178 protein-coding genes, 1 tRNA gene, 1 pseudogene and 1 riboswitch are annotated in these 192,195 nt (G+C 67.7%); of the genes and pseudogenes, 108 read left to right on the plus strand and 72 right to left on the minus strand.

Annotated features, from left to right (window positions below; translation table 11 throughout):
* Positions 1-119 precede the first annotated feature (119 nt).
* On the minus strand, positions 120-293 hold the full coding sequence (locus EPN51_RS24375) for a DUF2613 domain-containing protein (protein WP_007769006.1): 174 nt from the start codon (positions 291-293) through the stop codon (positions 120-122).
* A gap of 91 nt (positions 294-384) precedes the next feature.
* Positions 385-579: a DUF2613 domain-containing protein gene (locus tag EPN51_RS24380; RefSeq protein ID WP_293047886.1), complete on the minus strand. Its 195-nt coding sequence runs from the start codon at positions 577-579 to the stop codon at positions 385-387.
* 125 nt (positions 580-704) lie between these two features.
* Here EPN51_RS24380 and EPN51_RS24385 point away from each other — a divergent pair, with 125 nt between their 5' ends.
* A complete protein-coding gene (locus tag EPN51_RS24385; RefSeq protein WP_293047889.1) occupies positions 705-1,859 on the plus strand; it encodes a glycoside hydrolase family 3 N-terminal domain-containing protein in 1,155 nt (384 codons plus the stop codon).
* Positions 1,860-1,945: 86 nt separating this feature from the next.
* Positions 1,946-2,590 (plus strand): TetR/AcrR family transcriptional regulator, encoded by a 645-nt coding sequence (locus tag EPN51_RS24390; RefSeq protein WP_293047892.1) that lies wholly within the window; start codon positions 1,946-1,948, stop codon positions 2,588-2,590.
* 66 nt (positions 2,591-2,656) lie between these two features.
* Here EPN51_RS24390 and EPN51_RS24395 read toward each other — a convergent pair whose 3' ends face one another.
* Complete coding sequence (locus EPN51_RS24395; RefSeq protein ID WP_293047895.1) at positions 2,657-3,499, minus strand: MaoC/PaaZ C-terminal domain-containing protein; 843 nt, start codon at positions 3,497-3,499, stop codon at positions 2,657-2,659.
* Positions 3,500-3,515: 16 nt separating this feature from the next.
* Positions 3,516-4,880 carry a 3-oxoacyl-ACP reductase gene (locus EPN51_RS24400; protein WP_293047898.1) on the minus strand — a complete coding sequence of 455 codons (1,365 nt, stop codon included), beginning with the start codon at positions 4,878-4,880 and terminating at the stop codon, positions 3,516-3,518.
* A 151-nt stretch (positions 4,881-5,031) separates the two neighbouring features.
* Here EPN51_RS24400 and EPN51_RS24405 point away from each other — a divergent pair, with 151 nt between their 5' ends.
* Positions 5,032-6,378, plus strand: coding sequence for an acetyl-CoA C-acetyltransferase (locus EPN51_RS24405; RefSeq protein ID WP_293047901.1), 1,347 nt, complete (start codon positions 5,032-5,034; stop codon positions 6,376-6,378).
* A gap of 365 nt (positions 6,379-6,743) precedes the next feature.
* On the opposite strand, the gene EPN51_RS24410 is transcribed toward EPN51_RS24405, so the two are convergent.
* The gene (locus tag EPN51_RS24410) at positions 6,744-8,579 is read right to left on the minus strand and encodes an acyl-CoA dehydrogenase (protein ID WP_293047904.1); all 1,836 of its coding nucleotides are present in this window, start codon (positions 8,577-8,579) and stop codon (positions 6,744-6,746) included.
* Positions 8,580-8,781: 202 nt separating this feature from the next.
* On the opposite strand from EPN51_RS24410, the gene EPN51_RS24415 reads away from it, so the two are divergent.
* The gene (locus EPN51_RS24415) at positions 8,782-9,810 is read left to right on the plus strand and encodes a 2-oxoglutarate and iron-dependent oxygenase domain-containing protein (protein ID WP_293047907.1); all 1,029 of its coding nucleotides are present in this window, start codon (positions 8,782-8,784) and stop codon (positions 9,808-9,810) included.
* A 95-nt stretch (positions 9,811-9,905) separates the two neighbouring features.
* Positions 9,906-10,394, plus strand: a complete 489-nt coding sequence (locus EPN51_RS24420; RefSeq protein WP_293047910.1) for a flavin reductase family protein — start codon at positions 9,906-9,908, stop codon at positions 10,392-10,394.
* A 323-nt stretch (positions 10,395-10,717) separates the two neighbouring features.
* Here the strand turns inward: EPN51_RS24420 and EPN51_RS24425 are convergent, their stop codons facing one another.
* From EPN51_RS24425 to EPN51_RS24440, 4 genes are all read right to left on the minus strand, one after another.
* Positions 10,718-11,464: a succinate dehydrogenase/fumarate reductase iron-sulfur subunit gene (locus EPN51_RS24425; protein ID WP_293047913.1), complete on the minus strand. Its 747-nt coding sequence runs from the start codon at positions 11,462-11,464 to the stop codon at positions 10,718-10,720.
* Positions 11,465-13,393 (minus strand): fumarate reductase/succinate dehydrogenase flavoprotein subunit, encoded by a 1,929-nt coding sequence (locus tag EPN51_RS24430; protein ID WP_293047914.1) that lies wholly within the window; start codon positions 13,391-13,393, stop codon positions 11,465-11,467.
* 47 nt (positions 13,394-13,440) lie between these two features.
* Positions 13,441-14,268 carry a hypothetical protein gene (locus tag EPN51_RS24435; RefSeq protein WP_293047916.1) on the minus strand — a complete coding sequence of 276 codons (828 nt, stop codon included), beginning with the start codon at positions 14,266-14,268 and terminating at the stop codon, positions 13,441-13,443.
* A gap of 90 nt (positions 14,269-14,358) precedes the next feature.
* Positions 14,359-14,673, minus strand: a complete 315-nt coding sequence (locus EPN51_RS24440) for a hypothetical protein (protein ID WP_293047918.1) — start codon at positions 14,671-14,673, stop codon at positions 14,359-14,361.
* Between the two features lie 105 nt (positions 14,674-14,778).
* On the opposite strand from EPN51_RS24440, the gene EPN51_RS24445 reads away from it, so the two are divergent.
* A complete protein-coding gene (locus EPN51_RS24445) occupies positions 14,779-15,540 on the plus strand; it encodes an isocitrate lyase/phosphoenolpyruvate mutase family protein (protein ID WP_293047921.1) in 762 nt (253 codons plus the stop codon).
* 66 nt (positions 15,541-15,606) lie between these two features.
* On the opposite strand, the gene EPN51_RS24450 is transcribed toward EPN51_RS24445, so the two are convergent.
* A complete protein-coding gene (locus EPN51_RS24450) occupies positions 15,607-16,059 on the minus strand; it encodes an Hsp20/alpha crystallin family protein (protein WP_293047924.1) in 453 nt (150 codons plus the stop codon).
* Between the two features lie 227 nt (positions 16,060-16,286).
* On the opposite strand from EPN51_RS24450, the gene nirB reads away from it, so the two are divergent.
* Positions 16,287-18,881, plus strand: coding sequence for a nitrite reductase large subunit NirB (nirB, locus tag EPN51_RS24455; RefSeq protein ID WP_293047927.1), 2,595 nt, complete (start codon positions 16,287-16,289; stop codon positions 18,879-18,881).
* Positions 18,878-19,246 (plus strand): nitrite reductase small subunit NirD, encoded by a 369-nt coding sequence (gene nirD, locus EPN51_RS24460; RefSeq protein ID WP_293047930.1) that lies wholly within the window; start codon positions 18,878-18,880, stop codon positions 19,244-19,246. Before nirB ends, nirD begins: the two co-directional genes overlap by 4 nt.
* 6 nt (positions 19,247-19,252) lie before the next feature.
* Here nirD and EPN51_RS24465 read toward each other — a convergent pair whose 3' ends face one another.
* The 7 genes from EPN51_RS24465 to EPN51_RS24495 form a co-directional block, all read right to left on the minus strand.
* Positions 19,253-19,705 carry a hypothetical protein gene (locus EPN51_RS24465; RefSeq protein ID WP_293047933.1) on the minus strand — a complete coding sequence of 151 codons (453 nt, stop codon included), beginning with the start codon at positions 19,703-19,705 and terminating at the stop codon, positions 19,253-19,255.
* Between the two features lie 18 nt (positions 19,706-19,723).
* On the minus strand, positions 19,724-20,509 hold the full coding sequence (locus EPN51_RS24470; RefSeq protein WP_293047936.1) for a sirohydrochlorin chelatase: 786 nt from the start codon (positions 20,507-20,509) through the stop codon (positions 19,724-19,726).
* The gene (locus EPN51_RS24475) at positions 20,500-21,651 is read right to left on the minus strand and encodes a uroporphyrinogen-III synthase (protein ID WP_293048305.1); all 1,152 of its coding nucleotides are present in this window, start codon (positions 21,649-21,651) and stop codon (positions 20,500-20,502) included. The genes EPN51_RS24470 and EPN51_RS24475 overlap by 10 nt, the downstream gene beginning before the upstream one ends.
* A gap of 89 nt (positions 21,652-21,740) precedes the next feature.
* Entirely contained in the window at positions 21,741-23,147 is a 1,407-nt protein-coding gene (locus EPN51_RS24480; protein WP_293047939.1) for a nitrate/nitrite transporter, read from the minus strand.
* 370 nt (positions 23,148-23,517) lie between these two features.
* The gene (locus EPN51_RS24485) at positions 23,518-24,435 is read right to left on the minus strand and encodes a 5-oxoprolinase/urea amidolyase family protein (RefSeq protein WP_293047942.1); all 918 of its coding nucleotides are present in this window, start codon (positions 24,433-24,435) and stop codon (positions 23,518-23,520) included.
* 44 nt (positions 24,436-24,479) lie between these two features.
* Entirely contained in the window at positions 24,480-25,154 is a 675-nt protein-coding gene (locus EPN51_RS24490; RefSeq protein ID WP_293047945.1) for an allophanate hydrolase subunit 1, read from the minus strand.
* Positions 25,155-25,267: 113 nt separating this feature from the next.
* On the minus strand, positions 25,268-26,272 hold the full coding sequence (locus tag EPN51_RS24495; protein WP_293047948.1) for an ABC transporter substrate-binding protein: 1,005 nt from the start codon (positions 26,270-26,272) through the stop codon (positions 25,268-25,270).
* Positions 26,273-26,528: 256 nt separating this feature from the next.
* On the opposite strand from EPN51_RS24495, the gene EPN51_RS24500 reads away from it, so the two are divergent.
* On the plus strand, positions 26,529-27,932 hold the full coding sequence (locus EPN51_RS24500; RefSeq protein ID WP_293047950.1) for a nitrate/nitrite transporter: 1,404 nt from the start codon (positions 26,529-26,531) through the stop codon (positions 27,930-27,932).
* Here the strand turns inward: EPN51_RS24500 and EPN51_RS24505 are convergent.
* A complete protein-coding gene (locus EPN51_RS24505) occupies positions 27,929-29,242 on the minus strand; it encodes a DNA polymerase domain-containing protein (protein WP_293047953.1) in 1,314 nt (437 codons plus the stop codon). The genes EPN51_RS24500 and EPN51_RS24505 overlap by 4 nt on opposite strands.
* Before the next feature lie 57 nt (positions 29,243-29,299).
* Here EPN51_RS24505 and fadD2 point away from each other — a divergent pair, with 57 nt between their 5' ends.
* The gene (fadD2, locus tag EPN51_RS24510; RefSeq protein WP_293047955.1) at positions 29,300-30,994 is read left to right on the plus strand and encodes a long-chain-fatty-acid--CoA ligase FadD2; all 1,695 of its coding nucleotides are present in this window, start codon (positions 29,300-29,302) and stop codon (positions 30,992-30,994) included.
* A gap of 26 nt (positions 30,995-31,020) precedes the next feature.
* Here the strand turns inward: fadD2 and EPN51_RS24515 are convergent, their stop codons facing one another.
* Complete coding sequence (locus EPN51_RS24515; protein ID WP_293047957.1) at positions 31,021-31,383, minus strand: ATPase; 363 nt, start codon at positions 31,381-31,383, stop codon at positions 31,021-31,023.
* Positions 31,384-31,954: 571 nt separating this feature from the next.
* Here EPN51_RS24515 and EPN51_RS24520 point away from each other — a divergent pair.
* On the plus strand, positions 31,955-32,284 hold the full coding sequence (locus EPN51_RS24520; RefSeq protein WP_293047960.1) for a hypothetical protein: 330 nt from the start codon (positions 31,955-31,957) through the stop codon (positions 32,282-32,284).
* Positions 32,285-32,410: 126 nt separating this feature from the next.
* Here EPN51_RS24520 and EPN51_RS24525 read toward each other — a convergent pair whose 3' ends face one another.
* From EPN51_RS24525 to EPN51_RS24535, 3 genes are all read right to left on the minus strand, one after another.
* On the minus strand, positions 32,411-34,621 hold the full coding sequence (locus EPN51_RS24525) for an acyl-CoA dehydrogenase (RefSeq protein ID WP_293047962.1): 2,211 nt from the start codon (positions 34,619-34,621) through the stop codon (positions 32,411-32,413).
* A gap of 137 nt (positions 34,622-34,758) precedes the next feature.
* On the minus strand, positions 34,759-35,889 hold the full coding sequence (locus tag EPN51_RS24530; RefSeq protein WP_293047965.1) for an alpha/beta hydrolase: 1,131 nt from the start codon (positions 35,887-35,889) through the stop codon (positions 34,759-34,761).
* Between the two features lies 1 nt (position 35,890).
* On the minus strand, positions 35,891-36,541 hold the full coding sequence (locus EPN51_RS24535; RefSeq protein ID WP_293047967.1) for a TetR/AcrR family transcriptional regulator: 651 nt from the start codon (positions 36,539-36,541) through the stop codon (positions 35,891-35,893).
* Between the two features lie 96 nt (positions 36,542-36,637).
* Here EPN51_RS24535 and EPN51_RS24540 point away from each other — a divergent pair, with 96 nt between their 5' ends.
* The 6 genes from EPN51_RS24540 (at position 36,638) to EPN51_RS24565 (ending at position 44,190) form a co-directional block, all read left to right on the plus strand.
* Positions 36,638-37,219, plus strand: coding sequence for a VOC family protein (locus tag EPN51_RS24540; RefSeq protein WP_293048308.1), 582 nt, complete (start codon positions 36,638-36,640; stop codon positions 37,217-37,219).
* A 35-nt stretch (positions 37,220-37,254) separates the two neighbouring features.
* On the plus strand, positions 37,255-37,803 hold the full coding sequence (locus tag EPN51_RS24545; RefSeq protein ID WP_293047969.1) for a hypothetical protein: 549 nt from the start codon (positions 37,255-37,257) through the stop codon (positions 37,801-37,803).
* Positions 37,804-38,216: 413 nt separating this feature from the next.
* On the plus strand, positions 38,217-39,692 hold the full coding sequence (locus EPN51_RS24550) for a condensation domain-containing protein (protein ID WP_293047972.1): 1,476 nt from the start codon (positions 38,217-38,219) through the stop codon (positions 39,690-39,692).
* Between the two features lie 2 nt (positions 39,693-39,694).
* Positions 39,695-41,059: a hypothetical protein gene (locus EPN51_RS24555; RefSeq protein WP_293047974.1), complete on the plus strand. Its 1,365-nt coding sequence runs from the start codon at positions 39,695-39,697 to the stop codon at positions 41,057-41,059.
* A 294-nt stretch (positions 41,060-41,353) separates the two neighbouring features.
* Positions 41,354-42,826, plus strand: coding sequence for a condensation domain-containing protein (locus EPN51_RS24560; RefSeq protein WP_293047976.1), 1,473 nt, complete (start codon positions 41,354-41,356; stop codon positions 42,824-42,826).
* 2 nt (positions 42,827-42,828) lie between these two features.
* On the plus strand, positions 42,829-44,190 hold the full coding sequence (locus EPN51_RS24565; RefSeq protein WP_293047978.1) for a hypothetical protein: 1,362 nt from the start codon (positions 42,829-42,831) through the stop codon (positions 44,188-44,190).
* 7 nt (positions 44,191-44,197) lie between these two features.
* Here the strand turns inward: EPN51_RS24565 and EPN51_RS24570 are convergent, their stop codons facing one another.
* Positions 44,198-44,860 (minus strand): TetR/AcrR family transcriptional regulator, encoded by a 663-nt coding sequence (locus EPN51_RS24570; protein ID WP_293047980.1) that lies wholly within the window; start codon positions 44,858-44,860, stop codon positions 44,198-44,200.
* A gap of 83 nt (positions 44,861-44,943) precedes the next feature.
* Here EPN51_RS24570 and EPN51_RS24575 point away from each other — a divergent pair, with 83 nt between their 5' ends.
* The 15 genes from EPN51_RS24575 to eccE all read left to right on the plus strand — a co-directional run bounded on the left by EPN51_RS24575 (position 44,944) and on the right by eccE (position 65,469).
* Positions 44,944-45,852 (plus strand): oxygenase MpaB family protein, encoded by a 909-nt coding sequence (locus tag EPN51_RS24575; RefSeq protein WP_293047983.1) that lies wholly within the window; start codon positions 44,944-44,946, stop codon positions 45,850-45,852.
* Positions 45,853-45,948: 96 nt separating this feature from the next.
* Positions 45,949-47,550 (plus strand): PPE domain-containing protein, encoded by a 1,602-nt coding sequence (locus EPN51_RS24580; RefSeq protein ID WP_293047986.1) that lies wholly within the window; start codon positions 45,949-45,951, stop codon positions 47,548-47,550.
* An 82-nt stretch (positions 47,551-47,632) separates the two neighbouring features.
* Positions 47,633-48,538, plus strand: coding sequence for a class I SAM-dependent methyltransferase (locus EPN51_RS24585; protein WP_293047989.1), 906 nt, complete (start codon positions 47,633-47,635; stop codon positions 48,536-48,538).
* A gap of 241 nt (positions 48,539-48,779) precedes the next feature.
* The gene (locus tag EPN51_RS24590) at positions 48,780-50,249 is read left to right on the plus strand and encodes a PPE family protein (protein WP_293047992.1); all 1,470 of its coding nucleotides are present in this window, start codon (positions 48,780-48,782) and stop codon (positions 50,247-50,249) included.
* A 427-nt stretch (positions 50,250-50,676) separates the two neighbouring features.
* Positions 50,677-52,530 carry a type VII secretion system ESX-3 AAA family ATPase EccA3 gene (gene eccA3, locus EPN51_RS24595; RefSeq protein WP_293047994.1) on the plus strand — a complete coding sequence of 618 codons (1,854 nt, stop codon included), beginning with the start codon at positions 50,677-50,679 and terminating at the stop codon, positions 52,528-52,530.
* A complete protein-coding gene (gene eccB / locus EPN51_RS24600; RefSeq protein WP_293047997.1) occupies positions 52,527-54,152 on the plus strand; it encodes a type VII secretion protein EccB in 1,626 nt (541 codons plus the stop codon). The genes eccA3 and eccB overlap by 4 nt, the downstream gene beginning before the upstream one ends.
* Positions 54,149-58,144, plus strand: coding sequence for a type VII secretion protein EccCa (gene eccCa, locus EPN51_RS24605; protein ID WP_293048000.1), 3,996 nt, complete (start codon positions 54,149-54,151; stop codon positions 58,142-58,144). Before eccB ends, eccCa begins: the two co-directional genes overlap by 4 nt.
* Positions 58,141-58,449 (plus strand): PE family protein, encoded by a 309-nt coding sequence (locus tag EPN51_RS24610; RefSeq protein WP_293048003.1) that lies wholly within the window; start codon positions 58,141-58,143, stop codon positions 58,447-58,449. Before eccCa ends, EPN51_RS24610 begins: the two co-directional genes overlap by 4 nt.
* A gap of 2 nt (positions 58,450-58,451) precedes the next feature.
* A complete protein-coding gene (locus tag EPN51_RS24615; RefSeq protein WP_293048005.1) occupies positions 58,452-59,915 on the plus strand; it encodes a PPE family protein in 1,464 nt (487 codons plus the stop codon).
* A 63-nt stretch (positions 59,916-59,978) separates the two neighbouring features.
* The gene (locus tag EPN51_RS24620) at positions 59,979-60,272 is read left to right on the plus strand and encodes a WXG100 family type VII secretion target (RefSeq protein ID WP_293048008.1); all 294 of its coding nucleotides are present in this window, start codon (positions 59,979-59,981) and stop codon (positions 60,270-60,272) included.
* A gap of 43 nt (positions 60,273-60,315) precedes the next feature.
* The gene (locus EPN51_RS24625; RefSeq protein ID WP_293048010.1) at positions 60,316-60,606 is read left to right on the plus strand and encodes a WXG100 family type VII secretion target; all 291 of its coding nucleotides are present in this window, start codon (positions 60,316-60,318) and stop codon (positions 60,604-60,606) included.
* Positions 60,607-60,626: 20 nt separating this feature from the next.
* Complete coding sequence (locus EPN51_RS24630) at positions 60,627-61,529, plus strand: ESX secretion-associated protein EspG (RefSeq protein ID WP_293048012.1); 903 nt, start codon at positions 60,627-60,629, stop codon at positions 61,527-61,529.
* A 78-nt stretch (positions 61,530-61,607) separates the two neighbouring features.
* Complete coding sequence (gene eccD, locus EPN51_RS24635; protein WP_293048014.1) at positions 61,608-63,032, plus strand: type VII secretion integral membrane protein EccD; 1,425 nt, start codon at positions 61,608-61,610, stop codon at positions 63,030-63,032.
* Positions 63,029-64,456, plus strand: a complete 1,428-nt coding sequence (gene mycP, locus EPN51_RS24640; protein ID WP_293048016.1) for a type VII secretion-associated serine protease mycosin — start codon at positions 63,029-63,031, stop codon at positions 64,454-64,456. Before eccD ends, mycP begins: the two co-directional genes overlap by 4 nt.
* Entirely contained in the window at positions 64,453-65,469 is a 1,017-nt protein-coding gene (eccE, locus tag EPN51_RS24645; RefSeq protein WP_293048018.1) for a type VII secretion protein EccE, read from the plus strand. The genes mycP and eccE overlap by 4 nt, the downstream gene beginning before the upstream one ends.
* On the opposite strand, the gene EPN51_RS24650 is transcribed toward eccE, so the two are convergent.
* The gene (locus EPN51_RS24650; RefSeq protein ID WP_293048311.1) at positions 65,459-66,646 is read right to left on the minus strand and encodes an alpha/beta fold hydrolase; all 1,188 of its coding nucleotides are present in this window, start codon (positions 66,644-66,646) and stop codon (positions 65,459-65,461) included. The genes eccE and EPN51_RS24650 overlap by 11 nt on opposite strands.
* Before the next feature lie 177 nt (positions 66,647-66,823).
* Between EPN51_RS24650 and EPN51_RS24655 the strand changes: the two genes are divergently transcribed.
* Positions 66,824-67,603 (plus strand): trans-aconitate 2-methyltransferase, encoded by a 780-nt coding sequence (locus EPN51_RS24655; protein WP_293048020.1) that lies wholly within the window; start codon positions 66,824-66,826, stop codon positions 67,601-67,603.
* A 171-nt stretch (positions 67,604-67,774) separates the two neighbouring features.
* On the opposite strand, the gene EPN51_RS24660 is transcribed toward EPN51_RS24655, so the two are convergent.
* Together EPN51_RS24660 and bluB are read right to left on the minus strand one after the other, a co-directional pair.
* Entirely contained in the window at positions 67,775-69,205 is a 1,431-nt protein-coding gene (locus EPN51_RS24660; protein ID WP_293048022.1) for a sulfatase, read from the minus strand.
* A 68-nt stretch (positions 69,206-69,273) separates the two neighbouring features.
* Positions 69,274-69,942, minus strand: a complete 669-nt coding sequence (gene bluB / locus EPN51_RS24665) for a 5,6-dimethylbenzimidazole synthase (RefSeq protein WP_293048025.1) — start codon at positions 69,940-69,942, stop codon at positions 69,274-69,276.
* A gap of 49 nt (positions 69,943-69,991) precedes the next feature.
* Here bluB and EPN51_RS24670 point away from each other — a divergent pair, with 49 nt between their 5' ends.
* Positions 69,992-70,276 carry a hypothetical protein gene (locus EPN51_RS24670; protein ID WP_293048026.1) on the plus strand — a complete coding sequence of 95 codons (285 nt, stop codon included), beginning with the start codon at positions 69,992-69,994 and terminating at the stop codon, positions 70,274-70,276.
* On the opposite strand, the gene EPN51_RS24675 is transcribed toward EPN51_RS24670, so the two are convergent.
* Entirely contained in the window at positions 70,260-70,742 is a 483-nt protein-coding gene (locus tag EPN51_RS24675; protein ID WP_293048027.1) for a hypothetical protein, read from the minus strand. The two genes, EPN51_RS24670 and EPN51_RS24675, sit on opposite strands and share 17 nt — an antisense overlap.
* 81 nt (positions 70,743-70,823) lie before the next feature.
* Between EPN51_RS24675 and EPN51_RS24680 the strand changes: the two genes are divergently transcribed.
* Positions 70,824-71,501 carry a phosphatase PAP2 family protein gene (locus EPN51_RS24680; protein WP_293048028.1) on the plus strand — a complete coding sequence of 226 codons (678 nt, stop codon included), beginning with the start codon at positions 70,824-70,826 and terminating at the stop codon, positions 71,499-71,501.
* Between the two features lie 98 nt (positions 71,502-71,599).
* Entirely contained in the window at positions 71,600-72,259 is a 660-nt protein-coding gene (locus EPN51_RS24685) for a L,D-transpeptidase (protein WP_293048031.1), read from the plus strand.
* Between the two features lie 11 nt (positions 72,260-72,270).
* Here the strand turns inward: EPN51_RS24685 and EPN51_RS24690 are convergent, their stop codons facing one another.
* Both EPN51_RS24690 and EPN51_RS24695 read right to left on the minus strand, forming a co-directional pair.
* Positions 72,271-72,759: a nuclear transport factor 2 family protein gene (locus EPN51_RS24690; RefSeq protein ID WP_293048033.1), complete on the minus strand. Its 489-nt coding sequence runs from the start codon at positions 72,757-72,759 to the stop codon at positions 72,271-72,273.
* The gene (locus EPN51_RS24695; RefSeq protein WP_293048034.1) at positions 72,746-73,366 is read right to left on the minus strand and encodes a TetR/AcrR family transcriptional regulator; all 621 of its coding nucleotides are present in this window, start codon (positions 73,364-73,366) and stop codon (positions 72,746-72,748) included. Before EPN51_RS24695 ends, EPN51_RS24690 begins: the two co-directional genes overlap by 14 nt.
* Before the next feature lie 39 nt (positions 73,367-73,405).
* Between EPN51_RS24695 and EPN51_RS24700 the strand changes: the two genes are divergently transcribed.
* The 4 genes from EPN51_RS24700 (at position 73,406) to EPN51_RS24715 (ending at position 78,737) form a co-directional block, all read left to right on the plus strand.
* Positions 73,406-74,632, plus strand: a complete 1,227-nt coding sequence (locus EPN51_RS24700) for a hypothetical protein (protein ID WP_293048036.1) — start codon at positions 73,406-73,408, stop codon at positions 74,630-74,632.
* Positions 74,633-74,787: 155 nt separating this feature from the next.
* Positions 74,788-76,746: an Hsp70 family protein gene (locus EPN51_RS24705; protein WP_293048037.1), complete on the plus strand. Its 1,959-nt coding sequence runs from the start codon at positions 74,788-74,790 to the stop codon at positions 76,744-76,746.
* 144 nt (positions 76,747-76,890) lie between these two features.
* Positions 76,891-78,273 carry a hypothetical protein gene (locus EPN51_RS24710; protein WP_293048039.1) on the plus strand — a complete coding sequence of 461 codons (1,383 nt, stop codon included), beginning with the start codon at positions 76,891-76,893 and terminating at the stop codon, positions 78,271-78,273.
* Between the two features lie 77 nt (positions 78,274-78,350).
* Entirely contained in the window at positions 78,351-78,737 is a 387-nt protein-coding gene (locus EPN51_RS24715; protein WP_293048042.1) for a hypothetical protein, read from the plus strand.
* Positions 78,738-78,751: 14 nt separating this feature from the next.
* Here EPN51_RS24715 and EPN51_RS24720 read toward each other — a convergent pair whose 3' ends face one another.
* The gene (locus EPN51_RS24720) at positions 78,752-79,414 is read right to left on the minus strand and encodes a DUF3060 domain-containing protein (protein WP_293048043.1); all 663 of its coding nucleotides are present in this window, start codon (positions 79,412-79,414) and stop codon (positions 78,752-78,754) included.
* A 57-nt stretch (positions 79,415-79,471) separates the two neighbouring features.
* On the opposite strand from EPN51_RS24720, the gene EPN51_RS24725 reads away from it, so the two are divergent.
* Positions 79,472-80,491: an NADP-dependent oxidoreductase gene (locus EPN51_RS24725; protein WP_293048045.1), complete on the plus strand. Its 1,020-nt coding sequence runs from the start codon at positions 79,472-79,474 to the stop codon at positions 80,489-80,491.
* A gap of 114 nt (positions 80,492-80,605) precedes the next feature.
* Positions 80,606-81,427, plus strand: a complete 822-nt coding sequence (locus EPN51_RS24730; protein WP_293048049.1) for a glycoside hydrolase family 16 protein — start codon at positions 80,606-80,608, stop codon at positions 81,425-81,427.
* 3 nt (positions 81,428-81,430) lie between these two features.
* On the opposite strand, the gene EPN51_RS24735 is transcribed toward EPN51_RS24730, so the two are convergent.
* Positions 81,431-82,975 carry a glycosyltransferase family 39 protein gene (locus tag EPN51_RS24735; RefSeq protein WP_293048051.1) on the minus strand — a complete coding sequence of 515 codons (1,545 nt, stop codon included), beginning with the start codon at positions 82,973-82,975 and terminating at the stop codon, positions 81,431-81,433.
* 73 nt (positions 82,976-83,048) lie between these two features.
* Here EPN51_RS24735 and EPN51_RS24740 point away from each other — a divergent pair, with 73 nt between their 5' ends.
* The 3 genes from EPN51_RS24740 (at position 83,049) to EPN51_RS24750 (ending at position 84,794) form a co-directional block, all read left to right on the plus strand.
* Positions 83,049-83,354 carry a hypothetical protein gene (locus tag EPN51_RS24740; RefSeq protein WP_293048054.1) on the plus strand — a complete coding sequence of 102 codons (306 nt, stop codon included), beginning with the start codon at positions 83,049-83,051 and terminating at the stop codon, positions 83,352-83,354.
* 26 nt (positions 83,355-83,380) lie between these two features.
* Positions 83,381-84,055: a GAP family protein gene (locus EPN51_RS24745; protein ID WP_293048057.1), complete on the plus strand. Its 675-nt coding sequence runs from the start codon at positions 83,381-83,383 to the stop codon at positions 84,053-84,055.
* 67 nt (positions 84,056-84,122) lie between these two features.
* On the plus strand, positions 84,123-84,794 hold the full coding sequence (locus EPN51_RS24750; protein WP_293048059.1) for a GAP family protein: 672 nt from the start codon (positions 84,123-84,125) through the stop codon (positions 84,792-84,794).
* On the opposite strand, the gene EPN51_RS24755 is transcribed toward EPN51_RS24750, so the two are convergent.
* Positions 84,782-85,555, minus strand: a complete 774-nt coding sequence (locus tag EPN51_RS24755) for a hypothetical protein (RefSeq protein WP_293048062.1) — start codon at positions 85,553-85,555, stop codon at positions 84,782-84,784. The genes EPN51_RS24750 and EPN51_RS24755 overlap by 13 nt on opposite strands.
* A 41-nt stretch (positions 85,556-85,596) precedes the next feature.
* On the opposite strand from EPN51_RS24755, the gene EPN51_RS24760 reads away from it, so the two are divergent.
* A complete protein-coding gene (locus tag EPN51_RS24760) occupies positions 85,597-87,096 on the plus strand; it encodes a diacylglycerol kinase family protein (RefSeq protein ID WP_293048064.1) in 1,500 nt (499 codons plus the stop codon).
* Here the strand turns inward: EPN51_RS24760 and EPN51_RS24765 are convergent.
* The 4 genes from EPN51_RS24765 to EPN51_RS24780 all read right to left on the minus strand — a co-directional run bounded on the left by EPN51_RS24765 (position 87,041) and on the right by EPN51_RS24780 (position 90,773).
* Positions 87,041-88,483: an FGGY-family carbohydrate kinase gene (locus EPN51_RS24765; protein ID WP_293048066.1), complete on the minus strand. Its 1,443-nt coding sequence runs from the start codon at positions 88,481-88,483 to the stop codon at positions 87,041-87,043. The genes EPN51_RS24760 and EPN51_RS24765 overlap by 56 nt on opposite strands.
* Positions 88,480-89,883, minus strand: a complete 1,404-nt coding sequence (locus EPN51_RS24770; protein WP_293048068.1) for a mannitol dehydrogenase family protein — start codon at positions 89,881-89,883, stop codon at positions 88,480-88,482. Before EPN51_RS24770 ends, EPN51_RS24765 begins: the two co-directional genes overlap by 4 nt.
* Before the next feature lie 44 nt (positions 89,884-89,927).
* A complete protein-coding gene (locus EPN51_RS24775) occupies positions 89,928-90,224 on the minus strand; it encodes a DUF732 domain-containing protein (protein ID WP_293048314.1) in 297 nt (98 codons plus the stop codon).
* 210 nt (positions 90,225-90,434) lie between these two features.
* A complete protein-coding gene (locus EPN51_RS24780) occupies positions 90,435-90,773 on the minus strand; it encodes a DUF732 domain-containing protein (protein ID WP_293048069.1) in 339 nt (112 codons plus the stop codon).
* A 424-nt stretch (positions 90,774-91,197) separates the two neighbouring features.
* Between EPN51_RS24780 and EPN51_RS24785 the strand changes: the two genes are divergently transcribed.
* The gene (locus tag EPN51_RS24785) at positions 91,198-91,728 is read left to right on the plus strand and encodes a hypothetical protein (RefSeq protein WP_293048317.1); all 531 of its coding nucleotides are present in this window, start codon (positions 91,198-91,200) and stop codon (positions 91,726-91,728) included.
* A 188-nt stretch (positions 91,729-91,916) separates the two neighbouring features.
* Here EPN51_RS24785 and EPN51_RS24790 read toward each other — a convergent pair whose 3' ends face one another.
* On the minus strand, positions 91,917-92,732 hold the full coding sequence (locus tag EPN51_RS24790; protein ID WP_293048071.1) for a L,D-transpeptidase: 816 nt from the start codon (positions 92,730-92,732) through the stop codon (positions 91,917-91,919).
* 413 nt (positions 92,733-93,145) lie between these two features.
* Between EPN51_RS24790 and EPN51_RS24795 the strand changes: the two genes are divergently transcribed.
* Positions 93,146-94,348 (plus strand): hypothetical protein, encoded by a 1,203-nt coding sequence (locus EPN51_RS24795; RefSeq protein ID WP_293048073.1) that lies wholly within the window; start codon positions 93,146-93,148, stop codon positions 94,346-94,348.
* 315 nt (positions 94,349-94,663) lie between these two features.
* Here EPN51_RS24795 and EPN51_RS24800 read toward each other — a convergent pair whose 3' ends face one another.
* The gene (locus tag EPN51_RS24800) at positions 94,664-95,776 is read right to left on the minus strand and encodes a hypothetical protein (RefSeq protein ID WP_293048074.1); all 1,113 of its coding nucleotides are present in this window, start codon (positions 95,774-95,776) and stop codon (positions 94,664-94,666) included.
* A 160-nt stretch (positions 95,777-95,936) separates the two neighbouring features.
* Between EPN51_RS24800 and EPN51_RS24805 the strand changes: the two genes are divergently transcribed.
* The 7 genes from EPN51_RS24805 to EPN51_RS24835 all read left to right on the plus strand — a co-directional run bounded on the left by EPN51_RS24805 (position 95,937) and on the right by EPN51_RS24835 (position 102,207).
* Positions 95,937-96,245, plus strand: coding sequence for a hypothetical protein (locus EPN51_RS24805; RefSeq protein WP_293048077.1), 309 nt, complete (start codon positions 95,937-95,939; stop codon positions 96,243-96,245).
* Positions 96,242-96,739 (plus strand): hypothetical protein, encoded by a 498-nt coding sequence (locus EPN51_RS24810; RefSeq protein ID WP_293048079.1) that lies wholly within the window; start codon positions 96,242-96,244, stop codon positions 96,737-96,739. The genes EPN51_RS24805 and EPN51_RS24810 overlap by 4 nt, the downstream gene beginning before the upstream one ends.
* Positions 96,740-97,147: 408 nt before the next feature.
* Positions 97,148-97,384 carry a hypothetical protein gene (locus EPN51_RS24815; protein WP_293048081.1) on the plus strand — a complete coding sequence of 79 codons (237 nt, stop codon included), beginning with the start codon at positions 97,148-97,150 and terminating at the stop codon, positions 97,382-97,384.
* A 107-nt stretch (positions 97,385-97,491) separates the two neighbouring features.
* Entirely contained in the window at positions 97,492-98,820 is a 1,329-nt protein-coding gene (locus EPN51_RS24820) for an AAA family ATPase (protein WP_293048083.1), read from the plus strand.
* 439 nt (positions 98,821-99,259) lie between these two features.
* Entirely contained in the window at positions 99,260-99,748 is a 489-nt protein-coding gene (locus EPN51_RS24825; protein ID WP_293048085.1) for a hypothetical protein, read from the plus strand.
* A 252-nt stretch (positions 99,749-100,000) separates the two neighbouring features.
* A complete protein-coding gene (locus EPN51_RS24830) occupies positions 100,001-100,672 on the plus strand; it encodes a recombinase family protein (RefSeq protein ID WP_293048087.1) in 672 nt (223 codons plus the stop codon).
* Positions 100,673-101,103: 431 nt separating this feature from the next.
* Positions 101,104-102,207: a tyrosine-type recombinase/integrase gene (locus tag EPN51_RS24835; protein ID WP_293048090.1), complete on the plus strand. Its 1,104-nt coding sequence runs from the start codon at positions 101,104-101,106 to the stop codon at positions 102,205-102,207.
* Positions 102,208-102,279: 72 nt separating this feature from the next.
* On the opposite strand, the gene EPN51_RS24840 is transcribed toward EPN51_RS24835, so the two are convergent.
* From EPN51_RS24840 to EPN51_RS24850, 3 genes are all read right to left on the minus strand, one after another.
* A complete protein-coding gene (locus EPN51_RS24840; protein ID WP_293048093.1) occupies positions 102,280-103,881 on the minus strand; it encodes an ATP-binding protein in 1,602 nt (533 codons plus the stop codon).
* A gap of 165 nt (positions 103,882-104,046) precedes the next feature.
* On the minus strand, positions 104,047-105,402 hold the full coding sequence (locus EPN51_RS24845) for a site-specific DNA-methyltransferase (RefSeq protein WP_293048095.1): 1,356 nt from the start codon (positions 105,400-105,402) through the stop codon (positions 104,047-104,049).
* 303 nt (positions 105,403-105,705) lie between these two features.
* Positions 105,706-105,779 (minus strand) — tRNA-Gly (locus EPN51_RS24850).
* Between the two features lie 173 nt (positions 105,780-105,952).
* Between EPN51_RS24850 and EPN51_RS24855 the strand changes: the two genes are divergently transcribed.
* The 7 genes from EPN51_RS24855 (at position 105,953) to EPN51_RS24885 (ending at position 115,025) form a co-directional block, all read left to right on the plus strand.
* Complete coding sequence (locus tag EPN51_RS24855; protein WP_293048097.1) at positions 105,953-106,588, plus strand: hypothetical protein; 636 nt, start codon at positions 105,953-105,955, stop codon at positions 106,586-106,588.
* A gap of 29 nt (positions 106,589-106,617) precedes the next feature.
* Entirely contained in the window at positions 106,618-107,190 is a 573-nt protein-coding gene (gene dcd, locus EPN51_RS24860) for a dCTP deaminase (protein WP_293048099.1), read from the plus strand.
* Positions 107,191-107,297: 107 nt separating this feature from the next.
* A complete protein-coding gene (locus EPN51_RS24865) occupies positions 107,298-109,136 on the plus strand; it encodes a hypothetical protein (protein WP_293048101.1) in 1,839 nt (612 codons plus the stop codon).
* A 243-nt stretch (positions 109,137-109,379) separates the two neighbouring features.
* A complete protein-coding gene (locus tag EPN51_RS24870; protein ID WP_293048104.1) occupies positions 109,380-110,765 on the plus strand; it encodes a hypothetical protein in 1,386 nt (461 codons plus the stop codon).
* 130 nt (positions 110,766-110,895) lie between these two features.
* On the plus strand, positions 110,896-112,011 hold the full coding sequence (locus tag EPN51_RS24875) for a hypothetical protein (RefSeq protein WP_366509473.1): 1,116 nt from the start codon (positions 110,896-110,898) through the stop codon (positions 112,009-112,011).
* A 186-nt stretch (positions 112,012-112,197) separates the two neighbouring features.
* Positions 112,198-113,604 (plus strand): hypothetical protein, encoded by a 1,407-nt coding sequence (locus tag EPN51_RS24880; protein ID WP_293048110.1) that lies wholly within the window; start codon positions 112,198-112,200, stop codon positions 113,602-113,604.
* Positions 113,605-113,696: 92 nt separating this feature from the next.
* A complete protein-coding gene (locus tag EPN51_RS24885; RefSeq protein ID WP_293048113.1) occupies positions 113,697-115,025 on the plus strand; it encodes a UDP-glucose/GDP-mannose dehydrogenase family protein in 1,329 nt (442 codons plus the stop codon).
* Between the two features lie 14 nt (positions 115,026-115,039).
* Here the strand turns inward: EPN51_RS24885 and EPN51_RS24890 are convergent, their stop codons facing one another.
* On the minus strand, positions 115,040-115,804 hold the full coding sequence (locus tag EPN51_RS24890; RefSeq protein WP_293048115.1) for a class I SAM-dependent methyltransferase: 765 nt from the start codon (positions 115,802-115,804) through the stop codon (positions 115,040-115,042).
* 209 nt (positions 115,805-116,013) lie between these two features.
* Here EPN51_RS24890 and EPN51_RS24895 point away from each other — a divergent pair, with 209 nt between their 5' ends.
* From EPN51_RS24895 to rfbA, 9 genes are all read left to right on the plus strand, one after another.
* Positions 116,014-117,063: an LLM class flavin-dependent oxidoreductase gene (locus EPN51_RS24895; RefSeq protein ID WP_293048117.1), complete on the plus strand. Its 1,050-nt coding sequence runs from the start codon at positions 116,014-116,016 to the stop codon at positions 117,061-117,063.
* Positions 117,064-117,303: 240 nt separating this feature from the next.
* Positions 117,304-117,603 carry a PE family protein gene (locus EPN51_RS24900; RefSeq protein ID WP_293048120.1) on the plus strand — a complete coding sequence of 100 codons (300 nt, stop codon included), beginning with the start codon at positions 117,304-117,306 and terminating at the stop codon, positions 117,601-117,603.
* An 18-nt stretch (positions 117,604-117,621) separates the two neighbouring features.
* Positions 117,622-118,842 (plus strand): PPE family protein, encoded by a 1,221-nt coding sequence (locus EPN51_RS24905; protein ID WP_293048123.1) that lies wholly within the window; start codon positions 117,622-117,624, stop codon positions 118,840-118,842.
* A gap of 168 nt (positions 118,843-119,010) precedes the next feature.
* Positions 119,011-120,180, plus strand: coding sequence for a PPE family protein (locus EPN51_RS24910; RefSeq protein WP_293048126.1), 1,170 nt, complete (start codon positions 119,011-119,013; stop codon positions 120,178-120,180).
* A gap of 82 nt (positions 120,181-120,262) precedes the next feature.
* The gene (locus EPN51_RS24915; protein ID WP_293048129.1) at positions 120,263-120,649 is read left to right on the plus strand and encodes a helix-turn-helix domain-containing protein; all 387 of its coding nucleotides are present in this window, start codon (positions 120,263-120,265) and stop codon (positions 120,647-120,649) included.
* A gap of 160 nt (positions 120,650-120,809) precedes the next feature.
* Positions 120,810-120,959, plus strand: a complete 150-nt coding sequence (locus tag EPN51_RS24920) for a hypothetical protein (RefSeq protein ID WP_293048132.1) — start codon at positions 120,810-120,812, stop codon at positions 120,957-120,959.
* Between the two features lie 5 nt (positions 120,960-120,964).
* On the plus strand, positions 120,965-121,720 hold the full coding sequence (locus EPN51_RS24925; RefSeq protein ID WP_293048135.1) for a maleylpyruvate isomerase family mycothiol-dependent enzyme: 756 nt from the start codon (positions 120,965-120,967) through the stop codon (positions 121,718-121,720).
* 29 nt (positions 121,721-121,749) lie between these two features.
* Complete coding sequence (locus EPN51_RS24930) at positions 121,750-122,124, plus strand: nuclear transport factor 2 family protein (protein ID WP_293048138.1); 375 nt, start codon at positions 121,750-121,752, stop codon at positions 122,122-122,124.
* A gap of 25 nt (positions 122,125-122,149) precedes the next feature.
* Positions 122,150-123,025, plus strand: a complete 876-nt coding sequence (gene rfbA / locus EPN51_RS24935; protein ID WP_293048141.1) for a glucose-1-phosphate thymidylyltransferase RfbA — start codon at positions 122,150-122,152, stop codon at positions 123,023-123,025.
* On the opposite strand, the gene EPN51_RS24940 is transcribed toward rfbA, so the two are convergent.
* The 8 genes from EPN51_RS24940 to EPN51_RS24975 form a co-directional block, all read right to left on the minus strand.
* Entirely contained in the window at positions 122,967-124,217 is a 1,251-nt protein-coding gene (locus EPN51_RS24940) for a YibE/F family protein (protein WP_293048320.1), read from the minus strand. The genes rfbA and EPN51_RS24940 overlap by 59 nt on opposite strands.
* A 62-nt stretch (positions 124,218-124,279) precedes the next feature.
* The gene (locus tag EPN51_RS24945; RefSeq protein ID WP_293048144.1) at positions 124,280-125,584 is read right to left on the minus strand and encodes a pyridoxal phosphate-dependent aminotransferase; all 1,305 of its coding nucleotides are present in this window, start codon (positions 125,582-125,584) and stop codon (positions 124,280-124,282) included.
* A gap of 29 nt (positions 125,585-125,613) precedes the next feature.
* Entirely contained in the window at positions 125,614-128,448 is a 2,835-nt protein-coding gene (locus EPN51_RS24950) for a (Fe-S)-binding protein (protein ID WP_293048147.1), read from the minus strand.
* Positions 128,449-128,712: 264 nt separating this feature from the next.
* Entirely contained in the window at positions 128,713-130,389 is a 1,677-nt protein-coding gene (locus tag EPN51_RS24955) for an Hsp70 family protein (RefSeq protein ID WP_293048150.1), read from the minus strand.
* Positions 130,390-130,479: 90 nt separating this feature from the next.
* Complete coding sequence (locus EPN51_RS24960) at positions 130,480-131,055, minus strand: hypothetical protein (RefSeq protein WP_293048153.1); 576 nt, start codon at positions 131,053-131,055, stop codon at positions 130,480-130,482.
* Positions 131,056-131,086: 31 nt separating this feature from the next.
* Complete coding sequence (locus tag EPN51_RS24965) at positions 131,087-131,680, minus strand: hypothetical protein (RefSeq protein WP_293048156.1); 594 nt, start codon at positions 131,678-131,680, stop codon at positions 131,087-131,089.
* A gap of 202 nt (positions 131,681-131,882) precedes the next feature.
* Complete coding sequence (locus EPN51_RS24970) at positions 131,883-132,767, minus strand: hypothetical protein (protein ID WP_293048159.1); 885 nt, start codon at positions 132,765-132,767, stop codon at positions 131,883-131,885.
* Between the two features lie 16 nt (positions 132,768-132,783).
* Entirely contained in the window at positions 132,784-133,560 is a 777-nt protein-coding gene (locus EPN51_RS24975) for an SDR family oxidoreductase (RefSeq protein ID WP_293048162.1), read from the minus strand.
* 89 nt (positions 133,561-133,649) lie between these two features.
* Between EPN51_RS24975 and EPN51_RS24980 the strand changes: the two genes are divergently transcribed.
* From EPN51_RS24980 to EPN51_RS25005, 6 genes are all read left to right on the plus strand, one after another.
* Positions 133,650-134,249 (plus strand): TetR/AcrR family transcriptional regulator, encoded by a 600-nt coding sequence (locus EPN51_RS24980; RefSeq protein ID WP_293048165.1) that lies wholly within the window; start codon positions 133,650-133,652, stop codon positions 134,247-134,249.
* A gap of 2 nt (positions 134,250-134,251) precedes the next feature.
* Positions 134,252-135,340, plus strand: coding sequence for a phosphotransferase (locus EPN51_RS24985; protein ID WP_293048168.1), 1,089 nt, complete (start codon positions 134,252-134,254; stop codon positions 135,338-135,340).
* A gap of 315 nt (positions 135,341-135,655) precedes the next feature.
* Complete coding sequence (dnaK, locus tag EPN51_RS24990) at positions 135,656-137,512, plus strand: molecular chaperone DnaK (protein ID WP_293048171.1); 1,857 nt, start codon at positions 135,656-135,658, stop codon at positions 137,510-137,512.
* On the plus strand, positions 137,509-138,156 hold the full coding sequence (grpE, locus tag EPN51_RS24995; RefSeq protein WP_293048174.1) for a nucleotide exchange factor GrpE: 648 nt from the start codon (positions 137,509-137,511) through the stop codon (positions 138,154-138,156). Before dnaK ends, grpE begins: the two co-directional genes overlap by 4 nt.
* Positions 138,157-138,205: 49 nt before the next feature.
* Positions 138,206-139,384 carry a molecular chaperone DnaJ gene (gene dnaJ, locus EPN51_RS25000; RefSeq protein WP_293048176.1) on the plus strand — a complete coding sequence of 393 codons (1,179 nt, stop codon included), beginning with the start codon at positions 138,206-138,208 and terminating at the stop codon, positions 139,382-139,384.
* On the plus strand, positions 139,384-139,770 hold the full coding sequence (locus tag EPN51_RS25005; RefSeq protein WP_293048178.1) for a helix-turn-helix domain-containing protein: 387 nt from the start codon (positions 139,384-139,386) through the stop codon (positions 139,768-139,770). The genes dnaJ and EPN51_RS25005 overlap by 1 nt, the downstream gene beginning before the upstream one ends.
* Here the strand turns inward: EPN51_RS25005 and EPN51_RS25010 are convergent.
* The 3 genes from EPN51_RS25010 to EPN51_RS25020 are packed head-to-tail and all read right to left on the minus strand — an operon-like array spanning position 139,767 to position 142,338.
* Positions 139,767-140,672 (minus strand): aldose 1-epimerase, encoded by a 906-nt coding sequence (locus EPN51_RS25010; RefSeq protein WP_293048180.1) that lies wholly within the window; start codon positions 140,670-140,672, stop codon positions 139,767-139,769. The genes EPN51_RS25005 and EPN51_RS25010 overlap by 4 nt on opposite strands.
* A 2-nt stretch (positions 140,673-140,674) precedes the next feature.
* Positions 140,675-141,865 carry an FAD-binding oxidoreductase gene (locus EPN51_RS25015; protein ID WP_293048183.1) on the minus strand — a complete coding sequence of 397 codons (1,191 nt, stop codon included), beginning with the start codon at positions 141,863-141,865 and terminating at the stop codon, positions 140,675-140,677.
* A gap of 32 nt (positions 141,866-141,897) precedes the next feature.
* Complete coding sequence (locus EPN51_RS25020; protein WP_293048185.1) at positions 141,898-142,338, minus strand: DUF3060 domain-containing protein; 441 nt, start codon at positions 142,336-142,338, stop codon at positions 141,898-141,900.
* Positions 142,339-142,471: 133 nt separating this feature from the next.
* Here EPN51_RS25020 and clpB point away from each other — a divergent pair, with 133 nt between their 5' ends.
* The 8 genes from clpB (at position 142,472) to EPN51_RS25060 (ending at position 151,538) form a co-directional block, all read left to right on the plus strand.
* Positions 142,472-145,018, plus strand: a complete 2,547-nt coding sequence (gene clpB / locus EPN51_RS25025) for an ATP-dependent chaperone ClpB (protein ID WP_293048187.1) — start codon at positions 142,472-142,474, stop codon at positions 145,016-145,018.
* A gap of 181 nt (positions 145,019-145,199) precedes the next feature.
* The gene (ttfA, locus tag EPN51_RS25030; RefSeq protein ID WP_293048189.1) at positions 145,200-146,078 is read left to right on the plus strand and encodes a trehalose monomycolate transport factor TtfA; all 879 of its coding nucleotides are present in this window, start codon (positions 145,200-145,202) and stop codon (positions 146,076-146,078) included.
* A 57-nt stretch (positions 146,079-146,135) separates the two neighbouring features.
* Positions 146,136-146,909: an SDR family oxidoreductase gene (locus EPN51_RS25035; RefSeq protein WP_293048191.1), complete on the plus strand. Its 774-nt coding sequence runs from the start codon at positions 146,136-146,138 to the stop codon at positions 146,907-146,909.
* A complete protein-coding gene (pyrE, locus tag EPN51_RS25040) occupies positions 146,896-147,435 on the plus strand; it encodes an orotate phosphoribosyltransferase (protein WP_293048193.1) in 540 nt (179 codons plus the stop codon). The genes EPN51_RS25035 and pyrE overlap by 14 nt, the downstream gene beginning before the upstream one ends.
* Before the next feature lie 12 nt (positions 147,436-147,447).
* Positions 147,448-148,362: a hypothetical protein gene (locus EPN51_RS25045; RefSeq protein WP_293048196.1), complete on the plus strand. Its 915-nt coding sequence runs from the start codon at positions 147,448-147,450 to the stop codon at positions 148,360-148,362.
* On the plus strand, positions 148,359-149,006 hold the full coding sequence (locus EPN51_RS25050; protein ID WP_293048198.1) for an RNA methyltransferase: 648 nt from the start codon (positions 148,359-148,361) through the stop codon (positions 149,004-149,006). The genes EPN51_RS25045 and EPN51_RS25050 overlap by 4 nt, the downstream gene beginning before the upstream one ends.
* Positions 149,007-149,052: 46 nt before the next feature.
* A complete protein-coding gene (locus EPN51_RS25055) occupies positions 149,053-150,192 on the plus strand; it encodes a glycoside hydrolase family 76 protein (RefSeq protein WP_293048200.1) in 1,140 nt (379 codons plus the stop codon).
* Positions 150,189-151,538, plus strand: coding sequence for a 3-oxoacid CoA-transferase (locus EPN51_RS25060; RefSeq protein WP_293048203.1), 1,350 nt, complete (start codon positions 150,189-150,191; stop codon positions 151,536-151,538). The genes EPN51_RS25055 and EPN51_RS25060 overlap by 4 nt, the downstream gene beginning before the upstream one ends.
* 30 nt (positions 151,539-151,568) lie before the next feature.
* Here the strand turns inward: EPN51_RS25060 and EPN51_RS25065 are convergent, their stop codons facing one another.
* Together EPN51_RS25065 and EPN51_RS25070 are read right to left on the minus strand one after the other, a co-directional pair.
* Positions 151,569-152,261, minus strand: a complete 693-nt coding sequence (locus EPN51_RS25065; RefSeq protein ID WP_293048206.1) for a VTT domain-containing protein — start codon at positions 152,259-152,261, stop codon at positions 151,569-151,571.
* A gap of 107 nt (positions 152,262-152,368) precedes the next feature.
* The gene (locus EPN51_RS25070) at positions 152,369-153,241 is read right to left on the minus strand and encodes a hypothetical protein (protein WP_293048209.1); all 873 of its coding nucleotides are present in this window, start codon (positions 153,239-153,241) and stop codon (positions 152,369-152,371) included.
* Positions 153,242-153,364: 123 nt separating this feature from the next.
* On the opposite strand from EPN51_RS25070, the gene EPN51_RS25075 reads away from it, so the two are divergent.
* On the plus strand, positions 153,365-153,778 hold the full coding sequence (locus EPN51_RS25075; RefSeq protein ID WP_293048212.1) for a DUF3151 domain-containing protein: 414 nt from the start codon (positions 153,365-153,367) through the stop codon (positions 153,776-153,778).
* A 4-nt stretch (positions 153,779-153,782) separates the two neighbouring features.
* Here EPN51_RS25075 and EPN51_RS25080 read toward each other — a convergent pair whose 3' ends face one another.
* From EPN51_RS25080 to EPN51_RS25090, 3 genes are read right to left on the minus strand one after another with little or no spacing between them, the layout of a single operon-like run.
* Positions 153,783-154,679, minus strand: coding sequence for a cation diffusion facilitator family transporter (locus EPN51_RS25080; protein ID WP_293048214.1), 897 nt, complete (start codon positions 154,677-154,679; stop codon positions 153,783-153,785).
* Between the two features lie 41 nt (positions 154,680-154,720).
* The gene (locus EPN51_RS25085) at positions 154,721-155,503 is read right to left on the minus strand and encodes a site-2 protease family protein (RefSeq protein WP_293048216.1); all 783 of its coding nucleotides are present in this window, start codon (positions 155,501-155,503) and stop codon (positions 154,721-154,723) included.
* 9 nt (positions 155,504-155,512) lie between these two features.
* Positions 155,513-156,100: a peptidase M50 gene (locus EPN51_RS25090; protein ID WP_293048323.1), complete on the minus strand. Its 588-nt coding sequence runs from the start codon at positions 156,098-156,100 to the stop codon at positions 155,513-155,515.
* A gap of 346 nt (positions 156,101-156,446) precedes the next feature.
* On the opposite strand from EPN51_RS25090, the gene EPN51_RS25095 reads away from it, so the two are divergent.
* The 6 genes from EPN51_RS25095 (at position 156,447) to EPN51_RS25120 (ending at position 162,752) form a co-directional block, all read left to right on the plus strand.
* On the plus strand, positions 156,447-157,361 hold the full coding sequence (locus EPN51_RS25095; RefSeq protein WP_293048218.1) for a histidine phosphatase family protein: 915 nt from the start codon (positions 156,447-156,449) through the stop codon (positions 157,359-157,361).
* Positions 157,362-157,655: 294 nt separating this feature from the next.
* On the plus strand, positions 157,656-158,954 hold the full coding sequence (locus EPN51_RS25100) for an adenylosuccinate synthase (protein ID WP_293048220.1): 1,299 nt from the start codon (positions 157,656-157,658) through the stop codon (positions 158,952-158,954).
* A complete protein-coding gene (locus tag EPN51_RS25105; RefSeq protein ID WP_293048223.1) occupies positions 158,951-159,610 on the plus strand; it encodes a PaaI family thioesterase in 660 nt (219 codons plus the stop codon). Before EPN51_RS25100 ends, EPN51_RS25105 begins: the two co-directional genes overlap by 4 nt.
* A 143-nt stretch (positions 159,611-159,753) precedes the next feature.
* Complete coding sequence (gene purT, locus EPN51_RS25110) at positions 159,754-160,959, plus strand: formate-dependent phosphoribosylglycinamide formyltransferase (RefSeq protein ID WP_293048226.1); 1,206 nt, start codon at positions 159,754-159,756, stop codon at positions 160,957-160,959.
* Positions 160,960-161,077: 118 nt separating this feature from the next.
* Positions 161,078-161,518 (plus strand): rhodanese-like domain-containing protein, encoded by a 441-nt coding sequence (locus EPN51_RS25115; RefSeq protein WP_293048229.1) that lies wholly within the window; start codon positions 161,078-161,080, stop codon positions 161,516-161,518.
* A gap of 7 nt (positions 161,519-161,525) precedes the next feature.
* Positions 161,526-162,752: an O-succinylhomoserine sulfhydrylase gene (locus tag EPN51_RS25120; RefSeq protein ID WP_293048231.1), complete on the plus strand. Its 1,227-nt coding sequence runs from the start codon at positions 161,526-161,528 to the stop codon at positions 162,750-162,752.
* Between the two features lie 16 nt (positions 162,753-162,768).
* Here the strand turns inward: EPN51_RS25120 and EPN51_RS25125 are convergent, their stop codons facing one another.
* The 6 genes from EPN51_RS25125 to EPN51_RS25150 all read right to left on the minus strand — a co-directional run bounded on the left by EPN51_RS25125 (position 162,769) and on the right by EPN51_RS25150 (position 169,439).
* The gene (locus EPN51_RS25125) at positions 162,769-164,163 is read right to left on the minus strand and encodes an NAD(P)/FAD-dependent oxidoreductase (protein ID WP_293048234.1); all 1,395 of its coding nucleotides are present in this window, start codon (positions 164,161-164,163) and stop codon (positions 162,769-162,771) included.
* A gap of 847 nt (positions 164,164-165,010) precedes the next feature.
* Entirely contained in the window at positions 165,011-165,619 is a 609-nt protein-coding gene (locus EPN51_RS25130) for a hypothetical protein (protein ID WP_293048325.1), read from the minus strand.
* Positions 165,620-165,654: 35 nt separating this feature from the next.
* Positions 165,655-166,326 carry a TetR/AcrR family transcriptional regulator gene (locus EPN51_RS25135; protein WP_293048236.1) on the minus strand — a complete coding sequence of 224 codons (672 nt, stop codon included), beginning with the start codon at positions 166,324-166,326 and terminating at the stop codon, positions 165,655-165,657.
* A gap of 9 nt (positions 166,327-166,335) precedes the next feature.
* On the minus strand, positions 166,336-167,481 hold the full coding sequence (locus EPN51_RS25140) for an acyl-CoA dehydrogenase family protein (RefSeq protein ID WP_293048238.1): 1,146 nt from the start codon (positions 167,479-167,481) through the stop codon (positions 166,336-166,338).
* On the minus strand, positions 167,481-168,665 hold the full coding sequence (locus EPN51_RS25145) for an acyl-CoA dehydrogenase (RefSeq protein WP_293048240.1): 1,185 nt from the start codon (positions 168,663-168,665) through the stop codon (positions 167,481-167,483). The genes EPN51_RS25140 and EPN51_RS25145 overlap by 1 nt, the downstream gene beginning before the upstream one ends.
* 27 nt (positions 168,666-168,692) lie before the next feature.
* Positions 168,693-169,439, minus strand: coding sequence for an SDR family oxidoreductase (locus EPN51_RS25150; RefSeq protein ID WP_293048242.1), 747 nt, complete (start codon positions 169,437-169,439; stop codon positions 168,693-168,695).
* Positions 169,440-169,509: 70 nt separating this feature from the next.
* On the opposite strand from EPN51_RS25150, the gene EPN51_RS25155 reads away from it, so the two are divergent.
* Genes EPN51_RS25155 through EPN51_RS25165 form a run of 3 tightly spaced genes read left to right on the plus strand, consistent with a single transcriptional unit; the run spans position 169,510 to position 171,290 of the window.
* The gene (locus tag EPN51_RS25155) at positions 169,510-169,881 is read left to right on the plus strand and encodes a DUF3054 domain-containing protein (protein ID WP_293048245.1); all 372 of its coding nucleotides are present in this window, start codon (positions 169,510-169,512) and stop codon (positions 169,879-169,881) included.
* Positions 169,882-169,888: 7 nt separating this feature from the next.
* Complete coding sequence (locus tag EPN51_RS25160) at positions 169,889-170,767, plus strand: class I SAM-dependent methyltransferase (protein WP_293048248.1); 879 nt, start codon at positions 169,889-169,891, stop codon at positions 170,765-170,767.
* Between the two features lie 7 nt (positions 170,768-170,774).
* Complete coding sequence (locus tag EPN51_RS25165; protein WP_293048251.1) at positions 170,775-171,290, plus strand: GNAT family N-acetyltransferase; 516 nt, start codon at positions 170,775-170,777, stop codon at positions 171,288-171,290.
* Here EPN51_RS25165 and EPN51_RS25170 read toward each other — a convergent pair.
* Positions 171,284-171,619 carry a YnfA family protein gene (locus EPN51_RS25170; protein WP_293048255.1) on the minus strand — a complete coding sequence of 112 codons (336 nt, stop codon included), beginning with the start codon at positions 171,617-171,619 and terminating at the stop codon, positions 171,284-171,286. The genes EPN51_RS25165 and EPN51_RS25170 overlap by 7 nt on opposite strands.
* Before the next feature lie 13 nt (positions 171,620-171,632).
* Complete coding sequence (locus tag EPN51_RS25175; protein ID WP_293048258.1) at positions 171,633-172,379, minus strand: MBL fold metallo-hydrolase; 747 nt, start codon at positions 172,377-172,379, stop codon at positions 171,633-171,635.
* Positions 172,380-172,587: 208 nt separating this feature from the next.
* On the opposite strand from EPN51_RS25175, the gene fgd reads away from it, so the two are divergent.
* From fgd to EPN51_RS25195, 4 genes and pseudogenes are all read left to right on the plus strand, one after another.
* Positions 172,588-173,598: a glucose-6-phosphate dehydrogenase (coenzyme-F420) gene (gene fgd, locus EPN51_RS25180; protein WP_293048260.1), complete on the plus strand. Its 1,011-nt coding sequence runs from the start codon at positions 172,588-172,590 to the stop codon at positions 173,596-173,598.
* An 11-nt stretch (positions 173,599-173,609) separates the two neighbouring features.
* Positions 173,610-175,742: a phosphate acetyltransferase gene (gene pta, locus EPN51_RS25185; RefSeq protein WP_293048262.1), complete on the plus strand. Its 2,133-nt coding sequence runs from the start codon at positions 173,610-173,612 to the stop codon at positions 175,740-175,742.
* Positions 175,732-176,892, plus strand: a complete 1,161-nt coding sequence (locus EPN51_RS25190) for an acetate kinase (RefSeq protein WP_293048264.1) — start codon at positions 175,732-175,734, stop codon at positions 176,890-176,892. Before pta ends, EPN51_RS25190 begins: the two co-directional genes overlap by 11 nt.
* Positions 176,893-177,495: 603 nt before the next feature.
* Positions 177,496-177,597 (plus strand): annotated as a pseudogene (locus EPN51_RS25195) (hypothetical protein); the annotation flags it as partial.
* Positions 177,598-177,722: 125 nt separating this feature from the next.
* Here the strand turns inward: EPN51_RS25195 and EPN51_RS25200 are convergent.
* The 3 genes from EPN51_RS25200 to glnX are packed head-to-tail and all read right to left on the minus strand — an operon-like array spanning position 177,723 to position 182,298.
* Positions 177,723-180,002, minus strand: coding sequence for a serine/threonine-protein kinase PknG (locus tag EPN51_RS25200; RefSeq protein ID WP_293048267.1), 2,280 nt, complete (start codon positions 180,000-180,002; stop codon positions 177,723-177,725).
* On the minus strand, positions 180,002-180,979 hold the full coding sequence (locus tag EPN51_RS25205) for a glutamate ABC transporter substrate-binding protein (protein ID WP_293048270.1): 978 nt from the start codon (positions 180,977-180,979) through the stop codon (positions 180,002-180,004). Before EPN51_RS25205 ends, EPN51_RS25200 begins: the two co-directional genes overlap by 1 nt.
* Positions 180,979-182,298: a protein kinase G-activating protein GlnX gene (gene glnX, locus EPN51_RS25210; protein WP_293048272.1), complete on the minus strand. Its 1,320-nt coding sequence runs from the start codon at positions 182,296-182,298 to the stop codon at positions 180,979-180,981. The genes EPN51_RS25205 and glnX overlap by 1 nt, the downstream gene beginning before the upstream one ends.
* A 154-nt stretch (positions 182,299-182,452) precedes the next feature.
* On the opposite strand from glnX, the gene EPN51_RS25215 reads away from it, so the two are divergent.
* Positions 182,453-183,085, plus strand: a complete 633-nt coding sequence (locus EPN51_RS25215) for an NUDIX hydrolase (RefSeq protein ID WP_293048275.1) — start codon at positions 182,453-182,455, stop codon at positions 183,083-183,085.
* Here EPN51_RS25215 and thiE read toward each other — a convergent pair.
* Positions 183,057-183,707, minus strand: coding sequence for a thiamine phosphate synthase (gene thiE / locus EPN51_RS25220; protein ID WP_293048328.1), 651 nt, complete (start codon positions 183,705-183,707; stop codon positions 183,057-183,059). The genes EPN51_RS25215 and thiE overlap by 29 nt on opposite strands.
* A gap of 69 nt (positions 183,708-183,776) precedes the next feature.
* A riboswitch (TPP riboswitch) is annotated at positions 183,777-183,901 on the plus strand.
* Between the two features lies 1 nt (position 183,902).
* Here thiE and thiO point away from each other — a divergent pair.
* The 4 genes from thiO to EPN51_RS25240 all read left to right on the plus strand — a co-directional run bounded on the left by thiO (position 183,903) and on the right by EPN51_RS25240 (position 186,785).
* On the plus strand, positions 183,903-184,925 hold the full coding sequence (thiO, locus tag EPN51_RS25225) for a glycine oxidase ThiO (RefSeq protein WP_293048331.1): 1,023 nt from the start codon (positions 183,903-183,905) through the stop codon (positions 184,923-184,925).
* Positions 184,926-185,025: 100 nt separating this feature from the next.
* Complete coding sequence (gene thiS / locus EPN51_RS25230; protein WP_293048278.1) at positions 185,026-185,223, plus strand: sulfur carrier protein ThiS; 198 nt, start codon at positions 185,026-185,028, stop codon at positions 185,221-185,223.
* Positions 185,216-186,007 carry a thiazole synthase gene (locus EPN51_RS25235; protein ID WP_293048281.1) on the plus strand — a complete coding sequence of 264 codons (792 nt, stop codon included), beginning with the start codon at positions 185,216-185,218 and terminating at the stop codon, positions 186,005-186,007. The genes thiS and EPN51_RS25235 overlap by 8 nt, the downstream gene beginning before the upstream one ends.
* Positions 186,008-186,017: 10 nt before the next feature.
* Positions 186,018-186,785 carry an SGNH/GDSL hydrolase family protein gene (locus tag EPN51_RS25240; RefSeq protein ID WP_293048284.1) on the plus strand — a complete coding sequence of 256 codons (768 nt, stop codon included), beginning with the start codon at positions 186,018-186,020 and terminating at the stop codon, positions 186,783-186,785.
* Positions 186,786-186,788: 3 nt separating this feature from the next.
* Here EPN51_RS25240 and EPN51_RS25245 read toward each other — a convergent pair whose 3' ends face one another.
* Positions 186,789-187,310: a serine/threonine protein kinase gene (locus EPN51_RS25245; protein WP_293048287.1), complete on the minus strand. Its 522-nt coding sequence runs from the start codon at positions 187,308-187,310 to the stop codon at positions 186,789-186,791.
* Between the two features lie 89 nt (positions 187,311-187,399).
* Entirely contained in the window at positions 187,400-187,930 is a 531-nt protein-coding gene (locus EPN51_RS25250; protein WP_293048290.1) for a serine/threonine protein kinase, read from the minus strand.
* A 338-nt stretch (positions 187,931-188,268) separates the two neighbouring features.
* Between EPN51_RS25250 and EPN51_RS25255 the strand changes: the two genes are divergently transcribed.
* Genes EPN51_RS25255 through EPN51_RS25270 form a run of 4 tightly spaced genes read left to right on the plus strand, consistent with a single transcriptional unit; the run spans position 188,269 to position 192,064 of the window.
* The gene (locus EPN51_RS25255) at positions 188,269-188,616 is read left to right on the plus strand and encodes a CD225/dispanin family protein (protein WP_293048293.1); all 348 of its coding nucleotides are present in this window, start codon (positions 188,269-188,271) and stop codon (positions 188,614-188,616) included.
* A 15-nt stretch (positions 188,617-188,631) separates the two neighbouring features.
* Positions 188,632-189,057, plus strand: a complete 426-nt coding sequence (locus tag EPN51_RS25260; RefSeq protein WP_293048296.1) for a DUF2752 domain-containing protein — start codon at positions 188,632-188,634, stop codon at positions 189,055-189,057.
* Positions 189,058-189,110: 53 nt separating this feature from the next.
* A complete protein-coding gene (locus EPN51_RS25265; RefSeq protein ID WP_293048299.1) occupies positions 189,111-190,595 on the plus strand; it encodes a M28 family metallopeptidase in 1,485 nt (494 codons plus the stop codon).
* Positions 190,592-192,064 (plus strand): M28 family peptidase, encoded by a 1,473-nt coding sequence (locus tag EPN51_RS25270; RefSeq protein WP_293048302.1) that lies wholly within the window; start codon positions 190,592-190,594, stop codon positions 192,062-192,064. The genes EPN51_RS25265 and EPN51_RS25270 overlap by 4 nt, the downstream gene beginning before the upstream one ends.
* Positions 192,065-192,195: the final 131 nt, after the last annotated feature.

Consider the following 192,195-nt stretch of genomic DNA (forward strand, 5'->3'; position numbering starts at 1 on the left):
TGCGATCGCCGCGATCAGACGGCGGCGACCCGCTGCGCCCGGCTTCGCCGCGCTTGCGATCGCCGCGATCAGACGGCGGCGACCCGCTGCGCCCGGCTTCGCCGCGCTTGCGATCGCCGCTAGCTACGGTTGCCGTACTCGACCCGGTTGAGCACTGACGACTGCGGATCGCCCCCGGGAAGTGGCGGTTTCGTGTCTTGCTGGACCATCAACGTGATCCCGAAGATCGCGGCCGCGCCGAGCAAGAGGCCAACCACAACGCTCGCTGCGGCGGGCGCAACGATCCGGTTCATCGACGGCTCCTGAGTTTTTGCGGGGCTTGCGGTCGTCACTTCAACCTAGCGTCAACCTAGCAGAAGGGCGGTCGGCCAACCGGAGTGCTCGTCACCAGTGCAGACAGTGTCCGTGGAAACAGCGGTCGCCGTATTCCACCTGATAGGGCAGTGTCGGCCGCGGCGGCGCCTGTACCGGTACCACGGTGTCGTCAGCCACGGCCAGCGTGATGCCGACGGTCGTCGCGACCCCGATGGACACGCCCACCGCGATGCTGACCGCTGCCGCCGTCGTGAAACCGGCCATCGCTGGCTCCTCCCTGCCAGACACAGGTGGCCGTTGACCAGTCCCGGCCCTCCCCTGATCAGCAACGTACCGCTGACAGCCCCCTGGGGCCGGGCACGAAACGCCCCCCGTGAAAACATGACCCGATGGCATTTTCGCGCATGCTCGCTGTGCTCGCGGCCGCGTCGGCGCTGGTGGCCGGCTGCGGCCCTCACCCCACGCACCCACCCGGTCACTCGTCGACCTCGAGCAAGCCGGTGGCCGCGCCGGCACCGCCGGTGTGCGCCGACCCGTCGGCCGTGCCGGCCACGCTGGGCATTCGCGACAAGCTGGCCCAACTGCTGATGGTGGGCGTGAAGAACGCCGACGACGCCCGGGCCGTCGTCAACGGCTACCGCGTCGGCGGGATCTTTATCGGCAGCTGGACGGACTTGGCGATCTTCAAGGGACCGTTGGCGGACATCAGCGCCAAGGCCGGACCGCTGCCGCTGGCGGTCAGCGTCGACGAAGAGGGTGGCCGGGTGTCGCGGTTGAAGACCCTGATCGGGACGTCCCCGTCGGCCCGGGAACTGGCCCAGACGCAAACCGTCCAGCAGGTCCACGACATGGCGGCCGACCGCGGCAGGAAAATGCACGACCTGGGCATCACCGTCGATTTCGCTCCCGTGGTCGACGTCAGCGACGAGGCCGAGGACGCCGTGATCGGGAACCGTTCGTTCGGCGCGGACCCCCAGACGGTGACCGAGTATGCCGGGGCCTACGCGCAGGGGCTTCGCGATGCCGGGCTGCTGCCGGTGCTCAAGCATTTCCCCGGCCACGGGCACGGGTCGGGCGATTCCCACACCGGCGGTGTGGTCACGCCGCCGCTGAGCGACCTGCAAACCAGTGACCTGGTGCCCTACCGGTCCTTGGTGGCCGCTTCGCCGGTCGCGGTGATGGTGGGCCACCTTCAGGTTCCGGAGCTCACCGGCGATGTCCCCGCCAGCCTGAGCCCCGAGGCGGTGCAATTGCTGCGCAACGGGGTCGGCTACAAGGGCCCGCCGTTCACCGGCCCGGTGTTCAGCGACGACCTGTCCAGCATGGCCGCCATCTCCGACCGGTACGGGGTGTCGGAGGCGGTGCTGCGCACCTTGCTCGCGGGTGTCGACGTCGCGTTGTGGGTCACCACCGACGAGGTGCCGGCGGTCCTGGACCGGCTCCAAAAAGCCGTGGCCTCAGGCGAATTGCCGACACAGCGGGTGGACGAGGCGTTGGTTCGGGTGGCGACGATGAAGGGCCGGAGCCCTACCTGCGGCCACTAGCGGGTCGCTGCCCGGGGGACTAGCGGTGTGCGGCCCGGGCGGATTGCTTACTCTTGAGTCAGATAGACGGCCTAGAGAGGCGAGTGATGGCGGGTGGTACCAAGCGCTTACCGCGCGCCGTCCGCGAGCAGCAGATGCTCGACGCCGCCGTGCAGATGTTCTCGGTCAACGGCTACCACGAGACCTCGATGGACGCCATCGCCGCCCAGGCGCAGATCTCCAAGCCCATGCTCTACCTGTATTACGGCTCCAAGGAGGACCTGTTCGGCGCCTGCCTGAACCGGGAGATGAGCCGGTTCATCGACGTGGTGCGCGCCGACATGGATTTCGGGCAGAGCCCGAATGACATGCTGCGCAACACCATCGTGGCCTTCATGCGCTATATCGACGCCAACCGGGCGTCCTGGATCGTGATGTACACCCAGGCCACCAGCTCGCAGGCGTTCGCCCATATGGTGCGTGAGGGGCGCGAGCAGATCATCGACCTGGTGGCCGGGCTCGTGCAGGCCGGCAGCCGCACCCCGCGGCCGGACCGCGAGCACGAGATGATGGCCGTGGCCCTGGTGGGCGCGGGCGAGGCGGTGGCAAATCGGCTCAGCACCGGCGATATCGATGTCGACGAGGCGGCCCAGCTGATGATCGACCTGTTCTGGTACGGCCTCAAGGGCACGCCCGAGGAACGGGAAGCGGCCCGGTCGCAGCCGGGCGGCTCGGACGCCACCGGCGACTAGGCCCACGTTCGTTCAGGTGGTCCGAATGCCCGCCCCTCACTCGGACCGCGATACAACGCACGCGGGCTAAAGCGGCCGGACGGTGCCGGTCAGGTGCGGATACCCCTTGGCGATGTTGCGCAGCGAAATGTCCCAGCCGTCGTCGTGTTCGTCGATGTAGAGGCCGGCGGTCGCCGGCAGTACCACCGGCTTGCCGAACCGCACCGAGTACCGCACCGCGTCGGGAATCGCGACTTCGATATTGGCCAATACGGCTGCGGCGCTGAACATTCCGTGCGCGATCACGGTGGGGAATCCGAACAGCTTGGCCGCGATCGGGTTGGTGTGGATCGGGTTGTGATCGCCCCCGACGGCGGCGTAGCGCCGGATCAGACCCGAGCTGATGCGCAGCACCGTGGGCGGCGGTGCCAGCCGGGGCTGTTTCTGCGGGGGCGGTTTGGGTTCGTCGGACAGGCTGGTGCGTTGCTGGTGCAGGAACGTCGTGACCTGGTGCCACGCGGTGTCGTTGCCGACGCTGACGTCGGTCACCAGGTCGACAAGCAGACCTTTGCGGTGTTCGCGCAGGTTCTCGGCGTGCACGCGCACGCCGACGGTGTCGGTGACCGCGATCGGGCGGTACTGGGTGATGTGGTTTTCGGTGTGCACCGATCCCATTGCGGCAAAAGGAAAGTCGAACCCGGTCACCAGCGACATCAGTGCCGGAAAGGTCAGCGTGAACGGGTAGGTCAGTGGCACGTAGTTGCCGTAGCGCAGACCGGTGACCGCCGCGTACTCGGCTACGTTCGTGCGATCGATGGGCAGGTCCTCGATGGCGACCGTGCGGGTGGGCAGCGCGCTCTCGCGGGACACCACCGGCAGGGCCCCGACGGCCGCGCGCAGCATGTTCTTCAGGCCGCTTGGCTGGTTCATCACGTTCTCCTGACGCTCATGCGCCCAGTATGGCCTGGCCGCAGACGCGAATGACGTTGCCCGTCACCGCGTTTGAGGCCGGGCTGGCGAAGTAGGCGATGGTTTCCGCGACATCCACCGGCTGTCCGCCCTGCAGCAGCGAGTTCATCCGGCGCCCGACCTCGCGGGTGGCCAGCGGGATGGCGGCCGTCATCTGGGTTTCGATGAATCCCGGTGCGACGGCGTTGATGGTGATGCCCTTGCCGTAGAGCTCCGGCGCCAGCGCCTGGGTCAGGCCGATCATCCCGGCCTTGGTGGTGGCGTAGTTGGTCTGGCCGCGGTTGCCCGCGATGCCCGCCATCGACGACAGGCCGACCACCCGGCCGCCCTCACCGATGCTGCCGTTACCCACCAGCCCCTCGGTAAGGCGCAGCGGGGCAAGCAGATTGACGGCCAAGACGGCGTCCCAGCGCGCATCGTCCATGTTGGCCAGCAGCTTGTCGCGGGTGATGCCGGCGTTGTTGACCAGGACGTCGGCGCGGCCGCCGTGGTGCTCGCGCAGGTGTTCGGTGATCTTGTCGACGGCATCGGAGGCGGTGACGTCGAGCCACAGCGCGGTGCCCCCGACCCGGCTGGCCGTTTCGGCCAGCGCGTCGGCGGCCGATTCGACGTCGATCGCGACGACGCGGGCGCCGTCGCGGGCGAACACCTCGGCGATGGTCGCGCCGATGCCGCGGGCCGCACCGGTCACGACGGCGACTTTGGAGTCCAGCGGCCGCTCCCAGTCACCCGGGGGTGTGGAGTCCGCCTCCCCGACGTAGAAGACCTGGCCGTCGACGTAGGCGGACTTGGCCGACAGGATGAACCGCATGGTCGATTCCAGGCCCGTCGCAGCGGGTTTGGCGTCCGGCGACAGATACACCAGCGCCACCGTGGCGCCGTTGCGCAGCTCCTTGCCCAGCGAGCGGGTGAAGCCCTCCAGCGCGCGCTGGGCGATCCGCTCGTGCGGGCCGGCGGCGGCGTCGGGCGTGGTGCCGACCACCGCGACGCGCGCGCAGTGGCCCAGATTGCGCAGCAGCGGTGTGAAGAACTCGTACAACCCCTTGAGCCCTTGGGGCGTGGTGATGCCGGTGGCGTCGAAGACCAGCCCGCCGAACTGGTCGGCCCAGCGCCCGCCCAGGTTGTTGGCGACCAGGTCGTAATCCTTGGCCAGCGCCGCGCGCAGCGGCTCGACGACTCTGCCCTCCCCGCCGATCAGCAGCGACCCGGCCAGCGGCGGATCACCGGCCCGGTAGCGGCGCAGTGTCGCGGGTTGCGGGACACCGAGCTGCTTGGCGAGAAACGAGCCAGGACCGGAATTGACGATCTGAGAGAACAGATCGGACGAGACCTTGGGAGCCACCGGAGCTACCTTCCATGTTCTTGCGAAGTCGGGGTATGCCTACAGCACAACCGTATCGAGGACGAACTTACTGCAGAGTAAGAACAGTGGGTAGTATGGCCCCAGACGGGCGAATCCCAAACCGACAGACCGCGAAAGCACGGAGAAGACTGTGGCCCCTGCAAGCTCTGAGGCAAGTACACCGGCTGCTCGGCGCAGCTCCGAGCGGCGTCGCGTCGCCATCCTGGGTGGGAACCGCATCCCGTTCGCCCGGTCCGACGGCGCCTACGCCGAGGCCTCCAACCAGGACATGTTCACCGCCGCGCTGGGCGGGCTGGTGGATCGCTTCGGGCTGGCCGGCGAGCGACTCGGAATGGTGGTCGGTGGCGCCGTGCTCAAGCACAGCCGGGACTTCAACCTGACGCGCGAATGCGTGCTGGGTTCGCAGCTGTCGTCACACACGCCGGCCTTCGACCTGCAGCAGGCCTGCGGCACCGGGCTGCAGGCGGCGATCGCCGCCGCCGACGGGATCGCGGCCGGCCGCTACGAGGTTGCCGCCGCCGGCGGGGTGGACACCACCTCCGACGCGCCGATCGGCCTGGGCGACAACCTGCGCCGCACCCTGCTCAAGTTGCGCCGGGCCAAGTCAGGAGTCCAACGGCTGAAGCTGCTGGGCACGCTGCCCGCGACACTGGGCGTCGAGATCCCGGTCAACAGCGAACCGCGCACCGGGCTGTCGATGGGGGAGCACCAGGCGATCACCGCCAAGCAGATGGGCATCCCGCGCGTCGCCCAGGACGAGCTGGCCGCCGCGAGCCACCGCAACATGGCCGCCGCCTACGACCGCGGCTTCTTCGATGACCTGGTCACGCCGTTCCTGGGGCTGTACCGCGACGACAACCTGCGGCCGGACTCGTCGACGGAGAAGCTGGCCAAGCTGCGGCCGGTGTTCGGGGTGAAGGCCGGCGACGCGACGATGACGGCCGGCAACTCGACCCCGCTGACCGACGGCGCGTCCGTGGTCCTGCTGGGCACCGACGAGTGGGCGGCCGCTCACTCGCTGACCCCGCTGGCCTACCTGGTGGATTCGGAGACGGCCGCGGTCGACTACGTCAACGGCCGCGAAGGCCTGCTCATGGCCCCGACCTACGCGGTGCCGCGGCTGCTCGCCCGCAACGGCCTGAACCTGCAGGACTTCGACTTCTACGAGATCCACGAGGCGTTCGCGTCGGTGGTGCTGGCCCACCTGCAGGCCTTCGAGTCCGAGGAGTACTGCAAGGGGCGGCTGGGCCTGGACGCCGCGCTGGGTTCGATCGACAAGTCCAAGCTCAACGTCAACGGCTCCTCGCTGGCGGCCGGCCACCCGTTTGCGGCCACCGGCGGGCGGATCCTGGCTCAGGCCGCCAAGCAGCTCGCGCAACGCAAGGCCGAGCAGAAGGGCGCGGACAAACCCGTGCGTGCCCTCGTCTCGATCTGCGCGGCCGGCGGCCAGGGAGTGGCCGCGATCCTGGAAGCCTGACCGGTCGGGCCCATGAAATGGGTCACATCGGGTTAGTGATCAGAGGCGACGGGTATCCGTGACCCCGGATAGCCCCGTGTTGTGGTCTGACCCCCGACCCCGACGGCAATACGGGGCATCCCCGGGAACGACCGCCTGTCAGTCTCCGCCGACGGGCGTACGAAAAGGGCCGCCGCTGGAGTGAGGGGATCCAGCGGCGGCCTTTTTGACTGTTCCGATGCCCTGATATTGCTTCAGAAATAAACGGCGAGAAATAAACGGCGCACACTCCCGGTGTGTCGTGTGCTCTGGTTGTCTGGCGCGACCTACCACCTGACGCAAAAATCCCCCCGTCCTCGGGCGGGGGGATCGTTGCGTTCAGCGGCCTAGAAGGCGGCCTCGTCGAGTTCCATGATGTCGTTGTCCAGCGTGTCGATGACCTCGCGGGTGCTGGTCAGCATCGGCAAGAAGTTCTTCGCGAAGAACGATGCCACCGCGATCTTGCCCTCGTAGAAGGCCCGCTCCTCGCCGCTGGCGCCGGCATCGAGCGCCGCCACGGCCACCGCGGCCTGACGCTGCAACAACCAGCCGATGACCAGGTCGCCGACGCTCATCAGGAAGCGCACCGAACCCAGACCCACCTTGTACAGGCTGGTCACGTCCTCCTGGGCGGCCATCAGGTAGCCGGTCAACGTGGCCGCCATCGCCTGAACGTCGGTCAGGGCCTTGGCCAGCAGCTCCCGCTCGGCCTTGAGCCGGCCGTTGCCGGACTCGTTGTCGACGAAATTCTGGATCTGCTCGGACACGTGCGCCAGCGCCACACCCTTGTCGCGGACGATCTTGCGGAAGAAGAAGTCCTGCGCCTGGATGGCGGTGGTGCCCTCGTAGAGCGAGTCGATCTTGGCGTCCCGGATGTACTGCTCGATCGGGTAGTCCTGCAGGAAGCCGGACCCACCGAACGTCTGCAGGCTCTCGGTCAGCTTGGCGTAGGCCTGCTCCGAGCCCACACCCTTGACCAACGGCAGCATCAGGTCGTTGACCTTGACGGCCAGCTCGGCGTCCACACCGTGCAGTGCCTCGGCCACCGCCGCGTCCTGATAGGTCGACGTGAACAGGTACAGCGCGCGCAGCCCCTCGGCGTAGGCCTTCTGGGTCATCAGCGACCGCCGCACGTCGGGGTGGTGCGTGATGGTCACGCGGGGTGCGCCCTTGTCGGTCATCTGGGTCATGTCCGCGCCCTGGACGCGAGACTTGGCGTACTCCAACGCGTTCAGGTACCCCGTCGACAGGGTCGCGATGGCCTTGGTGCCGACCATCATGCGGGCCTGCTCGATGACGTCGAACATCTGCGCGATGCCGTTGTGCACCTCGCCGACCAGCCAGCCCTTGGCGGGAACGTCGTGCTGGCCGAACGACAGCTCACAGGTGGCCGAGACCTTCAGGCCCATCTTGTGCTCGACGTTGGTGACGAACACGCCGTTGCGCTCGCCGATCTCACCGGTCTCGAAGTCGAACAGGAACTTGGGTACGAAGAAGAGCGACAGACCCTTGGTGCCCGGGCCGGCACCCTCGGGGCGGGCCAGCACCAGGTGGAAGATGTTCTCGAACAGGTCGCCCGAGTCACCCGAGGTGATGAAGCGCTTCACTCCGTCGATGTGCCACGAGCCGTCGTCCTGCTTGACGGCCTTGGTGCGGCCCGCACCGACGTCCGAACCGGCGTCGGGTTCGGTCAGCACCATGGTGGCGCCCCAGCCGCGCTCGGCGGCGATGACCGCCCACTTCTTCTGCTCTTCGGTGGCCAGTTTGTAGAAGATGCTGGCGAAGCCCGCACCGCCGCCGTACATCCACACGGCCGGGTTGGCGCCGAGCAGGTGCTCGTGCAGCGCCCACAGGAGCGCCTTGGGCATTGGTGTGCCGCCGAGTTCCTCTTCGATGCCGACCTTGTCCCAGCCGGCCTCGATGACGGCGCGGACCGACTTCTTGAAAGCCTCCGGCAGCGTCACCGAGTGTGTCTTCGGGTCGAAGACCGGCGGGTTGCGGTCGCCCTCGACGAACGAGTCGGCGATCGGCCCCTCGGCCAGCCGGCTGATTTCGGTCAACATTTCGCGGGCGGTGTCGGCGTCCAGGTCGCTGTACGCGCCCTGGCCTAAAGCCTTGTCAACGCCCAGAACCTCGAACAGGTTGAACGCCTGGTCGCGGACGTTGCTCTTGTAGTGGCTCACTACGGTCCTCCTCGTTGAGAATGCCACTTGTGGTTGGGTACTAGGTCTAAGTTACCCACCAGTAACAACACCCAAAATATCGTTCGCGTCAGTGGGATGCAAGTCGATGTGAGCTAAATTTCATTACCTAATTAACCAACCGGTTGGAAAGGGCGTGGTGATGCCGTCGCGGACCCGTTCTACCTGCGGCGATGGTGGAGACATGAGCGGTGTGCGGGGCGTCACCCCCGTGCCCGTCGTGGACCTGCGGGACGATCCTGGTCGGCTACAAGACGGTCTGCGCGAGGCCGGTCACCGGGTCGGATTCTTCCACCTGACCGGTCATGGGGTGCCGTCGGAACTTGTGACGCGGGTGCTCGGGGCCGCGCGCCGGCTCTTCGAGCTGCCGCAGGCGGACAAGGACTCAGTCGCCATGGTGCGCAGCCCACATTTCCGCGGCTACACCCGGCTCGGTGGCGAGTTGACCCGCGGCGAGGTGGATTGGCGCGAGCAGATCGACATCGGGCCGCAACGGCCGCCGATCGGCGGGCTGGGAAGATCCGACTACCGGTGGCTACAGGGCCCCAACCAGTGGCCGGCCGCGCTGCCGGAGCTGCCCGGAATCGTCGAGGAGTGGGATGCCGCGCTGTCCTCGGTGGCCCGTACCCTGCTGCGACATTGGGCGGCCGCGTTGGGTAGTCCGGCCGACGTGTTCGACCCGGCCTTTGCCGAAACCCCGGCCACGCTGATCAAGATCATTCGCTACCCGGGACAGGCAGGCAGCGCCCAGGGTGTGGGTGCGCATCGGGACGCCGGGGTGCTCACGCTGCTGCTGGCGGAGCCGGGGAGCCGGGGCCTGCAGGTGCGGCGAGGCTCCGACGACGGCTGGATCGACGTGCCGCCGCGCGACGGGGCTTTCATCGTCAACATCGGTGAGCTGCTGGAGGCGGCGACGCGCGGCTACCTGCGAGCCACCGAACACCGGGTCGACCTGCGGGGGTCGGCGGGTGACCGGATCTCGGTGCCCTACTTCTTCAATCCGCGCCTCGACGCGCGGATACCGGTGCTGTCGCTGCCCCGGGAACTTTCGGCGCCCGCGGCACCCAGCGATCAACGATGGACGCAGTCCCACGATCCCGACGACCCCATCTTTTCGGTCTACGGCCGCAACGCCTGGAAGAGCCGGTTGCGCTCACACCCCGATGTCGCCTCCGCGCACGGATTTTCGGCGGGCCGCGGCGACCGGGAATGACGCAGAATGACTCAGGGTGGGTGCGATGGCGCGACGCGCGCCGGGTAGGGTCACGTCAGTAAATACGTCTGGGGCTCTAGGGGCGAAAAAGTCCGGTGAACTCGAACAACAAGCTGACAGCGTCGTCACTTCGTGAGGCCTTCGGTCATTTCCCGTCTGGCGTGGTGGCCATCGCCGCCGAGGTGAACGGAACCCGGGAGGGTCTGGCCGCCAGCACCTTTGTGCCCGTCTCGCTGGAACCGCCGTTGGTGTCGTTCTGCGTGCAGAACACCTCGACGACGTGGCCCAAGCTCAAGGACCTGCCGATGCTGGGCATCAGCGTGCTCGGCGAGGAGCACGACGCGGCCGCCCGCACGCTGGCCGCCAAGACCGGCGACAGGTTCGCCGGTCTGGAGACGGTCTCCAGGACCACCGGCGCGGTGTTCATCAAGGGCACCGGCCTCTGGCTGGAAAGCGCGATCGAGCAACTCATTCCGGCCGGGGATCACACCATCGTGGTGTTGCGGGTCAGCGAGGTGACGGTGGACGCCGAGGTGGCGCCCATCGTGTTTCACCGGAGCAATTTTCGCCGGCTCGGCGCCTGACGCGGGCTTTTCGGCCCCGAGGGTCCTGCCCCACGCTAGGGGCGGTGGCTCAATTCTTCCCGAAAGCCTTGGATGCGGGTTTCGAGTTCGGCAGCGTCGTTGTGTCGGCCCTCTTTGCGCGCGAGCTGGGCGCGCACCGACAATTGCCGGATTGCGGTCCGAATGTTGTTGATGCTGGCGGTTTCTCGCCTCGGTTCCATGAGCTGCCTTTCCGGTCGCGGGTACACGGCCGCCCGAGGCGGCCCGACAGGATGCAGCTTGATTACCCGGCTACCGTGGCGGCCTAACCCCGCCAGCCGGGTTGGTGTGCGCGGCGCGTGCGATCAGCGACGGAACAGCTTGTTACCGAGCCACGCCACCGGGTCATAGCGGTGACCGGCGACGCGCTCCTTCATCGGGATGATGGCGTTGTCGGTGATCTTGATGCCTTCGGGGCAGACGTCGGTGCAGCACTTGGTGATGTTGCACATTCCGATACCCGCCTCATCCTGGGCGAAGTCGCGCCGGTCTGCCGTGTCGAGCGGATGCATCTCCAATTCCGCGATGCGGATGAAGAAGCGGGGACCGGCGAACGACTTCTTGTTCTCCTCGTGGTCGCGGATCACGTGGCAAACGTTCTGGCACAAGAAGCACTCGATGCACTTGCGGAACTCCTGCGAGCGTTCGACATCGGCCTGCGCCATCCTGTATTCGCCGGGCTTGAGGTCCTTGGGCGGCTTGAAAGAAGGTATCTCGCGGGCCTTCTCGTAGTTGAACGAGACGTCGGTGACCAGGTCTCGGATCACCGGGAACGTTCGCATCGGTGTGACGGTGACGACCTCGTCCTCGGCGAACGTGGACATCCGGGTCATGCAGAGCAACCGCGGATAGCCGTTGACCTCCGCCGAACACGAGCCGCACTTGCCCGCCTTGCAGTTCCACCGGACCGCCAGGTCGGGCGTTTGGGTCTGCTGCAGGCGATGGATGATGTCGAGGACGACCTCACCCTCGTTCACCTCGACGGTGAAGTCCTGCAGACCGCCGTCGGCGTCGTCGCCGCGCCACACCCGCATCGTCGCGTTGTAGGTCATTTACTTCTCCGTCCTGGGTGCCCGCCCTGGGTGCCCGGCGAGTTCCTCGTCGGTGTAGTACTTCTCCAGCTCGGCGATGTCGAACAGTTCCAGTAGATCGGGCCGCATCGGCGTCTGATCTTTCTTCGTGATGGTGATGTCGGGTATCACCTCGTCGCCGCCGGCCGCCTCACAGACCAGCAACAGCTTGCGCCACGACGAGTCCATTGACGGGTGGTCGTCGCGGGTGTGCCCGCCGCGGCTCTCGGTGCGCTGCAGCGCGGCCTTGGCGACGCACTCGCTGACCAGCAGCATGTTGCGCAGGTCGATGGCCAGATTCCAGCCCGGGTTGTAGCGGCGCTGCCCCTCCACATGGAGGTTCTTGAACCGCTCCCGCAGTTTGTCGAGCCGGGCCAGGGCCTCCGAGACCTCGTCGGCGTTGCGGATGATGCCGACCAGGTCGTTCATCGACTGCTGCAGCTCCTGATGCAGGCTGTAGGGGTTCTCCCCGGGAGCGCCGCTGGCCGGTGCCTCGAAGGGGGCCAGCGCCCGCTTCGCCGCCGTGTCCACGGCGCCCTCGCCGATCGTCGGACGGCTGCTCAGCGCCCGCACGTAGTCGGCGGCGCCCAGGCCGGCGCGGCGGCCGAATACCAGCAGGTCCGAGAGCGAGTTGCCGCCCAACCGGTTCGAGCCGTGCATACCGCCGGAGCATTCGCCGGCGGCGAAGAGCCCGGCGACGGTGGCCGCTCCGGTGTCGGCGTCGACCTCGATACCGCCCATCACGTAGTGGCAGGTCGGTCCGACTTCCATCGGCTCCTTGGTGATATCGACCCCGGCCAGTTCCTTGAACTGGTGGTACATCGAGGGCAGGCGCTTGTTGATCTCCGCCGGGGTCAGCCGCGACGCGATGTCGAGGAAGACGCCGCCGTGCGGGCTGCCCCGGCCGGCCTTGACCTCGGAGTTGATCGCGCGCGCGACCTCGTCGCGCGGCAGCAGGTCAGGGGTGCGGCGGGCCGAGTCGTTGTCTTTGAGCCACTGGTCGGCCTCTTGCTCGGTTTCGGCGTACTGCCCCTTGAACACCGATGGGATGTAATCGAACATGAACCGCGTGCCGTCGGAGTTCTTCAACACCCCGCCGTCACCGCGGACACCCTCGGTGACCAGGATCCCCTTCACACTCGGCGGCCACACCATGCCCGTCGGGTGGAACTGGACGAACTCCATGTTGATCAGCGACGCGCCCGCCCGCAGCGCCAGTGCGTGCCCGTCGCCGGTGTACTCCCAGGAGTTCGAGGTGACCTTGAACGACTTGCCGATCCCGCCGGTGGCCAGCACGATCGCGGGCGCCTCGAACAGGACGAACTGGCCGCTCTCGCGCCAGTAGCCGAACGCCCCGGCGATCGCGTCACCGTCCTTGATCAACTCGGTGATCGCGCACTCGGCGAACACCCTGATGCGCGCCTCGTAGTCGCCGAATTCGGCGTAATCCTCCTGCTGCAGCGAGACGACCTTCTGCTGCATGGTGCGGATCAGTTCCAGGCCGGTGCGGTCACCGACGTGGGCCAGCCGCGGGTAGGTGTGCCCACCGAAGTTGCGCTGGCTGATCTTGCCGTCTTTGAGGCGATCGAACAGCGCACCATAGGTTTCCAGCTCCCAGACGCGCTCCGGCGCCTCCCTGGCGTGCAGTTCGGCCATGCGCCAGTTGTTGAGGAACTTCCCGCCGCGCATGGTGTCGCCGAAGTGGGTCTGCCAGTTGTCTTTCGGGTTGGCGTTGCCCATCGAGGCGGCGCAACCGCCCTCGGCCATCACCGTGTGCGCCTTGCCGAACAGGGATTTGGTCACCACCGCGACGCGCAGACCGCGTTCACGCGCTTCGATGACCGCGCGCAATCCCGCACCGCCGGCGCCGATGACGACTACGTCGTAGGCATGCCGTTCGACATCAACCATGAAACCCTCGCTAGCTAAGTTCTGATTCTTTTAAGTCAAATGGCTTTTCAGCCAACAAATCTCAGGTCACTGATAGTGCCGCTGGCCACCAGCGCGATGTAGAAATCGGTGAGCATCAGGGTGCCCAGCGTGATCCAGGCGAACTGCTTGTGCCAGACGTTGATGACGCTGACTTGGGACCAGATCCAGTACCGCACAGGGTTTTTGGAGAAGTGCTTGAGCCGGCCGCCGGTCACGTGCCGGCACGAATGGCAGGACAGCGTGTAGAACCACAGCATGGTGACGTTGCCGAGCAGGACCAGGTTGCCCAGACCGAAGCCGAATCCACCCGGTCCGCTCTCGGAGTGGAACGCGACGATCGCGTCGTAGCTGTTGATGATCGAGATGACGCACGCGATATAGAAGAAGTACCGGTGGGTGTTCTGGACGATCAGCGGGAACTTGGTCTCGCCGGTGTAGTGCACGCGGGGCTCGGCGACCGCGCACGCGACGGGCGACTGCCACACCGTGCGGTAGTAGGCGCCGCGGTAGTAGTAACAGCTCAGCCGGAACAGCAGCAGGAACGGCAGCGACAGCGCAGCGTACGGTAGCCACCACACGTCCGGCAGGAACTGCGGCCAGATGTCGCCGGCCTCACCGCAAGCCTTACTGACGCACGGCGAGTAGAACGGCGTCAGGTAGTGGTACTTGGGGACGAAGAAGTAATCCTGCTGGAACGCCCGGGCCGTCGCGTAGATGATGAATGCGGCGAAGCCGAGGTCGATCCTCAGTGGCGACATCCACCACCGGTCGGTGCGTAGGGTCCGTTGCCGGATACGGGCGCGTGTGGGTGAAAAGACACCGGACGCAGGACGGTTCGCCGTGGGTGCGCTCATCTAGTGTTCCTCTTCGAACGGGGCTGTCTCGTCGAAGGGTACACAGAGAGAACCCTCCCTTTTTCGGGGGGCTTGGGTTGTCAGGACCTGTCAGGACCTGCTGTGACCGCCGACACCCTCGTCGTCGACATCACGCCAGAATTCGCTGTCGTACTGGGTGTCGGGAATCACGATCTTCTCGGCGGACTGCTGCACGGTGGCGCCTGCCAGGTCCAATTCGGACGCGTCGGTATCGAGCAGGTCGACGTCGGACAGGATGCGGTCGGCGTCGATGACGATGCGACGCATCGCGGGGCTGTCGCCGTATCGCGCCCGCAGCGAGCTCACGCACCGCCGCAGGCCGCCGATGAGGTCGTACAGTTCGGCGAATTCGGTCGTGCCCGTCGTGCTCGGCGTGCGAGTCAAAGGATCTCCTCGGCAGTGTTTCGGATCACAGTACGCCCTCAATACTATCCACGGCACAGCCGAACGTCGGACCATTGAGCCCGGACCCCAAGGGAGCAAATATTGATGACGGGCCCCACCACGCCGGCCGAGCGCGCGGCCACCCTCTTGAAGCTGCATCAGCCGGGCAATCCGGTCATCCTGCCGACCGTGTGGGATGCCTGGTCGGCGCGGCTGGCCGCCGACGCCGGGTTCGCCGCACTCACCGTGGGCAGCCATCCGATGGCGGACTCGATCGGCAAACCCGACAACGAGGGCATGTCGTTCGCCGACGTCCTTGATCGCGTCGCGCAGATCACCGCGGCGGTCGACGTCCCGGTGTCGGTCGACATCGAATCCGGCTACGGACTTCCGGCGGCCCGCCTGATCGAGGGCTTGCTGAGCGTCGGGGCCGTCGGCCTGAACATCGAGGACACCGTGCACTCCGAGGGCAAGCGGCTGCGCTCCCCCGGCGAACACGCCGAACTGGTCGGCGCGCTGCGCTCGGCCGCCGACGCGGCCGCGGTACATGTGGTCATCAATGCCCGGACCGATCTGTTCCTGCGCCAAGACGGCGAGGAGTCCGATCGCGTCGACCGCGCCGTGGCGCGACTGAATCAGGCCGCCGCCGCCGGCGCCGACGTTCTGTACCCGGTCGGCCGCCACCACCCTGACACGTTGCGGCGCTTGACCGCCGAGTTGGTGTTGCCGGTCAATGCGATCGCGCTGCCCGACCAGGACGACCCGGCGACCTTCGGCCCGTTGGGGGTCGCGCGAATCAGCTTCGGGCCCTTCCTGCAGGCCGCGCTGACGGGCCGCGCCAAGGAGCTGCTCGCCCGCTGGGGCTGACGCCGCGGACGCCGTGAATCCGGCGGAGCCGTTGCGGCCCCGCCGGATTCACGTCGTTATCGGCGGTTACTTGGTGATCGAGATGCGCTGCGCCTGGTTCCCGGCGTACACACCGGTGACCCGCACGGACAGCACGCCGGCGTCGTAGGACGCCGTGACGGCGTCGCCGGTGACGTGGGCGGGCAGCTGGAACGACCGGCGGAACGAGCCGTACCGGATCTCCCGCAGCGTGCGGCCGTTGTCCTCCTCCGAATGTTCGTCGCGGTGTTCGCCGTGGATGACCAGACGGTTTATCCCGTTTTTAAGCTCCACCTCGACATTGACGTCCTGGTCGACGTCAACGCCCGGGAGTTCGACACGTACGACCGCGTCGTCACCGTCCTTGACGATCTCGGCGGCGGGCTTGAAACCGCTGGTCGCCGGGTTGTTCCAGTCCGCAGCCGCGGCGGGGCCGAAAAAGTCGCGCAACCACCGGTCGGTGTCCCAGGCCGGTCGCGACCACAGTGCGAGGTTGCTCATGGTGCTTCCCTTCCAATTCCTTGATCTTCGTTGTGAGATTCCTGTGACCGGCGCTCCGATGACCGGCTACTTGTAGAAACATGAGTCGACCACGCTAAAGTTCCAGCTGGCCGTTCGCCCGCAGCGAACAATCAATCACAGGGATCCCTGTGAGTTGTGAGATCCTCGTCATAGGACTGTCACATTGTGCGAAAGAAACGTAATTTCTGGCCGTTACTCTCAAAGCCATGTCTGCAGACGGGATTTCGCGCGCCAGCTGTGCGCCTCGTCACATCATCGTCGTCGGACATGGCATGGTGGGGCACCGGTTCGTCGAGGCGCTGCGCGCTCGTGACATCGAGAGATGTTGGCGCATCACTGTTTTCGCCGAGGAGACTGACGCGGCCTATGACCGCGTGGGGCTGACCTCCTACACCGAAAGCTGGGACCGCAAGCTGCTGGCGCTGCCCGGTAACGAGTACGAGGGTGACGAGCAGGTCCGGCTGGTGCTGAACCAGCGGGTCACCGAAATCGACCGCGCGGCAAAGTCGGTGCTCACCGCCGACGGCCAGCGCCACAACTACGACACCTTGGTCCTGGCGACCGGATCCTACGCGTTCGTGCCGCCGGTGCCCGGCCACGATCTGCCCGCGTGCCACGTGTACCGCACGCTCGACGACCTCGACGCCATCCGCGCCGATGCCCAGCGCACGGCGGAAACCCCGCACGCCGCCGCGGGCGTGGTGATCGGCGGCGGCCTGCTCGGGCTGGAAGCCGCTAATGCGCTGCGCCAGTTCGGGTTGCAGACCCACGTCATCGAGATGATGCCGCGGCTGATGGCCCAGCAGATCGACGAGGCCGGCGGTGCGCTGCTGGCCCGGATGATCGGCGATCTGGGCATCTCCATCCATGTCGGCACGGGCACCGAGTCGATCGAATCGGCTGAGCACCCGGACGGGTCCGCGTCGGTGCGGGTGCGACTGACCGACGGCGAGGTCGTCGACGCCGGCCTGGTGATTTTCGCGGCCGGCATCCGGCCGCGTGACGAGCTGGCGGTCGCCGCCGGGCTGACGTGCGCCGAACGTGGCGGGGTGCTCACCGACGTGTCCTGCCAGACAAGCGATCCCGACATCTACGCGATCGGCGAGGTCGCCGCGATCGGCGGCCGGTGCTACGGCTTGGTGGGACCCGGCTACACCTCCGCCGAGGTGGTGGCCGACCGGTTGCTGGACGGCATCGCGGAGTTCGGCGAAGCGGACCTGTCCACGAAGCTCAAACTGCTGGGCGTCGACGTGGCCAGCTTCGGTGACGCGATGGGGGTCACCGAGAACTGTCTCGAGGTCGCCGTCAACGACGCGGTCAACCGGACATACGCCAAGCTGGTGCTCTCCGACGACGCCAAGACCCTGCTCGGGGGCGTACTGGTCGGCGACGCCTCGTCCTACGGGGTGCTGCGGCCCATGGTCGGCAGCGAGCTGCCCGGCGATCCGCTCGCGCTGATCGCCCCGGCGCAATCCGACGGCGGCGAGCTTTTGGGCATTGGGGCGTTGCCGGATTCGGCGCAGATCTGCTCGTGCAACAACGTCACCAAGGGCGATCTGAAATGCGCGATCGCCGACGGCTGCGCCGACGTTCCATCGCTCAAGTCGCGCACGTCGGCCGGGACCTCATGCGGGTCGTGCGTGCCGCTGCTCAAGCAGCTACTGGAAGCCGAGGGCGTCGAGCAGTCCAAGGCGCTGTGCGAACACTTCGGCCAGTCGCGCGCCGAGCTATTCGAGATCATCTCGGCCACCGAGATCCGGACGTTCTCCGGCCTGTTGGAGCGCTTCGGCCGCGGAAAGGGTTGCGACATCTGCAAACCCGTGGTCGCCTCGATCCTGGCGTCCACCGGTTCCGACCACATCCTCGAGGGTGAGCAGGCCTCGCTGCAGGATTCCAACGACCACTTCCTGGCCAACATCCAGAAGAACGGCAGCTACTCGGTGGTGCCCCGGGTCCCCGGTGGCGACATCAAGCCCGAGCATCTGATCCTGATCGGTCAGATCGCCCAGGACTTCGGCCTTTACACCAAGATCACCGGAGGCCAGCGGATCGACCTGTTCGGCGCGCGGGTGGACCAACTGCCGGAGATCTGGAAACGGCTGGTCGACGGCGGCATGGAATCCGGCCACGCGTATGGCAAGGCGCTGCGCACGGTGAAGAGCTGCGTGGGCACCGACTGGTGCCGTTACGGGCAGCAGGATTCGGTGCAGCTGGCCATCGACCTCGAGCTGCGGTACCGCGGTCTGCGGGCGCCGCACAAGATCAAAATGGGGGTCTCGGGCTGCGCGCGGGAGTGCGCCGAAGCGCGCTCCAAGGACGTGGGCGTCATCGCCACCGAAAAGGGCTGGAACCTCTATGTCGGCGGCAACGGCGGGATGACCCCCAAGCACGCGCAGCTGCTGGCCAGCGACCTCGATACCGAGACGCTGGTCCGTTATGTCGATCGGTTCGTCATGTACTACATCCGGACGGCCGACCGGTTGCAACGCACCGCGCCGTGGGTCGAGTCGCTCGCCGGCGGCCTGGACCACGTGCGTGAGGTCGTCTGCGAGGACTCGCTGGGCCTGGCAGAGGAATTCGAGGCCGCAATGGAGCGGCATGTGCAGAACTACAAGTGCGAATGGAAGGGCGTGCTCGACGATCCGGACAAGCTGTCGCGGTTCGTTTCGTTCGTCAACGCCCCCGACGCCGTCGATTCGACCGTGACATTCACCGAGCATGCCGGCCGCAAAATCCCTGTGTCCATTGGCATGCCGACAGTCCGTGACGGCAACTCCGGAGGAACGAGGAAGGTATCATGACGCTTCTCAACGACATTGCAGTGTGGACGAGCGCTTGCTCCTACGACCATCTCATTCCGGGCCGTGGTGTCGGCGTACTGCTCGACGACGGTTCCCAGGCCGCGTTGTTCCGGCTCGACGACGGTTCGGTGCATGCGGTGGGTAACGTCGACCCGTTCTCCGGGGCGGCCGTGCTGTCCCGCGGCATCGTGGGCGACCGCGGGGGCTGCGTCACGGTTCAGTCGCCCATTCTCAAGCAGGCGTTTTCGCTCGAAGACGGTTCCTGCCTGGATGATCCGAATGTTTCGGTGCCGGTGTACCCGGTGCGGATCACCGCCGACGGCTTCGTCCAGATTGCGCACGACGACGAGCCCCGGGCCGCCTGACGCCGCTTACCGGGTGATGTCGCCGACCAGGTAGCGCTGCATCGTCGGCCCGATCGCGTCGACAAGCGCGTCCACCGACATCGAGTGCAGCGGCTCGGAGCGGATGCCGTAACGCATGATGCCCAGGCCCACGAGCTGAGAGGCGCACAACGAGGCCCGCGTGGCGGCCTTGTCGGCACCCAGGATTTTCAGCAATGGGCCGAATACCGGGCCGACGAAATTGCTTTGGACGATCTCGGCGGTCTTGGCCATCCCCGTGGACGCGACGGCACTGGCCGCGAACGGCCCACCGCCGGCGGCGTCCCACGTGGTGATCAGCATCCCCAGCGTCCGGCGGCCTACCTGGTTGACGCCTCCGGTGACGATCCGGTCGATGAATTCCGGTGTGCCGAACGGCAACCGCAGTATCTTGGCGACCGGGTCAAGGAGCCCACGCGACGGCTCTTCGCGACAGGGCATGGTGCCAGGATCGCCGGTTTATGACCAAAGATCAAGGAATGGGCCGCAACGCGCGCGCGTGTGTGGGCTGATGCGGGCCCGATCGGCGTGGCGCATACGGGCGGTCGCGGCGAGGACCGGCGGCAGCGCCCGGCGGAATCGGTTCGCGATCAAGCGTGCCAGGCCGGGGTGGGTGCCCAGCGGCTGACTGACCAGATCGGCGCCGCAGTCGTGCAGCCGTCGTTGGAACAGGCCGTCGGCCAACAGGTAGGAGGCGACCACGACGCGTCCACCGTGGCGGCGCCCGTGCCGCCGCGCCCGGTCGACGGCCTCGTGCAGTTGCGGATCTCCGGTGGCCGCGAACGCCAGGCTCACCCGTGATCCGGTGAGCGCCGACAACAACGTCGCCGTGGTGTGCAGGTCGGTGCGCGCCTTGTCGTCCGAGGTTCCCGCCGCCGCCAAAATCACCGAATCACCCAGGCGCCAACCACATTTCAGCAGCTGATCCCCGACGATCCGCGCGATCTGACCGCCCGGGCCCAACGCGGGGGTGACGGTCACGTTCGGGTGCCCGCTGATCGCGACATGGGCGGGCAGGTCGGACCGGACGTGATATCCGCGCGACAGGAACGCCGGCACGACGATGGCGGACCGGCCGGCGGCCCCCGCGCCCGCCAGGACTTCACTGGGGGTGGGCCCCACCACGTCCACGAACGCGACGTCGACCGTGTGGCCGATGAGCGTACTCACCTGTGCCGCCAGGCCTTCGATCATCGTCACGCCATCGGGTCTGCGGGTGCCGTGCGCTACCAGGATCAGCGCCATGGGGATTCATCCGGATGGTCGATCGCGAGCCGGTAGCCACGCTTGACCACCGTGGCGACGATGTTCTTGTCGCCCAGCGCCGTTCGCAGCCGTAGCACGGCTGTGTCGACGGCGTGTGGGTCGTTGCTGTTGCCGGGGAGCACCCGCAACAAGTCGTTGCGGGCGACGACATCGCCGGGTCGCTCAGCCAGCGCCCGCAGCGTCGCCATTCCCGATCCCGACAGGGACCTCGCCGAACCGTCGACCAGGACACAGGTCCCGCGGATCTCCATCTCGTGACCGGCCGCGCGGATGGTGCACGACCGCAGCGACGGAAGCTCCTGGGCGATGTGACGGGCCAACGCCCCCAATCGCATTCGCTCGGGCGATGACGTGGGGACCCCGGCACGGATCAAGGGTTGCGCGGTAACCGGGCCCACGCACATCGCGTGCACGTCGCTGCGAAGTGCTTGCAGCAGTTGGTCTTCAACGCCTAATTCGCGGGCGCGCTCCAGCAGCGCCGCACCAGCGGGTGCCGAGGTGAAGGTCACCGCGTCGAACAGTCGCCGGGCGACCGAGGTGACGAGTTGGTCGAAGTCACCGCCGGCCGGCGTTGGCTTCCAGCGGTATACGTGGAGGGGCAGTACCTGCGCGCCCGCGGTCCGCAATGCGTTGAGGAACTCCGGGAATGGGTCCCAACCGTCGGCCGCACCGTGGAGCTGGACGGCGATCCGTTTGCCGGCGACATTCGATTCGAGCAGGTATCGCAGGACTTCGCGCGACGATTCGGATTTGGGGGACCACTCCTCGTGCAGTCCGGCGGCGCGCAACGCGCCGGTCGCCTTCGGGCCGCGGGCCACGATCCGCGCTTTGGCGAGCGACGCCAGCAGTTGGGTGGCCAGGCCCCACCCGTCGGCCGCGGCGACCCAGCCGCGAAAGCCGATACCGGTGTGCGCCACCAGGATATCGGGAGGCCGGGCGATCACCGCTTCGGTATGGTCGTGCAGTTGTTCGTCTTCGGGCAGCGCGATGAGGTCGATGGCCGCGGCACTGGAGACCGCCGCGCCGTTGCGGCGCAGCAACGCGCACAGCTCTTCGGCCCGGTTCGCCGACGTCACGGCGATCCGGTAGCCGGTCAGCGGCGCGGAGTCTGGTGAGGCCAGTTGGGGGGCCATAAGAACTGTGTATGCCTGCGACGTTTCGGTTGCGTTACCGAGCAATTGCTGCGGCATTGCCCGTGTTGCGAGTCCGCTCACACATGCGCGGCCTCGGCTTCCGGCCGTGCATCGGACAGGCCCGGGGCTGTGACTGGACGCCGGACGTAGACCAGCCAGGTCGTGATCGCCGCACCGACGTAGGAAGCCAGAAACACCCAGTACGCCGACGTCTCGGTGCCGGTACTCAGGTAGGACTGCCGCAGCGCCAGGTTGATGCCCACGCCGCCGAATGCGCCGATCGCGGAGCAGATGCCGATCAGCGATCCCGACTTCGCGCGCGCCCAATGACGACGTTCGTCCTCGCTCGCGTCCAGCCCGCGGCTGCGCGCCTCGTAGACCGACGGGATCAACTTGAATACCGACCCGTTTCCCATGCCGGACAGGACGAACAGCACCATGAAGCCGGTGACGCAGCCGATCATGCTGACGGGGCGGGCCGCGGCGTGATGGTCATCAAGGGTGCTGATCGTGACCAGCAGTGCGGCCCCCAGGGTCATCCCGGCGAGGACGCCCAGCGTGACGCGGCTGCCGCCGACGCGGTCGGCCAGCCGGCCACCATAGATGCGCGCCACCGAGCCCAGCAGGGGGCCGACGAAGGCCACCTGCGCGGCGTGCAACGCCGCGTGCTTGGCGCCTTCCCCGCTGTCCAGGAAATGGACCTGCATCACCTGCCCGAAGGCGAAGGAGAAGCCGATCCAGGAGCCGAAGGTGGCGATGTAGAGCAGCGAGATCACGTGGGTGTCGCGCTCGAACAGGATCGAGCGCAGGGTGCTCAGTTGGGTGCCGTGGTTGATGTTGTCCATGAACAACGCGGCCGTGATGCCCACGACGACCAGGAACACGAGGTAGATCGCGCACACCCAGTACGGCGCCTCATGCCCGGCGGTGGCCAGCACCAGCAGGCCGACCAGCTGGATCACCGCGACCCCGAGGTTGGCGATGCCGGCGTTCATGGCCAGCGCGGCGCCCTTGAGCCGCTGCGGGTAGAAGGCGTTGACGTTGGCCAGGGACGCTGCGTAGTTGCCGCCGCCCAGCCCACTCAGGGCGGCGCAGAGCACGAAGAGCCACAGTGGCAGACCGGGATTGGCCAGCAGCACGATCGTGCCTGCCGTCGGGATCAGTAACACGAAGGCCGAGAACGTCGTCCAGTTGCGACCGCCGAAGGCGGCGATGCCCAACGTGTAGGGGATCCGGGCGCAACCACCGACCAGGGTGGCCACCGCGCCCAGCAACAGCTTGTCGCCGGCGGAGAAACCGTAGACGGCCCCCGGCATGAACAGCGCCATGACGGGCCACAGCGTCCAGATCGAGAAGGCCACGTGGTCACCGGCGATGGTGCCGAGCAGATTGCGCCGGGCGATCCTTTTGTTGCCGCCCTCCCAGGCCGCCGTGTCTTCCGGATTCCAGTCCGCGATGTGGTGGTTGCGACGCGGCGAAACCACTTGGGCACGTTGATATATGGACGTGGCGCGCGCGTGCATACCGATCCCTCTCCTCAGAAGCAGTTCGGGGTCTGGCCGGCGACGCCCGGGCGCCCCGCGTGAAGGGGCATGCCCCGCCGTATGTTCCGATGCTCACATCTAGGACGCGGGTGGGTCAACCGGAACCGGCCGATATCGGCTGTTAGTTGATTACCAGTTATCTGGTAAGTCCCTGATGGACGATCCGGCCGCGCGAGCACCGATCATCGGTACCCGAATATCGACCGCCGCCAAGTGATCTCACGCGGGTGCGCGGGTCGAGGTGAGGTGTCCTACAGTTGATCGCCGATGACGCCGGAAACCATCCTCGGCGAGACCCGGCGGAATTGCGTTAGGCGAACGGCCAACTCGCGGCGGCGCCGCCGGACTGGGCGCCGACGGGAGTCCGTGGTCGAGCCCAGTGCAGCCGCACCGACTGACCGGGCCGTATCTGGGCGACCCTGTCGACGTCCTCGTCGACCACCACGCCCACCACCGGATAGCCGCCGGTGACGGGGTGGTCTGGACCGAGGATCACCGGTAAACCGTTGGGCGGCACCTGGATTGCACCGCGAGTGGCACCCTCGCTGGGGAGCTGCCGGTCCGGGTGGCGGCACTGCAGGGGGCGGCCGATCAATCGCATCCCCACCCGGTCGCTGCGATCGGATGCCACCCAATCGGTGCGCACCAATGCGTCGGGGTCCACGAACCAATCGTCGCGCGGCCCGGGCACCACGGACAGCTCGACGACGGTGTCGGTGATGGCCGCCACCGGCGCCTGGTCCAGTTCGGGGTAGTCCTCGGTGTGTTCGCCGATCGGGAGCCGATCTCCGGTCTGCAGTGGCGACGGCCCGATGGCCGACATCACGTCGTAGCTGCGCGAGCCCAGCACCGGCTCCACACAGATGCCGCCGCGGACCGCGAGGTAGCTCCGCAGCCCCGCGCACGGGGCGCCCAAGGAGATCACCTGGCCGTCGCGCACGTGCTGAATGCTGTTGGTGCCGAACTTGATTCCGTCGACGGTCGGATCGGTGTCGGCGCCCGTCACCGCGATGTCGACGTCGCCGCCCCGGACCCTGGCGGAGAAACCGCCGAACGTCACCTCCACGGTGGCGCGGTCGTCGGGGTTGGCCACGAGCCGGTTGGCCAGCGTGTGCGCGCGCCGGTCGGCAGCTCCGGACCGGCTCACGCCGAGGTGGGCCAGTCCCGGCCGCCCGAGATCTTGGACGACGGCGAGCGGCCCGGTGCGGAGGATCTCCAGGATTGCCACGGTTATCTCCTTTGCGGGGGCGCCGCGGTCGCGATCGCCACGGGCTAGACGGCCCTGAACTGAACCCACATGCCCTGCGTCAGCAGCGCCGGGTCGGGTCGCTGCAGATCCCACAGGACCGCGTCGGTGTGGCCGATGAGTTGCCAACCACCGGGGGAGCGGCGCGGATAGACCGCGCTGAATTCACCGGCGAGGGCAACGGAACCGGCCGGCACGGAGGTCCGCGGCTCGGGGCGGCGCGGCACCCGCAGGCGCGGGTCGCCGTCGACCAGATACGCGAAGCCGGGCGCGAATCCGCTGAATCCGATCTGCCACAGGGTGGCGGTGTGGGCTTCGATCACCTGCGGGACGGTCAACCCGGTGTGGCCGGCGACCTCGTCGAGGTCGGGGCCGTCGTAGACGATGTCGATCACCACGTCCGCGCGGCGCTCCGACGGGGCCGGCTGCGTGGCGGTGACGCGCATCTTGCGCAGCCGCCGACGGATGACCCCTTGACGGCGGGGGTCGTCCAGCTTGACCAGCACCGTGCGGGCCGCCGGCACCAGGTCGACCACTCCCGGCATCGGCTCGGAGCACAACGCGTCCACCCACGCCAATACCTCTGCGGTACTGCCACATTGCACCATCAGCGCTCGATCGCCGTAGTCCATGACGGTATTACCGGCCAGCTCTGTCGGCAGGTCGTGGGCCAGGTCGCCGCTAAGGTCCGTCACGCTCATTACTCGACGGTAACCCCGGGATCGGGGCTCGTGCGAGGGGCGGCGGTGGGAATTTCGAACACTGCCAGAGCTGCCTTAGCAAACGCTCAAACAGGCGGTACGCGCCAGGGTGGCTAGCCCAGGATTTTGGTGATCAGCGGGGGCAATTGGTCCGCGATCAGCGGGTAGCTCAGCGGTGACGCGAAGGCGATCGCGCCGGCCTGTTCCTTGGTGGTGAAGATGTGGCGGTTCTGCGCGGTGGTCAGCGACCCCGCCACCTCGGGGTCGGCCAGCAGCGCCTTCTGATCGTCGGGGTTCCGGGTCGTCCAGATCACCACGTCGGCCGAGTCGAGCACCGACTTGATGTGATCGCGGGGAATGACGGCCCGCTGATCGGTGCCGAACGGCTTGATGCCGTCGGAGATGACCAGCCCCATCTGATTAAGGAAGTCCGTGCGCCAGCCCGCCATGGTGGCGACGACGGTGCCATGCCACAGCGCGCCGTGCATCAGCAGCGCCTTCTTGCCGGTCCACTGTGGATACTTCTTGCCGACGTCGGTGAACTTCTGGTCGACACCGTCGATCAACGACGTCATCTGATCTGCCTGGAACACCGCCTGGCCGACGGCGGTGGCCTGCTCTTTCCACGGCTCGAAGAAGGCGTCCCCGCCGGATTGCGCGACGGTCGGGGCGATCGCGGACAGTTTCTGATAGGTGTCGGCGTCCAGGCCGGCATTGACGGCCACGATCAGGTCGGGCTTCAGACCCGCGATCTGGTCGACCGGGATGCCGCCGTCCAGGCTCAACACCACCGGCTGCGCCCCGCCGAGCTTGGGCGCGGCCCACGGCCAGACCCCGAACGGCTGGTCACCGAACCAGTTGGTCACCGCGACCGGCACCACACCGACGGCGAGCAGGTCGTCCTGCTCGGTATAGCCGGCGCTGACGACGCGCTTGGGGGGTTCCTTGATGACGGTCTGACCGAACAGGTGGGTGATGGTCACCGATCCGGGCCCGCCGCCTCCCGGGGGTCGGCGTGAAGAGCAGCCCGCCGAAAGAGCCGTGAACCCGGCGATCGCGGCGACGCCGGAAGCCCCTGCGAGCTGCAAGAATCCGCGTCGATTCCATCCCTGTCGCATCGCGTGAGAGTATCGCGTTCCGCCCGCGCAGATGTATCGCCGCGCTGCTGAGGTCCCGCATCGGCGCCCGCGCCGCGACCTCGCGATGGACTCGCGTTGCAGAGTTCTGACAAACCGGGGCGGGCCGTTGCGATTTCTGCGTATCGCCCACGTAACTGTGCACACCAGGACCGGTAACAGTGCGTCTTTAGCGTCAAGTGGTCATGCCCGCGTCTCGTTCACTTTCCGCACTCAATTCACAAGGGAGTCCCATCAGATGACCACGACCATCAGCCCGGCAGTGCAGCCCGCGCCGACGCGCCAGCATCATGCGGGACGGCACTGGATCGACGACTGGCGGCCCGAAGACCCCGAGTTCTGGGAGACGACCGGCAAGGCGATCGCGCGCCGGAATTTGATCTTCTCGATCTTTGCCGAGCACGTCGGGTTCAGCGTGTGGATGTTGTGGAGCATCGTGGTGGTGCAGATGACGGCGGCCGGCGGTCATGGACATCCCAGCCCGCCCGGCACCTCCGGGTGGGCGCTGACCGCCAGCCAGGCCCTGTTCCTGGTCGCCGTCCCCAGCGGTGTCGGCGCCTTCCTGAGGTTGCCGTACACGTTTGCGGTCCCGATTCTCGGCGGCCGCAACTGGACGACCGTCTCCGCGGCGCTGCTGCTGATCCCGTGCCTGCTGTTGGCGTGGGCGGTGAGCCATCCCGGCACCCCATTCGCGATCCTGGTCGTGATCGCCGCAACCGCCGGCTTCGGCGGCGGCAACTTCGCCTCGTCGATGGCCAACATTTCCTTCTTCTACCCGGAGCAGGACAAGGGCTGGGCGCTGGGCCTGAACGCCGCCGGCGGCAACGTCGGCGTCGCCGTCGTGCAGAAGATCATTCCGCCCATCGTCGTCGCCGGCGGCGGGGTGGCCCTGTCGCGCGCCGGACTGTTCTACGTGCCGCTGGCCGTCGTGGCCGCGGTCTGCGCGTTCCTGTTCATGAACAACCTGACCGAAGCGAAGGCCGACGTGAAGCCGGTGTGGCAGTCGCTGCGCCATCCCGACACCTGGGTCATGTCACTGCTGTATATCGGCACGTTCGGATCCTTCATCGGCTACTCGGCCGCCTTCCCGACCCTGCTCAAGACGGTGTTCGGCCGCGGTGATATCGCGCTGACCTGGGCCTTCCTCGGCGCCGGCATCGGATCGGTGATCCGGCCCCTCGGCGGCAAGCTGGCCGACCGGATCGGCGGGGCGCGCGTCACCGCCTTCAGCTTCGCGCTGCTCGCCGTCGGCGCGGCGGCGGCGCTGTGGTCCGTGCGGGCGGTCAACCTGCCGATGTTCTTCGCCAGTTTCATGTTCTTGTTCGTCGCCACCGGCGTCGGCAATGGTTCGACCTACCGGATGATTTCGCGGATCTTCAAGATCAAAGGCGAGCTGGCCGGCGGCGATCCCGACACCATGGTGCAGATGCGCCGCCAGGCCGCCGGCGCGCTGGGCGTCATCTCGGCGGTGGGCGCGTTCGGCGGCTTCATCGTGCCGCTGGCCTACGCCTGGTCGAAGTCGGAGTTCGGCAGCATCGAACCGGCGCTGCGGTTCTACATCGCGTTCTTCCTCGCGCTGCTGGGCGTCACCTGGTGCTGCTACCTGCGCAAGCACAACGCGATAACGCGGGTGGGGATCTAATTAGGCGGCCGCTGCCGTCCGCCATCGCCTTGCCCGTCCTGTTGCCCCTCCTTTTCCCCCTCTTTGCTCCAAGGGCTGTAGTCGGCGATCAGCTCTTCCTGCGGTGGCCGCTGGTCTTCCGGAACATGCTGCAGGTTGATCCGGATCCGGTACCAGATCGAGCTGGGCCCGCGCATGCCGTCGACGAGAACGTCGGCCGGCTGCAGCCGGCCGGCCACCGCCGGGTAACGGTCGCGCCAGGTGTCCAGCGCCGTCATCGCCTCGTCCTTGGTCTTGGTGCGGGCGATCTCGATCAGCGGCATCGTGGATTGGCGCCGGCCGTCGGGCCGTTTGCCCGATCCCTTCGGTGCGCGTTCGGGAGGCCCCATTTCTTCGGCCAGCACCAGCAGCCGATCGAGTGAGCCAACCACCGCTGCGTTGGAGGAGTCCATTCCCGCCCAGGGGTCACCCGCTTCGGCGAACCGGCCGGGCACGGTTTCGATGGTGAACGCCTCGGGCCGGCACTCGGCGACCTCGTCCCAGTGCAGCGGTGTCGAGACCCGGGCGTCGGGGGTCGCCCGCACCGAGTAGGCCGACGCGACCGTGCGGTCCTTCGCGTTCTGGTTGAAGTCGACGAACACCCCCTCGCGTTCTTCCTTCCACCAGCGGCTGGTCGCCGCGTCGGGCACGCGCCGCTCAACCTCCCGGGCGACGGTCTGCGCGGCCAGCCGCACCTGGCGAAACTCCCAGCGCCGGGCGATGCGGGCGTAGATGTGAAAGCCGCGCGAACCGGACGTCTTCGGCCATGCGGTCAGGCCGTAGTCCTCGAGCACCTCGCGGGCCACCAGCGCGACGTCCACGATGCGCTGCCAGCTGACCCCGGGCATCGGATCCAAGTCGACCCGCAGTTCGTCGGGGTGATCGAGGTCGTCGGCCAGCACCGGGTGCGGATTCAGGTCGACGCACCCCAGGTTGATCGCCCACGCCAGCCCCGCGGCGTCGTGGATGACGGCCTCCGCCGCGGAAGTGCCTCGTGCGTAACGGAGTTCGGCGACATCGACCCACTCCGGCCGTTTCGCCGGCGCGCGTTTCTGGAACACCGCCTCTTCCGAGATGCCCTTGACGAAACGCTTCAGGATCATCGGGCGCCCGGCCACACCGCGCAGGGCGCCGTCGGCCACGGACAGGTAATAGCGGACCAGGTCGAGTTTGGTGTAGGGGCCCGAGGTTTTGTGGCCGCTCGTGCGGGGGAACACGACTTTGTCCGGATGGGTGATGACGACCCGGCGCTCGGCCACCTCCAGCGAAACCGGACGGGTCATGTGGTTCATGTTAATTCGCCAGAATTTCTGGCCGAGCTGAGACGGGCGTCACATATGGTGGATTCCATGCCTAACCTCCTTGGCCTGCCCGGCCAGGCCTCCAAAGCCGTGGCGAAAGTTCAGCAATACGTCGAACGCGGCTCGGCTGAACTGCACTACCTGCGCCGGATCATCGAGTCGGGTGCTTTCCGGCTGGAGCCACCGCAGAACTACGCCGCGATGGCCGCCGACATCTACAAGTGGGGTGAGTTCGGCATGCTGCCGTCGCTGAATGCGAGGCGCCATCCTGACCGCGCGGCGTGCATCGACGAGGACGGCGAATTCAGCTACGCGGAGCTCGACAAGGCCGCGCACGCGGTGGCCAACGGCCTGATCGACAAGGGCGTCAGGGCCGGGGACGGCGTCGCCATCCTGGCGCGCAACCACCGCTGGTTCCTGGTCGCCAACTACGGTGTGGCCCGGGTGGGCGCCCGCATCATCCTGCTCAACAGCGAGTTCTCCGGGCCGCAGATCAAAGAGGTCTCCGAGCGCGAGGGCGCCAAGGTGATCATCTACGACGACGAGTACACCACGGCGGTCAGCAAAGCCGATCCGCCGCTGGGCAAACTGCGCGCGCTGGGCACCAACCCCGACAAAGGCCCGGACGACGAGCCGTCCGGCAGCACCGACGAGACGCTGGCCGACCTGATCGGGCGCAGCAGCAAGGAGCCGGCCCCCAAGGCGGGCAAGCACGCCTCGGTCATCATTCTGACCAGCGGAACCACGGGCACCCCGAAGGGCGCGAACCGCAGCACGCCGCCGACATTGGCGCCCGTCGGCGGCATCCTGTCCCACGTCCCGTTCAAGGCCGGTGAGGTGACGTCGCTGCCGTCGCCGATGTTCCACGCCCTGGGGTATCTGCACGCGACGATCGCGATGTTCCTGGGCTCAACGCTGGTGTTGCGGCGCAAGTTCAAGCCGCCGCTGGTGTTGGAAGACGTCGAGAAGTACAAGCCGACCGCCATGGTGGTGGTGCCGGTCATGCTGTCGCGCCTCATCGACACCATCGAGAAGATGGACAAAAAGCCCGACCTGTCCAGCCTGCGGATCGTGTTCGTGTCGGGCTCGCAACTGGGTGCGGAGCTGGCCGCCCGCGCGCTCAAGGACATCGGGCCGGTCATCTACAACATGTACGGCTCGACCGAGATCGCCTTCGCCACCATCGCCGGCCCCAAGGACCTGGAGCGCAACGCGGCGACGGTTGGCCCGGTCGTCAAGGGCGTGAAGGTCAAGATCTTCGACGACAACGGCACCGAATTGCCCCAGGGGGAGGTCGGCCGGATCTTCGTCGGCAACACCTTCCCGTTCGCGGGCTACACCGGGGGCGGGAACAAGCAGGTCATCGATGGCCTGTTGTCCTCGGGAGACGTCGGGTATTTCGACGAGCACGGGCTGCTGTACGTGAGCGGCCGCGACGACGAAATGATCGTCTCCGGCGGCGAGAACGTCTTCCCCGCCGAAGTCGAGGATCTGATCAGCGGGCACCCCGAGGTCGTCGAGGCCACCGCGATTGGTGTCGAAGACAAGGAGTGGGGGCACCGCCTGCGTGCCTTCGTGGTCAAGAAGGGCGGCGCCGACCTCGACGAGGACACCGTCAAGCACTACGTGCGCGATCACCTGGCCCGCTACAAGGTGCCGCGTGAGGTCGTCTTCCTCGACGAGCTGCCGCGCAACCCGACCGGCAAGATCCTCAAGCGCGAGCTGCGCGAAATGGAGATTTAGCGGCGCGAGCGTCTGCTCGCGCACCCTCAGCGGCGGTCTTCGATGGCCCGGGTGATCTGGGCCGTGAGCTTCGGGTCGACCAGGAGCTGGTCGATCAGCGCGGTGAGCACCTCTTGCCCGGTCACCCGGGCGACGCCCAGCCGGTCGGCGGCTTCGCGCTGCCAGATGTCGAGGGCCCGGTGGGTGGCCGCCGCGAGGTCGACGGTCCGGCGGGTCCGCTGGGTGCGCCCCGCCTGGCTGGCCGACGGCTGGCTGGCGATCCGCTGGCCGCGCGGCTGCCCGAGGCTGAGGCGCTCGGTCGGCGCGGCGTCTCCGGAGGGGCCGGTGGCCGAGGCGGGGGCGCGAAAGGATCCGGCGCTGGGTCCGTTGTGGTTGGGCTTGAAGTTCACTTCGGTGTCTTCCTCCGTGAGTGCGAATCAGTAAATCAGCGCTCGTCGCCTGTGTGTGTCAATACTGATTCTCTCACCGACGCCACGCTAAGTCGCGCCGCCGGGCCGCGGGTGGCCCGGGTGGGGAGCGCTGACGGATTCACGCGTGGTTGCGCCGTGGAAAGGCGCCTCCGGGCGCAGGTGGAAGAGCAAATTATCGAGGGTAGCTGCTTAACAATCGAACGCCGGGTAGCATGATGTCCGACGGTAATCCGCCGTCCGTCATTCGGCAAGAAGTCAGTCGATCCGCTAATGCGGAGATCTGGATATCAGTAAATACGTCAACCCGTGCCAGTACATCAGCAAACTAGCTTTGAGCTGTGTTGATATGGCCTTTTAGCCCGCCGTTGTCAGTATTTGCGGATAAATGAATTGCGGAAATACGCATTAGTGACGCGTCAAATATAACGCACTTTTTCGCATCATTGTTGTGCAATTCACATCGTAGATACACCAGATTCGCTTGTTTGCTGAGAAATGTCCGGCTAGCGTTTTAAGCATCGATATCAGGTCTTTGGAAGGAGTGCCCACGATGATCTCGTCCCTATCGCTACGCGGCGCGGCCGCAGCTGTTGTGGGTGCCGGAGCCGTGGCGGGCGCGCTGCTGTTCGGCGGCGCCCCCGTGGCTCAGGCCGCCCCCGTTCCGGGTCCCTCCACAAGTTTCGCCAGCACCGGACCGCACAGCGGACCGGGCTTCATTCCGGACCGCCCCGGCGGCCACGGATGGGGTGGCAATGATGGTCGGGGACATGGCGGCTGGGGAAACGGTAACTGGGGGAACGGCAACTGGGGCCACGGTGGCTGGGATCAGGGTAGTGGCTATTGGGGCCACCCCCAGCACTGGGTGAACTGGTGGTGGTGATCACCATCTCCGCGCGGTAGCCGGCCATCGCCGACACGCCAACCCTCGGGATGGGCGGCCCGCGTATGGGGGGAACCATGCCGGCCTGACGTCAGTCAGGTCGGCATGGCCTTTTTTGCGTCCGGCCTAGGGATCGCGAGGCAGCCCCAACAACCGTTCGGCGATGATGTTCAGCTGCACTTCGGACGTGCCGCCGTAGATGGTGGTCGCGCGGCTGGCCAGCAGGTACTCACCCCACTTGCCGGGCAGTTGGTCGGTGTCGCCGATCGCGGCGTCGGTACCGAACGAGGAGACCGCGAATTCGGCGTAACCCTGGCCGGTCCGCATCGACAGCAGCTTGGAGACCGCCGCCGACGGCATCGCGTCCCCGCCGGCCAGCGTCAGCAGCGTGGAGCGCAGATTCAGCACCTTGGCCGCATGACCCTCGGCGATCAACTGGCCGGCGCGATGCTGCGCGACCTGGTCGAACTGGCCGTCACGAACGAAGTCGACAAACTGCGACAGCGTGGCCAGGAAGTTCGCCTCACTGCTGCCGATCGACACCCGCTCCGCGGTGAGGGTGTTGCGGCTGACCTCCCAGCCCCGGTTCACCTCACCGAGCACGCACTCGTCGGGCACGAACACGTCGTCGATGTAGACGGTGTTGAACAGCGCGTTGCCCGTGAGCTCGCGCAGCGGCTTCACATCGACGCCTTCACTGCGCATGTCCAACAGGAAGTAGGTGATGCCATTGTGTTTCGGTGCGTTGGGGTCCGTCCGCGCGAGCAGCGCACCCCACCGCGCGAACTGCGCGGCGGTGGTCCAGATCTTCTGCCCGGTGATGCGCCAGCCGCCGTCGGTCCGGGTGGCCTTCGTGGTCAGGCCGGCCAAATCCGATCCGGCGCCCGGTTCGGAAAACAGCTGACACCACAGCATCTCGCCGCGGAAGGTCGGCGGCAGGAACCGTTGCTTTTGGTCTTCGGTGCCAAACGCCACGATCGACGGGACGATCCAGGTGGCGATGCCGGTCTGTGGCCGCTTGACCCGCCCGGAGGCGAATTCCTGGGCGATGATGATCTGCTCCACCGGCCCGGCGGCCCGGCCCCACGGCTTGGGTAGATACGGCAGCACCCAGCCGCCCTCGGCGATCGCGACCTTGCGCTGCTCGCGCTCGATCTCCTTGAGCGCCGACACCTCGGCCCGGATCTCCGCCCGCAACTTCTCGGTGTCGGGGTCGAGGTCGATGTCGACCGCGCGTATCCCGGTGCTCGTCGCGGTGTCGACCACCTTCTGCGGATAGTCCGAGCTACGGCCGAAGGAGGCGGCCAGCATCAGCGCCCGGCGGTAGTACACGTTCGTGTCGTGCTCCCAGGTGAAGCCGATCCCGCCGTGCACCTGGATGCAATCCTGCGCGCACCGTTGGGCGGCCGCCGGCGCCAGTGTCGCGGCCACGGCGGCGGCAAACTCGACGTGGGAACCGACGGTGTCCCAATGGTTTTCGCTGGCCTCATCGATCGCGCGGGCGGCATCCCACACCGCCGCGGTGGCCCGCTCGGTGTCGGCGATCATCTCGGCACACTTGTGTTTGATGGCCTGGAATTGGCCGATCGGCCTGCCGAACTGCTCGCGGATCTTGGCGTAGTGCGACGCGGTGTCGGTCGCCCAGCGCGCCACGCCGATGGCTTCGGCGGACAGCAGCGTCGTCATCAACGCGTGCGCGGTGCCCATGCTCAGGTTCGTCAACACGACGTCGTCGCCGACCTCGACGGCGTTGGCGCGCACGTCGGCGATGGGACGCAACGGGTCCAGGCTTTTCACCGGCTCAATCTCGAGCTGGTCGGCGCGCAGCACCACCCACGCCTCGCCGCTGTCGATCGCGACGGGGAGCACCAGCAGCGAGGCTTGCGCCGCGGCGGGGACCGCGCGGAGTTCGCCGCGGATCACCAGCGAATTGCCCTGCCGGGTGGCGGTCAGCGCGCAGCAATTCAGGCCGTAGGCGGCGATCTCGGCGCCGGACGCCAGCTCGGCGAGCACCTTCGCGTCCGGGTCGTGCGCGGAGATCAGGGCGCTGGCGATCGCGGACGGCACGAAGGGGCCCGGCACCGCCCCGTAACCGAATTCCGCCAGCACGATGGCCAACTCGAGGATGCCGAAGCCCTGCCCTCCGACGGATTCGGCCAGATGAACGCCCTGCAGGCCCTGCTCGGCCGCGGCCTGCCAATACGGCGGAGGGTTTTCCGTGTTTTCCGGGGATGTCTCCATCCACGCGTGCAGCGTCTCGGACGGCGCGATGCGCGCCACCAGCGACCGCACCGAGTCGGCCAGTTCTTGATGCTCGGGATTTATCGCGATCGGCATTGGTCGCCTTCCGTTGCTGCAGGACGCCGTGTCGGCCAGGTACCTTCCAAGCTAACAACCAGTCGGTTGGTCGCCGCCATGGGTTCGTGGCGATCGCAAGCGCGGCGAAGCCGGGTGCGGCGGGTCGCCACCATCGGCTAGCCCCACCGCTTGCTGATCCATCCGGTGATGATGTCGGCCTGCTCGCCGCGGGCCCCCGGGGTGGTGAAGTAGTGATCGGTGTCCACCGAGGCCGCGGTTTTGTCCGTGCCGGCGAGGGCGTCGAAGATGCGTTGCGCGTCAGAGGGAAACACGCCGGTGTCGGCGTCGGCGTTGATCACCAGCGCGGGACATCTGACCCGGGCCAGGTGCGGTTCGGCCCGGGTTTGCGCTGTCCGCAGACTCCACATGCTCAGCCAGTTGCGCAGCGTGCAGGCCGCCGCGATGCCGTGGGCCGAGCGATTCGCCTTGGCCGGGACGCCCGCGTAGCACATGTTGGGCTGCCGTTTGGTCGGCTCGATGCCGGCATCGACCATGCGGGGATCGGCCCAGGTTCGCATCACACTGAACGGGCGATCGGAAAACCCCGCCGCGCGAACACGTTTGAGCTCCTTTTCGGCCCAGTCGGTGATGGCGTGGTTGCGCGCGGTCTGCGCGCCGCGGTACCGGGCGAGGAACTCGGGCGCATACGGCGGGCCGTTGCGCTCGTTGAACAGGTCGAGGTCGGCGTCGCTGGCAACGGGATCGTTCTCGTCGACGACGGCGGCGTCCATCCAGGCGGTGAGCACCTCCGGCCGCCCGGGATGGGCGGCGGTGGCCACATAGCCGTCGGCGGGCGGCAACTCGGTCACCCCGGCCGCCGGGCGCATGCCGTCCAGCGGAGTCACGTTCGGCTCGACGGCCTGAGACTGGTAGGCGGCCATCAACGAGCCACCGCCCGAGTTACCCAGCAGCACAACGGTATCCACTCCCTGGGCCTCGCGCAGCCAGCGCACCCCGACGCCGATGTCCACCAGCGCGTGGTCGAGCAGAAAGCTGCTTTCGAAGCCGCGAAACCGAGTGTTCCAGCCGAGAAATCCGATGCCGCGGGTAGCCATGTAGTTGGCGAGATAGTGTTCGGAGAAGTCGATCTGGTAGTGCGTGGCGATCATCGCCACCTTGGGTCTGCGTCCCACCCCCCGGTGATACAGCCCCTGGCAGGGGTGCCCGCCGGCGCCCGCGCGCCCAGCGGTGGGCGACGGCAGTCCGACGAACTCACGGATAACTCCGGCACCGGTGCGACGAGTCACTTCAGCGGTCCTCCGCACCCGCATAGATGGCCCGGTGATAAATGTTGGCCAAGGTTTGGATGCAGGCCTGGTCGTCGGGTTCCCCGGAGCGCGCCGAACCGAGCTGGATGTAGCAGAACTGGTTGAACATCGCCACGATCGCCTCGGCGACCAACTGCGGGTCGTCGTGGGGGCAATGGCCCTCGGCTTGTGCGCGGCGGACCGATTCGGCGATGAAAGATATTGGTATCGAGCAAATTTCGGCCCAGTACTGAGCGAAGTCGTCATTGACCATCGCCAGCTGTGACACGCTGATCACCTCGGCGAGCCTGCTGCGATAGGTATGCCAGTGTGCGGCGGCCGCCCAGTACGCGCGCTCACGATCGGTCAAACCGTGTTGGGTCACCGAGAGGGCGCGCTGGTTGGCCTCGTCGCGGAAGCGCAGCGCCCATTGGCGCACCATTGCCTCTTTCGAGTCGTAGTAGTTGTAAAAGGATCCCGCCGAGCGGCCCGCCTCCGCGGCGATGTCGGCGATGGTGGTGGCCAGGACGCCCTTGCGTGCGATGACCGCCCGGGCGGCCGTATCGATCGCGGCCTGCGTCCGCCTGCCGCGATGCGTGGGCAGCTCCGCGGGCGGACCGCGCCGCTCAGTAGGGGATGCCGCGGTCGACACCTATGCACCTCCCTGGGCCAAAACTAAATCTGATGTTAGATTCAGATTCGGATCTTGGCCAGGCTCGTCGAGCCGGGAACCGAGGGGAGCCACGCGATGATCAAGCCGCACAACACCAACGCGGAATTCGAGCTCGGTGGGATCAACCATGTCGCACTGGTGTGCTCGGACATGGCCAAAACCGTGGATTTCTACAGCAATATCCTCGGCATGCCGCTGATCAAATCGCTCGATCTGCCCGGCGGGGCGGGCCAGCACTTCTTCTTCGATGCCGGCAACGGCGACTGCGTCGCCTTCTTCTGGTTCGCCGATGCCCCCGACCGGGTGCCGGGCATCTCGTCGCCGGGTGCCATCCCGGGCATCGGCGACATCACCAGCGCGGTGAGCACGATGAACCACCTGGCCTTCCACGTGCCGGCCGAGAAGTTCGACACCTACCGCCGGCGACTCAAGGACAAAGGGGTCCGGGTCGGCCCGGTGCTCAACCATGACGAAAGCCCCATGCAGGTCTCCGCGACGGTGCATCCCGGCGTCTACGTGCGCTCGTTCTACTTCCAGGACCCCGATGGCATTACCCTTGAGTTCGCCTGTTGGGTGAAGGAATTCGACAGCGGTGACGCCCAGGCCGTGCCCAAGACCGCGGCGGACCGCCGGCCCCCGGTGGGCGCCGGTCGCTGATTGCGCCGCTCCGAGCGAGCCGGAGGATGCTACTGATGACCGACGGCATTTTGACCGACGCACAGATCGCGGCACTGACCCCCGGGCAGCGGCGGGACCTCATCTCCCGGCTGGAGCGGCCCCTGGGCGAGGTCATCGACCCGGAGTTCCTGGCCCGGGTGCGGCGCGTCCGGCTGAGTTTGATGATCGGCGGCACCCTGGCAATGGTGCCGTGGCTGGGGTATCTGTCCGTGACGCTGCCCGAGAACTACGTCGCCCACAACTGGCCGGTCACCTGGGTCGGTTTCGATGTGCTGCTGGTCGGATTCATGCTGGCGACGGCCGTCCTCGGGCATCTGCGCCGTCAGTTGCTGGTGCTTGCCGCGTTCACCACCGGAGTGCTGCTGATCTGCGACGCGTGGTTCGACCTCATGACCGCCGGGCCCAAGGACCTTTGGCTGTCGGTGATCACCGCGCTGCTGATCGAGGTGCCGTTGGCGATTTTCATGATCTTCAGCGCCATGCGCATCATGCGGCTGACCATGATGCGCTTGTGGCTGATGCGTCCCGGCATGCGGCTCTGGGATCTGCCGCTGTTCCCGTGAGGCGGTGAAGGTTTGGCCCGAGGCGGATGAGGCTCGAGGGCCGATCGATTCTATCCCGAGTTGCGGGCGTACAGAGCCGAATCGGCGATGAATCGTCGCGTGCGGAGGCTGCCGAGCGCCGTCACCACCGGTTGGGGAAGTAAGAGTACTGCACCACCGGCGATCTCGCGGGAGAATGCGAGTCTTCGTAAAACCGCGAAATCTTCGCCTGCGTCAGCTAGCGTCCACAGTAGCGACATAGGGGGTGCTAGCGGCGGGGTAGTTCAGCCAACGTGGGCGAAAATCCGTCGGGTAATTTCCAGTACGAATCGAATCGATGAACGCGAAAAGCCAAGCGCTGACGGCACTTCCATTACCCCCCAGACCGCACTACAAATGTCGGCAGCACAAGCACAAGCACAAGGACTCGAGAAATGGTCGCACTCGGAAACATCAACGAATGGCAGCCGCCGCACGGCCCGGTTACGATGTGGATGGCCGCCCCCGCCGCGCGCGAAGCGGCACGCGCTGCGCAGCGAAGCGATCTAGCTCCGAGTTATCAACAGAATCAACACCTCTGGGCCTCCTACCAAGGTAAGGTCATGAACCGGCAGCTACCCCGTCTGATGATCGTCGCGTGGGACGTCCCCGGCACCTGCGACATTCCGGCGATGACGGCGACGGTGAACGCACACGTGCGTCGTCAGGACACCTATCACAACTGGTTCGAATACGACAACGGCAGCTTCGTGCGCCGCGTGATCGACGATCCCGAAGCGATCGAGCTCATTCCCGTGGCGCTCGGGCAGATGACCGAAGATCAAGTCCGCACCCACGTCTTGACCACGACCCCGGACACCCTTGAGTGGGGCTGCTTCACTTACGGAATCGTCCAGCACACGGACTATTTCACGTTCTACGCGAGTGTCGACCACCTGCACATCGACGGCTTGTCCGCCGCGCTCATCTTCCTCGACATCCACCTGGTGTATCAGGAACTCGCGCAGACCGGGCACCGGCCCGCCGTGTTGCCGGAGATCCGGAGCCATCGCGACTACGTTGTGCGCCAACACGAGAAGGCTGCGACATTGACCCTGTCGTCGCCCGAGATCAAGGACTGGATCGCGTTCGCGCGTGACACCGACGGCGACTGGCCGAGTTTCCCGCTGCCCCTTGGCGACACGTGGGCCAGCACCAAGGGCGACCTGTTGACGGTCGAGCTGATGGATGCGGCCGACACGGAGTCTTTCGACGCCGCCTGCGTGGCGGCCGGCGCCCGGTTCATCGGGGGAGTTCTGGCCTGCACGGGTCTGGCCGAGCACGAATTGACCGGCAAAAAGACCTACCACGGATTCACGGCCAAGGACACCCGGACACCGGGCGTCGACTCGATGACCGTGGGCTGGTTCGCCAGCCTGATTCCGATCACCGTGCCGACCGCCGGCGAAACGTTCGCCGAGGCGGCCAGGACGGCGCAGAAGTCGTTCGACGACGCTCAGCGCCTCGCCGATGTGCCGGTCGAGCGGGTGTTGGAGTTGGCGACACCGGATGAACTGGGCATCAAACTGCCGACTCAGCTGCCGATGATGTTGTCTTTCCTCGATTTCCGCAAGATCCCCCTCAACGGGCTATGGGCGGAGACGAAGTTCGGCACCTATGGCGACAGCCTTTCCCACGGTGGGGTGAACTTGTGGATCAACCGCCAAGCCACGAACACCACGGTGACGATGTCCTTCCCGGACAACGCGATCGCGCGGGAGTCGGTGCTCCACTACATCGCGACCCTGATCCAGGTGTTCACGCGTGTTGCCAGGGCGACCTCGGGCGAGCCTGTTGTGGTTGCACCGCAAGCGAACCCGGAGGAGCCGTTCACGCCGGCGCCGGACACAGACGACAACGAAGCGGCGTAACGATGAGCAACGTGCTGGACCTGGCCGACCAAACCCTCTTTCTCGGTGAGCGGGCAACGGGGGCCACCAGCCTGCTGCAATGTGTCTGGGTATATGACCGCCGCATCGACACCGGCGGGCTGCGTGAGTTCCACCGGCACCTGGGCAGGGGACGGCTGTCTCGGCGGGTTGAGCGGTCCCCCTTGCCGTTCGGCCGTCACCGCTGGGTGTCGTCCCGCGCGGTGCCGACCCTCGAGATCGCCGCGACCCCGCGGCCGCGTGCCGACATCGAGGCGTGGCTGAATGAGCAGGCCGACAAACGGCCGGACGCCGAGCACGGGCCCGGATGGCATTTGGCGATGCTCCCGCTGGGCGACGGCGGCGCGGTGGTGAGCCTGGTCACCACGCATTGCCTCACCGACGGTGTCGGGCTGTGCGAGGCGCTGGGCGACGCGGCTTCCGGACGTGACGACGAGATCCGCTGGCCCGCCGCGGGATCACGGCGGCGGTGGCGGGCCCTGCGCGAGGATGCACGCCAAACCGCGCATGACGCACGCGATGTCGGCCGCGCCCTCGGGGCGGCGGCCCGAATGCTCCGGCAGGGCCGCGACGGCACCGCCGCTGCCGCCGCCCCGGCCCCGCCGCGCGGGAAGCGACCCCCGCCGCCCACCGCGCCGGACGACCGCATCACCCTGCCGATGGAGACGATCTTCGTCAGCGCCGACGAATGGGACGCCCGCGCAAACGCCTTGGGCGGCACCAGCAACGCACTGCTGGCCGGATTGGCGACCCATCTCGCAAAGAGGGTGGGGCGGGTCGCCGTCGACGGCTCAGTCAACGTGGGGATGCCCGTCAACGAACGCGCCCCGGGCGATACGCGCGCCAACGCGGTCACGAACGTCGACGTCACGCTGGGCCCCTCGGCGATCACCACGGACCTGCGCGAGATCCGCGCCGCGATCAAGCAGGCGCTGGTTCGCCATCACGATGTGCCCGACGAGCGGTGGGCATTGCTGCCCCTTGTTCCCCTGATCCCGAAGCCGGTCTTCCGGCGATTGCTCAGCGTGGTCACCGGCGGGGCCACCACCGTGGTGTCGTCCAATCTCGGCGCGCTCGACCCGGCCGTCAATCGGCCGGACGGCACGGACGCCGACTATTTCGCGATGAAGTCGGTGTACCCGGGCGTGACCACCGCGACGATGCACCGCACCAACGGGGCGCTGGCGTTGCTGTCGGGAAGGGTCCACAACCGGGTCTTCATCTCGGTCCTCGCCTACGAATTGGGCCGCCACAACTCGAATGAGGAACTGCGACAAGCCCTTTCCAAGGCGCTGAGCGCCTTCTCGCTCACGGTGACGACGGGCTGGCACACGGTCTGCCCGGTGTGAGCGTGCGAAGGGCCGCTAGCCGTTTGCACGTGCCTGGTGCGGGCACCCCGAGGCCACTGCGCAATGTGACGATGATCACAAATCTCTCCCTTATGTGACCTATGTCCACTAGCGTCACTTCGGCGACACAGGGGGCGCAGAGGTGCGCGGCAACATCAGTCCAACTTGCCAAGACGTCGTAAAGGTTCCAGCGAATGGGATTCATGCTGCGCGGGGGCCGTAGACCGACGCCTTTTCGCTGCTCCCTTGCTGCCCAATAAGTATCCGCATCACGGGGAGGAACGACTGAAGAAAATGGTCGCACTCGGCAATATCAAAGAATGGCAACCACCGTACGGTCCGCTTACCACGTGGACGCCCACGCAGGCGGCGCATGACGCGGCCCGCACGGCACGCAGATGTGAGATGAGCCCGAGTTATCAACAGAATCAACATCTTTGGGCTGCCAACGTCAGCAGAGCCATGAACAGGAAGCTGCCGCGCCTGATGGTCGTGGCGTGGGACATCCCCGGCGCGTGCGACTTCCCGGCGATGTCCGCGACGATCAACGCGCACGTCCGCCGTCACGACACCTACCACAATTGGTTTGAATTCGAGGACGGCTCCATCGTGCGTCGCGCGATCGACGACCCCGCCGATATCGAACTCATCCCGGTGTCGTTCGGGCGCATGAGCGCCGAGGAAGTGCGGACCCACGTCTTGACGACGACCCCGGAAACACTCGAATGGGGTTGCTTCACATTCGGTATCGTCGAGCACGCCGACTATTTCACGTTCTACGCGAGTGTCGACCATCTGCACATCGACGGTTTGTCCGCCGGCCTGATCTTCGTCGACATCCACCTGACGTATCAGGAATTGTCCCAGGGCACGCATCGGCATCAGCCCGAGCTCGCCGAGGTCAGGAGCTATCGCGACTACGTCGCGCGCCAGCGCGAGGCGGCGGCGGACCTGACCCTGTCATCCCCTGAAATCAAGGACTGGATCGCGTTCGCGCGCGACACCGATGGTGCATGGCCGAGTTTCCCACTGTCGCTGGGTGATACGTGGGCGAGCAGCGCGGGCGATTTCCTGATGGTCCAGTTGTTGGATGCGGGCGAGACGGAGTCTTTCGATGCCGCATGCCGCGCGGCGGGCGCCCGGTTCATCGGGGGGGTGCTGGCGTGCACAGCTTTGGCCGAACACCAATTGACCGGCAACGAGACCTACCGCGGCTTCACTGCCAAGGACACCCGGATGCCGGGCATCGAAACGATGACGCTGGGTTGGTTTGCCAGCCTGATTCCGGTTACCGTGCCGACCGCGGGAGTCTCATTCTGCGAGGCGGCCCAAGCCGCCCAGGAGTCTTTCGAAGCCGCGCGAGGTCTTGCTGAGGTGCCGTTTGAGAGGGTGTTGGAATTGGCGACACCGGAACAGCTGGGCATCAAGTTGCCGACGAGTCTGCCGATGATGTTGTCCTTCCTCGATTTCCGGAAGATACCCCTCGCGGGATTGTGGGGGGAGACCAATTTCGGTACCTACGGCGACAATCTGTCCGCCGGCGGCATCAACATGTGGATCAACCGTCACGCTGAAAAGACCACGGTAACCATCTCCTTCCCTGACACCGAGGTCGCGCATGAGTCGGTGCGACGCTACATCGAGACATTGATTGAGGCGTTCACGCAGGTCGCCAGAAGCGTCGCGGCCAACGCGGGTGTGGTTGCACCCCAGGGAAATCCGGATGCAGAGGACCTTGCGGACGAAGACGACACCGAGGCGGCCTAGAAATGAGCAACGTACTGGATCTGGCCGACCAGGCCCTCTTTCTGGGGGAGCGCGCGACGGGCACCACCAGCTTGGTGCAATGTGTCTGGGTGTACAACCGGCGCGTCGACATCGACGGCCTGAAACGGTTTCATGACCATCTGGGCAGGGGGCGGCTGGCCCGCCGAATCGAGCGGTCCCCCTTGCCGTTCGGCCGCCACCGCTGGGTATCGCCCGGCAAGGGGCCGGACCTCGAAATCGCCGCGACGCCCCGGCCGCGTGCGGAGTTCGACACCTGGTGCGACGAGCAAGCAAACCAGCGCCCGGATGCCGAGCGCGGACCCGGATGGCACATTGCGGTGCTGCCGTTCACCGACGGCGGAGCGGGGGTGAGCCTGGTCATCACCCATTGCCTCAGCGACGGCGTCGGGCTGTGCGAGGCGGTGGCGGACGCGGCTTGCGGGCGCGACGACGCGATCCGTTGGCCCGCCGCGCAATCGCGACGGCGCTGGCGGGCGCTGGGCGAGGACGCACGCCAAACTACGCGTGACACACCGGATGTCGGCCGCGCCGTCATCGCGGCGGCTCGACTGGCCCGGGCCGATCGCCGCGGTGCTGGATCCGTCGCTCCGCCCTCCGAAAGGCGACGCGTGCCGTCAGCCGGACCGGACGAAAGCCTCACGCTCCCCGCGGCGACGGTCTTCATCAACGCCGACGAATGGGACGCCCGCGCTCGCGCCCTTGGGGGGACCGGCAATGCGCTGCTGGCGGGATTGGCGGCCCGGCTGGCCCAGCGAATGGGACGCGTCGTCGCCGACGGCTCGGTAAATGTGGGGATGCCGGTCAATGAGCGTATCCCGGGCGACACGCGCGCCAACGCGGTCACGAATGTCGACATCGTGGTCGACCCCGCGCTAGCGCCGGACCTGCGCGAGATCCGCGCCGCGATCAAGGAAGCGCTGCTGCGCCACCAGGATTCGCCCGACGAGCGGTGGGCACTGCTGCCGCTGGTCCCCTTGATCCCCAGGCGGGTCTTCCGGCGACTGATCAGCGTGGCCACCGGTAGTTCAAACGCTGTCGTGTCGTCCAACCTCGGTGCGATCGACTCGGCGGCCAACCGGCCAGACGGCACGGATGCCGACTATTTCGCGATGAAGTCCTTGTACCCGGGCGTTACCATCGCGACAATGCAGCGCACCAACGGGGTGCTGGCGTTGTTGGCTGGACGGGCGCGCGGACAGGTCTTCGTCTCGTTCCTCTCTTACGAACCGGGGCGTCTCAACTCGAATGATGGCCTGATGCAGCACATTTCGAGCACTCTGAGCGACTTCTCGCTCACGGCGACGACGGGCTGGCGCACGGTCTGCCCCGGTGTGAGCGTGTGACGGGCCGCTACGCCTCGGCACGTGTTTCGGTGAGGCGGTACAGGTTTGGCTCGGCAAGCTCGTCGAGCAGCGCGGCGAGATGATCGGCTAGCTCACCGGGTTCGAGTCGGACGTCACCGGCCAGCCAGGCGCTGATGGTTTGCCCGACCCCGCCGACCACGAAGTGCGCGGCGGCCTTGATGCGATCGTTTGCCGGCACCTGTAGTGCGTTGCCGACATGCTGGCCGGACAACATCGCGAACAGCGCGCTGGACTCGGCGCGTTTGCGCACCACCACCGGATCGGCCAGCTGCATGCTGAACAGCAGGCGGCCCACGCGGGCGTCGTCGGTGATGGTCCGCACGATGTTGGCCATGCCCGCGCGGGTCTGCTCGCCGGCCGGCACCGCCGCGACCGCGGCCTGGGTGGTGGCGGCCAGCTCGGCGACGACCCAGTCGAAAACGCAGGAGACGAATTCGTCCTTGTCGGTGAAGCTCTCGTAGAAGTACCGGGCTGCCAGACCGGCGCGGCGGCACACGCCGCGGACGGTGACCGCCGCGATGTTCGGCCGCTGATCGCCGAGCAGGTCCAGCCCCGCGGCCAGTAGCCGATTACGGCGGGTGGCCAGCCGCTCGGCGGCCTCGACCCCGCGGTACGGCCGCGTGCTGGACGTCTCGCTCATGCAAACCATCTTGACACTAACGCCGCGGCACGACAATATCAGGAAACAAGCGTTCGCACATTAGCGGGCATACGCCGCGGGAGGATCTGACGATGGCAATTCACGAGCCGGTGCACTCACCGATTGGGCACGTCGAGCGCAGGGCCACCGATCCGCCGCGCCCGCAGCGGCGCAAGCGCGGGCGGGCGCTGGGTATCGACGAGGGTTTGATGGGCGTCGCCCTGCTGGCCGGCCCGGCGAACGTGGTCATGCAACTGGCGCAGCCCGGCGTCGGATACGGCGTCCTGGAGAGCCGCGTCGAAAGCGGCCGCGTAGACCGGCACCCCTTCAAGCGGGCCCGCACCACGTTCACCTACCTGGCGGTGGCGACCAACGGCAGCGATGCCCAGAAGGACGCCTTCCGGCGGGCGGTGAACAAGGCGCACGCGCAGGTTTACTCGACGCCGGAAAGCCCGGTGTCCTACAACGCCTTCGATCCCGCACTGCAGCTGTGGGTGGGGGCCTGCCTGTACAAGGGCGGGCTCGACGTCTACCGGATGTTCATCGGTGAGCTCGACGGCGAGGACGCCGAGCGCCACTACCGCGAAGGCATGGCGTTGGCCACGACGTTGCAGGTGCCGACGAAGATGTGGCCGGCGGACCGGGCGGCGTTCGACCGTTACTGGGAAGAGTCGCTGGCCAAGGTGCACATCGACGACACCGTGCGGGAGTACCTGTACCCGATCGCCGCCAACCGCATCCGGGGCGTGAGGTTGCCGGGTCCCCTACAGCGCCTCTCCGAGAGCCTCGCGCTGATGATCACGACGGGCTTCTTGCCGCAGCGGTTCCGCGACGAGATGCGGCTGCCCTGGGACGCGACCAAGCAGCGGCGCTTCGACAGGCTGATCGCCGTATTGGCCACGGTGAACCGGTACCTACCGCGATTCATCCGGCAATTCCCCTTCAACGTCTTGCTGCGCGACGTGGATCGCAGGATCAAGAAGGGGCGCCCGCTGGTGTAGCGGCGCTCGGCGGACACCTCCGCCAAATTTGATAACGACAATCATATTCATTAAGCTCTCCTCAGTCTGGTAAGCCTTCCAGCCCGAGGAGTACCTATGACGGCGCCGATCTTCATGGCCTCGCCGCCCGAACTGCATTCCACGCTGCTCAGCAGCGGCCCCGGGCCCGCGTCGCTGCTGGCGGCCGCGGGCGCGTGGTCCGAGCTGAGCACCGAATACGCCTCCGCGGCAGAACAATTGACCACGTTGCTGGCGGGGGTCCAGGCGAGCGCATGGGAGGGGCCCAGCGGAGAATCCTATGTGGCCTCGCATGCCCCGTACCTGGCGTGGCTGACGAAGTCCAGCGCCGACAGCGCGGCGGTTGCTACGCAACACGAGGTGGCCGCGACCGCCTATACCGCGGCCCTGGCGGCCATGCCGACGCTGCCGGAACTCGCCACCAACCACGTCGTCCACGGAGCGTTGTTGGCGACGAATTTCTTTGGCGTCAACACGGTTCCGATCGCGGTCAACGAGGCCGACTATGCGCGGATGTGGACCCAGGCGGCGACGACGATGTCCACCTACCAAGCGGTGTCCACCGCGGCCGTCGCCGCGACGCCGCAATCCGATCCTGCACCGCCGATCGTGAAATCCCAATCCTCAAGCGATAATTCGGGTGACGTCGCGCATGATCCCAAGATCGACAACCCGTTCAATGACTTCATCGCGAACATGCTGAAGAACTTGGGCATCGACTGGGACCCGGCCAAGGGAACGGTGAACGGGCTGCCCTACGACGCTTACACGAACGCCGGAGAACCCATCTGGTGGGTTGTCCGGGCCCTGGAACTTCTGGAGGATTTCGAGCAGTTCGGCTACTACCTGGTGCACAATCCGGCGTTGGCGTTCCAGTACCTGGCGCAACTCATCCTGTTCGACTGGCCGACCCACATCCTCGAGATTTTCCTGAGTCAGCCGGAATTGCTGGCCCCCGCGCTCCTGCTCGCGGCCGCTCCGTTCGCCGCCGTCGGCGGCTTCGCCGGGTTGGCCGGCCTGGCCGCCATCCCCCACCCCGCGGTTGTCCCGGCGCTGGTCGCGGCACCGCCGCCGGCGCCGACGCCGAGCGTCCCGCCGGCCATCGCCATGGCCCCGGCTCCCGTCGCGCCGGCCGCGGCTCCGGCGTCGGCCCCGGCGCCGGCGCCCGCCCCCACGGCGACCACGGTGGCCGCGGCACCGGCGGCGCCCGCACCGGCGGCGCCGGCGGCGGGGTTCTTCCCGCCCTATGTCATCGGTCCTCCGGGCCTGGGAACGGGTTCGGGGATGAGCTCCAGGGCCAGCTCGAGCGCCAAACGTAAAGCGCCGGAACCGGATAGCGCCGCCGCAGCTGCGGCCGCGGCAACACGGAAAGCGGCCCGGGCGCGCCGGCGCAGGGGCGCGACGCAGCGCGGGCACGGTGATGAGTTCATGGATATGAACGTCGACGTCGACCCGGAGTGGGGCGGGTCGCCCGCCGGCCGCGAGTCGTTGGCGTCGGACCGGGGCGCCGGCGCGTTGGGCTTCGCCGGCACCGCGCGCAGGGAGGCGGCTGCCGCGGCGGCCGGCTTGGCCACACTGGCCGGTGACGAATTCAACGGCGGCCCAACGACGCCCATGATGCCGGGCACGTGGGGCGCCGACGGTGCCGACGAGGGGGCGGGCCAGGCCGACGGCCGGTAACGGCAAAGCACCCCGGCCTACGCCACTACCGTTGCGCGCCAGCGGAAAAGGCGCCGCGTGACGGCGGCGTACTGTGGGTTGGGTGCGAAGCGAAGGCGATACCTGGGACATCACCACGAGTGTGGGCTCGACCGCGTTGTTCGTGGCAACGGCGCGGGCATTGGAGGCCCAAAAGCCCGACCCGCTCGCCCTGGATCCATACGCGGAGGTTTTCTGCCGCGCCGTTGGCGGTTCGGCGGCGGACGTCCTCGACGGTAAGGACCCCGACCATCAGCTGAAGACCGCCGACTTCGGCGAGAACTTCGTCAACTTCCAGGGCGCCCGCACCAAGTACTTCGACGAATATTTTCGCGGCGCGGCGGACGCGGGTGTGCGGCAGGTGGTCGTCTTGGCGGCGGGTCTGGACTCGCGCGCCTACCGCCTGGACTGGCCGGCCGCGACGACGATCTTCGAGCTGGACCAGCCGCAAGTGCTCGACTTCAAGCGCGAGGTGCTCGCCGGCGCCGGCGTCCAGCCACGCGCCGAGCGCCGCGAGATCGCCATCGATTTGCGCGAGGACTGGCCGCAAGCCCTGCGCGACAGCGGCTTCGATCCGGCCAGACCGTCGGCGTGGATCGCCGAGGGCCTGCTGATCTATCTCCCGGCCGACGCCCAGGAGCAGCTGTTCACCGGGATCGACGGACTGGCCGGCCACGGCAGCCACGTCGCCGTCGAGGATGGCGCCCCGATGAAGCCCGAGGAGTTCGAGGCCGCCGTGGCAGAAGAACGTGCGGCCACCGCAGCGGGTGACCAGCGCGTGTTCTTCCAGCTCGTCTACAACGAGCAGTGCGCGCCCGCCGCTGAATGGTTCGGCAAGCGCGGTTGGAACGCGGTCGGCACCCCGCTGGCCGACTACCTTCGCGAGGTCGGCCGTCCGGTGCCCGGCCCGGAGACCGAGGCCGGCCCGATGATCGCGCGTAACACGTTGGTGAGTGCCGTCCGAGCCTGAGACGTCGGAAGCGACCGGCCGCGATGGTTGATCGCGGCCGGTTTTTGATGAGTTGCGAATGAATCCGGCGCTCGGCGGAACCGATGGGGCCTCCCGCCCGACTACTACCGGGCTTACCTTCACGCCGCCCTACAGCCCAGGCGGCCGCTGACGCACGCCGACGAGGAGTCCCTGGTATGACACCACGCGGCTTTTCTCCTCGACGGGTTGCGCCGTCCCCCCTGGCGGCGGGCGAGTGGGCGTGACCGCGCCGGTGTGGATGGCATTGGCGCCGGAGGTTCATTCCACGCTGTTGAGCGACGGCCCGGGCCCCGCCGGCCTGGTGACCTCGGCCGCATCGTGGAGTTCGTTGAGCGAAGCCTATGCATCGGCCGCCGACGAGCTCAGTGCAACGTTGGCGGCGGTGCAGAGCGGGCCCTGGCAGGGTCCCACCGCGGCGCGATACGTGGCCGCCCACCTGCCGTATCTGGCCTGGCTGGAGCGCTCCAGCGCCAAGGCCGCGGCCATGGCTGCCCAGCAGGAGACCGCGGCCACCGCCTACACCACGGCGCTGGCCGCAATGCCGACCTTGCCCGAACTGGCCGGCAACCATGCCACGCACGCGGCGCTGTTGGCGACGAACTTCTTCGGCGTCAACACCGTCCCCATCGCGGTCAACGAGGCCGACTATTCGCGGATGTGGGTTCAGGCGGCCACCACCATGTCCACCTATCAGGCGGTCACCGGCGCGGCGGTCGCCGCGGCACCGCAGACCGATCCGGCGCCGCCGATTGTGAACGCCAATAGTTCCGGCGAAGACAGCGACGACACCGGCATCGTCGACAATGACGGCGGCAACCCGTACCAGCCGAGCTGGTGGGTAAACCGCTTCCTCGAGATTTTCCAGACCCTGGCAAAAGATTTGGCGGAATTTCCCGAGAACCCGGCCGACGCAATAGAGGATCTACTCGAAGACATTTTCGGGCCCGCCGGACTCATTGCAGACGAGTTCACCCACCTCGGGGAGGCCCTTCAGGCATTCCCCCAGCTTGCTGCCGTTCCGTTCATCGTGCCGGGTGGATTTGCGGGAGGCATAGCGGGCTTGAGTCTGCTGGCAGGGATCCAGCCGGCCCCAATTCCGGCGCCCGCCGCTGTGCCCGCACCGATGCCGGAGGCGCCCACTGCGCCGGCTGTCAGCAGCGCTCCGGTCGTGAGCGCTGCCCCGGTCACCGCGCCGGCGCCGTCCCCCGTCTCCACTCCCGCTCCGGCGCCCGCCCCGGCCTCGGCCCCTGCGCCCGCAACGCCGCCGCCCGTGACCGGCGGCGAGGCCGTCGCCTACCCATACGTGGTCGGTGACCCCGGCATCGGGACCGGCGCCGGCCTGGGCAGCGGCGCCCAGCGCAAAGCGCCCGAGCCTGATCGGTCCGCGGCCGCGGCCGCGGCGTCGGCTGCGGCATCCGTCGCGGACAGGCAGCGCGCCCGACGCCGCCGTCGGGCGACGATGAAGGACCATTACCGCGGCTACGAGTACATGGATCTGGAACCCGACGCCGGGCCGATTACCGACCCCGCCGCTTCGGTGGCATCGGATCGGGGCGCGGGTTCGCTGGGTTTTGCCGGAACGGCGCCGACGGACAGCGCCGAGGCGGCGGGCCTGAGCACGCTGGGCGGTGACGCATTCGGCAACGGGCCTTCCGTCCCGATGTTGCCGGGCAGCTGGGAGCGCGATTAGTGACGGAACTTTTTCGGTCCGCCACCCGACTAGTGGCTGCATCATCGTTCCACCGGTCGCCCCGTCGTGGCGGTCGTCGAGTTCACCCCGGATCGTCAAGGAGTCATCGCTATGAGCGCGCCGGCGCGGCCGGTGTCGTCGCCGATGGACCCGGGCCCGGCGGAGGGTCCGAAGCGAGCGCGAGCCGAGATTGATAATGAAAACGATTTTCAGTAAGGTGAGGCCTTGCTGCGAGAGCGCACGGCGTACGGCTGTGAGTTTACCGGAAATGCGGCGAAACCCTAGTCAAAATGTCCTTATCGGCGGTAGAAGAAGGGCAGTGGAGTGGCGAGGCGAACAGGCCCAAATGTCTCGACAGTTAGCTTATGCAATGCTAACTTCAGGCGGGTTAGGTTAGGGGAGACTACATACATGAAAAGACGCGGCCGTGGAGCACGGTGACACCGGCATGCTCACAGTTCAGCCAGTCAGTTCGCGCGTGGACGCGCGCGTTGACGGCGACGTCGTCAGCCGGTTCGCCACGTGCTGCCGCGCGCTGGGCATCGTCGTCTACCAACGCCAGCGACCGGCCGACCTGGCCGCCGCTCGTTCGGGCTTCACCGCGCTGACGCGCATCGCCCACGACCAGTGCGACGCGTGGACGGGACTGGCGGCCGCCGGTGACGTGTCCCTGCGAGTGCTCGAGGCGGTGTCGCGCACCGCGGCCACCGCGGGCGTGCTGCGGCGCCAGGTGGATCTCGCACCCGACTCGCTGGGCTTTCGCTACGACACCGGACTGTATCTACAGTTTCGCGCCACCACTCCCGATGACTTCCACCTCGCTTACGCGGCCGCACTGGCGACGGCCGGACGATTTGCCGACGCCGACGACATCGTCGCCGGCCTGACCGCCGACCGCCCGAACTGGCGCGAAGCCCGCTGGGTGTCCATCGTCATCAACTACCGCGCCGAGCGCTGGTCGGACGTCGTCAAGCTGCTGACCCCGATCGTCAACGACACGGATCTCGACGACGCTTTCTCGCACGCGGCCAAAATCGCCCTGGGCACCTCGCTGGCCCGGCTGGGAATGTTCGCCCCGGCGCTGTCCTACCTCGAGGAGCCCGACGGTCCCGTCGTGGTGGCGGCCGTCGATGGCGCCCTGGCCAAAGCGCTGGTGCTGCGCGCGCACGTCGATGAGGACTCGGCGAGCGAAGTGCTGCAGGACCTCTACGCCGCCCACCCCGAGAACGAACAGGTCGAACAGGCCCTGACTGACACCAGTTTCGGTATCGTGACCACCACGGCGGCCCGCATCGAAGCCCGCACCGATCCGTGGTCCCCCGAAACAGAGCCCAGCGCAGAGGATTTCGTCGATCCCGCCGCACACGAACGCAAGGCAGTGCTGCTGCACGAGGCCGAACGCCAGCTCGCCGAATTCATCGGCCTCGACGAGGTCAAAAACCAGGTGTCCCGGCTGAAGAGCTCGGTCGCCATGGAACTGGTCCGTAAGCAGCGTGGGCTCGCGGTCGCACAGCGCGCCCACCACCTGGTCTTCGCCGGACCGCCCGGAACCGGTAAGACCACCATCGCCCGCGTGGTCGCCAAAATCTATTGTGGGCTCGGGCTTTTGAAGCGGGAAAATATCCGAGAGGTCCACCGTGCCGACCTCATCGGTCAGCACATCGGCGAGACCGAGGCCAAGACCAACGCGATCATCGACAGCGCGCTCGACGGCGTGCTGTTCCTCGACGAGGCCTACGCGCTGGTCGCCACGGGCGCCAAGAACGACTTCGGCCTGGTGGCCATCGACACGCTGCTGGCGCGGATGGAGAACGACCGCGACCGCCTGGTGGTCATCATCGCCGGGTACCGGGCCGACCTGGACAAGTTCCTGGATACCAACGAGGGCTTGCGTTCTCGGTTCACCCGCAACATCGACTTCCCTTCCTACGCACCGTCGGAACTGGTCGAGATCGCGAACAAGATGGCCGAGCAGCGAGACAGCATCTTCGAAAAGGCCGCGCTCGACCACATGGAGGCGTTGTTCACGAAGTTGGCGACCGAGTCGACACCCGACGCCAACGGGATTTCGCGACGCAACTTGGACATCGCCGGTAACGGTCGATTCGTCCGAAACATCGTCGAACGCTCCGAAGAAGAACGAGAGTTCCGGCTCGACCATTCGGAACACGCCGGGACCGGCGAATTCAGTGACGAGGAGCTGATGACGATCACCGACGAGGACGTCGCAAGGTCCGTTGAGCCGCTGCTGCGCGGCCTTGGGCTGTCGGTGCCGGCATGACCTCCAATAATCAACCCGACGAACGACGTTCGTTCTCCTCCCGCACACCGGTCAACGACAACCCCGACCAGGTCGAGTACCGGCGCGGCTTCGTCACCCGGCACCAGGTCAGCGGCTGGCGCTTCGTGATGCGCCGGATCGCCTCCGGTATTGCGTTGCACGACACCAGGATGCTCGTCGACCCCCTGCGCACGCAGACCCGCGCGGTGGCGATGGGAGCGGTCCTTCTGGTCACCGGCCTGGCCGGCTGCTTCGTGTTCTCATTGATCCGGCCCAGCGGGACGGCGGGCACCAACCCCGTGCTCGCCGACCGGTCAACCGCCGCACTGTATGTCCGTGTCGGCGAGGACCTGCATCCGGTGCTCAACCTGACCTCGGCCCGGCTGATCACGGGCCGGGCGGTAGACCCCGCCATGGTGAAAAGCAGTGAGCTGGACCGGTTTCCGCGCGGAAACCTGATCGGTATCCCGGGCGCACCGGAACGTATGGTGCAAAACACCTCGGCCGACGCGAACTGGACGGTGTGCGACGAGGTCAGTGAGCCCGCCCAGGGTGGGCATACCGCCCGCAGCACCGGCGTCACGGTGATCGCGGGTCGGCCGGACAGCAGCGGCGCCCGCGCCGCCACGCTCCCGCCGCGACAGGGGATCCTCGCCGAGAGGGACGGCGCGACCTGGCTGCTGTGGGACGGCAAACGCAGTCAGATCAACCTGACCGACCACGCGATCACGGACGCGCTTGGCTTGGGACAGGGCAACTCTGAGATCCCCGCGCCCCGGCCCATCGCCCTGGGCCTGTTCAACGCGATACCCGAAGCGCCCCCGTTGACGGCGCCGGGCATCCCGAACGCCGGTGCGCCGGCGCCCTTCAGCGTGCCGGCGCCGATCGGGGCGGTGGTGGTGTCCTACGCCCTGGATCAGAGCTCCTCGGGAGCGCCGCGCTACTACGCGGTGTTGCCCGACGGCCTGCAGCAGATCTCGCCGGTGCTCGCAGCGATCCTGCGTAACACGAATTCCTATGGGCTGGACCAACCTCCGCGGCTCGGCGCCGATGCGGTGGCCAAGCTGCCGGTGTCGCGGATGCTGGACACCGCGCGGTACCCGGACCAGCAGGTCGGCCTGGTGGATACGGCCAAGTCCCCCGTCACGTGCGCCTATTGGACCAAGCCGGCCCGGGCCGCCAGCAGCTCGCTGAACCTGCTGTCCGGCTCGGCCCTGCCGATGGCCGAATCGATCCGCACCGTCGACCTGGTCGGCGGCGGCTCGCCGACAACCGCCACCCGCGTCGCCATGGCGCCCGGTACCGGCTACTTCATCCAGACCGTCGGCGGCGGGCCGAACTCGCCGGGCGCCGGGTCGCTGTTCTGGGTGTCGGACACCGGTGTCCGCTACGGCATCGACAACGAGGCGGAGCACTCGGCCGCCGGACACGGTAAAACGGTTGAGGCCCTTGGCCTTACCGGATCTCCGGTACCCATTCCATGGTCGGTGCTGTCGCAGTTCGCGAATGGCCCGACGTTATCGCGCGCCGACGCGCTGCTGGCACATGACGGGCTGACGCCCGACCAGAAGCCCGGCCGTGTCACCGCTGCTGCAAGGGAAGCCGAGGGAGCCCCCCGATGAGCCGACTGATCTTCGAAGCGCGCCGCCGGCTGGCGCCGCCGGTGACCCGCAAGGGCACCATCGCCATCGAGGCGCCGCCCGAGCTGCCCCGGGTGATTCCGCCGTCGTTCCTGCGCAGGGCGATGCCCTACGTGCTGGTGATCCTGATCGTCGGCATGGTCGTCGCCCTGTTCGCCACCGGGATGAGGTTGATCTCTCCGCAGACCCTGTTCTTCCCGTTCGTGCTGTTGCTGGCCGCGACCGCGATGTACCGCGGGAACGACAACAAGATGCGCACCGAGGAGGTCGACGCCGAGCGCGCCGACTACCTGCGCTACCTGTCGGTGGTCCGGGACAACATCCGCACCCAGGCCGCCGCGCAGCGCGCCGCCGCGCAGTGGTCCCATCCCGAGCCGGCGGCGCTGGCCGCCGTGCCCGGGTCCCGCCGTCAGTGGGAGCGCGATCCGCACGATCCCGACTTCCTGGTGCTGCGGGCCGGGCGCCACCACGTGCCGCTGGCGACCGCCCTGCGGGTCAACGACACCGCGGACGAAATCGACCTGGAGCCGGTGTCGCACAGCGCATTACGCAGCCTGCTCGACACCCACCGGATCGTGCGCGACGTGCCGACCGGAATCGACCTGGCCAAAGTCTCGCGGATCACCGTGCTGGGACCGGAAGACGAGGCGCGCTCAGCGATGCGCGCGTGGATCGCTCAGGCGGTGACGTGGCACGACCCGACGGTGCTCGGGGTCGCGGTGGTCACTCCCGATCTCGAGAGCGCGGACTGGTCGTGGCTGAAGTGGTTGCCGCACGTCGACATCCCCGGTGAGCTCGACGGGGTCGGCCCGGCCCGCTTCATGGCGACCAACGCCGACGAACTGGTCGCCGGCCTCGGGTCGGCGCTGGTCGACCGTCCGGCGTTCACCGGCGAGCCCGCCGATGCGCTGCGGCACCTGCTGATCGTCGTCGACGACCCCGATTACGACCTGAACGCCTCGACGCTGGCGATGGGCCGGGCGGGCGTCACCGTCGTGCACCGCGGCGCCACGGCGCCGCACCGCGAGCAGTATTCGGATCCCGAGAAGCCGATCCTGCGCATCAGCGGGGCGGACGGCGGGGGCAGCCGCGCCGGCACCATCGAGCGCTGGCAGACCGGCGGCTGGCAGCCGTACATCGACGACGCCGACCAGCTGGGCGCCGACGAGGCCGCCCACCTGGCGCGCCTGTTGTCGCGCTGGGACTCCAACCCGACCCACACCGGGTTGCGCTCGGCGGCCACCCGCGGTGCCACATTCACCACGATGCTGGGCATCCCGGACGCGTCCGAACTGGATGTGCCCACCCTGTGGGCACCCCGGCGCCGCGAGGACGAGTTGCGCATTCCGATCGGGGTCACCGCGACCGGTGAGCCGCTGATGTTCGACCTCAAAGACGAAGCCGAGGGCGGGATGGGCCCGCACGGTCTGATGATCGGTATGACGGGCTCGGGTAAGTCCCAGACCCTGATGTCGATGCTGTTGTCGCTGTTGACGACTCATTCGGCGGACCGGTTGATCGTCATCTACGCCGACTTCAAGGGTGAGGCCGGCGCCGACAGCTTCCGCCATTTCCCGCAGGTTGTCGCGGTGATCTCCAACATGGCCGAGAAGAAGTCGCTGGCCGACCGGTTCGCCGACACGCTGCGCGGCGAGGTGGCCCGGCGGGAGACGCTGCTGCGTGAAGCCGGCCGACGGGTGCAGGGCAGCGCGTTCAACTCGGTGGTCGAGTACGAGAACGCCATCGCCGCCGGGCACGACCTGCCGCCGATCCCGACGCTGTTCGTGGTGGCCGACGAGTTCACTCTGATGCTGTCCGACCACCCGGAGTACGCGGAGCTATTCGATTACGTTGCCCGCAAAGGCCGCTCGTTCCGTATCCACATCCTGTTCGCGTCGCAGACGCTGGATGTCGGCAAGATCAAGGACATCGACAAGAACACCTCCTACCGCATCGGGTTGAAGGTGGCCAGTCCCAGCGTTTCCCGCCAGATCATCGGCGTGGAGGACGCCTATCACATCGAATCCGGCAAGGAGCACAAGGGCGTGGGCTTCTTGGTGCCCGCACCGGGTGCGACTCCGATCAAGTTCCGCAGCACCTATGTCGACGGCATCTACGATCCGCCGCAGAAGGCCAAATCGTTGGTGGTGCCGTCAATCCCGGAGCCGAAGGTGTTCACGGCCGGGCGGGTCGAGCCCGATCAGGACACCGTGATCCACAGCCCCGAGGAAGTCGAACTGAGCGGGCCGCCGCGCAAGCTCATCGCGACCATCGGCGATCAGTTGGCCGGCTACGGTCCGCGTGCGCCGCAGTTGTGGCTGCCGCCGCTGGACGAGCCGATCCCGGTGACCGCGATGCTGACCCGGGCCGGCGTGCCGCCGCGGCAGTGGCAGTGGCCACTCGGCGAGATCGACAAGCCGTTCGAGATGCGCCGCGACCCGCTGATCTTCGATGCCGCCTCGTCAGCCGGGAACATGATGATTCACGGTGGCCCCAAATCGGGGAAGTCGACTGCGCTGCAGACGTTCATGCTGTCGGCGGCCAGCCTGCACTCGCCGCGCGAGGTCACGTTCTACTGCCTGGACTATGGCGGCGGGAAGCTGCGTGCGCTCGAAGATCTGGCGCACGTCGGCAGTATCGCCTCGGCACTGGAGCCCGAACGGATCCGGCGCACCTTCGGAGAGCTCGAGCAGCTGCTGTTGTCGCGGCAGCGGCGGGAAGCGTTCCGGGACTCCCGCGGTGCGGTGGCTGACGACGGGTTCGGCGAGGTGTTCCTGCTCATCGACAACCTCTATGCGTTCGGCCGTGACAACACGGACCAGTTCAACACGCGAAACCCGTTGTTGGCCAAGGTAACCGAGCTGGTCAATATCGGGTTGGCGTACGGCATCCACGTCGTCATCACCACCCCAAGCTGGCTGGAGGTGCCGCTGGCGATGCGGGAGGGCCTCGGTTTGCGACTCGAGCTCAAGCTGCACGATCCGCGGGACAGCAATGTGCGGGTGGTCGGTGCCCTGCGCCGGCCCGCCGAAGCGGTACCGCACGACCAACCCGGTCGCGGATTGACCACGGCCGCAGAGCATTTCCTGTTCGCTAACCCCGAGCTGGACCAGATCGCCGCCATCAACGACCGCTACCCGGGCATGGCCGCCCCGCCGGTGCGACTGCTGCCCACCAACCTCGCCCCGGAGACCGTCGGGTCGCTCTACCGCGGGCCGGAACAGGTGGTCATCGGCCAGCGCGAGGAGGATCTCGCGCCCGTGGTGGTCGACTTCACCGACAACCCGCTGCTGATGGTGTTCGGCGACAGCAAGTCGGGCAAGACGACGTTGCTGCGCCACCTCATTCGCACGGTCCGCGAACACTCCTCGCCGGATCAGGTGGCCTTCACGGTGATGGACCGGCGGCTGCACCTCGTCGACGAGCCGTTGTTCGCCGACAACGAGTACACGGCCAACATCGACCGCATCATCCCGGCGATGTTGGGCCTGGCCAACCTCATCGAATCGCGCCGGCCGCCGGCCGGCCTGTCGCCGGCCGAACTGTCCCGCTGGACGTTTGCGGGCCACACCCACTACCTGATCATCGACGACGTCGACCAGATACCGGACTCGCCGGCGATGAGCGGTCCCTATGTCGGGCAACGCCCGTGGACTCCGCTGATCGGGTTGCTTTCGCAGGCAGCCGATTTGGGGGTGCGGGTGATTGTCACCGCACGCGCCACCGGTTCGGGGCACGCGCTGATGACGAACCCGCTGCTGCGCCGCTTCAACGACCTGCAGGCGACCACGTTGATGCTGGCGGGCAACCCGCAGGACAGCGGCAAGATCCGCGGTCAACGATTCGGCCGCCTGCCTGCCGGACGGGCGATCCTGTTGGGCGACAGTGACGGTCCGACGTACGTGCAGTTGATCAACCCCTTGATCGGGGAATCTGTAATGGCAAGTGAAACGCAACGGGAGGAGTGGAGATGACGCTGCGAGTGGTTCCCGAAGGGTTGGCCGCCACCAGCGCCGCGGTGGAGGCACTGACGGCACGGCTGGCGGCCGCACATGCTGTGGCGGCCCCGGCGATCACGGCGGTGGTGCCGCCGGCGGTCGATCCGGTATCACTGCAAACAGCTGTCGAGTTCAGCGCTCAGGGCCAGCAGCACTCGGCCATGGCGGCCCAGGGCGTCGAGGAGCTGGGCCGCGCCGGGCTCGGCGTCGGGGAAGCCGGCGCAAGCTATCTCGCGGGAGACATCGCGGCCGCTGCGACGTTCGGCATCGCGGGCGCCTGACGATGACTTCCCCTTTCGGCCCCATCTGGATGGCGTTGCCACCGGAGGTGCATTCGGCGTTGCTGGGCGCCGGTCCGGGACCGGGGCCGCTGTTGGCGGCCGCCGGTGCGTGGACCTCGCTCAGTACCCAATACGCCACGGCGGCCGGCGAACTCAGTGCGCTGTTGGGGCAGGCGCAGGCGGGGGCCTGGGAAGGGCCGAGCGCCGAGCAGTATGTCGCGGCCCACGTGCCGTATCTGGCATGGCTGCAGCAGGCCAGTGCCGACAGCGCGGGTGCCGCGGTGCAGCAAGAGGTCGCGGCGACGGCATACACGGCTGCGTTGGCCACCATGCCGACGCTGGGGGAGCTCGCCACCAACCACGCCGTGCACGGGGTGCTGGTGGGGACGAATTTCTTTGGCATCAACACCATTCCGATTGCGGTCAACGAAGCCGACTACGCGCGGATGTGGGTCCAGGCGGCCACGACCATGGGCACCTATCAGGCGGTCTCCGGCTCGGCGCTGGCCGCCGCGCCACGCACGATGGCCGCACCGTCCATCCTGAATCCCGGGGGCGAAACCAACAACCTCGCGGCCAATACCGCGCAGGACACCTCCAGTCCCGGGGACTCGTGGCAGAACTTCATCCAGCAGTTGTCCAAGTTCCTGCAGGAGTTCTTCTCGAATCTGCCGGCGTTCCTGGCGGCCAACGGACCGCTGCTGTTCTTCGTCGCCTACCAGGTGTTCTTCAACGCCGTGGGCTGGCCGACCTGGGGTGCGCTCCTGACCGCACCGTTCCTGCTGCCGATACTGCTGGGCGTCGGCCTCAGTTACTTGCTGACCACGCCCGCCGAGGTCGCGCCGGACGCGGTCCCTGCCGCCGTGGCCCCCGTCCTGACATCGAACAAACCGTCCATGTTGCCGGCGGTCGCTCTGGCTCCCACGGTGGCGACGCCCGCCGGGGCCCCGGCCACGACGGTCGCGGCCGGTACCGCCGCGCCCGCCGCCCCGGCACCGGCAGCGGCGGCGGGAAACTTCGCCTACCTGGTCGCCGTCGGCGGTGGCCCGGACACCGGCGTCGGTCCCACCCTGGGCGGTCGCGGCGGCGCCAAGGCGCCCGCGGCGACGATCCCCGCGGCGGGTGCGGCGGCGGCGGCCAGCGCCGAGGCGCGAGCGCGCCGCCGCCGGCGGGCCGCGTTGCACGATTATGGCGACGAGTTCCTGGACATGGACTCCGATTTCGGTGTGTCCCCGGATTACGGCGACGAGGAGGAGCTGGCCGCGGCGGTCGCGTCCGCCCAGGGAGCCGGGCCGCTCGGCTTCGCCGGAACCAAGCAGAGACAGAAGGCGTTTCAGGCGGCGGGATTGACCAAGCTGGCCGACGACGACTTCGGCGGCGGCCCGCGGACACCGATGGTGCCCGGCACGTGGGAGCAGGACGCCGCCAACGGGACAGGCCCAACCGATCCGGGGAAGGGGGGATAAGGCAGTAAGCCACATCCAGGTGAATTACCGAAACCCCAACGGACGCAAAAGAAAGGAATCACCATGAGTATGTTGGACGCTCATATCCCGCAGTTGGTAGCTTCGCAATCGGCGTTCAGCGCCAAGGCGGCGTTGCTGCGCAGCACCATCAGCCAGGCCGAGCAGGAAGCGATGTCGGCACAGGCATTCCACCAGGGCGAGTCCTCGGCGGCGTTCCAGGCCGCGCACGCTCGGTTCGTGGAGGTCGCCGCGCGGGTCAACACGCTGCTGGACATCGCCCAGGCCAACCTCGGCGACGCCGCCGGTACCTATGTGGCCGCGGATTCCGCCGCCGCGTCCGGCTACACCGCGTTCTGACACAGCCGCTTCAAGACGCCACCAACCCGCGAAAGGACTTTTGATGTCGCAGATCATGTATAACTACCCGGCGATGTTGAGCCACGCCGCCGACATGTCGGGGTATGCCGGCACGATGCAGGGGCTCGGTGCCGATGTCTCCGCCGAGCAGGCCACGTTGTCCAACGCCTGGCAGGGTGACACCGGTATGACCTACCAGGTGTGGCAGGCCCAGTGGAACCAGGCCATGGAAAGCCTGGTGCGCGCGTATCAGTCGATGGCCAGCACCCACGAGGCCAACACCATGTCGATGCTGGCCCGCGACCAGGCCGAAGCCGCCAAGTGGGGCGGTTAGTTCGTGGCTGAACGAGCCTGATGGAAACAGCTCCCAACGCCGTCGAGCTGACGGTCGAGCACGCCTGGTTCATCGCGGAAACGATTGGGGCGGGAAGCTTCCCGTGGGTATTGGCAATCACCTGCCCCTATCGCGATGCCGCGGAACGCAACGCGTTCCTCGACCGTCAGAAGGCGGAGCTGACCCAGCTGGGCCTGGTATCGGCGGGCGGACTCATCAGCCCCGCGGTGGCCGAGTGGATCAAGGTCGTGTGTTTTCCCGAGCGGTGGCTCGACCTGCGTTACGTCGGCCCCACCAACGACACCGGTGAGGCCGGCGGAACCGGCGGGCTACTGCGCGGCATCGTCGCGCAGCGCGCCGGTGTCGCCGGCCGGGGGTCGATGACGGTGGTCGCGTTGCGCAGCGCACAGCTGATCACGTTCACCGCCATGGACATCGATGATCCGCGTGCCCTGGTTCCGGTCATCACCGTCGGGCTCGCGCAGCGGCAACCGGCTCGGTTCGACGAGTTCAGCATGCCCACCCGGGTGGGTGCCCGAGCCGACGAGCGCTTGCGTTCCGGCGCTCCGCTGGCCGAAGTCCTTGACTATCTTGGTATTCCGCAATCGGCGCGTCCGGTGGTGGAGTCGGTGTTCAACGGACCGCGAAGCTACGTCGAGATCGTCGCCGGCTGCCACCGCGACGGCCGGCACTCCACTACCGAGGTGGGGATGAGCATTGTCGACACACGCGAGGGGCGGGTCCTGGTCAGCCCGTCCCGCGCGTTCGACGGCGAGTGGGTTTCGAACTTCAGTCCGGGAACCCCGTTCGCGATCGCCGTCGCGACCGAACAACTGACCGCCCAACTGCCCGACACCGGATGGTTCTCCGAACACCGGTTGGCCCGAGACTTTTCCGCTTCAACACTGTCTGTCCAACACTGAAAGAAATAGAGAAGAGAGCACGATGTTCCAGGAACGGCCGCAACATTCTTCGAGGGTCCGGTGACGTCCGGAACCGTCATGCCGATCGTCCGCGTGGCAATCCTCGCGGACAGCAGGTTGACGGAAATGGCCTTGCCCGCCGAGCTGCCGCTGCGTGAAATCCTGCCTGCGGTGCAGCGTTTGGTGGTTCCGGCCGCCACCAACGGCGACTCGGACGACACCGACGGCTCGCGCGGTACCGCCGAGATCGGTGCGGCGACCCAACTGAGCCTGGCCCCCATCGGGGGCGCGCCGTTCAGTCTGGACGCGAGCCTGGACACGGTCGGAGTCGTCGACGGCGATCTGCTGGCGCTGCAACCGGTGCCGGTCGGTCCGGCCGCACCCGGCATCGTCGAGGACGTCGCCGACGCCGCCATGATCTTCTCGACCTCTCGGCTCAAGCCCTGGGGCGCAACGCATATCCAGCGCGGCGCGCTGGCCGCGGTGATCGCGGTGGCCTTCCTGGCGACCGGCCTGTCGGTCACGTACCGCGTCGCCACGGGCGCGCTGGCCGGGCTCGTCGCGGTCAGCGCGGTGGCGGCCCTGACCGCGATCGTCGGCCTGCTGGTCACGGCACGCTCGGCGCGTACCGGCATGGCGCTCTCGGTCGCCGCGCTGGTACCCATCGGCGCCGCGCTGGTGCTGGCGGTGCCGGGCAGGTTCGGCTCGGCACAGGTGATGCTGGCCGCGGCCGGTGTCACCGCGTGGTCGCTGATCGCCTTGATGGTGCCCAGCGCCGAACGCGAGCGGATCGCCGGATTCTTCACCGCGACGGCGGTGCTGGGGGCGGCGGTGCTGCTGGCCGCCGGCGCCGAATTACTGTGGCACGTCAAGCTGGTCGCGATCGGCTGCGGGCTGATCGTGGCGGCGCTGCTGGTCACCATCGAGGCGGCGCAGCTGTCCGCGCTGTGGGCGCGCTTCCCGCTGCCCGTCATTCCGGCGCCCGGGGACCCCACGCCGTCGGCGCCGTCGTTGCAGGTGCTCGAGGACCTGCCGCGCCGGGTGCGCGTCAGCGACGCCCACCAGAGCGGATTCATCGCCGCCGCGGTGCTGCTCAGTGTCCTGGGCTCGGTGGCGATCGCGCTGCGCCCGGAAACGCTGAGTGGAGCGGGTTGGTACGTGGTGGGGGCGACCGCCGCGACGGCGGTGCTGCGCGCCCGGGTGTGGGATTCGGCCGCCTGCAAGGCGTGGCTGCTCGCCCAGCCGCATCTGACTGCCGGCGTCCTGCTGGTGCTCTACACCGCGACCGGACGCTACAGCGCCGCCCTCGGCGCGGCGCTGGTGCTGCTGGCGTTCGTGTCGGTGTGGGTCGTGGTGGCGCTGAACCCGGGTATCGCTGCGCCGGAGAGCTATTCGCTTCCGGTTCGCCGGCTGGTGGGCTTCGCCGCAGCCGGGCTCGACGCCTCGTTGATCCCCGTCATGGCGTTTGTGGTGGGGTTGTTCAGCTCGGTGCTCAATCGATGATTCGGCCGCGGCGATGTCCAGCAGCCTGCTTCGCGGCGGCGTTGGCCCTGTTACCCGCCACCGCCACGTGGACGAGTCCGCCGGCCCTCGCAATCAGCCCGCCGGCGGTCGATCCCGGCGCCACCCCGCCCAACGGGGCGCCGGGGCCGGTGCAGCCGATGGAGCAGCGCGGACCCTGCGCCACCTCCGGGGTCATTCCCGGCAGCGATCCGGGCGCCGTCACGCACAGCCAGGCGGCGCTGAATCTGCCTGCGGCATGGCAGTTTTCGCGCGGTGACGGTCAACTGGTCGCGGTGCTCGACACCGGGGTGCACCCGGGCGCGCGGCTGCCTAATGTCGAACCGGGCGGCGATTTCGTCGAGGCCACCGACGGCCTGACCGACTGCGACGGACACGGCACGCTCGTCGCCGGGATCATCGCCGGCCAGCCGTCGGGTGACGACGGGTTCTCGGGCGTGGCCCCCGCCGCGCGGGTGGTGTCGATCAGGACGACGTCGGCCAAGTTCTCGCCACGCACGCCGGGTGGTGATCCGCTGCTGGCCCGGGTGTCATCCGAGGTCACGACGCTGGCCCGGGCCATCGTGCACGCGGCCGACCTCGGCGCCCGGGTGATCGACGTCGGCTCGGCCACCTGCCTGCCCGTGGACCGCCCCGTCGACCAGGCCGCCCTCGGGGCCGCCGTGCGCTACGCGGCGGTGGACAAGGACGCGGTGATCGTGGCCGCCGCGGGCAACAGCGGGCCGACCGGCTCGTTCGCCGGTGGAACGTCTTGTGAATCCAACCCGCTCACCGACCTGGGCCGCCCGAACGATCCGCGAAACTGGGCCGGCGTCACCTCGATGTCCATCCCGTCGTTCTGGCAGCCGTACGTGCTGTCGGTGGCCTCACTGACCCCGGATGGCCAGGCGTCGAAGTTCACCGTGGCGGGCCCGTGGGTGGGTGTCGCGGCGCCCGGCGAACGCATCGTCTCGGTCGGCAACGGTGACGGCGGGGGCCTGGCCGCGCTGGCCAATGGCCTGCCCGACGATCATCAGCGACTGGTCGCCCTCAACGGCACCAGCTACGCGGCCGGTTACGTCGCCGGCGTCGCCGCGCTGGTGCGCAGCAAGTATCCCGACCTGTCGGCCGCCGCGGTGGCGCATCGCATCACCGCGACCGCGCACAACGGAGCCCGTGACCCGTCCAACCTGGTGGGTGCCGGCAGCGTGGACCCGGTGGCAGCTTTGACCTGGCAATTGCCCGCCGGTGATCAACCGGCCGGAGCCGCGGAAAAGCAGGTCGCCCTGCCCCCCACACCGGCCCCCAAGGACACCACACCGCGGACCGTCGCGGTGGCCGGCACCGCCGTGCTGGCCGTGCTGGTCGCCGTGGCCGGCGCGGTCACCGCAATCGCCGCACGCCGAGGAAAGGACCCCACCCCGTGAGCAAGCATTCGATACCGATTCCCGGGAGCGGGCGAATCACGTTGGCGCTGCTGGCTATTGTGCCCGCGGCCATGGCCTACCCATGGCGATCGCCCCGGGACTACTGGGTGCTCGGCATCGCGGCCGCCGTCGTGATCGTGCTGTTCGGCGTGTGGGGCGGTTTGTATTTCACCACCATCCTGCGGCGCCGCCTGGCGATCATCGGGCGCCGCAACGCGTTCACCCCCGAGTCTCCGGCCACGGCGACGACCGCTCTGGTTCGGGTGGGCGCACCGGAGGACGACTCCGATGTGCTCCCGCTGCCGCTGATCGTCGGCTACCTGGACCGCTACGGCATCCGGGCGGACAAGATCCGGATCACCAGCCGGGACAACGCCTCCGACGCGTCGAGGCGCGAGACCTGGATCGGGCTCACCGTGTCGGCCCCCGAAAATCTGGCCGCGCTGCGGGCCCGCTCGTCGCGAATCCCGCTGCACGAGACCGCTCAGGTGGCGGCGCGACGGCTGGCCGACCACCTCCGGGAGACCGGGTGGGAAGCCACCGTCGTCGCACCCGACGACGTCCCCCGGCTGTTGACGTCCAACCCCCGCGAGAGATGGCGCGGGGTGCAGCGCGGCACGTCGGATTTCATTGCGGCATACGAGATCCGGGTGGACGAGGTGCTGCCGGAGACGTTGGACGCGATCCGGTCGCATTCGGCGCGCGAGACCTGTACCGCGCTGGAGATCGCCGGTGACAGGGGCGAGCCCACCGTCGCCGTGGCGTGTGCGTTCCAGACCGACACCCCGCCGGACCGCAAGGCACCGCTGCCCGGGCTGACCCCGCAGGGCGGAAATCACCTGCCCGCACTGACGGCGCTGGACCTGTTGTCCACGGCGCGGCTGGACGGACACACGCGCCCGCCCGCGGACCTGCTCTCGCGGCTGCACTGGCCCACCCTGGTCGGCGGGGCCCATCGGGCATCGCCGACCGGCAGCTCGGACACCGAGACATTCGAGGCCGCTAGAACATGACCTCCTGCAGGAACGCGGTCATCCGGCGCAGGTAGTCCAACTGGCTGACATGGATCACGTGGCTGCCCGGAAACCAGTGCAGCGCACAGTGATTCCAGTGGTGCCACAGCTTGACGGCATGGTCCGGCGGCGCCATCCGGTCACCGAGGCCGGTGATGATCATCCGGCGATCGGCTCGGATCAGCGGCCGGTAATTGAGCGGGCAGTGGTAGGCCAGGCCGGCTCTCAACTCGTCGTGGCTGATATCGGAGCGGCGCAGGCCCACCCGAATCAGCTTGTTGGCCGGGAACCATTCGTCGAACAGCGTCGAGGGAGTGACGACGGGACAGTTGGGGATGACGGCCTCGAGCCGATCGTCGGCGGAGGCCACCAGCGCCGAGGTGTAGCCACCCAGCGAGATGCCGGTGAGCGCGATGCGATCGACACCGGTGTGGCGCAAATAGTCGATGACGGAACGAAAGTCATGCACGGCCTGGGCCATCGCCTCGGCGAAACCGCTGAGGCCGCCGGCGAAATAGCCGAAACCGCTGAAGGGTGAGAACCTTTCGGCCCGCTTGCCGTGGAATGGCAACGTATACATCAACACGTCATAGCCGGCGCGGTAGTACCAGGGCAGCGCGAAGAACCGCCCGTTGGCCAGGTACGACGACCCCATGAAGCCGTGGATGACGCACAGCGTGGGCCGCGGTCCGTCGTCGTGGCGCCAGTGCTGCGCGCGCACCACGTTGTTGGACCCCCACGCACTCCACCGCGCACGCATGGCGGGGTTTATCGCCGTGAAACTGCTGGGGAACGCGATGTTGTCGACGGTGCCGCGCGCGACCCACTCCGCCAGCGGGCTGGCACGCACCGAGGTGACCCGCGGCAACTCGGTGGGCGCCGGAAAGGACTTCGCGGGATCCCCCGCCGCCCCCCGCTCGGCATAGAAGTCGAGGTTGCCACGCTCGGTCGCGGCATCGGATCGCCGCAGGGCGCCCGCGACCACGAACGGCGCCACCGTGGTGGTGAGCAGCGAGGCAACCCAGGTGCGCAGGGCCAGATCGCCGAGGGCCGACGCCTCGACTACCATTCGCTGACGGGGCGACAACGCCGAGCGGGGGGGTAATCCGCCGGCGCCGGCCGGTACATCGGCGCCGGAAACGTTGGGAACGGGAATGGGCGGGTCGATCGGATCCATGTCGGGCGCCACGAACGCCGATGGTAGCCGGACAGGCGCGCGCTTCCAGGGCGTTTGACCGGTTTCGGTGCGCGGCGGTGTCATCCGGGACCACGGCGGGCGGTGCCGGGGCACCATAGGAGTAATACGGTTTGCTATCAGCCGGCTAGCGACGGCGCGTTGATCAGGAGGACCGACATGTGGAACCCGGACGTCTACCTGGCCTTTGCCGACCACCGCGGCCGGCCCTTCTACGATCTGCTGTCGCGGGTGGGCGCCGAGCGGGCGCGCCGCGTCGTCGATCTCGGCTGCGGGCCCGGCCACCTGACGACGTACCTGGGCCGGCGCTGGCCGGACGCCGTGATCGAGGCGGTGGACAGCTCCCCGGAAATGGTCGCCGCCGCCAAGGAGCGCGGCATCGACGCCGTCACCGGCGACCTGCGCGACTGGAAGCCCAAGCCCGACACCGACGTGGTGGTCAGCAACGCGGCCCTGCACTGGGTGCCCGAGCATGCCGACCTGCTGCTGCGGTGGGCGAGGGAGCTGACGCCCGGATCATGGATCGGGGTTCAGATGCCGGGTAACTTCGAGTCCCCGTCCTACGCCGCGGTGCGGGCGCTGGCCCGCCGGGAGCCGTATGCGAAGTTGCTGCGCGACATACCATTTCGCGTGGGAGCGGTGGTTCAACCGCCGGCGTACTATGCCAACCTGCTGCTCGACGCGGGATGCAAGGTCGACGTCTGGGAGACCACGTATCTGCATCAGCTGACCGGCGAACACCCGGTGCTGGAATGGATCACCGGCACGGCGCTGGTCCCGGTGCGTGAGCGGCTCGACGAGGACACGTGGGAGCAGTTCCGCGAGGAGCTGATTCCGCTGCTGTCCGACGCCTATCCGCCCCGGTCCGACGGAACGACGATCTTCCCGTTCCGGCGGGTGTTCGTCGTCGCCGTGGCCGGCGGCGCGAGCCGCTCGTAGTGGCGATCGCAAGCGCGGCGTAGCCGGGCGCAGCGGGTCGCCACCATCGGACCAGTGGCGATCGCAAGCGCGGCGTAGCCGGGCGCAGCGGGTCGCCACCATCGGACCAGTGGCGATCGCAAGCGCGGCGTAGCCGGGCGCAGCGGGTCGCCACCATCGGACCAGCCGCGACTATCGCTGCGCGGGTTTGCCTTCTTCGACACCCCGGTCGGCGGCGATGCCCGACCGCGGGGTCGGCTTGGTGCCGTGATGAATCTGCAGATATGTTTCGGTGTACCGCGCGGCGATGCGGGTGCCGGCGAATTCCGAGGGGATGACGTCGCCGGTACGCTGCCGCCAATCATGCAGCAGGACGGCAAGGTTGGCCGCAACGTCGTCGGCGTCCGCGCCGTCGTCGGCCAGCAGGTTGGTGGTTTCGGTCGGGTCGGTGCGCAGATCGTAGAGTTCACGCTCGGGCCGCGGCGCCGTGACGAACGGCGCCACAGCCACCCCGGACGGGCTTTCCTCGATGTCCCAGGGCAGATCCAGCAGCGGCCGCGACGCGTAATTCTCGATGTAGCTGTAGTCCTTGGTGCGGATCGCGCGAATCGGATCGAACGAGTCGTGGTAGGTCTTCATCGTGTACACCTGGTCGCGCACCGGTGTGGCGTGCGGACCCGGCTCCAGCAGGGCGTCCGCGTGCGACACACCGTCGGCATCGGCCGGAGCGCCGATTCCCAACAGCCCCAGCAGCGTTGGCAACAGGTCGACGCCGCTGAACAGTTCGTCGTAGACGCGGGGAGCCACGGCCCGGTTGGTGGGTGGGCGGATGATCATGCCGATGCCGGTTCCGGCGTCGTACAGCGTGGATTTCGCCCGCGGAAACGCGGGGCCGTGATCGGTGAAGAACACCACCCAGGTGTTGGCGTCCAACCCGGTGTCCGCCAGCGTGTCCAGTAGGCGCCCGACGGCGGCATCGGCCGCGCTGATGGCCCCGTAGAAGGCGGCGAGGTCACCGCGCACCTCGGGGGTGTCGGGCAGGTAGTCGGGCGGGTCGACATCGGCGCGCTCCGCCGCCGAGTATCGGTCCTCGGGGTAGGGCCGGTGTGTCTCGAAAAAGCCGGCGGTCAACAAAAACGGCTGCCCCACAAGGCCCTCGGCGCTTTGCCGTAGCCACCGGTCGGCCTTTTCGGCCACGTAGTCACAGTAGGAGTTCGATACGTCGAACTCGTCGAAACCCAGCCGTTTCGGGTAGGAGGTCTCGTGCTGCATACCGAAAAGTGCTGAATACCAACCAGACTCGGACAGAATTTGGGGAAGGGTCCGGATTCCGCTGCGGTATTCCCAGCCGTGGTGGGCCAGGCCGATGAGACCGTTGGACTGCGGATAGCGCCCGGTGAACAGCGATCCGCGCGACGGCGAGCACAGCGGCGCGGTGGCGTGCGCCCGGGTGAACAGGATGCCCTCGGCCGCAAGGCGGTCCATTCGCGGGCTCGACACGTCCGGGTGGCCGTAGGCGCCGAGGTAGCGGCCCAGGTCGTGCCAGTGCACGATCAGCACATTGTCCTTCTGCCGCGTGCCACCTTCCGTGTCCCCAGCTTCGCCCGGCGTCAATTGCGTCACCTCTCACTTGCCTCGCGACCGGCGACGATACCGCAACGTCCCGCGGCGATCCGCGCCGTGCCGACGAGTCAGGGTAGCTGGAGGCGGCCCCACCGGTTTTCGCAGACGAATTCCGACAGCGGCCGCGGGGCGGCCCAGCCGTCCAGTTCCAGCGCCGGGCGATCGGGGAATTCGGGCACCGGCCCCAGGCACAGGATCGCCACCGGTTCGGCGCCGGCGGGCATATCCAGCAGCGACGCCAACCGCCGCGGATCGAACAGTGACACCCAGCCCATGCCGAGGCCCTCGGATCGTGCTGCCAGCCAAAGGTTCTGGATGGCGCACGACACCGACGCCAGGTCCATCTGCGGCAAGGTCCGCCGCCCGAACACGTGCTGGTCGCGGTCGTCGCCCAGCGCCACCACCAGAAGCTCGGCGCAATCGAGGATGCCCTCCACCTTGAGTGCCAGGAATTCGTCCGCTCGCTCGCCCAGGGCGGCGGCGGTGAGTGGGCGTTCCTCGTCCACGAGCGCGTGGATGCGCCGCCGTAGCGCACCGTCGGTGATCCGGATGAAGCGCCACGGCTGCATCAGGCCGACGCTGGGCGCCGCGTGCGCGGCCTGCAGCAGGCGCACTAGCACGTCCTCGTCCACCACCGCGCCCGGAACGAACCGGCGCATGTCACGGCGCTCGGAGATGACGCGATAGACGGCCCGCCGCTCCTGCGGGCTGAATACCTGACCGGTCACATCAGCCATCGTAGGAAATCCGCGTTAGCGTGGATGGTGTCTTGAAGGGAGTGTCCCGGTGAAGCCTTCCGACATACTCGAGCAGCTGGCCGCCGATCCCGCCGCCGGCGCCGGCTACGGCGAGCCGTATCAGACCCCCGACGGCACCACCGTCATCCTGGTCGCCAAGCCGCCCGGGGTGTTTGCCATCCGCAACGGCCGGGCCTCCTGGACGCCGGCCGTGGATGGTAGCCGCATCGCGCTGATCGGGGTGCTCACCGGCCTGCTGGCCGCGGTGATCGGCAGCCTGGCGGTGCTGCGGCAGCCGCCCTGGCCGCGGATCACGATCACGGACTATAGGTAACGCCGACGGCGCGGAACACGTATTCCGGCGGCATGTCGAACGCCAGCGACCGCCGCGGCAGGCCGTCGAGCACATCGGCCGGAATGGTGGCTTTGTAGTGCAGCGACAACTCGCCGCTGAATTTTTCGTCGACCCGCGAGACATCGACGTCCACCTGCAAACCTTCCGGCGAGATCTCCACCTTGGCCGCCCCGGTCTGCGGCGCGTTCCACCGGACATTGACGGTCGGGCCGGCCAGCCGGGGCAACATGGACAGTGTTGCCAAAACGCGCTCCGAGGTGAAGGCCAGTGAGCCCGTGTAGCTGGCGACGCTGTGCGCCAACCGCACACCGGGGATGGTGCCGTGGAATCGCCGGGTCACCGCGACGTAATCGGCAAGGTAGGTAAGGCCTTCCGATTCGACCTGGGCATGCAGCTCGTCGGGCAGCTTGCCGATGCCGAACAACCTGCGGACAAAGACGGCCATAAGGCCAGTATGACGGCGTTGGCGACGCCGTGCGGCGGGCCAAACGGTCCAGACCCGGGCCATGCTGGTATCCGTTGGTCCATGACCCGACCGAAGACGTTGCCGGCCGTGGGGATCGCTGTGCTGGCCGCGGCGGTTTATGCGCTCATGTGGGTGGGCTACCGCCAAAACTGGAATTGGCTGTATCGCATGGACTGGTCGCTGTTGAACGGGGCACACGCCGCCGCGATCAAACACCCGTCATGGCTGCGCTTGGCCGAGTCGGTGTCATTCGTGTTGGGCCCGGGGCCGCTGGCCGTGCTGGGGATCGCGGTGACGGTGTTCGCCCTGGTGATGCGCAATCTGCGGGCCGCGCTGGTGCTGTTGTTGGCGTGCGCGCCGTGCAACGAGCTCGTGACGGCGGCGGCCAAGGCGATGGTCGACCGCCCACGGCCGTCGACCATGCTGGTCGCGGCTGCCTCGACCTCGTTTCCGTCCGGTCATGCGCTCGAAGCGACGGCCGGCCTGCTCGCGATGCTGTCCTTCGCCCTGCCGATGATGAACCGGGCGACGCGGCGCATCGCGGTCGCCGCGGTGGCGCTGGCGGTGCCGGCGGTCGGCATCTCCCGGGTGGCGCTCAACGTGCATTACCCGTCCGACGTGCTGGCCGGCTGGTCGCTGGGATACCTGTATTTCCTGTTGTGCCTCTGGGTTTTTCATCCCCCGATCAGGCGATCCGCGAGCATCGGGGAAGCGGCGGAGCCGGCCGCGGCACGCTAACGCCTTGTCGCGGTGGGCATTTGGTCACGGTGCGGTGACCTAACTGGGACTAAAGCTTTACTTGACCCTGAGAATGTTCCGGTCCGACGATGGAGTGCATGCACCGACTGCTCACGTCACTGTGCGCCGCGGCGTGCGTGATTTTCGCCTCGGTGGTGTTCGCGCCGATCGGCGCCGCTGCCGGCGCCCCCTGGTTCGCGAACGCGGTCGGCAATGCGACGCAGGTGGTTTCGGTCATGAGCACCGGCGGTTCGAACGCGACAATGGAGATCTTCCAGCGCACCGGCACCGGCTGGCAGTCGCTGCGTTCGGGCATTCCCACCCACGTCGGCTCGGCGGGGATGGCGCCGCAGGCCAAAAGCGGTGTTCCGGCCACCCCGCTGGGCGTCTACAGCCTGGACTCCGCCTTCGGCACCGCCCCGAATCCCGGTGGCGGACTGCCCTACACGCAGGTCGTCGGGCCCAATTACTGGTGGAGCGGTGACGACCACAGCGCCACCTTCAACTCAATGCAGGTGTGCCAGAAGGCGCAGTGCCCGTTCAACACGGGCGAAAGCGAGAACCTGCAAATCCCGCAGTACAAGCACGCGGTCGTGATGGGCGTCAACAAGAACAAGGCCCCAGGCGGCGGCGCCGCGTTCTTCTTTCACACCACCGACGGCAAGCCCACCGAGGGCTGCGTGGCCGTCGACGACGCTCAGCTGGTGTCGATCATGAAATGGCTGCGGCCCGGCGCGGTCATCGCGATCACGAAGTAGCAGCCGACCGGTCAGTCCAGCGCGCGGCCGGGTGTCACCTTGAAGTCGATGCCCGCCAACGACATTGTCGCCTCATAGGTGCGGTCGTAGCCGGTGGCGCTGATTTTCCAGCCGTCCTCGGTGCGCCGGTATCGGTCGCGGTAGAAGGCCGCGCCGATCAGCATGAAGTGCAAGTCGGCGACGATGACCCGGTCCTGCAGGTACCAGCCACCCGAAGCCTCGTCGCCGGACACGGTGATCTCTGGGTGTGTCACCCGGTGTTCCGTAATCACCGCCGGCCCAAGCGATTTGCGCATGTAATTCACCAGGTCGACGCGGTTGGTGAAACGGTGCTCCTCGCCCACCGAGGAACCGTAGTCGCCGATGACATCCTCGGCGAGTGTGTCGGCGAAATCGTCCCAGCGCTTGGTGTCCAGCGCACGCAGATACCGGTATTTGACTTGCTTGATGGCTTCGATGTCGGCCAGTTCGTCGAGGGTCATCCCGTCATTGCAGCACACGGGTGACCATGTCGATCAGGGCGCGCCGTTCCAGGCTCCAGTCGACCGTCGTCCCGATGACCATCTGCGCCAGCACCACACCCCGCAGCGTCGCCCAAATCACCTCGGCCACACCGGCATTGGCCGGGTCGGTGGTGATCAGCCGGCCGAGCTGGCCGATCGCGGAGTTCATTTCGAGCAGGTGCCGCCGCGACGACTCACCCAGGCCGCCGCGGGTCGCCCGCAGGATCTCGAACGCCGCCATCGACGTCGGACTGCTGTAGCAGCTCCACGCGGTGTCGATGACGACTTCGATCCGCTCGTGCAGCGGCAACGCGCTGACATCGGCCGACGACAGGCTCTCCACCAGCCTGGCCACCCCGTCGTCCACCACGGCCATCAGCAGGCTGTTGCGGTCGCCGAAGTGATATTGGATGACCCCCCACGTCACCCCCGCGCGTTCGGCCACGTGCTTGGCGGTCGCGGCGGCGAAGCCCTCCTCGATGATGCAGCGGACCGTCTCGTCGATGATTTTCGCCCGGGTGTCATCGCCGCGCTTGCGCGGCGCGGTGGTTCGCCTGGTGGGAGCGGCCGGGCGCCCGGGAGGCTGGCCTGCGACAATGGACATTGTTGACTTTATAACATAGTCGAGTCTATTTTTTAAGACGTGGCCCAATCCCCGTATGCGCGTTTGTCCCGTTCCGAGCTCGCCGTCCTGCTCCCCGAACTGCTGCTGATCGGGCAGATGATCGATCGCTCCGGCATGGCGTGGTGCATCAGTTCGTTCGGCCGGGACGACATGGTGCAGATCGCCATCGAGGAGTGGTCGGCCGCCAGCCCCGTCTACACCCGGCGCATGCAACGGGCGCTGAACTACGAGGGCAACGATGTGCCCACCATTTTCAAGGGCCTGCAACTCGATATCGGCGCCCCGCCGCAATTCATGGATTTCCGCTACACCGTGTATGACCGCTGGCACGGTCAATTCGAGCTGGCGTCCTGCGGCGCGCTGCTCGATGTCGAGCCGATGGGGCCGGACTACGTCTTCGGGATGTGTCACACCATCGAGGACCCGACCTTCGACGCCACCGCGGTGGCGACAAATCCGCGCGCGCAGTGCCGGCCGATCCACCGGCCGCCGCGCGAGCCGGCCGACCGAAAGCCGCACTGCGCGTGGTCGGTGATCATCGAAGAGTCCTATCCCGAGGCCCAGGCCATTCCGGAACTCGACATCGTGCTTCAAACACGCGCTGCCAGTTGGGAACTCGATCCCATCGATTCCTCCGATGAGGGGATGGCGGACTATTCCGGGCCGCTGCTGGCCGATCTGGACTTCGGCGCGTTCTCGCACTCGGCCCTGGTGCGGATGGCCGACGAGGTCTGCCTGCAGATGCACCTGCTGTATCTGTCTTTCGTCATCGCGGTGCGCAAGCGCGCGGCCGACGATGCCGAAGCCCTGTCGATCTGCACCCGCGGCCTGATCGGCGTGGCCGGGCTTGCCGCTGAGCGGATCCACCGCGCGATAGGGTCCCCCGGCGGCATCGACGGACTGCTGCGGGTCCTCGACTTGCACCCGCTGCTCAATCCCGCGGGCTATGTCGTGTCGGAAATCGCGGGCGAGCGGCTGATGGTCCACCGGTCACCGGCGCACGACGACGCCGCCTGGATCTCACTGTGCTCGCCGGAATCGGCGCAACCGCTGCAGGCGATCGCCACCGCGGTCAACCCGCGCATCGCGGTTCACGTCAGCGGCACCGACACCGACTGGACCGCCGAGTTCGCCGAAACCGACACCGCGGCCGCCGAACTGCCGGAGGTGTCGGTGACCAAGGTCAGCGGCGGTTCGACATTCCAGTTCGAAGCGAGGCGATCGCTGCCGCTCACCGTGGTGTGAGCCGAACGCACTTTGTCAAGGGGTCGGCGGTACCACTTCGGTGACGCAACCGCATCGACCGTATACCGATGATGTTGCAACCCATCGGCTTTGGGCGTGTCCGCGGCTAAGGTTGACGCTGGCCACCGACCCCTATAGACGAAGGTTTTCGCTCTATGTACGACCCACTGGGGTTGTCGATCGGGACCACGAACCTGATCGCTGCGCGTAATGGAAGCCCACCGGTTGCTCGCCGCTGCGTGCTCACCCTTTACCCGCACTGTGCACCGAAAATCGGTGTGCTCGAAGAGGATCCACCCCTAGCCGAGCCCGGTGTACCGATGAAGGGCTTCATCGAGCGCATCGGCGATTCGGTCGCGCTGGTGTCGCCCGACGGTTCCGCGCATGACCCGGAGCTGCTGACGGTGGAGGCCCTGGATGCGATGGTGTTCGCCGCGGGCGCCGACGCGGCGTGCTCGGAGATCTCCATCGCGGTTCCCGCGCACTGGAAACCCGGCACGGTGCAGGCGCTGCGCGACGCTTTGCGGACCCATGTGGGGTTTGTCCGAAGCGGGATGGCGCCCCGCCTGGTCTCGGATGCGATCGCGTCGGTGACCGCGGTGAAATCCGAGCTCGGCCTGCCCGACGAGGGCGTGGTCGGGCTGCTCGACTTCGGCGGCAGCGGCACCTCGGCCACGTTGGTGAACATCGCCGGGGATTTCGAACTCGTCGGCGCCACAATGCGGTACGCGGCGTTGTCCGGAGAAGAGATCGACCAGGAGCTGCAGCTGCGCGCCTTCGAGGAACTGGGCCGCGGCAGCGGCCTCGACCCGGGCAGCACCGCGGCCGTCGGGCAGCTCGGCGAACTCAGGGAACAGTGCCGGGCGGCCAAGGAGCGGCTATCGGTCGACATGGCCACCGACATCGCCGCCGAGCTGGGCGGGCGCAGTTGCAGCCTGACATTGACGCAGGACGACCTCGAAGAGCTGATCCAGGATCGGCTGACCGGCTTCATCTATGCCTTCGACGACATGCTGGTGCGCTACCGCACGAGCTGGTCCGACCTTGCGGCGGTGGTCACGGTCGGTGGCGGGGCGCGCATTCCGCTTGTGACCGAACGACTTTCGATGCACGGGCGCACCCCGATCCTGACACCGTCGCAACCGGCGTCCGCGGCGGCCTGCGGGGCGCTGATCCTGGCTTCCCGCGGGGGAGAGCTGGATCTGCGGACCCGTACATCGATCGGGCTGCTCGCGGCCGCCGAAACCGTCGGCGACGTCGTCGACCTCGGTGCGGGCGACGTGCTGGTGATCGACGACGAGGCGCTCACGGATCGCGAATTGGCGTGGTCGCAAACCGATGATCCCGGCGACCTGCGGATGCGGTTCGGCGGCGAAACCTACGACGAAGACGGCCCGGCGGGCTGGTCCATGCGGCTCAGCGTCATCGAGGCCCCGCGGGAACGCCGGCCCTGGCTGCGCCTGCGGTTCTCCCAGTTGATCATCGGCATGTCCGCGTTGGTCGCCATGACGGCGGTCGGCGGGGTGGCCTACACGCTGACCGGGATAGAAAACCGTCAGGCCCCGCCGGCGCCGGCCGTCAGCCCGGCCGCGCCACGTCCGGCCGCACCGCCGCCCACCGCGGTGCCGCCGTCCCCGGCGCCCCCTCCGCCCAGCGCGCAACCGCTCCCCAGTCCGCCGCCACCGCCGCCCGAACCACCGCCGTCGCCGCCACCGCCACCGCCTCCGGTCGTGGTGACCACGGCGCCGCCGGCGCCGGTCTACACCCCGAGGCACACGGCGCCACCGACGACGGCCTCGCCGCCGCAGCCAACGGTCACCACGACGGTGCCTGTGACGACTCAGCCGCCGACGGTCACGACGACACCGCCGCCTCCCCTCACGAGTGAGACGCCGGCCACCACCAGCACCACGACGACGGTGCCGATGACGACGGAGTGGATCCACGTTCCGCTGCTGCCGGTACCGATACCGATCCAGGTGCCCCAGAAGCAGGCTCCCGCCACTCCGCAGTATCCGGCGAACGAGTATCCGCAGTATCAGCCGTATCCGGGGAACGAGTATCCGCAGTATCCCGGGAGCTCCCAGAATCCGTACCTGGGCCCGGGTTACTAGCGTCCTTCCTGCTGAGGCAGTCCGCCTGCGCGGCTTACCGCGCACGGGTAGCGTGGTGTCACCAAGTTCGGATGGGGATTTGCCCCGTCATGCCCTTGCGGAGGGCTTCCCCCGCGGGCACCAAGAAGACCTTGGAGGCGTTACGTGGACATCGTGCTTGGGGTGTCGATGGCTCCCAGGACGGTCCGCCTGGTAGCGATCGAAGGCCAAGACGCCGACGGTGTGACCGTCGAACAAGAAGAGTTCGAGGTTGGCGCCGCCGGCGATGCGGCGGCTCATGCCGTCGATCGGGTGATCGACGCCATCGGCGGCACCCGCGAGGGAGTGATCGAGGGCGGCCACCGGTTGAGCTCCACCGGGGTTACCTGGGCGAACCCCGCCGACGTCGCCGCGCTGCGGGAGGCGATCAACGCCAGCGACCTCGGCAACGTGATGCTGGTCGCGCCGTTGCTGGCGGCGGCAGCGTTGGCGCAGACGGTGGGCGCGGCCCTCGCGTACGAGCACATCGCGATGCTGTTCGTCGAGTCCGGGAGCGCGACGCTGGCCGTCGTTGAGGTCGCCAACGGTTCCATCGTCGATCTGCACCGGCGCCGGATCACCGTCGCCCCCGGCGGCGCGGCGGCCGCCGAGTTGGCGTCGATGGTCGCCGGCCTTGATGCGGGCGGGTCCGGGGCGGACGGCGTGTTCCTGGTCGGCTGCGGAACCGACATCGTTTCACTGAAGCCCACGATCGAGGCGGCGACCTCGCTGCGGGTCACCGGCCCGGAGGAGCCGGACATGGCGCTGGCCCGCGGGGCCGCGCTGGCGTCGGCGAACGCGCCGCTGTTCGCGTCGTCGACGGCGGCCCTGGCCTACGCGCTGGACCCGGGCACCGGGGAACTGAGCCCGCCGGGGCTCAGCCCGACCTACCTCGACATGTGGGGCAATACCGGGACGGGTGGCACCGGCGTCCGGGCCTACAGCGCCCTGGCCGACGAAGACGAGATGGCCCCGCGCCCGCGCCGCAGCCGGGCCATGCTGCTGGCCGGCAGTGCCCTGGCCGGTGTCGCCGCGGTGATAGCCGGGGTGGTGCTGGTGACGCTGACGTCGGATCAGCCGACGCGGCAGAGTGGGCACAATTCGGGCGTCAGCGTTGCCACCCCGGGGATCCAGCTGCCGGCCCCACCGCCGAGCAACCCGCCGCAAGCGCAGTTGCCCGCCCCGAGCACGCCCCCGCCGGCGCCCGCACCCACCCCGGAGGTGGCCGCCCCCGCGCCCGCCCCCGCGCCGGTAGCGCAGGCACCGCAGACGACGGCCACTTCGGCGCCCCCGGCGCCGGTCCATCGCGCCCCGACCCGGCAGACGCCGCAGTACGTGCCGCAGCCTGTCGAGCAGGCGGCGCCGCCCCCGCCCGCCGCACCGCCGCCCGCGCCCCCGCCCGCCGCGCCGCCGCCGCCCGCCCAGCCGCCGGTGACCATGTACCTGCACTTCCCGTTCGTCACGGTGCCCATCCCGATCAACCCGCCGCCGCCCCCGCCGGGCCCCTAGGACGTGGCCAGCACCTGGCACCCGCGCTCGGCCGAGTGCACACTGGGCAATGACGGCACGCACTCCAAGGAGGTCGGATGGGCGAGCACGGTGGGTTCGGATTCGACCCCGATGAGTTCGATCGAATGATCCGCGAAGGCAGCGAAGGGCTGCGCGACGTGTTCGAGCGCGTCGGCAGGTTCGTCGCCGCTCCCGGCGCCCGGGCGGGCTGGTCAACGATTTTCGAGGACCTGTCGCGGCGCCCCCGCCCCGCGCCCGAGACCGCCGGCGAAGCCGGCGAGGGCGTGTGGGCCATCTACACCGTGGACGCCGACGGCGGTGCGCACGTCGAACAGGTCTATGCGAGCGAACTCGACGCGTTGCGGGCGAACAAGGACAACCTCGATCCGAAACGCAAAGTGCGTTTCCTGCCCTACGGCATCGCGGTCAGCGTCCTCGATGACGATTCCGAAGAGCCCTCGTAGCAGTCGTTTTCGGCTCAGCCCTGCGCGACGACGTTCGATTCACCGGAGTTGCTGATCTTCGGCGTGCCCGAGTGGTAGGTCACCTTGTTGTTGAAGCCGGAGGCGGTGATGGCGTCGACGGCCTCGATGGTGATCGCGTTTTGCACCCCGGAGACCGACAGGCTGGCGCAATGCCCGGAGATCAGCACCGTGTTGGAGACCCCGCTGACGCTGACGATGTTGTCGTTGCAGGCGATGGTCCGGTTCTCGTTGATGCCGGCCACGCTGAGCTGGGTGCCCCGCGGCGCGGCGGGCGAGGTCGACGGCGGTGTTCGCCGGGAGGTCGACGGGCCAAGGCTCGTCGGGATGCTCGGCGGCGAGGTGATGAAGGACTTCACCCCGGAAATCCGGTGTGCGGCAAAGGTGGCGATGCCCCCCGCGAGCGCGACCACGCCGATGGCGACGACCGTGCCCAGCATCCACCAGACGCGGTTGCTCGAGCGCCGTGGCGCGGGCGGTCCGGGAATGGGGCCGCCGAAGGTCCACGGGGCGGGCGGCGGGGGCGGGGCGCCCGCCGGACCGGGCGGATAACCCCGGCCGGTGGGCTGGGCGCTGCCCTGTTCCGATGCCCACGCCGACTCGGCGAGCGGGCGCTCGAGTTCCCGGATCCGCTCCTCCGGGTCATCGTTTGCTGGCATGCATTGAATATGCCATTCGCTTCTGTGTTTTCGGCCCGTTCGGTAGTTTTTAGGATCGTGCCCGATTTGCCGAACCGCCAGGTGCTGTTGCGTCGTCGCCCGTCCGGGCTGGTCCGGCCGGACGACACGGAAATGGTCAGCACGGCCGCGCCCCAGCCCGCCGAGGGGGAGGCGCTGCTGCGCACCACCTATGTCGGCATCGACGCGGCCGCCCGCACCTGGCTCGACGACCAGCCCAGCTACCTTCCGCCGGTGCAGCTGGGTGACGTCATCCGGGCGGCCGGCATCGGCGAGGTGGTCGCGTCGCGGTGTGACGCCTTCGCCGTCGGCGACGTCGTCACCACGCTGACCGGGTTTCAGGAATACGTGATCATCCGCGACGACATTTTCAGCACACCGATCCCGGGCGAGGACGACCAGCTGGCGATCATGTCGGTGTACGGGCCGACCGGCGCCACCGCCTATTTCGGGATGACCGACATCGGCCGGCCGCAGCCCGGGGAGACGGTCGTGGTCTCGGCGGCCGCGGGGGCCACCGGATCGGTCGCCGGGCAAATCGCCAAGATCGCCGGCGCCCGGGTGGTGGGCATCGCGGGCGGCCCGCAGAAATGTCGCGCGGTGGTGGAGGACTTCGGCTTCGACGCGTGCATCGACTACAAGAACGAGGACATCGCGGCGGCGCTGAAAAAGCATTGCCCGCAACGGGTCGACGTCTACTTCGACAACGTGGGCGGGCCCATCCTCAACGCCGTGCTGGGCCGGCTGGCCTCCCACGCGCGCGTCGTGCTGTGCGGCGTCATCTCCAGCTACCTGACCGGCGACCATCCGGGGCCCGCCAACTATGTGAACCTGTTGTCCAGGACCGCGCTGATGCAGGGGTTCAACGCGCTGGACCAGTGGGGCCGCTTCGACGAGGCGTTCGCCGCGCTGCGTGGATGGGCGGCCGAGGGCCGACTTCACCACCGGCAGACCATCTTTGAGGGCATCGACTCCTGTGTCGACGCCCTCAACGGCCTGTTCACCGGCGTCAACGTCGGCAAGACGCTGGTCAGGCTCAGCGAACCCGGCGCGCGTTGAGGCCAGAGGATGCGTCCCACCCCCACCGCGTGGTTTCATAACACCGTTTGCGAGAGTTGCCTGGGGAGATCGCGCCGGGCTTGACGGGCCGGCTTCAACGATTGGTGGTTGTAGATGGATCGTCGCAGCATGATGGTGATGTCGGGGCTCGGCATGCTGGGGGCTGCGATGCGCTTGCCGGGCGCCTGGGCCACCCCGTCCGCGCCGGCGGCGCCGCCGGCGGCCGGCGGCGGGCCGTACATCTTCGCCGACGAGTTCGACGGACCCGCGGGCTCGGCCCCCGATCCGGGCAAATGGACGATCCAGACCTGGCAGGACGACGTGTACCCGCCGGTGGAGGGGATCTATCGCGACGACCGCCGAAACGTGTTCCAGGACGGCCACTCCAACCTCGTCCTGTGCGCCACCCAGGAGATGGGCACCTACTACAGCGGAAAGCTGCGCGGCAACTTCCGCAGCATGATCAACCAGACCTGGGAAGCGAAGATCAAGCTGGACTGCCTGACCCCCGGGCTGTGGCCCTCGTTCTGGGGCGTCAACGAGGATCCGCTGCCCGACGGCGAGGTCGACGTCTTCGAGTGGTACGGCAACGGGGCCTGGGCGCCGGGAACCACGGTGCACGCCGCGTCCAACGGGAAGACGTGGGAAGGGAAATCGATTCCCGGCCTGGTCGACGGCAACTGGCACACCTGGCGAATGCACTGGGGCGAAGAGGGATTCGAATTCTCGCGGGACGGGGCGCAGTACTTCAAGGTCCCGAACAAGCCCATCCACGTCGCCGGCGGCGCCCCCGACGACTTCCGCTGGCCGTTCAACAACCCGGGCTATTGGATGACGCCGATGTTCACGCTCGCGGTCGGCGGCGTGGGCGCCGGTGACCCCGCCGCGGGTGCCTTCCCGGCGTCCATGCTGGTCGACTACCTGCGCATCTGGTAGCCGTCACCTCCTCGTCGAGGTCGCTTTGAGCACCTGAACCAGGTTGAACTGCCACCGCTCGACGAGCCGGAAACCCAGGTCGCGCGGCACCGCGAAGGCGGGGGTGACCCCGTAGCGGGGTCCGGGCGGTAGCGCCACGCCCTGCTCGTGCGCCGGCTGCGACGGGTCGGCCTGGGTGATGATCCAGACGACGCCGCAGCGGCTCAACGGCTTGGCGACGACCTCGGGGATGAGATTGGTGTCGAAGACGTCGTTGCGGTCGGTCGCACGTTGCCACAGCGTGAGGTCGACCAGCTTGCGATAGGCGTCCGGGCGTGCCGCCAGCAACGGGCGCATGGGGGCCGGCATGAACGTCACCGTGTCGTTCACCAGCAGGCAATCGCCCGGCGCCGCCCGCGCGGTGATCAGGTCGGCCACCTGGCTGTAGTCCATCCCGTATTTGGCGTATGGGTTACGCTGTGCCCGAACATAATTCGGTGTCGCAGCCACGGCGAAAAGAGCGATGAGCGCCGCGACCACCCAGGGCCGGACGGCCACCGCGGCACCGCAGACGCCCAGGATCAGCGCGACCGCCGGGGCGGTGAAGCACAAATAGCGCGGCGTGTAGATCGAGTGCACCAGCGCCGAATAGGTCAGGATCGCGGCGGTCGGTATGAGCAACCACGCCGCCGCGAGGACCAGCAGCTGCCGCTCCGATGGTGCCAACCGCGCGGACCCGCTGAGCCACAACACGATCGCCGCGCACATCAGCAGCGCCGACAGGATAGCGAACGGGGTGCTTCGTTCGAAATACTGTTGCATCACCACGTCTTCGATGGTGCGGTGACCGATCGGGGCGACCCAGCTGATCTGGTGCGCTTGCCCGGCGACGGTCATCAGGAACGGCAGCAGGGTGCCCACCGCCGCGGTCGAGGCGATAGCGAAGCCCGCCAACACCGTCCGGCTGCGGTGGAAGACGCCGACGAAGACGCCGTACGCCACCAGCATCAGCGCGAGGTATGCGTCGAGCGCAATCGAGAAGGCCAGTGCGACACCGTAGGACAGCCACGGCCAAGCGGTGTCGCGGCGCGCGGCGTAGACGAGCAGGACGGTCAGCCACACGGCGGCCATCATCGAAATGGCATAGGGGCGAGCCTCAACGCCCGCCCAGGTCGCCCGGGGCAAGATCGCGCAGAACACCCCGGAGGCCACCGCGACGGTCCGTGTCGAGAACTGCTTGCCCAGCACGACGATGCCGGCGGCGGCGCCTCCCACCGCGAGGCCACTGGGCGCGCGGGACCAGAACTCGGTGGGCGGAAAGATCTGGAACCACCCATGCATGAGCAGGTAATACAGGCCGTGGACGGCATCGACGTTGCCCAGCATGTGCCACAACTGGGCCAGCGAGCGGCTGTATGAGGCCGAGATGGTCGCGGCCTCGTCGTACCAGAAGGAGGGCCGGGCGGCCCCGGCCATGCTCAACGCGACGGCGAGCACCGCGACGATCAGCGGGTCCAGCGCGGCCACCACCGCCGGTCGGCGGCCGCCAGGCACGCCGAGGCTGGACACACCGCTATGTTGCCAGAAGCGGACCGGGACAAGCGGCGGACTCGGGCCTTCGATTCGAACGTATGATCGATCGATGGGATCGCTCGCGTCGATCGGGTACAACGGCCAACCGGTCCGTAGCCCGTTTCGGGTGGTTCGCCCGCCGGTCGCGGTGCTGGTCGACCTGACGGTGCTTTTCCCGCGTGAGCCGCACCGCTCGGGGCGCTACCAGCCCAACGGCCTGCAGCTGCACAAGGTCGTCGAGGGGTGGCTGAGCTGTTGGGCCCTGTGCGAGCAGGGCGACTGGTGGGGGCTGGTGACCTATCCGGTCGCCTACGGATCCCGGCGCAAAACCGTGACGCACTGGGTGCCCGCCTGGACGCTGCGCCGCAAAGGCTGACCGCGGCGATGCGATGATTGCTGCCCGTGGAAGCAAGTTGGGCCTCGGTCCTGAGCAAGCTCATCGCGTTGGCGGCCGTCATCGCGCTATCGCCGATCACGGTCATTCCCGCGGTGCTGGTGCTGCACGCGCCCCGGCCGCGCCCGGCCAGTCTCGCCTTCCTCGGCGGCTGGCTGCTGGGCCTGGTGGCTCTCACCGCCGCGTTCGTCGCCGGCTCGGAACTGCTCAGCGGCTTCCACGCGACCCCGCCGGAATGGGCCTCCTGGCTGCGGCTGGTCCTGGGCGCGGCGCTGATCGCGCTGGCGGCGTTCCATTGGTTCACCCGGCACCGCAATCGCCGCATGCCGCGCTGGATGCGTTCGTTTTCCACGCTCTCCCCGGTGCGCGCCGGCGTGGTGGGGGCGGTCCTGGTGCCGCTGCGACCCGAGGTGCTCATCCTGTGCGCGGCGGCCGGTTTGGCCGTCGGCAACAGCAGCCTGAGCCCCGGCGCCCAGTTGGTCGCGGGTGCGGTCTTCGTCGTCCTGGCCGCGTCGACGGTGGCCGTCCCGATCCTGGCCTACGTCGGTGCCGGTGAGCGCCTCGACGAAACGCTGGAACGCCTCAAAGCCTGGATGGAAGCCAACCACGACGCGATGCTGGCCGTCATCCTGTTTCTGATCGGGTTGATCGTGCTCTACAACGGGATTCGCGCGCTGGCCTGACCCCGGTTCGACCGACTACGGCGCGTTTCGGCGTCACTTCCGGCACGGCAATGGGAGGATGCCGCGCATGGCAGGAAGCTGGGGCACCGCGCTCACCGGGCTGGTTCCGCTGGGACTGGTCATCTCGCTGTCGCCGCTCACGGTCATCCCGGCGGTGCTGGTGCTGCAGGCGCCGCGGCCGCGGCCGAGCGGCCTCGCGTTTCTGGGCGGCTGGCTGTTCGGCCTGGCCGCGCTGACGGCGCTGTCGGTCGCGGCCTCCGGCCTGCTCGGCGGCTTGGACAAGGCGCCGCCGCGGTGGTCGTCGTGGCTGCGCGTGGTGCTGGGGGCGGCGCTGATCGTGTTCGGCGTGATCCGGTGGCTCAACCGGCACGGCCAGGCCGAGTCGCCGGCGTGGATGCGGTCCTTCGCCAGCATCACTCCGGCCCGTGCGGGCATCACCGGGGCGGTGCTGGCCGTGGTGCGCCCGGATGTGGCGCTCATCTGCGTCCCGGCCGGATTGGGCATCGGCACCAGCGGGCTCGGCGCCGTCGGCGACTGGGTGGCCGCCGCGTTCTTCGTCGTCATCGCGGCATCGAGCGTCGCGATCCCGATACTGGCCTACGCGGCCGCCGGTAGCCGCCTCGACGACACGCTGGCACGCCTCAAGGACTGGACGGACCGAAACAACGCCGCGCTGCTCGCGGCCGTCTTGGTGGTGATCGGTGCGATGGTGCTCCATCACGGGATTCACGCCCTGTAGCCACCATCGGCGAGACCGGCGTCCTCTTCGAGCCGATTCGTCGCCCCAAAGACCGACTCGCGGAACAGTTCCCGGCCGTAGCCCGCGAGCATGCCCAGATAACCCCGGCCCGCCCATTGCCGGGCATGCCGCTCTTCGTGGTGCAACACCCGGTCCAGCTCCAGGCGGCTGCAGCGGGGCGTGCCGTGTCCGTCGAGGCACCAGGCGTGCCCGGAGGAGACGATCCGGCGCAGCTGCTCCCCCGGGTCGGTGAGACGGCCCAGGTTCACCATGAAGATGTCGCCCCAGGTGGTGCCGCCCCGAGCGCTGAACAGCCGCTGGACCCAGTTGCCGCCCAGCCCCATCAGCATGCCGTTGGGTGTGGTGACCAGGCGCCCCCCATTGCGGTGCACGAAGGCGACGTCGCGGGTGTAGCTCCAGCCGTTTGCCCGCTGCCGCAGGCGGATTCGCGTCACCTCGGCGGCGCAGCAGGGGGTGGCCGGAAAGTCGGTGGGCCGCGTGCCCGCCGCGCCGTAGTCGGTGCCCGCGTTCAGGATGTAGGTCATCAGCACCGCCGCGCGGGCGTCGCCCCCGCGGGCACCCGGCGGCAGCAGGAAGAAGGACTGACCGCCCGGGTCCCTGATCTCCGCCATCGTCGCCAGGACCGCGAAGCTCGCGGGGGTGATGCCGTGGCGCCGCGTGATCTCGGCGACCGCGTGCGGGGTCACGCCGCGACGTGCGGCGTTCTCTTGCCATCTCGTGCAATAGCCCTGTGCGCCCATGTCTTTCCGGTCAATTGTTATCCATGGTTAGGGTGGAGCGAATGAACAGGCGGCCCTGGCGACGCGCGCGCGGCATCAAACAGATCACCCGGGGACTGGGCACGCTGGATCGCGAGCTGTTCGACGCCATCGCCGAGACGGATACCCCGCTGCTGGACGCGGTCATGCCGCCGCTGACCCGGGCGGCCGATCATTCCAAGCTGTGGTTGGCCCTGGGTGCGGCCCTGTTCGCCACCGGCAGGCAAAGCGCGCAGCGCGGTGCGACGCGCGGGGTGGTGACGCTGGCCGCGACCAGCCTGGTCACCAACCAGGTCGCCAAGCGGATCCGCCGGCGGCCCCGCCCGGGCTACGACCTGGTGCCGTTGGTCAGGCAGGTGCGCCGCCGCCCGACGTCGAATTCCCTGCCGTCGGGACACTCCGCCAGCGCCGCCGCGTTCGCCGTCGGGGTGGGCCTGGAGAACCCGCCGCTGGGCTTCGGGCTGGCGCTGCTGGCCGGCCTGGTGGGCCTGTCGCGGGTGGCCACCGGTGCCCACTATCCTGGCGACGTCATCGCCGGGTTCGGGATCGGGTCCGGCTTGGCCGTGCTGGGTGGCCGGCTCGTCCCGCCGATCATCGAAACCGCCCTTCCGCGAACGGAACCGCTTCGCGTGGCGGCGCCGCAGCGGCCCGACGGCGCCGGGGTGGTCCTGGTCATCAACCCGGAGTCGGGCAGCGGCACCGGAGCCCGCGTCGTCGACGAGGTACGCGCCGGCCTGCCCAAGGTCGACGTCCGCGAACTGGGCCCCGACGACGACCCGGTGGAGGTCCTGCGCAGCGCGGCCGCCCGCGCCGAGGTGCTGGCGGTGGGCGGCGGCGACGGCACCGTGGCGGCCGCCGCGGGGGTGGCCGTCGACGCGGGGCTCCCGTTGGCCGTGTTTCCCGCCGGGACGTTCAACCACTTCGCCAAGGACATCGGCTGCGACACCGTGGCCAAGACGGTCGACGCGATTCGGCGCGGCAGCGTGGCATATGTGGACCTGGTGTGCCTCAACGACTCTCGGATGGTGATCAACACCGCGAGCATCGGCGCATACCCGGCCTTCGTGCGGCGGCGCGAAAAGCTCGAGAAGCGCATCGGCAAGCCGCTGGCCGGTCTCTACGCGATGGTGCGCACGCTGCGCACGGACGAGCCCGTGCGCATCCGCTACGGCAACAAGACCCTGCTGACATCGCTGTTCTTCCTGGGCAATTCGCTGTACCTGCCCACCGGGTTCGCGCCGTCGCGGCGGACCCGCATGGACGACGGCCTGATCGACGTCCGCATCCTCGAGGCGGGCCGGCCGTGGGCCAGGACCCGGATCCTGACCGCGCTGGCGTTGGGCCGGCTGGAACGCAGCCCGCTCTACCACGAGTTGCAGGTGCCGGAATTCAGCTTCGACGCCATCGACGGCCCCACGGTCGTCGCCTGCGACGGCGAGGTCGGCGACCGCTACGACAAGGTCGGCTTCACCGCGAAATACCGGATTCTGCCCGTGGTTCGTCCGCTTCCGGGCGACTGGTGACACCCTCGGTGAGGTCACGCACCTGCGCGTAGCGCGCCGCCACCTCCGGCGAGGGGTCGGCGGTGTATTCGTCGGCCGGCGGCGGATCCCACGCCGGTGGCCGGGGTGAGCCGCCCAACGCCCACGCGGCCTGCCGCGCCGCGCCCACCGCGACATACTGCGCCGGGGCGGGGACCAGCACCGGCATGCCGAACACCGCCGGCGCTATCTCGCGCAGCGCCCGGGATTGGGCGCCGCCGCCGACCAGCAGGATGCGGCGCGCGGCGACGCCGTGCGCGGTCAGCTGCGCGACGCCGTCGGCGAGCGAGCACAGCAGGCCCTCCACCGCGGCCCTGGCCAGATTCGCCGGGGTGGCATTGGTGACCCGCAGTCCGTGCAGTGCCCCAGTTGCTTTGGGCCGGTTAGGGTTTCGCTCACCCTCCAGGTAGGGAACCAAGACCAGCCCGTCGCTGCCCGGCGGCGCCGACAGCGCGAGCCGGGACAGCTCGTCGTGGTCGACTCGCAGCATCGCGGCGGCCGCGTCGAGCACCCGCGCGCCGTTGAGCGTGCACACCAACGGAAGATAGCGGCCGGTACCGTCGGCGAATCCGGCGACCAACCCCGCGTCGTCGCGAACCGGATCCGCGGTGACGGCGGCCGCCACCCCCGACGTCCCGATCGAGACGATCACGTCGCCTTCTGCGGCGCCGAGGCCCAGCGCCGCGGCGGCGTTGTCCCCGAGGCCCGCCCCGAATGTTGTTGCGCGACTGGTGGTGCCGCCCGACGGGTTCAGCACGGTGGGCAGGTGTGGACGCCGACCGCGCAGGGCCAGTTCCAGCAGATCGACGCGGTAGCCGCCGGTGGCGGCGTCGTAGTAGCCGGTGCCGCTGGCGTCGCTGCGATCGGTGGTCAGCGCCGCGATGTCGGCATCGCCGCGGAGCTGCCATGTCAGCCAGTCGTGGGGCAGGCAGACCGCCGCGGTGCGGTCCGCGTGGCGTGGCTCGTGGTCGGCGAGCCAGCGCAACTTCGACACGGTGATCGCGGCCAGCGGGACGACGCCCACGGCGTGGGCCCACGCCCGCGCCCCACCCAGCTCACGCACGAGCGCGAGCGCGGCGTCGGCCGAGCGCACGTCGTTCCACAGCAGCGCGGGCCGCACCACCTGTCCGGTTCCGTCCAGGCACACCATGCCGTGTTGCTGCGCCCCGACGGCGAGAGCGTCGACACCGCCCAGCCCGCCCGCGGCAGCGATGGCCTCGCGGGCGGCGGCTTCCCATGCGGCCGGGTCGATTTCGGTGCCGGACGGGTGGCCAGCCTGCCCCTCGCGGACCACCTCGCCGGTCGCGGCGTCACACACCAGTACCTTGCACGACTGTGTCGAGGAGTCGATCCCGGCGACCAGGGTCATGACGCGCCGGCCCCGATCAGCGCCCGCAACGTGGCGTGTGCGCCGCGCCGGTGCAGGCAGTCCAGTGCCCACAGGTAGGCCTCGCGAAAGCGCGGTGCGTCAAGCAGGTCACCGAACACCGCGCGGTTGGCCAGAAACGCCTCCGGGTTGTCCCGCTGCGAGCGGGCGATCGGAACCAGCGTGTCCGCCAGCCGGTCGGTCACCTCGATCGGTCGGCCCCGTTCGTCGACACCCTCGGCGTAACGGGCCCAGCTGGCGACGATCGCCGCGGACAGCCGCACCGGGCCACCGGAGGCCAGATTGTCGTGCACGACGGGCAGCAGCCATTTCGGGATGCGGTCCGAGGAGTCGGCGCACAGCCGGGCGATCGTGTCGCGCACGTAGGCGTTGGCGAAGCGAGGGAGGAGTTCGTTCCGGAACTCGGCCAGGCCCGGGATGCGCGCCAGCGTCGGCATCGCCTCCGAATCCAGATAGCGGGCAAGGAATTCGGCGATCACCGGATCCTGGGCGGCTTCGTGGACCAGCCGGTATCCGGCCAGGTACCCGAAATAGCACAGACCCTGATGACCGGCATTGAGCAGCCGCAGCTTCATCGCCTCGTACGGCGCGACGTTGTCGACCAAACGCACGCCGGCCTGGTCCAAGGGTGGCCGCCCGTCGGCGAAGTCGTCCTCGATCGCCCACATGGCGAACGGCTCGGCCACGACGGGCCACGCGTCGCGCACGCCGTATTCGGACTCCAGCCGCTCCGCCACGTCCGGTGTGGTCACCGGCGTGATCCGGTCCACCATCGAGTTGGGGAATCTCGTCCTCTCTCGCATCCACTGCGCGAGTTGGGGATTGATCCGCCGCGCGTATGACGTGAAGGCGCGCCGCGCCACGTCGCCGTTTGCCACGATGTTGTCGCAGGAGACGACGGTCGGGGAGGGAAGGCCGCGCGCTCGTCGCCGCTCGCACGCCTCGGCCACCAACCCGAACACGGCACTCAGGGGAGGCTGATAACCGCCCTCGGTGATCGTGAGCGAGATGATCCGGGTGGCCGGATCTGCGAGTAGCTCGATGACCGAGTCGGGATCCTCAGGCGCGTAACGGAAGTCGACGATGGAGCCGATGACCCGGGGTTGCCTTGTGCCGTCGGGGTGTTCGAGGATCAGCGTGTACAGGTGGTCCTGGTCGCGCAGCGCGTCGCGCATGCGCTGGTCGCCCGGCAGCACGCCGACGCCGCAGATGCCCCAGTCCTGCGCGAGCCCGGCGTTGAGCAACCGGTCGATGTACATGGCCTGGTGGGCGCGGTGAAAGCCACCGACGCCGAAATGCGCTATGCCGATGCCGATTTGGCTGCGGTCATAGGCCGGGACGGGGATGTTGAGACCGGTCAGGTTCCGTGCGTTCAGCTTCACTCGAGTGTCACCTTAGCGCGGAGTCCGCCGCGACTAGCTCAGCGTTAGGCGGTTGGACACAAATCGCGCAGGGCGAAGATCACCACATCGGCGGCCTGTCGACCGTTGATCCCGCCGGTGCCCTGGTCGGCATCGGAGCGTTGCACGGCCAGGCCCTCCAGCTGCTGGGGAGGAGCGCCCCAAGAAAGCTGCTGACATAGGTCCGCGCCCATCTGCAACAACGCATCGTCGCCGCCGCCGACGGCGTGAATCCCCGCACTGTGCAGGTCGTTGAGAAAGGCGGCCTGGTCGGCCCGCGCCGGGCCGGCCCAGATGACCCCGGCCAGCGTCCCGGACAGCAGAAGTGGACCCACCGTCAGCGCCGCGCCTATGAACCGGCCGTAGAGCCTGCGTACCATCCAACCTTCTCCTCATGTCTCTGCCCGATGCGGATGATGCACTTTTACACAAAAGTGCATCATCCGCCGCGCAGACAATCCGGAGGATGAATAGTCGGCAAAGACTCGCCGCGCGGCTAGGTGCCCGCAGCGTTCGAACTCAGATCGCCGTGATTAGCTCGGGCACAGATCACGCATGGCGAACACGACGAGGTCGCCGGCTTGCTGGGGGCTCAGCCCACCGGCCCCCTGGGTTTCGTTGGAACGCTGCAGCGCCAGACCTTCGAGCTGGCCGGGCGGGGCGCCCCAAGATATTTGCTGGCAGATGTTCAGGCCCGCCTGCAAGAGCGCCGTGTCGCCGCCGGTCACGGCATGGATCCCGGCCCTGTGCACGTCACTGAGAAAACTGGTCGCGTCGGCCTGCGCTGGGCCGGCCCACACGAGGCCGGCGAGAAGCGGACCAGCGAACAGCGCTGAGGCGATGAAACCGCCAGCTAGACGACGAGGTGACATCATCCCTTCCCCTCTGTCTGTCAACGGGTGTTTCTATAGAGTTTACCTCTACGTAACCTTTTAGTCAGTTTCTGTCCATCGAAAATTACCTGTGAACGACGTGCGGAAAAATGCGGCTCGCGGGATCCGGCATGGTCCCCACCCTGCGAGCGGCCGTCGCCCGGACAACGCAGCGGCACGAACCGCTGAGAAGGCCCGGCGTGTACGCGCCTCGGTGCAGGTCAGCGTACGTCTGTGGTAGGCGTTCCGATTCGTGACACCGTTGTGACGTCACCATTTGGAAACGGCGCGGTGCGGCGTGGCTCGTGTCGCGTGTCGGTTGCTGACAATTGGCCCGGTCGGGAAAAGAAGACCTCGGTACGGCTAGGCGGACCTGCTGTGCCGATTGATTTGCGGAAATAGCTTGAGCGTGATTGAAGGAGAGTTGACGCTGATGGCGATCGTCGATCGGTTCAACATGAAAGTGGTTGCCAGCGCTGGCTTGTGCGGAGCAGCCATCGCGTTGAGCCCCGACGCGGCGGCCGCCCCGCTGATAACGGGCGGCCACGCGTGCATCCAGGGGCAGGCGGGCAGTGCGGCCCCGGCCGCCGGTGGTCCGGTCGCCGGTGGTCTCTCCGCCGCGGGTGCACCGGCGGACATGTGCGCGGCGCCGCTCACTGACATGTCCGGCGTGCCAATGGCCGTGCCCGGGCCGCTGCCGCTCGGTGCTCCGGTGCCCATCGTGCCGCCGCTGCCCCTTGCGCCCCCGGTGCCTGTCGTGACACCGGTGCCGGTGGTGCCGGCCGGCGCTCCGCTGATCGCGCTTGGAGGACCGGCCGCGGCTGGTGCTCCCTTGGAGGCGGCCGCTCCGATCATTGACATGTCCGGGGTGAAGGATGCGCCGACCGGTCCGGCGCCCACCGGCGGCCCGGTGCCCGGTCAGCCGGTTCGGCCCGGACCCTCGGGCGCCAGCTGAGGACAACGCCCTTTCCGGCTATGCGGGCCCGCTGGTTTGTCACCAGCGGGCCCGTTCCGTTGCGGCAAGCTTGTCGATAGTAGTCAGGTTCGAAGCGACGCAGTGAAAAACGTTTACCTTCAACACAATCGAAGCCCCGCACCCGTCCTGCATGTGGGTGCGGAGCTTCGAGAAGGTTGTGGTCGCTGCTAGTCCAGCACGATCACCGGGTCGCCGACGTTGACGTGGTTGTAGTACCACTCGGCGTCATCGGGGCTCAGGCTGATGCAGCCGTGGCTGACATTCTCGAGCCCCAGTGATTGGACGGCCCACGGGGCCGAATGCACGAACAGGCCACGGCTGGTGATGCGGACGGCGTAATTGACCGTCAGCAGATAGCCGTTGGGATCGTCGACGGGTATGCCGACGCTGCTCGAATCCATGGTCACCGAAGGCTCTTTGGAGAGAACGGTGTACGAGCCGACCGGCGTCGCGTACTCCGGCCTGCCCAGCGAGGCCGGCATCACCCCTTGCTCTCCGAAGTGCGGCCGATGGTGCGGTGCCGGGAGTTGAGTCGGCGGTCCCGCCTCGACGCCGTCGATGCTCACGGTGAACGTGTGCTGCGAGATGCTGGCCACCCCGACGACGGCGGGACCCGTCTTGATCTCCGAGGTCGCCTGGCCCACCGTCAGCGCAATCGTGCTGTGCGCCGGCCAGTATCGGTCCGGAACCCACTGCACGACCTTGTTGTCGAGCCATTCGAACTTGCCGGTCATCGCCGGCGTCGACTTGACTGCAACGGCACGCTCGGCCACACGTCGGTCGGCTGAGTTGGTTACGGGCGCACGGAACGTCACCACCACGGGGTGCGCCACACCCACCACCTCGCCGCTGGTCGGCAGAACCGACGCGATGGCCAGCCCATGCGACTGGTCAGCCGCCGCCAGGCTGACGCCGGCCGGCGTCACGACCACACCCGCAGCGACCCCGATCATCGCGAGAACACACCGAACACCCGTCCGCATGGCCCCAATTCCTTTTAACTGACATAGTTGCAATAAGGATGATAAATGGCCGCTGACCTGGGCAAGCGCAACGGCACGTTGATATTTGGTCAAGCCTTGGTCACGGTTTGGCTACGGGGGTTTGGTTCGGCGATCACGTCTGGCACCAGCGCGTATTCGGCTTGGGAAGTATTTCCTACGCCCGAACAGGTGAGCGATAACTTGCTGGTCGGCGCACCAGAGCGACTTGCGTTTGCCCTGTTTAAGCACAGTTTCGGTACGCCTAGCGGACGCCTTCAGTACGGGCCTTGTTCGCCCCCGGTTCGGCTGGGTGGACGGGACCGGTACGGGACGATACGGGGTGTAGCGGCGGTGATGCGAGATAGATACTTACGACGAGGCCTGTGGTTACGCAGGATCGCTATTCTGGTTAAATGCTCGTCCCGGACGGCGGCCATAATCACAGTGAAGTCGACTTCTGGCTCGGGGTCTGTAGGCAGACGGAGGAGTGGTGGGGCGAGGCCCTCGGCGATAAGATGTATAACACGATTTACTACGCGCCATCTCAACACATTGAGCTTTATTGCGAGTCGATCAGAGAAACCGCGATCCCCGGAAAAGCGATTACACCTGTTCCCAGCGGGCATATCCGTCCATTCGTAACTTTTGGCGACGCTGCACCGACGGTCTATAAGCTAAAAGAACAGCGGGCCGTGGCCCTACGTGTGCTCCTCTATTCGCACGAGGTCGTTCTTCAGAGCGACTTCTTCGATAAATTGATCCTTGAGCCGCAGAAATTTCTGAGCAAAGTAAGTAGGATAAATCTGCTCCAGGGTCTCGAGCACCTGCGCTTACTGAAACCTTTTCTGTCGACTGGCTCTGTCCATTTCATACCCACTTACACCTACGGGCACTACCTCCATCAGGCAAATACAGATTCGATGACGAGTGTTATAGAAGATCCCGCGGTTCACGACATCGCTGTCGAGCTGGCGAGTACTATGCGCCTGACCAACACTGGTAAAGCCGGACTCGTCGAAGCCTTGGCATGGCATTTCGGCGCGCTCTCAGTAAGCTGCGCTTTAGCCGAACGGCGTTATGCCACACCGCTTGCAAGGTCTGAGGCGGAGAAGGCAATTCTGGCCGCCCTTCTTGAAAAACCAGTTGTTGATGGGCGGGCCACGATAGTTAGCTCGCTAGCGCGATTACCGGTCCCAGATTTCTCGGGAGATCCAGCTCTGCTGGCTAGGCTACGAAACGATGAGGAGTCATTCTCGACATTTCGGGAACGGCTCGCGGGGGCGCTTGCGCATGTCGAGCAGATGACGGACTTATCGGATCTGAACGAGGCAGCCCAAGTCGTCCATTCAGAATTATCCTTCGCGATTACAGCGGTAACGAAATCAGTCGAGCGTTCGCCAGCCCTTCAGGCGTTGAAGGGCGGTCTCACCAGATTCGGTATCGCAGCTGTGGCCGCGGGTACCGCGGGGGGGTTAGCCGCGGGAGGGCCATGGGCAGGCCTGGCCGGAGCTGCGGCGGGCCAAACGGTCGATGCCGTGCGCTCTTATGTTGAAGCCATCAATTCGAGGCGAAGGGGGCGCTTAATCTTGGATGTGTGCACATCCTTCGGCGAATAGACCTACCGTCGATGGCCACCGGGACTAGTCGTCCGCACGTTGTCGTCGGCGTCTCCGTAGGCAGTGCCTATTGCACTCGCTCGCCGGGATAGCCACGCGGCGGGTCGTCCCGCTTTCGCCGGGTTTGTTTTGCCTGCACGCTGAGGTCGGGGCTGCGTGTGAGCTCTAACGGCGGGCACGTCCCTCGGTACATACCGCCTTGGCTGGGTGGTGCGGTCTCCTTGCCGGGCGGCACAAGCCCCGCCCCCCATGAAAACTCTGACGGGCCGGGATTGGGTGCGAACGGATTACAAGCTTTTCGTGTTGCAGTCATTGTTAGGTTTGGATCGTCGGCGGTGTGAAGTTCGCGTTCGTCGTTACTTGCATGACCACGGCTGCGCCGCGATGCCGGGTGCCGGTACCGAAACCCCGCGCGTAGAAGCTGTCTTGTAGTGGGTACGGGCCATGACCGGGAATATGGCGCAGCCCCTGATAGGCCGGGTTCGGGTGTTGCCTGAAACCGACCGGGTTCATATCTGAGTCGAGGCCGCCAGTCGCGGCCACGATTACGTACCCGGCTGGTACATAGTGTGATTCGATCAGCCGAGCGTCGCCGTAACTGCCTTGCACCTGTAGACCGTTGAAGTCGACAGGCGGGATCGCGCCGACAAGGTGCTCCGCAGTGAAGTAGGCGGGTTGTGCGGCTGAGGGCACAAAGTCCCACTTCGGCGTTTTGCCGGTGGCGTACTCGACGCCCGCTCGCCAAAACGTCATGTCCTCAACCTCATTTGGGTTGGCGAGGATGAGGAGCTGCCCGCCTTGGGCGCCGAACCGACCATAGCCGTGTTCGGTGACGTGGCGAATCATGTCCTCGATGTCGGCGGAGTCTATGTTGGCTGAACCGGTGGTGAGGTAGTGAGTATGGTTGCCGTCAAACGTATTCCCGAGATATGCGGGCGGGACCATTCCGTCGCCCGACCACAGGCCGTAACACGTATGCTGCCACTCGTTGAAACGGGGCGTGGGGTCGAGCAGACGGCGCAGAATCGTACCGCTGACGAGACGGTTGTCGGCCTCGAAGATGTGCGTCACCTGCGCGGTAACCTGTTCAGCGGTGGCTGCACGCAGCCACTTCCATGTCGCGCTGAGTCTCTTGTCATAGTCTTGGAAGTTGTAGCCAAGGCGTAGGTAGTCGGCGGGCTCGCGGAGTGCAGTCGGTACGCCGAATTCGGTTGCGAGTTCGAAAGAATCCCCGTCGACCTTCTGAGCGATGACGTCTGCGACTGCGATCGTCGGGTAGCTGACTAAACGGACGACGGTTGAGCGGTGTTGGTTGTACAGCGCCAAGGCGCTTTCGATCTCAGCCCAAATATCGTTGAGGTTGACGCCATCGGCGGTCTCGTTGACGAGTACATCGCCAGCTACGTTAATGCCCTTCGTATTTGCCATTAGTCGTTCACCGTCTTTCGTAAGTAGCCGTTAAGGGCGAGCCTACCGCCGAAATCGAGGGAAAACGTCGAATAGCGTTGCAAACTAGCAGCTTTGGTACGAAATGGGCCGGGATAGGCCGAGCGTAGGGCGCCGTAGGTCGGTAAGATATAGCTATCCGATGAGAGGCGAAATCGCCATGGCGAGAGTAGAACCCAAGTTTTGCATACCCGAGCCGCCAACCTGGCTGGGCGTTTCACCCGTACCCGACAAGACCGTCAGTGATGCCGTTACTTGGTACGCGGGCATCGGTGTTCCGGTCACCGAGCGATGGATCAAGACGGTGACCGACCGTCGAGAGTTGTCGTGTCGAATCGTCGCGGGTCGGCGCATGTACTCAACACAGGAACTGTGGCGGTTTATCGTCACGCGGCCCACGCGCACTGCCGGGGCGGCGCGCTACAACCAGAAAGGCAATAGAACAGCATGAACGACCAATACCGCCAAGAACTCATGGAGAAGTACGGCATGCGTTGCCCGCCGGACCCGAACAATCTTGAGGCCAAGGCGATTCTCTGCGCAGAACGCAATGATGCCGGCAACTGGCTGCTTTGCGACCCCGTGCGTTCGCCGGAGATGTACGAGCGCATTTCAGACGCTTACCGCAGCCTGCGCGTGATATATGCGCCTGATCGCACACGTGCTCACCCCGAGCTGTACCCGGAGGATCAGGTGCTTGTATGGCGGAGCTTCTGGAACTGCAATACCAACATCGCCGAAGGATGCGACTACTCTGCCGGGCTTGAGGACTTTCCCGTTTCGTTCGGCGGGCTGAAGATGGTCTTCAAGTGCTGTCGCGCGTGTAAGGCCAAGGCGGTGGAGATGGCCGAGATGGGTATGAATACCAGCGAAGTACTTGCCCAGGCAGGCCTGCCGCCAGGCGCGCGGATCGACCCCGGCTCGGCGCTACCGCCGCGACCGTAGAACCCGCCTTAGATCCGGCTCGCTTCGGCGGAGAGACGATGCGGAGCGTCGGACGGGTAGCGGGGTAGGCGAGTTCGGCATCGCGCTACGCGCTAGATGAGACCCACTGTATTTCCGAAAAAACAACTCAGAGATCCCTTAGACGTTGGTGCTTGCCTCGTGTGTGAAACCCGTTCCCTTGTAGCCGGTCTCGCCCGACTTACGCCGCCGCTTCGGCGGCGGTTCGGGTAAGATTTCCGTAACCGTCCTCGCGAGAGGGCGGGAAAACAACTGAATCAACAGAAACGACCGGCGGGAGTTTGGAGCCGTTGGCCGGCGGGATTGCGCTGAACACCCATGACACCTGGCGTGCGTCGAAGGAGAACCTTCGGCGTAGGCCAGGTGTTTTATGTTTTGAGGAGCAATAACGTGGACCCGAATCCTGATGATGTCGTGAACCTCAACCAGGAGGCGGCATTTCAGAAGCTGCGCGAGTGGGGATATCCAGTTACTCGCCGCATGATCAAGTACGCGATTCTTCGTCGAGAGCTCAAACCCATTCGGCTGGGGAATGGGAACTACTTCAGCGTCAACGATCTCCACAAGTGGATCGAGTTCCGCCGGCAAGCAGGCGTCTATCGGCTGTCTGAGGGCGCGCCGCGATGAGCGCGAGAACGCTTGCCGCCCGGCCTGTCGCTTAAAGACCAACCGGGCACAAGTTTCACCACTAGCGTAGTGGGAGGCGCGCCCTATGCCGAGAGAACGTAAACCCTATGATAGACGAAGATAGCGCCGGGCCAAAGCCGTTGCAAAAGAACCGTATTGGCGAACCAATCACGAACGGGCAAAAGGCTGATGCTGCTCGTATATGGGCGCAGATTATGCCTGGCGCCGTCAGCCCAGAACAGCCGTCCCGCAATAAGCGCAAGCCGATAACCGAAACCGAAAAACGTGAGCGCCAAATTGCGGACCATGTTCGTTGGCTTGAGGTGCGCGCTGAAGCAAAACGTCGCTTTGCGGCGCAGTTGTGGTTGCCCCCGCCATACCCAAAATCGTTGTACGACCAGTTGGCTGAGGGCGCCCCTGAGGCCGACTACATCATGGACGACTTATGGTCCGGCGTGCTCCAGGTCAACGCTCACAAGAAGTCGGGCAAGACGACTCTCATGATCAACGCAGCCCGATCGCTGGTGACGGGTGAACCGTTCCTTGGCCGATTCGGGGTCAACGTGGAGTCTGACTGCCGCGTCGCATATCTGAACATGGAGCTTCCGCGTGGGCAGTTCAACAACTGGCTGCTCGAAATGGACCTTCCCGACGCCGCGCAAAAGCGGATCATTCCGTACCACGGGCGGGAGAGCGGTCGACTCGACTTTGGGAATGACCAGGCAGTCGAGTGGCTAGTCCGATGGCTGCGCGACGAGGGCATCAGCATCGCGTTGCTCGATCCGTTGGGTTCGTTCTACGACCAGCCGAGTGGCGGCGACCCGAACGCTGCCTACTTGCGATGGTGGGCGGTGTTGGAGGACGTGGTACTGCGGGCAGGGCTGCGAGGCGTATGGATTGGCCATCACAGCGGTTTCTCGGAGGACGCTGCAAATCGGGCGTGTGGGGCGAGCGCGATGATGGGCAAGCCCGATGTGAACATGACCTATCGATATCAGATTGGCGAGGGTTCATACACCGATGCGCCAGTTGACGCCCGGCGATATCTGAGCGCGTTCGGTCGGGATGTCGACGTCAAAGAGTTCGAACTCAGCTACCACAGACCCTCGCGAATCCTGCATGCCACAGGCCGCGGCACTCGGGCTGACGCCGAAACTGAGCGACAAGCCGAAAATATGCGCACGGTGGTCGCGCAGGCTGCCGCTGCCGGTGAGAAGCCGAACAAGGGAGCCCTGTACGGGTTGCTCGGGTGGGAAACGAGCGGACGGGCGGCCATGAAGTTCGACAAGTACTACAAGCACGCAATCCACGAGAAGCGCTACGTGAAGACCGAGCGCGGTATTGGACGTGAGGTTCTGCACGTACCCGGGGATGGGGACGCCGAATGGCGGGTCACGCTGGACCGTAGCTCGGAAGCGGGCGGGGGAGAGCAATGAGCGGGAAACTTCAAGAGCCTAGGTCGGGGGTATCTTTCCGAAGTTTCCGCCGCGCGAGCGGCGGCGGCGAACGCGACGGTACCGCCGGAAACGGCTCGGCGAGAATATCTTTCCGAACTTTCCCGATCGTCGGGAAACTCGCAAGGAAGAAGTTTCCGCCCTTTAGGGAGGAAACTACTTCTCGGCGGACCCGGGGCGAGGCGAAGTTTCCGACCGGACACCTCGGCCGACGGCGGGTCACCGCGGTCACGCGATTTGCTGAAAGGTGTGCTCTCCACAGGCTGACCACAGGAGGTCGCTACCTATGGAGGATGGCGAGCGGGTGATTAGGCAGCACTTCGCCCCTAGAACCACCCCGAAAACCATCGAAAACGCAAAAGCGTTGCATACAAGATACTTTGAAACATAATGTAAAACAACAAGATTGGAGTCAGCAGCCATGCCCAGTGAAGAGGTCTACTCGGATGATTGGTGGCTAGAACGCAACGATCAAAATCGTTGCGTAGCAACCCGAAAGAACGGCGAGCGCTGCCTCAAGCCAGCGAACCGCGGCATGACCGTATGCCGAACGCATGGCGGCGCCGCCCCGCAGGTTCGGTGCAAAGCCAAGGAACGGCTTGAGCTCGCCGCCGACCGGATGGCAAAGGAACTCTTGGGTATCGCCACGGATGGGCAATCAGAAGCGGTGAAGCTCAATGCTATTCGCGACGCCTTGGACCGCGCAGGCCTTGGCGCCAAAACCGAAGTGTCGCTGGAGCTTAAGCCGTGGGAGCAGCTCATGGGCGACATTGCAGGCGTCGCAACGATTTCCCGCGCCGAGCACCGCGCACAGCAGGGCCGGCCAATCCTCGACTCCGCCGCCCTAGCCCAGGCGATCGACGCCGAGGCAGTCGAGACCGCCGAGGACGACCCCCCCGCGAGGCCCTGAACCGCCCGAGAACGAGATGCGGGACGCGGAGACGGACGAGGTACCCGCCGACGAGATGCCGCGCGGGACGCGGCTGATGACGTTGGAGGAAGCCGCCGAGGCCGCGAACGCGCACCGAATGAGGCCGCGCCAATAGGGTGGCTAAGACTAGTAGAAGGCCAGGCCAGAGCGTTTATAGAGTTTGCTGCTGGCGTAGAATCGGGGCGTAAGGCGGAACCGACCGGTTAAGCCCCAACCCTGAATGGAGACGACATGGGACCGACCGATAACGGGCTGTTCTTCGGCTACTCGCGTGTGAGCACCGACGAGCAAGCCGACAGCCGCAATGGGCTAGAAGCACAGCGGTCGGCTATTGACGCCGAGGCGAAGCGGCGCGGCTGGACGGTGGAGCACCACGCTGATGAAGGCGCCAGCGGCAAATACATCAACGCCAATCTGCAGGAAGCCTTGCAACTACTCGCATCTGGCCAGGGCGACGGGCTCGTCGTGGCGAAGCTCGACCGCCTAGCGCGATCAATAGTCCATGCCGCCAACATAATTGACGCAGCACAGGCGCAGGGCTGGTCGCTGGTCGTGCTCGACATCAACCTGGACCTGTCGACCGCTGCAGGTCGCATGATGGCGCGGACGGTAGTCAACTTCGCGGAGTACGAGCGTGAGTTGATCAGCGAGCGCACCAAAGCGGGGCTGGCGGCCAAAAAGGCACGCGGCGAGCGCATTGGCCGGCCACGACTCGCGACGGCGGGTGTCGTGCGGCGGCTCGTGCTCGACCGCAACGCAGGCCTGAGCTTCGGCCGCATCGCCCGCGCCTTGGAGGCCGAGGCGATCCTGAGCCCAGCTGGCCGGCCAACATGGCAAGCGTCAACCGTGCGTCGTATCTATCAGAGTGCCACTGCAGCAACCGAATTGGCGGTGGCCGTATGAGCCAGCCAGGCCAAGAACAGGGGTAGGGGCAAAAATTTATGGGGTGCCCTCCCCGCGTAAGTTGCACGAATTTTCCATTCAGTAATCAGCAAGGAGCGACGAGCAGATGGCGGGTATTCAGAAGCGCGTACGCGCCAGCGGTACAACAACTTACGTGGTGCGTTGGTACGCTCCGGATGGCAAGGAGCGGACCAAGGGCGGGTTCCGCACACGCAAGGATGCCAAGGCGTTCGCCACCAAGGCCGATGCCGAGATGTTGACGGGCATGGACTTTGATCCCGGTAAGGGCAAGATACTGTTCCGCGACGCGGCGGCAATCTGGCTGGAGTCCCGCAAGGCCGATACCCGCAACAACGCCGAGAACCACCGTTTCGCGCTCGCCCCGGGCGGCAACCCGGCGTGGCGACGGCAAGACGCTCGGGATCGACGCGGTGTTCGGCGGTTACCCGCTCAACAAGATCACCCGCGAGTACATCCAGACGTGGATCAACTCGCTGACGGCGGCAGGCAAAAAGCCGTCCACCGTGCGGCACGCGTTTTGGACTGTCCGCATGGTGTTGGAGCAAACGGTGGTCGATGGTCGGCTGGCCAAGAACCCAGCCGAGCACATCAAGTTGCCCACCGAGACAGGCACCAACGGTGGCCAGGTCGGGGTAGTTGTGGACCGGGCCATGTTCCTCACTCCGGCACAGGTTTCCGCGCTCGTGCACGCAACGCCCTGGCCTTACAACTTGCTAGTCCACGTCGCGGTGTGGGCGGGGCTGCGCGCGGCGGAGCTTGGCGGGCTTACCAATGCGAATGTCGAACTGCCGGAGCCGTCGTCGAACCCGAATGTCCCGGCGAAGCCAGGCGTGCTGCGCGTCCGGCAGGCTGCTCGGGCGAAGGGGGCGGCCATCGAGTACGGCCCGCTCAAGACCAAGCAGAGCTACCGCCGCGTGCCATTGACCGCCGAGACGACCGCGTTGCTGCGCGACTATCTCGCTCAGCAACCACGCGGTGACGAACCCGACGCCCCGCTTTGGCCCGGTATGGTGCTGAAGCGGCCCCGGCCTAACGGAGGGCGGGCGACACCCGCCAACATAGGAGCGGCCACTACGGGTGTGGAAGATGCCCCACCGAGCACCACCGCGAAGGCCCGCGCGCGCCGGCAGGCCGAAGCCCTCGCCGAGCTCACGGTGGAGGACGCGGAAAAGCGGCTCGTGCTCGACTGGACCCAGCCGCTACGCCACGCGACCTTCTACAAAGCGGTGTACCGGCCAGCAGTGTTGCGCGCCAACGGGCTTACGCCGACCGCGAAGCTGTCCCCAGATCAGTCCTTCCACTGTCTGCGCCACTCGTATGCCAGCTTGTGTCTCGCGGCGGGCATCCGGCCCATCGACATCGCAGAGCTAATGGGGCACCGGGACGTCAAGACGACACTGACCGTCTACGCGCACCTGATCAACACCGACGACCACAGCGGCAACATGGCGGCACTCGGTGCACTCGCTGCCCCGGTTGCCGTGCCCAGCAACGTAATACCGCTGCACGGGTAGAACGGCGGGGACCGTCACACGAAAGAAGACCAGGCCCGGCGGGCCTGGCCTTCTTTCGGACGGTGAGCAGCGTCAGCCTGCAGCATCAACCTCGGCGCTGGCAATGCCCTCCGACATCTCCAGGGTCATCTTGCCGATGTGCTTGAGGATGTCGGACTTGATCAACAGCATCTGCTCGGTGCGCCCAGTGGTCTCGGTGAAGAACTCGGCCACAGCCTCGACAATGTTGTGCTTGACCCAGATCATGAAGCTGTCGGCGATCGCGGTGTACATCGGGTGGTCCTGGTTCGTGGTGACCACCAACTTCTTCTTCGCGCCGACGCCCTCGACCTCCCACACCTTGTACAGCGATTCGCGGCCCAGGTGAGCGATCTGGTGCTCGATCACGATGTTCCGCAGCTGGGTCTTCACCCGGTTGTGCCGCTGCTGCCGTACCGACGGGGTTTCTGAGCGGCGGTCACGGGGATCGACGATGATCCCGCCGCCGCCCCCGCCGCCATTCTCGCCCGCATCTTCGGCGTCGTCATCGTCCGCGTCGTTGGACGGCACATCGAACGGCACCGGACCATCGGCGAACTCGTCGGCGAGATCCGCGTCGAGCGCCCGGCGGTCGAGATCGGCCTGCAAATCGTCATCCTTCAGCGCCGCCTTAACATCGGAGATGTACTCCTCGACCTCGGCTTCGTCCTTCGGCGCGAACCTGCCGGGGTTGGCCAGGCGCCGGTTCTCCCGCTTCAGGTCGCTTAGGACTTCTTCCATCTTGTCGTGCAGCTGCTTCATGTCGTCGGTGTCGTCACGGAAGGCCGTCTTGTTGTTGGTCACCGAGAAGTCGTTGAGGTGCAACTCGCCGACCAACCGACTAGTCGTTGAGCTGGGCTTGAAGCCCAACTTCACGTGCTCGACGACCACGCGGTTGTGCCTGATCAAGTCGAAGCCGTACTGACCGCGCCCACTGCCCTTCGTGGCCAGGCTGGCCCAGCCGCGCACGGGCTTGCCGTTGATCTCGAAGGCGATCTCGGTGTCGTAGTCCTTGATCGTGTCGCGCACGAACGGCACGACCTCGGAGTTGTTCACCAGCATCTCCACCTCGTTGGCCGAGATGAAGTGCTTGAAGATCTTCCCGAACTTCTCCAGGATCGAGTTCTTCACGCCGGGGTACAGATTGACCTTCAATTCCCCAATGCTGATGCGCGTTCCGTGGTCGAAGGGCTTCTCGATGGGCTCGATCTCGATCTCCCATTTACCACCCGAGATGAACTTCGACTCGTCGTACCTGAGCCGCCACGCATTATCGGAATCCCCAGTGGCGGTGACGATCTCGAAAACGGCACCGAGGTTCGAGCATGCTGTCTTCAACCCGAAGCCGAACTCACCGATCGTCGTCGTGCCCTTGGCGCCCTTGCCGGAGCGGCCCATGACCATCGCGGCGGCCAGGGCCTCGCTCGACATGCCGGTGCCGTCGTCGACGATGGAGATGAACGACTTCTTGTCCTTCTGTCCGGTCGTCACCTCGATGTGCAGTTTGCTGCCGGGGATGCGGGCGTCCACGGCGTTGTCGGCCAGTTCGGCCAACGCGTCCGGAATCCGGTAGTTGACCTCGCCCGACTTCTTCAACAGCGACACATCCGGGGTGATGTCCACCACGGTCGCCGCCGCACTGCTCTTTGCAGTCATCTTCTTTTTCCTTCCTGATAGGCCCTGGCGGTCGACGGTCGATCGCTGGGTGTGTGGCCACGATATGACCCAAACCACCTTCTGTCAAGGCGATATAACCCAAACTAATCTTCCTTGGTTCAAATCAACCCAGTTTTGGTTGGGTTAGGAGCCCTCAACCCAAACTCAACGACGCGCGCCCGGGTCTTCCCGGACCTCGACGTTGCCTGCTACGGGCGGGTACTTGCTGCGGCCACCAGCCGGCAGCTTGAGTAACGTTGGGATATCGACGGAACCGCTCGTCACCCAGGTGTGCCCCAGCTCGTACAGGTACAGAGGCGTGTCCGCCGGTATCGCCGCCTTCACCCCCCTGGGTGCCACGACGACGAAGTCCGGCGCGATGCCGAACTGGGACATGGGCTTGTCGACCATCATGTCCTTCAATGCTTGCTTTATCTGTTCACGAGTTTCTCGCGGCTGATCAATTACGACGACATAGCGAGCTGTTATCGAGAAATATCCGTCGCTGTTGATTGACTCGCCCTCAAGTAACGCAATAACACTTTGTGGTCGCCATTCTTCTTTCGTGCGTTTCACTAATTCCAACGCCACCACTTTTGCCAGTTTGAGAGTGCGCAGGCGAACAATGGTTTCTCGAAGAACGCGCGACCGCTCAAGTCGCTCTGCAAGTTCGTCAGTTCCTCGGCGATCCATAATCTCCGGTCGAACGATCTTCTGATATGCCTTGACGTTCTTGTCGACAATTTCCACGCCAAGACCGCGCCGCCCGAGCCTTTCCGCTTCCGCCACCACACTTCCTGAGCCGGCGAAAGGATCGAATACAACATCGCCTTCATCAGTGCTAAGAAAGATGAGGCGCTCGACCAGATTGGGCGGCAGCGGGCAGGCGTGCTGAATCTGTGTCGCCCCCCAGGTCCCCTGCTGCGGGATGGGGATACTCCAGACGTTCGTCGGCACCTTCCCCAGCGGGTTGTATCGCTCAGGCCATTTGACCCACCACTGGGCCAGGTCGACGGGATCGCGAAGGCGGTCAACGTGATACTTGTAATCGTCAGACTTCACCAGCAGCAATATGTACTCGAAGCTGTTTCGAAGTGTGCCGCGCCTAGACCAGGGCAGTGTCTTGTGTTTCTCCCACACAATGATGTCCCGCAGGCGCCAACCAACTTCCTCGGCTTCGTTCGCGAGGTCAAACGGTAGCTTTCGTACTGCGCTGCCATTCCCATTGCTGTCTTGGTCGAGAAGCGTATCCGCGATTACCCACATGGACCCGTCATGGCGCGTGTGCCGATAAATCGTTCTGAAGATTCCTCGGCAATCAGCTAGGTAATCGTCATAGTCTTGCCCCCACCCGACCTGATCGGGGTGGCCGTAGTTCTTCAGATTCGCATATGGAGGTGACGTAATAGTGCACGTCAGCAATGGTTCACTCGGTGACGATTTCTTGTTGAGCAAAAGATCGAGCCGACGCGAATCTCCCCGGTGAACTGTGAAATACCGGTCAGGTTCGGTTGTCACCATTGTGTGTCGCCTCATCGCCTTGGTTGTCGGTCGGGTGTGCTTCGAAGCTTAGATGGGCGGGCCGACGAGATCAAGCATATTTTGGGTTTGTCGCGCATCAACCCAAATTGGAGATCTCTCTCCGTGGGCGTTGCCAGACGGATGGTCGATGCCGAGGCCCTGACCCGAGCGGCTGCCGGCGCGCGCCCCATCAGGAGATCGAGTTGCCCGCCCGATGCACGACGCGTGGGCCCCGTTACGGGACCGATACGGGACCGCGAGCCGAGAGCGGGGACCGCAAACGCGGGAAAGTCGAAGTAGATGTGGAGCCGATGACGGGAATCGAACCCGCGTATTCAGCTTGGGAAGCTGATGTTCTGCCATTGAACTACATCGGCGCGGTCGCCTCAGAAGGCTAGCATCCGCAGGCTGAGGCTCTCGCCCGCGCGGGCGGCCTGACCTTCACCTACGCCTGGATAAAGAACGCACGCGCGAAATCTAAGACGCCTATCTAACTATTCTCATAACGCCAATATTTATTATTTCGTTATCGCAACGTAATGTGCTCCGGGTGGGTCGACACGCATTAGCCAGGAAGCGGCGGAAACCGTCAGTGGCCCTGGCTGCAGTGCTCGCCCCCGCGGCCGTGTTCTTCGCCGTCTCCGGTGACGTGCATCCATTCGTCGCCCGGGAGGTGGCCAAACCCGTTATCAGTGAGGTCGCCCCCTGTTGCGTGCAAATCGTGACGGTGGCATCGAAGCGGCCCAGTAAATGGTTCGATGACGGCGAGCCCACCGCGGCATCGCGCTATCACACGCGATCGCGTTTCCTGCCCGTCGGCGTCGCGCCGGAGCAAGGGCTGCAGGTCCGGACGATCCTGGTCGAGCGCAGTATCAGCGCGGACTTCCCCCAGATCCACGAGATCGGCGGGGTGCGACCGGATCCGCTGCCCTGGCATCCCCGAGGTATGGCGCTCGACGTCATGATTCCCAACCCCGACAACGCCGAGGGCATAGCGCTGGGAAACACGATCGTCGCCTACGTCATGCAGAACGCCGCCCGGTTCGGAATACAGGACGCGATCTGGCGGGGCGTCTATTACACGCCCGGCGGTTCGCAGGCCAGCAGGCTCGGCCACTACGACCACGTCCATGTGACGACCATCGGGGGCGGATATCCGACGGGCGGGGAGGTCTATCTCCGCTGAACCCGTTCAGCAGCCGATAGGCTCGTCGCGTGCTGCTCTCCGATCGCGACCTCAGGGCCGAAATCACCGCCGGGCGGTTGGGCGTCGACCCCTTCGACGACGCCCTGGTGCAGCCGTCCAGCATCGACGTTCGCCTTGACTGCATGTTCCGGGTGTTCAACAACACCCGCTACACCCATATCGACCCGGCAAAGCAGCAGGACGAGTTGACCACCTTGGTCGAACCCGCCGAGGGGGAGCCGTTCGTGCTGCATCCCGGCGAGTTCGTGCTGGGCTCGACGCTGGAACTGATCACCTTGCCCGAGGACCTCGCGGGACGGCTGGAGGGCAAATCGTCGCTGGGGCGCCTTGGCCTGCTGACACACTCGACGGCCGGCTTCATCGATCCCGGCTTCAGCGGCCACATCACCCTCGAGCTATCCAACGTCGCGAACCTGCCGATCACGCTCTGGCCGGGCATGAAGATCGGTCAGCTGTGCATCCTGCGGTTGACCAGCCCGGCCGAACATCCTTACGGCAGTTCGCGAGTGGGTTCGAAGTACCAGGGCCAGCGAGGACCCACGCCGTCGCGCTCCTACCAGAACTTCATATCGTCTACATAGGTTCTGCGGGGCCCGTTCGCCCCCGTTCTGGGCGATACTTAGTTAGCCATGGTTTTTACCTCCGCCTGGCCATGGTTCATCGTGCAATACCTTTGGAGGGGTTTGTATTGGATATCGTGCTCGGGGTGTCGATGGCACCGTCGTCGATCCAAATGGTTGTCCTGCAAGGCGAATACGCCGACGGCGCCACGGTAGAAGAGGACGCGATCGACGTCACCGCCGGCGATGATGCAGCCACCGCGAGCGCACCCGACCGGGTGATCTCGGCCATTTTGGGTACCCGCGAGGGTGCCGCCGATGCCGGCCTCGAGCTGTCGTCCATCGGGGTGACGTGGACCGATCAATTCGAGGCGGCCGCCCTGCGCGACGCACTGACCGCTCACCGGATCGACAACGTGATGCTGGTCTCGGCGTTTCTCGCCGCGGCTGCGCTGGCGCAAAACGTCGGCGACGCAATGGGTTACGAACGCACCGCCGTGCTGCTGGTGGAGCCCGATACCGCGACGCTGGCTGTCGTCGAGACGTCCGACGGTTCCATCCCGGATGTCTACAAACAGCAGATACGTGCCGAGTCCTACGGTGCTGCCGCCGAGCAACTCGGCGCGATGGTCGCCGGGCTGGAGAAGCTGGAATCAGTGCCGGGCGGGTTGTTCGTGGTCGGCTCGGGCATCGATGTCGCTCCGTTGAAGCAGGCCCTGCAGTCGACGACGTTCCTCGACGTCAGTGTCGCCGAGGAGACGGCGCTGGCCCGCGGCGCGGCGCTGGCGTCGGCGAACGCCCCGCTGTTTGCCTCCTCGACCGCCGCGCTGGCTTATGCGCAAGACCCCGGCACCGGCGCGGTCGACCAGTACTCCCTGCCCGAATACCTCTATGTTCCCTTCGGTCCGGAGGCCGTTGACGACGAGCTCGCCTACAGCGCGGTGGGCGATGAGGACGTTGACTCGCCGACCGTCGTCATCGAGAGGCTTTTCCTTCCCGAAGAGGGTCAGCCGCAGCGGCGGCCGGCTTTGTTGGTCGGCAGCGGGCTGGCGGTGGCCGGCATCAGCGCGGTGTTGGCGCTCGAGATCGCGTTGGCGATCGGCATCCGCTCGACGGGGACCGTCGCTTTGCAGCCAACCCCAAACCAGCGCCTGATCGTTCCCACCGAGCAGGCCCCGGCGCCGGCGCAGGCATCGGCACCGGAGCCGAAAATCAGCGTGCCCGCCCCGGTGGCGGCGCCCAAGCCGTTGACCCCCCCGGTCGCCGCGCCGCTGCCCGCGGTGCCGCCGCCGGCAGCCCCTCCCATGCCCGCGGCGCCGCCGCTGATTCCGGTTCCCGTCGCGGTTGCGCCGGTGCCGGTTCCCGTGCCGGTCCGCATCCCGATTCCCAACCCGGTTGTGAGCCCCCCGGTGTTCGAGCCCCCGCCGCGCGTGTCCGTCCCCCAACCGGTGCTGCCCCAACCGCCGGTGCGCATGCCTCAGCCGCCGGCGCCCCCGAAGGTCGGCGGCACTGTTCCGCAGTCGCCACCGCACCAAACGCCTCCCGGCGATGTCACACCGCCCAAGCCGAGTAGTCCCGGTAACTCGGGTGGTGGGCACGTTCCGACACCCGGTGCGGGCGCGTCGGGTGGCTCGGGTGGTGGGCACGTTCCGACGCCCGGTGCGGGCGGGTCGGGTGGCTCGGGTGGTGGGCACGTGCCGACCCCTGGTGCGGGTGGTTCCGGTGGTGGACACGTTCCGACACCCGGTGCGGGCGCGTCGGGTGGCTCGGGTGGTGGGCACGTTCCGACGCCCGGTGCGGGCGGGTCGGGTGGCGGTGGCCACGCTCCTGCCCCCGGCGGGGGATTTGGCGGTGGCCACGCTCCTGCCCCTAGCGGCGGCGGCGGCTTCGGCGGCGCTGGCGGCGGTGGCGGCTTTGGCGGCGGCCACGGTGGCGGCGGCGGCCACGGTGGCGGCGGGCACAAATAGCCGCGTTTTACCAACACCGCGCGGCCCGCGGTGCATCACTCGCCCGAGATCACACGGGTAGTGTCGAAGTATTGAGGCTGGCAGAAGATGCTGCCTCATCCGCCAGAATTTCATCAGCCCAGCGGTATGTCCGGATTGCGGCCCGCGCTCTGCTGTGGCGGGAAGTCCGCGGCGAACGCTGAATAGTGGTGCTGCCGAGGGGCCGTCGGGCAGTACAGCGAATTGGGCAGGGGAGCTTAACCGGTGGTGGGCATCGTGCTCGGCGTCTCGATGACGCCGACGAAGGTGCGTATGGTGCTGGTCGAAGGCGAAAGCGCCGACGGGGTCACCGTCGACGAGGACGGCTTCGACGTCGACACGCAACGGACCGCCAAGCCCGGAACCGCTCCCAACGAAGTGATCTCGGCCATCCTGGGCACCCGGGAAGGCGCCACCGACGGCGGCTATCGGCTGCTGTCGACGGGTGTGACCTGGACCGATCATGTCGAGGCGGCGCTGCTGCGCGACGCCCTGATCGCGCACAAGGTCGAAAACGTCATGCTGGTCTCGGCTTTCATGGCCGCGACCGCGCTGGCGCAGGCTGTCGGCGACGCCACGAATTATGCGCGTACCGCGCTGCTCTTCGTCGAGCCCTACAGCGCGACGTTGGCGGTGGTCAACACGGCCGACGGTGCGGTCTCGGAGGTGCGTCGCAGGCTTCTCGTGGACGACGAAGACGAAGCGGTGGCCGAACTTGCCGATATGGCCTCCGGCGCCGAGACGCTCGAAACGCGGCCGGAAGGGCTGGTTCTGGTCGGTTCCGGCGTCGATATCCCGCTGATCAAACCGGTGTTGGAGGCCGCGACTTCGCTGGAGCTGTCCATCCCGGACGAACCCGAGATGGCCCTGGCGCGGGGTGCCGCACTGGCGTCGGCGCACGCGCCGTTGTTCGCGTCGTCCACGGCCGCAGTCGCTTACGCGCTGGACCCCGGCACCGGAGAGGTCGACCCGCTCGCCCTGGCCGGACAGTTCCCCGGACTGCTGCCCGGATACCAACCCGACTACCGCAGCCGTATCGCGGCTCTCGCCGCCGACGCCGACAAAGGCAAGACCAACGTCGCCTACAGTGCCCTGGCGGACGACGATGCCGACGCCAAGACGCTCATCGGCCTGGACGAGCGCACGCGGCGGCGCAAGTCCTTGTTGCTGGTGAGTAGCACCGTGGCGGTGATTTTCATCGCCGCCGTGGTGGCGCTGGAGATCGCGCTGGCGATCAGCATTCGCCCGACGGTCGCGTTGCGGCCCAGTCCCAACGAGAATGTCGTCGCGCCAGCACCCGCCCCACCCAAGCCCGCGCCGCCAGCACAGGCTCAGCCGAAGATCACTCCGCCGGGGCCGTTGGCCGCGCCCCATCCCGTCGCGCCGCCGGCTCCCGCCGCTCCGCCCATAGCCGTCCCGGTTCCCGTGTTGCCGCCGCGCGTCTTCGTTCCCCCGCCCCGCGCGCCGCTCCGACCGCCGGTACCCGGACTGGGTGGCGGCCACGGGCCCTTCGGCGGCCACGGGCCCTTCGGCGGTCACGGGCTATTCGGGGGCGGGCACGGGCCCTTCGGCGGCGGCCATGGCCACGGCGGGGGCCACGGGCACCGCTAGCGCCTCTCGCGGGTCGCGGGCGTGTCTGACCCAGCGCGCTAGGGTGGCGTCGCGAAGCCCCATGCGGCGCCGGCGCAGCTGTCCTGGCGCAGCACAGCAACCAAGCGTTGAACGACGATGTGGAGGAGCGGTGGAGGTCGTACTCGGGGTGTCTATGGCACCTGAGACAGTCCGCATGGTGCTCGTCGAAGGTGCAGCCGCGGGCGGAGTGACCGTCGATCAGGACGGCTTCGACGTCGCCGGCGACTCGACCCCCGCTGCCACCGCCAATCACGTCGTCGCGGCCATTCTCGGCACCCGGGACAGCGCGGCCCAGGGCGGTTACCAGCTCACATCGAGTGGGGTGAGCTGGACCGACCCGGTCGGGGCGGCGGCACTGCGGGATGTGTTGGCGGCCCGCAAGATTGAGAACGTGATGCTGGTCTCGGCGGTGATGGCCGCCGCGGCGCTGGCGCAGGCCATGGGCAGCGCGACCAATTGGGCGCGCACCGCGTTGCTGCTCGTCGAGCCGACCAGCGCGACCCTGGCGGTAGTCGACACCACCAACGGAACGGTCACCGACGTGCATCGGCACCCACTGCCCGGCCGCGACGACGTCGCGCTGGCGAAGCTGACCGCGATGGTCTCGGGCGCCGAATCAATGAGAGCGCGACCCGACGGAGTCTTCCTGGTCGGCTCGGACGTGGACATCCCGTTGATCAAGCCAACGCTCGAGGCCGCGACATCGCTCTCGGTGACAACACCCGAGGAACCCGAGATGGCCCTGGCGCGGGGCGCCTCGCTGGCCGCGGCGAACGCGGATTTGGGGGCGCCGCGCACGATCACGATGCCCGCCGCGCGGATTTCCTCGACCGCGGTGCCCGAGTTCGCCTACAGCGCCGACGCGCACGACGCCCCCGCGTCCGACGCGCCGTCGCGTGGGCGGCACAGCCGGAAGTCGGTCGCCGCGATCGTCGGCGTGACGGCCATTTTCATCACCGGCTTCGTGGCGTTGGCCCTGGCACTGGTCTTCGGTAGCCACCCGCACACGGACCAACCACCCGACGTCAGCACGAACGTCGTTGCGCCGGAGAATCCGCCGCCTCCGAACGCCGGTCCACCGGGCCCGCCCCCGCCATCGGCCCCTGCGCCGGCACCACCCGAAGCGTCTCCGCCGCCTGCTGCGCCTTCGCCGCATTCCGGCGACCACGAATTCTGGGACGACTGGCTGCAACGCCATTTGGGGCCCGGAATCCCGGTCCCGTAGCCCGGTCCCGGACGATCCCGGCCCACCCCCGACCACCGATCGCGCGTAAAATGGGGACACTAGGGGAATAACGGTGAGGACTCAGCGATGTCGCGCGCCAGCATTTCGTGCGGCGGCGACGCCCTCACCGCGAATGGCTAGCAACCGACTATTGGAGGAGCTTTGGACACCGTACTTGGTGTGTCGATGGCGCCGACCGCAGTCCGGATGGTGCTGGTCGAGGGGGAGAACGGCGACGGTGCCACCGTCGACGAGGACAATTTCGACGTCACGACGGCTGCTGATGCGGCAACCGTCACCGCCTCCGACCAGGTAATTTCCGCCATCTTGGGAACGCGTCAGGGCGCAGCGGAGGGTGGCTACCAACTGGCGTCGACCGGTGTCACGTTCACAGACCCGGTCGAGGCCGCCGCACTGCGCGACAAGCTCGCCGCCCACAAGGTGGAAAATGTGATGCTGGTCTCGGCCTTTCTGGCCGCGGCCGCGCTGGCCCAGGCGGTCGGCCACCAGACCAACTACGCGCAAACGGCGCTGCTGTACATCGAGCCCGATTCCGCGACGCTGGCGGTCGTCGACAGCGCCGACGGATCCATCGCCGACGTCCGGCGCCACGCACTCCCCGAAGACGACGAGGCGGCGGTGGCCGAACTGGCCGCGTTGGTCTCGGGCGCGGAGAACATGGAGACCCGCCCGGACGCCGTGTTCGTCGTCGGCTCCGGCATCGACATCCCACTGATCAAGCCCGCGCTGGAAGCGGCGACCACCCTTCCGCTGACGGCGGCGGAGGAACCGGAGACGGCACTGGCCCGGGGCGCGGCCCTGGCGTCGGCGCATGCCCCGCTGTTCGCGTCGTCCACCGCGGCACTGGCGTACGCGCAGGACCCCGGCACCGGTGCGATCAACCCGCTCGCCGTGGCACCCGGCTACTTCGACGCGCCCGCTGATGCCGGCGCGGATGCCCTGGCGTACAGCGCCGTGCCCGACGACCTGGACGACTTCTTCACCGGCACGCAGACCGCCGCCACCGAGTTCGTCGACGCGGACTATCACGGACGCAACTCGTTCAAGTTGGTGGGAAGCGCGCTGGCGGCAGTCTTCGTCATCGGCGTGGTGGCGCTGGTCGTCTCACTGGCCATCGCCATCCGCCCGACCGCCAACGTGCGGCCCAGCCCGAACGAGAACGTCGTCGTCGCACCCACCCGGCCCGCCCCGGCACCCGCGGCTCCGGCTCCTGTTCAGGCGCCCGCGGCCCCCGCACCTGCTCCAGAGGCTCCTGCCCCGGCGCCCGCTCCGGAGGCTCCTGCGCCGGCACCCGTCCAAGTGGTCCCCGCGCCCGCTCCGGTCCACGTGCCTGCGGCTCCGCCGCCGGCACCGCCGCCGCTGGCACCCGTTCCGGTGCCGATCCCGTTGCCGATACCGGGCATCGGTGGTCCGCCCGGCGGCGGGTGGGGCCCCGGTGGCGGCGGCGACCATGGGGACCACGGCGACGACGGCTTCCCCGGCGGAGGGCGCGGCGGCTTCGGCGGCGGCCACGGTCGCGGCGGCTTCGGTGGTGGCCCGCACATCGGCATCCCGGGCATCCCCGGGCTGTAACACGCGGATCGGCGGCCACCCGTCATCTGCCGTTTGCCTCCCGCTTAGCCCGGCGATGCAGTCAGCTCATCGGGGCCGCTTACACCAGTGGTATGCGATGCACCGTGTTCGGCACGGGTTACCTCGGCGCCACCCACGCGGTTGGGATGGCGGCGCTGGGACACGACGTCCTCGGGATCGACATCGACCCGGGCAAGGTGGCCAAGCTCGCCGCGGGTGACATCCCCTTCTACGAGCCTGGCCTGCGAAAGCTGTTGAAGGAGAACCTGGCCGCGGGCCGTCTGTGCTTCACCAGCGACTACGACATGGCCGCCGACTTCGCCGACCTGCACTTCCTGGGCGTGGGCACGCCGCAGAAGAAGGGCGAATACGGCGCCGACCTGCGCCACGTCTATGCCGTCATCGACGAGTTGGTGCCCCGGTTGACGACGTCGGCGGTGCTGGTCGGCAAATCGACGGTTCCGGTGGGCACCGCGGCCGAGTTGAACCAACGCGCGGCCGCGCTGGCGCCGCGCGGTGTCGACGTCGAAGTCGCCTGGAATCCGGAGTTTCTGCGCGAGGGCTACGCCGTGCAGGACACGCTCCGTCCGGACCGGATTGTGCTGGGGATACAACAGGATTCGATGCGCGCCGAGGTCGCCGTTCGTGAACTGTACGGACCGCTGCTCGACGCTGGGGTGCCGTTCCTGGTGACGGACCTGCAAACCGCGGAGTTGGTCAAGGTCTCCGCCAATGCCTTTCTGGCGACCAAGATCTCGTTTATCAACGCCATATCCGAAGTGTGCGAGGCCGCCGGTGCCGACGTCAGCCTGCTCGCCGATGCGCTCGGATACGACCCCCGGATAGGACGTCAATTCCTCACCGCCGGTTTGGGTTTCGGTGGTGGCTGCCTGCCCAAGGACATCCGGGCATTCATGGCGCGCGCGGGCGAGCTGGGGGCCGACCAGGCGCTGACGTTCCTGCGCGAGGTGGACAGCATCAACATGCGCCGCCGCACCCGGATGGTGGAACTGGCCAGCGCGGCATGCGGCGGCTCGCTGCTGGGCGCCAACGTCGCGGTGCTCGGCGCGGCGTTCAAACCCGAATCCGACGATGTGCGTGACTCACCGGCGCTCAACGTCGCGGGGCAACTGCAGCTCAACGGCGCCGCGGTCAACGTCTATGACCCCAAGGCCCTGGACAACGCGCAGCGCCTGTTCCCGACGCTGAACTATGCGGTCTCGGTCGAAGAGGCCTGCGAGCGCGCCGATGCGGTGCTGGTGCTCACCGAGTGGCGGCAATTCGTCGAGCTCGATCCCGACGATCTGGCCGACCAGGTGCGGGCCCGCGTCATCGTCGACGGCCGCAACTGCCTGGACACCGCCCGCTGGCAGCGGGCGGGTTGGCGGGTATACCGGCTCGGCGCGCCGCGGCCCGAGTGACGACGGTGGTCGCCTCAGTCCACTCGTGTCGCGTTAACCACCCACACTGGTGTGTGCACCAGATAGTCCTGCAGTAACGGTTCCAGTATTTGAAGGCGTTCCAGCCAGGGTTGGAACAAGGCCGCGTCCTGCGACCTGTCGAGCTGTTCCAACACGCTGAACATGTGCTCGAAAACCTCTGGGCTGTAGATGGATTGAAGAGTTCCGGTGCTCATATGGTCGATGCGCCACCCGGCCGCCGGAAGTATTCGCGCAAAATTCTCCGCGGGGATCCCCTCCAACTGCAGGCCGTTGACGTTGCCGCAGCCGTCCTCGAACATGAATAGCCGGGCCCCGGGCCGCGTGGCTCGGTGCAGGGCCTGCGCGTATTGCGATTGTGTCTCCTCGTCGCCTTCGAACACGTGGTAAAACGACACGTCGACGACGGTGTCGAACCGATCCTCAAACCCAGCAAGCAGGGTTGCGTCGGCCACCTGGAAGTCGACCGAAACCCCGGCGCGTTCAGCGTTGCGCTGGGCCAGGTCGATCGCGACCGGTGATTCATCGATCGCGGTCACCGAATAACCCATCGACGCGTAATGGATTGCGTGATGTCCCGGCCCGGTGCCAGGATCGAGCACCTCCCCGCGCAGCGCACCATAAGCCACCAACTGCTGCACGGCCGGTTGTGGCCCGCCGATGTCCCAGGGCGCCAGAGCGGGGAGGTCCGCTTCCGCGCGACTGTCGCCGTAGAGCCTGTCGAACCCTGCGTCCGAGCTCATATCGTGGGTGCTCCTCATGTGTTTGTCGGCCTCGGATCTGGCAACGGCGTCATGATCGGTTGGATCCGTCGTTTGCCGACAACCGAATTCGTCGTCCGGCCATCCGGGCCAGGCTATCGCGCCCGGGTGTCCACCGTTGGTCCACGGATGTTCACCACCACGACACCCGAACCGTGCGGAACGCGTGGCAAGGTGGATTCGCTTGAACTGACGCGTGAGTGGAGACGGTGCGGCTTTCTGTCCTTGATCTGGTGCCGGTCCGTCGCGACCAATCCTCGTCCGATGCCCTGGCTGCCACACTGCAACTGGCCCTGACCGCTGACCGGGTCGGCTTCACGCGATACTGGGTCGCCGAACATCACAACCTCCCGTCGGTCGCGGCGACCAGCCCACCGGTGCTGGTCGCCTTGATCGCGGCGCATACGTCGCGCCTGCGGGTGGGCTCGGGCGGTGTGATGTTGCCGAATCACGCGCCACTTGCGGTCGCTGAGCAGTTCGCCTTGCTGGAAGCCGCGTATCCGGGACGGATTGATCTCGGCGTCGGCCGCGCGGCCGGTTCCGATCCTGTGACGTCACTCGTCCTGCGGGGATGGAGCGGACGGGACATGGCGGCTATCGAGCAACTCGTCGACGACTTCCCCGGACATCTCGACGACGTCGCCGCGCTGATCGATCCATCCGGAGTGACCGTGCAATTGCGCGACGGCGGTTACCAACTCAAGGCGACCCCCGCTGCCGTCAGCAAGCCACACCTTTGGCTGCTGGGATCGTCCCTGTTCTCGGCGGAGCTAGCCGCGGCCAAAGGACTGCCGTATGTGTTCGCTCATCACTTGTTCGGCAAGGGAACCGAGGAGGCGCTGGCGCTTTACCGGTCACGGTTTGTGCCCAGCGCGCTGGCACCCGAGCCGACGACGTTGATGACCGTGAACACGGTTGTTGCCGAAACGCGGGACGAGGCAATTGCTTTGATGCTGCCGGACCTGCACATGCTGGCCCGCCTGGAGACGGGACTGCCACTCGGTCCACTCGGTCTTGTTGAGGACGCGCAAGCAGCCACCCTCACCCCACAGCAGCAGCACATCGTGGAGGGCGGGCTCATGCGCGCCGTCGTCGGCACACCTGTCGAAGCTGCCGAACAACTGCGTGCGCTGGCGCGACGGTTCGGTGTCGACGAGGTGATGGTGAATCCGGTTGCCTCCGCGCGGCTCGGGGCCGACCCGAAGGCCACCACGGCCCGTGCGGCTACGTTGGAATTGCTTGCAGCAGCGCTCTTCTGAAGCGCTGCGCCTCGGTAGGCATTCAACCGAGCCGGCCGGATACGGCGAGCGACCTTACGGGAGCGTTACCAAACACGAACACCGAGTAAACGGCGGCTTGTCTGTGTCCGAACAATCCGCGCCACGGTGGAACCCGCTGCGCCCGGAATCTATCGTGACACGAGTGTCGTGACACGATAATCGTGCCGCGATAGATCTCTGACACACGTGACGCAAGAAGATTATGAGGGAGGAAAGCGCATGTCGTTCGTCACCACCCAGCCGGAAGCGCTGGCATTAGCGGCGGCCAATCTGCAGGCCATCGGAAACGCGATGTCGGCCCACAATGCGGCCGTGGCAGCACCCACCACCGGGGTTATTCCAGCGGCAGCCGACGAGGTGTCGGCGCTGACCGCGGCGCAGTTCGCCGCGCATGGCCAGAGCTACCAGGCGGTGAGTGCCCAGGCCGCTTCCATTCACGCGATGTTCGTGAGCATGCTGAGCAGCAGCGCCACGTCCTACGCGGAGACCGAGGCCGCCAACGCGGTCGCGGCCCGTTAGACGGCGCAGGTAACCGCAATGGACTTTGGAGCGCTACCGCCGGAAATCAATTCCGCCAGAATGTATTCCGGCCCCGGTGCGGGGCCGATAATGGCCGCCGCGACGGCCTGGAAAGGGGTGGCCGCCGAGCTGAATGCGACGGCCGCCTCCTACGGTTCGGTGGTGACCAGGCTCAGTGGGGAGGAGTGGCTCGGTGCCGCGTCGACGTCGATGGCTGAAGCGGCGGCGCCCTATGTCGCGTGGATGAACAGCGCGGGTGCCCAGGCCGAGCTAATTGCGAATCGAGCCCTGGCGGCAGCAGCCGCCTACGAGCAGGCGTTCGCGATGACGGTGCCCCCGCCGATGATCGCGGCGAACCGGGCTCTGTTACAGGAACTGGTTGCGACAAACGTTGTGGGGCAAAACACCCCGGCAATTGCCAGCACCGAAACCCAATACGGTGAATTCTGGGCCCAGGATGCCGCCGCCATGTACGGCTATGCGGGGCACGCCGCGGCGGCCACTCAAATCAAGCCGTTCACCCAACCGCCGCAGACCACCAATCCCACCGGTGCGGCGACGCAAGCTGCGACGGTCTCTCATGCCACCGCAAGCAAGTCGCTGACCTCGACGGGCAATGCGCTGCAGGCGCTGACGACACCCGCGGCGGCCACGACTGGCACGACGCCCACGGCGACAACTCCGACATCGACACCGACGTCCTCGTTGTCGAGCCTGTGCAGCCTCTTCAAAAGCCCGGCGCTGAGCGCCGCGAATTCCACCTACAGCAATTTCATCCACTCCGCCAATTTCGGTGCGCGGGGTATCTGCGCGGTGTGGCGTGGTCTGAGTGGCGGCATGGGCGCGACAAAAATGGCGGGAACAGCCGCCAAGGCGGCCGCTGGGGCCGCCAAAGCGGCTGGGGGGGCAGCGAAGGCGGCAGCCGGCCTGGGCGCCGTGGGTAGCCTCGGCGGGATCGCCGGACACGTCGGCAGGGCGGGCCTGATCGGCGCGATGTCCGTGCCACCGGGCTGGGCCCCACCGGCTCCGGCGGCGGTGACGACCGGTTTCGTCTCGGGCGGCACGTGGGAACCGTTGGGCGGCATGGCCGGTACGGTCCACGAAGCCGCCGCCCAAGGAGTGCCCGGCATGCCCGGAGTACCGGCGGCGACGGGCGGAATGGGACGCGGCGCGGCCTTCAGTGCGCCCAGATACGGTGCCCGTGTCACCGTGATGCCACGCCCTCCCATCGGCGGGTAGCGCAACGGGGTAACCGTGGTGTCGCCGAAATACTTTCGGATTGGCTGCACCGCAACGTATTTGGTGACTGGCCGGGAGCCCGGTCCGTTTCATTCCCGGCCGTTGAGACGGTTTCGGGTATGACAGCACGCATTGTCGATGCCGTTTGGCGAGCTTAGGAAGAGTGGAATGATCGACTTCGGAGCGTTACCGCCGGAGATCAATTCCGGTCGTATGTATACGGGTCCGGGGGCCATGCCCCTGTTGGCCGCCGCGGCAGCATGGGATGAGTTGTCGTCGGAATTGGGTTCGACGGCGGCCATGTATGGGCTGACGGTCACGGAACTGACCGGCGGGCCCTGGGTCGGCCCGGCATCAATGACGATGCTGGGCGCTGCGGTGCCCTACGTGGCGTGGCTGACTGCCACCGCGGGCCAGGCGGAGCTGGCGGCCACCCGAGCCAAGGCCGCCGCCGCGGCCTATGAGGCCGCGTTTGAGATGACGGTGCCACCTCCCGTGATCGCGGCCAACCGTGCTCAGTTGATGTTGCTGATCGCGACCAACTTCTTCGGTCAGAACACGCCGGCGATCGCCGCCACGGAAGCACACTACGCAGAGATGTGGGCGCAGGACGCCACTGCGATGTACGGCTACGCAGGCAGTTCGGCCGCAGCCTCGACAGTGACGCCCTTCACCCGGCCTCCGCAGACGACTAACCAGGGCGGGTTGAGTGGACAGGCCGCCGCGGTCAGCCATGCCGCCAGCACACCGTCAGGATCTCCGACAACGGTTCCGTCGGCGCCGACGAACCTGACCGCTGCGACGCCAACGCCGAGTCCGTCCGCTTCGACCGCTCCGTCGTCGTCGGCCCTGACGACCCTCAACAACGGATGGAGCTCCGGATTGAGCTGGACCAACGGCAGTGCCATGCACTCGCTGTGTGCGGTGTGGCGGTACACCATCCAAACCGATGAATACCCGAAAGCACTCAAGGCGATCAACGAAGTGAGCGGCGTGGCCAACGCCGTGGGTGGACCGGCAAAGGCGGTAGCTCCGGCGCTTGGCCCGCTACCGGGCCCCCACGGGGGGGCACCCGTCGCGGCGACCATGGGCCGCGCCACACAGGTTGGTGCATTGTCGGTGCCGGGCAACTTCCCGGGAGCCACTCCGACGTTGATGAGCTCCACTGTCACAGCGGAGCTCGCGGACGGCGGAGCAGCCAGCAAGCTTCCGGGAGGCATGCTCGGAATGCCCGGAGTGCCCGGGGCGCGATCGGCAGCCGGCGGCCACGGCTTGAGATTCGTTCCCCGATACGGCTACCGCAACAAAGTGATGGTCCAACCGCCGGGTGCTGGGTAGCTGGTGGGGGTCCGGCCCGCCGGCCGTAGTGAGTAATCCTGGCATCCGACGCAAACGCGACGCATGCCATATCGTTGCGCGCATGGGCCTCACCGATGACGTCTACGCGCAGTTGTTGCAACTGCGGACGGAGCTGCGCCGCTTCGAGCGGTGGAGCACCGAGCAGGCCCAATCGGCCGGGCTGACACCGATGCAACACCAGCTGCTGCTGGCCGTGCGCGGCCACGCGGATCGCCGGGGGCCGACCATCGGCGAAGTCGCGGAATACCTGTTGCTGCAGCACCACAGTGCGGGCGAACTGACAACGCGTGCCGAGTCGGCGGGCCTGGTCCGGCGCGTCCGCGACAGTTCCGATCATCGCCTGATCCGGCTCGTGCTCACCGATGTGGGTCGCGACCGCTTGGAAGCGCTCACCTCAATGCATCTCGAAGAACTGCAGCGGCTGACGATAGCGCCAGAGCTGCCGTGATCGGCGTCGCGCCACCCGGTGGCGGCCGCTGGGTGTGACGGCGCTTTCATAGCCCACGACGCCCGGGGGCTGCTGTGTCAGCAGGTTCCACCACCCGGGTCGTCGTGGAAAGTGTTGCCGCAACAACACTTTCCTATGTTGATCCCGAAGGCGTTCGGTGATGGTGCTGTTCATACCGCAGGACATCTACCACGTCGACGTCGCCGGAAAGTTCTTCCTCGTCGCGATGCCGGCACTCGTGGCGGCGAGCGCCGGATCGGCGTGCATCAGCGACGTGGATCACCGCATCCGGCACCGGCGAGTAGCCTGACCGGCGTGGACTATGCCGGCGCATTCCTCGACCAGAACCGGGCTTTCGCGGAGCTGTTCGACGGTACCGACGAATCCACGCCGGTGCCCACCTGCCCGGACTGGACGCTGCGGCAACTGTTGCGCCACGTCGGGCGCGGCGACCGCTGGGCGGCGCAGATCGTGCGCGAGCGCCTCGAGGACTACCTCGACCCCCGCACCGTGGAGGGCGGCAAGCCGCCGCCCGATGCCGCCGACGCGATCTCCTGGCTGCACGGCGGCGCTCAGCGGCTCGTCGACGCCGTGGAGCAGACCGGAGTCGAAACACCCGTATGGACGTTCCTCGGGCCGCGCCCGGCGAACTGGTGGATCCGGCGCCGGCTGCACGAGGTGGCCGTGCATCGCGCCGACGCCGCGATCGCGCTGGGCCGCGATTTCACCCTTGAACCCGATATCGCGGCCGACGGGATCACCGAATGGCTGGAGCGGGTCGCGATCCAGGCGGGCAGCCAGGGGACGCCGCTGCCGCTCGAGGAAGGCAGCACCCTGCACCTACACGCCACCGATCCGGGCCTCGGCGAGGCCGGCGAGTGGACGGCCGCCGTCGAAGGCGGGCGGATCACCTGGTCGCACGAGCACGGCAAGGGCAGCGCCGCATTGCGCGGCGGCGCCACCGAGCTGCTGCTGGCGATCCTGCGCCGGCGACCGCTCGCCGATACGGGCGTCGCGCTGTTCGGCGACGACGCCGTGTGGGAGCGCTGGTTGGACCGTACGCCTCTCTAGCCGCGGGGCCGCACGGTAATTTGCACACCATGACCACATCGGAGATCGCCACCGTTCTGGCATGGCATGACGCCCTCAACGCCGCTGACCTCGACACGTTGGCGGCCTTATCCAGCGACGACATCGAGATCGGCGACGCGCACGGCGCCGCCCAGGGCCACGAGGCGCTGCGCACCTGGGCGGCCTCGCACCGGGGAACCGCGGAGCTCGGCCGGATGTATGTGCACGACGGCGTCGTGGCCGTCGAACAAAAACTCGGCAGTACCGACGACCCGGGGGCTCCCACCAGCACCGCGTTGACGTTCCGGGTGGTCCGCGACCACGTCACCTCCGTCTTCCGGCATGACAGCCTGGCGTCGGCGCTCGCGGCCACCGAGCTCACCGAATCCGACGCCGTCGACTAGGACCATCAGGCAGTAGGAGCTATTCATGCGCGGAATCATCTTGGCCGGCGGGTCGGGCACCCGCCTGCATCCGATCACCACGGGCATCAGCAAGCAGTTGCTGCCCGTCTACGACAAACCGATGGTCTACTACCCGCTGTCCACCCTGATGATGGCCGGAATCCGCGACATCCTGGTGATCACCACCCCGCATGACGCGCCGGGATTCACCCGGCTCCTGGGCGACGGCTCGCAATTCGGCGTCAACATCACCTACGTGACGCAGGACCGGCCCGACGGTCTGGCCCAGGCGTTCGTCCTGGGCGCCGACCACATCGGCAACGAGTCGGCGGCTCTGGTGTTGGGAGACAACATCTTCTACGGCCCCGGGCTGGGCACCAGCTTGAGCCGCTTCCAAACCATAAGTGGGGGAGCGGTTTTCGCCTACTGGGTGGCCAACCCGTCGGCGTACGGCGTGGTGGAATTCAGCGACGACGGCCTGGCGCTGTCACTGGAAGAGAAACCCCAGACGCCGAAATCGAATTACGCGGTCCCGGGTTTGTACTTCTATGACAACGACGTGATCGAAATCGCCAAGGGCCTCAAGAAATCGGCGCGCGGCGAGTACGAGATCACCGAGGTCAACCAGATCTATCTCAGCAGGGGCCGGCTCTCGGTCGAGGTGATGGCCCGCGGAACGGCCTGGCTGGATACCGGAACTTTCGACTCGCTGCTGGACGCCAGCGACTTCGTGCGCACGCTGGAACGGCGGCAAGGCCTCAAGGTCAGCGTGCCCGAGGAGGTGGCGTGGCAGCAGGGCTGGATCGGCGACGATCAGCTGGCCGAACGGGCGCACAGCCTGCTCAAGTCCGGCTACGGTGGCTATCTGCTGAACCTATTGGAGCGGAGCCGGTTTCACTAGGTTTCGCCAGCACCGCGGCGATCGCCGTCGTCAGCGGCACCGACAGCGCCAGCGCCATCCCGCCCACCGCTGAGCGGGCGATCTCGATGGCCACGCTCTCGCCGGTCAGCACGTCCGTCAACGAGCGGTTGGCCACGCTGAACAGCAACAGCAGCGGCAGCGAACTCCCGGCATAGGCCAGCACCAGCGTGTAGACCGTGCTGGCGATGTGATCGCGACCCACCCGGAGGGCGCCCACAAAGATCGCCCGTCGCGAGCCCCCGAGGCGGGCGAGCTCGAACACCGTCGAGGATTGGGTCACGGTCACATCGTTGAGCACACCCAACGACCCGATGATGAAGCCGGCCAGCAGCAGGCCGCCGATCGACACATCGCCCAGGTACGCACTGACGGTGGTGTTCTGTTCGTCGGACAGCCCGGTGAGGTGTGCCAGTTGTATTGCCGCCCAGGATAATCCGGCGGACAACAGCAGCGCAGACAGGGTGCCCAGCAGCGCCGCGCTGGTCCGCAGGCTGATTCCGTGGGCCAGGTAGATGACCGCGTAGAGGATCGCCGCGGACGCCACCAGCGCCACCGGCACCGCGGGCGCGCCGTCCCGCAGCGCGGGCAGCAGGAACATGACCAGCACGACGAAGGCGACCAGGATCCCGACCAGCGCGAGCAGCCCGCGCCAGCGCGCCACGGCCACGATCACCACCGCGAACGCGATCGCCAAACCGACCAGCGCCCAGCCACGTTCGAAGTCGTAGAACGCGTAGCTGGTGGCGCCCTGGTCGTCGACCTGCCGCACGATCCGAATGTGGTCGCCCACCGCGAATTTCGGCTGGCCGGGGCCGGGGGAGGACTCCAGCAGCGTGTTGGCGCCCGCGTTCGGTCCGGAATCGATGGCGACCTGGGTCAGCACGCAGCGCCCGGCGCCCGCGATGGCGGGCTGCGGCGGGCCGGTGAGAACCTGGCTGACCGACGGGCTGCCGCAGTCGCCCAACCCGCTGGACAGCACGTGCCCGGCCTGCGTGCTCACGGCGCCGCCGGACGCGCTCTGCAGCGGCATCGGAATGTCGACGCGCTGCCGACTGGGCCACAACACGATCGCGCCGAGGGCTACCGCGACGCCGATCGCGATCAGCAGCCCGATGACGATCCTGGCGGGCAACGGATCAACGGCAGACGGGCCCTTCAACGAGCCGGCCATGCTGTGCGAGTGGGAGTGGGAGTGCGTCACCCGCTCCACCGTAGAGGCGGTTTCCCGGGTGCTTACTGGCGATAGCCGACGAGGAAGTTGCCGAGGCGCTCGATCGCGGCCGCCAGATCGCGGGCCCACGGCAGCGTCACGATGCGCAGGTGATCGGGTGCCGGCCAATTGAACCCGGTGCCCTGGGTGACCAGGATCTTCTCCTGCAGCAGCAGATCGAGGACGAGCTGCTCGTCGTCCTCGATGTCATAGACCTCGGGGTCGAGCCGCGGGAAGGCGTAGAGCGCGCCGTCCGGCTTGACGCAGGACACCCCCGGAATCTCGTTGAGCTTGGTCCAGGCGACGTCGCGCTGCTCGAGCAGCCGGCCGCCGGGCAGGACCAGGTCGTCGATGCTCTGGTAGCCGCCGAGGGCGACCTGGATCGCGTGCTGCGCCGGGACATTGGGGCACAGCCGCATGTTGGCCAGCAGGCTGATTCCCTCGATGAAGCTGCTCGCGTGGTCCTTGGGCCCGGTGATCGCCAGCCAGCCGGCCCGGTAACCCGCCACGCGGTAGGCCTTCGACAGGCCGTTGAAGGTCAGGCACAACATGTCCGGGGCCAGCGAGGCCAGGTTGATGTGCTGAGCGTCGCCGTACAGGATCTTGTCGTAGATCTCGTCGGCGAGCAGCAGCAGCTCGTGCTTGCGCGCCAGTTCGACCATCTGGGTGAGGACTTCGCTGGTGTAGACCGCCCCGGTCGGGTTGTTCGGGTTGATCACCACCAGCGCCTTGGTGCGGTCGGTGATCTTGGACTCCAGGTCGGCGAGGTCCGGCTGCCAGCCCCGCGTCTCGTCACACAGGTAATGCACCGGGGTGCCGCCGGCCAGCGAGGTCGACGCCGTCCACAGCGGGTAGTCGGGGGACGGGATCAGCACCTCGTCGCCGTTGTCGAGCAGGGCCTGCAGCGTCATCGTGATCAGCTCGGAGCACCCGTTGCCCAGGTAGACGTCGTCGACGTCGAAGCGGGGGAATCCGTCGACCAACTCGTAGCGGGTGACCACCGCCCGGCGCGCGGGCAGGATGCCCTGCGAGTCGGAGTAGCCCTGGGCGTAGGGGAGGGCCTGGATCATGTCGCGCATGATCACGTCGGGCGCCTCGAAGCCGAACGGCGCCGGGTTGCCGATGTTGAGCTTGAGGATGCGATGCCCCTCGGCTTCCAGCCGCGCGGCCTGCGCGTGCACCGGTCCGCGAATCTCGTACAGGACGTCCTGCAGCTTCGACGACTGCGCGAAAGTACGCTGCGGCCGGTGATGAGCCGACGGGTGCGGTGGCAGCTGGTGAGGCAGCTGATGGGTGGTCACACCACCAATGGTGCCATCACTGTCCACTGAAATTTGCTGACAGCATCAAACCGTGATCAACGCTTGCCCGGCGGGCGAGCGCCGCGGGCGATGCCCAGACCTTTAACGGGTGCCGCGGGCTTTGCTGCGTCGCCCTCGGCTGCCTTCGCCGGCTCGGCTTCGGGAGTCGGCTCGGGTTCGGCGTCCGCCTGTTCGGCCGGTTGAGCCTGCGCCTTGGGCGCCGCCTTCTTGGCGCCGGGTCGCCTGGCGCCCGCGGCCATACCCAGGCCCTTCACCGGCGCGGCGGGAGCCTTGGCCTCGGTCTCCGGGGCCGCCTCGGGCTTGGCCTCGGCCTCGGGTGCCGCGGCCTTGGCCGGCGCCGCCTTCTTCGCGCCGGGGCGCTTGGCGCCGCCGGCGATCCCCAGGCCCTTCACCGGTGCGGCGGGTGCGGCGGGCGCGGCCGCCTCGGCCTTGCCTGCTGCGGCGGGCGCCGCCTTCTTGGCGCCGGGACGCTTGGCGCCGCCGGCGATGCCCAGCCCCTTCACGGGCGCGGCGGGAGCTGCGGTGGTCTCCGCCGTCGGGGCCGCCTCGGCGGGCTTGACCGGCGCCTCCTCGGCCGTCTCGGCGGGCGCGGTCGCCGTCGCAGCCGACGCCTTCGGTGCCGGCTGCTGAGCCGCCCGCTTCTCCGCCTCCTTGGCGGCCGTGCCCTTTTCGGGCAGCGTCGCCTTGTCGTACTGCAGAGACGCGAGCAGGATCTGGGCGACGTCGAGCACCTCGACGCCCGTGCGCCCGGCCTCGTCCTGGCGGTCGTTGACGCCGTCGGTGATCATCACCCGGCAGAAGGGGCACGCGGTGGCGATGGTGGTGGCCCCGGTGGCCAGCGCCTCGTCGACGCGCTCGTGGTTGATCCGCTTGCCGATGTGTTCTTCCATCCACATCCGCGCGCCGCCGGCCCCGCAGCAGAAGCTGCGTTCACGGTTGCGCGGCATCTCGGTCAGGTTTGCGCCCGCGGCCCCGATCAACTCGCGCGGCGGGTCATAGATCTTGTTGTGCCGGCCCAGGTAGCAGGGGTCGTGATAGGTGATGTCCTGGGACACGGGGGTCACGGGCACCAGCCTGTTGTCCCGGACCAGCCGGTTCAGCAGCTGGGTGTGGTGCAACACCGAATACTCCGCGCCGAGCTGGCGGTATTCGCGGCCCAGGGTGTTGAAGCAGTGCGGGCAGCTCACCACGATCTTGCGGTCGACGGTCTCGGTGCCCTCGAACAGTCCGTCCAGGGTCTCCACGGCCTGCTGTGCCAGCTGCTGGAACAAAAACTCATTGCCCGAGCGGCGCGCGGAGTCACCGTTGCAGGACTCGCCGGTGCCCAGCACCAGGTACTTCACCCCGGCGACGGCCAGCAGCTCGGCGACGGCCTTGGTGGTCTTCTTGGCCTTGTCGTCGTAGGCGCCGGCGCAGCCCACCCAGAACAGGTATTCGTAGCCGTCGAAGCTGTCGACGTCCACGCCGTAGACCGGGACGTCGAAGTCGACCTCGTCGATCCAGTTGGTGCGGTCGGAGGCGTTCTGGCCCCACGGGTTGCCCTTGGTTTCCAGGTTCTTGAACAGCACGGACAGTTCCGAGGGGAACTCGGACTCCATCATCACCTGGTAGCGGCGCATGTCGATGATGTGATCGACATGCTCGATGTCCACCGGACACTGCTCGACGCAGGCCCCGCAGGACACGCACGACCACAGCACGTCGGGGTCGATGACGCCGCCCTCTTCCTCGGTGCCGACCAGCGGCCGGGTGGCCTGCTCCGGGCCGGAGCCCATGACGCGGCCGAAGCCCGCCTCGGGAACGTGATGGCCGTCGCTCTGCGCGGCCGCAGCGTCGAAACCGTCGGTGGGCTGCGGCGTTTGGCCCAGGATGTAGGGCGCCTTGGCCAGCCAGTGGTCGCGCAAATCCATGATGAGGAGCTTCGGCGAGAGCGGCTTGCCGGTGTTCCACGCCGGGCACTGCGACTGGCAGCGCCCACACTCGGTACAGGTGGCGAAGTCCAGCATGGCCTTCCAGCTGAAATCCTCGATCTTCCCGCGCCCGAATGTCGCGTCGTCGGGCGGGTTTTCGAAGTCGATCGGCTTGCCGTCGTGTTCCAGCGGCAGCAGCGGGCCGAGTCCGTCGGGCAGCCGCTTGAAGATCACGTTGATCGGCGCCGAGAAGATGTGCAGGTGCTTGGAGTGCAGCACGATGACCAGGAACGCCAGCATGACCGCGATGTGCGCCAGCAGGGCCACCGTTTCGATGATTTCGTTGGCGGGCTGCCCCAGCGGCCGCAGGATGACGCCGAACAGCTGCGACAAGAAGGCCCCGTTGCCGTAGGGCAGCGTGCCGTTGTTGACCGCGGATCCGCGGACCAGCACATAGGTCCACACGACGTTGAAGATCATGAACAGCACCAGCCAGGCGCCGCCGGTGTGCGAGCCGTAGAACCGTGAGTCGCGGCCGTATTCCTTTGGCTCGGTGCGCAGCCGGATGACGGCGAAGGTGGCGATGCCGAGGAAGACGGCGGTCGCGAAGAAGTCCTGCAGGAAGCCCAGCGCGTTCCACCGCCCGATGAACGGGATGTGGAAGTTGTCCTGGAAGAGCAGCCCGTAGGCCTCGATATACACCGTGAGCAGGATGAAGAATCCCCACATGGTGAAGAAGTGCGCCAGGCCGGGGATCGACCATTTGAGCAGGCGGCGCTGCCCGAAGACTTCGGAGACCTCAGCCCAGATTCGCTGGACGGGTTTGTCGGTGTGCCCCGGCGCCGGTTTGCCGGCCGTGACCATCTTGGTCAGCCACAGGACGCGGCGTACGGCGAGCGCGACCACGACCACCGTCATGCCCATGCCCACGACCAGTCTGATGAGCATCTGCGTCGTCACAGAAGATCTCCCCAATGCCTAGGTAATTCGGCCGGTGCTTTATCTGCCTGCTTAGGCCCCGCTCATCGTCGCATCCTCGGCGCTTTCGGCGCGAGATAGGCTGCCCTAACTTTCCGTTCATCGGCGCCTCTGGCCTGCTGATTGATGGCCGCTCGCGGGGTGTGACGTTCGCCGGAGTGATGAGCGCCACCAAATTTCGCTCAATGACCCATTTTCGGAGCCCTTTTTCCGGGTCCCTTTCCGGCCCAGGCGCGATCGTCCGCGTCAGCGCCCGAATGGGGGTTGGAAGATGGGCGGGAACGGTAGTGGGCGCGTGGTCGTCGGCGCGGCGGTGGTCGTGGTCGCCTGCGATGTCGTGGTGGGCGGCGCGCTGGTGGTCGTCGTGGTGCTCGGCGGAGGCGTCGTCGTCGTCGTGGTCGACGGCTCCGGCGCCGCCGTGGTCGTGGTCGTGGTGGCCGGGGCCTCGCTGGACGGTGGCGGTGGCACCACGGTGACGGTGGTGCTGTCGTTGGGTCCGGTGATGGTCACCGTTTGCGGCGGCGGCGGCATCGGCCGGCTCGGCGGCGACGTGGGAGGGGCCGGGGTGGACTTCGTCAGCAACAGGCCGATCGCCAACGCCGCGGCCACCAGCACCGCCACAGCGGCCCCGGCCACGGTCAACACCAGCGCCGTGCGCTTGTACCAGGGCAGCCCACCCTGCTCGGGATACTCGAATTCCCCCGCCTCACTGGCATATTCACCGGTGGCGTCGCGGCCGGTGTAGGGCACCGGCTCGTCGGAGTCGGCATCTTGCGACCACGCCAGGGCGTCATCCACGTCGGTGGCTTGCGCGGCCCACGCGGCCTGGGTCATGCCGAGGCCGGCGGTGCCGACCATCTCGGTCGGTGCCTCCACGGCCGCGGCCGCGGCGGTCGGAGCGCCCCCCGATGCGTACTGCGCGCCCAGCGCCGCCGCACCGAGGGCGGCGAGCGCGGCGGGCCGCGCCGTGCTGCGGACCGGCACGCCGAAGCGCTGCGACAACCGCGCGGTGATCAACGGGATGCTCGCGCCGCCGCCGACGATCGCCACGCCGTGCACGTTGGCATCCGGAATCCCATTGCGCCGCAACGTGTCTTGAAGTGAGGCGAGAAACCGGTCCAGCGGCGGGGAGATCAGTTGCTCGAACTCGGTGCGGGTCAGTTGGGCAACCTCGCCGGAAGCCCCCGCGACGGTGCTCACCGCGGCCGTCGACAGTTGCTCCTTGGCGCGCCGGCAGGCGCCGAGCAGGCGGGCCTGCGACCCCATCCGCGCGGTGCCGCCGAGGACGGCGGTGCTGACGTCGGCGGCCAGCAGGTGATCGACGATGAGTTGATCGATCGCGTCGCCGGAGAAATCGGTGTGCCGCACGGCCGGCCCGACGGGCGCAAACCCGGCATCGGCGTCCAGCAGCGTGACGGTGGTGCCGCCGGCGCCGAAGTCGCACAGCGCGATGACGCCGTCGGCCGGGAATCCCGGTGTGCCGCGCAGCGCCGCGAGCGCGGCCGTGGCGTCGGAAACCAGCATCGGCGCGACACCGCCCCGCGCGAGGTCCGACTGGGCGAAGAACTCCTCGCGCAGCGCCGCGAACTGTTCGTCGGACCAGTAGGCGGGCACCGCGATGGTGATCGGGGTCCCGTAGCCGACGGTGCGGGCCATCGCCTCGATCGCCTCGACCGTCAGCGCCGCGCCGAGGTACTTGGTGCCGTCGGCCGCCACCAACGGGGCCCGGTCGCCGACCCGCTCGACGAACCCCCGCAGCACCAGCCCGGGCGCCGTCAGGTTCGGATTCTCTTCCGGCAGGCCAACTTCGGTGGGCCGCTGCTCGAACAGGGTCAGCACCGAGCTACGGGTTACCGGAGCGCTGCCTGCGCGGGCCGCCACCAGGTTGGCCACCCCGATCGATAGCCCGAGCGACTCGCTCATCTCCGCACCCCTGTGTCAGTTGTCCCCGTGGATTGCAGCGAGTCTAGGGCGCCGTCGGCACCGCGCGGCCGAACCGTGATCGGTCCGCCGCTAACGCAGGGCCGGCGGCACCGTGATGACCGTCGGCACCTGCGGAATGGTGATCACCGGCGGCAGCTGCGGCAGCTGCGGCAGATGGTGGCGATGCGAGGGCTGCTGCGTCTGTTGTCCGGTGGGCTGCTGCGTCGGCTGCTGAGCCGGCGGCTGTTCTTGGGCGCTACTGCTGGGCGAGGTCGTGGTCGTCGGCGTCGTCGTGGTCGTTGTCGTGGTGGTGCTCGTCGTCGACTTGGGGGCGTGGTTGACGGACTGATCTCCCCGAATGAGCTCGGTGATGCCGAACACGATCAGGGCGATCAGGATGACCACGGAGACCAGCCAGGCGATCAGCATCGCGGGCTTGCGATACCAGGGTTTCGGTTCGGCTTGCTGGTCGAAGGGGTCGGCGCCGTCGGGTCGCTCGAACCCGTGCGGCGGCTGGGGCGGGAAATTCGGTGGCGGGACTTCACCGGTCGGCGGCTCGCTCACACCGAAATCGGCATGCTGCGTCGGTCGGTTGTGGAAGTCATCGCGTGGACCGTTGGATGCCACGGCTCCGATGGTACTGACCGCGCCTGCCAATCTCCCCATGGCAGTCCGTCAATCGGTGCGGCGGCCGCACTCAGAAGGTGTTGACCTTGTCGATGCTGACGAACATGCCGTGCTTGGTCTGGTCGTTGGTGAAGCGGGTGCCATCGGCGGTGGCGATGATCGTCCAGCCCTGGGCGACGTAGGTCTGGTAGTCGATCTTGACGGTCGGGATGGCCCCCAGGTTGCCCAGCACCCACTGCACCTTGCCGCCGGTGGTGATGCTGACGCCGTTGGTGTGCTCACCGTCCTGCAACGGGGAGTTGGTGAAGGGTGCCTCGCAGCCGACGGCGTCCTTGTTGATCTGGCAGCGCGTCACGCCGGACTTGGTCTCGATGAAGACGTAGCCGTTCTGATCGGGCGGCAGCGGGATGGCGCCGGCCGGGTTCGTGGGGCCCGTCGGCGCGGCCGGAGCCCCGGGGCCGGGCGCGGCGGTCGCCGAGGGCGACGACGGTGTGGACCGGGGTGTGGGAAAGGACGGTTCGCCCGCGCCCGTCCCGGGCGAGGCCACGGGCCGGCCGCCGATGACGGAGCTGCAGCCCGACACCGGGCCCGAACCGACGAACAGGGTGACGAGCAGCAGCGAACCACCGGCCAGCCTCCGCCGCGCATTATCCGATAACCGCACCCACCGCTCCCGAGACATTTCGAATAGCAGGACTCAGGCTACGCATCCGGCACCGAAAGTTACTGCATTGACGCACCGATCGATGCGGCGCCGATGGTGAAGCTTCACCGCTGCGTAATCGACTCGCGCGAGTTTTCGGGGAATGACGGATTATCGGACGGCGATAACGGGGTGTCCCGGCTGAGGGCGGGGATCACGCTCTTTAGAAGAGTTGCCGTACCGTGCCGTGCTCGGCGACGCCGTAGCCGGGCGAGCCGTCGGGGAGCGCAAAAGGCGCGAACTCGTCGTACGCGCTCATGGTCGGCCCGTGGCGCTCCCAGCTCATCGGGATCCAGAAGCCGCCGCGCCGGCCCTGCGAACGCATCGACAGCTCGGTGCCGTCGTCGAGCGTGGCGATCACCTCGGCAGCCAGGCCGCTGGCATCGCGCACCACGCCCAGACCGGTCACCGACTGCACGCCATCGGCGCGAAGGACGAACCCGTCGACGCGTTCGGGGACGTCGTCGGCAAAGAATCGCATCGCGGTGATCGAGAAGTCCTTGAATGTCGCGAAGTACCAGAAGTACTCCTTGATGTTGATCGACTCGTCGCGGTAACCCCAGGTGCGGTCACGGATTCCCGTCGCATTGAGTACGGTCTCATGACCCTTGATCGTGACTGGCCCTTTGAGATCGACCGTCACCTGGAAGTGCTCGACGGGAGCGCCGTTCATCGGCGGGATGACGTGATTGACGGCGTAATCCGCCACCGCCAGGCGAGGGGTAGCTCGCAGGTCCAGTGTCAACTCCGGATGATCGACCCGGATGTGGCCGCTGAGGTCGAACTCGATGGACTCACTGCGGTATGACGCCGGCGGCAACTCCTCGATGACCTCAATGGCGATGCCGCCGACGGACAGGCTGCAGCGGGCCCGCCTGCCTTCGGCGTTGGGAGACGTCGACATGTGCACAATGCCGAAGGCGTCCCGGGCCGCATCCCAGAAGGCGACGTAGGCGTTGTCCTTCCAGGCGGCTTTGCCGTCGCCGTGGGGAACGACGGTGTGCAGAGGCGTTGCGAGCACGTCCCAGTCGATCGTGGTGTTGGTCACGGGAAAACCTTTCGCATTAGTGGATTCCGGCCAGTAGGCCGTCAGTCAGATAGCTCGGAAGGGCACGAAGGTGATGGGCGGGTGCGACGAGAGCCGGCATGACGACCGAGCCGCGACCGCGGTCGACCACGCGCACGACCCGGGCCGCCACATCGGCGGGATCCAGCGCGGGCAGCTTGTCGAACCGACGAGCGATGCGTGCGCCGACGGGATCCCGGGACAGCTCGTCGATCATGTCTGTGGCGACCAGACCCAGAACGACGGGATGCGCTGAGACTCCGGTGTTCTTGAGCTCACGCTGCAGCGCGCGGGTGGCATGCGTGAGCCCACTCTTGCTCGCGCAGTACGGAACCTGATTGCGCAGGGCCAGCTCGCCTGCAACCGAGGAGATGTTGACGACGGCGCCGTGGCGCCGCTCCAACATGAACGGCAAGACCTGCCGTATCAGCTCCATCGGTGTCACCAGGTTGGTGGTCAGGATGCTGCGGAGTGCTCTGGCATCGGTCCCCGCGAGCACCTGCGCCCGGTTGAGGCCGGCGTTGTTGATCAGCACATCCACCGGACCCGCCGTCGAGGCCGCGCGCTCGATGAGCCCATCCACTTCCGCGGCGACCGACAGGTCTACGGCGAGGGTGCGCCACGACCGCGCGGTGAGCGCGTCGAGCCGAGCTCCCGGCCGCGCCACTGCGGTGATGGTCGCCCCGGCCGCCGCGAATGCATCGGCGAGGGCCAGGCCGATTCCCCGGGTCGCTCCCGTGACGACGACGTGCGCTCCGGCGAGGTGCACAGGCATGTCCTCCCGATCGGACATTTCAGTGTGACAAAAGAACAGTTCCTGTCATACTGTACCGATACGTGGATCACATAGCTACGGGAGGGGTCATGACGGAGACCGAATCCCTCACCACTCATGAGCGCATCGTCCGCGCTGCGACGGTGTGCTTTCGCCGCTGGGGCGTGGAGAAGACGTCGATGAGCGACATCGCCGCCGAGGCGAACCTGCGACGCCCGCAGCTCTACCGACACGTGGAGAGCAAGGAAGCGTTGATCGTGACCACGATCGTCCACGCGGCCGAAGAGCTGAGCCGCCGACGGCTGGCTGAACTGCCGATCGAGGGCCCCGCGACGGACCTCATCGTCAAATCACTGGTCATGGGCCATGACGATCTCCTCGCCGACGCCTTCGCTTCCCACCTCATCGGCGATGGTGCACGCACCTTCCTCCGGCTGCTCGGCGGGGATTCCGGACTACGAGAAGCCCAGCAGCTGTGGTGGGTTCCGGTCATCACCTACGGCCAGGAACGCGGTGAACTGCGCCGAGACCTGGACGTCGACGAGATCACCGACTGGTTCTTGATGTCCCAGATCGCCATGGTCGAACACGCCGAGCGCTACCCCACCCGGGACTCGGTCCGACGTCACCTGAGGACCTTCATCGTGCCGGCGGTTGCGGCACACGCCGAACCCGCACCGAGGAAATGACAATGGCTGACCTCACCGACACGATCGATGAACTCACCCCCGCCTGGTTCACCGACGCACTGCGCGAAACCGGCTCGCTGGCACCCGATTCCGAGGTGATCGGGGTCGACGCCCACCGCTTCGGCGTCGGCGGACAATTGGCCACCGTAGTCCGTGCGGAACTCGAGTATTCGAACCCGAATGCCGGCCCGCGGTCAGTGATCGTCAAACAACCGTCCGTCGACGAAGGCAGCCGACAGATGGGCATCGGATTGGGGATGTACCTATCCGAGATCCGGTTCTACGAGGACGTCGCCCACAGGGTCGGCATCACCGTGCCGCACCGGCATTGGAGTCGACTCGACCCGCAAAGCGGACGGTTCACGCTGGTGATCGAGGACCTCTCCGGGCGCGCCGAACCGGGCGACATGCTGGTCGGCGCGACCGACGAACAAATCCGTGCCGTGCTCGCGGAGGTGGTCAAGCTGCAAGCTCCCCTGTGGAACGACCCCTGGCTCCTGGACCAGCAGTGGATGACCGACCTGACCCCGTCGCGGATGCTGTTCGGCGCCGTACCGCACTTGATCGAATCGTTCATAGAGCGGTTCGGCGATCGACTCCCGGTCGAGGATCTCGACCTCATCCGTGCGGTGGGGCAGCACTCGCCCGAGGCGGTGGACCTCATCTGGAGTCCGCCGTTCGTCGTCGGACACGGTGACTTCCGATTGGACAACATGATCTTCGGGCACCGCGGCGAAGCGCCGCCGGTTTGCCTGCTGGACTGGCAGACCTGCGGGATCGCGACACCCGGGCTGGACGTCGCAGTGTTCCTCTCCACATGTGTCGACATCGAACGGCGCCGTTCGCAGGAGAAGGACTTGCTCTGCGCATGGGTGGACGGGCTTGCGGCAGCGGGCGTCACAGACTTCGGATTCGAAGCCGCGTACACGAGCTACCGCGTGGCGTCGCTCTACCCCTTGCTGATGTGCGTTGCGACGGCGACGACGCTGGAACAGACCGATCGAGGTGACCGCATGTGGGCACAAGTCATCGCAGGCGCCGTGGCGCTCGCCCGTGACACCGACGCGGCCGCGCTCGTGGGCGCGGACTGACGTACGCGAGCGACACCTACCGCCGGGGCACGGGCCGCGGCCAGGCCGATGCCGGATGGTGCGCCCGGGACCAGCGCCGTCTCGGCACTGAGCTGTCCCATCGTCGTCTTCTTCGTAAGGTGCAGCCGGCCGGTCGCGAATTCATCCCCGGCCCCCGGGAACAACGCGCGACCGCGGGCCGTTAACATGATCGACAAGTTGAGTGAGCAAGGCTCAAGTCTGGTTGACAGCCCACGGCCCCCAGGGGCAGGCTTGAGCGGGGTTCACTCAGCATAGTGGCACCAAAGAAGCTCTACACAATCAGGAGGAATCACTATGGCTCGTGCGGTCGGTATCGACCTCGGGACCACCAACTCCGTCGTCGCAGTCCTCGAGGGTGGTGACCCCGTCGTCGTCGCCAACTCCGAGGGCTCGCGGACCACCCCGTCCGTCGTCGCATTCGCGCGCAACGGCGAGGTGCTCGTCGGCCAGCCCGCCAAGAACCAGGCGGTCACCAACGTCGACCGCACCATCCGTTCGGTCAAGCGGCACATGGGCACCGACTGGTCCATCGAGATCGATGACAAGAAATACACCGCTCAGGAGATCAGCGCGCGCGTGCTGATGAAGCTGAAGCGCGACGCCGAGGCGTACCTGGGTGAGGACGTCGCCGATGCGGTCGTCACCGTGCCGGCGTACTTCAACGACGCCCAGCGTCAGGCGACCAAGGAAGCCGGCCAGATCGCCGGCCTGAACGTGCTGCGCATCGTCAACGAGCCGACGGCCGCCGCACTGGCTTACGGCCTGGACAAGGGTGAGAAGGAACAGACCATCCTGGTCTTCGACCTCGGCGGCGGCACGTTCGACGTCTCGCTGCTCGAGATCGGCGAGGGCGTGGTCGAGGTCCGCGCCACCAGCGGTGACAACCACCTCGGTGGGGACGACTGGGATGACCGCGTCGTCGAGTGGCTCGTCGACAAGTTCAAGGGCACCAGTGGTATTGACCTGACCAAGGACAAGATGGCGATGCAGCGGCTGCGTGAGGCCGCGGAGAAGGCCAAGATCGAGCTCTCGAGTTCGCAGGGCACGTCGATCAACCTGCCTTACATCACCGTCGACGCGGACAAGAACCCACTGTTCCTCGACGAGCAGCTGACCCGCGCCGAATTCCAGCGCATCACACAGGATCTGCTGGACCGCACCCGTCAGCCCTTCCAGTCCGTGATCAAGGACGCCGGTATCTCGGTCTCCGAGATCGACCACGTGGTTTTGGTGGGTGGTTCCACCCGCATGCCCGCGGTGTCGGAGCTGGTCAAGGAGATGACCGGCGGCAAGGAGCCCAACAAGGGCGTCAACCCCGACGAGGTTGTGGCCGTGGGTGCCGCGCTGCAGGCGGGTGTGCTCAAGGGCGAGGTGAAAGACGTTCTGCTGCTTGATGTTACGCCGCTGAGTCTGGGTATTGAGACCAAGGGCGGCGTGATGACCAAGCTCATCGAACGCAACACCACGATCCCGACCAAGCGGTCGGAGACCTTCACCACGGCCGATGACAACCAGCCGTCGGTGCAGATCCAGGTGTATCAGGGTGAGCGCGAAATCGCTTCGCACAACAAGCTGCTCGGCTCCTTCGAGTTGACCGGCATCCCACCGGCGCCCCGCGGCGTCCCGCAGATCGAGGTCACCTTCGACATCGACGCCAACGGCATCGTGCACGTCACGGCCAAGGACAAGGGCACCGGCAAGGAGAACACGATCAAAATCCAGGAGGGCTCCGGCCTGTCCAAGGAGGAGATCGACCGGATGATCAAGGACGCCGAGGCGCACGCCGAGGAGGACCGTCAGCGTCGCGAGGAAGCCGACGTTCGCAACCAGGCGGAATCGCTGGTCTACCAGACGGAGAAGTTCGTCGCCGAACAACGGGGCGCCGAAGGCGTCTCGAAGGTTCCCGAGGACACGCTGTCCAAGGTCGACGCCGCGATCGCCGAGGCCAAGACGGCCCTGGCCGGCACCGACATCACCGCGATCAAGTCGGCGATGGAGAAGCTGGGCCAGGAGTCGCAGGCGCTCGGGCAGGCGATCTACGAGGCCACCCAGGGCGGCGCCGAGCACGCCGACGCGACCGGCGGGCCGTCGGGCTCCGCCGACGACGTCGTGGACGCGGAGGTGGTCGACGATGACCGGGAGTCCAAGTGACAGAAGGAAATCCACAGGAACAGGTGACCGTCACCGACAAGCGGCGAATCGATCCTGAGACCGGGGAAGTACGGCAGGTCCCTCCCGGCGGCACGCCGGGGGGGACGGCCTCGGGGGCGTTCACCGGTGAAAGCCCGGAGGAGGCCGGCAAGGCGGCCGAGTTGCTCGTCGATCTGCAGCGGGTCCAGGCCGACTTCGCCAACTACCGCAAGCGTGCGCTGCGTGACCAGCAGGCCGCGGCGGACCGGGCCAAGGCCACCGTCGTGAACCAATTGCTGGGCGTGCTCGACGATCTCGACCGGGCGCGCAAGCACGGCGACCTGGAGTCGGGCCCGCTGAAGGCGGTGGGCGACAAACTCCTAGGCGCGCTGATCGGGCTCGGCCTGACGGCGTTCGGCGAGGAGGGCGAAGACTTCGACCCGGTGCTACACGAAGCCGTTCAGCACGAGGGTGACGGCTCCCGCCCGGTGATCGGCACCGTCATGCGGCAGGGCTACAAGCTCGGCGATCAAATCCTGCGCCACGCCATGGTCGGCGTCGTCGACACGGTCGCCGATGGCAACGGCGAACCGGCCGCGACCGGTGAGGCTCAGGAAACCGGACCGGTCGAATCGGACGATAACGCCGGCACATCCGGTGACTAGACCACACAATCAGCACAACACGACGCCAGAGGTGAGGGGGTGACGCGACATGGCCCAGCGTGAATGGGTCGAAAAAGACTTCTACAAGGAGCTGGGCGTCTCCCCCGACGCCAGTCCCGAAGAGATTAAGCGCGCCTACCGCAAGCTGGCGCGCGATCTGCATCCGGACGCCAACCCGGACAATCCCGCCGCCGGTGAACGATTCAAAGCGGTGTCGGAGGCGCACAACGTGTTAGCCGACCCGGCCAAGCGCAAGGAATACGACGAAACCCGAAGGCTGTTCGCCGGCGGGGGTTTTGGCGGGCGCCGCTTCGACGGCGGGGGCTTCGGCGGCTTCAACGTCGGCGGCGATGGGGCGGAGTTCAACCTCAACGATTTGTTCGACGCCGCCGGCCGAAGCGGCGGCACCAACATCGGCGACCTGTTCGGTGGGTTGTTCGGGCGCGGCTCGGCCGCCCGTCCCAGCCGGCCGCGCCGCGGCAACGACCTCGAGACCGAGACCCAGCTGGATTTCGTCGAGGCCGCCAAGGGCGTGGCGATGCCGCTGCGGCTGACCAGCCCCGCGCCGTGCACCAACTGCCATGGCAGCGGGGCGCGGCCGGGCACCAGCCCGAAGGTGTGTCCCACCTGTAACGGCTCCGGCGTGATCAACCGCAACCAGGGGGCGTTCGGTTTCTCCGAGCCCTGCACCGATTGCCGGGGCAGCGGCTCGATCATCGAGCACCCCTGCGAGGAGTGCAAGGGCACCGGGGTCACCACCCGCACCCGCACCATCAACGTGCGGATCCCGCCCGGCGTCGAGGACGGACAGCGGATCCGACTGCCCGGCCAGGGTGAGGCCGGGTTGCGGGGTGCGCCGTCGGGCGACCTGTATGTGACGGTGCATGTGCGGCCGGACAAGGTGTTCGGGCGCGATGGCGACGACCTGACCGTGACCGTTCCGGTCAGCTTCACCGAATTGGCTTTGGGTTCAACGATTTCGGTACCCACACTGGACGGGAAAGTCGGTGTTCGGGTGCCCAAGGGGACCTCCGACGGCCGCATTCTGCGGGTGCGCGGACGTGGTGTGCCCAAGCGCAGCGGCGGCAACGGGGACCTGCTGGTCACCGTAAAGGTCGCCGTGCCACCGAATCTGGAGGGTGGAGCTCAGGAGGCGCTGGAGGCCTACGCGGCCGCCGAGCGCTCCAGTGGCTTTGACCCACGGGCTGGATGGGCGGGTAATCGGTGATGGCCAAGAACCACAAGGGGCACGAGGCCCGGACCTTCCTGATCTCGGTCGCCGCCGAGCTGGCCGGCATGCACGCCCAAACACTGCGCACCTACGACCGTCTCGGCCTGGTCAGCCCGCGCCGCACTACCGGTGGGGGACGCCGCTATTCGGAGCACGACGTGGACCTGCTGCGCGAGGTGCAACGGCTCTCGCAGGACGAGGGCGTCAACCTCGCCGGGATCAAGCGCATCATCGAGCTGACCAATCACGTGGAGGCGCTGCAGGCGCGGGTGCGGGAGCTGACCGAGGAGTTGGCGCAGACGCGGGTCAGCCAGCGCCGCGATGTGGCGGTGGTGCCCAAGAGCACCGCGCTGGTCGTGTGGCAGCCGCGCCGCGGGCGCTAGGCCACGCGGATCGAAAACTGCGTCACCGCCGGTTCGCCCGGCCGCGCACAGCGATAGCCGCCGCGGCGCAGCGCGTCGGTCGGCGCGGTCATCGGCTCGAAGCACACGATGGCCTTGCCGGGATCCTCGACCGCCGGCGCGAAGATCTGCGCCGCCGGATAGCCCCGCTCGAAATGCACCTCGAGGCGGCGTCCGCCGCCGGACACCGCGAACACCGCACCGTCGGTCACCCGGTCGTAGGCGTCGTCGAAAGTCTTGTCGCGCAACGCCTCTTCTCGTGCCAGCCGCGGTGTGGCCTCGCCGGTGGGCAGCCCCTTGTCGTCGAGGCGCAGGTGCCGCAGCGCCGGCGTCTCGATGATCCATTCGCCTCGGGGCACACCTGGCAGCTGCAGGTAGGGATGAAAGCCGAAGCACAGCGGCACCGCCGACGCGGCGGTGGCGGCGACCGTGGTCCGCACCGTCAGCGTCCGGTCAACCAGCCGCACCGCCACCGTCAGCACATGCGGATACGGGAAGCTTTCCAGCAGTCGCGGATCGGCGCCGAAATCCACCCGCGCGGTCAATTCGTTGGCGGTTTCGTCGGTCACCCGCCAGCCGGGATAGGCGGCCAGGACGCCGTGGATGGGCAGCCCGTTGGGGTCGGCACGCACCCCGTTTTCGCCCGGCGTCAGGGTGACCGTCGCGCCCTGCGCGGCATAGGTGTTCTCGCCCAACCGGTTTGCCCACGGATACAGGATCGGGATCCCCATCGTCTTGCCGTCGGTGATGTAGGCGTCCAGGCCGCGGCGCTGGCCGAGCAGCTCCACGCCCGCGTCGCTCAGCGACGTGCCGATCATGCCCGCCTCGGGGACGAACTGCGCGGTTACCGATGACTCGGGATCGCGCAGGGTGACGACATGCATGGCTACCTCCAGAGCGGGTCGTGCTGAATACGTTCGGGCGGAGCGCCTTTGGCGATCAGGGCGGACTTGGTGGCGCTGACCATCGCCGGCCCGCCGCAGATCAGGATCTGCCGGTCTCCCCAGCTGCCGTACTTGGTCACCACGTCGGGCAGCCGTCCGATCTGGTGCACGTGCAGGCCCCGCGGTGGGGTGACGTCGGCATAGTCGGCGGCCCAGGCCGGGTCGGCGTTGTACTCCGAGACCGGCGAGACCGACAGCCACGAATTGTGCGACGCGACCTGCCACAAGGTGGGCAGGTCGTAGAGTTCGCAGCGGTAGCGCGCGCCGAGGAACAGATGTATTCGGGGGTTCACCGCGTACCGGGCCAGGTCCATGATCAGCGCGCGCAGCGGCGCCAGACCCGTGCTGCCCGCGACCATCAGCACGTCGCCGCCCTCTCGGTCGACCCTCAGGCCGCCGTGCGGGCTGGACAGCCGCCACCGGTCACCGGGCCGGGTCTCGTTGACGATCGCGGTGCTGACCAGGCCGCCGGGGACCAGGCGGACGTGGAACTCGATCCCGCCGCCGGGATCGGCCGGGATGGCGGGGCTCAGATACCGCCAGCGGCGCGGGCATTGCGGGACATGGGCGTTGACGTATTGCCCGGGGTGGTAGTGCATGGGCTGGTCGAGCTGCAGCCGCACCACCGCCAGATCCCGGGACACCCGCAGGTGCTCGATGACGGTGCCGTCCCACCAGGCGGGTCCCTCGTCGGCGTCCGCGGCGCCGCTCATCACCCCGGTGATCAGGTTCAGCGACTGCCGGGCCGCCTCGTCGACGGCGCCGGTCCAGGCCGCACCCAGGTGAGAGCGCAGCGTCGCCAACAGCGCGCGACCCAGGGTTTCGTAATGATGCGGCAGCACACCGTATTTGCGATGGTCCCGTCCGAGTTGGGCCAAAAACGCCACCGGTTCCCGGGCGCGCCGCGCCACCAGCTCGCCGTACACCCAGTGCAGCGCATGGCCGAAAGCGACGCGCTGGGCTCCCATTTCGGGTGGGAACAGATCGCGCACCGAGGCATCGAGGGCGAACCAGTGGGTGTAGAAGCGGTGGACGAGGTCGCCGGAATCACCCTGGGAGCCCGGGCAGCCCGCGTCGCCCGGTTCGAAGGCGTCGCGCAGCACGCGCAACGCCTGGACGTCCTCTAGGCTCACGGGCCCCGATTCTAGGCTCGGATGCCGGTGACTCAGCCTTGCCGGACGATGTTGGCGGTCCCCGCGTTGACGATCTGGGGTGAACCCCAGTGGTAGAGAACGACGTTGCCGGTTCCGGATGTGCTCACCGCGTCCGTGCTGTCGACCGTGACGCGATTGCGGTTGCCCGAGACGGTGACGCTGGCGCAGTGGCCGGTGAAGGTGATCGTGTTGTTCTTTCCGCTCACCGACAGATAGCCGGCGTGGCAGGGCAGCGTCTTGGTCGCACCGGCGCCGCTGACCTGCAGCGTCCCGGCATCCGGCACCTCAGTCGACTGGTTGCCGTTGGCGGGGTCGGTGCGCAACCCGACCGAGACGAGGCCGGCGAGCGCCAGTCCGGCGGCGAGGGCGGCCAGCCATAAGCGGGTGCCTCGGCGCGGGGTTCCGGCGAGCTGGGCGCCGGCCTGGTCGGGGTGCTCCGTCGTCTGCGTCATCGCCACGTGGGTACCCCGTACGCCATAGCGCCCAAAACTCGGTAGAGTTGAGCGGAACAGACTCAACCTTGACGATGTTGAACAAGCAGACAAACATTTCTGCCAGCTCCTTTTCGACCCGAATGGAGGTGTCGTGGACTCTTTCAACCCGACCACCAAGACCCAGGCGGCGCTGACCTCGGCGCTGCAGGCGGCCTCGGCCGCCGGCAACCCCGAGATCCGGCCCGCTCACCTGTTGATGGCCTTGCTGACGCAGGCGGACGGCATCGCCGTGCCGCTGCTTCAGGCCGTGGGCGTCGAGCCCGCCACCATCCGCGCCGAGGCCGAGCGCCTGCTGGAGCAGCTGCCGCAGACCAGCGGCGCCAGCTCGCAACCGCAGCTGTCCCGCGAGTCGCTGGCCGCCATCACCACCGCCCAGCAACTGGCCACCGAGATGGACGACGAATACGTCTCCACCGAACACCTGATGGTGGGCCTGGCCACCGGTGACTCCGAGGTCGCCAAGCTGCTGACCGGCCATGGCGCGTCGCCGCAGGCCCTGCGCGACGGCTTCGTCAAGGTACGCGGCAGCGCCCGCGTCACCAGCCCCGAGCCGGAGGCCACCTATCAGGCGCTGGAGAAGTACTCCACCGACCTGACCGCGCGCGCCCGCGAAGGCAAACTCGACCCGGTCATCGGGCGTGACAACGAGATTCGCCGCGTCGTGCAGGTGCTGTCGCGTCGCACCAAGAACAACCCGGTGCTGATCGGCGAGCCCGGCGTCGGCAAGACCGCGATCGTCGAGGGCCTGGCCCAGCGCATCGTGGCCGGTGACGTGCCCGAGAGCCTGCGTGACAAGACCGTCGTCAGCCTGGACCTCGGCTCGATGGTGGCCGGCGCGAAGTACCGCGGCGAGTTCGAGGAGCGCCTCAAGGCCGTCCTCGACGACATCAAGAACTCCGCCGGCCAGATCATCACCTTCATCGACGAGCTGCACACCATCGTCGGCGCCGGCGCGACCGGCGAGGGGGCGATGGACGCCGGCAACATGATCAAGCCGATGCTGGCCCGCGGCGAGCTGCGGCTGGTCGGCGCCACCACGCTCGACGAGTACCGCAAGTACATCGAGAAGGACGCCGCGCTGGAGCGCCGCTTCCAGCAGGTGCTGGTCGGCGAGCCGTCGGTGGAGGACACCGTCGGCATCCTGCGCGGGCTCAAGGACCGCTACGAGGTGCACCACGGTGTGCGCATCACCGACTCGGCCCTGGTGGCCGCGGCGACGCTGTCCGACCGCTACATCACGGCACGCTTCCTGCCGGACAAGGCCATCGACCTGGTCGACGAGGCCGCCAGCCGGCTGAAGATGGAGATCGACTCGCGGCCCGTCGAGATCGACGAGGTCGAGCGCCTGGTGCGCCGGCTCGAGATCGAAGAGATGGCGCTGGCCAAGGAGGAGGACGAGGCCTCGGCGGAGCGGCTGGACAAGCTGCGCTCCGAGCTGGCCGACCAGAAAGAAAAGTTGGCGGAGCTGACGACCCGCTGGCAGAACGAGAAGAACGCGATCGACGTCGTGCGTGAGCTCAAGGAACAGCTCGAGGCGCTGCGCGGGGAGTCCGAGCGCGCCGAGCGCGACGGCGATCTGGCCAAGGCCGCCGAGCTGCGCTACGGCCGCATCCCCGAGGTCGAGAAGAAGCTCGACGCCGCGCTGCCGCAGGCCGAGGCCCGCGAGAACATGATGCTCAAGGAGGAGGTCGGACCCGACGACATCGCCGATGTGGTGTCGGCGTGGACCGGCATCCCGGCCGGCCGGATGCTCGAAGGCGAGACCGCGAAACTGCTGCGCATGGAAGACGAGCTGGGTAAGCGCGTCATCGGGCAGCGCAAGGCGGTGGCGGCGGTGTCCGACGCCGTGCGGCGTGCGCGGGCCGGTGTCGCCGACCCCAACCGGCCGACCGGATCGTTCATGTTCCTCGGCCCGACCGGTGTCGGTAAGACCGAGCTGGCCAAGGCGCTGGCGGAGTTCTTGTTCGACGACGAACGCGCGATGGTCCGCATCGACATGAGCGAATACGGCGAGAAGCACTCGGTGGCCCGCCTGGTCGGCGCCCCTCCCGGTTACATCGGCTACGACCAGGGCGGTCAGCTGACCGAGGCGGTGCGGCGGCGTCCGTACACGGTGATCCTGTTCGACGAGATCGAAAAAGCGCACCCGGACGTGTTCGACGTGCTGTTGCAGGTGCTCGACGAGGGCAGGCTCACCGACGGGCAGGGCCGCACGGTCGACTTCCGCAACACCATCCTGATCCTGACGTCCAACCTGGGATCGGGTGGCACCGAGGAGCAGGTGATGGCCGCGGTGCGGTCGGCGTTCAAGCCGGAGTTCATCAACCGGCTCGACGACGTCATCGTCTTCCACGGCCTCGAGCCCGGTGAGCTGGTGGCCATCGTCGACATCCAGTTGGCCCAGCTGCAGAAGCGGCTGGCCCAGCGCCGCCTCACGCTGGAGGTGTCGCTGCCGGCCAAGCAGTGGCTGGCGCATCGCGGATTCGACCCGGTCTACGGGGCGCGGCCATTGCGCCGGCTGCTGCAGCAGGCCATCGGCGACCAGCTGGCCAAGCAGTTGTTGGCCGGCGACGTGCACGACGGTGACACCGTTCCGGTCAACGTCAGCCCGGACGGCGACTCGCTGATCCTGGGGTAGCGGGTCGCCACCATTGGGCCAGTCGCGCTCGAACGTCGACTTGTTGGGGGCATTTCGCGCCAACCGCCCAACAAGTCGACGTTCGGCGCAGCCGCACACCAGCGGGGCGCAGCAAACCTTGATTGGGTTGTGACCTGGTCGCCTTCTGTGTTCCGGGCCGATAGCAGATACCCTGTTTTGGATGGTCCCCCTCTGGTTCACGCTGTCCGCGCTGTGCTTTGTCGGCGCGGGGGTGCTGCTGTATGTCGATGTCGATCGTCGGCGCGGGCGCAGCAGACGCCGTAAGTCGTGGGCGCGGTCGCACGGCTTCGACTACGAGCGCGAATCGACCGACATCCTCAAGCGCTGGAAGCGCGGTGTCATGTCGACGGTCGGCGACGTGGCCGCCCACAACGTGGTGCTCGGCCAGATCCGCGGCGAGGCCGTCTACATCTTCGACCTCGAGGAAGTCGCCACCGTGATCGCGCTGCACCGCAAGGTGGGCACCAACGTCGTGGTGGACCTGCGGCTCAAGGGGCTCAAAGAGCCACGGGAAAGCGACATTTGGCTGTTGGGTGCGATCGGGCCGCGAATGGTGTACTCCACCAATCTGGATGCCGCCCGCCGCGCCTGTGACCGCCGCATGGTCACTTTCGCCCACACCGCACCGGACTCGGCCGAGATCATGTGGAACGAGCAGAACTGGACGCTGGTCGCCATGCCGATCACGAGCACCCGCACCCAATGGGACGAGGGGCTGCGCACCGTGCGTCAGTTCAACGACCTGCTGCGGGTGCTGCCGCCGCTGCCGGAGGAGACCCCGCAGGAGGCCGGACCGCCGGCCGGACTGCGCAACGCGTCGCCGAGCCGGCCGTTGGCGCCGGCGGGCCGCGCCGAGCTGCCGCCCAGGCGCGCGCAGCAGGACGTGGCCGGGCTGCTCGGCCCCGATGTCGCGCCCGGCCGCCGCGCCCCCGAGCCGGTGCGCCGCGACCAGCCGCGGCCGGAGGGACGCCCGGATACGCTGCGCCGCCCACCGTCGACCGGGCGCAACGGCCACCAGGCCAGCAACTATCAGCGCTGACGGCGAGCCTCGGGTAGCCCAGGGGCTGATGGCGCCGCCGTCATTAAGATGTCGCTCATGCCTCGCCCCGTAGCTCTGATCACCGGGCCCACCTCCGGGATCGGCGCCGGGTATGCGCGGCGCTTCGCCCGCGACGGCTACGACGTGGCGCTGGTCGCCCGCGATGCCGAACGGTTGACGCGACTGGCGGACGAATTGCAGGACACCGCCGGCAGCGTCGAGATTCTGCCCGCCGACCTGGGCGATCCGGCTGACCGGCAACGGGTTTGCGATCGCCTCGCCGCCGGAGTGCGCGTCCTGGTGAACAACGCCGGCTTCGCCACGTCCGGCGACTTCTGGTCCACCGATCCCGCGCTGCTGCAGTCGCAGCTCGACGTCAACGTCACCGCGGTCATGCACCTCACCCGGGCGGCCCTGCCGGCCATGCTCGACACCGGTGCCGGCACGGTCATCAACATCGCCAGCGTCGCCGGGCTGGTGCCGGGGCGGGGGTCGACGTATTCGGCGTCCAAGGCGTGGGTGATCTCGTTCAGCGAGGGCCTGTCCGTCGGACTGCAGGGCACCGGGGTTTCCGTGCACGCCGTGTGCCCGGGCTACGTGCACACCGAATTTCACGCCCGCGCCGGGATCGACGTGTCCAAGTCGCCGTCGTTCATGTGGCTCGAGGTCGACGACGTCGTCGGTCAGAGCCTGGCCGATATCGCCCGCGGCAAGGTGATCAGCATTCCCGGTCTGCAGTACAAAGCGATCATCGCCGCCGAGCGCATGATCCCGCGGACCCTGATGCGCGCCGTCACCAAACGAATCGGTGGTGGCCGTGGCCGAACCTGAGCTCGAGGAGCTGGCGGAACTGGTGCGCCGGCTGGCGGTGGTGCACGGCCGGGTCACGCTGTCGTCCGGCAAGGAGGCCGACTACTACGTCGACCTGCGCCGGGCCACCCTGCACCACCGCGCGTCGGCGTTGATCGGCAAGCTGATGCGGGACCTGACCAGCGACTGGGACTACGCGGTGGTCGGCGGCCTGACCCTGGGCGCCGACCCCGTGGCCACGGCCATCATGCACGCGCCGGGACGCCCGATCGACGCGTTCGTCGTACGCAAGTCGGCCAAAACGCATGGGATGCAACGACTTATCGAAGGGTCCGAGGTCTCCGGCCGGCGGGTCCTGGTCGTCGAGGACACCAGCACCACCGGCAATTCGGCGCTCACCGCGGTGCGCGCCGTGCGGGAGGCCGGCGGCGAGGTGCTGGGGGTGGCCACCGTGGTGGACCGCGCCACCGGCGCCGCCGAGGCCATCGAGGCCGAGGGGCTGCCGTACCGCAGCGTGCTGGGCCTCGCCGAGCTGGGCCTGGGCTAGGTCCGTTTCACCGTGCGCACCTTCCTTGCGGTAGCCGTTTGCCTGGCGTTCTGTCTGGCCGGGTGCTCATCGACGAACCACGCCGTCCGTCCCTACGGGGCGCAGGGCGCGCGACTCGGCGAATCGCTGGCGCTGCTGGGCTGGAACATGTCGGTGTCGAACCTGCGCTGGGACGCCGACTACGTGCTGGTCGACGTCGACGCGAGCCCGACCTCGGCCACGGGCCCGCACGCCAACCCCGCCGACATCCGCTTCGGGCTGTACGGCGCGCTGGCCCACCCCATGGAGGCCGACGGCCTGGGCAGCTGCGACAAATCCTTCCAAGCGAAGACCACCAATGTGCGTGATCTTCCCGCGCCGCTGTCGGCGCCGCGCGACCGGCTCACCGGCACGGTTTGCCTTGGGCCGCTGAAGGATCGGAGTCAGGTCCGCGGCGTCTACAGCTACTCGCCACGCGACCGGATCCCGGACAGCTCGTCGGCCTACCCGGCCGCCTTCCCGGTGGGGCTGTTGCCGACCAACTCCAACGACAGCGGAGGCCTGGCGGTCAAGACCGCCAGCCTGTCGGCGTGGCGGGCCGACGGCACCCCGGTGACCAAGGCCCAGCTGGGTGATCCGGGGGCGTTCACCGGCAACGGCTACATGCTGCTCGGGTTGGAAGCCAGCGCCGTCGCGGCCCGCTATCGCGACGAGTCCGTCAAGCGCGGCGGCCCGATGATGCTGCTGGCATCGCCGACCCTGCCCGCCCCGGGGCTGAACCCCGCCTGCGCGACGTACGGGTCGTCGGTGTTGATCCTGCCCGACGCGTCCCTGGACGCCGTGCGCGTCAACGCGTCGCTGTGCACCCAGGGCGAGATCAACGACGCGCTGCTCTACGCGACGCTGGCGGTCGACGGCACGCACGCCGGGGTGTGGACGCTGCGATGAACGGACCCGGGCCCACCGAATGGTCCGCGACACCGCCCGCCGGTGTCGGGCCGTGGCCCGGCAAGCCGCCCGACGACCCGCGGTATGACCCAATCCTGTTGCGCGAGGGCGACACTCGCAATGTCGTCGACGCCTACCGGTACTGGACCCGGGAAGCGATCATCGCCGACATCGACCGGCGCCGGCATCCGCTGCACGTGGCGATCGAGAACTTCGGTCACGACGCCAACATCGGTTCGGTGGTGCGCACCGCCAACGCCTTCGCGGTGCACACCGTGCACATCGTGGGGCGGCGACGCTGGAATCGCCGCGGCGCCATGGTGACCGACCGCTATCAGCGGTTGTGCCACCACGACAGCACCGCCGAGCTGCTCGACTTCGCGGCGGACGCCGGCCTGACCGTCGTCGCCGTCGACAACGTCCCGGGCGCGGCGCGCCTCGAGGAGGCCGCGCTGCCGCGCGAGTGCCTGCTGGTGTTCGGGCAGGAGGGGCCGGGCATCACCGACGACACCCGCACCGGCGCGAGGCTGACGGTGTCGATCGCCCAGTTCGGCTCGACGCGCAGCATCAACGCCGGGGTCGCCGCCGGCATCGCCATGCACGCCTGGGTCGAGCAGCACGCCGACCTGTCCCGCGCCTGGTGAGATGCCGCAACCGCACGCTCACCCGCATGGGGCAGGATCGGCAGGTATGGATCAGCTCTGGGTCAACCGGGCGGCCAGCTGCGAAGCCGCTGTCACACAACGACACCTGAAGCGGCTGTGGGGACTGCCCGCGACCCAGCTGGGGGTGGTGGCCTGGCCGTCGCAGCGCAAAGACCGGTTGTTCGGCACCTGGCACTACTGGTGGCAGGCGCATCTGCTGGACTGCCTCGTCGACGCCCAGGCGCGCGATCCGCAGCCGCACCGGCACGTCGAGATCAACCGGCAGGTCCGCTCGCACCGGCTGCGCAACAACCTCTCGTGGATCAACAACTACTACGACGACATGGCCTGGCTGGCGCTGGCGCTCGAACGCGCCGCCCGCATCGCCGGTGTGCAGCGCCGAAAAGCGTTGCCCAAGCTGGCCGACCAGTTCGTCAGGGCCTGGGCGCCCGAGGACGGCGGCGGCATCCCCTGGCGCAAGCAGGACCGGTTCTTCAACGCCCCGGCCAACGGCCCCGCCGGGATCTTCCTTGCCCGCTACGGGGACCACCGCAAACGTGCCGAGCAGATCGGGGATTGGATCGAGGCGACGCTGATCGACCCGGAGACGCACCTGGTGTTCGACGGCATCAAGGCCGGCTCGCTGGTGCGCGCGCAGTACACCTACTGCCAGGGTGTGGTGCTGGGGCTAGAGACCGAGCTGGCTGCCCGCACCGGGGCCCAGGTCCGGGCGCGGCACTCCGCCCGGGTGCATCGGCTGGTCGCGGCCGTGCGCGAACACATGGCGCCGGCGGGCGTGCTGGCCGGTGCCGGCGGCGGCGACGGCGGCCTGTTCGCCGGTGTGACCGCCCGCTACCTGGCGCTGGTGGCGACGGCGCTGCCCGGGGACTCGGCGGAGGACGCGCAGGCCCGCGACACCGCCCGCCAGATCGTGCTGGCCAGCGCGAAGTCGGCGTGGGACTACCGGCAGACGGTGAACGGGCTGCCGGTGTTCGGCCCGTTCTGGGACCGTGACGCCCAGGTGCCCACCGCGGGTGGCCGACAGGCGGAGTTCGTCGAGGGCGCGGTGATGGCCTCCGAGGTCGGCGAACGGGATCTGTCGGTGCAGCTGTCGGGGTGGATGCTCATGGAGGCCGCCTGTAACGTCTCCGCCGAATCGTCGCACGAGGACAGGAGCGCCCTGTGAAGAAAGTCCACCCCGACGCGGAGTCGGCGCTGCATGGCCTGCTGAAGGACGGCATCACGATCGCCGCCGGCGGCTTCGGCCTGTGCGGCATCCCGGAGAAGCTGATCCAGGCTCTGGTAGACAGCGGCATCAAGGATCTCACCATCGTCGGAAACAACGCCGGCGTAGACGATTTCGGCATGGGCCTGCTGCTCAAGGGGCGGCAGGTGAAGAAGGTGATCGCCTCCTACGTCGGCGAGAACAAGGAGTTCGAGCGCCAGGTGCTGGCCGGGGAGCTGGACCTCGCGCTCACGCCCCAGGGCACGCTGGCGGAGAAGCTGCGCGCCGGCGGCGCGGGGATTCCCGGGTTCTACACGCGGACGGCCTACGGCACCAATCTCGCCGAAGGCAAGGACACCCGGGTCTTCGACGGCACGGAATACGTTCTGGAAGAAGGTATCCGGGCGGATGTGGCGCTCGTCAAGGCGTGGAAGGGCGATACGGCCGGCAATCTCGTCTACCGCAAGACCGCGCGCAATTTCAACCCGATGATCGCCACCTGCGCCGCGGTGACGGTGGCCGAGGTCGAAGAGCTGGTCGAGGTGGGCGAGCTGGATCCGGACCTGGTCCACACCCCCGGCATTTACGTGGACCGCATCATCGCGGGAACCGGCTACGAGAAGCGCATCGAGTTCCGCACCACGACCGGCGGCGCCGCGCTGAAGAACGACAGCCCCATTCGCGAGCTCATGGCCCGGCGCGCGGCCGCCGAATTGCGCGACGGCTACTACGTGAACCTGGGCATCGGCATCCCGACGTTGGTGGCTAACTTCATTCCCGACGACATCAATGTCACGCTGCAGTCGGAGAACGGCTTGCTCGGCATCGGGGCCTACCCGAGCGAGGACACCGTGGACCCCGATCTCGTCAACGCCGGCAAGCAGACCATCACGAGTCTGCCCGGGTCCAGCTTTTTCAGTAGCGCCGATTCCTTCGCGATGATCCGCGGTGGCCACATCGACCTCTCCATCCTGGGCGGGCTGGAGGTGGCCGAGAACGGCGACCTGGCCAACTGGATGGTGCCGGGCAAGATGGTCAAGGGGCCGGGCGGCGCAATGGATCTGGTGTCGGGCGTCAAGCGGGTGATCGTCGTCATGGACCACACCGCCAAGGACGGCACCCCGAAGATCCTCAAGCAGTGCACGTTGCCCCTGACCGGCAAGGGCGTGGTCGACATGATCATCACCAACCTGTGCGTCTTTGACGTCGAGCCGGGACAGGGGCTGGTGCTCACGCAATTGCATCCCGGGGTGACGGTCGAGGACATTCGCGCGAAGACCGGCTGCGATTTCAAAGTCGCGGTCTGAGCGCGCGGCCGACGCGGCCGCCGGGGCCGACTACTCGGATGCCGGCAGGCGCTCGGGCTCCCGGACGGGCGTGTCCGCCGCGCGGCGTCGGCCGCGAAAGCCGCGCCAGGCCGCGATGAACGCCGGGATCATGGACACGAGCAGGATGCCCAGGATGATCTTTTCCAGGTTGTGGTGCACGAACGGCACATTGCCCAGGAAGTAGCCCGCGAGCGTCGCGCCGCCGCCCCAGGCGATGCCGCCGACGATGTCGAACCCCAGGAACAGCGGGTAGCGCATGTAGGACACCCCGGCGATCACCGGGACGAACGTCCGCACGAACGGTGCGAACCGGGCCAGGATGATCGCCCAGGGCCCGTACTTCTCGAAGAAGGCGTGTGACTCGGTCACGTAGTGCTTCTTGAAGAATCGGGAATCTTCTTTGTTGAACAGCGCGGGCCCGATCCGCCGCCCGATGAAATACCCGGTTTGATCGCCCAGCACCGCGACCGTGGCGACGCTGGGCGCCAGCACCCAGATGCTGACCGGTGGATGCGGATGCGCGGCCAGCAGGCCGCCGGTGAACAGCAGCGACTCGCCGGGCAACAACGGAAACAGCAGTCCGGTCTCGATGAAGACGATGACCAGAATCCCGGGCAGCACCGCCGACCCGAAGACGCCGCCGGCGCCCAACCAGTACATCGGGTCGAGGATCGCGGGCAGGGCCGTCACGGCGGTGCTCATGATCCATCAACATACCGGCCCGGGGTAGACGTTGAGCCACCTGGACGCTACTGCCGCCGTGCCGCGATCCCCGAATGTGCGGCCGGCCGCACACTCGATACCGAACGTTAGCCGCTGGCGGACTGGCAGATCTTCCACTGGTCGTCGCGGTACTGCAGGTCCAGGCTGCGGGTGGAGCGCAGCTGCGGGTCGTAGGCCATGAACGTGGTGACGTTGGCCTCGGCGTGCTGGCCGTTGACGACGACCTGGTCGATGCTGGCGATCACCGGGTACTGTTTGGCCGCCGAGACGCGCCGGTACGTTTCGTCCCAGGCGTGTTCGTCGTAATCCGCGTAGCCGTCGCGGGTGGTGCCGCAGGTGATGGTGCGCAGCGTGGTCAGATCACCCCGCTGAATCGCGACGTCGAAGTTGCCGATGGTGTGCCGGACCTGGTCTTCCTGCGAAACGCTGGTGTGTTTGCCCCGGGTGAGCAGCACCGTGCCCAGGATCGCGATCGCCGCCAGCGCCAGCACGATCACGACGATCGCCAGTATCCAACCCCAGTTGAATTGCGTGGAGGTGCGCAGCTTCCCGCCGAGTCGAGGTGGGATCGATTGCGGGACAGCGGCTTTGGACCCGACTCCGAACTGCGTGGTGCTGTCGGATCCCGGCGGCGTCGCGAAGACCTCGGTGGCGGGTTCCGGGGTGGTGGAGATGATCGTGGTTTCTTTCGCGTCGAAGCCCGGCGCGGTGAAGCGGCGTTCGCGCTGCGGCAGGTCGGGTATCTCTTCGGGGCCGCTGCCCGGATCGGATTTGTTGATCACCACGGTCTCGGCGTCGCTGGGGACCAGGGGGACGCTCTCGGTGGCGTCGCTTTCGAAGCCGGTTTCGGGGCCGGTTTCGGGCCCCCACTCGTCGCTCGGTTCGCTGCGATACCCGCGTGGGTCGAACCCGGGCCGTTTCGGCGTGCCGCCACGGTCGGGTTCGGATGGGTTGGGCATGAGTACTACTGTCCTCCCGCTGTCGAGTGGGGCAGTTGCAGAGCTTAGCGACCGGGACCGCGGCCCGGGGCGATGGCCGAGGTGCGTCATGCGGGCAAAACGGGCGAGCTGCAGAATGGAGCCATGACGCCGATGGGAGATCTTTTAGGGCCCGACCCGATCCTGCTGCCCGAAGACGCGGATACCGAAGCGGAACTGCTTGCCGGTGAGAAGCCGGGCATCGTCGCCGCCGCGCATCCGACGGCGTCGGCGGCCTGGGCGGCGCTTGCCGAGCAGGCGCTGGCCGACGACCAGGCCATCACCGCCTACGCGTACGCGCGTACCGGGTATCACCGCGGCCTGGACCAGTTGCGCAGAAACGGCTGGAAGGGGTTCGGCCCCGTCCCGTATTCACACGAGCCCAACCGCGGCTTCCTGCGTTGTGTGGCGGCGCTGGCGCATGCCGCCGACACGATCGGCGAAACCGACGAGTACGCACGGTGCCTGGACCTGCTCGACGATTGCGACCCCGTGGCGCGCAAAGCGCTTGGGCTGTAACGCTTTAAAAGCTTTCCGAACAATCGGTGTCGTCGGGACAGTCGATCTGGACGGTGGCGTGCTGTAGCCCGCGGGCCGATAACACCGCCCGCGCGTCACGAAGGACCCGGGCGGGGTCGCCGGTGCTGATCAGGTGCGCGGTGCACATGTCTTTGCCGGGGGACAGCGTCCACACGTGCAGGTCGTGCACGCCGGTCACACCGTCGACGGCGCCGAGCGCGGCGCGCAGCGCCTCGACGTCGATGTGGGTCGGCGATGATTCGGAAAGGATCCGCAGCGCGTCGCGGGCCAGCGCGATCGCCCGGGGCAGCACCCAGAGCGCGACCAGCACGGCGACCACGACGTCGGCGTAGGGCCAGTGCGTCGTCACGGTGACCACACCGGCGATCAGCACGCCCAGGCTGCCCACGGTGTCGGCGACGACCTCCATGTAGGCGCCCTTGACCGCCAGGCTCCCCGCGGAGTGGGACCGCAACAACAGCGCGACGGCGAAGTTGGCGGCCAGCCCGGCCAGCGCGACGACGATCATCGGCACGCCGGGGATCGCGGGAGCGTCGCTCAGCCGCTGGACGGCCTCAAACAGGATGAACAGCGCCACCCCGACCAACAGCCCCGCGTTGGCGACCGCGGTGAACACCTCGGCGCGATGCCAGCCGTACGTGCGGGCCGACGACGAGCTGCCGCGGCGGGCCAGCGTGACGGCGGCCAGCCCCATGAAGACGGCGACGACGTCGGTCAGCATGTGGCCGGCGTCGGCCAGCAGCGCGATCGAGTTGATCAGCAACGAGGTGGCCAGTTCCACGACAAAGAACGCCGCCAGAATCGCCGCGGCCATGATCATCCGCGGGATCAGCCGAGAATCGTCGGTCTCGGCGGGGGTGTGGTTGTGGCCGGCGCCCATGCCCGGAAATATATGCGTGATACTGCATATATGGCAAGGGGTCAGAACCAGCGGCTCCAGAAGCGGGTCAGCGCGTTGCCCCAGCCCACCAGCACGCCCGGCACACCGGACAGGTCGAACAACGACAACACGACCCCGAAGAACCATTGGTTGAGCACCGGCGCCAGGAGCAGGAACAGCAGGATGACAAAGCCCCACTGCTTGGCCGGCGCCAACGCACGCTGCGTCTCGTGACTCAGATGCGGTTCCAGGGCGTCGTAGCCGTCCAGCCCCGGGATGGGGAGCAGATTCAGCACGACCGCGGTGAGCTGAAGAAATCCCAGGAACGCCACCCCGGCCCACAACACCACGTGTGTCGGGTCGAAGAACACCCGGGTCAGCGCCAGCAGCAGCGCCGCCAGCACGAGGTTGGCCGCCGGACCGGCCAGGCTGACCATGGTGCGACGGGCGGGCGTCATGAACCACGTCCGCACGTAGACCGCCGCACCGGGCAGGCCGATCCCGCCCAGCGCGACGATCACCAGCGGCAGCACGAGCGAGAGCGCGGGATGGCTGTAGCGGCGCGGATCCAGCGTCAGGTAGCCGCGCACGGCCGCGTCGTGATCGCCGAAACGCCAGGCGGTCACCGCGTGCCCGAATTCGTGCAGGCACAGCGACACCAGCCAGCCGGCGATCACGAAAACGAATACCCCCGCATAGGCCAACGGGCGCGCGCTGGCCCCGGCCAGCCAGGCCAGCGTGCCGCCCACCGCCGTCAATCCGAGCAGCGCCAGAAAGATCGGGCTGGGCCGTACCGATTCGCGTCGAGGGGCGGGGAAGCTCACCGGACGAAACTATCGGACCAGCAGCCAGCCCTCGATGTTGCGGTAGAACGCCGATCGGCGGCCGGGGCGGGCCGCGGGGACCCCGTCGCGCAGCACGACGACGCCCGTGCTGCCCAGCTGGGCCGCGCGGCCGGTGACCCACCGGCGCCACCCGCCGTTGACCCTTCCCTTGAGCGAGGCCCGCAGGCCGGGCATGGCCAGCGTCGGCTCGACGAACACGGCGGCGGCGTCGCCGTCGAACAGCGTGGTGTCGTCGACGATCGCCTCGCCGTGGATGAGCCGCTCGCCGGGCGGCGGTACCCAGCCGGCTCGCCCGACGATCACCGAGCCGGTCTCGTCGCGGATCAGCGTCACCCGTTGCGCACAACCACGGCGGGCCCGCCGCGCCGCCCGGCGTCCGGTGGGCAGGCGGTAGATCCGAGTCGCCCGGGTGCGGCGGCGCGGCACGTAGGCCACCTCGACGTCGAGCCGCTCGGCGCGCAGGAGCCGGGTCAGCACGGCGGCCAGGTCGGCGTCGGCGCCCACCACGACCAGCCGCGGGTAGGGGCCTATCGCGGCGTCGATATCGGGTTCGCCGACGACCCGGTGGGCGCGCATGCCCCGCAACGGGCCGTAGGCGGGCCGTTGACCGAACAGTAGAACCGCGGCGGCTCGATCTTCCTGCGTCACAAGCTGTCCAATCAAGGCGGACCAATCCCTTTGGCTCTCAACAATTCTGGTCCGATCAATGGCCAGACGTTGGCTTCGGTGCCGAAAGTCCTCGCCATAACGACACAGTCACAACATGGTGTCGGACTGCGAAAGTTGTTGCGCCACCGCCTGGAAACAACCGGATACTTTACTCCTGCCACACAGCCGTTGTTGCGCCCAATCCCGCCAACGAGTGGTTGAGAGAACGGAGAACTACCATTCGCCGCCTCACCGCCCGGCCCTACCCGCCCCAATGCCGATGACGCGGCTCGGCCGTGTTGGCGCCGTGCTGCTTTCGGCGGTCCTGGTGTGCCTCGGATCAGCGAGGGCCTCGGCCGACGAATCGATCGTGATCGACCTGGTGCGCCACGGGCAGTCGGAGGCCAACGCGGCGAGCCGCATCGACACGGCGGTGCCCGGGGCCGCGCTCACCGCGCTGGGTCAACAACAGGCGCGCAACGTCGCCAACGTGCTCGCGGCGAAGGGTCCGGTCGCCGCGATCTTCGCGTCGCAGTTGATCAGGACGCAGCAGACCGCGGCGCCGTTGGCGGCGATGTTGGGGATGAATGTCCAGGTGCTGCCCGGGCTCAACGAGATCGACGCGGGCGTTTTCAACGGCATGCCGCAGATCAGCCTCGCCGGGCTGGCATACATCCTGGCGCCCATCGCGTGGCTGCTCGGGCTGCGCGTCGTGCCGATGCTGGCGCCGGGCTCCGCCGACCCCAACGGGTACGAGTTCCACGAACGTTTCAACGGCGCGCTCCAGACGATGTACGGCAACGCGGCGACCAGCGCCGGCGGCTTCAACGGCATGCTCACGACGATGTACGGCAGTGCGCTTGCCAACCCGGTCCGGGCGGCGAACGGCAGGATCACCGAGGTCGCGTTCTCCAGTGAATTCGACATCGGTATCGGGACCATGACGACCGTCAGAAACCCCATGCAGTTGCTCCTGCTTTTCGATCCGCTACCCAACGGCGGCATCGTCGAGATCGAGGGCAATCCCCACGATGGCTGGACGCTGGTCAGCTGGAACGGGAGACCGGCGTCGTCCGGTTGGGCGGCCAAGCGGCCCAACCGTGACGCGAACGGCCTGTGTCTGATGTTGGACGCGCCGACCCGCAACGGCGTGTGCGCGGCGAAGCCGTGGGTGGCGGCGAGCCCCTGAGCGCCACGCGACGAGACGGGCCGCGGGTCTTCGCGCGACACGAGCCGGGATCAAACGGGCCTTGCGGCAAGCATGTCGTTACCCGACGTTTAGGATCGCCACGTGAGCGCGGCAAGCATAGACGCGTGGAGCTCCGCGCACGGTCGCGGCGCGGCTAACCGAGGCGCTGTCACCCAAGAGCGGCGCGAGCCGTTGGGCGATGCCGAAAACCGTTGCAGCGGTGCAAGATCTGGTAGTTGTGCAAGTTCTGTCGGCGTGCCAGCAGAACCCCAGTAAGCAGGCGGGAGCAAAGTCATGCCGGCAATCGTCCTCATCGGCGCCCAGTGGGGCGACGAGGGCAAAGGTAAGGCCACCGACCTGCTCGGTGGCCGGGTGCAGTGGGTGGTGCGCTACCAGGGTGGCAACAACGCCGGGCACACCGTCGTCTTGCCGACGGGCGAGAACTTCGCCCTGCACCTGATCCCGTCGGGGGTGCTCACGCCCGGCGTCACCAACGTCATCGGCAACGGTGTGGTGGTCGACCCCGGGGTGCTGCTCGACGAGCTCAAGGGCCTGGAGGACCGCGGCGTGGACACCACCAAGCTGCTGATCTCCGCCGACGCGCACCTGCTGTTGCCCTACCACGTGGCCATCGACAAGGTGACCGAGCGCTACATGGGCAACAAGAAGATCGGCACCACCGGCCGCGGCATCGGACCCTGCTACCAGGACAAGATCGCCCGCCAGGGCATCCGGGTCGCCGACGTGCTCGACCCAGAACAACTGACCCACAAGGTCGAGGCCGCGCTGGAACTCAAGAACCAGATCCTGGTCAAGATCTACAACCGCAAGGCCCTGGACCCGCACCAGGTCGTCGACGCCCTCCTCGAACAGGCCGAAGGGTTCCGCAACCGCATCCGCGACACCCGGCTGCTGCTCAATTCCGCCCTCGAGGCAGGCCAGGCAGTGCTGCTGGAGGGCTCCCAGGGCACCCTGCTCGACGTCGACCATGGCACGTATCCCTATGTGACGTCGTCGAATCCGACGGCCGGTGGGGCGGCGGTGGGTTCGGGGATCGGGCCCACCCGGATCACCACCGTGCTGGGGATCCTCAAGGCCTACACCACCCGCGTGGGCTCGGGCCCGTTCCCCACCGAGCTGTTCGACGAGAACGGCGAATACCTGTCCAAGACCGGGGGCGAGTTCGGCGTCACCACCGGGCGGCGGCGCCGCTGCGGCTGGTTCGATGCCGTGATCGCCCGCTACGCCACCCGGGTCAACGGCATCACCGACTATTTCCTGACCAAGCTCGACGTGCTGTCCACCCTGGAGACGGTCCCGATCTGCGTCGGCTATCGCATCGACGGCGAGCGCACCAACGACATGCCGATGACGCAAAGCGATCTCGCCCGCGCCGAACCGATCTATGAGGAGCTGCCCGGCTGGTGGGAGGACATCTCGCACGCCCGGGAGTTCGACGACTTGCCCGCCAAGGCGCGCGACTACGTGCTTCGGCTCGAAGACCTTGCCGGAGCTCATGTTTCGTGTATCGGCGTGGGACCCGGCCGCGAACAAACCATCGTGCGCCGCGACGTCCTGGCGGTCCGCCCGTGACCCGGGAGTCAGAACAAGCCGCAGCGAACCCGATTGACCTCGATCCCGAATACGAACACCGTGGCGGCTTCCCGGAGTACGGCCCGGCCAGCCCCGGTCCCGGTTTCGCCCGGTTCGTCGCCTCCATGCGCCGGCTGCAGGACCTCGCGGTGTCGGCCGACCCGGACGACGATGTCTGGGACGACGCCGCGGATCGGGTCGCGGCGCTGACCGATCTGCTGGGGCCGTTTCAGGCCGAGGTCGAAGGCCAGGGGCCCGCGGGGCGCACGCCCTACCTGCCCGGCATGGGCAGCCTGTTGGTACCGCCGTGGGTTCTGACGCGGTACGGCCCCGACGGCGTCGAAATGACCGGCCACTTCAGCCGGTTTCACGTCGGTGGAAACCACGCGGTGCACGGCGGCGTGTTGCCGCTGCTGTTCGACCACATGTTCGGCATGATCTCGCACGCCGCGGGCCGGCCCATCAGCCGCACGGCCTTCCTGCACGTCGACTATCGCAAGGTCACCCCGATCGACGTCCCGTTGCTGGTACGCGGCCGCGTCACCGGCGCCGAGGGCCGCAAGGCTTTCGTCTCCGCCGAATTGGTCGACGGCGACCAGACCCTGCTGGCCGAGGGCAACGGTCTGATGGTGCGGCTGCTTCCCGGTCAGCCCTAGCTCGGCGACGATGCGGCGCGGTGCCGCGCCGCTGAGGAGCCGGGCAGTCAGCCCTAGCTCGGCGACGATGCGGAGCGGTGCCGCGCCGCTGAGGAGCCGGGCAGTCAGCCCTAGCGCCCTGAGAACCGACCTATCCTTGAGCCGTGGCTGACGGCGTGATCGACGGACGGGACAACGAAACGACGGCGCTCGTGGTGTCCCGGCAGGTTCCCGCCGACGGCCGCCCGTCGGTGCTGCTGCTGGGTTCCGGCGAGATCAGCCGCGAGCTGGCGATCGCCCTGGGGCGCCTCGGGGCCCGGGTGATCGCCGCCGACCAGCACCCCCACGCGCCCGCGCACGGGGTGGCCGACCAGGCGCTGGTGTTCGACATGACCGACGCCGATGAGCTGTCGAAGGCGATTGGGCGGCTGCAGCCCCACTTCGTCGTGGTCGCGACCGACGCGGTCGCCGGCCAAGCGCTCGAGTCCCGCTACGGCGGTGGCACCGAGCTGGTGCCCAGCGCGCGCGCCGTGCGGCTCACCGCCGACCGCGAGGGGCTGCGCCGGCTGGCCGCCGACCAGCTGGGGCTTCCCACCGCGCCGTTCTGGTTCGTCGGATCGCTGGCCGAACTCGAGGCGGTCGGGGCGCATGCCGGGTACCCGTTGCTGGTCAAGCCGGTGGCCGGGCCGGCCGGGCAGCGGGGATCGGTGGTGGCGCGCCGTGCGGACATCGAGCCCGCCTGGCATCGTGCGGTGGGTGCCCAGCCCGCTCCCCGGGTACTGGCCGAAACCGTGGTCGAGGTCGAGGTCTACGTGACCCTGCTGGCGGTGTGCAGCGCAGGCCCGGCGGGTCCGGTGATCGAATTCTGCTCACCTATCGGACACCGCGGATCCGGCGGGCAGGTGCTGGAATCGTGGCAACCCCAGAAGATGAGTGCGGCCGCGACCGACGCCGCGCGGTCGATCGCCGCGCGGATCGTCAAGGCGCTGGGCGGGCGCGGCGTCTTCGGGGTCGAGTTGATGATCAACGGCGACGAGGTGTATTTCGCCGATGTCACGTCGCGCCCGGCCGACAGCGCCTGGGTGACCCTGCGCAGCCAGCGGCTGTCGGCGTTCGAACTGCAGGCCCGCACCATCTTGGGCCTGCCGGTGGACACCCTCATGGTTTCGCCGGCCGCCGCCCGCGCGATAGGCCCGGCCGATTCCTATGACCCCGCCGCGTTGGTCGGCGCGTTGAGCGTGCCCGAAAGCGACCTGCGCGTATCCGGGCGCGGGTTTCGGGCGCTGGCGACCGCGCCGGAGGTGACGGCCGCGCGCGAGCGGGCGGGCCGGGCCGCCGAAAGACTGGCCGCCCCGGCCTCGCGCGACTGAGCCCCGAGATGTGGGCGGCGACGGCCTCGATACGATCGCAGGTCAGGTATCGCCGCGGGCAGGGGGCAATCTCGCCGGGGTGGCTGACGATGCGTACGAGAGGCGAAGGAATACGAGCATGAGCACAGAGCGCGGACAGTCCTACGCGGGCGACATCTCGCCCCTGGACGCATGGAAGTTGCTCAGCGACAATCCGAACGCCGTGCTGGTCGACGTGCGTACCGACGCCGAATGGCGATTCGTCGGGGTGCCCGATCTGTCCAGCCTCGGCCGCGATGTGTTGTTCCTGGAGTGGAATTCGGCCGACGGACGGCCCAACGCGGATTTCGCCGACCAGCTGCGCGAGCAGGTGGCGCCGGCCCAGGCCGACGCGGACCGCCCGGTGCTGTTCCTGTGTCGCTCCGGATTCCGCTCCATCGGCGCCGCCGGGGTGGCAACCGAGCTGGGCATCACCCCGGCGTACAACATCCTGGACGGCTTCGAAGGCCAGCTCGATGCCGACGGTCACCGCGGCGAGTCGGGGTGGCGGGCGATCGGATTGCCGTGGAAGCAAGGTTGATCCGGGCATGACCCCCGCCGACGACCGCTCGGTCCGCACGCCCGCACCGCTGCCCGAAGGTGTCGGCCAGGCGACCATCGGCGTGCGCGGTGGACTGCTGCGTTCGGGGTTCGACGAGACCGCCGAGGCGCTGTATCTGACGTCCGGCTATGTCTACGAGTCCGCCGCGGTGGCCGAGAAGTCGTTCACCGGTGAGGTGGACCACTTCGTCTACTCGCGGTACGGCAACCCGACCGTGACGATGTTCGAGGAGCGGTTGCGTCTGCTCGAAGGAGCGCCGGCGGCGTTCGCCACCGCGAGCGGCATGGCGGCGGTGTTCACCTCGCTCGGTGCGCTGCTGGGCGCGGGGGACCGGTTGGTCGCGTCGCGCAGCTTGTTCGGATCGTGTTTCGTGGTGTGCAACGAGATCCTGCCGCGCTGGGGTGTCGAAACCGTCTTCGTCGACGGCGACGACCTGTCCCAATGGGAGGCGGCGTTGTCGGTGCCCGCCACGGCGGTGTTCTTCGAGACGCCGTCGAATCCGATGCAGTCGCTGGTGGACATTGCCGCGGTGACCGAGCTTGCGCACGCCGCGGGTGCAAAGGTGGTGTTGGACAACGTTTTTGCCACACCACTGCTGCAGCAGGGCATTCCGCTCGGTGTCGACGTGGTGGTGTACTCGGGCACCAAGCACATCGACGGCCAGGGCCGCGTGCTGGGCGGGGCCATTCTCGGCGGCAAGGAGTACATCGACGGCCCGGTGCAGAAGTTGATGCGGCACACCGGCCCGGCGATGAGCGCGTTCAACGCCTGGGTGTTGCTGAAAGGCCTGGAGACGATGGCCATCCGGGTCGATCACAGCAATGCCTCGGCGTACCGGATCGCCGAATTCCTCGAGACGCATCCGGCGGTGGGTTGGGTCCGCTACCCCTATCTGTCATCGCACCCGCAATACGACCTGGCCAAGCGCCAGATGTCGGGCGGCGGAACGGTGATCACCTTCGCGCTCGACTGCCCGGAAAGTGCGGCGAAGCAGCGGGCTTTCGAGGTGCTGGACAAGTTGACGCTGATCGACATCTCCAACAACCTCGGCGACGCCAAATCCCTTGTCACACACCCCGCGACGACAACTCACCGGGCGATGGGCCCGGAGGGCCGCGCGGCGATCGGGCTCGGTGACGGCGTGGTCCGCATCTCCGTCGGCCTGGAGGGCGCCGAAGACCTGATCGCCGACATCGATCGGGCCCTGGGCTGATCGCGTTTCCGGCGCGTCAGCCGGCCGCCTTCTGCTCGGCCGCCTCGGCGCGTTCGGCCGCCGCGAGCGTGCCTTCCGCCGCCTGCTGCTCCATCCAGTTCACCAGCGGCCGGGCGTAGATCATCTGGCTGGTGATGGCCATCTGGCCGCGGGTGCGGCCCAGGAACGAGATCCCCCAGGCGAACAGGGCGGCGAGTCGGTTCCGGTGGCCGATGAGGTAGTACAGGTGCAGCAACAGCCACGCCAGCCAGGCCAAGAAGCCGGCGAACTCCACCTTGCCGACCTGCGCGACGGCGCTGTAGCGGGAGATGAGCGCCATGCTGCCCTTGTTCACGTATCTGAACGGCTTGCGGTCGGCGGGATCGTCCTGGCCCTTGACCGCGTGCTTGATGACGGCGGCCGCGTATTTCGCCCCCTGGATCGCACCCTGCGCCATCCCGGGGACACCGGGAACCGACATCAGGTCACCGACGACGAAGACGTACGGGTGACCCTTGACCGTGAGGTCGGGCTCGACGACCACCCTTCCGGCGCGGTCGGTTTCGGTTCCGTCGGACTGCTCGGCGACCATCGCGCCCAGCGAGCTGGCCTGCACGCCCGCCGCCCACACCTTGCACGCGCATTCGATGCGGCGCACGGTGCCGTCCTTCTCCTTGATCGCGATGCCCATGTAGTCGACCGCGGTCACCATCGCGTTGAGCTGGACCTCGACCCCCATCTTCTCCAGCCGCCGTTGCGCCTTGAGACCCAGCTTGGCACCCATCGGCGGCAACACCGCCGGCGCCGCGTCGAGCAGGATGACGCGGCATTCGCTGGGGGTGATCGTCCGAAACGCGCCGGCCAGGGTGCGCTCGGCCAGCTGGACGATCTCGCCGGCCAGCTCGACTCCGGTGGGCCCGGCCCCGACCACCACGAAGGTCAGGCGGCGTTTCCGCTCGACCGGGTCGGTCGCGACCTCGGCCGCCTCGAACGCGCCGAGGATGCGGCCGCGCAGCTCCAGGGCGTCGTCGATGCTCTTCATCCCGGGCGCGAAGGCCGCGTACTCGTTGTGGCCGAAGTAGGACTGCTTTGCGCCGGCGGCCACGATCAGGCTGTCGTAGGGCGTCACCGTGTCCATGCCCATCAGGTGGGAATTGACCGTCTTGGCGGTGAGGTCGATGGCGGAGACGTCCCCCCACAACACGCGGACGTTCTTCTGCCGGCGCAGGACGAGCCTGGTGGTCGGCGCGATGTCCCCCTCGGACAGAATGCCCGTGGCCACCTGATAGAGGAGCGGCTGAAAAAGGTGGGTGGTCGTTTTCGAGATCACGGTGACGTCGATTTGACTTCCTCTGGGCGCACGTTTGAGTGCCTTGGCCGCAGTCAGTCCGCCGAAACCGCTTCCGATGATGACGACACGATGGCGCGACATGCCTCCACCGTACGGCGCCATCCCCGCGAAAGGCGAGGCCGACGGGAAGACCGATGCACCGCGCGCCAAGGCCACCAGCAGCAGCGGGAGCCTCGCGAAACGAAAGCGTTTGCGACTAAACGGGTCTCGGTAATACCGGTTCGCCGAGGCACGTGACGGACCGCACAGTCGACGGGTCGGACGGACACCCCGAATGACCTGTGCGGTAAAGGATCCCGACCGGAGCCAGGGCGGGTGCCGGGGGCATGCCCTGGCTCCAGCCGGTTACCCTTTGGTCTTCGCTGCGCGAAGCTTGGTGTGAGTGAAAAGCCCCGAATTGAGCTCGCAGGCTCGTTCGGTTACTGCTATCCGGTGCAGGTCAAACCGGGTCCACAATCGATAACGAGCGGAACCGTGCAAGCCGAGGTCATTGGAGCTGCGAAAGCGAGCACCACGGCGAGGACGATTTTGCCAGTACGACGTGACATTAGAACCCCCTTCGTCTGGGAGACGATTATTCTGATGCCCGATGACGGGAAGTTTACGTCGTCAATGATTCGTAGATAAGCGATTTCGCAAACATCGCGCGTCGATTCGTCAAACGGATGACCAAGGAACCCAGGCTCGATGCCGCCGCCCCGGCCGCGAAAGGAATTCAGCAAAATCGCGTGGCGGGATGAATTGGAATTACCCTGCGGGGGGACCATGCCGCGGCTATATTGGAACGCTATTTACCCGATGCTCACCGGCGCCGGTGCGCAAATTGGATATGAATTCAAATAGGTCCCGGACTCGCGCCGCCGGCCGTGCCGCGAAACCATCGGGATGGCAATCGGTCTCAGCGACGGGCGAGAGGTGGGCGGCTCGGTTAGAACGGCCACCCGCTGGCGTCGCCCTTGTACTTGGCGTTGAGATCGCCGCAGAAGTCGGCGGCGGTGCCGGCGAGCAAGATGTAATAGGTCTCGCCGCGGCGGCTTTCGTAGGACGTCGGCGTGGTCCAGCCGTTGTTGCACATCGCGGTTTCGCCGCCGGCCGCCGCTCTTCGCCAATTGGTCTTCACGCACGCGACCAGGCTGTCGAGGTTCGGCGTGGCGCTCTTGGCCGCGGCCAGCATCGCTCCTCCCCACTGTCCGTCGTTGCGCCGATAGGCGCGCGCACCGAATCCCGCCCCCGATCCGGAGTTGTCGGTCTGGCATGTCAACGCCCGGCGCAGCAGCGCGAAGGGTGCCGCGAGTTGCTGGCCGGTGGCGCCCGCCGCGGCCGCGATGAATTGCGCCGCGTCCGAGCCGTCGACCTCCTGCACGACGTTGGGATTGCCGAAGCTGAAGAGCTGCTGGGCGATTCCCTGCGCGGCCGCGGAGCCCCCGCCGATGATCGGTCCGCTGCCGCTGGACGTCATCGGGGGCAGCCCCGCGGCCGGATCGGCGCCCGCCGGCGCCAGACCGGCGGCAGCCCCCAGCACCAACAGCGCGATCATGGCGCGGACCCGGCGCACAGCAACTCCCATGCCCCTCATTTCAGCACGTGTGCGTAGTCGGCGCGGCGTTCGTCGACAATCAACCCGCCCAGCACGTGGCGGGTCTGCAGCGCGATGTATTGGTCGACGGTGTAGATCGGCCCGAAGTGCCAATGCTTCAGCGCCCAGCCATGCGCGAGCAGCATGATGTCGAACACGGTGAGGTCGACATCGACCCGGCGGAAGACGCCCTGGGCGATGCCGGCTTCGAGCACCGCGCGCAGCGGTGCGGCGGTGGCGATTTCGAGGTCCTTGATCTGGGTGCGCCCCGGCGCGCCGAGGGTTCGGCTCTCCCGATACGTCAGTACCACGCCGTCGAGGTTCTCGTCGACGATCTGGATATAGCGGCGGACCCCCGCGGCCAACTGGTCGACCACGTCATCGCCGGCGGCGTCGATGACCGGCGCCAGCTGATCGCGGAACACGTCGAGGATGCGCACGATCGTGGCGAGCAGCAGGTCCTCCTTGCCGCCGAAGTATTTGTACAGCAGGCCGACGCTGACCTCGGCCTCGGTGGCCAGGTCCTGCATGGACATCTGGTGAAATCCGGTCCTGCCCATGGCTTTGACCGCGGCATCGAGCACCTGGCGGCGCCGCGAGCTGATGCGGGCCGCGCGCACGGCCTCGTCGGCCGGAAGACCGCTGTAGTCGGCGATATCGGTGGCCATCGGCTGCCTCTAGATACCCAGGTCCTTGGCGATGATCGTCTTCATGATCTCGTTGGTGCCGCCGTAGATGGTTTGGATGCGGGCGTCGACGAACGCGCGCGCCACGCTGTACTCGCGCATGTAGCCGTACCCGCCGTGCAACTGCAGGCAGCGGTCGGCGGTGCGCACCTGTAGGTCGGTGGTCCACCATTTCAGCCGGGCTGCCCGCGCGGCGGTCAGTTCACCCTGGAGGTGCTGGGCCAGGCAGTCGTCGAGATACGTTCGGGCGATGTCGATTTCGGTCGCCAGTTCGGCGAGCACGAATTGACTGTGCTGGAAGCCGGCGATGGGTGACCCGAAGGCCTTGCGATCACGGACGTAGTCGAGGGTTCCGGCCAGGATCGCTTCGGCGGCGGCCACCGCCCCCACGCCGAGCGCGAGCCGCTCCTGGGCCAGGTTTTTCATCAACTGGTAGAAGCCCCTGCCCTCGGATTCGAGCAGGTTCCCTTTCGGCACCCGCATGTCGGTGAAGGTCAGCTCGCTGGTGTCCTGGGCGTGCAGGCCGATCTTCTCCAGGTTGCGGCCGCGGGAAAAGCCCGGGGTGCCGGAGTCGACCACCAGAAGTGACAGGCCCTGATGCCGATCCGGCGAGGTGCGCACCGCGACGACGAACAGGTCCCCGACCTGACCGTTGGAGATGAACGTCTTGGCGCCGTTGACGACGTAGTCGTCGCCGTCCCGCACCGCCGTCGTGCGGATCCCGGCCAGATCGCTGCCGGTGCCGGGCTCGGTCATCGCGATGCCGAGCACCGTCTCGCCGGTGACCACGCCGGGCAGCCAGCGCTGCTGCTGCTCGGGCGTCGTCAAATCGGTGAGATAGGGCAACACCACGTCGTTTTGCAGCGTGAAGGCGATGGCCTCTGCGGCCGCCCCTGCCCGCTGCAACTCGTCGATCACGATCGCGTTGTAGCGGAAGTCGCCCACGCCGGGGCCGCCGAGACGTTCGGGCACCGAAAAGCCCAGCAGCCCGAGCTTGCCCGCCTCGATGAACAGCGAGCGGTCCCACTGGCCGCCCCGTTCCCAGTCCTCGTGGTTGGGCACGACCGTCTGCTGTACGAAATCCCTTACCAGTTGCCGGAACTGGTGGTGCTCTGGCGTGTAGGACAGGCCGCTCATCAGCGGAAGGCGTCGCTGCCGGTGAACGCCTGGCCGAGGACCAGCTGATGCATCTCCGGTGTGCCCTCATAGGTCAGCACCGATTCCAGGTTGACCATGTGCCGGATCACCGGGTATTCCAGCGATATTCCGTTGCCGCCCAGGATCGTTCGGGCGGTCCGGCAGATCTCGATCGCCTCACGGGTGTTGTTGAGCTTGCCGAAGCTGACCTGCTCGGGACGCAGCCCCACGCTGTCCTTGAGGCGGCCGAGGTGCAGCGACAGCAGCTGTCCCTTGTGCAGCTCGACCGCCATGTCGACGAGTTTGGCCTGGGTCAACTGGAATCCGGCGATCGGGCGGCCGAACTGGGTGCGCTGCGTGGCGTAATCGAGGGCGGCCTGCCAGGCCGAGCGCGCCGCTCCCATGGAGCCCCAGATGATGCCGTAGCGGGCCTCGGACAGGCAGGACAGCGGCCCCCGCAACCCCTTGGCCTCGGGCAGCATCGCCTCGGCGGGCAGCCGCACATCGTCGAGCAAAAGCTCGCTGGTGATCGAGGCCCGCAGCGACAGCTTGTGGTGAATGGTGTTGGCGGTGAAGCCCGGGGCGCGGGCGGGGACCAGAAAGCCCCGAATCCCGTCGTCGGTGTTGGCCCATACGACCGCGACGTCGGCGACCGAACCGTTGGTGATCCACAACTTGCGTCCGGTGAGCACCCAATCCGAACCATCCCGTCGCGCACGGGTTTTCATCGCGGCGGGATCGGATCCGGCGTCGGGTTCGGTCAGCCCGAAGCAGCCGAGCAGTTCGCCGGTGGCCATACCCGGCAGCCATTCCTGTTTTTGCCCCTCGGATCCGAAGTTCCAGATCGCGAACATCGCCAGCGAGCCCTGCACCGAGACCATCGACCGAAGGCCGGAGTCGGCGGCCTCGAGCTCCACGCAGGCCAGCCCGTAGTGCACGGCGGAGGCCCCGCCGCAGCCGTACCCGTCCAGGTGCATGCCGAGCAGGCCGAGCTTGCCGAACCCCTTGGCGAGTTCGCGGACCGGAAGGTCGCCGATCTCGAACCACTCCGCGACGTGGGGAAGGACGTGCTCGGCACAGAACTCCCGGACGGTGTCGCGCACCGCGAGCTCGTCGTCGGACAGCGACGCGTCCAGCCCCAGGGGGTCGTAGCGGTCGAAGGGGGGTGGTGTCCGGGTACTCATGGAAGTCAGCCTGCCACTAGCCGGCCCTCAACCGGCCATCGTCAGCCCGCCGCTGACGCTGATCACCTGTCCGGTGATGAACTCCGCGGCGTCGGACGCGAAGAACAGCACCGGCGCGGCGACCTCCTCGGGCCGGGCCAGCCGGCGAAACGGGATCGCCTTGACCAGCGCTTCTTTCAGTTTCTCGGGTTGCGCGTGAAACAGCGGTGTGTCGGTCGGCCCCGGGCACACGCAGTTCACCGTGATCTGGTGCCGCGCCATCTCGCGGGCCAGCGACTTGGTCAGGGCGATCACCCCGCCCTTGGCGCCCGCGTAGATGCTCTCGCCCGCGCTGCCGACGCGGCCGGCATCGCTGGCCAGGTTGACCACGCGTCCGCCGCCGTGCGTTTCGATCATCCCCGGCAGGAACGCCGAGCAGACATGCACCGGCCCCAGGTAGTTGATGGCGACCACCTTCTGCGCGAATTCCGCTGTGGCATTGAGGAATTGGTCGGTGCGGTCCCATCCGGCGGCGTTGACGACGATGTTGGGCACCCCGAGGTCGGCGTGGATCCGATCCCGCAGCGCGCCGACCTGCGCCGGGTCGGCCACGTCCACCGGCAGCGCGGTGATCAGGTGCGGATGTTCGCCGGCGGTGGCCGAGGCCGCCGCCTCGTCGAGATCGGCGGCGACGACACGGTCACCCCGCGCCGCGAGCCCGAGCGCGATCGCCCTGCCGATGCCTGACCCGGCGCCGGTCACCACCGCGAGGCCGCCTTGTGAATGGGTATTCATCGCTGACGAATCTAGGTTCACCGTGGCCGCCGGGTCAAGGATCGACGGCGCTGCCCGGTAGTCTCGCTGCATGCTTAGGCTCCAGTGGCTGGGCTGGCTCGCCGTGGACGTCATCGGTGTGCTGGTGTTCTGCGCCCTCGGGCGCCGCAGCCACGACGAAGGCCTGGGCGCCACCGGCATCGCGGCGACGGCATGGCCCTTTCTCACCGGCACCGCCATCGGGTGGCTGGCCGTACGCGGCTGGCGGCGGCCCACCGCCGTGGCCCCCACCGGGGTCGTCGTCTGGCTATCCACGGTGGTTGTCGGCATGGCGCTGCGCAAGGCGACCTCCGCGGGCGTGGCCGCCAGTTTCGTCGGGGTGGCGGCGACGGTCACCGCGCTGTTGTTGCTGGGCTGGCGAGTGGGCGTCGGGCTGACCCTGCGGCGCCGCTCCGACGTCTGAGCGGACCATGGCACCGACGGCCGACGTGGAGGTGACCGCGACTTTCGGCGCCGCCGCGCGAGCGGTGGCCACCGACAAGGGGCTGTTGAACGATCCGTTCGCCGAGCCGTTGCTGTGCGCCGTCGGGATCGACTACCTCACCCGGGCGATCAAGGACCACGTGTTCGCGGACGACGGTGACGACCCGGCGATGGCGGCGCTGATGGATGCGCTGGCGGCGCATACCCGTTTTGTGGACGAATTCCTTGCCGACGCGGGCCGGGCGGGTATTCGCCAGGTGGTGATCCTGGCCTCGGGTCTGGACACCCGGGCGTACCGGCTGTGGTGGCCGCGCGGGACGACGGTCTACGAGATCGATCGGCCGCAGGTGCTCGATTTCAAGTCCGACGTGCTCCGCGGGCTCGACGCCACCTTGGCCACCAACCGGTGTGCAGTCGGCGTCGACCTGCGCCACGATTGGCCGGCGGCGTTGCGGCGGGTGGGTTTTGACGCCGCGCAGCCCACCGTGTGGGTGGCCGAGCAGTTGCTCGTCGGGTATCTGCCGCCCGACGAGCAGAACCGCCTGCTGCGCGGGGTCACCGCGGCGAGCGCCCCGGGCAGCAGGCTGGTCGCCGATCACATGCCCACCTGGAATCCGCTGCAGCTGGGGGCCGAGCGCTCCTTTGTGGACGGCTGGCGGCGGCGCGGCCTCGACATCGACCTGGCCAGCCTGACGTACCCGGGCGAATACCATTATGTCCCTGAGTATTTGACGACCCACGGCTGGGAGACGCTGGGGCGCAATATCGCCGACTTGCTTGGCGCCATGGGGCTGGGCCGGCGGCGGCGCACCGGGCCCGGCGACGCGGAGTTCATCCCGGAATACGTCACCGCGACACGCGTTTGAGTTTTCGATGACGCCGGAACCCATCCCACCGCACGGCCGGCTGCGGTTCGTGTCGGCCACCCACGATGACCCGCTGGCACAACCGCTGCTGGCCGAGTTGGCCGTCGAGTACGCGCAGCGATACGGCGGCACCCCGAGCACGCACCTGACCTGGTTGCCCGTGCCCGAGGCCGAGTTGGCGCCGCCGGACGGCGGATTGCTGATCGGCGTGGTGGGCGGCGTGCCCGTGACCGGCGGTGCGTTTCGCCGCTATGACACCCAGACCGCCGAACTCAAACGGATCTGGACCGACGGCGCCCACCGGCGCCGCGGGTACGCGCGCGCGTTGCTGGCCGCGCTGGAGGCCGAGACGGTGGCGCGGGGGTATCGGCGGCTCTACCTGATCACCGGCAACAGGCAGCCCGAGGCCGAGGCGCTCTACGACGCGACGGGCTACACCCGGGTGGCTCCCGACCCGCTGCCGTCCTGGGGACCGTTCATCCCGATCGCCTTCGAGAAGTGGCTGGTTCCGGACGGTCAGTGAGGTCGTGGCCCATACATGATCACCGCCACCCCGAGCAGGCAGATCGCCGCTCCGACGACGTCCCAGCGATCGGGGCGAAACCCGTCGACGCCCATGCCCCACAGCAACGAGCCGGCGACGAAGATTCCCCCGTACGCGGCCAGGATCCGGCCGAAGTGGGCATCGGGCTGCAACGTGGCAACGAAGCCGTAGGCGCCAAGCGCGATCACACCCAAGCCGACCCACATCGAGCCACGATGTTCCCGCACGCCCTGCCACACCAACCAGGCCCCACCGATCTCGAACAGGGCGGCCAGCGCGAACAAAGCGATCGATTTGGCAACCGTCACAACACTTCTCCGGTCACTGGGCCAGCGAGATGGCCCGGGCCGTCGCTTCCCGGATCGGGCCGCGCCACACGTCGCCGTGGCCCGGCACCAGGATCTCGGTGTCGAGCAGCGCCAACGCGTCCAGGCTGCGCAGCGAATTCTGCTGGCTGTGGCTGAACACCTCCGGCAGCAGCTGTGGCCCGCCGTGCTTCAGCAGGGGGTGCCCGGTGATCAGTGCGTCGCCGCTGACCAAGGCGCCGTCGACCACATACGAGCAGTGCCCGCTGGTGTGCCCGGGGGTGAAAACGGCCATCGGGTGACCGGGCAGCGCGGCGGCCACGTCGGCGGTCAGCGGCCGGGTCGACGCTATGCCGTCGCGGATCAGGCCGCCGCTGCGCAGCACGTGCAGCCCCCACGCCGCCCAGCGGGGCCGCCAAATACGCAGGGCGACATCGAGAACCGAGGCCTGCTCGAGGTACTCGCGCTTGGCGTGATCGACCTCTTCGGCGTGGCAGTACACGTCGGTGCCGTATTCGTCGGCGAACCAGATCGCCGAGCCGAGGTGGTCGATGTGGGCGTGTGTCAGCAGGATGGCGCGCACGTCGCGGGCGCCGTAGCCCAGCTGTCGCAGCGACGTCAGCACGTCGGCGCGGTCCCCGGGATATCCGGCGTCGATCAGCAGCACGCCGGTGCCGTCGACGACCAGCGTCCAGTTAACGGCCTCTCCCCGGGCGAGGTACACCGTGTCGGTCACTTGAACGAGAGCCGGCGCCGATCCCATGCCCGCGAGTGTAGAAGCGATCGCAAGCGCGGCGGAGCCGGGCGCGGCGGGTCGCGCGGGTGTGTGTAGAAGCGATCGCGAGCGCGGCGGAGCCGGGCGCGGCGGGTCGCGCGGGTGTGTGTAGAAGCGATCGCGAGCGCGGCGGAGCCGGGCGCGGCGGGTCGAGCGCGCATGTGTACAGGAGCGGGCCGAGGAGTAGAAAGAACGGGTGGCTGAACTGAAACTCGGATACAAAGCGTCCGCTGAACAATTTGCACCGCGCGAGCTCGTCGAGCTTGCTGTCGCCGCCGAAGGTCACGGCATGGACAGCGCAACCGTCAGTGACCATTTCCAGCCGTGGCGACACGAGGGCGGACACGCGCCGTTCTCACTGGCCTGGATGACCGCCGTCGGCGAACGGACCGACCGCCTCCTGCTGGGCACCTCGGTGCTCACCCCGACCTTTCGCTACAACCCCGCCGTCATCGCGCAGGCGTTCGCCACCATGGCCTGCCTGTACCCCAACCGCGTCTTCCTCGGAGTCGGCACCGGCGAGGCGCTGAACGAGATCGCGACCGGATACCAGGGCGAGTGGCCGGAGTTCAAGGAGCGGTTCGCCCGGCTGCGCGAATCGGTGCGATTGATGCGCGAGCTGTGGCGCGGCGACCGCGTCGACTTCGACGGCGACTACTACCGGCTCAAGGGCGCCTCGATCTACGACGTGCCCGAGGGCGGGGTCCCGATCTATGTCGCCGCCGGCGGCCCTGCGGTGGCCAAGTACGCGGGACGGGCCGGCGACGGGTTCATCTGCACGTCCGGCAAGGGCGAGGAGCTCTACCAGGACAAGCTGATGCCGGCGGTGCGGGAGGGCGCCGCGGCCGCCGACCGCAACGTCGACGACATCGACAAGATGATCGAGATCAAGATCTCGTATGACCCCGATCCCGAGCTGGCGCTGGAGAACACCCGGTTCTGGGCGCCGCTGTCGCTGACCGCCGAGCAGAAGCACAGCATCGACGACCCGATCGAAATGGAGAAGGCCGCCGACGCGCTGCCGATCGAGCAGGTCGCCAAGCGCTGGATCGTGGCGTCGGATCCCGACGAGGCGGTGGAGAAGGTCGGCCAGTACGTGCGGTGGGGCCTCAACCACCTGGTGTTCCACGCGCCCGGTCACGACCAGCGCCGGTTCCTGGACCTCTTCGAGAAGGACCTGGCGCCGCGGCTGCGGCGGCTGGCCTGAGGGGCGGGCGAGTGGTCTCGGGTCCGGTGAGAGCGATCTACATCGCCGCGCCCGAGCCGGAGACCGGAAAGTCGACGATCGCGCTGGGCCTGCTGCACCGGCTGACCGCGACGGTCGCCAAAGTCGGTGTGTTCCGGCCCATTACGCGGGCCGACCGCCGCGGGTCGCCGCAGGATCCGGGCGAGGGCCGCGACTACATCCTGGAACTGCTGCTGTCCCGCACCACCGCGGGTCTGTCCTACGAGCAATGCGTCGGTGTCACCTACCAGCAGCTGCACGCGGACGGTGACGCGGCGATCGCCACCATCGTCGACGCCTACCACGGGGTGGCCGAGGTGTGCGACGTCGTGGTGATCGTCGGCAGCGACTACTCCGAACTGGGACAGGCGACCCGGCCCGTGGAGCTTTCCACCAACGCGCGCATCGCGGTCAACCTCGGTGCGCCGCTGCTGTTGACGGTCAGCGGCGAGGGGCGGACCGCCGCGGAGGTGGCCGATGTCGTCAAGGTCTGCCTGGCCGAGCTGGACGCCCAGCACGCCCACACCGCGGCGGTGGTGGCCAACCGCTGCGCGCCGGACGGGCTGGCGGCGATCCGAAAAGAGTTGGACGAGGCGCTGGGCGCGTCGTCCTTGCGCAGCTACGTGCTGCCCGACGAACCGCTGTTGTCGGCGCCGACGGTGGCCGAGCTCCAGGAGGCGGTGAGCGGGACGCCGGTCAGCGGCGAGGAGTCCCTGCGCGAGCGCGAGGTCACCGGCGTGATGGTCGCGGGGATGACCGCCGACCACGTCCTGGAACGGCTGCGCGACGGCATGGCGGTCATCACCGCCGGCGACCGGTCGGACGTGGTGCTCGCCGTCGCCAGCGCCCATGCCGCGGAGGGCTTTCCGTCACTGTCGTGCATCGTCCTCAACGGCGGCTTCGAGCTGCATCCGTCCATCGCGGCCCTGGTCGCCGGGCTGCGGCTGCGGTTGCCCATCATCGCCACCGCGCTGGGCACCTACGACACCGCCAGCGCGGCCGCCGCGGCCCGGGGCAGGGTGACGGCGAGCTCGCAGCGCAAGATCGACACCGCGCTGGAGCTGATGGACAGCCACGTCGATATCACCGAACTGCTGGCGCAGCTTGCCATTCCGATTCCCACCGTGACCACGCCGCAGATGTTCATACATCAGCTGACGCTGCAGGCGCGTTCGGATCGCAAGCAAGTCGTGCTGCCGGAAGGCGACGACGACCGTATCCTGCGGTCCGCCGGGCGGGTGCTGCAGCGCCGTGTCGCCGACCTGACCATCCTGGGTGACGAAGCCCAAATCCGCCAGCGTTCAGGCGAACTCGGAGTGGATCTGGCCGACGTGAAGGTGATCGATCCGCGCACCAGCCGGTTGCGCGACGAGTTCGCCGACCAGTATGCCCAATTGCGCAAGGCGAAGGGCGTGACCGTCGAGCAGGCGCGCGAGGTCATGCGCGACGCGACGTATTTCGGCACCATGATGGTCTACAACGGCATGGTCGACGGCATGGTATCCGGTGCCACGCACACCACGGCGCACACCGTTCGGCCCGCATTCGAGATCATCAAGACGGTCCCGGACGTCTCCACGGTGTCCAGCATCTTCCTGATGTGCCTGCCGGATCGTGTCCTGGCCTACGGCGACTGCGCGATCATCCCGAACCCGACACCGGAGCAGCTGGCCGACATCGCGATCTCCTCGGCGCGCACCGCCGCACAGTTCGGCATCGAGCCGCGGGTCGCGATGCTGTCCTATTCGACCGGCGACTCCGGTACCGGTGCCGACGTCGACAAGGTAAGGACGGCCACGCAATTGGTGCGAGAGCGCAACCCCGGCCTTCCGGTCGACGGTCCCATCCAGTACGACGCCGCGATCGAACCGTCGGTCGCGGCCACCAAGCTGCACGACTCGCCGGTGGCCGGACGCGCCACGGTGCTGATCTTTCCCGACCTCAACACCGGTAACAACACCTACAAGGCGGTGCAGCGCAGTGCCGGTGCGCTCGCCATCGGCCCCGTGCTGCAAGGCCTGCGCAAGCCGGTGAACGACCTGTCGAGGGGTGCGTTGGTCGAAGACATCGTGAACACCGTTGCCATCACCGCGATTCAGGCGCAGGGCGGCCGTGATGGGAAGTAGCGGCGCGCGCCTGGTGCTGGTGATCAACTCCGGCTCGTCGTCGCTGAAGTTTCAAGTGGTCGATCCCGATTCGGGCGCGGCCCGGTCGACGGGGATCGTGGAGCGGATCGGGGAGGCGGCGTCTCCGGTTCCCGACTATGACGCCGCGCTGCGCCGTGCGTTCGACACGTTGGCCGACGACGGCATCGACCTGAAGACATGCGGCGTTATCGCGGTGGGTCATCGAGTGGTGCACGGCGGCAACACCTTCCATGAGCCCACGCTGCTGGACGACGCGGTGGTCGCCAGGCTCGACGAACTGTCGGAGTTGGCGCCGCTGCACAATCCGCCCGCGCTCAAGGGAATCGAGGTCGCGCGAAAGCTGCTGCCCGACCTGCCGCATATCGCGGTGTTCGACACCGGCTTCTTCCACGACCTGCCGCCCGCGGCGGCGACCTACGCCATCGACCGCGAACTGGCGCGGCGGCATCAGATCCGCCGGTACGGCTTCCACGGCACGTCGCACCGCTACGTCAGCGAGCGGGCCGCCGCATTCCTGGACCGGCCGCTTGGCGACCTGAAACAGATTGTGCTGCATCTGGGTAACGGTTGCTCCGCGTCGGCGATCGCCGGGACCCGGCCGATCGACACCTCGATGGGGTTGACTCCGCTGGAAGGGCTGGTGATGGGTACCCGCAGCGGTGACATCGATCCTGGTGTCGTCCGCTATCTGTGCCACACGGCCGAGATGGGCGTCGACGACGTCGAGACCATGCTCAACCACCGGTCCGGGATGTTGGGTCTGTCCGGCGAGCGTGACTTTCGCCGGCTGGCCACGATGATCGAATCCGGCGACGAGTCAGCGCAATTGGCCTATAGCGTGTTCACGCATCGGCTGCGCAAGTACATCGGCGCTTACCTGGCGGTGCTGGGGCACACCGACGTCATCAGCTTCACCGCCGGGATCGGGGAGAACGACGTGGCGGTGCGCCGTGACGCGGTCGCCGGCATGGAGGAGCTGGGCATCGTGCTGGACGAGCGCCGCAACCTCGCCGCGGGCAGGGATGCGCGCCGGATCTCCGCCGACGACTCACCGATCGCCGTGCTGGTGATCCCGACCAACGAGGAACTGGCCATCGCGCGCGACTGTGTGGACGTGTTGGCGTCATAGCCGATAACCCATCAGCCGGGGCCTTGTGCACAGATGCACTCGCGGATCGGGGTTTACGTGCGATGGTTCGCGGCGTGAGGCAAATGCCGTTCATCGGCAGTGAGGAGCTGGCGTCGGGAAGGCTGAGTCGCCACCAGCTGCGGGCCGCCTACGCCGACGTTATTCCCGAACGTCTACGTGCCGGAGCATGCGGAGCTGTCGCTCGAATTGCGTATCCGCGCGGCCTGGCTGTGGTCGCGGCGGACGGCGATCATCGGGGGAGCGGCCGCGGCGGTGTTGCACGGCGCCGAATGGATCCCCGACAATGTCCCGGTCGAGCTGATACACACCAACACCCATCCCCCCGATGGTGTGCTGACGCGTCGGGAAACGCTGTGCGCCGACGAAACCGAGGTCCGCCACGGGCTCACCGTGACCACACCGGAGCGGACCGCCTTCGACATCGGCCGGCGGGGGGCTGTGCGCTCGGCCGTTGTGCGGCTGGACGCACTTGCTCGGGCAACGGGTTTCAAGGTCGATGACGTGCTGCGTGTCGCGGCGATGCACCCTCGCTCGCCCGGGCTGCGGCGATTGGAGGCCGCGCTCGACCTGCTTGAGGAGATGGGGTGGGTCGTCGTCCGGGTCGTTGCGGAGGACCACCCAGCCAGTATCATCCGCCGGGTGCGAAAGGCGCTGGCGAAATGGACTGTGAATCCACGGCTTTGAGTGTGAACGCACGGCTTTGAGTGTGAGCCCACGGCGGGGATTATCGGCGTGTCGTCGCCCAGTGTTCACACCGAAATCCCAGGGTTCACACTCCAAGCCCAGGACGCGCGAGGGCGCCTGCAATCTCAGAACGTGCTGGTGGGCCGTACCCGGTTGGCCATGTCCACCAACTCGTAGCGGTGCCGCTGGGTGGGGGCGACACGGGCCAGGCTGCGCAGCGACGCTTCGACGCCCAGCCGCAGCCCGTGTTCGGTGAACGGGAAGCCGAGAATGTGGTTGGTGCTGGCCTTGTTGTCGTCCAGCCAGTCCATCGCGCAGCCCAGCACCAGCGCGCGGATCTGCAGCACGCGGGGCTCGGTGGGCGGCAGCGCCTCCACCCGTCGCGCCGCGTCCCGGATGTCCTCTTCGCTGATCTCGCTCTTGGTCCGGCCGGACAACAGGGTCACCGCGCTCGTCAGGCGCGCGGTGGTGAAGTGGCGGGAGGTGGCCGGCACCTCGTCCAGCGTGCGCACCGCGGCGCCCCGATCGCCTCCCGCGGACAGCGATCTGGCCAACCCGAACGCCGCCGAGATCACGCCGTCGTTGGTCTTCCACACCGTCTCGTAGTGCTTGTGCACGTCGACGTCGCCGGCCAGCTCGGCGGTGGCGGCCAACGCCAGCTTGGGCGCCAGCTCACCCGGGAATGTATCCAGTACCTCAATGAAATGTGTTGTGGCAGAATCGTAATCGCCAATGAGAAGGTCGGCCACGGCCTTGTACCAGACCAGCCGCCATTGCCAGCCGACCCGCTCGGCCAGGTCCTCGAGCTTGCGGGTGGCCTTGGCCACGTCGCCGAGATCCAGCAGCGCGCGGACCTCCATCAGCGGCAGCTCGACCGACTCGGACACCTCGGCTCCGTCGGCGTCGAGCGTCCCGTGCCGGGCCGCGCGCAACGAGTCCAGGGTCTGCACCGGCTGCGATAACACCGTCGCCTGCAGCACCGAGGCGGCGACGTCGGCCGGATCGACCAGCGGCACTTGCAGTGCGGTCACGATTTCGCGGGCCGTCAGCTTCTCCGAATGGACCTGGCCGTCCAGGTACACGTCGGTGTGCGCGACCAGCAGGTCCACCCCGAAGGTCGAGCGGCTGGGGCTGAAGATGGTCGACAGCCCGGGCCGCGGCACCCCGCTGTCGTGGGCCACCACCTCGCGCAGCACACCGATCAATTGCGCGGACATCTCCTCGGTGCTGGCGAACCGACGTCGCGGGTCGGGATCGGCGGCGCGGCGCAGCAGCCGGTGGAAGGAGTCGTAGGTGGCCAGCACCGGGTCGTGCTCGGGCAGCCCGTCGGCGTAGCGGCCGTTGCGGGTGCGCAGGTTGAGCGTGAGCGCCGCCAGCGTGCGACCCACCGTGTAGATGTCGGTGGCGACCGTCGGCCCCGTCCGCACGATCTCCGGCGCCTGGAAACCCGGTGTGCCATAAAGGTATCCGAACGAATTGATCCGCGACACCGCACCAAGGTCGATCAGCTTGAGCTGGTCTTCGGTGAGCATGATGTTCTCCGGCTTCAGGTCGTTGTAGACCAGGCCGATGGAGTGCAGATAGCTCAGCGCGGGCAGGATTTCCAGCAGGTAGGCGATGGCCTCGGCGACGGGGAGTTTCTCACCCTTCCCATGGTTGAGCGGCTGCCCGCCGACGTACTCCATGACGATGTAGCCGACCGGATTCCCGCGCTGGTCCCTGTGCTCGACGAAGTTGAAGATCTGCACGATCTGCGGGTGGACCACCTCGGCCAAAAACTGCCGTTCGGCCATCGCGATCGCCTGCGCCTCGGCGTCGCCGGAGTGCACCAGGCCCTTGAGCACGACGGGGCGGCCGTTGACGTTGTGGTCGACGGCCAGGTACACCCAGCCCAGTCCGCCGTGCGCGATGCAGCCCTTCACCTCGTATTGGTGGGCGATGATGTCCCCGGGATTGAGTTGCGGCAGAAACGAATACGGGCTGCCGCAGGCCGGGCACCAACCCTCCGAGGTGCCCTTCTCCTTCTTGCTGGACCGGCCCACCGGCTTCCCGCAGTTCCAGCAGAAGCGCTTGGACTCGGGGACCACGGGGTTGATCATCAGCGCTTCGCGCGGGTCGATGTCGCGTCCCCGCGGAATCTCGACCAGCCCACCGCCGAGCTGCCTGACCGGCGGCAGCGCGCGCGTCGCGACCGTCATGCGGTCGGGGGTGTCGGTGTCCAGGGCGCCCAGCGGAAAGTCGTCGTCGTCATCGTCGAAGTCGGGCCGGAACAGCGCCTGCGTGGCCTGCAGCCGCCCCGTCGAGGCGCCGCCGGCGACCTCCGCCGGCTGGGTGCCCGGGTTCACGTCTGCCACGTCTTCCGGCCCGGATTCCGGCTGCTCGGTTGGCTTATCCGGCTCGGCCATCAGTCCAGATACCTCGGGGTGGGCGGGGCCGGCGCGGGGCCCAGCACTGTCAACCACTTGCGGTACAACGTGTTCCACGTACCGTCCCGGCGGATCCGTTCCAGGGTTCCGTTGACGAACCGCACCAGGCCGGTGTTGTTCAGATTGACGCCGATGCCATAGGGCTGAGTGGCCATGTTGGGTCCGACGATGTGCAAGTAGGGATCCTCTTCGACCAGGCCGGCGAGGATGGAGTCGTCGGTGCTGACGGCATCGATGAGTCGCTGTTGTATCGCCACCAGGCAGTCGGCCCAGTTGACCACCGACACCACCACCGGGGGCGGGTCGATCTGCCGGATGCGGTGCAGCGAGGTGGTGCCCTTGGCCACGCAGACGCGTTTGCCGGACAGGTCGCTCACCTTGACGATCGGCGAGTCACGGGGGGCGAGGATGCGTTGATTGGCGTCGAGGTAGACGGTGGAGAAGTTCACCAGCTTGCGCCGGTCGCAGGTGATGGTCATGGTCTTGACCACGACGTCGACGTCGCCGCGCTGCAGCGCGGTGACCCGCTCGTCCGACGACAGGATCCGGTACTCGACGTGGGACGGGGCGCCGAAGATGTCGCGGGCGATCTCGCCGGCAAGGTCGACGTCGAAGCCGGTGATCTCGCCGGTGATCGGGTCGCGGAAGCTGAACAGGTTGCTGCCGATGTCGAGCCCGACGATCAGCCTGCCCCGCGCGCGGATGTCGGCGACCGCGGCCTCCGCCTCCGCCTTGGTTCCGAAGGGCCGCAGACTGGCCGTCAGATCGCAGTTCTGATCGGGGCCGTCGGGCGGCAGCGGCGGCTGCGGCGGCAACTGCTCCATGCCGACCGGTGTGGGCGGCGGCAACGTCGGGACGCTGGCCACGTGCAGCGTTTCCGTGTGCCCGCAGCCCGCCAGTACCACCACCGCGGCGGCCACGGTGCACGCCCGGCGGAGCAGCGGCAGGCGGATCATTATCGGTACTCTTTCAGCCGCGGCCACAGTCCCAGGGCCACCGCGATGGCGGCACCGAGGCTGAGCACGACGCCGCCCACCTGGGCGCCGGACAGGCCGCTGCGCGCGTTGATGACGTCGTTGCGCAGGTGGACGCGGCCCTGGTCCATGGCCTTGACCAACTCGTCTTCCAGCTTGTCGAACGCCGGGGTGGAATCTTGCTCGCTGCTGCCCAGCGCGACTTGGGTGGCGGCGCGATAGTTACCCACCGAGATGTACGAGCTGATCCGGTCGTTGGCCTGACGCCAGCGCAGCAGCAGCTGATCGGCGCCTTCCAGGTCCGGTTTGTCCACGGCATCGCTGCGGGACATGTACTGGTCGAGCAGGCGGTGCATCGAATCGATGCGCTGATAAAACGACTGCTTGCGCTGCTCTTCATCCCCGCGGCGGATCAGCGACAGCGTCTCGTCGGCGCGCGCCTGCTGGGCGGTGATCGCGACATTGGTGACGGTCTTGAGGGACTCCGCGGCGGTGTCCTTGGCGCTACGACTGGCCGTCGTAGAGATGGTTAGCGCAGTTCCGACCCACACCACCATGACGAGAATAGCGAGCGCACCCACGACCAGGCCCGGGTTGATCCGGCGCCGGGTGCGCCGGGCCAGCCAGCGATGGGAGAACGCGCCGAAGACCACCGTGGCGGCGACCACCAGGATGACCGGCGCCGGGATCTGGGTCGACGCGGTGGTTTCCACGTCCACCCGCTCCGACGTGGCCCGATAGAGCCGTGCCGCGTCGGGCAGGATCGTCGATTGCATCAGCCCCGACGCCTCCGACAGGTAGGACGACCCGACCGGGTTGCCCGCCCGGTTGTTCGTCCGTGCGGTTTCGATCAGGCCGGTGTAGACGGCGAGCTCGGCGTTGATCCGGCCCAGTAGCTGCACCATCGGCTCATCGGTGAGGCCGCTGGAGGACCTGGTCACGGCCACGGCCGCATCGGTGATGGCCTGCTCGTAGCGCTGCCGGACGGGCGGCGGTTCGGCTTCGGCGATGAACGCGGTGGCCGCCGCGGCGTCGGCTACCGACAGGGTGGTGTAGAGCCGCCCGGCCGCGAACGACAGCGGCTCGGTGTGGTTGAGCACCGTGGTGAGCACCTGTTGCCGGTGGTTGATGGTGGTCGAGGTGGCGAAGGCGCTCACCCCGCCGAGGGCCGCCAGGACGATGCCGATGGTCAGGATGCGGCCCGGCGTCGTCGAGATGAACCACCAGCGTGGATGAGCCGGTTCGGCCGGTGACCGCGATCCCTGCGGCTCGGTCGACGGGTGCGCCAGCTCAACCGTCACGTCTGATCAGCCCTCATCTCTATGGCCACTGGATTTCGCTGCACGGACCTCTATAAGCGAAGTCTAAGAGCATGTTCGGGTGGATGGGTGGAGGCGGACGCAATTGCCGACGCGCCGAAGGCCGCAAAGAACCAAGTCTGCCTATCCTTGATCCGTGCAGGGCGACGGTGACGGGTGGGTGATATCCGACAGCGGCGCCCATTATTGGGGCAGGTATGGCGCGGCGGGTTTGCTGTTGCGGGCCCCCCAACCCGATGGCACGCCCGCGGTGCTGCTGCAGCATCGCGCGGTGTGGAGTCATCAGGGCGGGACGTGGGGATTGCCGGGAGGGGCCCGGGACAGCCACGAGACGCCCGAGCAGACGGCGGTCCGGGAAGCGAACGAGGAGGCCGGCCTCCTCGCCGAGCGGCTCGCCGTGCGCGCGACCGTGGTGACGGCCGAAGTCGCCGGGATCGGCGGTACGCAGTGGAGCTACACCACCGTGGTCGCCGACGCCGATGAGCAGCTGCACACCGTTCCCAACCGGGAAAGCGCCGAGATGCGCTGGGTGGCCGAGAACGAGGTGGCCGACCTGCCGCTGCATCCGGGCTTCGCGGCCAGCTGGCAACGGCTGCGTACCGCGCCGGCGTTGTTGCCGCTGGGCCACGGCGACGAACGCCGGCGGTACCTGCCGCGCACATTCGAGATCGAGACTGGGGTCTTCGTCTGGTGCGTGCCCGGCGAGGCCGACCAGGCACCGTCGCAGCTGAGCCGCCGAATCAGCTCGCTGCTGCAAGCGCCGAACTGAGCCGCCGGGCCGCCGCCCGCGGGTCGGCGGCCGCAGTGATCGCTCGCACCACCACGACGCGGCGCGCGCCGGAGTCGAGCACCTCGGGCAGCCGCTGCGCGTCGATGCCGCCGATCGCGAACCACGGCTTGTCGGCCCCGAGCTCGGCGGCGGTGCGGACCAGTTCCAGCCCGGGTGCCTCGCGGTCCGGTTTGGTGGGCGTGGGCCAGCAGGGCCCGACACAGAAGTAATCCGCTTCGCTGAGTGCCGCGGCGGTGGCCTGCTCGGCGCTGTGGGTGGACGAGCCGAGCAGCACCTGGGGCCCGACGATGTCGCGGGCGATGGCCAGCGGCAGGTCGCCCTGCCCGAGGTGGAGCACATCGGCGCCGGCCGCGCGCGCGATGTCGGCGCGGTCGTTGACGGCGAACAGGGCACCGTGCCGGCGGGCCGCGTCGGCAAGGATCCGGCACGCGGCCAGCTCGTCACGTGCCTCGAGCGGTCCGAACCGCTGCTCTCCCGCCGACCCCTTGTCACGCAGCTGGATGATGTCCACGCCGCCGGCCAGGGCGGCGTCGGCGAACTCGGCCAGATCGCCGCGCTCGCGGCGCGCGTCGGTGCACAGATACAGCCGCGCGGTGGCCAGAACCGAGAGTCGTCTATCAACGGGACGCTGCACACCGAGACGCTAGCGCGCTAGCGTGGAGCCCGGAGAACCACCAGACACGGGAGTCCCGGGAGCGGGGCTGAGAGTGGGCACAGCCGCAGCGACGAGGACCTGCCCTTACCGTCACACCTGATCCGGATCATGCCGGCGAAGGGAGGCTCGACAATGACCAGGATGCCTTCGGGGGCACCGCTGGGGTCGCTGGCCGTCATCGGCGGCGGTGTCATCGGCCTGGCGGTGGCGCGTCGCGTCGCGCAGGCCGGGTGGTCGGTGCGGGTGCACCGCAGCGGGGAGCGGGGCGCGTCCTGGGTCGCCGGCGGCATGCTGGCTCCGCACAGCGAGGGCTGGCCCGGCGAAGAGCGGTTGTTGCGGCTGGGTCTGGAATCGCTGCGGCTGTGGCGCGAGGGCGGTTTCACCGACGGCCTGCCGGCGGAGGTGGTCACCGCCCACGAGTCGCTGGTGGTGGCCGTCGACCGCGCCGACGTCGCCGACCTGCGCACCGTCGCGGACTGGCTGTCCGCGCAGGGACACCCGGTGGTCTGGGAGTCGGCCGCCCGTGACGTCGAACCCCTTTTGGCGCAGGGCATCCGGCACGGCTTCCGGGCGCCCACCGAGTTGGCCGTGGACAATCGGGCGGTGCTTCACGCGCTGGATGCGGAGTGCGAGCGCCTCGGGGTGCGGTGGGCGCCGCCGGTGCACGACCTGTCGGCCGTCGACGCCGATGCGGTGGTGATCGCCAACGGCATCGACGCACCGGCGTTGTGGCCCGGCCTGCCGGTGCGCCCGGTGAAGGGCGAGGTGCTGCGGCTGCGGTGGAGAAAAGGATGTATGCCGTTGCCGCAGAGGGTCATTCGCGCCCGAGCGCATGGGCGGCAGGTGTACCTGGTTCCGCGCGCGGACGGGGTGGTGGTGGGCGCCACCCAGTACGAACACGGGCGCGACACCGCCCCGGTCGTCTCGGGGGTGCGTGACCTCCTCGACGACGCATGCGCGGTGCTGCCGGCGCTGGGTGAATACGAGCTGGCCGAGTGCGGCGCCGGGCTGCGCCCGATGACACCCGATAATCTGCCATTGGTGCGTCGCCTGGACGCGCGCACGCTGGTCGCCGCCGGCCACGGCAGGTCGGGGTTCCTGCTGGCGCCCTGGACGGCGGAACAGATCGTCTCCGAACTGGCACCGGTGGGAGCACACCAATGATCCGCGCTGCGACGATGCAGAGCGAAGCGATGAGGAGGAGCGGCGCCAATGATCCGCGCTGCGACGATGCAGAGCGAAGCGATGAGGAGGAGCGGCGCCAATGATCGTCGTGGTCAACGAGAAAAGGGTCGACGTCGACGCGCACACCACGGTGTCCGCGCTGCTCGATTCCCTGGGATTCGGCCCTCGCGGCGTCGCCGTGGCGATGGATGACGCGGTGCTGCCGCGATCGCGATGGGCGACAGAGCTTTTCGACGGTGCCCGACTCGAGGTGGTAACGGCGGTGCAAGGTGGCTGACTTCAAACTGACGATCGCGGACCGCAGCTTCGCCTCGCGGCTCATCATGGGAACCGGGGGAGCCGGCAACCTGGCGGTGCTGGAAGAGGCGCTGGTCGCGTCGGGCACGGAACTGACCACCGTCGCGATCCGCCGGGTCGACGCCGAGGGCGGCACCGGATTGCTCGAGCTGCTCAACCGGCTGGGCATCACGCCGCTGCCCAACACCGCGGGATGCCGCGGCGCGGCCGAGGCGGTGCTCACCGCGCAGTTGGCTCGCGAGGCGTTGAATACCGACTGGGTCAAGCTCGAGGTGATCGCCGACGAACGCACACTGCTGCCCGATGCGATCGAATTGGTGCGGGCCGCAGAGCAATTGGTCGATGACGGGTTCGTCGTTCTGCCCTACACCAACGATGACCCGGTTCTGGCGCGCCGACTCGAGGACGCCGGATGCGCGGCGGTCATGCCACTGGGCTCGCCCATCGGGACCGGGCTTGGCATCACCAATCCGCACAACATCGAGATGATCGTCGCCGGGGCAGGCGTTCCGGTGGTGCTCGACGCCGGAATCGGTACCGCCAGCGACGCCGCGCTGGCGATGGAATTAGGTTGCGACGCCGTGCTGTTGGCTTCCGCGGTGACCCGGGCTGCCGATCCCGCCGCGATGGCCGCCGCGATGTCGGCCGCCGTCACCGCCGGCTACCTGGCCCGGCGGGCCGGGCGGATCCCGAAGCGGTTCTGGGCCCAGGCTTCGAGCCCGCGGCCGTCGACGATGCGGGCCGCGCAGGAGCCGGGCAATTGAACCTGAGCCGATGAGTCGTTATGTCGCACTGGGCAGTTCGATGGCCGCAGGTCCCGGTATCCGGCCACGCGCCGCGGGGGCCCCGCGGTGGTCGGGCCGGTCCGCGCGCAATTATGCGCACCTGATCGCCGGGCGGTACGACTACGACTTGGTCGACGTCACCTTCTCCGGCGCGACCACCGCGCACGTGCTCGCCGATCGTCAACGCGGCGCACCACCGCAAATCGACGCGCTGGACGGCTCGGAGAGCCTGGTCACCGTCACCATCGGCGGCAATGACGTCGGTTACGTTCCGCTGTTGATGGCCGCTTCGCTGCCGCGCCCGCTGCGGCGCCTGCCGCTGCTGGGCGACCGCATCCGCGAACTGCTGGATCGCGATGCGCGAAATCAAGCCCTTGACGCGGTGTTCGAATCGCTGTGTGCGGTGGGCCGTGCGGTGCGTCAGCGATCCGCCGGGGCGCGAATTTTCTTCGTCGACTACCTGACGATGCTGCCGCCCGCGGGCGTGCCGGCCGCACCGCTGTCGCCCGCGGACGCCGACCTGGGCCGGCATGTGGCCGCGACGCTGGAAAGGATGACGGCCGCCGCCGCAGCGGCAACCGGCTGTGAAATCATCCGCGCCGCCGCGGCCGGCCGCGAACACCACGCGTGGTCGGTCGAGCCCTGGACGACGCTGCCGGCGCGCTACGGTGTTCCGCTACCGGGTCGCCCCGCACCGTTGCACCCGAACCCCGCCGGGATGCGCGCGGTCGCGGAATTGATTGGGGCTCAACTGTAAACGTCAGCCGTTGGTGCGCCACCACTGGTAGAGCGCGTTGACGTCGGTGTTGGACGAGGTTAGGTGGCCCAACACGTTTTTCGCGTCGTTGGTCCAGGTCAACGTCGCGTAGTTCTTGTAGGTGCCGCAGGCGATCTGCCCGCCGGTCTGGCCGTTCTGGCGCCAGGTCCCCGGTGACTGCCCGGCGTCCCCGCAGGCGGCCAGGGCCACGTCCTTGATGGTGGAACTGAACGCCGCGCCCAGGTTCGTGCTGTTGGAGAAGAGCGCGTAGGCGCCCGAACCAGGTCCGCCGGCATCGGAGCTCTGCCCGCAGAGAAGCTCGGCCAGTTCACCGGTTTCGGTCAGCTCTTGCGGCTTGCAGTTGTTCAAGCCGTAGCCCTTCGACAGCGAAGCGGCGAGCGTGTTCATGTCCGTCGCGCTACCGGTGTTGGGTTCCGCGGTCGCGGTGGCGCTGCCCGCTAAAACCAAGCCGCCTGTGAAAGCTGCGGCCGACACGACGCGCAGCGCGGTGATCAGATGTGACATTTTTGACTCCCTGCGGTTGATGGAAATGAAGAGGGGTGAACGAATTTCGGTTGGCGGTGGAGGGAGTGGTTGCGGTCCGGGCGGGAACGTCAACCGTTGGCGCGCCACCACCGGTAGAGCGCCGCAACGTCGGTGCCGGACGCGCGCACGTAACTCAGCGTGTTTTTGGCATCCGTCGTCCAGATGATCTCCGCGGCGTTTTGGTAAGTGCCGCACGCCGCCTGCCCGGCGCTGGCGGCCGAACCGTCCTTGTGCCAGCTGGACGGCGACTGGTTGCCGTCCCCGCACGGCGTCAGGACGTCCTCCTTGATGGTGGCCCTGAACGCGGTGGCCAAGTTGTCGGCGTTGGTGAACAAGACGTACTTCGCCTGCGCCGGTCCTTTCGGGTCGGGGCTTTGCCCGCACGCGAGCACGGCCAGTTGCGTGGCGCGGTCGATGTTCTGGGCAGTGCAGTTGTTCAGGCCGTAGCCCTTCGACAGCGAGGCCGCGAGCATGTTGATGTCCGACGAGCTACCGGTATTGGCGGGGTCCGCGGTCGCGGTCACGCCGCCCGCGAACGCGAAACCGCCCGTGAGCACCGTTGCCACCGCCGCTCTCAGCGCGTTGCTGAAATCAGACATGAATGGCTCCTTAACGGCCGCGGCTAACACGGATATTAGGGCTATGTCGTGGTAATGCAATACCTTCCGGCGGCAATTATCTGTCAGGGCATTACTTCCCGCCCTGACCTGCAAGGCATGAGGGCGACGGTGGCCGTGCGCGTTTCACCGCGGTGGATGTCGAATGATGTTGGGACCGGGCCGCAATCGGGCCTACGCACCGCGCCCAGGTGCAGCGAATGCGTCGCGGCCACCGTTGCAGACACCAGATTTTTTTCATTTGCTAGTGCCGACGCGAGGCTGAGCGGGTATGGTTAGCACCGCTTTACGCCAGCTAACTTCCCTCGACTGGAGAATCCATGACGCAACCGCCGCCCCCGCCCGGTTACCCGCCTCCGCCTCCGCCTGGATATCCGCCGCAGCCGCCCGCCGGCCAGGCGCCGAATAACTATCTGGTGTGGTCGATTTTGGTGACCCTGTTCTGCTGTCTTCCATTCGGGATCGTGGCGATCGTCAAATCCAGCCAGGTCAACGGGTTATGGGCGCAGGGCCGCTACGCCGAGGCGCAGGCGTCGGCGGACACCGCCAAGAAATGGGTGATCTGGTCGGCGGCCATCGGCGTCGTCGTCGGAATCATCTACGTCATCCTGATGTCGCTCGGCGCGCTGAACACGGACACCAACGCGGCGCTTGCCGCGATGTTCTAAGCCCGGGTCTCGATCATGGTGACCCGCCGGGGGGCGGCGCACGCGGGCTTGGGTGCACCACTGGTGGTGGCCGCATCCACGACGTTGATGTGCGCCGCCATCTGGGTGGGTGACCCGACCACCCCGAACGGCCCGCTGCCGGTATGCCCGACCAAGGCGTTGCTGGGGATCGACTGTCCCGGATGCGGCAGCCTGCGCATGCTGTATTCCCTCATGCACGGCAATCTGTTGGCGGCGGCCAGGTTCAATGCTCTGGGCCTGGCGGCGGTCGTGCTGTTGGTGTGGGCGTACCTTGCCTGGACCTATGGGCACGTGGTGGGGCGGCGGGTCCGCAGTTGGCAACACCGTCGCTGGGCCGCCGTCGTGACACTGTCGTTGGTGCTGGCGTGGTTCGTGGTGCGCAACATCCCCTTTGCGCCCTTCACCGCGCTGTATGTCTGATCCCGCCGTGTCCTGATTCCGGCCGCTTGGGCCGCGGGTCTAACCTGGGCGCGATGGTGAAAAAATTCACGACGTTGCCGGCGGCGCTCGCCGTGATCGCCCTGACCGCATTCTCAACCGGTTGCTCCCACCGGTCTGTGTCGGATCAAACGACGGGCGCGGCCGAGTTCGCGTCCGCGTTGCGCGGCAAGGTGACGGCCGACGCGATGATGGCCCACCTGTCCAAGCTGCAAGACATCGCCAACACCAACCACGGCACTCGGGCGGTGGGCACCCCCGGATATGAGGCCAGTGTCGACTATGTGGTGAATATCCTGCGCGCCAGTGGATTCGATGTGCAGACCCCCGAGTTCTCGGCGCGAGTGTTTCACGCCGAAAAGCCGGAGGTGACCGTCGGCGGCAAGCCGGTGGAGGCGCGTGCGCTGGAGTTCAGCCTGGGAACCCCGCCGGGCGGGGTGAGCGGCCCACTGGTCGCCGCACCGGGCAACAGCCTGGCGTGCGCGGCCTCGGACTACGGCGATCTCCCGGTGCGCGGTGCGGTGGTGCTCGTCGATCGCGGCACCTGCCCGTTCGCTCAGAAGGAAGACGTCGCGGCGCAGCGCGGAGCCGTGGCGATGATCATCGCCGACAACGTCGACGAAGAACAGATGGGCGGCACGCTCGGGCCGACCACCGAGGTGAAGATCCCGGTGCTGAGCGTGACCAAGTCCGCCGGAGTGCAGTTGCGCGGGCAGCCGGGACCCACGACGATCAAGCTCGATGCCAGTGCGCAAAGCTTCAAGGCCCGCAACGTGATCGCGCAGACCAAAACCGGGGAGGGCACCAACGTGGTGATGGCGGGTGCCCACCTGGACAGCGTGCCCGAGGGGCCGGGGATCAACGACAACGGATCGGGGGTTGCCGCGGTACTGGAAACCGCTGTGCGGCTGGGTAGTTCGCCGCCGGTGCACAACGCGCTGCGATTCGCCTTCTGGGGTGCGGAGGAGCTCGGGCTCATCGGGTCGCGGAACTACGTGGAGTCGCTGGACCTGACGGCGCTGAAAAGCATTGCGCTGTACCTCAACTTCGACATGCTCGCATCGCCGAACCCCGGCTACTTCACCTACGACGGGGACCAATCGCTGCCCATGGACGCCCGCGGCCAACCGGTGGTCCCCGAAGGCTCGGCCGGCATCGAGCGCATGCTGGTCGCGTACCTGAAGTCGGCCGGCAAGACCGCTCAGGACACCTCGTTCGACGGCCGCTCCGACTACGACGGATTCACCCTGGCGGGGATCCCCGCCGGCGGGCTGTTCTCGGGTGCCGAGGGGAAGATGTCGGCGGATCAGGCGAAGTTGTGGGGCGGGGCGGCCGACCAACCGTTCGACCCCAACTATCACCAGAAAGGCGACACCCTCGATCACATCGACCGCACCGCCCTGGGAATCAACGGCGGCGGGGTGGCCTATGCCCTGGGTCTCTACGCCCAGGACCTCGGCGGACACAACGGAGTCCCCGTCATGGAAGACCGCACCCGCCACGTCCTCGCCAAGCCATGATTTCCCGCCTGCGCGCAACGCTGTTGCTGAGCTCGCTGCTCGTGGCCGGTTGTTCGTCGCCGCGGTCCGGGCTGCCGACCGCGACACCCGATCTCGCGCACAGCCTGGCCCAAAAGGTGACCGTCGAGGGCATGCTCACCCACCTGCGCGCCTTGCAGACCATCGCCGACGCCAACGGCGGCAACCGCGCGGATGGCACGCCGGGCTTCAACGCCAGCGTGGACTACGTAGCCAGATCCTTGCGCGACAAGGGTTTTGACGTACAGACACCGCAGTTCGACCGGCTGTACACCGTGTCTTTGGGTAAGCCCGCGCTGACCGTTGCGGGCCGCACCTATCCCGTCGACCAGGCCTCGTTGCTGGTCCAGACGCCGCCCGGCGGAATGACCGGGCAGCCGATCCGGCCGGCGCAGCCATCGGGTTGTGCGGCGAAGGATTACCCGGCCGTGGTGCCCAAGGGTGCGATCGCCGTCGTCGACGACGCACGCTGCTCGGTGGTCGACAAACAGAACAGCGCGGTGGCCCGGGGTGCGAGCGCGCTGATCGTGCTCAGCGCCCCCACCGGCCGGGGAGCGCCACCCACCTTGTTCACCCCCGGCTACTTCAAGCAGCTGACGGTGCCGGTGGCCGTCGTCAACCCCTACGGCGCCGCCGCGCTGGCCGGGGCGACCGCACCGATACGGTTGGTGCTGGATGCACAGCACATCAAGATGACTTCCCGAAATATCTTGGCGCAGACCAAGACCGGCTCACCGCATGAGGTCGTGGTGGTCGGTGCGCATCTGGACGGCTCGCGCGCCGGACCGGGTATCAACGACGACGGTTCCGGGGTGGCCGCGGTGTTGGAAACGGCGTTGCAGCTGGGCCCGCTGGCCCCGGTGAACAACGCGGTTCGGTTCGTGTTCTGGGGAGCCGAGAAGGACGGGCTCAATGGCGTCATGGAGTACGTGTTCGGCATGGATCGCGATCAACTCAACGACATCGCGTTGTATCTGAATTTCACCATGCTGGGTTCGGCCAACGCGGGGTTCTTCACCGACGATGGCGACCAATCCGGCCCGCCCGCACCCGGCGTTTCCGCTGCCGATGTCCCCGAAGGTTCGGCCGGCATCGAGCGCACCCTGGCCGGCTACCTGAACCTGGCCGGCAAGCGTGCCGCGGACATGCCGCTGGACACCAGGGCCGACTACCACCCCTTCATGGTCGCCGGCGTCCCGATCGCGGGGATGACCACCGGCGCCGCACAACCGAAAACCACCGTGCAGGCCCGATTATGGGGAGGCCAGGCGGGTGTGCCCTATGACCCGAACTTTCAGAGCCCACGAGACACCGTCGACAACATCAACCGGGAGGCGTTGGGAATCATGGGTTCCGGCGCCGGATTCGCTGTCGGCAGCTACGCGGTGTCCATCGGCGGGGTCAACGGGGTGCCGCCCCACGACAAGAGGCACCGCACCCGGATGCCGTAGTGGCGGATTGTCGGTGTGATGTCTCAGGACATGGGTGACAGTTCTGTATCAGGACATCGGTGACGGTTTGTGTGTCAGGACTTCGGTGACGGTTTCCCGGGGTTGGGGCGTTGGCCGCGGGGTCTTCCGTT

Origin of the sequence: Mycobacterium sp., from assembly GCF_004298145.1 — a bacterium.
In the GTDB taxonomy this organism is placed as follows: domain Bacteria; phylum Actinomycetota; class Actinomycetes; order Mycobacteriales; family Mycobacteriaceae; genus Mycobacterium.

Coding starts and splice junctions, on each gene's coding strand:
- EPN51_RS24375 (WP_007769006.1), bottom strand. CDS start 293: ATGAACCGGATCGTTGCGCCCGCCGCAGCGAGCGTTGTGGTTGGCCTC.
- EPN51_RS24380 (WP_293047886.1), bottom strand. CDS start 579: ATGGCCGGTTTCACGACGGCGGCAGCGGTCAGCATCGCGGTGGGCGTG.
- EPN51_RS24385 (WP_293047889.1), top strand. CDS start 705: ATGGCATTTTCGCGCATGCTCGCTGTGCTCGCGGCCGCGTCGGCGCTG.
- EPN51_RS24390 (WP_293047892.1), top strand. CDS start 1,946: ATGGCGGGTGGTACCAAGCGCTTACCGCGCGCCGTCCGCGAGCAGCAG.
- EPN51_RS24395 (WP_293047895.1), bottom strand. CDS start 3,499: ATGAACCAGCCAAGCGGCCTGAAGAACATGCTGCGCGCGGCCGTCGGG.
- EPN51_RS24415 (WP_293047907.1), top strand. CDS start 8,782: ATGAGCGGTGTGCGGGGCGTCACCCCCGTGCCCGTCGTGGACCTGCGG.
- EPN51_RS24425 (WP_293047913.1), bottom strand. CDS start 11,464: ATGACCTACAACGCGACGATGCGGGTGTGGCGCGGCGACGACGCCGAC.
- EPN51_RS24430 (WP_293047914.1), bottom strand. CDS start 13,393: ATGGTTGATGTCGAACGGCATGCCTACGACGTAGTCGTCATCGGCGCC.
- EPN51_RS24435 (WP_293047916.1), bottom strand. CDS start 14,268: ATGAGCGCACCCACGGCGAACCGTCCTGCGTCCGGTGTCTTTTCACCC.
- EPN51_RS24445 (WP_293047921.1), top strand. CDS start 14,779: ATGACGGGCCCCACCACGCCGGCCGAGCGCGCGGCCACCCTCTTGAAG.
- EPN51_RS24450 (WP_293047924.1), bottom strand. CDS start 16,059: ATGAGCAACCTCGCACTGTGGTCGCGACCGGCCTGGGACACCGACCGG.
- nirB (WP_293047927.1), top strand. CDS start 16,287: ATGTCTGCAGACGGGATTTCGCGCGCCAGCTGTGCGCCTCGTCACATC.
- nirD (WP_293047930.1), top strand. CDS start 18,878: ATGACGCTTCTCAACGACATTGCAGTGTGGACGAGCGCTTGCTCCTAC.
- EPN51_RS24465 (WP_293047933.1), bottom strand. CDS start 19,705: ATGCCCTGTCGCGAAGAGCCGTCGCGTGGGCTCCTTGACCCGGTCGCC.
- EPN51_RS24470 (WP_293047936.1), bottom strand. CDS start 20,509: ATGGCGCTGATCCTGGTAGCGCACGGCACCCGCAGACCCGATGGCGTG.
- EPN51_RS24490 (WP_293047945.1), bottom strand. CDS start 25,154: ATGAGCGTGACGGACCTTAGCGGCGACCTGGCCCACGACCTGCCGACA.
- EPN51_RS24495 (WP_293047948.1), bottom strand. CDS start 26,272: ATGCGACAGGGATGGAATCGACGCGGATTCTTGCAGCTCGCAGGGGCT.
- EPN51_RS24500 (WP_293047950.1), top strand. CDS start 26,529: ATGACCACGACCATCAGCCCGGCAGTGCAGCCCGCGCCGACGCGCCAG.
- EPN51_RS24505 (WP_293047953.1), bottom strand. CDS start 29,242: ATGAACCACATGACCCGTCCGGTTTCGCTGGAGGTGGCCGAGCGCCGG.
- fadD2 (WP_293047955.1), top strand. CDS start 29,300: ATGCCTAACCTCCTTGGCCTGCCCGGCCAGGCCTCCAAAGCCGTGGCG.
- EPN51_RS24520 (WP_293047960.1), top strand. CDS start 31,955: ATGATCTCGTCCCTATCGCTACGCGGCGCGGCCGCAGCTGTTGTGGGT.
- EPN51_RS24525 (WP_293047962.1), bottom strand. CDS start 34,621: ATGCCGATCGCGATAAATCCCGAGCATCAAGAACTGGCCGACTCGGTG.
- EPN51_RS24540 (WP_293048308.1), top strand. CDS start 36,638: ATGATCAAGCCGCACAACACCAACGCGGAATTCGAGCTCGGTGGGATC.
- EPN51_RS24545 (WP_293047969.1), top strand. CDS start 37,255: ATGACCGACGGCATTTTGACCGACGCACAGATCGCGGCACTGACCCCC.
- EPN51_RS24550 (WP_293047972.1), top strand. CDS start 38,217: ATGGTCGCACTCGGAAACATCAACGAATGGCAGCCGCCGCACGGCCCG.
- EPN51_RS24555 (WP_293047974.1), top strand. CDS start 39,695: ATGAGCAACGTGCTGGACCTGGCCGACCAAACCCTCTTTCTCGGTGAG.
- EPN51_RS24560 (WP_293047976.1), top strand. CDS start 41,354: ATGGTCGCACTCGGCAATATCAAAGAATGGCAACCACCGTACGGTCCG.
- EPN51_RS24565 (WP_293047978.1), top strand. CDS start 42,829: ATGAGCAACGTACTGGATCTGGCCGACCAGGCCCTCTTTCTGGGGGAG.
- EPN51_RS24570 (WP_293047980.1), bottom strand. CDS start 44,860: ATGGTTTGCATGAGCGAGACGTCCAGCACGCGGCCGTACCGCGGGGTC.
- EPN51_RS24575 (WP_293047983.1), top strand. CDS start 44,944: ATGGCAATTCACGAGCCGGTGCACTCACCGATTGGGCACGTCGAGCGC.
- EPN51_RS24580 (WP_293047986.1), top strand. CDS start 45,949: ATGACGGCGCCGATCTTCATGGCCTCGCCGCCCGAACTGCATTCCACG.
- eccB (WP_293047997.1), top strand. CDS start 52,527: ATGACCTCCAATAATCAACCCGACGAACGACGTTCGTTCTCCTCCCGC.
- eccCa (WP_293048000.1), top strand. CDS start 54,149: ATGAGCCGACTGATCTTCGAAGCGCGCCGCCGGCTGGCGCCGCCGGTG.
- EPN51_RS24610 (WP_293048003.1), top strand. CDS start 58,141: ATGACGCTGCGAGTGGTTCCCGAAGGGTTGGCCGCCACCAGCGCCGCG.
- EPN51_RS24615 (WP_293048005.1), top strand. CDS start 58,452: ATGACTTCCCCTTTCGGCCCCATCTGGATGGCGTTGCCACCGGAGGTG.
- EPN51_RS24620 (WP_293048008.1), top strand. CDS start 59,979: ATGAGTATGTTGGACGCTCATATCCCGCAGTTGGTAGCTTCGCAATCG.
- EPN51_RS24625 (WP_293048010.1), top strand. CDS start 60,316: ATGTCGCAGATCATGTATAACTACCCGGCGATGTTGAGCCACGCCGCC.
- EPN51_RS24630 (WP_293048012.1), top strand. CDS start 60,627: ATGGAAACAGCTCCCAACGCCGTCGAGCTGACGGTCGAGCACGCCTGG.
- eccD (WP_293048014.1), top strand. CDS start 61,608: ATGCCGATCGTCCGCGTGGCAATCCTCGCGGACAGCAGGTTGACGGAA.
- mycP (WP_293048016.1), top strand. CDS start 63,029: ATGATTCGGCCGCGGCGATGTCCAGCAGCCTGCTTCGCGGCGGCGTTG.
- EPN51_RS24650 (WP_293048311.1), bottom strand. CDS start 66,646: ATGGATCCGATCGACCCGCCCATTCCCGTTCCCAACGTTTCCGGCGCC.
- EPN51_RS24655 (WP_293048020.1), top strand. CDS start 66,824: ATGTGGAACCCGGACGTCTACCTGGCCTTTGCCGACCACCGCGGCCGG.
- bluB (WP_293048025.1), bottom strand. CDS start 69,942: ATGGCTGATGTGACCGGTCAGGTATTCAGCCCGCAGGAGCGGCGGGCC.
- EPN51_RS24675 (WP_293048027.1), bottom strand. CDS start 70,742: ATGGCCGTCTTTGTCCGCAGGTTGTTCGGCATCGGCAAGCTGCCCGAC.
- EPN51_RS24680 (WP_293048028.1), top strand. CDS start 70,824: ATGACCCGACCGAAGACGTTGCCGGCCGTGGGGATCGCTGTGCTGGCC.
- EPN51_RS24685 (WP_293048031.1), top strand. CDS start 71,600: ATGCACCGACTGCTCACGTCACTGTGCGCCGCGGCGTGCGTGATTTTC.
- EPN51_RS24695 (WP_293048034.1), bottom strand. CDS start 73,366: ATGTCCATTGTCGCAGGCCAGCCTCCCGGGCGCCCGGCCGCTCCCACC.
- EPN51_RS24705 (WP_293048037.1), top strand. CDS start 74,788: ATGTACGACCCACTGGGGTTGTCGATCGGGACCACGAACCTGATCGCT.
- EPN51_RS24715 (WP_293048042.1), top strand. CDS start 78,351: ATGGGCGAGCACGGTGGGTTCGGATTCGACCCCGATGAGTTCGATCGA.
- EPN51_RS24720 (WP_293048043.1), bottom strand. CDS start 79,414: ATGCCAGCAAACGATGACCCGGAGGAGCGGATCCGGGAACTCGAGCGC.
- EPN51_RS24730 (WP_293048049.1), top strand. CDS start 80,606: ATGGATCGTCGCAGCATGATGGTGATGTCGGGGCTCGGCATGCTGGGG.
- EPN51_RS24740 (WP_293048054.1), top strand. CDS start 83,049: ATGGGATCGCTCGCGTCGATCGGGTACAACGGCCAACCGGTCCGTAGC.
- EPN51_RS24750 (WP_293048059.1), top strand. CDS start 84,123: ATGGCAGGAAGCTGGGGCACCGCGCTCACCGGGCTGGTTCCGCTGGGA.
- EPN51_RS24755 (WP_293048062.1), bottom strand. CDS start 85,555: ATGGGCGCACAGGGCTATTGCACGAGATGGCAAGAGAACGCCGCACGT.
- EPN51_RS24760 (WP_293048064.1), top strand. CDS start 85,597: ATGAACAGGCGGCCCTGGCGACGCGCGCGCGGCATCAAACAGATCACC.
- EPN51_RS24765 (WP_293048066.1), bottom strand. CDS start 88,483: ATGACCCTGGTCGCCGGGATCGACTCCTCGACACAGTCGTGCAAGGTA.
- EPN51_RS24780 (WP_293048069.1), bottom strand. CDS start 90,773: ATGTCACCTCGTCGTCTAGCTGGCGGTTTCATCGCCTCAGCGCTGTTC.
- EPN51_RS24790 (WP_293048071.1), bottom strand. CDS start 92,732: ATGCGGACGGGTGTTCGGTGTGTTCTCGCGATGATCGGGGTCGCTGCG.
- EPN51_RS24795 (WP_293048073.1), top strand. CDS start 93,146: ATGCTCGTCCCGGACGGCGGCCATAATCACAGTGAAGTCGACTTCTGG.
- EPN51_RS24800 (WP_293048074.1), bottom strand. CDS start 95,776: ATGGCAAATACGAAGGGCATTAACGTAGCTGGCGATGTACTCGTCAAC.
- EPN51_RS24805 (WP_293048077.1), top strand. CDS start 95,937: ATGAGAGGCGAAATCGCCATGGCGAGAGTAGAACCCAAGTTTTGCATA.
- EPN51_RS24810 (WP_293048079.1), top strand. CDS start 96,242: ATGAACGACCAATACCGCCAAGAACTCATGGAGAAGTACGGCATGCGT.
- EPN51_RS24820 (WP_293048083.1), top strand. CDS start 97,492: ATGATAGACGAAGATAGCGCCGGGCCAAAGCCGTTGCAAAAGAACCGT.
- EPN51_RS24825 (WP_293048085.1), top strand. CDS start 99,260: ATGCCCAGTGAAGAGGTCTACTCGGATGATTGGTGGCTAGAACGCAAC.
- EPN51_RS24830 (WP_293048087.1), top strand. CDS start 100,001: ATGGGACCGACCGATAACGGGCTGTTCTTCGGCTACTCGCGTGTGAGC.
- EPN51_RS24840 (WP_293048093.1), bottom strand. CDS start 103,881: ATGACTGCAAAGAGCAGTGCGGCGGCGACCGTGGTGGACATCACCCCG.
- EPN51_RS24845 (WP_293048095.1), bottom strand. CDS start 105,402: ATGGTGACAACCGAACCTGACCGGTATTTCACAGTTCACCGGGGAGAT.
- EPN51_RS24880 (WP_293048110.1), top strand. CDS start 112,198: ATGGCGCCGACCGCAGTCCGGATGGTGCTGGTCGAGGGGGAGAACGGC.
- EPN51_RS24885 (WP_293048113.1), top strand. CDS start 113,697: ATGCGATGCACCGTGTTCGGCACGGGTTACCTCGGCGCCACCCACGCG.
- EPN51_RS24890 (WP_293048115.1), bottom strand. CDS start 115,804: ATGAGGAGCACCCACGATATGAGCTCGGACGCAGGGTTCGACAGGCTC.
- EPN51_RS24900 (WP_293048120.1), top strand. CDS start 117,304: ATGTCGTTCGTCACCACCCAGCCGGAAGCGCTGGCATTAGCGGCGGCC.
- EPN51_RS24905 (WP_293048123.1), top strand. CDS start 117,622: ATGGACTTTGGAGCGCTACCGCCGGAAATCAATTCCGCCAGAATGTAT.
- EPN51_RS24910 (WP_293048126.1), top strand. CDS start 119,011: ATGATCGACTTCGGAGCGTTACCGCCGGAGATCAATTCCGGTCGTATG.
- EPN51_RS24915 (WP_293048129.1), top strand. CDS start 120,263: ATGGGCCTCACCGATGACGTCTACGCGCAGTTGTTGCAACTGCGGACG.
- EPN51_RS24920 (WP_293048132.1), top strand. CDS start 120,810: ATGGTGCTGTTCATACCGCAGGACATCTACCACGTCGACGTCGCCGGA.
- EPN51_RS24930 (WP_293048138.1), top strand. CDS start 121,750: ATGACCACATCGGAGATCGCCACCGTTCTGGCATGGCATGACGCCCTC.
- rfbA (WP_293048141.1), top strand. CDS start 122,150: ATGCGCGGAATCATCTTGGCCGGCGGGTCGGGCACCCGCCTGCATCCG.
- EPN51_RS24940 (WP_293048320.1), bottom strand. CDS start 124,217: ATGGCCGGCTCGTTGAAGGGCCCGTCTGCCGTTGATCCGTTGCCCGCC.
- EPN51_RS24955 (WP_293048150.1), bottom strand. CDS start 130,389: ATGAGCGAGTCGCTCGGGCTATCGATCGGGGTGGCCAACCTGGTGGCG.
- EPN51_RS24960 (WP_293048153.1), bottom strand. CDS start 131,055: ATGGGGAGATTGGCAGGCGCGGTCAGTACCATCGGAGCCGTGGCATCC.
- EPN51_RS24975 (WP_293048162.1), bottom strand. CDS start 133,560: ATGCCTGTGCACCTCGCCGGAGCGCACGTCGTCGTCACGGGAGCGACC.
- EPN51_RS24980 (WP_293048165.1), top strand. CDS start 133,650: ATGACGGAGACCGAATCCCTCACCACTCATGAGCGCATCGTCCGCGCT.
- EPN51_RS24985 (WP_293048168.1), top strand. CDS start 134,252: ATGGCTGACCTCACCGACACGATCGATGAACTCACCCCCGCCTGGTTC.
- dnaK (WP_293048171.1), top strand. CDS start 135,656: ATGGCTCGTGCGGTCGGTATCGACCTCGGGACCACCAACTCCGTCGTC.
- dnaJ (WP_293048176.1), top strand. CDS start 138,206: ATGGCCCAGCGTGAATGGGTCGAAAAAGACTTCTACAAGGAGCTGGGC.
- EPN51_RS25005 (WP_293048178.1), top strand. CDS start 139,384: ATGGCCAAGAACCACAAGGGGCACGAGGCCCGGACCTTCCTGATCTCG.
- EPN51_RS25010 (WP_293048180.1), bottom strand. CDS start 140,672: ATGCATGTCGTCACCCTGCGCGATCCCGAGTCATCGGTAACCGCGCAG.
- EPN51_RS25020 (WP_293048185.1), bottom strand. CDS start 142,338: ATGACGCAGACGACGGAGCACCCCGACCAGGCCGGCGCCCAGCTCGCC.
- ttfA (WP_293048189.1), top strand. CDS start 145,200: ATGGTCCCCCTCTGGTTCACGCTGTCCGCGCTGTGCTTTGTCGGCGCG.
- EPN51_RS25035 (WP_293048191.1), top strand. CDS start 146,136: ATGCCTCGCCCCGTAGCTCTGATCACCGGGCCCACCTCCGGGATCGGC.
- EPN51_RS25050 (WP_293048198.1), top strand. CDS start 148,359: ATGAACGGACCCGGGCCCACCGAATGGTCCGCGACACCGCCCGCCGGT.
- EPN51_RS25055 (WP_293048200.1), top strand. CDS start 149,053: ATGGATCAGCTCTGGGTCAACCGGGCGGCCAGCTGCGAAGCCGCTGTC.
- EPN51_RS25065 (WP_293048206.1), bottom strand. CDS start 152,261: ATGAGCACCGCCGTGACGGCCCTGCCCGCGATCCTCGACCCGATGTAC.
- EPN51_RS25070 (WP_293048209.1), bottom strand. CDS start 153,241: ATGCCCAACCCATCCGAACCCGACCGTGGCGGCACGCCGAAACGGCCC.
- EPN51_RS25075 (WP_293048212.1), top strand. CDS start 153,365: ATGACGCCGATGGGAGATCTTTTAGGGCCCGACCCGATCCTGCTGCCC.
- EPN51_RS25080 (WP_293048214.1), bottom strand. CDS start 154,679: ATGGGCGCCGGCCACAACCACACCCCCGCCGAGACCGACGATTCTCGG.
- EPN51_RS25090 (WP_293048323.1), bottom strand. CDS start 156,100: ATGCGCGCCCACCGGGTCGTCGGCGAACCCGATATCGACGCCGCGATA.
- EPN51_RS25095 (WP_293048218.1), top strand. CDS start 156,447: ATGCCGATGACGCGGCTCGGCCGTGTTGGCGCCGTGCTGCTTTCGGCG.
- EPN51_RS25100 (WP_293048220.1), top strand. CDS start 157,656: ATGCCGGCAATCGTCCTCATCGGCGCCCAGTGGGGCGACGAGGGCAAA.
- EPN51_RS25115 (WP_293048229.1), top strand. CDS start 161,078: ATGAGCACAGAGCGCGGACAGTCCTACGCGGGCGACATCTCGCCCCTG.
- EPN51_RS25120 (WP_293048231.1), top strand. CDS start 161,526: ATGACCCCCGCCGACGACCGCTCGGTCCGCACGCCCGCACCGCTGCCC.
- EPN51_RS25125 (WP_293048234.1), bottom strand. CDS start 164,163: ATGTCGCGCCATCGTGTCGTCATCATCGGAAGCGGTTTCGGCGGACTG.
- EPN51_RS25130 (WP_293048325.1), bottom strand. CDS start 165,619: ATGATCGCGCTGTTGGTGCTGGGGGCTGCCGCCGGTCTGGCGCCGGCG.
- EPN51_RS25135 (WP_293048236.1), bottom strand. CDS start 166,326: ATGGCCACCGATATCGCCGACTACAGCGGTCTTCCGGCCGACGAGGCC.
- EPN51_RS25140 (WP_293048238.1), bottom strand. CDS start 167,481: ATGAGCGGCCTGTCCTACACGCCAGAGCACCACCAGTTCCGGCAACTG.
- EPN51_RS25145 (WP_293048240.1), bottom strand. CDS start 168,665: ATGAGTACCCGGACACCACCCCCCTTCGACCGCTACGACCCCCTGGGG.
- EPN51_RS25150 (WP_293048242.1), bottom strand. CDS start 169,439: ATGAATACCCATTCACAAGGCGGCCTCGCGGTGGTGACCGGCGCCGGG.
- EPN51_RS25155 (WP_293048245.1), top strand. CDS start 169,510: ATGCTTAGGCTCCAGTGGCTGGGCTGGCTCGCCGTGGACGTCATCGGT.
- EPN51_RS25160 (WP_293048248.1), top strand. CDS start 169,889: ATGGCACCGACGGCCGACGTGGAGGTGACCGCGACTTTCGGCGCCGCC.
- EPN51_RS25165 (WP_293048251.1), top strand. CDS start 170,775: ATGACGCCGGAACCCATCCCACCGCACGGCCGGCTGCGGTTCGTGTCG.
- EPN51_RS25175 (WP_293048258.1), bottom strand. CDS start 172,379: ATGGGATCGGCGCCGGCTCTCGTTCAAGTGACCGACACGGTGTACCTC.
- EPN51_RS25190 (WP_293048264.1), top strand. CDS start 175,732: ATGGGAAGTAGCGGCGCGCGCCTGGTGCTGGTGATCAACTCCGGCTCG.
- EPN51_RS25200 (WP_293048267.1), bottom strand. CDS start 180,002: ATGGCCGAGCCGGATAAGCCAACCGAGCAGCCGGAATCCGGGCCGGAA.
- EPN51_RS25205 (WP_293048270.1), bottom strand. CDS start 180,979: ATGATCCGCCTGCCGCTGCTCCGCCGGGCGTGCACCGTGGCCGCCGCG.
- thiO (WP_293048331.1), top strand. CDS start 183,903: ATGCCTTCGGGGGCACCGCTGGGGTCGCTGGCCGTCATCGGCGGCGGT.
- thiS (WP_293048278.1), top strand. CDS start 185,026: ATGATCGTCGTGGTCAACGAGAAAAGGGTCGACGTCGACGCGCACACC.
- EPN51_RS25240 (WP_293048284.1), top strand. CDS start 186,018: ATGAGTCGTTATGTCGCACTGGGCAGTTCGATGGCCGCAGGTCCCGGT.
- EPN51_RS25245 (WP_293048287.1), bottom strand. CDS start 187,310: ATGTCACATCTGATCACCGCGCTGCGCGTCGTGTCGGCCGCAGCTTTC.
- EPN51_RS25250 (WP_293048290.1), bottom strand. CDS start 187,930: ATGTCTGATTTCAGCAACGCGCTGAGAGCGGCGGTGGCAACGGTGCTC.
- EPN51_RS25255 (WP_293048293.1), top strand. CDS start 188,269: ATGACGCAACCGCCGCCCCCGCCCGGTTACCCGCCTCCGCCTCCGCCT.
- EPN51_RS25260 (WP_293048296.1), top strand. CDS start 188,632: ATGGTGACCCGCCGGGGGGCGGCGCACGCGGGCTTGGGTGCACCACTG.
- EPN51_RS25265 (WP_293048299.1), top strand. CDS start 189,111: ATGGTGAAAAAATTCACGACGTTGCCGGCGGCGCTCGCCGTGATCGCC.
- EPN51_RS25270 (WP_293048302.1), top strand. CDS start 190,592: ATGATTTCCCGCCTGCGCGCAACGCTGTTGCTGAGCTCGCTGCTCGTG.